The organism is Tabrizicola piscis (assembly GCF_003940805.1).
GTDB lineage: Bacteria > Pseudomonadota > Alphaproteobacteria > Rhodobacterales > Rhodobacteraceae > Tabrizicola > Tabrizicola piscis.
In genome coordinates this window covers 510971-733884 of the sequence record NZ_CP034328.1, presented here as the reverse complement: position 1 = coordinate 733884, position 222914 = coordinate 510971, and the positions used below count along the sequence as shown (strand labels likewise).

Annotated in this window: 214 protein-coding genes, 3 tRNA genes, 2 pseudogenes and 1 riboswitch (2 of these 220 running past the window's edge); of the genes and pseudogenes, 121 read left to right on the top strand and 98 right to left on the bottom strand. The window is 65.3% G+C overall.

Features of this window, described 5'->3' with window-relative positions:
• The 14 genes from nuoG to EI545_RS03415 form a co-directional block, all read left to right on the top strand.
• Nucleotides 1-1158 carry the 3' portion of an NADH-quinone oxidoreductase subunit NuoG gene (gene nuoG / locus EI545_RS03480; protein ID WP_125324181.1) on the top strand. The gene continues 864 nt to the left of window position 1, outside the view, so 1158 of the gene's 2022 nt are visible here — the last part of the coding sequence; the start codon falls outside the window, past its left edge; its stop codon occupies nt 1156-1158.
• 4 nt (nt 1159-1162) lie between these two features.
• Nucleotides 1163-1567 carry a hypothetical protein gene (locus EI545_RS03475; RefSeq protein WP_125324180.1) on the top strand — a complete coding sequence of 135 codons (405 nt, stop codon included), beginning with the start codon at nt 1163-1165 and terminating at the stop codon, nt 1565-1567.
• A 14-nt stretch (nt 1568-1581) separates the two neighbouring features.
• Nucleotides 1582-2619, top strand: a complete 1038-nt coding sequence (nuoH, locus tag EI545_RS03470; protein WP_125324179.1) for an NADH-quinone oxidoreductase subunit NuoH — start codon at nt 1582-1584, stop codon at nt 2617-2619.
• Nucleotides 2620-2621: 2 nt separating this feature from the next.
• Nucleotides 2622-3116, top strand: coding sequence for an NADH-quinone oxidoreductase subunit NuoI (gene nuoI / locus EI545_RS03465; protein ID WP_125327222.1), 495 nt, complete (start codon nt 2622-2624; stop codon nt 3114-3116).
• Between the two features lie 4 nt (nt 3117-3120).
• On the top strand, nt 3121-3543 hold the full coding sequence (locus EI545_RS03460; protein ID WP_125324178.1) for a carboxymuconolactone decarboxylase family protein: 423 nt from the start codon (nt 3121-3123) through the stop codon (nt 3541-3543).
• Complete coding sequence (locus tag EI545_RS03455) at nt 3540-4154, top strand: NADH-quinone oxidoreductase subunit J (RefSeq protein WP_125324177.1); 615 nt, start codon at nt 3540-3542, stop codon at nt 4152-4154. The genes EI545_RS03460 and EI545_RS03455 overlap by 4 nt, the downstream gene beginning before the upstream one ends.
• 3 nt (nt 4155-4157) lie before the next feature.
• Nucleotides 4158-4697, top strand: coding sequence for a hypothetical protein (locus EI545_RS03450; RefSeq protein ID WP_125324176.1), 540 nt, complete (start codon nt 4158-4160; stop codon nt 4695-4697).
• A 36-nt stretch (nt 4698-4733) separates the two neighbouring features.
• A complete protein-coding gene (gene nuoK, locus EI545_RS03445; protein WP_125324175.1) occupies nt 4734-5039 on the top strand; it encodes an NADH-quinone oxidoreductase subunit NuoK in 306 nt (101 codons plus the stop codon).
• A 5-nt stretch (nt 5040-5044) separates the two neighbouring features.
• Nucleotides 5045-7384: an NADH-quinone oxidoreductase subunit L gene (nuoL, locus tag EI545_RS03440; RefSeq protein WP_125324174.1), complete on the top strand. Its 2340-nt coding sequence runs from the start codon at nt 5045-5047 to the stop codon at nt 7382-7384.
• A gap of 12 nt (nt 7385-7396) precedes the next feature.
• The gene (locus EI545_RS03435) at nt 7397-8935 is read left to right on the top strand and encodes an NADH-quinone oxidoreductase subunit M (protein ID WP_125324173.1); all 1539 of its coding nucleotides are present in this window, start codon (nt 7397-7399) and stop codon (nt 8933-8935) included.
• Nucleotides 8936-8945: 10 nt separating this feature from the next.
• Complete coding sequence (gene nuoN / locus EI545_RS03430) at nt 8946-10382, top strand: NADH-quinone oxidoreductase subunit NuoN (RefSeq protein ID WP_125324172.1); 1437 nt, start codon at nt 8946-8948, stop codon at nt 10380-10382.
• Nucleotides 10372-11121: a biotin--[acetyl-CoA-carboxylase] ligase gene (locus EI545_RS03425; protein WP_125324171.1), complete on the top strand. Its 750-nt coding sequence runs from the start codon at nt 10372-10374 to the stop codon at nt 11119-11121. Before nuoN ends, EI545_RS03425 begins: the two co-directional genes overlap by 11 nt.
• 63 nt (nt 11122-11184) lie before the next feature.
• Nucleotides 11185-11958, top strand: a complete 774-nt coding sequence (locus EI545_RS03420; protein ID WP_125324170.1) for a type III pantothenate kinase — start codon at nt 11185-11187, stop codon at nt 11956-11958.
• Nucleotides 11955-13631: a ribonuclease J gene (locus tag EI545_RS03415; protein ID WP_125324169.1), complete on the top strand. Its 1677-nt coding sequence runs from the start codon at nt 11955-11957 to the stop codon at nt 13629-13631. The genes EI545_RS03420 and EI545_RS03415 overlap by 4 nt, the downstream gene beginning before the upstream one ends.
• A 71-nt stretch (nt 13632-13702) precedes the next feature.
• On the opposite strand, the gene EI545_RS03410 is transcribed toward EI545_RS03415, so the two are convergent.
• Nucleotides 13703-15349: a DEAD/DEAH box helicase gene (locus EI545_RS03410; protein WP_125324168.1), complete on the bottom strand. Its 1647-nt coding sequence runs from the start codon at nt 15347-15349 to the stop codon at nt 13703-13705.
• Nucleotides 15350-15552: 203 nt separating this feature from the next.
• Between EI545_RS03410 and EI545_RS03405 the strand changes: the two genes are divergently transcribed.
• On the top strand, nt 15553-15954 hold the full coding sequence (locus EI545_RS03405; RefSeq protein ID WP_125324167.1) for a hypothetical protein: 402 nt from the start codon (nt 15553-15555) through the stop codon (nt 15952-15954).
• 10 nt (nt 15955-15964) lie between these two features.
• Here the strand turns inward: EI545_RS03405 and EI545_RS03400 are convergent, their stop codons facing one another.
• The 3 genes from EI545_RS03400 to EI545_RS03390 form a co-directional block, all read right to left on the bottom strand.
• A complete protein-coding gene (locus EI545_RS03400) occupies nt 15965-16939 on the bottom strand; it encodes a hypothetical protein (protein WP_125324166.1) in 975 nt (324 codons plus the stop codon).
• 172 nt (nt 16940-17111) lie between these two features.
• On the bottom strand, nt 17112-18707 hold the full coding sequence (locus EI545_RS03395) for a peptide chain release factor 3 (protein WP_125327221.1): 1596 nt from the start codon (nt 18705-18707) through the stop codon (nt 17112-17114).
• Nucleotides 18708-18787: 80 nt separating this feature from the next.
• Entirely contained in the window at nt 18788-19225 is a 438-nt protein-coding gene (locus EI545_RS03390; protein ID WP_125324165.1) for a hypothetical protein, read from the bottom strand.
• 146 nt (nt 19226-19371) lie between these two features.
• On the opposite strand from EI545_RS03390, the gene EI545_RS03385 reads away from it, so the two are divergent.
• The 3 genes from EI545_RS03385 to EI545_RS03375 all read left to right on the top strand — a co-directional run bounded on the left by EI545_RS03385 (nt 19372) and on the right by EI545_RS03375 (nt 21905).
• Nucleotides 19372-19737 (top strand): nuclear transport factor 2 family protein, encoded by a 366-nt coding sequence (locus tag EI545_RS03385; protein WP_125324164.1) that lies wholly within the window; start codon nt 19372-19374, stop codon nt 19735-19737.
• A gap of 194 nt (nt 19738-19931) precedes the next feature.
• Nucleotides 19932-20708, top strand: coding sequence for an SDR family oxidoreductase (locus EI545_RS03380; protein WP_125324163.1), 777 nt, complete (start codon nt 19932-19934; stop codon nt 20706-20708).
• 90 nt (nt 20709-20798) lie between these two features.
• Nucleotides 20799-21905, top strand: a complete 1107-nt coding sequence (locus tag EI545_RS03375; RefSeq protein WP_125324162.1) for an ABC transporter ATP-binding protein — start codon at nt 20799-20801, stop codon at nt 21903-21905.
• Here the strand turns inward: EI545_RS03375 and EI545_RS03370 are convergent.
• The 3 genes from EI545_RS03370 to EI545_RS03360 all read right to left on the bottom strand — a co-directional run bounded on the left by EI545_RS03370 (nt 21858) and on the right by EI545_RS03360 (nt 23447).
• Nucleotides 21858-22589, bottom strand: a complete 732-nt coding sequence (locus EI545_RS03370; protein WP_125324161.1) for a helix-turn-helix transcriptional regulator — start codon at nt 22587-22589, stop codon at nt 21858-21860. The two genes, EI545_RS03375 and EI545_RS03370, sit on opposite strands and share 48 nt — an antisense overlap.
• Before the next feature lie 31 nt (nt 22590-22620).
• Nucleotides 22621-23010, bottom strand: a complete 390-nt coding sequence (locus EI545_RS03365) for an antibiotic biosynthesis monooxygenase family protein (RefSeq protein ID WP_125324160.1) — start codon at nt 23008-23010, stop codon at nt 22621-22623.
• A gap of 74 nt (nt 23011-23084) precedes the next feature.
• The gene (locus EI545_RS03360) at nt 23085-23447 is read right to left on the bottom strand and encodes a helix-turn-helix transcriptional regulator (RefSeq protein WP_125324159.1); all 363 of its coding nucleotides are present in this window, start codon (nt 23445-23447) and stop codon (nt 23085-23087) included.
• A gap of 171 nt (nt 23448-23618) precedes the next feature.
• Here EI545_RS03360 and EI545_RS03355 point away from each other — a divergent pair, with 171 nt between their 5' ends.
• The 5 genes from EI545_RS03355 to EI545_RS03335 are packed head-to-tail and all read left to right on the top strand — an operon-like array spanning nt 23619 to nt 27509.
• Entirely contained in the window at nt 23619-23831 is a 213-nt protein-coding gene (locus EI545_RS03355) for a twin-arginine translocase TatA/TatE family subunit (RefSeq protein WP_125324158.1), read from the top strand.
• Nucleotides 23832-23859: 28 nt separating this feature from the next.
• A complete protein-coding gene (gene tatB, locus EI545_RS03350; RefSeq protein WP_125324157.1) occupies nt 23860-24462 on the top strand; it encodes a Sec-independent protein translocase protein TatB in 603 nt (200 codons plus the stop codon).
• The gene (gene tatC, locus EI545_RS03345; RefSeq protein WP_125324156.1) at nt 24459-25343 is read left to right on the top strand and encodes a twin-arginine translocase subunit TatC; all 885 of its coding nucleotides are present in this window, start codon (nt 24459-24461) and stop codon (nt 25341-25343) included. The genes tatB and tatC overlap by 4 nt, the downstream gene beginning before the upstream one ends.
• The gene (locus tag EI545_RS03340; protein ID WP_245990267.1) at nt 25340-26182 is read left to right on the top strand and encodes an ATP-binding protein; all 843 of its coding nucleotides are present in this window, start codon (nt 25340-25342) and stop codon (nt 26180-26182) included. Before tatC ends, EI545_RS03340 begins: the two co-directional genes overlap by 4 nt.
• Nucleotides 26183-26234: 52 nt before the next feature.
• Nucleotides 26235-27509: a hemolysin family protein gene (locus EI545_RS03335; protein WP_125324155.1), complete on the top strand. Its 1275-nt coding sequence runs from the start codon at nt 26235-26237 to the stop codon at nt 27507-27509.
• Between the two features lie 64 nt (nt 27510-27573).
• Here the strand turns inward: EI545_RS03335 and EI545_RS03330 are convergent, their stop codons facing one another.
• From EI545_RS03330 to surE, 3 genes are read right to left on the bottom strand one after another with little or no spacing between them, the layout of a single operon-like run.
• Nucleotides 27574-28722: a M23 family metallopeptidase gene (locus EI545_RS03330; RefSeq protein ID WP_125324154.1), complete on the bottom strand. Its 1149-nt coding sequence runs from the start codon at nt 28720-28722 to the stop codon at nt 27574-27576.
• Nucleotides 28723-28777: 55 nt separating this feature from the next.
• Complete coding sequence (locus EI545_RS03325; RefSeq protein WP_125324153.1) at nt 28778-29464, bottom strand: protein-L-isoaspartate(D-aspartate) O-methyltransferase; 687 nt, start codon at nt 29462-29464, stop codon at nt 28778-28780.
• Complete coding sequence (surE, locus tag EI545_RS03320) at nt 29461-30246, bottom strand: 5'/3'-nucleotidase SurE (RefSeq protein WP_125324152.1); 786 nt, start codon at nt 30244-30246, stop codon at nt 29461-29463. The genes EI545_RS03325 and surE overlap by 4 nt, the downstream gene beginning before the upstream one ends.
• 127 nt (nt 30247-30373) lie before the next feature.
• On the opposite strand from surE, the gene EI545_RS03315 reads away from it, so the two are divergent.
• The 4 genes from EI545_RS03315 to EI545_RS03300 all read left to right on the top strand — a co-directional run bounded on the left by EI545_RS03315 (nt 30374) and on the right by EI545_RS03300 (nt 34176).
• Nucleotides 30374-31147, top strand: a complete 774-nt coding sequence (locus EI545_RS03315) for an ABC transporter ATP-binding protein (protein ID WP_125324151.1) — start codon at nt 30374-30376, stop codon at nt 31145-31147.
• A 31-nt stretch (nt 31148-31178) separates the two neighbouring features.
• Complete coding sequence (locus EI545_RS03310) at nt 31179-31946, top strand: transporter substrate-binding domain-containing protein (protein WP_125324150.1); 768 nt, start codon at nt 31179-31181, stop codon at nt 31944-31946.
• A gap of 665 nt (nt 31947-32611) precedes the next feature.
• A complete protein-coding gene (locus EI545_RS03305) occupies nt 32612-33349 on the top strand; it encodes an ABC transporter permease (RefSeq protein WP_125324149.1) in 738 nt (245 codons plus the stop codon).
• 83 nt (nt 33350-33432) lie between these two features.
• On the top strand, nt 33433-34176 hold the full coding sequence (locus EI545_RS03300) for an ABC transporter permease (protein WP_245990395.1): 744 nt from the start codon (nt 33433-33435) through the stop codon (nt 34174-34176).
• 91 nt (nt 34177-34267) lie between these two features.
• On the opposite strand, the gene iolB is transcribed toward EI545_RS03300, so the two are convergent.
• The 13 genes from iolB to EI545_RS03235 form a co-directional block, all read right to left on the bottom strand.
• Nucleotides 34268-35074: a 5-deoxy-glucuronate isomerase gene (gene iolB / locus EI545_RS03295; protein ID WP_125324147.1), complete on the bottom strand. Its 807-nt coding sequence runs from the start codon at nt 35072-35074 to the stop codon at nt 34268-34270.
• A 59-nt stretch (nt 35075-35133) separates the two neighbouring features.
• On the bottom strand, nt 35134-36027 hold the full coding sequence (iolE, locus tag EI545_RS03290) for a myo-inosose-2 dehydratase (RefSeq protein WP_125324146.1): 894 nt from the start codon (nt 36025-36027) through the stop codon (nt 35134-35136).
• A gap of 7 nt (nt 36028-36034) precedes the next feature.
• A complete protein-coding gene (gene iolD, locus EI545_RS03285) occupies nt 36035-37861 on the bottom strand; it encodes a 3D-(3,5/4)-trihydroxycyclohexane-1,2-dione acylhydrolase (decyclizing) (RefSeq protein ID WP_125324145.1) in 1827 nt (608 codons plus the stop codon).
• Nucleotides 37858-39786, bottom strand: coding sequence for a bifunctional 5-dehydro-2-deoxygluconokinase/5-dehydro-2-deoxyphosphogluconate aldolase (locus EI545_RS03280; protein ID WP_125324144.1), 1929 nt, complete (start codon nt 39784-39786; stop codon nt 37858-37860). The genes iolD and EI545_RS03280 overlap by 4 nt, the downstream gene beginning before the upstream one ends.
• A gap of 87 nt (nt 39787-39873) precedes the next feature.
• Nucleotides 39874-40695 (bottom strand): MurR/RpiR family transcriptional regulator, encoded by an 822-nt coding sequence (locus EI545_RS03275; protein ID WP_125324143.1) that lies wholly within the window; start codon nt 40693-40695, stop codon nt 39874-39876.
• A gap of 162 nt (nt 40696-40857) precedes the next feature.
• A complete protein-coding gene (locus tag EI545_RS03270) occupies nt 40858-41952 on the bottom strand; it encodes a LysM peptidoglycan-binding domain-containing protein (protein ID WP_245990265.1) in 1095 nt (364 codons plus the stop codon).
• A 317-nt stretch (nt 41953-42269) separates the two neighbouring features.
• Nucleotides 42270-43514 (bottom strand): transporter substrate-binding domain-containing protein, encoded by a 1245-nt coding sequence (locus EI545_RS03265; protein WP_164517195.1) that lies wholly within the window; start codon nt 43512-43514, stop codon nt 42270-42272.
• A 293-nt stretch (nt 43515-43807) separates the two neighbouring features.
• The gene (locus tag EI545_RS03260; protein WP_164517194.1) at nt 43808-45967 is read right to left on the bottom strand and encodes a serine/threonine protein kinase; all 2160 of its coding nucleotides are present in this window, start codon (nt 45965-45967) and stop codon (nt 43808-43810) included.
• A gap of 341 nt (nt 45968-46308) precedes the next feature.
• Complete coding sequence (locus EI545_RS03255; protein WP_125324139.1) at nt 46309-47577, bottom strand: amidohydrolase family protein; 1269 nt, start codon at nt 47575-47577, stop codon at nt 46309-46311.
• The gene (locus EI545_RS03250) at nt 47578-48525 is read right to left on the bottom strand and encodes an ABC transporter permease (RefSeq protein WP_125324138.1); all 948 of its coding nucleotides are present in this window, start codon (nt 48523-48525) and stop codon (nt 47578-47580) included. It lies immediately after the preceding gene.
• Nucleotides 48522-49565 carry an ABC transporter permease gene (locus tag EI545_RS03245; protein WP_125324137.1) on the bottom strand — a complete coding sequence of 348 codons (1044 nt, stop codon included), beginning with the start codon at nt 49563-49565 and terminating at the stop codon, nt 48522-48524. The genes EI545_RS03250 and EI545_RS03245 overlap by 4 nt, the downstream gene beginning before the upstream one ends.
• Nucleotides 49555-51102: an ABC transporter ATP-binding protein gene (locus EI545_RS03240; protein ID WP_125324136.1), complete on the bottom strand. Its 1548-nt coding sequence runs from the start codon at nt 51100-51102 to the stop codon at nt 49555-49557. The genes EI545_RS03245 and EI545_RS03240 overlap by 11 nt, the downstream gene beginning before the upstream one ends.
• Nucleotides 51099-52112, bottom strand: coding sequence for a BMP family protein (locus EI545_RS03235; protein WP_125324135.1), 1014 nt, complete (start codon nt 52110-52112; stop codon nt 51099-51101). The genes EI545_RS03240 and EI545_RS03235 overlap by 4 nt, the downstream gene beginning before the upstream one ends.
• Nucleotides 52113-52389: 277 nt before the next feature.
• Here EI545_RS03235 and EI545_RS03230 point away from each other — a divergent pair, with 277 nt between their 5' ends.
• Nucleotides 52390-53610, top strand: a complete 1221-nt coding sequence (locus tag EI545_RS03230; RefSeq protein ID WP_216842481.1) for an FAD-binding domain-containing protein — start codon at nt 52390-52392, stop codon at nt 53608-53610.
• The gene (locus EI545_RS03225; protein WP_125324134.1) at nt 53607-54539 is read left to right on the top strand and encodes an NAD(P)/FAD-dependent oxidoreductase; all 933 of its coding nucleotides are present in this window, start codon (nt 53607-53609) and stop codon (nt 54537-54539) included. Before EI545_RS03230 ends, EI545_RS03225 begins: the two co-directional genes overlap by 4 nt.
• Here the strand turns inward: EI545_RS03225 and EI545_RS03220 are convergent.
• The 12 genes from EI545_RS03220 to EI545_RS03165 form a co-directional block, all read right to left on the bottom strand.
• Complete coding sequence (locus EI545_RS03220) at nt 54536-55360, bottom strand: 3-oxoadipate:acetyl-CoA acetyltransferase (RefSeq protein WP_125324133.1); 825 nt, start codon at nt 55358-55360, stop codon at nt 54536-54538. The two genes, EI545_RS03225 and EI545_RS03220, sit on opposite strands and share 4 nt — an antisense overlap.
• Nucleotides 55361-55362: 2 nt before the next feature.
• The gene (locus tag EI545_RS03215; protein ID WP_125324132.1) at nt 55363-56238 is read right to left on the bottom strand and encodes an intradiol ring-cleavage dioxygenase; all 876 of its coding nucleotides are present in this window, start codon (nt 56236-56238) and stop codon (nt 55363-55365) included.
• An 8-nt stretch (nt 56239-56246) separates the two neighbouring features.
• Nucleotides 56247-58001: an FAD-dependent oxidoreductase gene (locus tag EI545_RS03210; protein WP_125324131.1), complete on the bottom strand. Its 1755-nt coding sequence runs from the start codon at nt 57999-58001 to the stop codon at nt 56247-56249.
• Nucleotides 57994-59049 (bottom strand): branched-chain amino acid ABC transporter permease, encoded by a 1056-nt coding sequence (locus EI545_RS03205; RefSeq protein WP_125324130.1) that lies wholly within the window; start codon nt 59047-59049, stop codon nt 57994-57996. Before EI545_RS03205 ends, EI545_RS03210 begins: the two co-directional genes overlap by 8 nt.
• A gap of 11 nt (nt 59050-59060) precedes the next feature.
• Complete coding sequence (locus EI545_RS03200; protein WP_125324129.1) at nt 59061-59924, bottom strand: branched-chain amino acid ABC transporter permease; 864 nt, start codon at nt 59922-59924, stop codon at nt 59061-59063.
• Between the two features lie 151 nt (nt 59925-60075).
• Nucleotides 60076-60777: an ABC transporter ATP-binding protein gene (locus EI545_RS03195; RefSeq protein WP_125324128.1), complete on the bottom strand. Its 702-nt coding sequence runs from the start codon at nt 60775-60777 to the stop codon at nt 60076-60078.
• A gap of 3 nt (nt 60778-60780) precedes the next feature.
• Nucleotides 60781-61500: an ABC transporter ATP-binding protein gene (locus EI545_RS03190; RefSeq protein WP_125324127.1), complete on the bottom strand. Its 720-nt coding sequence runs from the start codon at nt 61498-61500 to the stop codon at nt 60781-60783.
• Between the two features lie 64 nt (nt 61501-61564).
• Nucleotides 61565-62839, bottom strand: a complete 1275-nt coding sequence (locus EI545_RS03185) for an ABC transporter substrate-binding protein (protein ID WP_125324126.1) — start codon at nt 62837-62839, stop codon at nt 61565-61567.
• A gap of 33 nt (nt 62840-62872) precedes the next feature.
• Entirely contained in the window at nt 62873-63931 is a 1059-nt protein-coding gene (locus tag EI545_RS03180; RefSeq protein ID WP_125324125.1) for a maleylacetate reductase, read from the bottom strand.
• Nucleotides 63928-64587, bottom strand: a complete 660-nt coding sequence (locus EI545_RS03175) for an alpha/beta hydrolase (RefSeq protein ID WP_125324124.1) — start codon at nt 64585-64587, stop codon at nt 63928-63930. Before EI545_RS03175 ends, EI545_RS03180 begins: the two co-directional genes overlap by 4 nt.
• Nucleotides 64587-65540, bottom strand: a complete 954-nt coding sequence (locus EI545_RS03170; RefSeq protein ID WP_125324123.1) for a VOC family protein — start codon at nt 65538-65540, stop codon at nt 64587-64589. The genes EI545_RS03175 and EI545_RS03170 overlap by 1 nt, the downstream gene beginning before the upstream one ends.
• Nucleotides 65541-65545: 5 nt before the next feature.
• Nucleotides 65546-66418, bottom strand: coding sequence for a dioxygenase family protein (locus EI545_RS03165; protein ID WP_125324122.1), 873 nt, complete (start codon nt 66416-66418; stop codon nt 65546-65548).
• Between the two features lie 85 nt (nt 66419-66503).
• Between EI545_RS03165 and EI545_RS03160 the strand changes: the two genes are divergently transcribed.
• From EI545_RS03160 to EI545_RS03135, 6 genes are all read left to right on the top strand, one after another.
• The gene (locus EI545_RS03160) at nt 66504-67454 is read left to right on the top strand and encodes a LysR family transcriptional regulator (protein WP_125324121.1); all 951 of its coding nucleotides are present in this window, start codon (nt 66504-66506) and stop codon (nt 67452-67454) included.
• A gap of 70 nt (nt 67455-67524) precedes the next feature.
• Nucleotides 67525-68373 (top strand): carbohydrate ABC transporter permease, encoded by an 849-nt coding sequence (locus EI545_RS03155; protein ID WP_125324120.1) that lies wholly within the window; start codon nt 67525-67527, stop codon nt 68371-68373.
• Entirely contained in the window at nt 68370-69149 is a 780-nt protein-coding gene (locus tag EI545_RS03150; RefSeq protein ID WP_125324119.1) for a carbohydrate ABC transporter permease, read from the top strand. Before EI545_RS03155 ends, EI545_RS03150 begins: the two co-directional genes overlap by 4 nt.
• 76 nt (nt 69150-69225) lie before the next feature.
• The gene (locus EI545_RS03145) at nt 69226-69912 is read left to right on the top strand and encodes a hypothetical protein (RefSeq protein ID WP_125324118.1); all 687 of its coding nucleotides are present in this window, start codon (nt 69226-69228) and stop codon (nt 69910-69912) included.
• Complete coding sequence (locus tag EI545_RS03140) at nt 69909-71009, top strand: AAA family ATPase (protein ID WP_125324117.1); 1101 nt, start codon at nt 69909-69911, stop codon at nt 71007-71009. Before EI545_RS03145 ends, EI545_RS03140 begins: the two co-directional genes overlap by 4 nt.
• Nucleotides 71006-72232, top strand: coding sequence for a vWA domain-containing protein (locus EI545_RS03135; RefSeq protein ID WP_125324116.1), 1227 nt, complete (start codon nt 71006-71008; stop codon nt 72230-72232). Before EI545_RS03140 ends, EI545_RS03135 begins: the two co-directional genes overlap by 4 nt.
• Nucleotides 72233-72361: 129 nt before the next feature.
• Here the strand turns inward: EI545_RS03135 and EI545_RS03130 are convergent.
• Nucleotides 72362-72451: transfer RNA gene (locus tag EI545_RS03130), tRNA-Ser, on the bottom strand.
• Nucleotides 72452-72616: 165 nt separating this feature from the next.
• Between EI545_RS03130 and EI545_RS03125 the strand changes: the two genes are divergently transcribed.
• The 7 genes and pseudogenes from EI545_RS03125 (at nt 72617) to EI545_RS03095 (ending at nt 79077) form a co-directional block, all read left to right on the top strand.
• Nucleotides 72617-73480, top strand: a complete 864-nt coding sequence (locus EI545_RS03125; protein ID WP_164517193.1) for a DUF2059 domain-containing protein — start codon at nt 72617-72619, stop codon at nt 73478-73480.
• A gap of 210 nt (nt 73481-73690) precedes the next feature.
• Nucleotides 73691-74062, top strand: a pseudogene (rplU, locus tag EI545_RS03120) (50S ribosomal protein L21); the annotation flags it as partial.
• A 153-nt stretch (nt 74063-74215) separates the two neighbouring features.
• On the top strand, nt 74216-74485 hold the full coding sequence (gene rpmA / locus EI545_RS03115) for a 50S ribosomal protein L27 (protein WP_125324113.1): 270 nt from the start codon (nt 74216-74218) through the stop codon (nt 74483-74485).
• Between the two features lie 199 nt (nt 74486-74684).
• Nucleotides 74685-75224: a GNAT family N-acetyltransferase gene (locus EI545_RS03110; protein ID WP_125324112.1), complete on the top strand. Its 540-nt coding sequence runs from the start codon at nt 74685-74687 to the stop codon at nt 75222-75224.
• 364 nt (nt 75225-75588) lie between these two features.
• Nucleotides 75589-76614, top strand: a complete 1026-nt coding sequence (gene obgE / locus EI545_RS03105; RefSeq protein ID WP_125324111.1) for a GTPase ObgE — start codon at nt 75589-75591, stop codon at nt 76612-76614.
• Nucleotides 76602-77738 carry a glutamate 5-kinase gene (proB, locus tag EI545_RS03100; protein ID WP_125324110.1) on the top strand — a complete coding sequence of 379 codons (1137 nt, stop codon included), beginning with the start codon at nt 76602-76604 and terminating at the stop codon, nt 77736-77738. The genes obgE and proB overlap by 13 nt, the downstream gene beginning before the upstream one ends.
• 79 nt (nt 77739-77817) lie before the next feature.
• The gene (locus tag EI545_RS03095) at nt 77818-79077 is read left to right on the top strand and encodes a glutamate-5-semialdehyde dehydrogenase (protein WP_125324109.1); all 1260 of its coding nucleotides are present in this window, start codon (nt 77818-77820) and stop codon (nt 79075-79077) included.
• Here EI545_RS03095 and EI545_RS03090 read toward each other — a convergent pair.
• Entirely contained in the window at nt 79067-79663 is a 597-nt protein-coding gene (locus EI545_RS03090; RefSeq protein WP_125324108.1) for a histidine phosphotransferase family protein, read from the bottom strand. The genes EI545_RS03095 and EI545_RS03090 overlap by 11 nt on opposite strands.
• Nucleotides 79664-79690: 27 nt before the next feature.
• Here EI545_RS03090 and EI545_RS03085 point away from each other — a divergent pair, with 27 nt between their 5' ends.
• The 3 genes from EI545_RS03085 (at nt 79691) to olsA (ending at nt 81594) form a co-directional block, all read left to right on the top strand.
• The gene (locus tag EI545_RS03085; protein ID WP_125324107.1) at nt 79691-79873 is read left to right on the top strand and encodes a DUF3553 domain-containing protein; all 183 of its coding nucleotides are present in this window, start codon (nt 79691-79693) and stop codon (nt 79871-79873) included.
• Nucleotides 79874-79993: 120 nt separating this feature from the next.
• The gene (gene olsB, locus EI545_RS03080) at nt 79994-80776 is read left to right on the top strand and encodes an L-ornithine N(alpha)-acyltransferase (RefSeq protein ID WP_125327218.1); all 783 of its coding nucleotides are present in this window, start codon (nt 79994-79996) and stop codon (nt 80774-80776) included.
• Nucleotides 80773-81594: a lyso-ornithine lipid O-acyltransferase gene (gene olsA, locus EI545_RS03075; protein ID WP_125324106.1), complete on the top strand. Its 822-nt coding sequence runs from the start codon at nt 80773-80775 to the stop codon at nt 81592-81594. The genes olsB and olsA overlap by 4 nt, the downstream gene beginning before the upstream one ends.
• 54 nt (nt 81595-81648) lie before the next feature.
• Here olsA and EI545_RS03070 read toward each other — a convergent pair whose 3' ends face one another.
• The gene (locus tag EI545_RS03070) at nt 81649-82269 is read right to left on the bottom strand and encodes a thiamine phosphate synthase (RefSeq protein ID WP_125324105.1); all 621 of its coding nucleotides are present in this window, start codon (nt 82267-82269) and stop codon (nt 81649-81651) included.
• 157 nt (nt 82270-82426) lie between these two features.
• Here EI545_RS03070 and EI545_RS03065 point away from each other — a divergent pair, with 157 nt between their 5' ends.
• Together EI545_RS03065 and EI545_RS03060 are read left to right on the top strand one after the other, a co-directional pair.
• Nucleotides 82427-83164: an RNA methyltransferase gene (locus EI545_RS03065; RefSeq protein WP_125327217.1), complete on the top strand. Its 738-nt coding sequence runs from the start codon at nt 82427-82429 to the stop codon at nt 83162-83164.
• A 319-nt stretch (nt 83165-83483) separates the two neighbouring features.
• Nucleotides 83484-84737, top strand: coding sequence for a lytic murein transglycosylase (locus tag EI545_RS03060; RefSeq protein WP_125324104.1), 1254 nt, complete (start codon nt 83484-83486; stop codon nt 84735-84737).
• A 26-nt stretch (nt 84738-84763) separates the two neighbouring features.
• Here the strand turns inward: EI545_RS03060 and EI545_RS03055 are convergent, their stop codons facing one another.
• Nucleotides 84764-85894 carry an aminotransferase class V-fold PLP-dependent enzyme gene (locus EI545_RS03055; protein ID WP_125324103.1) on the bottom strand — a complete coding sequence of 377 codons (1131 nt, stop codon included), beginning with the start codon at nt 85892-85894 and terminating at the stop codon, nt 84764-84766.
• Between the two features lie 144 nt (nt 85895-86038).
• On the opposite strand from EI545_RS03055, the gene EI545_RS03050 reads away from it, so the two are divergent.
• The 10 genes from EI545_RS03050 (at nt 86039) to zapE (ending at nt 95236) form a co-directional block, all read left to right on the top strand.
• Nucleotides 86039-86791, top strand: a complete 753-nt coding sequence (locus tag EI545_RS03050; RefSeq protein ID WP_125324102.1) for a GntR family transcriptional regulator — start codon at nt 86039-86041, stop codon at nt 86789-86791.
• Nucleotides 86788-87807, top strand: a complete 1020-nt coding sequence (locus EI545_RS03045) for an ADP-ribosylglycohydrolase family protein (RefSeq protein WP_245990263.1) — start codon at nt 86788-86790, stop codon at nt 87805-87807. The genes EI545_RS03050 and EI545_RS03045 overlap by 4 nt, the downstream gene beginning before the upstream one ends.
• Nucleotides 87804-88736 (top strand): PfkB family carbohydrate kinase, encoded by a 933-nt coding sequence (locus tag EI545_RS03040; protein WP_125324101.1) that lies wholly within the window; start codon nt 87804-87806, stop codon nt 88734-88736. Before EI545_RS03045 ends, EI545_RS03040 begins: the two co-directional genes overlap by 4 nt.
• Nucleotides 88737-89768, top strand: a complete 1032-nt coding sequence (locus EI545_RS03035) for an ABC transporter substrate-binding protein (RefSeq protein WP_125324100.1) — start codon at nt 88737-88739, stop codon at nt 89766-89768. It abuts the gene before it with no gap.
• A 24-nt stretch (nt 89769-89792) separates the two neighbouring features.
• Entirely contained in the window at nt 89793-90644 is an 852-nt protein-coding gene (locus tag EI545_RS03030; protein ID WP_245990261.1) for an ABC transporter permease, read from the top strand.
• A complete protein-coding gene (locus tag EI545_RS03025; RefSeq protein ID WP_125324099.1) occupies nt 90641-91417 on the top strand; it encodes an ABC transporter permease in 777 nt (258 codons plus the stop codon). Before EI545_RS03030 ends, EI545_RS03025 begins: the two co-directional genes overlap by 4 nt.
• On the top strand, nt 91414-92460 hold the full coding sequence (locus EI545_RS03020) for an ABC transporter ATP-binding protein (RefSeq protein WP_125324098.1): 1047 nt from the start codon (nt 91414-91416) through the stop codon (nt 92458-92460). Before EI545_RS03025 ends, EI545_RS03020 begins: the two co-directional genes overlap by 4 nt.
• A 224-nt stretch (nt 92461-92684) precedes the next feature.
• Nucleotides 92685-93506: an aldo/keto reductase gene (locus tag EI545_RS03015; RefSeq protein WP_125324097.1), complete on the top strand. Its 822-nt coding sequence runs from the start codon at nt 92685-92687 to the stop codon at nt 93504-93506.
• A gap of 10 nt (nt 93507-93516) precedes the next feature.
• A complete protein-coding gene (locus tag EI545_RS03010) occupies nt 93517-94152 on the top strand; it encodes a VOC family protein (RefSeq protein WP_125324096.1) in 636 nt (211 codons plus the stop codon).
• Between the two features lie 4 nt (nt 94153-94156).
• Complete coding sequence (gene zapE / locus EI545_RS03005) at nt 94157-95236, top strand: cell division protein ZapE (protein WP_125324095.1); 1080 nt, start codon at nt 94157-94159, stop codon at nt 95234-95236.
• Here zapE and EI545_RS03000 read toward each other — a convergent pair.
• From EI545_RS03000 to serB, 4 genes are all read right to left on the bottom strand, one after another.
• Nucleotides 95233-95898, bottom strand: a complete 666-nt coding sequence (locus EI545_RS03000; RefSeq protein WP_125324094.1) for an alternative oxidase — start codon at nt 95896-95898, stop codon at nt 95233-95235. The two genes, zapE and EI545_RS03000, sit on opposite strands and share 4 nt — an antisense overlap.
• A gap of 85 nt (nt 95899-95983) precedes the next feature.
• Nucleotides 95984-96745 (bottom strand): TSUP family transporter, encoded by a 762-nt coding sequence (locus tag EI545_RS02995; RefSeq protein WP_125324093.1) that lies wholly within the window; start codon nt 96743-96745, stop codon nt 95984-95986.
• Between the two features lie 289 nt (nt 96746-97034).
• Entirely contained in the window at nt 97035-97502 is a 468-nt protein-coding gene (locus tag EI545_RS02990) for a GNAT family N-acetyltransferase (protein ID WP_125324092.1), read from the bottom strand.
• A complete protein-coding gene (gene serB, locus EI545_RS02985) occupies nt 97496-98371 on the bottom strand; it encodes a phosphoserine phosphatase SerB (RefSeq protein WP_125324091.1) in 876 nt (291 codons plus the stop codon). The genes EI545_RS02990 and serB overlap by 7 nt, the downstream gene beginning before the upstream one ends.
• A 156-nt stretch (nt 98372-98527) precedes the next feature.
• On the opposite strand from serB, the gene EI545_RS02980 reads away from it, so the two are divergent.
• The 3 genes from EI545_RS02980 to EI545_RS02970 all read left to right on the top strand — a co-directional run bounded on the left by EI545_RS02980 (nt 98528) and on the right by EI545_RS02970 (nt 102229).
• Nucleotides 98528-99685 carry a phosphoserine transaminase gene (locus EI545_RS02980; RefSeq protein ID WP_125324090.1) on the top strand — a complete coding sequence of 386 codons (1158 nt, stop codon included), beginning with the start codon at nt 98528-98530 and terminating at the stop codon, nt 99683-99685.
• Nucleotides 99686-99794: 109 nt separating this feature from the next.
• On the top strand, nt 99795-101387 hold the full coding sequence (serA, locus tag EI545_RS02975) for a phosphoglycerate dehydrogenase (RefSeq protein ID WP_125324089.1): 1593 nt from the start codon (nt 99795-99797) through the stop codon (nt 101385-101387).
• A gap of 101 nt (nt 101388-101488) precedes the next feature.
• On the top strand, nt 101489-102229 hold the full coding sequence (locus EI545_RS02970) for a metallophosphoesterase (protein ID WP_125324088.1): 741 nt from the start codon (nt 101489-101491) through the stop codon (nt 102227-102229).
• Between the two features lie 45 nt (nt 102230-102274).
• Here EI545_RS02970 and EI545_RS02965 read toward each other — a convergent pair whose 3' ends face one another.
• The gene (locus EI545_RS02965) at nt 102275-102562 is read right to left on the bottom strand and encodes a hypothetical protein (RefSeq protein WP_125324087.1); all 288 of its coding nucleotides are present in this window, start codon (nt 102560-102562) and stop codon (nt 102275-102277) included.
• A 163-nt stretch (nt 102563-102725) separates the two neighbouring features.
• Between EI545_RS02965 and EI545_RS02960 the strand changes: the two genes are divergently transcribed.
• Nucleotides 102726-103286 carry a DUF2585 domain-containing protein gene (locus EI545_RS02960; protein ID WP_125324086.1) on the top strand — a complete coding sequence of 187 codons (561 nt, stop codon included), beginning with the start codon at nt 102726-102728 and terminating at the stop codon, nt 103284-103286.
• An 85-nt stretch (nt 103287-103371) separates the two neighbouring features.
• Here the strand turns inward: EI545_RS02960 and EI545_RS02955 are convergent, their stop codons facing one another.
• Nucleotides 103372-104472: an MFS transporter gene (locus tag EI545_RS02955; RefSeq protein WP_164517192.1), complete on the bottom strand. Its 1101-nt coding sequence runs from the start codon at nt 104470-104472 to the stop codon at nt 103372-103374.
• A gap of 133 nt (nt 104473-104605) precedes the next feature.
• On the opposite strand from EI545_RS02955, the gene bktB reads away from it, so the two are divergent.
• Entirely contained in the window at nt 104606-105763 is a 1158-nt protein-coding gene (gene bktB, locus EI545_RS02950; RefSeq protein ID WP_125324084.1) for a beta-ketothiolase BktB, read from the top strand.
• A 115-nt stretch (nt 105764-105878) separates the two neighbouring features.
• On the opposite strand, the gene pbpC is transcribed toward bktB, so the two are convergent.
• Nucleotides 105879-107921 (bottom strand): penicillin-binding protein 1C, encoded by a 2043-nt coding sequence (gene pbpC, locus EI545_RS02945; RefSeq protein WP_125327214.1) that lies wholly within the window; start codon nt 107919-107921, stop codon nt 105879-105881.
• Nucleotides 107922-108042: 121 nt separating this feature from the next.
• Nucleotides 108043-113505 carry an alpha-2-macroglobulin family protein gene (locus EI545_RS02940; protein WP_125324083.1) on the bottom strand — a complete coding sequence of 1821 codons (5463 nt, stop codon included), beginning with the start codon at nt 113503-113505 and terminating at the stop codon, nt 108043-108045.
• A 194-nt stretch (nt 113506-113699) separates the two neighbouring features.
• Between EI545_RS02940 and EI545_RS02935 the strand changes: the two genes are divergently transcribed.
• Entirely contained in the window at nt 113700-116255 is a 2556-nt protein-coding gene (locus EI545_RS02935) for a hybrid sensor histidine kinase/response regulator (protein WP_125324082.1), read from the top strand.
• A gap of 255 nt (nt 116256-116510) precedes the next feature.
• On the opposite strand, the gene recQ is transcribed toward EI545_RS02935, so the two are convergent.
• Both recQ and EI545_RS02925 read right to left on the bottom strand, forming a co-directional pair.
• The gene (gene recQ / locus EI545_RS02930; protein WP_125324081.1) at nt 116511-118553 is read right to left on the bottom strand and encodes a DNA helicase RecQ; all 2043 of its coding nucleotides are present in this window, start codon (nt 118551-118553) and stop codon (nt 116511-116513) included.
• Between the two features lie 2 nt (nt 118554-118555).
• Complete coding sequence (locus tag EI545_RS02925; RefSeq protein ID WP_125324080.1) at nt 118556-118843, bottom strand: YggT family protein; 288 nt, start codon at nt 118841-118843, stop codon at nt 118556-118558.
• Nucleotides 118844-118984: 141 nt separating this feature from the next.
• Between EI545_RS02925 and EI545_RS02920 the strand changes: the two genes are divergently transcribed.
• The 6 genes from EI545_RS02920 (at nt 118985) to EI545_RS02895 (ending at nt 124255) form a co-directional block, all read left to right on the top strand.
• Nucleotides 118985-119515, top strand: a complete 531-nt coding sequence (locus EI545_RS02920) for an acyl-CoA thioesterase (RefSeq protein WP_125324079.1) — start codon at nt 118985-118987, stop codon at nt 119513-119515.
• A 136-nt stretch (nt 119516-119651) separates the two neighbouring features.
• Nucleotides 119652-121022 carry an MFS transporter gene (locus EI545_RS02915; RefSeq protein WP_125324078.1) on the top strand — a complete coding sequence of 457 codons (1371 nt, stop codon included), beginning with the start codon at nt 119652-119654 and terminating at the stop codon, nt 121020-121022.
• Nucleotides 121023-121024: 2 nt separating this feature from the next.
• Nucleotides 121025-121915, top strand: a complete 891-nt coding sequence (gene mepA / locus EI545_RS02910; protein ID WP_125327213.1) for a penicillin-insensitive murein endopeptidase — start codon at nt 121025-121027, stop codon at nt 121913-121915.
• Between the two features lie 117 nt (nt 121916-122032).
• Nucleotides 122033-122653, top strand: coding sequence for a queuosine precursor transporter (locus EI545_RS02905; RefSeq protein ID WP_125324077.1), 621 nt, complete (start codon nt 122033-122035; stop codon nt 122651-122653).
• Between the two features lie 262 nt (nt 122654-122915).
• Nucleotides 122916-123338 carry an alternative ribosome rescue aminoacyl-tRNA hydrolase ArfB gene (arfB, locus tag EI545_RS02900; RefSeq protein ID WP_125324076.1) on the top strand — a complete coding sequence of 141 codons (423 nt, stop codon included), beginning with the start codon at nt 122916-122918 and terminating at the stop codon, nt 123336-123338.
• Nucleotides 123335-124255 (top strand): phosphotransferase enzyme family protein, encoded by a 921-nt coding sequence (locus EI545_RS02895; protein ID WP_125324075.1) that lies wholly within the window; start codon nt 123335-123337, stop codon nt 124253-124255. Before arfB ends, EI545_RS02895 begins: the two co-directional genes overlap by 4 nt.
• A gap of 33 nt (nt 124256-124288) precedes the next feature.
• Here EI545_RS02895 and pncB read toward each other — a convergent pair whose 3' ends face one another.
• The gene (gene pncB / locus EI545_RS02890; RefSeq protein WP_125324074.1) at nt 124289-125581 is read right to left on the bottom strand and encodes a nicotinate phosphoribosyltransferase; all 1293 of its coding nucleotides are present in this window, start codon (nt 125579-125581) and stop codon (nt 124289-124291) included.
• A 1-nt stretch (nt 125582) separates the two neighbouring features.
• Nucleotides 125583-126191: a bifunctional nicotinamidase/pyrazinamidase gene (gene pncA, locus EI545_RS02885; RefSeq protein WP_125324073.1), complete on the bottom strand. Its 609-nt coding sequence runs from the start codon at nt 126189-126191 to the stop codon at nt 125583-125585.
• Between the two features lie 114 nt (nt 126192-126305).
• Between pncA and trhO the strand changes: the two genes are divergently transcribed.
• The gene (gene trhO / locus EI545_RS02880) at nt 126306-127208 is read left to right on the top strand and encodes an oxygen-dependent tRNA uridine(34) hydroxylase TrhO (RefSeq protein ID WP_125324072.1); all 903 of its coding nucleotides are present in this window, start codon (nt 126306-126308) and stop codon (nt 127206-127208) included.
• Here the strand turns inward: trhO and EI545_RS02875 are convergent.
• The gene (locus tag EI545_RS02875; RefSeq protein WP_125324071.1) at nt 127205-128245 is read right to left on the bottom strand and encodes an LLM class flavin-dependent oxidoreductase; all 1041 of its coding nucleotides are present in this window, start codon (nt 128243-128245) and stop codon (nt 127205-127207) included. The genes trhO and EI545_RS02875 overlap by 4 nt on opposite strands.
• A 179-nt stretch (nt 128246-128424) precedes the next feature.
• On the opposite strand from EI545_RS02875, the gene EI545_RS02870 reads away from it, so the two are divergent.
• On the top strand, nt 128425-128907 hold the full coding sequence (locus EI545_RS02870; RefSeq protein ID WP_125324070.1) for a RidA family protein: 483 nt from the start codon (nt 128425-128427) through the stop codon (nt 128905-128907).
• 25 nt (nt 128908-128932) lie between these two features.
• On the opposite strand, the gene EI545_RS02865 is transcribed toward EI545_RS02870, so the two are convergent.
• Nucleotides 128933-129196, bottom strand: coding sequence for a hypothetical protein (locus EI545_RS02865; RefSeq protein ID WP_125324069.1), 264 nt, complete (start codon nt 129194-129196; stop codon nt 128933-128935).
• Nucleotides 129197-129243: 47 nt separating this feature from the next.
• Between EI545_RS02865 and EI545_RS02860 the strand changes: the two genes are divergently transcribed.
• The gene (locus tag EI545_RS02860; protein WP_125324068.1) at nt 129244-130110 is read left to right on the top strand and encodes a LysR substrate-binding domain-containing protein; all 867 of its coding nucleotides are present in this window, start codon (nt 129244-129246) and stop codon (nt 130108-130110) included.
• Between the two features lie 11 nt (nt 130111-130121).
• Here EI545_RS02860 and EI545_RS02855 read toward each other — a convergent pair whose 3' ends face one another.
• Nucleotides 130122-130871 (bottom strand): NYN domain-containing protein, encoded by a 750-nt coding sequence (locus EI545_RS02855; RefSeq protein WP_125324067.1) that lies wholly within the window; start codon nt 130869-130871, stop codon nt 130122-130124.
• The gene (locus tag EI545_RS02850) at nt 130871-132001 is read right to left on the bottom strand and encodes an S-(hydroxymethyl)glutathione dehydrogenase/class III alcohol dehydrogenase (RefSeq protein ID WP_125324066.1); all 1131 of its coding nucleotides are present in this window, start codon (nt 131999-132001) and stop codon (nt 130871-130873) included. The genes EI545_RS02855 and EI545_RS02850 overlap by 1 nt, the downstream gene beginning before the upstream one ends.
• A gap of 72 nt (nt 132002-132073) precedes the next feature.
• Between EI545_RS02850 and EI545_RS02845 the strand changes: the two genes are divergently transcribed.
• Genes EI545_RS02845 through EI545_RS02835 form a run of 3 tightly spaced genes read left to right on the top strand, consistent with a single transcriptional unit; the run spans nt 132074 to nt 132863 of the window.
• Nucleotides 132074-132349 carry an I78 family peptidase inhibitor gene (locus tag EI545_RS02845; protein ID WP_125324065.1) on the top strand — a complete coding sequence of 92 codons (276 nt, stop codon included), beginning with the start codon at nt 132074-132076 and terminating at the stop codon, nt 132347-132349.
• Nucleotides 132346-132603 carry an I78 family peptidase inhibitor gene (locus EI545_RS02840; RefSeq protein ID WP_125324064.1) on the top strand — a complete coding sequence of 86 codons (258 nt, stop codon included), beginning with the start codon at nt 132346-132348 and terminating at the stop codon, nt 132601-132603. The genes EI545_RS02845 and EI545_RS02840 overlap by 4 nt, the downstream gene beginning before the upstream one ends.
• Nucleotides 132603-132863 carry a hypothetical protein gene (locus tag EI545_RS02835; RefSeq protein WP_125324063.1) on the top strand — a complete coding sequence of 87 codons (261 nt, stop codon included), beginning with the start codon at nt 132603-132605 and terminating at the stop codon, nt 132861-132863. The genes EI545_RS02840 and EI545_RS02835 overlap by 1 nt, the downstream gene beginning before the upstream one ends.
• Before the next feature lie 52 nt (nt 132864-132915).
• On the opposite strand, the gene EI545_RS02830 is transcribed toward EI545_RS02835, so the two are convergent.
• Nucleotides 132916-133356, bottom strand: a complete 441-nt coding sequence (locus EI545_RS02830) for a c-type cytochrome (RefSeq protein WP_125324062.1) — start codon at nt 133354-133356, stop codon at nt 132916-132918.
• 176 nt (nt 133357-133532) lie between these two features.
• On the opposite strand from EI545_RS02830, the gene EI545_RS02825 reads away from it, so the two are divergent.
• From EI545_RS02825 to EI545_RS02810, 4 genes are all read left to right on the top strand, one after another.
• Nucleotides 133533-135260: a Y-family DNA polymerase gene (locus EI545_RS02825; protein WP_125327212.1), complete on the top strand. Its 1728-nt coding sequence runs from the start codon at nt 133533-133535 to the stop codon at nt 135258-135260.
• 161 nt (nt 135261-135421) lie between these two features.
• A complete protein-coding gene (locus EI545_RS02820; protein ID WP_125324061.1) occupies nt 135422-136678 on the top strand; it encodes an RNA polymerase factor sigma-54 in 1257 nt (418 codons plus the stop codon).
• 75 nt (nt 136679-136753) lie between these two features.
• Nucleotides 136754-138754: a hydantoinase/oxoprolinase N-terminal domain-containing protein gene (locus EI545_RS02815; protein WP_125324060.1), complete on the top strand. Its 2001-nt coding sequence runs from the start codon at nt 136754-136756 to the stop codon at nt 138752-138754.
• A gap of 84 nt (nt 138755-138838) precedes the next feature.
• Nucleotides 138839-138915, top strand: a tRNA-Met gene (locus tag EI545_RS02810).
• Nucleotides 138916-139042: 127 nt separating this feature from the next.
• Here EI545_RS02810 and EI545_RS02805 read toward each other — a convergent pair.
• From EI545_RS02805 to EI545_RS02780, 6 genes are all read right to left on the bottom strand, one after another.
• The gene (locus EI545_RS02805; protein ID WP_125324059.1) at nt 139043-139318 is read right to left on the bottom strand and encodes a preprotein translocase subunit YajC; all 276 of its coding nucleotides are present in this window, start codon (nt 139316-139318) and stop codon (nt 139043-139045) included.
• Nucleotides 139319-139463: 145 nt separating this feature from the next.
• Nucleotides 139464-140219 (bottom strand): SDR family NAD(P)-dependent oxidoreductase, encoded by a 756-nt coding sequence (locus tag EI545_RS02800; RefSeq protein WP_125324058.1) that lies wholly within the window; start codon nt 140217-140219, stop codon nt 139464-139466.
• Nucleotides 140209-141036, bottom strand: a complete 828-nt coding sequence (locus tag EI545_RS02795) for an ABC transporter permease (protein WP_125324057.1) — start codon at nt 141034-141036, stop codon at nt 140209-140211. Before EI545_RS02795 ends, EI545_RS02800 begins: the two co-directional genes overlap by 11 nt.
• Nucleotides 141037-141046: 10 nt before the next feature.
• Nucleotides 141047-141898, bottom strand: coding sequence for an ABC transporter permease (locus tag EI545_RS02790; RefSeq protein WP_125324056.1), 852 nt, complete (start codon nt 141896-141898; stop codon nt 141047-141049).
• A gap of 5 nt (nt 141899-141903) precedes the next feature.
• Complete coding sequence (locus EI545_RS02785) at nt 141904-143061, bottom strand: ABC transporter substrate-binding protein (protein WP_125324055.1); 1158 nt, start codon at nt 143059-143061, stop codon at nt 141904-141906.
• A gap of 30 nt (nt 143062-143091) precedes the next feature.
• A complete protein-coding gene (locus tag EI545_RS02780) occupies nt 143092-144219 on the bottom strand; it encodes an ABC transporter ATP-binding protein (protein ID WP_125324054.1) in 1128 nt (375 codons plus the stop codon).
• A 75-nt stretch (nt 144220-144294) separates the two neighbouring features.
• Here EI545_RS02780 and EI545_RS02775 point away from each other — a divergent pair, with 75 nt between their 5' ends.
• A complete protein-coding gene (locus EI545_RS02775) occupies nt 144295-145113 on the top strand; it encodes a helix-turn-helix transcriptional regulator (RefSeq protein WP_245990258.1) in 819 nt (272 codons plus the stop codon).
• 64 nt (nt 145114-145177) lie between these two features.
• Here EI545_RS02775 and EI545_RS02770 read toward each other — a convergent pair whose 3' ends face one another.
• The 4 genes from EI545_RS02770 to rsgA form a co-directional block, all read right to left on the bottom strand.
• The gene (locus tag EI545_RS02770; protein WP_216842480.1) at nt 145178-145915 is read right to left on the bottom strand and encodes an MgtC/SapB family protein; all 738 of its coding nucleotides are present in this window, start codon (nt 145913-145915) and stop codon (nt 145178-145180) included.
• Between the two features lie 76 nt (nt 145916-145991).
• Nucleotides 145992-146126 carry a hypothetical protein gene (locus EI545_RS21740; RefSeq protein ID WP_281275743.1) on the bottom strand — a complete coding sequence of 45 codons (135 nt, stop codon included), beginning with the start codon at nt 146124-146126 and terminating at the stop codon, nt 145992-145994.
• A gap of 38 nt (nt 146127-146164) precedes the next feature.
• The gene (locus EI545_RS02765) at nt 146165-146461 is read right to left on the bottom strand and encodes a PRC-barrel domain-containing protein (RefSeq protein ID WP_125324053.1); all 297 of its coding nucleotides are present in this window, start codon (nt 146459-146461) and stop codon (nt 146165-146167) included.
• Between the two features lie 104 nt (nt 146462-146565).
• A complete protein-coding gene (rsgA, locus tag EI545_RS02760) occupies nt 146566-147600 on the bottom strand; it encodes a ribosome small subunit-dependent GTPase A (protein ID WP_245990256.1) in 1035 nt (344 codons plus the stop codon).
• 156 nt (nt 147601-147756) lie between these two features.
• Between rsgA and EI545_RS02755 the strand changes: the two genes are divergently transcribed.
• The 3 genes from EI545_RS02755 (at nt 147757) to EI545_RS02745 (ending at nt 150685) form a co-directional block, all read left to right on the top strand.
• Nucleotides 147757-148359 carry a hypothetical protein gene (locus EI545_RS02755; protein ID WP_164517158.1) on the top strand — a complete coding sequence of 201 codons (603 nt, stop codon included), beginning with the start codon at nt 147757-147759 and terminating at the stop codon, nt 148357-148359.
• 85 nt (nt 148360-148444) lie between these two features.
• A complete protein-coding gene (locus EI545_RS02750; protein ID WP_125324050.1) occupies nt 148445-148930 on the top strand; it encodes a hypothetical protein in 486 nt (161 codons plus the stop codon).
• A 93-nt stretch (nt 148931-149023) separates the two neighbouring features.
• Nucleotides 149024-150685, top strand: coding sequence for a thiamine pyrophosphate-dependent enzyme (locus EI545_RS02745; protein WP_125327209.1), 1662 nt, complete (start codon nt 149024-149026; stop codon nt 150683-150685).
• 3 nt (nt 150686-150688) lie between these two features.
• Here the strand turns inward: EI545_RS02745 and EI545_RS02740 are convergent, their stop codons facing one another.
• The 3 genes from EI545_RS02740 to EI545_RS02730 are packed head-to-tail and all read right to left on the bottom strand — an operon-like array spanning nt 150689 to nt 154714.
• Entirely contained in the window at nt 150689-152098 is a 1410-nt protein-coding gene (locus tag EI545_RS02740; protein ID WP_125324049.1) for an FGGY family carbohydrate kinase, read from the bottom strand.
• The gene (locus EI545_RS02735) at nt 152095-153324 is read right to left on the bottom strand and encodes an NAD(P)/FAD-dependent oxidoreductase (RefSeq protein WP_125324048.1); all 1230 of its coding nucleotides are present in this window, start codon (nt 153322-153324) and stop codon (nt 152095-152097) included. Before EI545_RS02735 ends, EI545_RS02740 begins: the two co-directional genes overlap by 4 nt.
• Entirely contained in the window at nt 153311-154714 is a 1404-nt protein-coding gene (locus EI545_RS02730; protein WP_125324047.1) for an NAD(P)/FAD-dependent oxidoreductase, read from the bottom strand. Before EI545_RS02730 ends, EI545_RS02735 begins: the two co-directional genes overlap by 14 nt.
• A 153-nt stretch (nt 154715-154867) precedes the next feature.
• Here EI545_RS02730 and EI545_RS02725 point away from each other — a divergent pair, with 153 nt between their 5' ends.
• The 4 genes from EI545_RS02725 to dctP are packed head-to-tail and all read left to right on the top strand — an operon-like array spanning nt 154868 to nt 158633.
• Entirely contained in the window at nt 154868-155620 is a 753-nt protein-coding gene (locus tag EI545_RS02725) for a DeoR/GlpR family DNA-binding transcription regulator (protein WP_125327208.1), read from the top strand.
• 19 nt (nt 155621-155639) lie between these two features.
• Entirely contained in the window at nt 155640-156149 is a 510-nt protein-coding gene (locus EI545_RS02720; RefSeq protein WP_125324046.1) for a TRAP transporter small permease subunit, read from the top strand.
• On the top strand, nt 156150-157487 hold the full coding sequence (locus tag EI545_RS02715; RefSeq protein WP_125324045.1) for a TRAP transporter large permease: 1338 nt from the start codon (nt 156150-156152) through the stop codon (nt 157485-157487).
• 54 nt (nt 157488-157541) lie between these two features.
• On the top strand, nt 157542-158633 hold the full coding sequence (gene dctP, locus EI545_RS02710) for a TRAP transporter substrate-binding protein DctP (RefSeq protein WP_125324044.1): 1092 nt from the start codon (nt 157542-157544) through the stop codon (nt 158631-158633).
• Between the two features lie 149 nt (nt 158634-158782).
• Here the strand turns inward: dctP and EI545_RS02705 are convergent, their stop codons facing one another.
• On the bottom strand, nt 158783-159814 hold the full coding sequence (locus EI545_RS02705) for an aldose epimerase family protein (protein WP_125324043.1): 1032 nt from the start codon (nt 159812-159814) through the stop codon (nt 158783-158785).
• Nucleotides 159815-160190: 376 nt separating this feature from the next.
• Here EI545_RS02705 and EI545_RS02700 point away from each other — a divergent pair, with 376 nt between their 5' ends.
• On the top strand, nt 160191-160856 hold the full coding sequence (locus EI545_RS02700) for a hypothetical protein (protein ID WP_125324042.1): 666 nt from the start codon (nt 160191-160193) through the stop codon (nt 160854-160856).
• A gap of 56 nt (nt 160857-160912) precedes the next feature.
• On the opposite strand, the gene EI545_RS02695 is transcribed toward EI545_RS02700, so the two are convergent.
• Nucleotides 160913-161482: a flavin reductase family protein gene (locus EI545_RS02695; RefSeq protein WP_125327207.1), complete on the bottom strand. Its 570-nt coding sequence runs from the start codon at nt 161480-161482 to the stop codon at nt 160913-160915.
• A gap of 78 nt (nt 161483-161560) precedes the next feature.
• Here EI545_RS02695 and EI545_RS02690 point away from each other — a divergent pair, with 78 nt between their 5' ends.
• The 3 genes from EI545_RS02690 (at nt 161561) to EI545_RS02680 (ending at nt 164413) form a co-directional block, all read left to right on the top strand.
• Nucleotides 161561-162046 carry a GNAT family N-acetyltransferase gene (locus tag EI545_RS02690; RefSeq protein ID WP_125327206.1) on the top strand — a complete coding sequence of 162 codons (486 nt, stop codon included), beginning with the start codon at nt 161561-161563 and terminating at the stop codon, nt 162044-162046.
• A 71-nt stretch (nt 162047-162117) separates the two neighbouring features.
• Nucleotides 162118-162873, top strand: coding sequence for an EcsC family protein (locus tag EI545_RS02685; protein WP_125324041.1), 756 nt, complete (start codon nt 162118-162120; stop codon nt 162871-162873).
• A gap of 67 nt (nt 162874-162940) precedes the next feature.
• Entirely contained in the window at nt 162941-164413 is a 1473-nt protein-coding gene (locus tag EI545_RS02680; RefSeq protein WP_125324040.1) for an AMP-binding protein, read from the top strand.
• Nucleotides 164414-164500: 87 nt separating this feature from the next.
• On the opposite strand, the gene ptsP is transcribed toward EI545_RS02680, so the two are convergent.
• The 3 genes from ptsP to purD all read right to left on the bottom strand — a co-directional run bounded on the left by ptsP (nt 164501) and on the right by purD (nt 169736).
• Entirely contained in the window at nt 164501-166744 is a 2244-nt protein-coding gene (gene ptsP / locus EI545_RS02675) for a phosphoenolpyruvate--protein phosphotransferase (RefSeq protein ID WP_125324039.1), read from the bottom strand.
• A gap of 169 nt (nt 166745-166913) precedes the next feature.
• Nucleotides 166914-168170, bottom strand: coding sequence for an aspartate kinase (locus tag EI545_RS02670; protein WP_125324038.1), 1257 nt, complete (start codon nt 168168-168170; stop codon nt 166914-166916).
• Between the two features lie 303 nt (nt 168171-168473).
• Nucleotides 168474-169736, bottom strand: coding sequence for a phosphoribosylamine--glycine ligase (gene purD, locus EI545_RS02665; protein ID WP_125324037.1), 1263 nt, complete (start codon nt 169734-169736; stop codon nt 168474-168476).
• Nucleotides 169737-169801: 65 nt separating this feature from the next.
• Here purD and EI545_RS02660 point away from each other — a divergent pair, with 65 nt between their 5' ends.
• The 3 genes from EI545_RS02660 to xseA all read left to right on the top strand — a co-directional run bounded on the left by EI545_RS02660 (nt 169802) and on the right by xseA (nt 172379).
• On the top strand, nt 169802-170071 hold the full coding sequence (locus EI545_RS02660; protein WP_125324036.1) for a hypothetical protein: 270 nt from the start codon (nt 169802-169804) through the stop codon (nt 170069-170071).
• Between the two features lie 76 nt (nt 170072-170147).
• Nucleotides 170148-170708 (top strand): type 1 glutamine amidotransferase domain-containing protein, encoded by a 561-nt coding sequence (locus tag EI545_RS02655; RefSeq protein ID WP_125324035.1) that lies wholly within the window; start codon nt 170148-170150, stop codon nt 170706-170708.
• A 102-nt stretch (nt 170709-170810) separates the two neighbouring features.
• Nucleotides 170811-172379 (top strand): exodeoxyribonuclease VII large subunit, encoded by a 1569-nt coding sequence (gene xseA, locus EI545_RS02650; RefSeq protein ID WP_125324034.1) that lies wholly within the window; start codon nt 170811-170813, stop codon nt 172377-172379.
• A 36-nt stretch (nt 172380-172415) separates the two neighbouring features.
• On the opposite strand, the gene EI545_RS02645 is transcribed toward xseA, so the two are convergent.
• Genes EI545_RS02645 through EI545_RS02625 form a run of 5 tightly spaced genes read right to left on the bottom strand, consistent with a single transcriptional unit; the run spans nt 172416 to nt 175162 of the window.
• Nucleotides 172416-172811 carry a hypothetical protein gene (locus EI545_RS02645; RefSeq protein ID WP_125324033.1) on the bottom strand — a complete coding sequence of 132 codons (396 nt, stop codon included), beginning with the start codon at nt 172809-172811 and terminating at the stop codon, nt 172416-172418.
• Nucleotides 172808-173203, bottom strand: a complete 396-nt coding sequence (locus tag EI545_RS02640) for a hypothetical protein (protein WP_125324032.1) — start codon at nt 173201-173203, stop codon at nt 172808-172810. Before EI545_RS02640 ends, EI545_RS02645 begins: the two co-directional genes overlap by 4 nt.
• Before the next feature lies 1 nt (nt 173204).
• Nucleotides 173205-173600 carry a hypothetical protein gene (locus EI545_RS02635; RefSeq protein WP_125324031.1) on the bottom strand — a complete coding sequence of 132 codons (396 nt, stop codon included), beginning with the start codon at nt 173598-173600 and terminating at the stop codon, nt 173205-173207.
• Nucleotides 173601-173604: 4 nt separating this feature from the next.
• Nucleotides 173605-174012 (bottom strand): hypothetical protein, encoded by a 408-nt coding sequence (locus EI545_RS02630; protein ID WP_125324030.1) that lies wholly within the window; start codon nt 174010-174012, stop codon nt 173605-173607.
• Nucleotides 174013-174070: 58 nt separating this feature from the next.
• A complete protein-coding gene (locus tag EI545_RS02625) occupies nt 174071-175162 on the bottom strand; it encodes an alkane 1-monooxygenase (protein ID WP_245990255.1) in 1092 nt (363 codons plus the stop codon).
• 127 nt (nt 175163-175289) lie between these two features.
• Between EI545_RS02625 and ftsY the strand changes: the two genes are divergently transcribed.
• From ftsY to EI545_RS02605, 4 genes are all read left to right on the top strand, one after another.
• Entirely contained in the window at nt 175290-176393 is a 1104-nt protein-coding gene (gene ftsY, locus EI545_RS02620) for a signal recognition particle-docking protein FtsY (RefSeq protein WP_125324029.1), read from the top strand.
• 122 nt (nt 176394-176515) lie between these two features.
• Nucleotides 176516-177406, top strand: a complete 891-nt coding sequence (locus EI545_RS02615; protein ID WP_125324028.1) for a hypothetical protein — start codon at nt 176516-176518, stop codon at nt 177404-177406.
• Nucleotides 177407-177531: 125 nt separating this feature from the next.
• Entirely contained in the window at nt 177532-178140 is a 609-nt protein-coding gene (locus EI545_RS02610) for an inner membrane-spanning protein YciB (protein WP_125324027.1), read from the top strand.
• A 97-nt stretch (nt 178141-178237) separates the two neighbouring features.
• On the top strand, nt 178238-178873 hold the full coding sequence (locus EI545_RS02605; protein ID WP_125324026.1) for a hypothetical protein: 636 nt from the start codon (nt 178238-178240) through the stop codon (nt 178871-178873).
• 12 nt (nt 178874-178885) lie between these two features.
• Here the strand turns inward: EI545_RS02605 and EI545_RS02600 are convergent, their stop codons facing one another.
• Nucleotides 178886-180019, bottom strand: coding sequence for a tetratricopeptide repeat protein (locus EI545_RS02600; RefSeq protein ID WP_125324025.1), 1134 nt, complete (start codon nt 180017-180019; stop codon nt 178886-178888).
• Nucleotides 180020-180146: 127 nt separating this feature from the next.
• A riboswitch (SAM riboswitch) is annotated at nt 180147-180224 on the top strand.
• Between the two features lie 66 nt (nt 180225-180290).
• Between EI545_RS02600 and metZ the strand changes: the two genes are divergently transcribed.
• The 3 genes from metZ (at nt 180291) to EI545_RS02585 (ending at nt 184205) form a co-directional block, all read left to right on the top strand.
• The gene (gene metZ / locus EI545_RS02595; RefSeq protein ID WP_125324024.1) at nt 180291-181472 is read left to right on the top strand and encodes an O-succinylhomoserine sulfhydrylase; all 1182 of its coding nucleotides are present in this window, start codon (nt 180291-180293) and stop codon (nt 181470-181472) included.
• A gap of 151 nt (nt 181473-181623) precedes the next feature.
• Nucleotides 181624-182712 (top strand): GTP cyclohydrolase FolE2, encoded by a 1089-nt coding sequence (folE2, locus tag EI545_RS02590; protein WP_125324023.1) that lies wholly within the window; start codon nt 181624-181626, stop codon nt 182710-182712.
• A 44-nt stretch (nt 182713-182756) separates the two neighbouring features.
• A complete protein-coding gene (locus tag EI545_RS02585) occupies nt 182757-184205 on the top strand; it encodes a TrkH family potassium uptake protein (protein ID WP_125324022.1) in 1449 nt (482 codons plus the stop codon).
• On the opposite strand, the gene EI545_RS02580 is transcribed toward EI545_RS02585, so the two are convergent.
• Nucleotides 184202-185953: a peptidoglycan-binding protein gene (locus tag EI545_RS02580; protein WP_245990254.1), complete on the bottom strand. Its 1752-nt coding sequence runs from the start codon at nt 185951-185953 to the stop codon at nt 184202-184204. The two genes, EI545_RS02585 and EI545_RS02580, sit on opposite strands and share 4 nt — an antisense overlap.
• Before the next feature lie 207 nt (nt 185954-186160).
• Between EI545_RS02580 and EI545_RS02575 the strand changes: the two genes are divergently transcribed.
• From EI545_RS02575 to EI545_RS02535, 9 genes are all read left to right on the top strand, one after another.
• Nucleotides 186161-187084: a glycine--tRNA ligase subunit alpha gene (locus EI545_RS02575; RefSeq protein WP_125324021.1), complete on the top strand. Its 924-nt coding sequence runs from the start codon at nt 186161-186163 to the stop codon at nt 187082-187084.
• Nucleotides 187085-187143: 59 nt separating this feature from the next.
• A complete protein-coding gene (locus tag EI545_RS02570; RefSeq protein ID WP_125327203.1) occupies nt 187144-187557 on the top strand; it encodes a DUF6446 family protein in 414 nt (137 codons plus the stop codon).
• Nucleotides 187558-187561: 4 nt separating this feature from the next.
• The gene (glyS, locus tag EI545_RS02565; protein WP_125324020.1) at nt 187562-189721 is read left to right on the top strand and encodes a glycine--tRNA ligase subunit beta; all 2160 of its coding nucleotides are present in this window, start codon (nt 187562-187564) and stop codon (nt 189719-189721) included.
• Between the two features lie 163 nt (nt 189722-189884).
• Entirely contained in the window at nt 189885-192431 is a 2547-nt protein-coding gene (locus EI545_RS02560) for a putative PEP-binding protein (RefSeq protein WP_125324019.1), read from the top strand.
• Nucleotides 192432-192632: 201 nt separating this feature from the next.
• Nucleotides 192633-193256 (top strand): cell wall hydrolase, encoded by a 624-nt coding sequence (locus EI545_RS02555; protein WP_245990252.1) that lies wholly within the window; start codon nt 192633-192635, stop codon nt 193254-193256.
• A gap of 103 nt (nt 193257-193359) precedes the next feature.
• The gene (locus tag EI545_RS02550) at nt 193360-194268 is read left to right on the top strand and encodes a dihydroneopterin aldolase (protein ID WP_125324017.1); all 909 of its coding nucleotides are present in this window, start codon (nt 193360-193362) and stop codon (nt 194266-194268) included.
• 46 nt (nt 194269-194314) lie between these two features.
• Nucleotides 194315-195334 (top strand): dihydropteroate synthase, encoded by a 1020-nt coding sequence (gene folP / locus EI545_RS02545; RefSeq protein ID WP_125324016.1) that lies wholly within the window; start codon nt 194315-194317, stop codon nt 195332-195334.
• Nucleotides 195331-196674 carry a phosphoglucosamine mutase gene (gene glmM / locus EI545_RS02540; RefSeq protein WP_125324015.1) on the top strand — a complete coding sequence of 448 codons (1344 nt, stop codon included), beginning with the start codon at nt 195331-195333 and terminating at the stop codon, nt 196672-196674. Before folP ends, glmM begins: the two co-directional genes overlap by 4 nt.
• 76 nt (nt 196675-196750) lie before the next feature.
• A complete protein-coding gene (locus EI545_RS02535) occupies nt 196751-197005 on the top strand; it encodes a hypothetical protein (protein WP_125324014.1) in 255 nt (84 codons plus the stop codon).
• 48 nt (nt 197006-197053) lie between these two features.
• On the opposite strand, the gene ilvC is transcribed toward EI545_RS02535, so the two are convergent.
• Nucleotides 197054-198076, bottom strand: coding sequence for a ketol-acid reductoisomerase (gene ilvC / locus EI545_RS02530; RefSeq protein ID WP_125324013.1), 1023 nt, complete (start codon nt 198074-198076; stop codon nt 197054-197056).
• A gap of 129 nt (nt 198077-198205) precedes the next feature.
• Between ilvC and EI545_RS02525 the strand changes: the two genes are divergently transcribed.
• From EI545_RS02525 to EI545_RS02515, 3 genes are all read left to right on the top strand, one after another.
• A complete protein-coding gene (locus EI545_RS02525; RefSeq protein WP_125324012.1) occupies nt 198206-198664 on the top strand; it encodes an Lrp/AsnC family transcriptional regulator in 459 nt (152 codons plus the stop codon).
• 8 nt (nt 198665-198672) lie between these two features.
• On the top strand, nt 198673-199131 hold the full coding sequence (locus tag EI545_RS02520; RefSeq protein WP_125327202.1) for an Lrp/AsnC family transcriptional regulator: 459 nt from the start codon (nt 198673-198675) through the stop codon (nt 199129-199131).
• 75 nt (nt 199132-199206) lie between these two features.
• Nucleotides 199207-200331, top strand: a complete 1125-nt coding sequence (locus tag EI545_RS02515) for an aminotransferase class V-fold PLP-dependent enzyme (RefSeq protein ID WP_125324011.1) — start codon at nt 199207-199209, stop codon at nt 200329-200331.
• A gap of 62 nt (nt 200332-200393) precedes the next feature.
• Here the strand turns inward: EI545_RS02515 and EI545_RS02510 are convergent.
• From EI545_RS02510 to EI545_RS02500, 3 genes and pseudogenes are all read right to left on the bottom strand, one after another.
• Nucleotides 200394-201616: pseudogene (locus tag EI545_RS02510) on the bottom strand (UbiH/UbiF family hydroxylase).
• Between the two features lie 78 nt (nt 201617-201694).
• Nucleotides 201695-201946, bottom strand: coding sequence for a hypothetical protein (locus EI545_RS02505; RefSeq protein WP_125324010.1), 252 nt, complete (start codon nt 201944-201946; stop codon nt 201695-201697).
• Between the two features lie 74 nt (nt 201947-202020).
• A complete protein-coding gene (locus EI545_RS02500; RefSeq protein ID WP_125324009.1) occupies nt 202021-202668 on the bottom strand; it encodes a pyrimidine 5'-nucleotidase in 648 nt (215 codons plus the stop codon).
• 96 nt (nt 202669-202764) lie between these two features.
• On the opposite strand from EI545_RS02500, the gene EI545_RS02495 reads away from it, so the two are divergent.
• Nucleotides 202765-203400, top strand: a complete 636-nt coding sequence (locus EI545_RS02495; protein WP_125324008.1) for a GntR family transcriptional regulator — start codon at nt 202765-202767, stop codon at nt 203398-203400.
• A gap of 67 nt (nt 203401-203467) precedes the next feature.
• Here the strand turns inward: EI545_RS02495 and EI545_RS02490 are convergent, their stop codons facing one another.
• Together EI545_RS02490 and carA are read right to left on the bottom strand one after the other, a co-directional pair.
• Nucleotides 203468-205339 carry a glycosyltransferase gene (locus EI545_RS02490; protein ID WP_164517191.1) on the bottom strand — a complete coding sequence of 624 codons (1872 nt, stop codon included), beginning with the start codon at nt 205337-205339 and terminating at the stop codon, nt 203468-203470.
• Between the two features lie 80 nt (nt 205340-205419).
• Nucleotides 205420-206574, bottom strand: coding sequence for a glutamine-hydrolyzing carbamoyl-phosphate synthase small subunit (carA, locus tag EI545_RS02485; protein ID WP_125324007.1), 1155 nt, complete (start codon nt 206572-206574; stop codon nt 205420-205422).
• 182 nt (nt 206575-206756) lie between these two features.
• Here carA and EI545_RS02480 point away from each other — a divergent pair, with 182 nt between their 5' ends.
• Nucleotides 206757-207215: a GatB/YqeY domain-containing protein gene (locus EI545_RS02480; RefSeq protein ID WP_125324006.1), complete on the top strand. Its 459-nt coding sequence runs from the start codon at nt 206757-206759 to the stop codon at nt 207213-207215.
• A 56-nt stretch (nt 207216-207271) separates the two neighbouring features.
• On the opposite strand, the gene EI545_RS02475 is transcribed toward EI545_RS02480, so the two are convergent.
• From EI545_RS02475 to lipB, 7 genes are all read right to left on the bottom strand, one after another.
• A complete protein-coding gene (locus EI545_RS02475; RefSeq protein WP_125324005.1) occupies nt 207272-207625 on the bottom strand; it encodes a hypothetical protein in 354 nt (117 codons plus the stop codon).
• A gap of 127 nt (nt 207626-207752) precedes the next feature.
• Nucleotides 207753-208505, bottom strand: coding sequence for a helix-turn-helix transcriptional regulator (locus EI545_RS02470; protein ID WP_164517190.1), 753 nt, complete (start codon nt 208503-208505; stop codon nt 207753-207755).
• Nucleotides 208506-208539: 34 nt separating this feature from the next.
• On the bottom strand, nt 208540-209025 hold the full coding sequence (locus tag EI545_RS02465; protein ID WP_125324003.1) for a DUF2244 domain-containing protein: 486 nt from the start codon (nt 209023-209025) through the stop codon (nt 208540-208542).
• Nucleotides 209026-209061: 36 nt separating this feature from the next.
• Complete coding sequence (locus EI545_RS02460) at nt 209062-210009, bottom strand: alpha/beta hydrolase (RefSeq protein WP_125324002.1); 948 nt, start codon at nt 210007-210009, stop codon at nt 209062-209064.
• A gap of 70 nt (nt 210010-210079) precedes the next feature.
• On the bottom strand, nt 210080-211759 hold the full coding sequence (gene ctaD / locus EI545_RS02455) for a cytochrome c oxidase subunit I (RefSeq protein WP_125324001.1): 1680 nt from the start codon (nt 211757-211759) through the stop codon (nt 210080-210082).
• Between the two features lie 263 nt (nt 211760-212022).
• Nucleotides 212023-212433, bottom strand: coding sequence for a c-type cytochrome (locus tag EI545_RS02450; RefSeq protein WP_125324000.1), 411 nt, complete (start codon nt 212431-212433; stop codon nt 212023-212025).
• Nucleotides 212434-212638: 205 nt separating this feature from the next.
• Nucleotides 212639-213295, bottom strand: coding sequence for a lipoyl(octanoyl) transferase LipB (lipB, locus tag EI545_RS02445; RefSeq protein ID WP_125323999.1), 657 nt, complete (start codon nt 213293-213295; stop codon nt 212639-212641).
• 95 nt (nt 213296-213390) lie between these two features.
• Between lipB and EI545_RS02440 the strand changes: the two genes are divergently transcribed.
• The 6 genes from EI545_RS02440 (at nt 213391) to EI545_RS02415 (ending at nt 220081) form a co-directional block, all read left to right on the top strand.
• Entirely contained in the window at nt 213391-215040 is a 1650-nt protein-coding gene (locus EI545_RS02440; protein WP_125323998.1) for a peptidoglycan-binding domain-containing protein, read from the top strand.
• Nucleotides 215041-215195: 155 nt separating this feature from the next.
• A tRNA-Leu gene (locus EI545_RS02435) sits at nt 215196-215282 on the top strand.
• Between the two features lie 275 nt (nt 215283-215557).
• Nucleotides 215558-216658: an ABC transporter ATP-binding protein gene (locus EI545_RS02430; protein ID WP_125323997.1), complete on the top strand. Its 1101-nt coding sequence runs from the start codon at nt 215558-215560 to the stop codon at nt 216656-216658.
• 58 nt (nt 216659-216716) lie between these two features.
• Nucleotides 216717-217784 (top strand): ABC transporter substrate-binding protein, encoded by a 1068-nt coding sequence (locus tag EI545_RS02425; protein ID WP_125323996.1) that lies wholly within the window; start codon nt 216717-216719, stop codon nt 217782-217784.
• A gap of 61 nt (nt 217785-217845) precedes the next feature.
• The gene (locus EI545_RS02420; RefSeq protein WP_125323995.1) at nt 217846-219099 is read left to right on the top strand and encodes an ABC transporter permease; all 1254 of its coding nucleotides are present in this window, start codon (nt 217846-217848) and stop codon (nt 219097-219099) included.
• Nucleotides 219100-219109: 10 nt separating this feature from the next.
• On the top strand, nt 219110-220081 hold the full coding sequence (locus EI545_RS02415) for an ABC transporter permease (RefSeq protein WP_125323994.1): 972 nt from the start codon (nt 219110-219112) through the stop codon (nt 220079-220081).
• Nucleotides 220082-220099: 18 nt separating this feature from the next.
• Here EI545_RS02415 and EI545_RS02410 read toward each other — a convergent pair whose 3' ends face one another.
• The 4 genes in view from EI545_RS02410 to EI545_RS02395 are tightly spaced (at most 12 nt apart) and all read right to left on the bottom strand, a layout consistent with a single transcriptional unit that may run on beyond the window.
• A complete protein-coding gene (locus EI545_RS02410; protein ID WP_125323993.1) occupies nt 220100-221038 on the bottom strand; it encodes an AEC family transporter in 939 nt (312 codons plus the stop codon).
• A gap of 12 nt (nt 221039-221050) precedes the next feature.
• Nucleotides 221051-221848 carry an MBL fold metallo-hydrolase gene (locus EI545_RS02405; RefSeq protein WP_125323992.1) on the bottom strand — a complete coding sequence of 266 codons (798 nt, stop codon included), beginning with the start codon at nt 221846-221848 and terminating at the stop codon, nt 221051-221053.
• Nucleotides 221848-222657, bottom strand: coding sequence for a TatD family hydrolase (locus EI545_RS02400; protein WP_125323991.1), 810 nt, complete (start codon nt 222655-222657; stop codon nt 221848-221850). The genes EI545_RS02405 and EI545_RS02400 overlap by 1 nt, the downstream gene beginning before the upstream one ends.
• A gap of 6 nt (nt 222658-222663) precedes the next feature.
• Nucleotides 222664-222914, bottom strand: the final stretch of a protein-coding gene (locus tag EI545_RS02395; RefSeq protein WP_125323990.1) for a DNA polymerase III subunit delta'. It continues 886 nt past the right edge of the window; 251 of the gene's 1137 nt are visible here — the last part of the coding sequence; its start codon lies beyond the right edge, outside the window; it ends in the stop codon at nt 222664-222666.

Genomic DNA, 222914 nt, shown 5'->3' with positions numbered 1-222914 from the left:
GTCCGTGAAAATGGCAAACTGCGCAAAGCGGGCTGGGCCGAAGCGCTGACCAAGGCCGCCGCCGCCATGAAGGGCAAGAAGATTGCCGCACTGGTGGGTGATCTTGCCCCGGTTGAGGCGGTCTATTCCCTGAAAACCCTGGTTGAAGGCCTTGGCGGCCATGTCGAATGCCGGACCGACGGCGCAAAGCTGCCCGCTGGCAACCGCAGTGGCTATGTCGGCACGGCGACAATCGAAGATATCGACAGTGCCAAGATGATCCAGCTGATCGGCACCAACCCGCGGGTTGAAGCGCCCGTCCTGAACGCCCGCATCCGCAAGGCCTGGGCCAATGGCGCGGTGATCGGGCTCGTGGGTGAGGCGGTTGATCTGACCTATGACTACGCCCATGTCGGCACCGACCGCGCGACCCTGGAAAAGCTGTCCTCGCAAACGATCAGCGACGAAACGAAGGCCAAGCCGACACTGGTGATCGTCGGCCAAGGTGCCATCAACGAAGCGGATGGCGCGGCTGTGCTGGCCCATGCCATGAAGCTGGCCGAAAACTCGAACTCCAAACTCCTGATCCTGCACACCGCCGCCAGCCGTGTGGGTGCGATGGACGTGGGCGCTGTGACCGAGGGCGGCCTTGCAGCGGCCACCGACGGGGCCGAGGTGATCTACAACCTTGGTGCCGACGAGGTCGACATCGCGGCAGGGCCCTTCGTCATCTATCAGGGCAGCCACGGCGACCGGGGCGCCTCGCGCGCCGACATCATCCTGCCGGGTGCCGCGTGGACGGAAGAAAACGGCCTGTTCGTCAACACCGAAGGCCGCCCGCAACTGGCCCTTCGTGCTGGCTTTGCGCCGGGCGAGGCCAAGGAAAACTGGGCCATCCTGCGCGCCTTGTCGGCGGAACTGGACGCGACCCTGCCATGGGACAGCCTTGCAGGGCTGCGGTCGGCGCTTGTGAAAGCACATCCGCATCTGGGCCGGGTGGATGAGGTTGCACCGAACCCGCCAAGCCCGTTGGAGATGAAGCCGCTGGGCAAGGCTGATTTCCGTAATGCGATCAAGGACTTCTACCTGACCAATCCCATCGCCCGCGCGTCATCCGTCATGGGCGAACTCTCCGCGATGGCCAAGGGTCGGGCGGCACAGCCCCTTGCGGCGGAGTAGCCTGATGCACCACCCGCTGACCCTCTTGGCAACACTTGGCACCGCGACAGTGGCGCTCGGGGGTTGCGCGCCGGCGGGAGAGGTGACAGACGGTCGCGGCCAGCCGGTCTATGAGGGGGTTTCGACCATCCTGCTTGACGAGGGCCTTGTCAGTCTGACCGTCGCGATGCGCGGCACGAAGGACAGGGGTGATGTCGAAGCCTACGGTCGCTGTGCTGCAGCGCAGTATGCGCTTGATGAAGGGTATGGGTTCGCGCGTCAGGTGCGGACCATCGTGAAGAAGGATGGTCAGACATGGGTCGGAGATGCGGTCTATCTTCTTTCGACCAGCCTGCCCGAGGGCTTGCACACGATCGACACCGAACAGGCGGTGACAGACTGTGCGACGCTTGGAATACCGACGGTTTGAAGTGAGGGGCTGAGATGGACGGGTTTCTTTCCACGGGGTTCGGAACGGTCGTGCTGATTGCGGCACAGGCCCTTCTGATCGTGGCCTTCGTGATGATCAGCCTGCTGTTCCTGGTCTACGGTGACCGCAAGGTCTGGGCCGCCGTCCAGATGCGCCGGGGGCCAAACGTGGTTGGCCCCTTCGGCCTGCTGCAATCGGTGGCCGACGCTCTGAAATATGTGGTCAAGGAAATCGTCATCCCGGCTGGCGTTGACCGCCCGGTGTTTTTCCTTGCCCCGATGCTGTCCTTCGTGCTGGCGATCCTTGCCTGGGCCGTGATCCCCTTCGACAGCGGCTGGGTGCTGGCTAACATCAACGTCGCACTGCTGTTCGTCTTTGCCGTCTCCTCGCTTGAGGTGTACGGCGTGATCATGGGCGGTTGGGCCTCGAACTCGAAATACGCCTTCCTTGGGTCCCTCCGGTCTGCCGCGCAGATGATCAGCTACGAAGTGTCGCTGGGCCTGATCATCATCGGCGTCATCATCTCGACCGGGGCGATGAACTTCTCGGCTATCGTGGCGGCACAAGACGGCGACTGGGGCCTGTTCAACTGGTACTGGCTGCCGCATTTCCCGATGGTCTTCCTGTTCTTCATCAGCGCCCTCGCCGAAACCAACCGCCCGCCCTTCGACCTTCCGGAAGCGGAATCCGAACTCGTCGCCGGGTTCATGGTGGAATACTCGTCCACCCCCTACCTTCTGTTCATGGCTGGCGAATACATCGCCATCTTCCTGATGTGCGCGCTGATGTCGCTGCTGTTCTTCGGCGGCTGGCTGTCACCGATCCCCGGCCTGCCCGACGGCTGGTGGTGGATGGTCGCCAAGATGTGGCTGTTCTTCTTCATGTTCGCCATGGTGAAGGCCATCGTGCCCCGCTACCGCTATGACCAGCTGATGCGGATCGGCTGGAAAGTGTTCCTGCCGCTGTCCCTTGGCTGGGTCGTGCTGGTGGCGTTCCTTGCAAAGTTTGAAGTGCTGGGTGGGTTCTGGGCCCGCTGGGCGATTGGAGGCTGATGATGTCCAACATCGACTGGAACCGCGCGACCCGCTATTTCCTGCTGATGGATTTCATCAAGGGCTTCGGCCTTGGCATGAAATACTTCTTCGCGCCGAAAACCACGCTGAACTACCCGCATGAGAAGGGCCCGCTGTCGCCCCGCTTCCGCGGCGAACACGCGCTGCGCCGCTACCCGAACGGTGAGGAACGCTGCATCGCCTGCAAGCTCTGCGAAGCCGTCTGCCCGGCCCAAGCCATCACCATTGACGCCGAACCGCGTGAGGACGGCAGCCGCCGCACCACGCGCTACGACATCGACATGACCAAATGCATCTACTGCGGCTTCTGCCAGGAGGCGTGCCCGGTCGATGCCATCGTCGAAGGCCCGAACTTCGAATTCGCGACCGAGACGCGGGAAGAGCTGTTCTACACCAAGGAAAAGCTTCTGGAAAACGGCGACCGCTGGGAAGCCGAGATTGCCCGCAACCTTGAAATCGACGCGCCCTACAGGTGACCCCATGACCGACGATTTCGCCAAGATGTTTGCCGCGATGATGGAGCAGGGCCAGAAGATGGCCCAGGCCTTCGCTCCGGCCATGGAAAACGTTGACGTCAAGGCGTTTGAAAAGCTGTTCCCGGCGATGCCGAAGGAACTTCTGGAAATGTGGTTCGGCAAGACCTTCAACCCCGAAGGCCTTGATGCGCGCACCCGCTTTCTGGTGACCATCGCCGCCCAGACCGTGCTTGGCCCCTTGGGTGAACCGCAGCTGCGCATCACCATCAAGAACGCCCTTGCCGCCGGCGCCACGAAACGCGAAGTGGCCGAGGTGATCTGGCAGATGTCGATGTTTGCCGGTGTGCCGTCGATGCAAAAGGCGCTGGAAATCGCGCAAGGCGTCTTCGCCGAAACCGCCGATACCAACGGGGAGAAAGACGCATGACCGCAGCCGAATTTGCCTTCTACGTCTTTGCAGTCGTCACTGTGACCGCGGGCCTGATGGTCACCATCAGCCGCAACCCGGTGCATTCGGTGCTGTGGCTGATCCTCACCTTCCTGTCCACCTCTGGCCTCTTCGTGCTTCTGGGCGCTGAATTCGTGGCCATGCTCCTCATCATCGTCTACGTCGGCGCCGTGGCGGTGCTGTTCCTCTTCGTCGTCATGATGCTGGACATCGACTTTGCCGCGCTGAAGGGCGAACTGGCCCGCTACATGCCCTTGGGCCTCTTGATCGGGGTCATCCTGCTGATGCAGATCGCCATCGGTGTCGGCGTCTGGCAAGTCTCGCCCGAGGCTGAGGCGCTGCGTCAGGCCGTCGCCCCGGCGGCGGATCAGGTGGAAAACACCCGCGCCATCGGGCTTTTGCTTTATGACCGCTACTTCCTTCTGTTCCAGCTGTCCGGCCTGATCCTGCTGGTTGCGATGATCGGGGCGATCCTGCTGACCCTGCGGCACCGTAAGGACATCAAGCGCCAGAACGTGCTGCAGCAGATGTGGCGCGATCCGGCCAAGGCGATGGAACTCAAGGACGTCAAACCGGGGCAGGGGCTGTAACGCATGCGCAGCTTTCTGGCCATCGCAGTTCTGGTGACGGGGGGGCAGGCCCTTGCGCTGACACCTCCGCCGCCCTGCGAAGGCAGCGAGTCCGGGATGCAAATCTATGGCCTGCAGGTGCTCGATCCCGATACCGGCGCGAGTGGCGTCACGGTCGAGAGTTATCAGGTTTCCATGAAGCCCGATTCCTCGCCCGAAGGGGTGTATCGGCAAGTGCCGCCACCGGTTGATGCGCTGGACGGGTTCTTTGGCGTTCGGGTGACCCACTGCCCCAGCGGGACCTTTCACGCCATCAACACGGGACAAGGACCTGAAACGGTGGCCGCGTCCCTTGCCGCGACCGAATTCCTGCGTGACCGGGTCAAGGACGGCAAGCTGGTCGGCCGGGGTGATCTGGCGTCGGCGGTCCGCGCGGTCTATGGCAAACAGATCACCTTGCGCGAAACCGAAGAGACCTGCGGGTGCAGCGTCGCCTTCCCCGATCTGAAGCCCAAGGGCATGACGCCTTACGCGCAGCGCACGGACACGACGACGAATTACTGAAATACGGGCAAGCGAAGACCCGGAGGGAACGAGACAATGGTGGGACTTGAACATTACCTGACGGTGGCTGCGGCCCTTTTCGTCATCGGGATCTTCGGGATCTTCCTCAACCGGAAGAACGTGATCGTCATCCTGATGTCGGTCGAGCTGATGCTTCTGGCAGTGAACATCAACCTTGTCGCCTTCTCCTCCTTCTCCGGTGATCTGGTCGGGCAGGTCTTCACCATGTTCGTCCTGACCGTCGCCGCGGCCGAGGCTGCGATCGGCCTTGCCATCCTCGTCGTGTTCTTCCGCAACCGCGGCACGATCGACGTGGAAGACGTGAACGTGATGAAAGGCTGACCCAGATGGCAACGATCATCCTTTTTGCGCCGCTGATCGGCGCGCTGATCTGCGGGTTCGGCTGGCGTCTGATCGGCGAAAAGGCCGGGCAGGTCATCACCACATCGCTGATCTTCCTTGCCGCCGCATTGTCCTGGTGGATCTTCCTGACCTTTGACGGCGAAACCCAGCGGATTGTCCTGATGCGCTGGATCGAATCCGGCACTCTGGGCAGCGAATGGGCCATCCGTCTGGACCGGCTGACCGCGATCATGCTGGTCGTCGTGAACTCGGTCTCGGCCTTGGTGCACCTCTACAGCTTTGGCTACATGGCGCATGACGACAACTGGCATGAGGGTGAGCATTACAAGGCCCGCTTCTTCGCCTACCTGTCCTTCTTCACCTTCGCCATGCTGATGCTGGTGACGGCCGACAACCTTGTGCAGATGTTCTTCGGCTGGGAAGGGGTGGGCGTCGCCTCCTACCTCCTCATCGGGTTCTACTACCGCAAACCCACCGCCAACGCCGCCGCGATCAAGGCCTTCGTGGTCAACCGCGTCGGTGACTTCGGCTTTGCCCTTGGCATCTTCGCGCTTTACTTCCTGACCGACAGCATCCGGTTTGACGATGTCTTCGCCGCCGCGCCAGCGCTTGCGGAAACCAACCTCAGCTTCCTTTGGGCGGATTGGAACGCGGCCAACCTGATCGCGGTCCTCCTCTTCATCGGGGCGATGGGCAAATCGGCGCAGCTGTTCCTGCACACCTGGCTGCCCGACGCGATGGAGGGTCCGACCCCGGTCTCCGCCCTCATCCACGCCGCGACCATGGTCACCGCCGGGGTGTTCCTCGTCTGCCGCATGTCCCCCGTGATGGAATACGCGCCCGAGGCGATGGCCTTCGTCACCTTCCTGGGTGCCACCACCGCCTTTGTGGCCGCAACCATTGGCCTTGTGCAGAACGACATCAAGCGCGTCATCGCCTATTCCACAATGTCCCAGCTTGGCTACATGTTCGTGGCCGCAGGCGTCGGCGTCTATTCGGTCGCAATGTTCCACCTGTTCACCCACGCCTTCTTCAAGGCCATGCTGTTCCTTGGCGCGGGAAGCGTGATCCACGCCACCCACCACGAACAGGACATGCGCAACTACGGCGGCCTGCGTAAGAAGATCCCCTATACCTTCTGGGCGATGATGATCGGCACGCTGGCCATCACCGGCGTCGGCATCCCGCTGACCCACTACGGCTTCGCCGGGTTCCTGTCGAAGGACGCCGTGATCGAAAGCGCCTGGGTTGGCTCGTCCTACGCCTTCTGGATGCTGGTCATCGCCGCCTGCATGACCAGCTTTTACAGCTGGCGGCTGATGTTCATGACCTTCTTCGGCGAAAACCGCGCGCATCTGGTGGCGCATGGCCATGACGATCACCACGGCGCCGTGCATGACACGCATGGCCATGATGACCACCACGAACCCCACGAAAGCCCGATGGTCATGCTGATCCCGCTGGGCATCCTGGCCCTCGGCGCGGTCTTTTCGGGCATGCTGTGGTACAAGGTCTTCTTCGGCGAAGAAACCGCGGTCCGTGCGTGGTTCGGCATGGAAACCGCAGCCCACGGCGAAGCGCATGGTGACGATCAGGCAACCGAAGCGGCCGCCGCCGAAGGCGAAGCCGCCCCGGCCGAAGCCCACAGCGACACCGCCGCAACCGAGGCCGCTCCGGCCGAGGCCCCCAGCGGCACCGCCACACCTGAGGCCACAACTGAGGCCGCCCCGGCCGAAGCCCACAGTGACACCGCCGCAACCGAAGCCGCCCCGGCCGAAGCCCATGCCACCGGCGTTGTGCCGCAGGGGGCGCTCGTGATGCTGCCCTTCACGGCGGATGAACAGGCGCTTGTTGATGACCGGCTTGATGCGGCCAAGGTCGAAAAGGCCGAACACGCGCCCACGACCATGATCAACGCAGCCCATCTGGTGCCGAACTGGGTCAAGGTCTCGCCCTTCGTCGCCATGCTGATCGGCTTTGGTCTGGCCTGGCTGTTCTACATCAAGAACCCCAGCCTGCCCGGCCGTCTGGCCGCGCAGCAGCGCCCGCTGTACCTGTTCCTTCTGAACAAATGGTACTTTGACGAACTTTATGACGTCATCTTCGTCCGCCCCGCCAAATGGCTCGGCAACTTCTTCTGGAAGAAGGGTGATGGCGCCGTGATCGACGGATCGCTCAACGGGGTGGCGATGGGGATCATCCCGTTCTTCACCCGTCTCGCCGGCCGCGCGCAGTCCGGCTATCTGTTTCACTACGCCTTCGCCATGGTGCTGGGGATCGTGATCCTGGTCACCTGGATGACGCTCTTCGGCGGCGCGAAGTAAGGGGCGCGCAGCATGGAAAACCAGCTTCTCTCGATCATCACCTTCCTGCCGCTGGTCGCGGCGATCATCCTTGCGCTGTTCATGCGCGGCGATGATGCGGCGGCGCGTCAGGGGGCGAAGTGGCTTGCCCTCTTCACCACCAGCGCGACATTCGTGATCTCGCTTTTCGTCCTGTTCCGGTTTGACCCGTCGAACACCGGCTTCCAGTTCGTCGAGGAACGGACCTGGATCATGGGCCTGACCTACAAGATGGGCGTCGATGGCATCTCGATCCTGTTCGTGATGCTGACAACCTTCCTGATGCCGATCACGATCTATTCCTGCTGGACCGTGGAAACCCGGGTCAAGGAATACATGATCGCGTTTCTGGTGCTGGAAACGCTGATGCTGGGCGTGTTCTGCGCGCTGGATCTGGTGCTGTTCTACCTGTTCTTCGAGGCTGGGCTGATCCCGATGTTCCTGATCATCGGCATCTGGGGCGGCAAGGAACGCATCTATGCCGCCTTCAAGTTCTTCCTCTACACCTTCCTCGGGTCGGTCCTAATGCTGGTCGCGATGATCGCGATGTATTTTGACGCGGGCACTACCGACATCGCCGACCTTCTGGTGCATGACTTCGGGTCCGAGACGTTCAGCCTCCTTGGCTTCCACGTCGTCGGCGGCTTGCAGACGATGCTGTTCCTCGCCTTCTTCGCCAGCTTTGCGGTGAAGATGCCGATGTGGCCGGTTCACACCTGGTTGCCCGATGCCCACGTTCAGGCCCCCACCGCCGGGTCCGTCGTGCTGGCCGCGATCCTCTTGAAGATGGGCGGCTACGGCTTCCTGCGGTTCTCGCTCCCGATGTTCCCGGTGGGGTCTGATGTCATGGCCCCGCTGGTGCTGTGGATGTCGGCCATCGCCATCGTCTACACCTCGCTGGTGGCGCTGGCGCAGACCGACATGAAAAAGCTCATCGCCTATTCCTCCGTCGCCCACATGGGTTACGTCACCATGGGCATATTCGCTGCCAACCAGCAGGGCATTGACGGCGCGATTTTCCAGATGATCAGCCACGGCTTCATCTCTGGCGCGCTCTTCCTCTGCGTCGGCGTGATCTATGACCGCATGCACACGCGTGAGATTGAGGCTTACGGCGGCCTTGTGAACCGGATGCCCGCCTATGCGCTGGTGTTCATGTTCTTCACCATGGCCAACGTGGGCTTGCCGGGCACCAGCGGTTTTGTCGGTGAATTCCTGACGCTGATGGGCATCTTCCAGGTCAACACCTGGGTTGCCGCCGTGGCCACGTCGGGCGTGATCCTGTCGGCTGGCTATGCGCTTTGGCTTTATCGTCGGGTCGTGTTCGGTGACCTCATCAAAGAGGCGCTGAAATCCATCACCGACATGGACCGGCGCGAAAAGGTGGTCTTCGCCCCCCTGATCGCCATGACCCTGATCCTGGGCGTCTATCCCAGCCTGGTGACCGATATCATCGGGCCGTCGGTGACCGCCCTTGTTTCCGACTACAATGCCGCCTTGCCCGCCGATGGCGCGCAAGCGGCCCTCCACTGAGGTTGCGCCGATGACGTCCGCCGATTTCCAGACCCTCCTGCCCGAGATCCTGCTGTCAGGCTATGCCATGGCCGCGCTCATGTTCGGGGTCTACACCACCAAGGACAAGATGGCCGTGCCGCTGGTCTGGGCGACGGCGGGCCTGTTCGTGGCGCTGGCACTTTACATCGGCGTCGGCGGCGCGGGTGAGCGTCTGGTTTTCAACGGCCTGTTCGTCGACGACCCCTTCGCCCGCTTTGCCAAGGTGACCATCCTCCTCTCCGCCGCCGCCGTCCTGGTGATGAGCCAGGATTACATGACCCGGCGCGACCTCTTGCGCTTCGAATACCCGATCCTCATCGCGCTGGCCGTGGTGGGGATGATGGTCATGGTCTCGGCCGCCGACCTGATGACGCTGTACATGGGCCTCGAACTGCAATCGCTGTCGCTCTACGTCGTCGCCAGCTTGCGCCGTGACAGCGCGAAATCGTCCGAAGCGGGCCTGAAATACTTCGTCCTCGGCGCGCTTTCCTCTGGCCTCCTGCTCTATGGCGCGTCGCTGGTCTACGGCTACGCCGGCACCACGCAATTCGCCGGGATCCTCTCAACCGTGCAGGACGGCGTGCCCTTGGGGCTGCTGTTTGGTCTGGTGTTCATGCTGGCGGGCCTTGCCTTCAAGGTCAGCGCGGCACCCTTCCACATGTGGACGCCCGACGTCTACGAAGGCTCACCCACCCCCGTCACCGCCTTCTTCGCCACCGCGCCCAAAGTCGCCGCCATGGCCCTGATCGCCCGGTTGGTGCAGGACGCGTTCGGCGGCGTCCCCGGCCAATGGGGCCAAGTCCTTGCAGGCCTTGCCGTCGCCTCCATGGCCCTAGGTGCCGTTGCCGCCATCGGCCAGAAGGACATCAAGCGCCTGATGGCTTACAGCTCCATCGCCCATATGGGCTATGCGCTGATCGGCGTCGCGGTCGGCACCGCCTATGGCATCCAGGCCACGCTGATCTACATGGCGATCTACGTCACGATGAACGTCGGCACCTTCGCCTTCATCCTGTCGCTGGAGCGGAACGGCCGCCCGGTGTCCGACATCGCCAGCCTGAACCAGTTCGCCAAGGGTGAGCCGCTGAAGGCCCTTGCCATGCTGGTCCTCCTCTTCTCCCTCGCCGGCGTGCCGCCCATGCTCGGCTTCTTCGGCAAGTTCTACGTCCTGAAAGCCGCGGTTGACGCGGGCATGGTCTGGCTCGCCCTCGTCGGCGCGGTCGCCTCTGTGATCGGCGCCTTCTACTACCTGCGCCTCGTCTACTTCATGTACTTCGGGGCCGAGCAGGAACCGGCCGAAAGCCGTATGGCCCCGGTCCAGTGGGTGATGTTGATGGCCGTCGCCGTGATCATGCTGGTCGGTGTGATCAACCTCTTCGGAATCGAGCCTGCCGCCGCAACAGCGGCCGAAGCGCTTGTCCGCTAAGGCACATGGGGCAGGGCGCATTGCCCTGCCCGAAATCGACAGCACCAATGCCGAAGGCTTCCGCCGCGCGGCCTCGCTGCCCGGCCCCACCTGGATCATCGCAGGCTTTCAGACCGCAGGCCGCGGCCGCCGCGCCCGGCCATGGACCAGCCCGCCCGGCAATTTCCACGCCACGCTTGTCCTGCAACCGAAGGAACCCGCCGAACAGGTCGCCCTCCGCTCCTTCGCCGCCGCCCTCGCGCTGCGCGATGCCTGCGTCGCCCTCACCGGCCTGCCCGACAGCTTCACCCTGAAATGGCCGAACGATGTGCTGCTGAACGGCGGCAAACTCGCCGGGATCCTCCTGGAAAGCGCCGGGCTTGGCACCCCGACCCCCGTCCTCTGCATCGGCATCGGCGTCAACCTGATCGCCGCCCCGGATGCCAGCCTCGTGGAACCCGGCGCCGTCCCCCCGGTGTCCCTGCTGCACGAAACCGGCCACCGCATCACGCCCGAGGCTTTCCTCGACGCCCTCGCCCCCGCCTATGCCGCATGGGAGGCTGCGTTTCAAACCGCAGGCTTCGCGCCCCTGCGCACCGCCTGGCTGGCCCACGCCGCCCGTTTGGGAGAGCCGATCCGCGCCCGCACCGGGACCGAAACCCGCGATGGCATCTTCGAAACCGTTGACGCGAGCGGCAACCTGATCCTGCGCACCCATGCGGGAAGCCTTGCCATCCCTGCCGCCGAGGTGTTCTTTTGACCCGACCCGGGCATGATTTTTCGCCGAAAAATCGTGCATCGCAGACCACATAACGGGGTGCCCATGCTACTCGCCATCGACTGCGGCAATACCAACACCGTCTTTTCCATCTGGGACGGGACCCGCTTCCTCGCCACATGGCGCATCGCGACTGACCATACCCGCACGGCAGATGAATATTTCGTCTGGCTGTCTTCGCTGATGGCAATGACCAAGACCGATGCCACCGTGACCGAGGCGATCATCTCCTCCACCGTGCCGCGCGTCGTCTTCAACCTGCGCGTCCTGTGCAACCGCTATTTCGACTGCCGGCCGCTGGTGGTGGGCAAGCCCGACTGCCGCCTTCCCGTCGCCCCCCGGGTAGACCTTGGCACGACGGTGGGGCCGGACCGGCTGGTGAACACCGTCGCCGGGCATGACCGGCATGGCGGCGATCTCATCATCGTTGATTTCGGCACCGCCACCACCTTCGACGTGGTCGACGATGACGGTGCCTATGTCGGCGGGGTCATCGCGCCCGGTGTCAACCTGTCGCTTGAGGCGCTGCATAACGCCGCCGCCGCCTTGCCGCATATCGACGTGGCGAAGCCTGACAAGGTGATCGGCACGAATACGGTGGCCTGCATGCAGTCGGGCGTGTATTGGGGCTATGTCGGGCTGGTCGAAGGCATCGTGCGCGAAGTGCGCCGCGAACGTGACCGCCCCATGAAAGTTGTCGCGACCGGGGGGCTTGCCTCCCTGTTCGCCCAGGGAACCGCACTATTTCATTCCATCGAGGATGACCTGACGATGCATGGCCTCGTCCTGATCAACGACTACAACAAGGAAACCGCATGACTGTGAACCGCCTGATCTACCTTCCCCTCGGCGGCGCCGGAGAGATCGGCATGAACGCCTACGTCTACGGCTACGGCCCGGCAGGCAAGGAGCGGCTGATCCTGGTCGATCTTGGCGTGACCTTCCCCGATATGGATACCTCGCCCGGGGTAGACCTGATCCTGCCCGATGTGAGCTGGCTTGAGGCGCGGGTCGACCGGCTGGAAGCGATCTTCATCACCCACGCGCATGAAGACCACATCGGGGCCATCGGCCGCCTTTGGCCCAAGCTGCAGAAAAAGATCTACTGCCGCCGCTTCACCGCGATCATCGGTCGGCTGAAGTTTGACGAGGCGGGTCTGCCGGTTGACCAGATCGTCACCGTCGAACCGCGCCCGGCGACCATCGAAGCGGGACCGTTCAAGGTGCAGTTTGTGCCCGTGTCGCATTCCATCCCCGAAAGCTCGGCCTTGGTGATCGACACCCCGGCTGGCCGGATCTTCCACACGGCAGACTTCAAGATCGACCATAATCCCGTCGTGGGTGAAGGCTGGGATGACGCCCGCATCAACGAGATTGTCGCCGAACGCCCGGTGAAGGCCATGATGTGCGACAGCACGAATGTGTTTTCCAACCACGAAGGCCGGTCGGAAAGCACCCTTGGCCCGGCGCTGACCGAGCTGATCAAGGGCGCGGGCGGCATGGTGGTCGCCACCACCTTCGGCTCGAACGTCGCGCGCCTGAAGACCTTGGCCGAAGCCGCGCGTGCTGCAGACCGGTCAATCTGCGTGCTGGGTCGCGCGATGAAGAAGATGATCGCGGCGGCGGATGAGGCGGGCGTGCTGTCCGGCTTTCCCCGCACGATCACCCCGGAAGAGGCGCTGGAAGTGCCGCGCAAGAACCTCATGCTGCTGGCAACCGGCAGCCAGGGCGAACGCCGCGCCGCATCGGCCCAGTTGAGCCGGGGCAAGTATCTGGGAATCCAGATGAAAGAGGGGGATACGTTCCTCTTCTCCTCCAAGACCATCCCCGGCAACGAACGCGAAGTTCTGCGCGTCTGGAACGCCTATTCGGAAATGGGCGTCAACGTCATCGACGATGCGGGCGGCAAGTACCACGTCTCGGGCCACGCCAACCGCCCGGATCTGGAACATGTCCACCGTCTCGTCCTGCCCGACATGCTAATCCCGATGCACGGCGAACACCGGCACTTGCGCGAACACGCACGCATCGCGACTGAAGCCGGGATCGCGGCGGTGGTCGCCACCAACGGCATGATGATCGACCTGACCGGCGACGTGCCGGAAGTGGCCGAATATATCGAGACCGGCCGCGTCTACCTCGACGGCACGGCCCTTGTCGGCGCGATGGATGGCGTGATCCGCGACCGCATCCGCATGGCGCTGAACGGCCATGCACTGGTCACCGTGATCCTGGACGAAAACGATCAGCCGATGGGCGAACCCTGGGTGGAGCTTTCGGGCCTTGCCGCCAATGGCCGCGGCGACCGTCCGCTGGTCGAAACGATCGAGACCGATTTGGGTGAGTTCATCGATCGCGCGGGCAAGAAGCTGCTAAAGGACGACACCAAGCTTGAGGACGAGATCCGCAAGGTCCTCCGTCAGGTCGCAATGGAAGAAATCGGCAAGAAACCGGAAGTCACCGTGGTCATCAGCCGCCTGATCGCAGACTGACCATTCCCCCGGACTGCAAAAAAGGCCCCGACACTGTCGGGGCCTTTTGTCTGTGGTTCAACAGGCCAGCGTCAGGTGCCGGTCGCGGGTTCTTCAACCTCATCGCTCGCGCTGACCTTGATCGCAAAGCTGCGCAGGATGAAATCCGGCACATGGTCGCCCATGCCGACAACGGCAGGCCCAAGGTCACGGTCACGGCGATAATCCCGACGTTCCTCGCGCGGGGCATCCCGTGGGGCGTCCCGCCGATCTTCGCGCGGCTCGCGCCGGTCATTGCGCGCATCACGCCGACCCTCTGACCGCTCGGGCCGTGTTTCGGGCCGAGATTCTGGGCGCGGTTCGGACCGAGCCTCCGCACGCGGCTCCTTGCGGTCTTCCCGGGCCACTTCCACGGCGGCTTCGGGTTTGGCCACCTGAACCACCGGTTCCATCGCCGCCACTTCGTCATGCGGCTTCGGGGCACGGTCGCGGTCGCGGCCGCGTGGCCCACGATCCCGCTCACGGCCACCCCGGCCGCCACGCTCTTCCCGCGGCTTTTCCGGTCCGCCCTCGGACATGTCGGGGGCATAGCCTTCCGGCAGCACCCCGCGCGGAATTTCCATCTTCACCAGGCTTTCAATCGCCGCCAGATACTTCACATCCCCCGGAACCGCGATCGTATAGGCCTTGCCCAACCGCCCCGCGCGGCCCGTGCGGCCGATGCGGTGAACGTAGTCTTCGGGATGCGACGGCACGTCAAAGTTGAACACGTGGCTGACCGCCGGGATGTCCAGACCCCGCGCCGCCACGTCCGACGCGACCAGAAGGTGCAACGTCCCGTCGCGGAAGGCGTCCAGCGTCTTCATCCGCTGCGACTGTTCCAGATCACCATGGATCGGGGCTGCGTTAAAACCATGCTGCTTCAACGACTTGGCCACCACATCCACATCCATCTTGCGGTTGCAGAAGATGATCGCGTTGGTGCAAGCCTCCCCCTCGGCCCGGATCAGGGCGCGCAGGACTGACCGTTTCTCGGCAAAGCTGCGGTCCTTGCGGGCGGGCTTCACCTCGATCAGCGCCTGCGTGATCGTCAGCGAGGCAGTGGCCTGACGTGCCACCTCGATCTTCGCCGGATTGGTCAGGAAGGTGTTGGTGATCCGCTCGATCTCCGGCGCCATCGTGGCGCTGTAGAACATCGTCTGGCGGGTGAAGGGGGTCAGCTGGAAGATGCGTTCGATATCGGGGATGAACCCCATGTCCAGCATCCGGTCGGCCTCATCCACCACCATGATCTGCACGCCGGTCAGCAGCAGCTTGCCGCGTTCGAAATGGTCCAGCAACCGGCCCGGCGTGGCGATCAGCACGTCAACGCCCCGGTCGATCAGCTTGTCCTGTTCCCCGAACGAAACCCCACCGATTAACAGCGCCTTGGTCAGCTTGGTGTGCTTGGCATATGTCTCGAAATTCTCGGCCACCTGGGCGGCCAGTTCGCGCGTTGGTGCAAGCACCAGCGACCGCGGCATCCGCGCCCGGGCCCGGCCCTGACCCAGAAGGGTGATCATCGGCAGCACGAAGCTTGCCGTCTTGCCGGTGCCGGTCTGGGCGATCCCAAGCACATCGCGGCCCTGCAGGGCGTGCGGAATGGCCTGTTCCTGAATCGGAGTGGGGGTCTCATAGCCGGCTTCGGATACGGCTTGCAGTACGCGCGGGTCCAGCGCGAGGTCAGAAAATTTGGTCATAAGCGTCCTATGGATGCGGTATCGGACCGCATGGATTGTGGGACGCTAGTTTCCGGGCGCCCCGGCGTCTCGGCCCCAATGGCCGCGCCTCGCGCATAAAGGAAAAGCGGCAGGCGGTCAAGGCGGCCACATCCCGCTTGGGGAAATGCGCTGACTGGTTTACAATCATCGGCATTTAAAGAAGTCGTTTCCAAAGGTGACATATGAAGAACGCTGCATTCCTGGCAGGGGTTTTCCTGCTATGGCCTCATGCCCTGCTGGCCGATCACATTCCCTGCATCGAAAAGGACTGCCGTCAGGTTTTCCACCTGTCCTCGGTGTCAGACGCGCAAAGCTACGGCGTCTTGCTTGCCGCTCCGGAAGAAGGCTGCACCCGGGTCCGTTTTCGCGTGGAAACGCTGGCACGGGTGTTTCTGGGCCATACCCCGGCCCTTGCCCCGGGAGAGTTGTCGATTGTCCGCATCGGGCAGGGCTTTGCCGCAGGCGAAACCATCCTGACGATCACCGCCGAAGGCTGCTCTACGCCACCCGCTGTCGTCCGTCGTGTGACGCTGGCCAAACGGTCGCCCGATCACGGTGCCCGCGCGGCGGCCTATCGGTCGTAGCCGCAGGGTCTCAGTCTTGGGGCGTCTCGTCGGGTTCGGCGCCCGGCTCTGACGCGTCGCTGGCGGAGTCCATCCGGTCCATGTGTTTGGCCGCGCGCATCAGCCCGATCCGGCGGAACAGGTTGCGCGGGTCCTCGTTCAGGCGCTGCAGCAGATGGCAGGCAAGGGCGCCTGCCACCGGCTCATCCTTGGCCTCGTGCCACAGTTGCGCCAGCAGGTTCACGTCCAGCCCACCCCCCAGCAGGGAAAACTGCGGCATACCCAGTGGCAGCTTCTTGCGCCCGATCCGCCGTGACGGAAAGGCAGTCTCGGGCCGGGTGCCGGAATGAAACCTTTCGAATTCGTAAAGTTTCATCAGCGAAAACAGCACGTTCATTGAAAGCCCGATCCGGCGCTGCGCTTCGGTCTCGCCATGATCGCCAAAGGTGATGATCGACGAAATCAGCCAGCGCGCCGGCAATTCCTGCATCAGGGCCGGTCCAGCCTCGGTCCAGATGCGGCGAAACAGCTGCGGCGCCTCGCGCGGAAAGCGGCGCTTGCGCAGATGCGCGATCAGGATGGCGTTCAAGGCTGCCAGTTCCGGCTTGCCCACCAGTTCCGCCCGGATCGCCTGCAGCTTCTGGCCGTGCAGCGATTGACTGCCCTCGGGCACAGGCTCGTCGGCCCGAATGCGCGCGTCCAGCAAAGGCTGCAGCGGCACGTCCAGGGGGGGTAGCCCCTCACCCGGGCCAAAAGCCATGCGCTTGCGCCGGGCCATCCACAGCGCGATCAGGCTGTCCGGTGCATCGGCATAGGTGACGGTCGGGCCGTCGTCGTCGTCGTCCATTGTATCGCCAAACGGGTCGTCGCCCGGCGATGTTGCGCTGGGGGAGGTCTCCAACAAGGGGGCTTCGGCAGGCGGTGCTTCAGGTTGCGGCGCGTCCGCTTCGGGCGCGCCTGCAAGGTCCGGCTTGGGGGCTGAAAACGGATCGGGCGGTGAGGTCATGGCCATCTCCGGGGTCGTGCTCTGCCGCCAGCTTTGCCGCCAGTTTCCGCCTTCAGACTAGGGATCGTGCGCCGCCGGGTCAAGGCCGGCACATGGTTGCCAGATCGTGAACGGCCCTGCGCAAGCCATTGAATTCACTCGCAAGCCCGGCCTGTCCCGGCACGGGACAGGGTCAGACCATCATCTCTTTGGTGGCCGTCAGCTTCACACCCGGATAGTCCCGCACCACCCGGTCGATGTCCCACTGCAAGCGGGTCAGGAACACAAGGTCCCCATCGCTGTCATGCGCGATATGGCCCTTGTTGACGTTGACCAGCTTCTCCACCTCGGCCTTGTCGCCGGAAATCCAGCGGGCAGAGGTGAAGTTCGACCCCTCGAACCGGACAGGCAGCGAATATTCCTGCTCGATCCGGCTGGCCAGCACATCAAACTGCAAGGCCCCCACCACGCCAACGATATAGCCCGACCCGATCATCGGCTTGAAGACCTTGGCAGCGCCTTCCTCGGCGAACTGGGTCAGGGCCTTCTCCAGATGCTTGGCCTTCATCGGGTCCATCGCCCGCACCGTCTGAAGAAGCTCCGGCGCAAAGCTGGGGATGCCGGTGAACCGCAGGTTCTCCCCCTCGGTCAACGCGTCGCCAATCCGCAACTGCCCGTGGTTCGGAATGCCGATGATATCGCCGGCCCAGGCCTCCTCGGCCAGTTCGCGGTCGGCAGCAAGGAAGAGGACGGGGCTCGCCACCGTCATCGGCTTCTTGGTCCGCACATGGTGCAGCTTCATGCCGCGTTCGAAATGCCCGCTGGCAAGGCGGACAAAGGCCACCCGGTCGCGGTGCTTGGGGTCCATGTTGGCCTGCACCTTGAAGACAAATCCGGTCACGGGCGTTTCGCTGGCATCAATCTGCCGTTCCGCCGCCGTCTGCGGCTGGGGCTCCGGCCCGTATTCGCCGATGCCGTCCATCAGTTCCTTCACCCCGAAGGAATTGATCGCCGAGCCAAACCAGATCGGCGTCATGGAGCCGTTCAGGAAGGCCGCCCGGTCAAAGGCGGGCAGCAGTTCCCGAGCCATCTCCAACTCGTCATGGAACTTCTGCAGAAGGTTTGCCGGGATATGCTCGGCCAGCTTCGGGTCATCCACACCGCTGATCTTGATGGATTCCGCCACCTTGTTCCGGTCGGCGCGGTCCATGATCTCCAGCCGGTCATGCAGCAGGTCGTAGGCCCCCACAAACTCACGCCCCACACCGATGGGCCAGCTTGCGGGCGTCACATCGATGGCGAGGTTTTCCTGAATCTCGTCGATGATCTCGAACACATCACGGGATTCGCGGTCCATCTTGTTGCAAAAGGTCAGGATCGGCAGGTCGCGCAACCGGCAGACCTCGAACAGCTTGCGGGTCTGGCTTTCAACGCCCTTGGCCCCGTCGATCACCATGATCGCGGCATCCACCGCCGTCAGCGTGCGATAGGTGTCTTCGGAAAAATCCGAGTGGCCGGGGGTGTCGACCAGATTGAAACGGTACTGGCGGAAGTCGAAGGACATTGCCGAGGCGCTGACGGAAATCCCGCGCTCCTGCTCCAGCTTCATGAAGTCGGACCGGGTCCGCCGCGCATCGCCCTTGGCGCGGACTTGGCCGGCCATCTGGATCGCGCCACCGAACAGCAGGAATTTTTCGGTCAGCGTCGTTTTCCCGGCGTCGGGATGCGAGATGATCGCAAAGGTCCGGCGGCGGGCGATTTCAGGCGGAAGGGGGGCGCGGTTCGACATAGGGGCGACATAGCTTGCCCCCCCGGCTTTCGCAAGGATGTGGCCCGCAAGGATGCTGGCCCCAAGGATGCGGACTGATATCAGCGCAGCGGCATGCGGATGACTTCGACCCCGGTCGGGCAACATCTGGCGTCGCTGGGCAGGTAGGTCGAAAGTGTAAAGGCCAAGACCTCGCCATCCAGCCGAACCGCCGTGACCGCGCCGCCGTTCAACTGGATCGGGAACATGCCGGCAAAGCCGCCTTCAGCCCCGATGAAGATCCAGTGCCAGAAGTCATAGCCGTTCCCGCCGTCGTAGCCGACCACGGCCTGAACGATCTGGTCGGGGGTCGTGTCGCCCACCACATCGGCTTGCCACCGGGAAATGCTGTCGATGAAGCGGCCCTCCGGCACTTGGCCGGAGATATTTGCCATGACGGCATCGTAAAGCGGCGCCTCGTCGGGCAGGGGGGCAAGCTCTTGCGCGGCAAGTGGTGCGGTCAGGCAGGCAAGGAAAGCTGCGGACAGGAAGGACTTCACATGACACCCCTTGCGCGCTGTGCGGAACGCAATAACGCCCCGTTATCAAAGCCTAGGGGGAAAGATGCCGGGCTTCAACGATTCCGGTTGAGCGCGGCGACCCTGCGCGGCAGTATGAGAACATTGATGGAACATTGGAGGATGCCATGACCTTTCTCGAAATTGCGAATGAACTCGTCGCCGGTTGCCGCGAAGATCGCGCCCGGCAGAATCTGGACCGGCTTTATGCCGCGGACGCCGTATCGGTTGAGGCGGCGGATATGGGTGGCGGGCGCGAAACGGTGGGGCTTGCGGGCATCCACGGCAAGCACGACTGGTGGGAGGGGGCCTTCATCACCCATGGCCTGACGGTCGAAGGGCCGTTCGTGCATGGGGATGACCGCTTTGCCGTGATCTTCGGCATGGACACCGAAGACCGCGCCACTGGTGTTCGGACACAGGGCCGCGAAGTCGCGGTCTATCATGTGAAGAACGGCAAGATCGTGCGCGAGGAGTTCTTCTACTCCAGCTGATCCGCCTCTTCCCACGGGTTTCGAATCGCGCGCGTTCCGCGCAGGCTTCTTGTCTTGCCTCTGGCGCGCGAAGACGCGCGCCAACCGGCGCGGGCGGCCTCCGGCGGGAGTATTTGGAAAAGAGCAATCCGCAGGCCGGGCTTGCCCCTGCCTGCGGCGCTGGTAGGCTTGGCCATCAAGCAAGGAGCAGGCGCATGGATCTGGGCATCAGGGGGAAGCGGGCACTGGTATGTGCGTCGTCAAAGGGGTTGGGTCGCGGCTGTGCCGAAGCCCTGGCCGAAGCCGGCGTCGATCTGGTGCTGAACGCGCGCGGGGTCGAGGCGCTGGAGGCGACGGCGGCGGCGATCCGCGCGCGGTACCAGGTCGACGTCGTGACCGTTGCCGGTGACATCACCAGCGAAGCGGGCCGGGCAGCTGTTCTGGACAAGGGGCCATTCGACATTCTGGTCACCAATGCGGGCGGGCCACCCCCGGGCCTGTGGTCGGATTGGGGGCGTGAGGATTTCATCAAGGCGCTGGACGCCAACATGCTGACGCCGATCGCCTTGATGCAGGCGGTCCTGCCGGGGATGATGGCCAAAGGCTGGGGCAGGGTGGTCAACATCACCAGTGTGTCGGTCAAGGCACCCGTGGCGGTGCTTGGGCTGTCGAATTCCGCCAGGGCCGGGCTGACCGGCTTTGTCGCAGGCACGGCGCGGCAGGTGGCGGGCAAGGGGGTGACGATCAACAACCTGCTGCCCGGCATCCATGCCACCGACCGGGCGATTGCGCTGGATGGCGCCGTGGTCAAGGCGCGCGGCATCAGCATGGAGGAGGCGATTTCCGAACGCTCCGCCACCATTCCCGCCGGTCGCTATGGCACCGCGGCCGAGTTCGGGGCAGCCTGCGCCTTCCTGTGTTCCCAGCATGCCGGTTTCATCGTCGGGCAGAACGTGCTGCTGGACGGGGGGGCTACGAACACAACGCTGTAACCTAGACGGTGTGGCAGGTTGGCTGGCAAGCGTGCTTGCCCGGACAAGGCGGCGCTGTTAGGGAAAGCCTGAGCAAATCAGTTGAGTTTCATGCCTGCCAACCCGCCTGACAGCCTGCCCTTCAACCCGGTCCCTCGTCTGGACGTATCGCATCTGACCCGCGCTTTTGGCGGGCGGCCGGTGGTTGAGGATGTGTCGCTGGCCGTGGCGCCGGGGCAGGTGACCTGTCTGCTTGGCCCCTCGGGCTGCGGGAAATCGACCACGCTGCGGATGATCGCCGGGGTGGAGCGTGCCGATGCCGGGACCGTGCAGATCGACGGGCGGCTGGTTGAGGGGCCGGGGGTGCATCTGCCGCCCGAACAGCGGTCGGTCGGGCTGATGTTTCAGGACTTTGCCCTGTTTCCGCACCTGACGGTGGCCGAGAATGTGGGTTTCGGGCTGCGGGTTGACCGGGCTGAAAAGGCGCGGCGGGTCGGGGAACTGCTGGAGAAGGTGGATCTTTCCGGCTTTGGCCCCAAGCATCCGCATCAGCTTTCGGGGGGCGAACAGCAGCGTGTGGCACTGGCCCGGGCCTTGGCGCCAAAGCCCCGGGTGATGCTGATGGACGAGCCGTTTTCCGGGCTCGACAACCGTTTGCGGGACGGCATCCGCGACCGGACGCTGGAGCTGTTGAAAGAGGAGGGGGCGGGGGTCCTTCTGGTCACGCATGAGCCGGATGAGGCGATGCGGATGGCCGATGAGATTGCCCTGATGCGCGCGGGCCGGATCGTGCAGCGGGGCGCGCCCTATAACGTCTACAATGCGCCGGTCGACAAGGCGGCGGCGGCTTTCTTCAGCGATGTCAATGTGATCCGGGGTGTGTCAAGGGGCGCGCTGACGGAAACGCCGTTTGGCGCCTTCCTGACGCCGGGCCATGCCGATGGCGGCGAGGTGGAGATCGTGATCCGTCCGCAGCATCTGCGGATCGACTTTGACCGGGGCGGACGCGGCCCGAACCCCACGCCCGAGGAAGGCGTGCCAGCGCGTGGCACGGTGCTGCGCAGCCGGTATCTTGGGCGCGAAAGCCTTGTGGATTTCGCGATGGACTTTGAAGGGGCAAAGCTGACGGCATCCGTCCCCGGCGTGTTCCTGCCAAAGCCCGGCACGGTGCTATGGCTGATGATCCGCCGCGATCGCTGTTTCGTCTTCGGGGTCTAGCGGGCGGGTCTGGCTTGCGGTCAGCGCGCGCCAGCCGGCAAGGTCACGGCCCGGCTCATCGTGAAACGTCTGGCCGGTCGGCAGGACGGTCTCCATCCGGTCGACCCGGAAGCTGCGGAAATCGCCCCGCGTCTCGCACCAGCTGGCAAGGGTCCAGACCCGGCCCCAGAATTCCAGCACCAGCGGGCGGACGATGCGCTGCGAGACCGCGCCCTCGGCGCTGCGGTAGGTGATCAGCATCCGCTCCCGCAGCCGGATGGCCCGGCGCAGGCCGGGCAGGTGGCGGGCGGCGGCCATGGCCTCGGCCCCCGGAAAGACCCAGGTCTCGCTGCCACGGTCCACGCCCAGCCGGTCTGGCACCACCGCCGCGATCTTGCCGCGCAGGGACGCCGCCGCCCCGGCCAGCGACGGGTCGGCCCCTTCGGTGACCAGCTGCAGGCCAAGGGTCAGGGCCTGCGCCTCATCCGGTGTCAGGGTCAGCGGGGGCAGGGTGATCGGCTCCCGCAGGGCATAGCCCACACCGCGCTCGCCCTCGACCGGCAGGCCCGAGGCGACAAGCGTCGCCATGTCCCGCCAGATCGTGCGGACCGAGACTTCAAGCGTTTCCGCCATGGCGCGGGCGGTGTGCAGCCGCCCGTCGCGCAGGATCTGGATCAGGTCGAACAGGCGGTCGGTGCGGCGCATGGCGGCAGGGTGCCGGGGGCGTGGCTTGCGGTCAATCCATCCGCCACAGGACCGGCGCGTGCTGCATGGTGACGCTCGGGCCATCGATCAGCGCCATGAAGGGGGCAAAGGCGGGGTCCGCCATCATCGCCTCGGCAGCGGCCATCGCTTCGGTCATCGAGGCCCAGAGGACGTGGTCCGTCCAGAGGCCATCCGCCGCGCGGGTCAGGGTCCGGCCCTGAAACCCGGGCTGCGTCCGCAGCGGGTCAGCCGTGCCCTGCGCCGCGGCAAGGAAGGCGGTGTCGGTTGCCCCGGCGACAAGGCGGAAGGTCACGATCTCCATCACCGGTCCTGTCATCGGACCCGTGGCAGCGGTATCGGCGCGGGCGGCGTCGGCGGGGGCAAGGCAGATCAGCAGGCTGAAGGCAGGCAAAAGGCGCATCGTCATCTCCATCGGTTGCGATGGGGCCGTCATGACAGGGGCCAACTGACAACACCCTGTCAGCAATGATCGGGTCAGTCGTCTTTCGGGTCAGGGTCGATCCCGGTTTGCGGCAGAAGGGTCGCCACCTTGTACAGCAGGCTGCGCGCCGCGCGGGCGCGGGGGTTTCCGTCCTGACCGACATGGCGCAGCCCCTCGACCAGCGCCTCAAGTTCCTCCGGCGTCAGCATCGTGGGCGGCAGCATCAGCGGCGCGCGCAGGATATAGCCAAGCCCCCGTTCGCCCGACACCGGGATGCCGGTCGCCGCCAGCATCTCCATGTCGCGCCAGATCGTGCGGGTCGATACGCCAAGCGCGCGGGCCAGTTCGGCTGCCGTATGCAGCCGCCCGTCGCGCAGGGATTGGACGATATCGTAAAGCCGCGCGTCGCGTTTCATGGGGCACCGGGTCCGCAGGTTTGGCTCTATTGCCCACCCAACTGACAAAATACTGTCAGTAGAATGTGGAACGCAAGCTGCTTGGCCCTTGGAAACAGGCCCGGCGAGGTCGTATCTGGGGGCAGTCGCTTAAACCGCCCCGGGATCGGGGCCGTGAAATGGAGAACTTCCATGTTCAACAATATCGGACTTCCCGGCCTTCTGCTGATCGCCGTCGTGCTTCTGGTCCTGTTTGGCCGGGGCAAGGTGTCTTCGCTCATGGGCGAAGTCGGCAAGGGCATCACCGCCTTCAAGAAGGGCGTCAACGATGGCACTGCCGAGCTTGACGCCGCCAAGGCCGAAGACGCCAAGGACGTGACCCCCGCCGAGAAAGACAAGGTCTGAGTCCGGCATTCGGTAGGGGACGCAAGGCATGGATCTCAGCTGGTCCGAACTTCTGGTCGTGGGCATCGTGGCGCTGATCTTCATCGGCCCCAAGGACCTGCCCGGCATGTTCCGCGAGCTTGGCCGTTTCATGGCCAAAGTCCGCGCCATGGGGCGTGACTTTTCCCGCGCGATGGATCAGGCCGCCAAGGAGTCGGGCGTCAAGGATGTCGCCAACGACCTGCGCAAGGTCACCAACCCCAAGGCGATGGGGCTTGATGCCATGCGCAACGCCGCCGACAAGTTCGAAAAGTGGGATCCGATGAAGCCAGGGGCCTCTGCCGCGCCCAAGCCCGCGGCCCCGCTGACCCCGCCGCCGATGCCCCCGATGCCGACAGCCGCGCCTGCCGTGACCCCAGCCGCTACCCCCGTCGGGCCGGCGACTGCGGCCCTGGCCGAAAAGGTCGCAGCGAAAAGGGCCGCCTCTGCCGAAACAGTGGCGAAACTGCGCGAGGCAAAGGCGGCACCCGCGAAAGCACCTGTTGCGGCCAAACCGGTTGCCGAACCCGCCCCCACTGCCGAAGCGCCCGCCCCCAAACGTGGTGGCCGGGTGCGCAAAAAGCCCGCAGCGGGCGCAGGTGAAGACGCATGACGACCAAGGATGACATCGAAGACAGCTCGGCCCCGCTGGTCGAACACCTGGCGGAGCTGCGCAACCGGCTGATCTGGTCGGTCAGTGCCTTCCTGATCGCCATGATCCTGTGCTTTGTCGTGGCCGAACCGATCCTTGATTTTCTTCTGGCACCCATCGAAGAAGCAATGCGGTCGCTGGGCGATCCGAACCCGGTGATGCAGTACACCGCGCCGCAGGAATACTTCTTCACCTTGGTCCAGATTTCGGTCGTGGCCGGGCTGATGGTCAGCTTTCCGGTCATCGCCTATCAGCTGTGGCGCTTTGTGGCCCCGGGCCTTTACCGCAGTGAAAAGCAGGCCTTCCTGCCGTTTCTGCTGGCCTCGCCGATCCTGTTCTTCGTGGGCGCTGCCTTTGCCCACTATGTCGTCACGCCGATTGCGATGACTTTCTTCCTTGGCTTTGCCGATGCCTATTCGGTGATTGCCGCACTGGTGCCAAGCCTGACCGACGCCCCTGTCATCGATCCTGCGGCACCCGTCGTCGATCAAGGCATCGACATCGTGTTTCAGGGCAAGGTGAACGAGACGCTGGATATCAGCCTCAAGCTGATCCTCGCCTTCGGGCTCTGCTTCCAGCTTCCGGTGCTGCTGACGCTGATGGGCAAGGCGGGCATTGCCACCTCGGCCGGGCTGGCGGGAATGCGCAGGTATGCCATCGTCATCATCCTGATCGTCGCCGCCTTGGTGACCCCCCCTGATGTGATGAGCCAGCTGATCCTGTTCTTCGCGGTCTACCCCCTGTACGAAGTCTCCATCTTCCTGATCCGCCGCATCGAAAAGCGGCGCGAGGCTGAGGCGAAGGCCGATGGCACTTGGGTGGAGCCGGAGGCGGACGAGTGACCGATCCCCTTGACCGGATCGCCGCCGCGCTGGAACGTCTGGCCCCCGCGCCGATGCCTGCGCCCGATTTCGCCGCCGCCGATGCCTTCGCCTGGCACACCGGGCCGGACCGGCTGGAGCCGGTGACCAAGGTTGCCCGCGTCGACATCGGGCTGTTGATCGGGGTCAACCGGTCGCGCGATACGCTGTTGGAGAACACCCGCCACTTCGCGCGGGGCCTCTCGGCCAACAACGCCCTCCTGTGGGGCGCGCGGGGCATGGGGAAATCCAGTCTGGTGAAGGCCGTGCATGCCGCCGTCCGCGCCGAAGGCCACGCGCTCAAGATCGTTGAACTGTCCCGCGAAGACCTGCCGTCGGTGCAGCGCCTGCTGGCGCACCTGCGCGCCGCGCCGCACCGGTTCATCCTGTTCTGCGATGACCTGTCCTTCAGCCATGACGACCAGCATTACAAAAGCCTGAAGGCCGTGCTGGACGGCGGGATCGAGGGCCGGCCCGAGAATGTGCTGTTCTACGCCACCTCCAACCGCCGCCACCTGATGCCGCGCGACATGATCGAGAATGAGCGGTCCACCGCCATCACCCCCGGCGAGGCGGTAGAGGAAAAGGTGTCCCTGTCAGACCGCTTCGGCCTCTGGCTTGGGTTCCATCCCTGCAGTCAGGACGAATACCTTGAGATGGTCCAGGGCTACTGCGCGGCCTATGGCGTATCCGTCCCCGAAGACCGCCTGCGCGCCGAGGCGATCGAATGGCAGGCGACCCGCGGGTCACGCTCGGGCCGGGTGGCGTGGCAGTTCTTCTGTGACCTTGCCGCCCGCGAAGGTGTGGCATTGCAGGGCTGAGGGCAGCCACCGGTTGCAATGGCAGGGGTGATGCCCTACCTCCCCCTCCATCATGATCACCGAAATCCTTGTCATTCTGGCCCTGATCGTCGTGAACGGCGTTCTTGCCATGTCCGAACTTGCCATTGTCAGCGCCCGCCCCGGGCGCTTGAAAACGCTTGAGGCAAAAAGCCGGGGCGCGCGCATGGCGCTGCGGCTGGCCGAAAACCCGGGCAAGTTCCTGTCCACGGTCCAGATCGGGATCACGGCGGTCGGCGTCCTGTCGGGTGCGCTGTCCGGGGCGACCCTTGGCTTGCGGCTTGAGGGCTGGCTGATTGCGCAAGGGATGCCCGCCGACTGGGCCGCGACACTGGGTGTCGGGGGGGTTGTGGTGGCCCTGACCTATTTCAGCCTGATCATCGGCGAACTGGTCCCCAAACAGATGGCGCTTCGCAATCCCGAAGCCGTTGCCATCCGCGTCGCCCCGGCGATGACCTTTCTCGCCATGATCGGCGCTCTGATCGTGTGGTTGCTGGACCGGTCGGGCAAAGCCGTCCTGTTCGTACTGGGCCAGTCCGGCGCCAATGAAAACCGGGTGACCGAGGAAGAGGTCCATGTCCTTCTCGCCGAAGCCCATGAAGGCGGCGTGCTGGAACCCGAAGAGCGTGAGATGATGGCCGGCGTCATGCGCCTGTCGGACCGCACCGCCAGCGGCCTGATGACCCCGCGCCGCGATCTTGACATGCTGCCCCTTGCCGCCACCGGGGCCGAAGCGCTGACCGCCATCCGCCGCATCGCCCGGGCGCGCATGCCCGTGGTCAACACGGAAGGCGATGTGGTCGGCATCGTGCTGCTGGCGGATGCCTTTCAGGCCGTCTCGCGCCGCGAACCGCTGGACGTCGCTGCGCTGCTGCGCGAGGTGCCGGTCGTATCAGACCGGACGGAAGCGCTGGATGTGATTGAAATCCTGCAGAAATCCGAACATCACATTGCGCTGGTCTATGATGAGTATGGCCATTTCGAAGGCATCATCACCACCGACGACGTGCTTGACGCCATCACCGGGGCCATCGCGTCAAGCGAGGTGGACGAACCTGCGATGGTCCGCCGCGAAGACGGCAGCCATCTGGTGGCTGGCTGGATGCCGGCGGATGAATTCTGCGACAAGCTGGGCCTGCCGCGCGACATCGCCGGGGATTATGACACCGTCGCGGGTCTCGTCCTGCACCAGCTGGGCCGGATTCCAGAGCTTGGCGCGGTCTTCACCGTCGAAGGCCACCGGTTCGAAGTGATCGACCTTGACGCCCGCCGCATCGACAAAGTGCTGGTGTCCCGCCTGTCAGCCTGACCAAAGCGCACGAATTTTCGCCGAAAATTCGTGCCCTCCCGTGCAGGCAAAACGCCCCGGACGGCTACTGCAGGTAGGTCATCGGGTCGAAGCTTTCCTTCGAGGTATTGCGCACTTCGAAATGCAGGAAGGCCGGATCGCCCGCCGCGACCTTGCCGATGTCCTGCCCGCGCGACACTTTGGCACCCTTCTGCACCGCAGGGTTGCTGACGCCGACATAGACCGTCAACAGATCGCCCGCGTGGCGGATGATGACGATCCCCTTGCCATTGGTATCGGACGAGATCACGGAAACCGTCCCCGCATCCGCCGCCTTGACCGCAGTGCCCGCCGCTGCGGCAATGTCGATGCCCTGATTGGTCCGCTTGTCATAGCCGCGGATGATCTTGCCCTGCACCGGCATGGTGAACTTCGCCGCCGAGGCCCCGGTCGCCTGATCCCCAAGGTCGGGGGAGGGCGGGGTTGCCTTGGGCGTGTTGGCCGCGGCCTCGGTCTCTTCGTCGGGCAGGGGCTTGGCGGCCGAAGGCGGCTCGGGCGTGGGTGAACCGGCGCCCGGGGGGGTTACCACGGGTTCCGGGTCCGGCGCGGGGGCGGTGGCGATCGGAATGATCAGCGTCTGCCCTTCGCGTACCGCCATGTCGGCGCCAAGCTGGTTCCAGTCTGCCAGCGCCTTGGCCGACACGTTGTAGGTCCGCGCGATGGTAAAGGCGGTTTCGCCCCGCGCCACGCGGTGGGTCAGAGGCTGGCCGGGAATGGGCTGCGACGGGGCGGTCGCAGCCGCAGGACCGGCTTCGTCCAGCGCCGTCGTCGCGATTGCAGAGATGTCCACCGACCCGCCACCAATCACCGCTGGCTGCGCGGCCGCTGCCACGCGCGACGGCAGCAGCAAAAGCTCGCCATCGCGCAACGGGTCGGTCGGGCGCAGCGCGTTGGTGCGCGCCAGCTCCTCGGGGTTCAGGCCCAACCGCCCGGCCATCGAGGCGACGGTATCGCCACGCTGGGCCTTGGCCAGCTGATAATCCGGGTAGGACAGGATGCCGTTGGCATCCGGCGTCGGCACCGCCGCCGTCGCCTGCCGGGCCGCGTCTGACGTGTTGCCGCCACCCGCCCGCAGGTCCCAGTCCAGATTGTTGCTTTGCACACAGGCCGACAACGCCAGAACGCTTGCGCCAAGGACCAGACCGATCCGGGAAGTACTGCCAGGTGTCCGCATGTAATACCGCCTCTGAAGCCACTGCCCCGGTTGATCCGGGTTCTGGCGCGCTATCCTACTCGGACCCGAGCCCCTCGACCAGAGGGACAAACCGCACTGGGCGAAGTTCTTCATAGTCAAACCCGCGTGATGACCGCGTGACCTTGATCAGGCTTTGCACCGTATCCGACTGCCCGACCGGCAAGACCATGATCCCGCCGGGCTTCAACTGTTCCAGCAGCGGCCCCGGCGGGTCTTCTGCCGCCGCCGTCACGATGATCCGGTCGAACGGGCCCTGATCGGGCAGGCCGAACGACCCGTCAGCCGTGATCGAGGTGATGTTGGTCAGGTCCAGCTGGCGAAACAGCTCGCCCGCCTCGCGCACCAGCCGGCGATAGCGGTCCACGGTGTAGACCCTGCGGCACAGCTGCGCCAGGATCGCGGCCTGATAGCCCGACCCCGTGCCCACCTCCAGCACGGTGTCGCGCGGGTTGACCTGGAGGGCCTGCGTCATCAGCCCGACGACGGAGGGTTGGCTGATCGTCTGACCGCAGGCAATGGGCAGGGGCATGTCCTCATAGGCCCGGTCGGCAAACAGTCCGCGCACGAACAGGCCCCGGTCCACCCGCTCCATCGCCGTCAGCACGCGGGTGTCCGTCACCCCCCGGGACCGCAAGGCAAACAGGAACCGCATCTTGCGTTCGGCAAGCCCCTCCCCGGGCTGATCGGAGGTGTCATCAAAGTCCTCCGGGCCGGTGCTCATGCCAACCGGGCCTCAAGATCGGCCAGAAGATCATGCGCCGTCAGGTCCGCGCGCATCGGGGTGATCGAGATGAAGCCTTCAAGGTTTACCGCCGCATCCGTGCCGGGCAGGGTGGGCGTATGCTGCGGCCCGCCCTTGATCCACAGGAACTTGCGCCCTGATGGCGACTGGTGCGGTTCCACACTGAAGGCCGTATCGCGGCGGAACCCCTGTGGGGCCACTTTCATGCCCAAGGTGTCAGCCGCCGTCAGGGGCGGGAAGTTGATGTTGTAAAACACCCGGTAGTCGCCTTCGGTCCAGATGCCCTTGTCCAGAAGGGCGCGCACGACAGCCGCGCCATGGACCCGCGCGCTTTCGAACGGATCGGCCAGCCGGGCGTTCTCCGGCCCGAAGAACTGCGACAGCGCAATCGCCGGCACGCCCTGCAACGCCGCCTCCATCGCGCCGCCGATAGTGCCGGAATAAAGCACGTTTTCCGCCGCGTTGTTCCCCCGGTTGACGCCCGACAGCACCAGATCCGGCTTTGCCCCGTCCAGTACGTCATAAATCGCCGCCAGCACGCAATCCGCCGGGCTGCCTTCGGCCGCAAAGCGCCTTGGGGCTAGTTCGGCAATCATCATCGGATGGGTATAGCTGATGCAATGCCCCACGCCGGATTGTTCAAAGGCGGGGGCCACCGTCCACACCTCGCCCCCCGGCCCGGCGATCTTGGTGGCGATCTCGGTCAGGACCTCAAGGCCCGGGGCGTTGATGCCATCGTCATTGGTGATCAGAATGCGCATCGCTTCCCCCGTGGACCCATCCCCTGCTTAGACGACGCACAGACCCCCTTCAAGCGCCCCGCCCGGAATGAAGGGCTTGCGCGGCTGCGATTTCACCGCTTTGATGCCCGGAAAGCAGTGGGGGACCATGGCCGACAACACCCTTTCATCGACCGAGGCGATCCAGGTCCATGACCTGCACAAAAGCTTTGGCACGCATCATGTGTTGAAGGGCGTCTCGCTGACCGCGCATGAAGGCGATGTGGTGGCCATCATCGGCGGCTCCGGGTCGGGCAAGTCCACCATGCTGCGCTGCATCAACTTTCTGGAAACGCCGTCCTCCGGCGTCATCTCCATCGCGGGCGAAGCCGTGGCCATGCGCCCGGACGGCAGCCCCGCAGACCGCCGCCAGTTGGAACGCATCCGTCAGTCGCTCGGCATGGTGTTCCAAAGCTTCAACCTCTGGACCCACCGCACCGTCCTTGAAAACCTGATCGAGGTTCCGGTGCATGTCATGAAATGCCCGCGCGACGTGGCCATCGAGCGCGCGCGCAAACTCCTCGCCCGCGTCGGTCTGGCCGAGAAAGAGGGCGCCTATCCCGCCTTCATGTCCGGCGGCCAGCAGCAGCGCGCCGCCATCGCCCGCGCCTTGTGCATGGAACCCAAGGCCATGCTCTTCGACGAACCGACCAGCGCCCTCGACCCCGAACTGGTGGGCGAGGTGCTGCAGGTCATCAAGGGCCTCGCCGATGAGGGCCGCACCATGATCCTTGTCACGCATGAGATGAAGTTCGCGCGTGAGGTTGCCACCCATGTCATCTACCTTCACAACGGTCTGATCGAAGAACAGGGCCCGCCGGACCAGCTGTTTGGCGCCCCGAAATCCGACCGTCTGAAACAGTTCCTCAAATCCGTCGCCTGAAAAGACGGAACAACCCACCAAGGAGACACACATGAAATTCACAACCCTGGTCGCCGCCGCGCTGCTGTTCGCAGCCCCTGTCGCCGCGCAAGAGGTCAAGATCGGCATCGCCGCCGAAGCCTACCCGCCCTTCGCCAGCCCCGACGCCTCCGGCAACTGGGTCGGCTGGGAGGTCGACTTCATCAACGCCGTCTGCGCCGCTGGCGAAATGCAATGCGTCATCACCCCGGTCGCATGGGATGGCATCATTCCCTCGCTGACCTCGGGCCAGATCGACGTGATCATGGCCTCGATGTCGATCACCGAAGAACGGTCCAAGACCATCGACTTTTCGGACAAGTACTACAACACCCCCACCGTCATCGTCGGGGCCAAGGGCGGTGACATCGCCCCGACGCCAGAAGGGCTGACCGGCAAGATCATCGGCGTGCAGGCCTCGACCATCCACGCCGACTACGCCCAGAAGTATTTCGGCCCCACCGCGGCCGAGATCAAGATCTACCAGACCCAGGATGAGGCGAACTCCGACCTCGCCGCCGGCCGCATTGACGCGACCCAGGCCGACAGCATCGCCATGGACGCCTTCCTCGCTTCCGAAGCCGGCATGGCCTGCTGCGAAAGCAAGGGCGCGGTCGCCGATGATCCGACGATCCTTGGCCTTGGCGTCGGCGCCGGGATCCGCAAGGGCGAGGATGAGCTGCGCGAAAAGCTGAACGCGGCCATCGCAAAGGTCATCGCCGACGGCACCTATGACACGATCACCGCCAACTACTTCTCGTCGTCGATCTACGGCGGCTAAGGCGTGATCCGCCGGGGCATGCCAAGGCAGGCAAAGGCGCCGTCCTTCCCGCCAGGGGGGGGCGACCATGGCAGGACTGCCATGGCAGCCGACGTTCCCCATGCCAGCAGGATGCCCCCCACCCCCATCCCCTCCCCACAACGGGGGAGGGGAGGCGCGCACGCCCAGCGTCGCACCCATGGCCAGCCACCCACGCCACACCATGGCGATCAAGCGCTTCCTTTCCTCCATGCGGGTCAAGCAGGGGCCGGCAGGACTGCCTCGGCAGCCGACGTTCCCCATGCCGACAGGATGCCCCCCACCCCCAGCCCCTCCCCACCAGGGGGGAGGGGAGGCGCACACGCCCAGCGTCGCACCCATGGCCAGCCACCCACGCCGCACCATGGCGATCAAGCGCTTCCTCTCCGCCATGCGTGTCAAGCAGGGGCCGGAAGGACTGCCTCGGCAGCCGACGTTCCCCCTGCCTGCGGGATGCCCCCCACCCCCTCCCCACAAGGGGGGAGGGGAGGCGCGCATGCCCAGCGTCGTGCCAATGGCCAACCACCCACGCCGCACCATGGCGATCAAGCGCTTCCCTCCCCCCTCGTGGGGGAGGGAGAGGGTGGGGGGGCCGCGTTCCCTAACTTGCGTCCACGCAGCGCCCTTTCCCCGGCAAGGGCCGCGTCATGACCGGCGGTCCGCTTCTGGCCTCAACCCTCGATCTGCTCGCCTTCTCCCCGCCCGGCTGGGGGGCGACCCTGCTGGTAGCGCTCAGCAAGTCGATCATGATCGCGATCGGGGCGTTCGCGCTTGGCCTCCTGATCGGGGTCGGCGGGGCCTATGGCAAGCTTTACGGCAGCCCCGTCACCCGTGACCTCTTGGGCATCTACACCACCGTGGTCCGCGCCGTGCCGGAACTGGTGCTGATCCTGATCCTCTACTTCGCCTTCACCTCCTCACTGAACAACCTCCTGCTGGCCTGGGGGTTTGAGCGGGTGCAGATCTCGGGCTTTGTGGCCGGCATCGTGGTTCTGGGCGTCGTGCAGGGCGCCTACGCGACCGAGGTGTTGCGCGGGGCCATCCTCTCCGTCCCCTCCGGCCAGATCGAGGCGGCGCGCGCCATGGGCATGCCGCCCCTGATGCTGGCTTGGCGGGTCACCTTCCCGCAGATGCTGGCCGCCGCCATTCCGGGGCTGGCGAACCTCTGGCTGATCGCGACGAAGGATACGGCCCTTCTGGCCGTGGTGGGCTATGCCGAACTGACGCTGGTCACCCGGCAGGCAGCCAGCACGACCAAGGCCTTCTTCACCTTCTTCATGGCGGCGGGTGTCCTGTATCTGGTGATCTCGATCCTTTCCACGATCCTCTTTGCTAAGGCCGAAGCCTGGGCCCGCCGTGGTCAGGTCCGGCCGGGGTCGGGCTGATGGCGGACCTCCCCGTGCAACAGGCGGCGGCCCAGCCCGAGGCAGCCCTGACCCCCGGCTTCTGGGTGCCCCGCCGCATAGTGATGGCCGCCGTGGCGGTGCTTCTGGTGATCTGGTGCGCCACCAGCCTGAACTGGACATGGCTCGCGTCTGAAAAGTACCACAGCCTGATCCTGCGTGGCATCTGGACGACCTGCTGGCTTTTGGTCGTGACCATGGTCTTGGGGATGCTGCTGGCCATCCCGCTTGGCCTTGCGCAGGCGGCAGGCCCGTGGTGGCTGGCCATGCCCGCCCGCGCCTTCTGCGGGCTTGTGCGCGGCACGCCGCTGCTGTTGCAGCTTTGGCTCCTGTACTACGGGCTCGGTTCGCTGTTCCCGTCGATCCCGTGGATCAGGGAAAGCGACCTTTGGCCCATCCTGCGGCAGGCCTGGCCCTATGCGGTCCTTGCGCTGACGCTCTCTGTTGCAGGCTATGAAGGCGAGGTGATGCGCGGCGCCTTCAAGGGCGTGCCGCATGGCCAGCTTGAGGCAGCAAAGGCGATGGGCATGCCCCGCTTCACCATCTTCCGCCGCATCTGGCTGCCCCAAGCAATCCAGCGCGTTCTGCCCACCTTGGGGGGCGAAACCGTGCTGACGCTGAAGGCCACGCCCTTGGTTGCCACCATCACTGTGGTAGACATCTACGCCGTGTCATCGCGCATCCGGCAGGATACTTTTGTGGTCTACGAGCCGCTCCTGCTTCTGGCCGTGGTCTACATGGCCATTGCCGGGCTGATCGTCCTCTTGTTCCGCTGGCTGGAAAACCGGGTGCCGCAAAAGACGGCCTGACCGTGGCCAGAGTTTAACATCTGGTAAACGCGGTCGGCCAAGCCACTGAAATCAAACAGTTTGCCAAGTGTCCCGGGCAGGGACACCCCCCTCAGGCGTCCCGCTTGGCGATCCAGTCATGGTCGGGATCATTCTGGAACCGCCACTTCCGGGTCGGCCCCGCCATCACGTTCAGATAATACATCTCATACCCATACGGCGCCCCGCAGGGATGATGCCCTTTCGGGACCAGCACCACGTCATGGCTCTTCACCGCCATGGTCTCATCCAGCGACCCATCCTCGGTATAGACCCGCTGGACGCCAAACCCCTGCCCGGGGTTGAGGCGGTGGTAGTAGGTCTCTTCCAGATAGGTCATGCGGGGAAAGTCATCCTCGTCATGCCGGTGGCTGGGGTAGCTTGACCAGTGCCCGGCGGGGGTAAAGACCTCGGTGACCAGCAGACTGTCCGCCACCTCCCGCCCCTCCATCGCGATGTTGTTGACGTGGCGGGTGTTCGTCCCCTTGCCGCGCGGGGTCAGGTCAATCCCGTCCGGCCCCAACCGCTGGGCCTGATGCCCCCCCATCCCAGGTGCGGAACAGACGGCCAGCGTACAGGCGGTGGTCGCCACCGCGCTCCAGTCGCTGCCATTCGGAACATAAAGACAATGCGGCGCGGTCTTTTCGAACACGTCCATCCGTGCGCCCATCTCACCCCAGTCCTGCCCGGCCGCTTGCACGGTCGCCTTGCCCTCGACCAGCACAAGGATCACCTCCCGGTCCCCCGTCGCCTCCTCGGCCACGTCGCCCGGTTCCAGCCGGTACAGCGAGAAGCCTACATACCCCCACCCCGCGCTTTCGGGGGTGATGTCATGCACCTTGCCGCGTGATCCTGTCGGCTTGCAAAGAAGATTGCCCATGGCTTGCTCTTTTCCAAATACTCCGGGGGTCCGGGGGCTGGCCCCCGGTCCGCCGCCTGTCAGATGAGACCGGCGTCCCGCGACAGCCGCTTCAGCGTTGCTAGACCCAGCGTCTGATACAATAGCGGATTGCGGACGTTCGGGTCCTGCTCGGCCTCGATCACGATCCAGCCGTCGTAGTTTGCCCCGGCGAGGATCTTCAACAAGGGGGCAAAGTCGATGCCGCCCTCCTGATCGCCTGGCACGGTGAAGGCTCCGGCAACCACGCCTTGCAGGAAGCTCAGACCTTCTGCCCGCACGCGCGCAGTCACAGCGGGGCGGATGTTCTTGGCATGGAAATGGCGCACGCGGGCGATGTGTTTCGTCAGCACCGCAACCGGGTCGCCGCCGCCAAAGGCGCAGTGGCCCGCGTCGAAGAGAAGGTGGGTGTGCGGGCCGGTCGCGGCCATGAAGGCGTCGATATCGTCGGGCGATTCGACGATTGTGCCCATGTGGTGATGGTAGACCAGCGTCAGGCCCTGCGTGGTCAGGTAGGCCGCGAAGGCCTCCAGCTTCACGCCGAAAGCCTGCATTTCAGCCGCCGCCAGGCGGGGCCGGTCGTTCACTGGCTTGGCCGCGCCATGGATCGCGTTCGAGGTTTCGCAGACGATCATCACCTTGCAGCCATTGTGCTTCAGCTTGGCGATATGGGCCTGCGCGGCCTTGATTTCATCCTCCACCGACCGGACCAGAAGTTCGGTCGAATACCAGCCCGAGATGAACTTCAGCCCGTATTCAGCCAGCAATGCCCGCAGCGCCTCTGGCTCATCGGGCCAGCGGTGGCCGTTTTCGATGCCGTCAAAGCCGATCTGTCGGCCCGCCTCGTCCAGGATGCGGGTGGTCGGGATGTCGGCGCCGATGGTCTGGTCGTCGTCGTTGGCCCAGGCGATGGGGTTGGTTCCGAATTGGATCATGGTTTGCTCAGTTCACTAGCCATTGGGCGCGGGTGCCCGCTTCATAGGCCTTGCGGGCCTCGTTGACTTCTTTGCGGTCGGAGACTTCCGGGACCGCGACTTCCCACCATGTCCCACCAGCGCCGGTGCCGGGCGCAGGGTCGGTGTCGATGACGATGACGGTCGGGATGGTGGCGGATTTCGAGGCGGTCATCGCCGCCTCAACCTCGGCGATGGTTGCGGCCTTGACGACATTTGCGCCCATGCTGCGGGCGTGGGCGGCAAAGTCGATGTCGGTGGGGTTCACATGGTAGCTGTCCGCCAAAAGGTTGTTGAACGCAGCGCCCCCGGTGGCCTTTTGCAGACGGTTGATGCAGCCGAAACCACGGTTGTCGGTCAGAACCACGGTGAAGGGGATGCCCATCATCACCGCAGTCGCAAGTTCGCTGTTGGCCATCATGTAGCTGCCATCCCCGATCATGCAGATGACGTGGCGGTCGGGCTTGGCCATCTTGATGCCCATGGCCCCCGCAATCTCATACCCCATGCAGGAAAAGCCGTATTCCATGTGGTAGCCGCCCTGCGACGCTTTCCACAGGACATGCAGCACGCCGGGCATCGAGCCGGAGGCGGACATGATGAGCGCATCCTTTCCCGTCGTCCGCTGGACCGCGCCGACAACCTGCGCATCAGAGGGAAGCTCATTGCCCTTGGGGGCAGCGGTGACGGTGTCGGTCGTCTGGAACCATTTCGCGCGATTGGCGAAGTCGGGGTCGGCGAAGCGGTGGTGCCCAAGGGCGGCGCTGATCTTTTCCAGCGCGATTTTCGCGTCGCCAACAAGGGGTTGGGCCGCGCGCTTATGCGCGTCGTAGCCGTGGATGTTGATGGACAGAAGTTTGCGGCCGGGGGCGGAAAAGACCGTCCATGACCCGGTGGTGAAGTCCTGAAAGCGGGTGCCGACGCCGATTACAAGGTCGGCCTGCGCGGCAAGGTCATTGCCGCAGCCGGTGCCGGTGACACCGGGTGAGCCGAAATGAAGCGGCTCCTCCCAGTCCATCGCGCCCTTGCCGGATTGGGTTTCGACCACGGGGATGTTGTGGGTCTTCGCGAAGGAAAGGAGCGTCTGTTCCGCGCCCGAGTAAAGGACGCCGCCACCGGCGACGATCAGCGGGGCCTTGGCGGCGCGGATCGCGGCAACGGCGGCCTCAAGCTCACGCTGGTCGGGTTCGGGGCGGCGGATGAACCAGGTTCTGGGCGTGAAGAATTCGACCGGGTAGTCGTAGGCTTCGGCCTGTGTATCTTGACAGAAGGCAAGGCAGACCGGGCCGCAGTTTGCCGGGTCGGTCATCACCCGCAGCGCGCGGGGCAGGGCGGTGAGGATGTGTTCCGGCCGGCTGATCCGGTCGAAGTAGCGCACCACGGGGCGGAAGCAGTCATTGGCGCTGACGGTGGCGTCGTCGAAATCCTCGATCTGCTGCAGCACCGGGTCGGGCGCGCGGGAGGCGAAGACATCGCCGGGGATGAAGAGGACGGGCAGGCGGTTCACATGCGCCACGGCGGCGGCGGTGACCATATTTGTGGCGCCGGGACCGATGGAGGAGGTGACGGCCATCGCCTTGCGGCGGCCATTGGCCTTGGCATAGGCGACAGCGACATGGGCCATGGTCTGTTCGTTATGGCCGCGCCATGTGGGCAGGGTGTCCTTGTGGGCATGCAAAGCCTCACCCAGACCCGCCACGTTGCCATGGCCGAAGATCGCCCAGACGCCTTCGATGAAGCGGCTGCCGTCCTCGGCCTGTTGCACCGAAAGCCAGCGGACCATGGCCTGCGCGGCGGTAAGGCGGATCGTGGTCATGCGTTCGCTCCTGTTTCGCGGGCGGTGTCCCAGACTTTGCACAGCCGCGCATAGCGGTCGGCCATCATTGCAACGGCCGCGTCATCGGAAAGCTGGCCCTGCAGCCAGCCGCGCGCGGCATCTGCAAAGATCGTGCGGCCAATGGCGAAACCTTTCACCAAGGGATGCCGGGCCGCAAGCCGGAACGAGGCGGCAAGATCGGCTTCGCTGGCATCAAGGCCAAGGACAACGATGCCGCGCACATGGTTGTCATTCCGGGTGATGGCCGCACAGGCGTTCGTCCAGGCGGCGTCGGTGGTGAAGGGTTCCAGCTTCCACCAGTCGGGGTAGACGCCCAGATCATAGAACCGCTGGATCAGGGTGGCGCTGGTCTGGTCGTCCACCGGGGCGACCTTTGAGGGGATCAGCTCCAGCAGCATTTCAAGCCGGTTGCGGCGGCAGGCGTGGAACAGGCGCAGGACGACATCTTCCTGTTTCGCCCGGGTTTCGGCGTCATCATCGGGGTGGGCGAAGCACAGAACCTTGACCACATGACCCAGCGGCCATTCCTGCAAGCCGCCGAAATCGGGGCCCAGTTCAGGCTCAAGCGTCAGGGGGCGCGATCCGGGCCATTCCACGGGCCGACCGATCCAGAGCCCGGTTCCCGCTGCCCGGTAGAGCGCGTCGCGGCCAAGGCGGCTGTCGCAGAGGATGCCATGGCCGGGTTTGCCGCCTGCGACCTGCAGGGCGGCGGTCAGGCACAGCTGCTTGAAGGCCGCGATCTTCGCCGGAGTCGCGCCGTCCATCGCCTCAAGCTGCAGGCGGTGGTCGAAGGCAAAGACGCGCATGGTGGACTGGTCATGGTGGCGATTGGTGGCCCAGTGGATCTGCTCCAAGGCCGGGTCCTTGCGCAGGGCGGGGGTGACGACGCCGCGCTTGAGGAAGAACTGCAGCTCCTCCCAGCTTGGGTAGGCGGGGGTGCAGCCGTGGCGGCTGACGGCGAAGGCACCGCAGGCGTTGGCATAGGTCAGGGCGGTGGGCCAGGGCTCGCCGTCAAGCCAGCCCTTGAGGAGGCCGGACATGAAGCCGTCGCCTGCGCCCAGGACGTTGAACACCTCGATCGGGAAGCCGGGGCCGGTTTCGCCGTCGTCAAGGCTGTCGGGGATTTCGCCGGTGAAGGCGGCGGCGCCCATGGGGCCGCGTTTGCAGACGAGGGTGGCTTTGGAGACGGCCCTGACGGCGCGCAGGGCGGCGATGGTGTCGGTCGTGCCGCCGGCGATGTGAAACTCTTCCTCGGTGCCGACGATGAGGTCGAAGTAGTGGAGCGTGGCCTGCAGCTTGGCGGTGACCTGTGCGCTTTCAATGAAGCGGCTTTCACCGTCGCCATGGCCAGCAAGGCCCCAGAGGTTGGGGCGGTAGTCGATGTCCAGGGCGGTTTGCAGGCCGTGCTTGCGGGCGAGGGTGAGCGCTTTCAGCACCGCCGCTTCTGTGCGGGGGTTGGAGAGGTGGGTGCCGGTGGCGACGACGGCGCGGGCTTCGGCGATGAAGGATTCATCGATGTCATCTTCGCACAGGGCCATGTCGGCGCAGTTTTCGCGGTAGAAGATCAGCGGAAACTGCTTGTCGTCGCGGATGCCGAGGAGGACGAGGGCGGTGAGGCGTTCGGGGTCGGTCTTGACGCCGCGCACGTCGACACCTTCGCGGGCCAGTTCTTCGCGGATGAAGCGGCCCATGTGTTCGTCGCCGACGCGGGTGATGAGGGCGGATTTCAGGCCGAGCCGCGCGGTGCCAGCGGCCATGTTGGTGGGGCTGCCGCCAATGTATTTCTGGAACGACCCCATATCCTCCAACCGCCCACCTACCTGTGCGCCGTAAAGGTCGACCGACGAGCGGCCGATGGTGATGACATCCAGCGGCCTGCCTTTTTTGTGCGATGTGGTGCCCATGCCGACAGTCCCCCTGCAAATGGCCGCCAAGGCCGAGTCGCCCGCCAATATGGAATGAATATTCTATTTCTGCCGCACGGGGAAGCCTTAAGTTTCGCGCCTTGCCGCCACCGCCACCGCAAGCGACAGGGCCAGCGCAATTGTGGCTGACAAGGACCGGAAGGCGCCGAAATCCACCTCGGTCACGACAAGGGTGGTGTCGGCCAGCCGGGCAAGCGGGCTTTCGGCCCGGTCGGACAGCGCGACGACGGGGAGCCCGGCCACTTTCGCCGCCTGGGCAAGCGCCAGTGTTTCCGCCGCATAGGGCGCGAAGGACACCACCAGCAGCGCATCGCCGGGCCGCAGGGCGGCGCGATTGGCAAGGCCACCGGTGCCTTCGTGCAAAAGCGCGGGGATTTCCAGTTTTTCCAGAACATAGGCCAGATAGGCGACCACTGGGTAGGAGCGCCGCAGCCCTGCCAGATGGATGGTGGAGGCGCGGGACAGGCATGTAACCACCTGATCAAGCAGGGTTTCGTTCAGGTCTTGTGCCAAAGCCTCAAGCGACTGGCGCCCCGCGTCGATGAATTCGGCCACCAGGGCCGACGGCGCACCCTTTGGCCCGGATTTCAGGTTGGCCAGACGCGCGGCATAGTCGGGCAAGCCCATTGGCAAAGCGCTGCGAAACAGGCGCTGCATTTCGGCAAAGCCGGAAAACCCCATCACTTGGCAGAACCGCATCAGGGCAGAGGGCGGCACCTCTGCGCCTTCGGCAATCTGGGCGACGGTGGACAGCGCGACGCGGTCGGAATGTGTGGCCAGATGGTCGGCGCATTGCTGCAGGCGGCGGGGCAGCTGGCCGCGAATCTGGGTCAAACGATCGTGGAAGGCATCGACCGTGTCCGGTGGGGTCTGAAACGTGCGGATCATGCTGCCATCTGCTGCGGCGGGTTTGCCTAGTCTTCCAGACTATGGAATGAATGTTCCATTTCGGCAAGCTTTTCGTCACGCGCGTGGGAACGGGCGGATCAATAAGAAAAGCCCCCGCGTCTTGCGACGCAGGGGCTGGATTTGCCGGGCCAGATGTTCGGGTTACTGGCTAAGCTTGTTGTATTCGGCAAGGCCGGTGGCAACGATGTCGTACCATTCGCCGGATTCCCGCATCTCGGTAATGCCGCGGTTCAGCATGGCGATATAGACCCGGCCGCGCGGATTGCTCTTCGAGGTCAGGAAGTGGTAGGTGATGAACGTCGCCAGCGCCGGGTTCGGCGAGACGCGGTCATTCGCGTTGAGTTCGGTAAAGTTTGCCGATGCGGTTTCAGCCTCGATCGAATAGAGGTCAACTTCGCCGTTGATCAGCATTTCAGCGCATTCGAGCGGCGATTTGGGGTGAACATAGGTCACCAAAGGTTCGACCAGACCCTGAACTTCAAGGTCGCTGATCGGCCAGGCTTCAGGCCGGCAGATCCGCGCACCAGCGTAATCGGCGAATTCCCGGGCGGCGGCGTATTTGCTGTCGTTCAGCGTGTTGAACGCATAGGCGGTTTCATAGATCGGCAGCGAGAAGTCGAATTCGGTGCACATCCGGACCGAGAATTCGCCAAGCAGATCAAGCTTGGAGCAATCGGGCGATTCCCACGCGATGGACACGTCGAAGGCACCGGACGGCAGCAGAACGTCGATATGCGACATCCAGTCGTCAACGTAGTTGATGTTGTAGCCGCGGTCGTTCCCGCCGCGCTGCATGGCGGTGGCGGCCATGCGCACGAAGATGCCGCCGCCGGTCAGCGATTCATCCGCGAAGGGCATCCAGTTGTTGGAGCTGACGAACTTCAGCGGCGGTTCATAGGTGTTGCTGTTGGTACGCGTGGCTTCCTGTTCTGCCGTCTCTTGCTGGATGATCGAGGACAGCTCGGAGTCCGGCGTCAGACGACCGTCTTCGCAAGGCAGGATCAGCTGCAGGCCGGCAGGAAGATTGTTCGGGTTCGCGGCCAGCGCATCGCGGTTGGCGTTGAAGATCATCTGATAGTCATAGGACCCATAAGCCGCCTGGGCGATGGTTCCAAGGGTGTCGCCATCCGTGACGGTATAGGTCGTGCAGGCTTCCTGGGCAGAGGCCACGATCGGAAAGGCGATAAGCAACGCCGACAGTGCCGTCGAGCGGTATTTGTCAGATCCAGTTCTCATGTATGTCATGTCCTTCTGACGACAGTTGCGATTGGCGAACGATACTTCATTTCCGAAACAATCCGCCTACGCCGCCTAGAAAGAAGGTCGGAAGTGGCACGAATAAGGCAATTCGAAGGATTCACTGTCGCAAACCACCTTTGGGTGAAAATGTGACTGTTCGTAGAAACAATGGCACAACCCAAGGGGATACATTCAGCGCCGCATTAGCCCGGGATTGCGCTGCGATTTGCCCCCGGTTGGGTGCGGTTTCACCAGTTGCCCAATGAAATGGCCGGCCCAGATGGGCCGGCCATTGGGGAAGCCTTGTGGTCGTTCTATTGCTGCAATGCGCCGTTGGACAGGGCCGACGACACGATGTCGTACCATTCCCCGGATTCGTACATTTCGATCACGCCGCCATCCATCTGACGGATCATCTCGACGGCGCGGGCATTCGATTTGTGGGCAATGACATGCAGGCTGTCCAGTGTCATCAGATGCGGGTTCTGGGCGAAATCTCCCGTCAGGCCAAGCGCGGCAATTGCCGAATCGCCCACCTCGGCATCGATCGAGACGAGGTCAACCTTGCCGGCGGCCAGATCTTCGAAGCAGTCGGTCACTTCGATCGGGCGGGACAGGTCGATCTTGTCGCTGGTCAGGCCAGCTGCTTCCAGCACCCCGGTTGTGTAGCCTTCGGGACGGCAGATGCGCTTGCCTTCAAAGGCGGTGTAGCTGGTGGCGGACAGAAGCTCGCTGTCGGCAGGCATGAAGAAGCCGTCGACGATTTCATACAAGGGGGCCGAGAATTCAAAGTTTTCGCAGCGGGCGAGGTCAGCGGCTGACAGGGCGTCGGGCGCTTCACAATTCGGGCGGACCCAAGGAAAGCTGAGATCATAGGCGCCAGACGGCAAAAGCGCGTCGATATGGGCCTGCCAGTCGTTCACGAAGGTCAGGTTGTAGGGGATCGCGGGGTCTGCCCGGAAGATCGCCATCTCGACCAGCTGGGTGAACATGCCACCGCCGGGCAGCATTTCATCGGCAAAGGGGGCGTAACCGTTGCCCGTCACCAGACGGTAGGGAAAGGCCATTGGCGGCTGTGACTCGGTTGCCGGAACTTCGGGCGGCGCTTCGGGCGTGGCGGCGGCAACCTCGACTGGTTCGGGTTCCGGGGCGGGTTCTGGCGCCGGTTCCTGCACCACGACCTCTGAACCGCCGAGACCGGCATCACCGACGGGTAGCTCTGGCACGACTTCAACAGGCTGCTTTGCCGGATCGACCACCTCGGTTTGCAGGCCGACCGATGGGGCTGCCGCAGTGACGGTTTCCTCTCTGGGGTCGCAAGGGATGGCAAGCGACACGCCGATCTCGATAAGGTCAGCCTTGGCGCCAATGGTGTCGACGTTGGCACTATAGATCACGCGGTACATGTCTGCGTCGCCATAGGCATTGCGGGCGATGTAGCGCAGGTTGTCGCCGGGCGCCACGACGTAGGTGGAGCAGGCTTCCTGAGCCCAGGCTGTGCCACCAGACAGGAAAGCGGCGGTGCAGCCGATGCAAAGCGTTTTCGTTGGAATCTTCATCAGTGCACTCCTATGGCCCACCGCCAGACGTGCTTCTTGCCCTCGTCTATCGAGGCCGCGCAGCAAGGCGGTGGACATTTGCTGGTCATTTTCATTCTGAAATCAAGGCCTTGCGACGGAATGGGCCCGATCGCGGGTTGTCTGCCGGGTAATCGCCTGACCCAAAGCCTCGACCAGAGGATCAAGCCTTTGGGGCCCTTTGCCACGAGGCTGGTCAGTATCACCCAAAGACGCCGCTTGGCTTTCGGTGTCCATGGCGACGGTTCTGGTCAGTCCTTTGATCACGACCTGCCTCACTGTCCGGCTTTGACGGCCAATTGCATGGTTGCGGTAGCAAGCTTGTTGTCGCGGATGATCGAAAACTCGGTCTGCGGGGTGCCCACCTCGACCAAGGCAGCCATGATCGTCTCAAGCGAGGTCGGGCCGTCCAGTGCCGTGCCGGTGATCTTGTCCCGGAACAGCACATCGCCCTGCCGCAACTGGGTTGCACCGGGCGAAGTCACCCCGGTTACGACCGTTTTCCATTCGCCCTCGACCGTGCTGATCGTGACATTCACACCATTGGCCAGACTGACCCGGCGTGTGGCATCCACCGTCATCAGACCGGTCTGCCGTTCCAGCGACGACCCCGAATACTGGACGACGACGCGGGCCTTGCCGTCGGGGTCGACCTTCATTGCGTTCAACACGGCGGTGGTGATGCTGCCGCTTTGCTGAATGTCCACACCGTTGACGGAATGCAGGATCAGGCCGTTTGCCAGCCAATCGCCAACTTCGGCCACGTTCACGTTTGGCAAAAGCCGGAGGACGATGGCCACACGTTCGCCGCCTATAATCCGGTTGTCTTCGATGAAGGGCATTTCTACATCCCAGGCGGCAAAGCCAACCTGGTTTTCCTGCAAGGCAACGGGTGCAGCTGCCGGGGCCGGGTCTGCTGCGGTGTCATCGGCTGCGGCTGCGGCTGTGGTGTCTTCGACCGCAGGTTCCGCAACGGCTTCCACGATGGGGGCTGGCTCGGCAACCGCAGGCTCAGCTTCCGCCACGACAGGTGCAGCTACTGGTTCGGCAACTTCGGTTTCAGCCGCAGCTTCTGTCACGGTCTCTGCCACCGGTTCCGCTGCAGCGGTTTCGGTGGGTGTGACTGGCGCCGCCGTTGCGGACACTGAAGGAGCGGGGTCGGCAGCTGGTTCGACCGAGGCTATCGGTGCTGCGGACGGGGCAGGGGCGTCGTCGCCACCCATCAGCATGACACCAACGCCGACGATGGCCAGGGCGGCGGCAATCCCGCCGATCAACTGCACAGGCATGCCGCTGCGCCCGGATCCGCGGACCTGCGGCACCGGATCGGCGGCTTCCACCTTTGGCTGACTTTGCGACACGGTGCGAGCAAGTTGGGGCGGGGCGCCAAAGGTGACGGGGGCCGGGCGTGCAGCCTCGGCATTGGCTTCTGAAGACCGGGCGAGGGCGACCATGGCCTGCACCGCCGCTGCGATATCGTCAGCCGGGCCGACCGGAAGCTCAAGCCCGGGACGGAACATGGACAGCCATTCCTGCGCCGATTGAACACGCTGCTTCGGCAGGGTGTACAAAGCCTTGTCGATGGCCGCCAGAAAGCCCGGCGGATAGCCTTCGAAACGGCCTTCCAGCGGGATGTAGGGGTCGGCCTTGTCCTCGGCCAGAGCCGCCAGACGGGCCTGACCGTTCACCGGGGCCTCGCCACCAATCAGGTGGTACAGCGTGGCGCCAAGGGCATAAAGGTCGCTCCACGGGCCCTGTTCGGACCCGGCGATATAGAATTCCTGTGGCGAGTAGCCATCCTTGACGACCCGCAGCGCCGACATGGCCCGGCTTTTCTGGCTGGCCTGTTCCCGCGCGGCACCAAAGTCGATCAGGATCGGCTGGCCCTTCTGGTCGATCAGCACATTGTCGGGCGAGATGTCGCGGTGCAGCATGTCGTTGGCGTGGATGAAACCGACGGCTGCCAGCAGCTTTTCTGTCATCTGCACGATCTCGTCCGGCCCGGGCATCCGGCCCTGACCTTCGATGATCTGCTGCAGGTCAAGCCCGTCGATATAGTCGATCGCCATGTAGGCGGTGCCGTTATCCTCGAACACCTGATGCACGGCGACGATGTTCGGGTGGACGATCTTCGAAAGATGCCGCGCCTCGCGCACGAAAAGCTGCACGACCGACCGGAGTTCGGCCGTGTGGGCGCGCGACCGGGCTGAAACCATCGTCTTGCTGCGGCGGCAGAAAGAGCTTGGGAAGCACTCCTTGATGACGACATTGCGGTCGAGGCTGTCTTTGGCGAGATAGGTGATGCCGAAGCCGCCGCTGTTGATGTAGCGAACGATCGTGTACTGGCCCTTCAGCAACTTCGTGCCGGGCTGCAATTCGTCGACCAGATCCTCGACATCATCGGCCGGAGCCTCGACAGCCTTTTGCTGCGCCATCTTGCCCATCCTTCCCGCAATCGCGGTGCGTCTGAATGCCAAAAACGTGCGATACTGCGGGGATATCTAGCATTTCCCACGCTTCGCCTGGCATCGTCCACGCCCGCGCACCAATCTACAGTTTGATGCTTGGTTGTGGATGACGGCGAAAATGGGGCGCTTGGATGGAATATTGAAGGACCGGGCGCTCAACCACGGGGTGAAGCGTTTGATCCGCGATTTTGGCGGGTCGAACGTCGCGTCTGGGCTGGTGAAGCGATTCTGGAAGATACTGTTCAATAGGGACAACCGGTTTCGGCCCATCCCGTCGGGCGCGCTTTGGCATGGTGCGGATTGCGGGCCTATCCGTGCCTGCGCCGGACGGTTGCCGGGCGGCCCGGCAGGCCAAGCCGACAATCGTTGCGGTTGCGCTCTGCCACCACCTTGCCGCGTGACAGGACGGCCAGGCGGTCCGGGCGGAGGCGCAGCGCTTCGACCGGGTTTCCTGCATCGAGGATGACCATGCTGGCCAACGCGCCGGGCTTCAGGCCGTAGCCGTCAAGGTTCATGATCTGCGCATTGGTTTCGGTGACCATGGTGAAGCAGCGCGCCATTTCGGCCGGGTGGGTCATCTGTGCGACATGCAGGCCCATGAAGGCCACGTCCAGCATGTCCGCCGTGCCCAATGAATACCACGGGTCCAGCACGCAATCCTGACCCCAGCCGACCGGGATGCTCATCGCCTGCATCTCTTTCACGCGCGTCAGACCTCGCCGCTTTGGGTAGCTGTCGTGGCGGCCTTGCAGGGTGATGTTGATCAGCGGATTGGGGATTGCGGTCATGCCGCTTTCGGCGATCAGGGGCAGGAGTTTGGAGACATAGTAGTTGTCCATCGAATGCATCGAGGTCAGGTGACTGCCCGCCGCCCGCCTGCCAAGGCCGTGCCGCGTCACCTCGCGCGCCATGGTCTCCACATGGCGGGACATCGGGTCATCGGTTTCGTCGCAATGCACGTCCCACATCAGGCCCCGCTCGGCGGCGATGCGGCCAAGGTCGCGCAAGGAGTCTGCCCCTTCCTCCATCGTGCGTTCGAAATGCGGGATGCCGCCGACGACATCGACCCCCATGTCCAGCGCACGCAGCAGGTTCTGGCGGCCGGTCTTGGTGCGATATAGCCCGTCCTGCGGGAAAGCGACGAGTTGCAGGTCAAGGTAGGGGGCGACGATGCGCTTGACCTCCAGCATCGCCTCGACCCCGCGCAGGTGGTCGGGCGTGGTGTCGACATGGGTGCGGATCGCCAGAAGCCCCATGCTGACCGCCCAGTCGCAATAGGTGACGGCGCGGGTGACCATTTCGTCGACCGTCGCAATCTCGCGCAGTTCGCCCCAGAGGCTGATGCCCTCCAGCAGCGTGCCGGAGGCGTTCACGCGGGGCAGGCCGTAGGACAGCGTTGCGTCCATGTGGAAATGCGGGTCGACGAAGGGCGGGGCCACAAGGTCCCCCGTGGCGTCGATCACGCGGGCGGCTTCGGCTTCCAGCCGTCCCACGGCGGCGATGCGGTCGCCGGTGATGCCGATATCGGCCACCGTGCCATCGGGCAGCGTACCGCCCTTGACCAGAAGATCGAACATCTACCGTTCCCCCTTGTTGTAAGGCAGCATCAGGGCTGCAGGCACCTCGGCCCGGCGCGACATCAGGATCAGGGCGAGGATCGACAGGATATAGGGCGCGGCGAGGAAGAGCTGGTAGGGCAGCACGGCCCCAAGGTCGGTCTGTTGCAGGCGGATCTGCAGCGCGTCGAACCCGGCGAACAGGATCGCGCCCAGCAGCGCCTTGCCGGGCTTCCATGCGCCAAAGACGACCAGCGCGACGCAAACCCAGCCGCGGCCGTTGACCATCTCGAAGAAGAAGCTGGAGAAGGCGGAGAGGGTCAGGAACGCGCCGCCCACCGCCATCAGGCCCGACCCGACCATGACCGCCCCCATCCGCAGCGCGGTCACCGACAGCCCCTGCGCCTCGACCGCAGCGGGGTTTTCGCCCGCCGCGCGCAGCGCGAGGCCAAGGGGGGTGCGGTAAAGGGTGAAGGCGGTCAGGCCGGCCACGGCGAAGGCGGCCCAGGTGAGGGCGGTTTGCTGGAAGATCGCCTCACCCAGAAATGGCAGGTCGGAGAGGACGGGCAGGTCAAGCGGCTGAAAGGGTTCGATCTTCGGCGGGCTTGTCACCTCGGGCAGCATGAGGCGATAGGCGAAGGAGGCTGTGGCGGTGGCCAGAAGCGTCACCCCCAACCCAACGACGTGTTGCGACAGGCCGAAGGGCACGGTGAGGGTGGAGTGGAGGAGGCCGAACAACATCCCCGCGCCCATCGCGGTAGCAACCCCGCCCCAAAGCGGCATCCCCTGATAGACCGCCATCCAGCCGGTGAAGGCGCCGATGACCATGATCCCCTCGATCCCAAGGTTCAGCACCCCGGCGCGTTCGCAGATCAGTTCGCCCATCGTGGCGAAGATCAGGGGTGTCGCGATGCGGATCACGGCGGCCCAGAAGCTGGCGGAGATCAGGATGTCGATGATGTCGGTCATCCGCGCACCATCCGGAATTTCGTCAGCAGGATGGCGAGCACCATGAACAGAAGGGCCGTCGCCAGCAGCATGTCGGCGATATAGGTCGGCACGCCGGCGGCCCGGCTCATCGCGTCGGAGCCGACGAAGATGCCGGCAACGAAGAGGGCGCTGACGACCACGCCGAGGGGGTGGAGGAGGGCCAGCATGGCGACGATGATCCCGGTATAGCCAAAGCCGGGGGACAGGTCCTGGCTCAGGTGGCCTTTCAACCCAGCCACCTCGGACCAGCCTGCCAGCGCGGCAAGGCCGCCTGACAGGAGCGCGGTCTTGAGGAGAACTACATTGACCGGAATCCCCGCAAAGCGCGCGGCGGCGGGGTTCTGGCCCACGGCGCGGATTTCATAGCCAAGCGTCGTGCGGGTCTGGATCACCCAGACAAGGGCCGCCGCGATCAGGGCAAGGCCAAAGCCCCAGTGCAGGCGCAGACCCTCAACGATGCGGGGCAGGCGCGCTTCGGGGATGAGGGCGGGGGATTTCGGCCAGCCCATGCCCATCGGGTCTTTCATCGGGCCTTCCAGCAGGTAGCTGACGAACAGAAGCATGATGAAGTTGATCAGAAGGGTGGTGACAACCTCATCCACCCCAAGCCGGGTTTTCAGAAGGACGGGGCCAAGAAGCACCAGCGCGCCCGCCAGCATTGCGGCAAGGGCGCTGACGGGCAGGACAAAGGGGCTGCCAAGCGCGCCGGTGCCAAGGAGGACGGCGATGATGGCGCCGGCATAAAGCTGCGCCTCGGCCCCGATGTTCCACAGCTTGGCGCGGAAGGCGACGGCGACGGCAAGGCCGGTGAAGATCAACGGGGTGGCGCGGTTCAGCGTCTCAAGGATGGCAAGGCGTGAGCCAAGCGCGCCGGTCGCGATCTGACCAAGGGTGGCGAAGGGATCGGCCCCTGCGATGAGGGCCAGAAGGGTGGCCACCCCCATCGTCGCGGCGATCGCCAGCGCGGGCAGGCCAAGCTGGCGCAGGGTGGAAGGGTTGGCAATCGGCTCAAGCCGCATGGCGCGCCCCGTCAAAGCCCTGACCGGCCATCCAGAGGCCAACTTCGGGCGCGGTGATGGTGCCGCGCGGGAAGGCGGGGCTTAAGCGGCCTTGAGACATGACGTGAAGAACATCCGACAAGCCCATGATTTCATCAAGGTCTTCCGATATCAGCAGGATCGCCGCCCCCCGGTCGCGCGCGGCGATCAGCTGGCTTTGCACATAGGCGATGGCGCCGACATCCAGCCCCCGCACGGGCTGGTTGGCAAGGATGATCTGTGGCCCGGGTGCCAGCGCACGGCCCAGGATCAGCTTTTGCATATTGCCGCCGGACAGAAGGCGGATGCGGGTGGCAGGGCCGGGGCAGCGCACGTCATAGGCGGCGATGATCTCGGCCGCGAAGGCGCGGGCGGCGGGCCAGTTCATCCAGCCCCGGCGCGAGAAGCGGGGGGTGCGGTAGCCTTCCAGCACGGCGTTTTCGGTCAGGTCGAAGTCGGCGATGCTGCCGGTGTGGTGGCGGTCTTCGGGGATGCGGCCCACGCCTTCGGCCACCGCAACGCGCGGCGACCAGCGGGTGATCGGCTTGGCTTGCAGCGACATTGAGCCTGAGGTTGGCATGGCAAGGCCAGAAAGCAGGTCCGCCAAGGCTGCCTGCCCATTGCCGGAAACGCCGGCCAGCCCGGTGATCTGCCCCGCACGCAAGCCCAGGGAGACCGCTTTCAGGCCCGGTGCCGCCCCCCGGTCGGGGGTGGAGACGGCCTGAAGCTCCATCAGAACCGGCCCCGCCGCCCGAGCCTCGGCCTTGGGCAGGGTCAGTTCCCCGCCGACCATCAGGGCGGCAAGCTGGGTCTTGTCGGTGGCGTGGGTATCCACCTCACCCACGACGCGGCCATGGCGCAGGACAAGGCAGCGGTCGGCGATGGCCATCACCTCATGCAGCTTGTGGCTGATGAAGATGACCGACAGGCCAAGGGCGGTGGCTTTCCGCAGGGTGGCGAACAGGGCCTCGGCCTCTTGCGGGGTCAGGACGGCGGTGGGTTCATCAAGGATCAGGATCTTCGCATCGCGGTAGAGGGCCTTGAGGATCTCAACCCGCTGGCGTTCGCCAACGGTCAGGCGGCTGACCTTGGCCAAGGGGTCGACGGCAAGTCCAAAGTCGCGGGCCAAGGCTTCGACCTTCGCCCGCGCAGCCGTACGCCCGCGTCCGCGTGACCAGAGGCTTTCGGTGCCAAGGGTGATGTTGTCGATAACGGTCAGGTTGCCCGCCAGCGTGAAATGCTGGTGCACCATCCCCACCCCTGCCTGCAGCGCCGCGCGCGGCGCACCGGGTGGAAGGGGGTGGCCGAACACCTCAACCGTTCCCGTATCCGCCACATAGTGACCGAAGAGGATGTTCATCAGCGTGGTCTTGCCCGCGCCGTTTTCGCCCAGAAGGGCCACCACCTCGCCCCGCCGCAGCGTCAGCGAGATGGCGTCATTCGCCCGCACCGGACCGAAGGCTTTGGTGATGCGGTCAAGGCGGAGGACAACCTCCGCCTTTGCCTGCGCTTGGGTCACGACGATTTCGGTTCGCTGTCGTCGATCGCCACGGTGAAGCTGCCTGCCTTGATCGCCGCTTCCTTCTCGGCCACGAGGGCCATGACTTCGGCTGGAACCTTGCCCTCAAACGTGCCGAGGGGGGCAAGCGAGCAGCCACCAGCGATCATGTAGGAATAGGTGCCATAGTTTTCGGCCTTGAAGCTGCCGGCCTGCACGGCGGCGACGGCGGCGTTCAGCGTGGGTTCAAAGTGCCAAAGGGCGGAGGTCACGACCGTATCGGGGTAGTCGGCCTGCGTGTCGATCACGTTGCCGATGGCCAGAACGCCGCGTTCCTTGGCCGCATCCGACACACCGAAGCGCTCCGCGTAAAGCAGGTCCGCGCCGCCGTCGATCATCGCAAATGCGGTTTCCTTGGCCTTCGGCGGGTCGAACCACGAGCCGATGAAGCTGACCTGGAAGGTCGCATCCGCCTTCACCTCGCGCACCCCGGCCATGAAGGCGTGTATCAGGCGGTTCACCTCGGGGATCGGGAAGCCGCCGACCATGCCGATATTGCCCGCCGTCATCCCGCCCGCGACGATGCCGGACAGATAGGCCGCGTCCTGAATGTAGTTGTCGAACACCGATAGGTTCGGGTTCGCCGCCTCATCCGGCATGAACGAGGACCCGAGGAGGAAGGCTACGTCCGGGTATTCGGCGCAAACCTCGCGCGCTTCGGCCTCGGCGCCGAAAATCTCGCCTACGATCAGCTTGACGCCCGCCTCGCAGTATTCGCGCATGACGCGGGGGTAATCGGTGTTGGCGACGTTTTCGGTGTAGCTGTAATCCACGGTGCCCGCGGCCTTCAGCGCCTCGGCAGCGATGTGGATGCGGCTGACCCATTGCTGTTCGACCGGCACGGTGTAGATGCCGGCCATGCGGACCGGCTCTTGTGCCAGAACGGCGCGCGGCAGGTTCGCCGCAGCGGCCACAGCCGCGCCGCCAAGCAGCAGTCCGCGCCGCGAAATCGTGAATGTCCCGATGGTCATTGGCTTTCCTATCCCGGTTGGTGGTTTCTTCGTCTTCTTTTTACCAATGAGTAAAATACCTATACGATTCGGCACAAGCGATGGTTCTTCTGAAGTGTCGGTCCGTGCGGTTGCCCAAATCTTGGGCAAGGCGCGCGGGCTTTGCAGCCGATAGGGCAGACCCACACGGCAGTCGCCTGGATGCGCGCCGATCTGGCAGGTGGGAAACCCTGCCGCCGACTGTTGATTTCTTGCGCTGGAAGAACAGGTTGTGCCGCCTGACCAGCAGAGGAATGGAATGCCCCCCACCTTCATTGCGATCCGAACCGAGGCCCTGTCCCGAATGGAGGCTTTCGTGCCCGCGATGGGGTGGCGCTATGCCAACGGGCGCAACTACGACCGGGGGCCGGGCCAGCATAAGGCGGTGTCGGTGCTGTCGCCTTATATCCGCCGCCGTCTGGTGACCGAGGCTGAGGTGGTGACCGCTGCCCTTGCCGCCCATGGCCCCGAGGCGTCCGAAAAGTTCGTGCAAGAGGTGATCTGGCGCAGCTACTTCAAGGGCTGGCTGGAACGCCGACCGCAGGTCTGGGCCAGTTACCGTCAGGGGTTGGAGGCTGACCTTGCTGCCCTTGACCGTGACCGCCGCCTGCGCCGCGATGTCGAGCGCGCGATGGATGGCCAGACCGGGCTTGCCTGCATGGACGCATGGGCGGAAGAGCTGGTGGAGACCGGCTATCTGCACAATCACGCGCGGATGTGGTTCGCCTCGATCTGGATCTTCACGCTGGGGCTGCCGTGGCGGCTGGGGGCGGATTTCTTCTATCGCCACCTTTTGGACGGCGATGCCGCGTCGAACACGCTTGGCTGGCGCTGGGTTGCGGGGCTGCACACGCGGGGCAAGCCCTATCATGCGCAGGCCTGGAACATTGCCACCTTCACCGGCCAGCGCTTCACGCCGCGCGAGACCGATCTGGTTGAGGTGACCCAAGGGCTGGAGGCGACCGAACCCGACGGTCTGCCGTCCTTGCAACCGATCCGCAGCCCACGCGCGCCGGAACCGGGGCGGCCGACCGCACTTCTGCTGACGGATGAGGATTGCTGCATCGAGGATTTCGATCTTGCCGGGCTGAACATCGTCGCGACCGCCACGCTTGCCGCAAGCCATTTGCGGTCGCCCTTGCCAGTGGCCGCTGCAGTGGCCACGTTTGAGGCCGGGGCGCTGGCCGACACTGCCGCGCGGGCTGGATTGACGCCGATCAACCTGCGGGCCGATCACCCCGATGGGCTGGCCAAATGGGCGGCTTCCGTCGGGGCCAGCCAGATTGCCACGCCTTACATCACGAAAGGGCCCCTGATGGACTGGATGGACGAGGCCACGCCATATCTGGCCGCGAAGGGGATCGTGCTGGCCGAATGGCGGCGTGAGTGGGACAGCACGATCTGGCCCCATGCCTCGGCCGGGTTCTTCAAGGTCAAGCAGCAGATCCCGCAGATCCTTGCGCGGCTGGTAGCGGCATGACCCCGGTTGTGGTGATCGGTGCCGGGATCGCCGGGCTGGCCTGTGCCCGCAGGCTGACGCAGGCCGGGGTGCCGACCCTAGTCCTCGACAAGGGGCGCGGCATCGGCGGGCGTGTCGCCACGCGGCGGGCCGAGGGGATGCAGTTCGATCACGGGGCGCAATATGTGACGGCACGGGAGGACGGCTTTGCCGCCCTGCTGCGCGACCTTGCTGCCCAAGGGGCGGTCGCGCCTTGGGCAGATGGCACGGGGCGCAGCCACAGCGTAGGGACCCCCGGCATGTCGGCGCTGGCCAAGGCTTTGGGCGCGGGGCTTGACGTGCGGCAGAACGCCCTCGTGTCGCGGGTGCTGACGGTGGCAGGGGGGTGGCAGTTGCGCGTGGGCGACGCCGACCTTGCCGCCGCCCGCGTGGTCATCACGATTCCTGCCCCGCAGGTGGCAGGCCTGCTGGGCGCAGATCATCCGCTGGTCGCGCCGCTCGCCGGGGTGCGCCTTGCCCCATGCCTGACGCTGATGGCCGGCATCGCGGGCCCCGCGCCCTTTGTCACCCGAAAGGACCCTGATGATCCTTTGTCCTGGATCGCGCAGGACAGCAGCAAACCGGGCCGCCCGTCCGGCGCAGTCACCGCCTGGGTCGCGCAGGCAGGTGAAGCCTTCAGCGTCGAACATCTGGAGAAGGACCCGACCCAGATCGCCGCCCTGATGCTGCCCTTGTTGTGCGACCGGCTGGGGGCCGCGCCGGAAATGGTTGCACATGCCGCCGCGCACCGCTGGCGCTACGCCCGGGTGACCCAAGCCCTTGGCCAGAACTTCCTGCGCAGCGCGGATGGCACGCTGTACCTTGGCGGCGACTGGTGCATCGGCCCGCGGGTCGAGGCCGCATGGACCAGCGGCACTGCCATCGCCGAGGATGTTCTGGCGCGGGCCTAGCTGGCCAGGCCCAGGATCGCCCGCGCCTCGGCCGGGGTGGCGACCTTGCGGTCGTAGCGGTGGCAGAGGTCCACCACGCGCTGCACCAGTGCCGCGTTCGACGGGGCGAGGGTCGTGCGGTCCAGCCGCAGGTTATCCTCCAGCCCGGTGCGGGCATGGCCCCCGGCGGCGACGCACCATTCATTCAGCTCGATCTGATGCGGCCCGATCCCGGCGGCGCACCATTCGGCATCCGGCAGAAGACGGTTCACCGTGCGGATGTAGTAGTCGAACACGTCGCGGTCGGCGGGCATCGCGTTCTTCACGCCCATCACGAACTGCACATAAAGCGGGCCGCGCAGCCGCCCATCCCGCGCCATGGCTGCGGCTTGGTGAATATGACCAAGATCGAAGGCCTCGATCTCGGGCTTGATGTTGTAGGCCAGCATCTCGCTTGCCAGCCAGTCCACCAGATCGGGCGGGTTTTCATAGACCCGGGTCGGAAAGTTGTTCGATCCCACCGTCAGCGATGCCATGTCGGGCCGAAGCGGCAGCATCCCGCCGCGTTCCCGCCCCGCGCCCGACCTCCCTCCGGTGGAGAACTGGACGATCAGCCCGGGGCAATGCTTCCGCAACCCCTCCAGCAGCTGGGCGAATTTCTCGGGGTCGGAGGAGGGGGTCTCATCATCGTTGCGGACATGGCAATGGGCGATGGAGGCCCCCGCCTCGAATGCCGCATGGGTGCTTTCCACCTGTTCGGCAATGGTGATCGGCACGGCCGGGTTGTGCGCCTTGCGCGGCAATGAGCCGGTGATGGCGACGCAGATGATGCAGGGTTTCATGGTCACGCGGGGGCCAGGACGAAATCGAACTCGGTGTCGAAGTACGGCCCGTCAAAGCCTGCAGCCTTGGCTTTCGCGGGGTCGGAGACGGGGGTGAACTCGGCCATCAGGCTTTCCTTCACGCCGAACACCGCGTCCGAGTGGATGTAGGGATCATCGGGGTCGAAGATGTGGGTGACCAGCCGCGCATAGCCGGGCGCTTCGATGATGAAGTGCAGATGCGCGGGGCGGAAGGGGTGGCGGCCAAGCGCACCCAGCAGCTTGCCGACCGGGCCATCGTCCGGGATCGGGTAGAATTTCGGCTTCACGCCCCGGAAGTGATAGCTGCCATCCGGCCCGGTGCGGAACACGCCGCGCAGGTTGAAATCGGGCTGCAGGCCCTTTTGTTGGACGTCGTAGAAGCCTTCGTCATTGGCCTGCCAGACGTCGATCTTGGCCCCGGCAATCGGGTTGCCATGGGTGTCCAGAATGCGTCCACGGACCAGCATCGGATCACCCTTCTGGTCAAGGCAGATGTCCGCCCCCATCGGCAATTCCGGCGCATCGGCGACGTGGAAGGGTCCAAGGACCGTGCTTTCCGACGCGCCAGAGGGTTTGCGGTTGTTGATCGCATCGACCAGCATCGACACGCCAAGGACGTCCGACAACAGGATGAACTCTTGCCGCCATTCGTTGCACATGTGGCCGGTGTCGGTCAGGAACATGATGGCGCGGAACCATTCCGCTTCGGTCGGCTCAATCTCTTTCACCGCCTCGTGCAGCTTGCGGGTGATGACCTCCATCACCTGTTTCAGGCGTTCGTCCTGCGCGCCTGCGTTGCGGGCGGTGACGACTGCGGCCGAGGTGGCTTCGGTGAAGTATCCGCTTTCGGTGGTCATGTTCGGTCTCACTTGCCAAGGATGGAGGTCAGGACCCGCGCAAGGTCGGCGGCGGGGTCTAGGGTCAGGGTCGCGCTGCGCCAGGCGACGTGGTGGTCGGGGCGCACCAGAAGGCAGCCATTGTCAGCGATTTCCGAGGCGCGGGCCCAGTCGCCGGTATGGTCGGCAATCGCCTGACGTGGGCCGATCACATGGGTGCGGATCGGCATGCCGCGCTTGGCCGCTTCGGCCTTGGCTGCCGCCACCCAAGCCTCGCCACCGATGCCGGTCAAGAGGGTGAATTGCCCCCGACCGCACAGGTCGAGCGTGGAGTGCTGCTTGCCATCAGCGCTGAAGACCCAGACATGCGGCAGCCGCGCGCCGGGCCAGGTGGTGGGCTGGTAGTGCAGCTCCATATCCGCGTTCGGGGCGGGCTGGGGCTGGCCATCGGTGACTGCGGCGGTGGAGGTGTAGCGCTGGTTCATCTCGACCCCGTGGCAGTCGAATTCATATTTCTTGAATTCGATCGCCTTGCGCAGGGCTTCGCGTTGCGCAGCCCCCGCCTCGGTCGCGTCGCAACGGGCGGCCATGCTGGCCTGGATCTTCTGGTGGTCGACGCCGCCGTCCATCCCCAGCGCTTCGAAGATCGGGCCAAATTCGCCGATGGACTGGTTGGCGCGGGTGACGATCTGCTTGGCAATGGGTGCGCGTTCGGGGGAGTAGCTGTCAAGCAAGGCAGGGGCTGCATGGCCCTTGACCACCGCCGCCAGCTTCCAAGCCAGGTTGAACCCGTCCTGGATCGAGGTGTTGGACCCAAGGCCATTCGACGGCGGATGCCGGTGCGCGGCGTCACCCATGATGAAGACGCGGCCCTGCTGCATGTGGGTGGCGTATTGGTTGTTCACCGTCCAGGTGTTGGCGCTGATCAGCTCGATCTCAAGCTCCGGGTCGCCGACCAGCTGGCGCGCGACCTGCGTGGCCATCGCGGCATCCACCACCGGGGCGGGCTGGTTGATGTCATAGCCCCAGACGATCAGCCATTCGTTCCACGGCCGGACCATGCGGACCAGCCCCATGCCGATGCCGCCCACATCCGCGCCGGGCTGCATGACCCAGTACAGGACCGACGGGCGATGCGCGACATAGCGCGACAGGTCGGCCCGGAAGAGGATGTTCATCGACCCGCCGACGCCCATCTTGCCTTCAAACGGCAAGCCGCAATGTTCGGCCACAAGGCTGTTGCCGCCATCGGCACCGACAAGGAACTTAGACCGGATCACCACATCCTTGCCCGTCAGCCGGTCGCGGCAGGTGGTGGTCACGCCATCCGCATCCTGCACATGGGACAGGTATTCCGTGCTCATCCGGCTTTGCGCGCCGCGTGAGCACGCGGTCTTGAACAGGATCGGCTCCATGAAGGTCTGGGGCAGGTCGTTCATCCGGCTGGGCGAGGACATCAGGTGTTCGGCGCGGGACAGCGGGTGGTTGCCCCAGCTTTTCATCCGGCCAAGTTCTTCCCCGGCAAGACTTTCGCAGAACACGTTTTCCCCCATCAGGTCCTGATCGGCGGCGTGCATGTAGGCCTCGGCCTCGACCTCGGGGCCAAGGTCGCGCAGCACCTCCATCGTGCGCTGGTTGGTGATATGGGCGCGCGGCGTGTGGGCAAGCCAGCGGTAGCGGTTCACCACCAGCACATCGACCCCGTATGAGGCCAGAAGGGCTGCGGTGGCCGACCCGGCGGGGCCGGTGCCAATGATAAGGACGTCGGTGGTGATATCAGGCATTGGAGGCTCCTTCAGAGGTCAGGGTCAGCCGGCGCTGGATCGGAAACAGGGCAAGGCCGGTACGATCGGCGATCAGGCCCCAAAGCCCGCGCGGGGCGAAAAGCATCGTGACAATGGCCAGAAGACCAAGGGCCAGAAGATACCAGCTGCCGTAATCGGCAAAGGCGGTCTGCAGCCCCCAGAAGACAAGGACGCCGACAATCGGCCCTTCCAGCCGGCCGATGCCGCCGATGACCACGATGAAGATGACATAGGCGGTCCAGCTGGTGACGCTGAAAGCGGCGTCGGGCGAAATGCGGGCGGTCTGCATGTAGATCAGCGCACCGACAAGGCCGGTCATCGCGGCGGCGGTAAGAAACACCAGCCATTTCAGCCGCCCGGCATCCACCCCCACTGACCGGGCGGCATTGTCATTGTCGCGCAGCGCCGTAAGCGCAAGGCCGTTGCGCGACCGCAAAAGCGCATAGATCGCGGCCATCGTTCCCACCGCCAGCGCCAGCGCCAGCCAGTAGGCCAGCACATCGCGGGCGGCAGCATCGCGCAGGCCAAAGACCTCGGCAATCGTGGCGACACCGATGATGTCTGATGTCGCCTCACGCGGCAGGCTGGTGCCGGTGCCGCCGCCAAGGGTCTTCCATTGGGCGATGACCAGACGGGTCACCTCGGCAATCACCCAAGTGCCGATGGCGAAATAGGCGCCCTGCAGGCGGAAGGCGAAGAAGGCCATGGGGATGGCAAGAAGGAAGGCCGCGGCCCCGCCCAGCAGGATCGCCGGAACCGGGTCCCAGCCCCAGAGGATGACGCCCGCGAACATCGCATAGGCGCCGATACCGACAAAGGCCTGCTGGCCGACGCTGACCATCCCGCCATAGCCCGCGATCAGGTTCCAAAGCTGCGCAAGGGTCAGCATCGTCAGGATGAAGAACAGGTCCTGGATCAGACTGCGCGAGGCGAAGGCGGGCAAGACCAGCCCTAGCCCGATCAATCCCAGCGCCACAAATCCGGCAACAGTGCTGGCGCGGGTGCGGGTGGTGACGGTGATCTGCATGGGATGGTCCATCAGTCCACCGCCCGGGGGAACAGGCCCCTTGGCCGCACCAGAAGCACGACGAGAAACGCCAGATGCCCTGCCAATATCTGCCATTCCGGGTTGATCTGCGCGCCAACCGTCTGCGCGATCCCGATGATCGCCCCGCCCAGAAGCGTGCCCCAAAGCGACCCAAGTCCGCCAATGATCACGGCCTCGAAGGCAAAGATCAGGCGGGCCGGGCCGATGGAGGGATCAAAGTTCGACCGCATCCCAAGGTAAAGGGCGGCGATGGTGACGATGACCATGGCCAGCCCGGTGGCCATCGCAAAGACTGACCGGGGGTTGATGCCCATCAGGCTGGCGGTCACCGGGTCGTCCGACGTGGCCCTGAACGCCCGGCCAAGCGCGGTGCGGTAGAAGATCTGGTTTAGCCCGAAGATCACCAGAACGGCCGAGGCGAAGGTCAACAGCGGCATGATCCCCACCGTGACCACCCCCAGATCGACCGAGGCGCTTTCCAGCGCGCCTGCGCGGATGCGCTGGCTGTCGGCCGAGAACACCTCCAGCATCCCGTTCTGTAAGGCGATGGACAGACCGAAAGTGACAAGGAGCGGTGGAAGGATGTCCTTGCCCAGCACCCGGTTCAGCACGAACCATTGCAGCGCCCAGCCAAAGGCGAACAAGGCCGGGGCCGCGATCAGGGCCGACAGGAACGGGTTCAGCCCCGTCGCCTCGACCACCACCAGCACGATGAAGGCCGCCAGCACGATCAGATCGCCATGCGCAAGGTTCACCAGCCGCATGATCCCGAACACAAGGCTGAGGCCTGCGGCAAAGAGGGCGTAAAGCCCACCCAGCAGCAGCCCCTGCACGATGGTATCAAGCCAGATCATGCGCTTGTCCCTTGATGGTGCGTGGTGCCCCGCCACCCCATCCCTCCCCCACGAGGGGGAGAGGGCGGCGCAACATGGCAGCACTGGTCGCCAGCCCTCCCACTTGTGGGGAGGGGATGGGGGTGGAGGGCCACTTGGCGCAGGGTACGGGTCATGCAGCGTCTCCGAAATAGGCGGCGTGGACGGCCTCGCGCGTGATGCTGGTGGTGGCGCCGGTCAGGGTGACGCGACCCTCCATCAGGCAGTAGACGCGGTCGGCCACGGCCAAAGCGCGGGTGATGTCTTGTTCGACGATCACCATAGCCGCCCCGGTTTCGCGGATGCGGGGCAGGGCGGCGTAGATGTCGCGGATGACTACAGGGGCAAGGCCAAGGCTGATCTCGTCGCACAGCAGAAGCTCGGGGTTCGACATCAGCGCGCGGCCGATGGCGACCATCTGTTGCTGCCCGCCGGACAGGGCCGTGGCGGGCGACAGGCGGCGTTCCTTCAGGATCGGGAACAGGGCGTAGACGGTTTCCAGCGTCCAGCGCCCGTCGCCCCGCCGCACCTGCCCGCCGATCAGCAGGTTTTCCTCTACCGAGAGTGAGGGGAACAGCTTCCGCCCCTCTGGCACCATGGCGATCCCGCGTTGCAGGACGGCGTCTGCCGCCAGCGCGCCGATGGGCGTGCCCTTGTGCAGCACCATGTCCGGCGCGTTGCGCAGCACGCCGCTGATCGACCTCAGCAGTGTGGTCTTGCCCGCCCCGTTCGCCCCGATGATCGCCACGCATTCCCCGGGGGCGACTGTGATGTCGATCCCGAACAGGGCCTTGAACTGGCCGTAGGACGCGGTCAGGCCATGGGTCTCCAGCATCCGCTAAACCTCCAGCCCCAGATAGATTTCCTGCACCTGACGCGAGGCCATGATCTCGGCCGGTGCGCCGATGCCGATCACCTTGCCGAAATCCAGCACAAGCAGACGCTCCACCACGGACGTCAGCGCATGCAGCACATGCTCGATCCAGATGATCGTGGTGCCCTTGGTATGCAGCGCCTTGATCGTGGCGACCAGCGCCTGACATTCGCCCTCGGTCAGCCCCCCGGCGATCTCGTCGAGGAGGAGAAGTTCCGGCCCCGTCGCCATTGCCCGCGCCATTTCAAGCCGCTTGCGGTCCAGAAGCGACAGCGACCCCGCCAGATCGTTGGCGCGGCGAAGAAGCTCGGTGTCCCGCAGGATCGCGGCACAACCCGCCTCAACCTCGGCCTCGCGCTTGCCCTGACCGAAGGCGGCGGCGGTCAGCAGGTTTTCGAACACCGTCAGCCCCTCGAAAGGCTGCGGGATCTGGAAACTGCGCCCCACCCCCATGCGCACCCGCGTCATGGCGGGCACCCGGGTCACATCCTGCCCAAGAAAGGTGACCGTTCCCGCATCCGCCAGATAATTGCCGGTGATCAGGTTGAAGAGCGTGGATTTCCCGGCCCCGTTCGGCCCGATGATCCCCAACGCCTGCCCCTTTGGCACGGCAAAGCTGACGTCATCGGTCACCTTGAGGGCGCCGAAGCTTTTCGAGACATTGGTGAGTTCGAGGACAGTCACTGGCCCAGTCCTTGGTGGAGGCCCCGGGTCAAGCCCGGGGCGCGTTGTTTTCCTTGGCTGGCGATCAGGCCAGCGCCTCCATCGTGCCTCCGGTCGGGATGTCCGGCGCGGTCTGGTTGTCGACGATGACAAGGTCGAAGGTCCCGTCCTCCTTGCGCCGCCACTGGCCCCCGACCAGCGGGGTCTTGCAGACGTTGGTTGCGGCAAAAGGCGGCACGCCCGCGCCGTTCCAGGCGACCTTGCCGACCATCGTGTCCATGTCGGTGGCGGCAATCGCCGCAGCCACGCCTTCGGCATCGGTCACGTCCGACACCCGGCCCATGACGTTCGACGCCACCTCAAGCAGCGAATGGACAAAGCCGATCGGCTGGGTCCAGGGCCGCCCCGCCTTGGCGGTGTAATCCGCCGCAAGCTCCGCTGCCGACTGCCCGGTCAGCGAGGATTTGAACGGGTGCGACGGGCTCCACCACACTTCGGAGGACAGGTTGTGCCCCGCCTCACCCAACGCCTCGACCGACTGCGGGAAGAGGATGGCCTTGGCCACGGTGATGATCTTGGGGTTGAAGCCCTGCTGCAGCGCTTGGTTGCGGAAGGTGGTGAAGTCGGGCGGGATCACGACGCCGGTGACGATGTCACAGTTCGCGGCCTTGAAGGCGTTGATCTGGGCGCTGAAATCGTCATTCAGGTTCTGATAGCGCCCCGGATCGTTGAGGGTATAGCCCTGCGCCGCAAAGCCGGGGCCGACGCCGACGTTCGGGTCACCCCAGGCATTGCCGTCGCCGTCATTGGGGAACAGCCCGCCGACCTGCTTGTTGGTCTCAATCTGGTTCCACATGTTCAGGAAGACGGCAATCACATCCTCCAGCCCCCAGAAGTAGTGGAAGGCGAAATCGAAAGGCTTCCAGCTTGCCGGGTCGCCGGGGTTGCCCTGCTGGCCGATAAACCACGGCTGCCACGGTGCCTTGGTCGAGATGACAGGCATCCCTTCGGCCTCACAGGTCGTGGCTACCGGGTTGGTGGTTTCGGGGGTCGAGGCGACGATCATCAGGTTGATCTCGTCATCGACGATCAGTTCCTTGGCCACGGCGGCGGCGCGGTTCGGGTCGGACTGGCTGTCCTTGACGATGACCTCAAAGTTCTGGCCGACCTCGGTCGCAAGGAAACTTTCGATGTTGTAGCTGTCGCTTTCGGCAAAACCCGCCAGCGGCCCGGACTGGGGGCTGACATAGCCGATGCGGATCTTGGCCCCTTGCGCGATAGCGGGGGCGAACAGGCCGGGGGTGGCCATGGCAAGGCCCGTCGCCGCACCGGAGCGGAGCAGTTTGCGTCTGGTAATCATCTGTCATTCCTCCCTTTTTTCAGTTCTGATGGCTTAGGGACAATCCCCGTCAAAGGCGTGTTGCAGCAGGTGGCGGATGCCGTCGCGGGTGATGGGCCGCGGGTTGGCATAGGGGTTGCGCGCGGCAATCTCTGCCGCGCGGTCAAGGTCGGCGACGGTCAGGCCAAGGTCGGCCAGCCGCGTTGGAGCGCCGCAGGACTTGGCGAGGTGCCAAAGGCCAGCCGCGGCTGTCGGATGGCCAAAGGCATCGCGGATCGGGTTCAACAGGCCCTCAACCGCCGCTTCATTGTAGGCGGTGGTGTGGGGCAGAAGCACGGCATGCGTCTCGGCATGGGGCAGGCCGAAGCTGCCGCCAAGGACATGCGCCAGCTTGTGGTGCAGCGCCATGGTCACATGGCCAAGGGTCGTGGAACAGCCCCAGGCGGCATAAAGCGCATCGGCCCGGGCGGTCGGGTCCTGCGGGTTCCCCACCAGCACGGGAAGCGCCCGGGCAAAGGCCGTCATCGCATCGCGGCTGAGCGCCTCGGTGATCGGGTGGCGGTCTGGGGCATAGAACCCCTCCATCGCATGGGCGATGGCGTTCAGGGCTGAGGTGACAGTCAGGCCCACCGGCAGGGTCAGGGTAAGGTCCACATCATAGACCACCACCTCGGGCCGGATGCTGGCATCGCGGCGGGTGGTCTTCTCACCCCCTGCGGTTTCGCCCAGAATATCCGTCATCTCGGACCCGGCATAGGTGGTGGGCACGACCACCTGATCCGCCCCTGTGCGGGTGGCGATGGCCTTGCCTAGGCCGGTGGTCGACCCGCCGCCCAAGCTGACCACGCAATCCGCGCCCGCCGAGGCATAAGCGGCCACCGCCTGTTCTGTCACCTCGACCGGAGTGTGCATCGTGGCCCCGGCAAAGACCCCAGCCGACCGCGCCCCCAACGCATCGGCCAGGGCCTGCGCCTGCGGCTCTTGCTGGGGTGTGGAGAGGACCAGCGCGCGGCTGTGGCCAAAGCGAGCTACCTCTTCGGGCACCTGCGCCAGCGTGCCATGGCCAAAGACCACGCGGGTGGCTAGGCCGGGGAAGGTGAACGGGCGGGTCATCTAGTGCCTCCGAAGCTGGGGGGATGACCTGCTGCAAGGTCGGCCAAAATGCCGTCCAGCATGGCGATCTCTGGGGCAGAGACTTCGTGTGGGCGGTTAGGGAACACGTCCATCCGCAGGGCCGCGCCACCAAGGCCCAGTTCAAGCGCAACTTCGGCAAAGGCGGGCAGGGGGATCCACGGATCCTCGCGCCCCGCTGTCAGATAGACCGGCAGGCCATGGGGCAGCCGGGCAGGGCGGTCGTCGCCCACCACCCCAACCCGGCAGCCGGTCAATGCGACCATGGCATCGGGAAGATCAACGCCGGTGAAGGCATATTCCAATGACAGGCAAGCGCCCTGGCTAAAGCCTGCCAGGACCAGGGGCACACCTGGGGCCTCGGCCCGCAGGGCCTGCACCAGCGCAGCAAGGTCAGCCAGCGAAGCGCCAAGTTCGGCCCTCGTCTCGGCAGTCAGCGGAGTGATCGCCAGCGCATGATACCAGCATTTGTCGCCCGCCCGAGGCAGGGCAAAAGCCACATCCGGCGTGGTCAGGTGGCGCAGCACGGCAGCCTCCATCGCCTCGGGCGACTGGTTGCGACCGTGGACAAGGATGCACAGCACCCTTGCCCGGTCCGCCGTTGCGCCAAGGCGCTGGATGTCGACGATGCCCGGCATCAGAAGTTCGCAGGCTCCAGCCCGGCGACCATCTCGGCGCGGCGGTCTTCGAACCATGGTGGGAACACCAACGACTTGCCAATGGCGTCGGCCGGTTCATCCTTGGCCCAGCCTTCCGGTACGGTCCAGGCCAACTCAAACAGCGCGCCGCCCGGCGACCGCATGTACATTGACTTGAAGTAGTTGCGGTCCTTCTGTTCGCTGACATCGGTATAGCCCATGCCCTCCAGCCGGGCCTTGAGCGCGATCTGGTTGTCCTCGGTCCCGGTGTTGAACGCCAGGTGATGGACCGTCCCCCCCGCAAGCGTCCAAGTGCCCTGCGGGCCCTTGTCGACCACAAGCTCGATCACAGAATGAAGGCCGTTGTTTTCCGGCACGACCCAGAGGCTGCCGTTGTCATCCGTCGCCTCACGCCGGAACTGCATGCCGATGTCAAGGAACTCCTCCATCGCGGTGGCGTCCATCACTGCGACCGTGCCGCCAAAGATGCCACGGATGCCATGTGCCTCGCCAATGCCTTGCGCGGCGTTGGTGATGGGCTTGCGGGTATCGCCGGGGTTTTCGACCAGCTCGTGCGGGATGCCGCAGGGATGGGCGAAGATCACCCGGGTCAGGCCGAAGCGGTCACCCTTCGTTGCAGGCACGCCCATGCGGTTCAGCCGGTCCAGCCAGAACTCGGCCGACCCCATCGGGATCGCCTGCATGATCGTGCGGGTCTGGTTGCTGCCACGTCGCCCGTAGATGCCGGGCTTCTTGAACGGGAACGTGGTGATGATCGTCGAGGCATCCCCGTTGGGCGACCCGTAATACAGGTGATAGACCGGCAGGGTGCCGTCAAACAGCACCGTGCGCTTGACCGAATGCAGGCCCAGCGTCTTGGTGTAGAAGTCGAAATCTTCCTGCACGCCATGCGTGCTCATCGTCAGATGGTGATAGCCGGACACAAGAGCCATGTTTGTCATCCTTTCTGCAGATCATTGGGCTGGGGCGTGGCGTCGGGAAGAAGGACCAGCGCCACGTCAAGGGAATGGCCAAAGGCCTCGGGTTTGAAGGTGCCGATCAGCGCGGGCTTGACCGCCGACAAGGCATCGCGGTCGATGGCGCTGTCGCTGCCGTCGAAAATGGCGGTGACCAGGCGTTGATGACCCTGGGCGGTCACCGCGAAATGCAGATGCGCCGGGCGGTCCAGCGACAGGCCCAACCGCTGCGCCAGCCGCCCCACCGGGCCATCGTCCGGCAAGGAATACCCGCCGGGCCGCACGGTCCGGAAGGCAAAGCCGCCATTGGCGTCGGTCACGAACCGGCCACGCAGGTTATGTTCGGGCTGGCTGTCAGGGTCCTGGTTTTCGTACCGGCCCTTGCCGTTGGCATGCCATACGTCAACTTCGGCGCCACAGATCGGCTGTCCATCGGTTGACGTGACCCGTCCGCGCACGGCCAGCGGGGCGCCCACCCCGTCGCGACAAAGGTTTGCGCCGCTTTCCAGGCGCGGCGCATCGGGGCGAAAGAAGGGTCCGGGCAGCGTCGACGGCGTCGCGGTCGGGTCCCGCCCGGCGCTGCAGCCCGCGACATGATCGGAAAAGCCGAACACATCCGCCAGCAACACCCATTCCTGCCGGCGCGCATCGGTCGCATAGCCCACATCGGTGAGGAACTGCAAAAGCTGCTCGAACTCGGCTTCGCTTGGCTTGAGGTCCTTCAGGACGGCAAAGGCATGTTCAAGGATGAGACCCACAGCCAGACTCAGGCGGTCAGGACCGGACTGCTGCAACCGGGCGCGCAGCGCGGCGGCAATCCTGTTCTCTCCAACCAAGGCTGGCCGACTGTCCATCGTAGTGCTCCCCCACCGAGATGAGGTTAGGGCCGCCGATCCCCGTGGTTGATAAGTATCATGTCAGTCAATATACCACTTTGTTATGAAGCTGAACGAAACCCACCTCATCCAGCTTGCCGCTGTCGTCGATGCCGGCAGCGTCAGCAAAGGGGCCGAGGCGCTGGGTCTGGCGCAACCCGCCGTCTCGCGTTCGCTGGCCCAGCTTGAGGCGCGGGTGGGCAAGCCCCTGTTCATTCGCGGCCAGCGGCCCTTGCAGGCCACCCAGCTTGGCATCCAGCTTGCCACCCATGGCCGCCGCATCCTGATCGAAAGCCGCCGCGCGACCGAGGCGGTGCAAAGCCTGCTGCGCGGCACCCGGGGTCTGGTCCGTGTCTGCGGCGTGCCCTTCTTCATGGACGCCATGATCAGCCGCATGATTGCCGAGTTTCAGAACAAACACAGCGATGTCATGGTGGAACAAAGCTATGGCAACCTTGCCGAAGTCAGCCTTGGCCTGCGTGCGGCCCAGCTTGACCTTGGCATCGTGCCCTTGGGCCTTTCGGGCGAACCGAAGGGCCTGCGGTTCCAGCCGATCCTTGCCGCGCGCAACGTGGTCTGCTGCCGCCCTGGCCATCCGCTGATCCGCACCAAGCGCCTCGATCTGGGGGAACTGGCGCTTTACCCTTGGGTCGCGCCGCTGCCGGGGTCGCCGCTTCTGGCCGACCTGTTCGCCATCCGATCCTCGCTGGGGTCGATCGACCTGGATATCCGCTATTCCGGCGGCTCGCTTCTCAGCCTGATGAACTATCTGGCGGAAACCGATGCGCTTGCGGTCCTGCCCTTTTCGGTCGCCTTCGCGGAACGCAAGCAAAGCCGCATCACCGTCCTGCCGGTCGACATTCCCCAACCGCAGCGCAACCTTGGCATCCTGCGGCTGGAGGAGGGCGACCAGAACCCCGCCGCCGCCGCCTTCGCCGATTTCGTGGTCGAGGCGTTCGATGCGATGAAGCAGTTGATCCAGCGGCATGAGAACGCGGTGGTCTGGCGGCGCTAGGTCCCCGCGCCGGTTCGCCCTTGACACCCGCAGCGCTTGGCTGTCGGCTGGGCCGTAGCCGGAGGGATTGATGCCGCCATATGACAACCGCGCCTGGTGGCTGCTGCTGCCGGCGATGCTGCTTCTGGGGGTGGTCGGTGTGCTGCCGCTGCTGGCGGTGATCAACTACGGCTTTCACGACATCTTCACCTTGCAGGACGTGCATTGGGTCGGGGTTGAATGGTTTGCCGAGATTCTTGGCTCTGACCGTTTCTGGGCCTCGCTTGGCCGCAGCCTGCTGTTCTCGGCGCTGGTGCTGGGCATTCTGGTGCCACTTGGCATCATGGTGGCGCTGGTCCTTCTGACATGCGGGCGCTGGGCGGTCTGGGGGCTGATGCTGGTGGCCCTGCCGCTGGTGGTGCCGTGGAACATGATCCCGATGCTGTGGCTGGGCCTCATCAACCCGGACACGGGGCTGCTGGGGCCGGGGCTTGCGGCGGTGGGATTTGATTACAAGTTCACCGCCTGGCACACATGGGCGCTGATCCTGACGATGGACACCTGGCACTGGCTTGGGCTGGTCGTGGTGCTGGCCTACGCGGGCCTGTCGTCGATCCCACCCGCCTACCGTCAGGCCGCCGCCATTGACGGTGCCAGCCGCCTTGCCGTCTTTCGCCATATCGAACTGCCACGCATTGCGGGGGCCTTGGCCATCGTCTTCCTGCTCCGCTTCGTCGACAGTTTCATGATCTACACCGAGGCTTTCGGGATCAACGCCGGCGGGCCGAGTGACGCGACCCGCTTTCTGACGGTCGAGCTGGGCGAGGAGATCAAGGGTTTCTCCTACGGTCAGGCCGCTGCCCGCGCGGTCTTGTATTTCCTGATCGTCCTGTGCGTCGTCTGGGCCTTTGTCCTTGCCACAAGGCGGCGTGAGGCATGATGCGCGTCCTTGCCCTACTGGCGCTGGCCGGGTTCATCCTTTTGCCGCTGGCGCAGGCGATCCTCCTCAGCTTCACCGCCACGCTGGGGGGTGAGGGGGTCGCGCGGGGGACATTTGGCCTGATGAACTACACCGCCGTTCTTGCCACGCCGGAACTGCGCGCAGCCATGCTGAATTCGGCGATCTATGTCTTTCTCAACGTCTCGCTCTGCATCGCCGTGGCGCTGCCCGCCGCCTATGCCCTTGCGCGCTACAGCTTCATGGGCGATCGGCATTTTCTGCTGGCGATCCTTGTGTTCCGCGTGACGCCGCCGGTTGTCCTGTCCCTGCCGATCTTCATCCTGTTTGCCGAGCTTGGGCTGGTAAACTCCCCCGTCGGGATTGCGCTGGTGCACTGCCTGTTCAACCTGCCGGTGGCGATCTGGATCCTTGAAAGCTTCATCCGCGCCGTCCCGCGTGAGTTGGACGAAACCGCGTTCATCGACGGCCACACCGGCCCGGCCTTCTTCTTTCGCCACCTCATGCCGGCAATTGCGCCGGGGATCGGCGTCGCCGCCTTCTTCTGCTTCATCTTCTCTTGGGTCGAGGTGGTTTTTGCCCGCATCCTGACCGTGACGGGCGGCAAGCCGATCACCATGGCGATCCAGGCGATGTTCACTTTCCAGACCAACATCGGCATGGTGATGGCGATGACCTGCCTGTCGCTGCTGCCGGGGCTGGCGATGATTTGGTTCGTCCGCAACCACATCGCCCGCGGCTTCACGCTGCGCGCATGACGCGGGCCCAAGGGAACCGGGCTGTGCTGGCAAAGCGCGGGCAGGGCACTAGCTTACCCACGGGGCGGGGAAGCCGATGCTGATCATGACCGAAGCCACCATAGCCAACCGTGGCATCCTGCAGACCAAAAGCCTGCCACGAAAGTTCCTTGGCCGGGTGCAGATCATCCCGCGTGGCGCGGGCCTGCGGCTGTGGCTGCGCCTGCTGCTTGAGATGGAGTTTTTGCGCTTCATCGTCCCGCTGCTGCCCTTTGCCCTCGTCCCGCTTTTTTCCCGCGACTGGGCCATGCCGGTGATGCAGGCCCCGCTAGTCATGGTGATCGTCGTCGCCTGGGTTGAACTGCGCGTCATGCGTCCGACCCGGGCCGCCCGCGCCAATGGCGTCAGCGCGGATGAGGCGGCCCGTCGGCTGGACACCCTGGCCTTCCGCGCCCGGGCCATCCTGCGCGCTCTCGCCGCCCGGCATGACCTGACGGAAGGCCAGTTGCAGTTGGTGATCGAACAATCCGACCTTGGCCGCGTCCCGCCGCTGACGCTGGTGTCTGTCCAGACCGACGTGCCGCAGCCGCACCTTCTGGTGCTGGACGCCGATGACCGTGCCGCCCTTGCCGCGCTTTTCGACGCCGATCTGACGGAACGCGATCTTCTGGCCGTCAACCATCGCGAGAACCTTTATCTGCGCAGCATCACGCAAGAGGCCCGCGCCGTCAGCGCCCATGCCCGGCTGGCCGCCCTTCTTGACAAGCGAAAGGCCGCGTCATGACCGTCAACGCCACTACAGTTTCCGCTGGTGAGGCGCTGCGCGTCCTGCAAGCCGCCTGGGACGCGCAGGCCGCCGGTGCGCTGACCGCCTCCTGGATGCTGCATGGCCGCCCCGGCGTCGGCAAGACCGAGGTGGTGCAGACCCTCGCCACCCGTATCGGCGCGGAACTCTATGACCTGCGCCTGACGACGATCGAACCGCAGGACCTGCGCGGTCTGCCCTATTTCGACCATGCCACCGCGAAAACCGTCTGGTACCGCCCCGAAGACTTGCCCGACACCGACGCCCCCGCGATCCTGTTTCTGGACGAACTGACCTCTGCCGCGCCCTCGTTGCAGCCCACCGTCTACGGCCTTTTGCAGGAACGCCGCGTCGGACGGCATGTGCTGCCCGCCAATGTGCTGATCGTGGCGGCAGGCAACCAGGTTGAGGATGGGGCGATTGCCTATGACATGGGCACCGCGCTCAGCGACCGGCTGGTCCACATGATCGTGCAGGCCTCGGCCGACGACTGGCTGAAGCACTACGCGCTGCCCGCAGGTATCCACCCCACGGTGGCCGCCTTCATCCGCACCCGGCCCGACCTTCTGGAGACGACCGAAGACGCCCTCCGCCGTGGCCAGATGATCGCCTGCACGCCCCGCAGCTGGACTCGCGTCAGCCGCATCATGGCCGCCGTGCCGGACCGCGCCCTGCGTCGGGTGATGATCGCGGGCACCGTGGGCAGCGCCCCCGCCGCCGAATTCGCCCTGCTTGCGGACGAGATTTCCGCGACCGTCCAGATCGACACCATGCTGTCCACCCCCCGTGCCGACCGTGCCGGCCTTTATCCCACCACGCTGCACGGCCTGACTGCGCTGGTCTACGGCCTTGTCGGCGCGGTCACCCGGGACAGCCTTCCCGCCGCCATCGAAATCCTCGCCGATCTGCGCTTGCAGGGGGGGCAGGCGAAAGGCCTTCCCGTTGGCGACCTTGCCACCTTCGGCTTTGAACTCCTCATCGGTCGCGCGCTGGAACGGGGCTGGGCCGACGCCTTCGCCACCTCGGACGCCTACGCCGACTATGCCGCCGAACGTCAGGCGGCGGGCCTGCCGTGACGACTGAGGGTCACACCCGCCGCGCCGCCCGCGCGCTTGCCCATCTGGGTGAGGTTGACCCCGCCCTTGCCGTCCTTGGCCTTTGGTGCCGCCACCGCGACGGCGACGGCATGACCCGAACGGCGGGCGAGGTCATCACTTACAGCCCCGATTTCACCATCCTCGGCTTGCCCGAACAGGTCGGCCTCGTCGCCCACCACATCCTGCATGTCGCGCTGCGCCACTCGGCCCGGCAGGCGGCCCTGCAGGAACGGCTGGGCGACAGCTTTGATCCCACTCTGTTCGGCCTTGCCGCCGATGGCATCATCAACGACACGCTGATCCTTGCCGGTCACGCCATCCCGCGCCCCGCCGTAACCCTGACCGACCTTCTCGCCCAAGCCGGCCTGCCCGAACCCACCCCGATCGCAGCCCTTGAGAAATGGGACGCCGACCGCCTCGCCATGGCGTTGCACAGCGACCCCAAGCGCGCGCAGCGCTTGCGGGACTGGGCCAAGTCACGCGGCTTTGCCGAGGACCTCGCTGCCGGGGACCTGCAGGACGACGCCAAACCGCAATCCGCCTCTGACTGGCGCAACCAGATGCTGCGCGCGATGGAGGCGGGGCGCAAGGCCGGGCAAGGCATCGGCCGCCTTGGCGCCATTCTTGCCGACCTCGCCCCCGCCGCCACCCCGTGGGAAGTGCACCTGCGCCGCCTTCTTGCCCTTGCCCTGACCGACCGCCCCCAGACCAGCTGGCGCCGCCCCTCCGGCGCCTGGGTCGCCCGCATGGCCGAGGCCGAGCGTCATGGTAGCCCCGCGCCGGTCTATGAACCGGGCCGCCAGCGCCAGACCCACCGCCCGCGCATCGTGATCGGCCTCGACACGTCTTCGTCCATCGACCCGCAAACCTTGCGCCTTTTCACGGCCGAGGCTGAGGCCATCACCCGCCGCACCGGGGCCGAGGCGCATCTGCTGCTGTTTGACGAGGTGGTTTTCGACACCCTTCGGCTGGATCCGGACGGTTGGTCCGCACTGGGCAGCACCCCGCTGCGCACAGGTGGCGGCACCGACTATCATGACCTTTTCGCCCGCGCTGTTCAGCTGCGCCCCTCAGCCCTTGTCGTCCTGACCGACCTTGACGCCCCCCTGCCGCCGCCCCCCGGCATTCCGCTGATCTGGGCCGTCCCCCGCGATTGCCCCACGCCCGACCATGGCCGCGTGATCCGGATCGGGGAAATCTGACTCTGGCCGCGACACGATCGCGCAACAGCGCGAGGTCAGACGCCGCGTGGCATCGGAAGACAGACCCGCAGCTGACGGCAAGGCCATTCTCCGCCGCAGTGGCGTTGTATCAGATAGCAGAAGGGAAGATGGCGGAGAGACAGGGATTCGAACCCTGGGTCGGCGCAAACCGACAACGGTTTTCGAGACCGCCGCATTCGACCACTCTGCCACCTCTCCGCGCTTCAGGGGTCGTCTGTGGACGGCGATGTAGCCGGGCACCGCGCAATGCGCAAGGGCCATTCCGCGCGGCCGGATCACGCCCAGTTGCTTATCGCCTCCTTGGCAAGTCACGGGTAAGGGGCTACCTCTAAAGCTGTCCTGATGGCCACGCCAAGGTTTTCCATGTTGCTGACCCGCCTTCTTCTTGTCGCCACGCTTGGGCTTGCGACCCCGGCCGTCGTTCCGGCCGTGGCCCAGACCACCGATGCCACGACCCCGGCCACGGCGTCGATCGTTGCGCTGGGGCAGGCGCTGCAGCTTGACGCGCTCTTTGCGGTCCTGCGCGAAGAAGGCATCGCCTATGGACAGACGCTTGAGGACGAGATGTTTCCAGGCGGCGGTGGACCACAATGGGCCAGCGCGGTCGCCAAGATCTATGATGCCGCGGCGCTCCAGACCCAGTTTGAGGCTGCTCTTCAAACTGAACTTGGTGACGATCCCGAAACCCTGTCCACGATCCTGGCGTTTTTCACCTCCGATCTGGGCAAGCGTGTCGTCGGGCTTGAGATCGAGGCCCGGCGCGCCTTCCTTGACACCGCAACGGAAGAGGCTGCCCGTGTCGCTGCCGACAACCGCTTTGGCGCGCGCGATCCCATCGTTCCCTTGCTGCGCCGTTTCATAGAGGCGGGTGATCTGATCGAAATGAACGTGGCCGGCTCTTTGTCGGGCAATCTCGCTTTCATGACCGGCATGACTGAATCTGGTGTCTACGGCGATGCCATGCCCCAAGACCAGCTCATGTCGGATGTCTGGGCGCAGGAAGACCAGATCCGCGATGACACCAGCGCCTGGCTTTACGCCTATCTTGGCCTTGCCTATGCCCCGCTGGCCGAATCCGACCTGCAAGCCTACATCGAGTTCATGGAAACCCCCGCTGGCCAGCGCCTGAACGCCGCCCTGTTCACCGCCTTCAGCGAGGTGTTTACCGGCGTGTCGCGTGACCTTGGCCACGCCGCCGGTGTTGCCATGCTGGGCACGGATATCTGACCACTGCCCCTGCGCGAACTGTGCCCCGCACCCGCTTGACAGCCGGGCCACTTCGCCGCATAAGCGCGCATCCCGGCGAGGGGCGACTCTCGCCGGGTTTAAATTTCATGACGCCCTGCGAAGGGCGCGCTGTCCGAGGCGGAGGAAACTCCCCCAAACGCCCGAGCGATCGGGGGCCACAGGGCGCGGAGCAAAAGAAGGATACGACCCATGTTTGCGGTCCTCAAGACCGGTGGCAAGCAATACAAGGTGCAGGCGGGTGACGTGCTGCGCGTTGAAAAGCTTGATGCTGCCGCTGGTGACAAGATCCAGTTCAACGACATCCTGATGGTCGGCACCACGATCGGTGCGCCGATGGTGGCCGGTGCTGCCGTGCAGGCCGAAGTGATCGACCAGATCAAGGGTGAAAAGGTCATCCACTACGTCAAGCGCCGCCGGAAGCATTCGTCGCAGCGCACCAAAGGCCACCGCCAGCACCTGACGCTGGTCCGCGTGACCGACGTGCTGGAAACCGGCGCTGACAAATCGGGCGTGAAAGCTGCCACCGGCACCGTCGCCGCCCGCCGCGTGGCGCACGAAGCCCCCGGTGCCGCCAAGGCCGAAGCGCCCGCCGCCAAGCCTGCGAAAGCCGCGAAGCCTGCGAAAGCCGCCAAAGCCGCCCCCATGGCCGCTGAAGCCGCCGCCGAGAAACCGAAGCGCGCGGCCAAAGCCGCCGCCCCCAAGGAGTAACAGCCCATGGCACACAAGAAAGCAGGCGGTTCGTCCCGCAACGGTCGCGACAGCGCCGGTCGTCGCCTGGGCGTCAAGCTCTTCGGCGGTCAGGCTGCCATTCCCGGCAACATCATCTGCCGCCAGCGCGGGACCACCTGGTTTCCCGGCGAAGGCGTCGGCATGGGCACCGATCACACCATCTTCGCCAAGGTGGAAGGCCGCGTGACCTTCAAGAAGGGCATGAAAGGCCGCACCTTCATTTCGGTTATTCCTGCCCAGGAAGCAGCCGAGTAAGCCGAACCTTTACAATCGGATTGTAGATGGGGGATCGGCTGAAAAGCCGGTCCCCTTTCTCGTTTCCGGGCTTGACCCGGCGCGATCGTGGCAAACTGCCACGCCGTTACCGCGAAAGGGTCAAGAAATCGGGCGATTGCCGGGGTATCCGGCACGCCTGCATGCGCCGCGCCCGCATGTGCTTCGAAGGAGGGAAGCCATGATCCTTGAAAAGCTCGTCCCCAGGGCGGAAATCGCCACCGACCGGCTGACGCTGCGCCCAGTGCGCCGGTCCGACGTCGGTCTCTTCGCGCTTTACGCTGGCGACAAGCGCGTGGCCGAGGCGACGCAAGGCATCCCCCACCCGCTGCCACCCGGCACGGCTGAGGCGTTTGTCGCCCGCGCCATGGCGTCCGGCGGGGATGAGGATATCTGGGTCATGGACGGCACCCGCGCCGCCCTGCCCGAAGTTCTGGGTGTCATCAGCCTCAAGAAGATGGACCGCGGTCAGTCCGAGGTTGCCTTCTGGGTCGCCCCGGCCTTCTGGAACCACGGCATCGCCTCCGAAGCAGTCGGCGCGCTCGTCGCGGCCAACCCGCAAGGCAACTGCACCCTCTTTGCCGAGGCGTTTCAGGACAACCCCGGCTCTGCCCGGGTCCTGACCAATGCCGGTTTCCAGTATCTGGGCGATGCCGAAAGCTTCTCAGTCGCGCGTGGGACCACTGCGCCAACCTGGACCTACATCCGCAAACTGGGATAGCCACTACACCACCGCCTCCCGCGACCGGGCCGCGCCAATCGGCCTTCTTGCTGCCTGCAAGTTGCTCTTTTCAAAATACTCTCAGGGGGTTTGGGGGCAGAATGCCCCCATCATCCCGAGGCTCTGGCGCGCGCCCTTGCGCGCCAGAGGCGAGACGAAAGGCTTGCGCGTCAGCGCTCAATCCGAAAACCGCCCGGGCTGCGCGCCACCTCCCAAGCCTTGTGCCAAATTTGAACCCGCGCCCCTGAACCCAAAACCTAGCCCCGCGCTCCCGGCCGCCGAGACCCGCCCCCATGCTCGCTTGAGGATCGGCTCCGCTTCCTGTATTCCCTCGGCCCTGACCTGATCCCGAAAGCCCCATCCCATGAAATTCCTCGATCTCGCCCGCGTTTACATCCGCTCTGGCGGCGGTGGGGCGGGCTGCGTCTCGTTCCGGCGCGAGAAGTTCGTCGAATTCGGCGGCCCTGACGGCGGTGACGGCGGCAATGGCGGCAACGTCTGGGCCGAGGCGGTCGAGGGGCTGAACACCCTCATCGACTACCGCTACCAGCAGCATTTCTTCGCCAAGTCCGGCCAGCCCGGCATGGGCAGCCAGAAAACCGGCAAGACTGCCGATGACGTGGTCCTGAAAGTCCCCTTGGGGACCGAGATTCTGGACGAGGACGAAGAAACCGTGATCGCCGATCTGGTGAACCCCGGCGACCGGGTGCTTCTCGCGCGGGGCGGCAATGGCGGCTGGGGCAACCTGCGCTTCAAATCCTCGACCAACCGCGCGCCAGCCCGTGCCAATCCGGGTCAGGACGGGGTTGAACGCACGATCTGGCTGCGTCTCAAGCTGATCGCTGACGCAGGCCTTGTCGGGCTTCCCAATGCCGGCAAATCCACCTTCCTCGCCGCGGTGTCAAACGCCCGGCCAAAGATCGCCGATTACCCGTTTACCACGCTCGTCCCCAACCTTGGCGTCGTCGGCGTCGATGGCCATGAATTCGTCATGGCCGACATCCCCGGCCTGATCGAAGGCGCCTCCGAAGGGCGCGGCCTTGGCACCCAGTTCCTGGCCCATGTCGAACGCTGCAAGGTGCTTTTGCACCTTGTCGACGGGACGTCCTCCACAATCACGGCCGATTACCGCACCATCGTCACGGAGCTTGAGGCCTATTCCGATGTCCTTGGCGACAAGCCCCGCATTCTGGCCCTGAACAAGACCGATGCGATGGATGCCAAACAGATCAGCGACCGCCGCCGCGCGCTGGAAAAAGCCAGCGGCGGGACCGTGCATGTCATCTCGGGCGTCTCTGGCAAGGGCCTGACCGATGTGCTGCGCGTGCTCTATGCCCGGATCAACCCGCCCGAGGAAAAGGTGACAGAGGGCCAGCCATGGCAACCCTGACCCGAGACCCGAAGACGGCTGCTCCCGACATCCGCACGGCAAAACGACTGGTGGTCAAGATCGGCTCGGCCCTTCTGGTTGATCGCAAGACTGGGCTCAATCAGTCTTGGCTCTCCGCCCTTGCGCTTGACGTAGTCGAGGCGAAGGCGCGCGGCACGGATGTCGTCCTTGTCTCCTCCGGCTCCATCGCGCTGGGTCGCAAGGTGCTGGGCTTGCCCGATGGGGTGCTGACGCTGGAACAGTCCCAAGCCGCCGCCGCGGTGGGTCAGATCCGCCTTGCCCGCGCCTATGAGGAAGCGCTTGCCCCCCACGGCATCACCACCGGCCAGATCCTCGTGACGCTGGAGGATACCGAAGACCGCCGCCGCTATCTGAACAGCCGCGCCACGATGGAAACGCTGCTGGGCCTTGGCGTCGTGCCGATCGTGAACGAGAATGACACCGTCGCCACCGACGAAATCCGTTACGGCGACAACGACCGGCTTGCTGCCCAGATTGCGGTGACTGCCGGGGCGGATCAGCTGGTGCTGCTGTCGGACGTGGATGGCTTTTACACCGCCAATCCCAAGGAAGACCCGACCGCCACCCGGTTTGACGTGGTGGACACCATCACCCCGGACATTGAGGCGATGGCGGGCGATCCGATCTCCGGCCTGTCCAAGGGTGGCATGAAGACCAAGCTTCTGGCCGCCAAGACCGCCGTCGCCGGGGGCTGCGCCATGGCGATCATGGAAGGCTCCATGCTGCGCCCGCTGAAGGCCCTGGCCGAAGGGGCGGCGCGCACCTGGTTCGTGGCGCAAGGCGATCCGCAACTGGCGCGCAAGCGCTGGATCAACGCGATGAAGCCCAGGGGCGAACTTGTGCTGGACGCCGGGGCCGTCACGGCACTGCGCGCGGGCAAAAGCCTGCTTCCCGCCGGGGTAACCCGGGTGACCGGCACGTTCGGCCGGGGGGAACCCGTGTCGATCCTGTCGCCGGACGGGGTGGTTCTGGGCAAGGGCCTTGTGCGCTATACTGCGGTTGAGGCAAAGCTGATCGCCGGGCACCGGTCCAGCGAAATCGCGGCAATCCTTGGCTATCAGGGCCGTGCGGCGCTGGTGCATCGGGATGACATGGTGATGTAGGGTCGCAAATTCCTTCGAAGGAATTTGCAAAAGTTTTCGAAAACTTTTGCAACGCGATGTTTGAGGTGGAGAGCAAGCAATGGACGGACAGTTCACTGACCTGATGGCCGAGATCGGCGCCAAGGCCCGCGCGGCGGCGGCAGAACTGGCCTATGCCGGCTCCGAACGCAAGGCCACCGCCCTGATCGCCGCTGCCGATGCCGTCTGGCAACGGCGCGATGCCATCCTTGACGCCAACACGCTTGACCTTGATGCAGGCGAGCAAAAGGGCCTCAGCCCCGCCATGCTCGACCGTCTGCGCCTTGATACCAACCGGCTGCGCGGCATCGTCGACGCCTTGCGCCAGATCGCCGAACAGCGTGATCCGGTGGGCCGGGTCCTGGCCGAATGGGACCGCCCGAACGGCCTGCACATCCAGCGCGTGGCCACCCCGTTAGGCGTGATCGGCGTGATCTACGAATCGCGCCCGAACGTCACCGCCGATGCCGGTGCCCTCTGCCTCAAGGCGGGCAACGCCGTGATCCTGCGCGGCGGCAGCGAAAGCTTCGAGACGTCGACCGCCATCCATGCCTGCATGGTCGCGGGCCTGAAGTCCGCCAACCTGCCCGAAGCCGCAATCCAGTTCATCCCCACCCGCGACCGGGACATGGTCACCGCCATGCTGCAGGCGACCGAATATATCGACGTGATCGTCCCCCGGGGCGGCAAGGGCCTTGTCGGCCTCGTCCAGCGTGAGGCGCGCGTGCCGGTCTTTGCCCATCTCGAAGGCATCTGCCACGTCTACGCCGACCGCGACGCCGACCTGGAAAAAGCCCGCGCCGTCGTCGTGAACGCCAAGACCCGCCGCACTGGCATCTGTGGTTCGGCAGAATGCCTGCTGATCGACTGGCAGTTCTACACCAAGCATGGCGCCGTGCTGATCGAGGATCTCCTGAAAGCCGGGGTCGAGGTCCGGACGGAAGGTGAGCTTCTCAAGGTCCCCGGCACCGTCAAGGCCCAACCCGATGATTTCGGACGTGAATTTCTGGATATGATCATCGCCGCCAAGCTGGTCGACGGGGTGGATGAGGCCATCGCCCACATCCGCCGCTATGGCAGCCAGCACACCGAAAGCATCCTGACCGAAAACGACGCCACCGCCGCCCGGTTCTTTGAACGGCTGGACAGCGCCATCCTGATGCGCAACGCCTCGACCCAGTTTGCCGATGGCGGCGAATTCGGGATGGGGGGGGAGATCGGCATCGCCACCGGCAAGCTGCATGCGCGGGGGCCGGTGGGGGCGGAGCAGCTGACCAGCTTCAAATATCTCGTCACCGGCAACGGTACGATCAGAACGTAAGTCTGATCGACGTCTCGCCGATCGACGTGACCAGGCGGCGGCCCTGCCGGGCCAGTTCCTCTGGCACCAGCGCGAAATGCACCTGGCCCGCGCCGATATCGGCCGGTGCGCGCGGCTCGGTCAGCACTTCCCAAAGGGCGGAATCAATCCGCAGGCGGGCAGCCTCCGCCTGAATCGTCCAGCCCATATCGTCCCGCACGACCGCGACCTTGCCGCCATAGGCCAGCGCGGTTTCCACGCATTGCAGCAACAGGAAGGCCAGCCGCACTTCGCGCCGGGGCAGGTCGGCCACGCTGGTCCAGGCATAGCTGACCCGTCCCCCGCGGGTGAGGTCTGTCAGCACCGACATGACCTCGGAGCGGGCAATCCGCTGGTCGCCCGTGGCCGCGCCAAAGCTGATCCGGAAGAACCGGATCCGGGCATTCGCGTTGGACACGCTTTCCGAAATCAGCGCCATCTCGGGCCGCTGCGTGCCACCATCCATCGCCAGCAGTTCCACCCCATTGCCGATGGCGCCAATCGGGCTGATAAGGTCATGGCAAATGCGCGAGGCGATCAGGGCGGCGAGGTCGGGCTTGTCTTGCATCGGCGGAACCACGGATTGGGGGCGGAAATGTCGGCACTTCTGGAACCGGGAATGCTGGTACGCCACCCGGATCAGGCGGATTGGGGCCTTGGTCAGGTCCAGTCGGTCGTCGGGGCCCGGGTAACGGTCAACTTCGAACATGCCGGAAAGGTGGTGATTGACAGCAATCGCATCTCCCTTGTTCGTGACTTTGGGCCTGTGCGACCATAGTGCGAATTTGTCTTGGGATTTCAACCTGCAATTGCCATTGACCCAAACAGGCGGACGGATGGTTGCATTGCCCCCAAGCGGTGGCTAAGTCACCCCTGAACGAGCCTGAAGCGATGCATGATGACAGCCGAAGACTCACCCTACATCTTACGTCTGGCCACCACGGCCAATGACCTGACCGCAGCCCAACGCCTGCGGTATGAGGTGTTCGTGGTCGAGCTCGGCGGCACTGGCCCGCTGGTCGATCACGCCGCGCGGCTGGAGCGGGACGCCTTCGATCCCTTCTTCGATCATCTGGTGCTGGTGGACCGCCGCCGCGATCCGGCAGGGCTTGACCATGTGATCGGTGCCTACCGCGTCTTGCCCGGGGATCGTCGGGCCGCGGCCGGGCAGTTCTACTCCGAAAGCGAATATGACCTGACCCCGCTTCTTGCCTCGGGTCGCCGTCTTCTGGAACTGGGTCGGTCCTGCGTTCATGCCGACCACCGGGGCGGAACGGCCATGTTCCACTTGTGGAACGGGCTGGCGGACTATGTGCTGGACCGGGGGATCGAGGTTCTGTTCGGCGTCGCCAGCTTTCATGGCACCGACATCGCAGCCTTGGCCGCGCCGCTGTCGTGGCTGCACCACCACCACCTTGCGCCCCCTGACATGCGGGTCCGCGCCCGCCCGCCGCATCGGCAAGAGATGGACCTGATCCCGGCGGACCGGCTGGACCGCAAATCGGCCATGGCCGCGACGCCCGCGCTGATCAAGGCCTACCTGCGCCTTGGCGGCTTTGTCGGCGATGGCGCCTTTGTCGACCGGGCCTTCAACACCACCGATGTCTGTCTGGTCATGGACACCATCCAGATGTCGGCCCGCCACCGGGAATTCTATCTGCGCAAGGCAGGCGCGGCATGACCGCCTGGCTTGACGCGCCGGTCCCGGCCACGCGGATTCGCCCGCTTGGCTGGCTGCGCGTGATCTGGCGCGGCACAGTGCTGGGGTCGCTGACCTATGGCGGGCTGTTGGTCCTGCTGCTGGTCCGGCTGATCGAATGGCCGATCTTTGGCCAGGCCCGTCCCGTGACGCCCTATATCACCCAGTTCGTGTGTCGCACCGGGCTGCGCATCCTGCGGCTGCCGCTGGTCATCCATGGCAGGCCGATGACCGCGCCGGGCGCGATTGTGGCCAATCACTCCAGCTGGCTGGATATCTTCACCCTCAACGCCGCCCAAAGGGTCTATTTCGTCGCCAAATCCGAAGTCGCCAGCTGGCCCGGCATCGGCTGGCTGGCCCGCGCCACCGGCACTCTTTTCATCGCCCGCAAGGGGACCGAGGCGAAGCGCCAGAAAGAGATTTTCGAATCCCGCCTGCAGGCCGGGCACCGCTTGCTGTTTTTCCCCGAAGGCACCTCCACCGACGCGATCCGGGTCCTTCCGTTCAAAAGCACGCTGTTCGAGGCCTTCTTTGCCCCCGGGCTGGTCCGGTCCATGCATATCCAGCCTGTGACCGTGGTCTTTCACGCGCCGGAAGGGGAAGATCCACGCCATTACGGCTGGTGGGGCGACATGGATTTCGCCACCCATCTGCTGAAAACCCTTGCAACCCGGCGGCAGGGACGGGTCGAGGTGACCTTTCACCCGGAAGTTCCGGTGGACGCTTTTGAGAACCGCAAGGTTCTGGCCCTGCACTGCGAACGCGTGATCCGCACCGCCCACGTCAACGCCGTCACGTAGGCCGGGCTTCAGCCCGGCATCGCCCATTTCAGCCTCACAGCCTCAGCCTCAGCCTCAGCCCAACGGAGCCATCAGCGCTTTGAGCGCGGCCAGAGGGTCATCGGCCCCCCAGATTTCCTCGCCCACCGCAAAGAAATCCGTGACCGGCCCGAACTTTGCGACAAGCTCTGCCGTCAGCGCGCCTTCGGCGATCACCGGGACCTCGATCACTTCTGACCACCATTCGAAGACGTCAAACTCCACGCGGCTGCCGTCGCCCAGCGTCGTCTCGCCCAAAGGCCCCAGTGCCACATAGTCCGCCCCGGCTTCACCCGCCGACATGCCTTCATGCCGGCTGGTGCCGCAGAAGGCGCCCACGATGGCATCGGCGCCAAGGTCCTTGCGGGCCTTGCGGACCGTGCGGGCTCCGTCCGTCAGGTGAACGCCGTCCAGCCCAAGGCGTTCGACCAAGAGAAGGTGGTTGTCGATCACGATGGCCACATCGCGGGCATGGGCCACCTCACGCGCAGCATCAGCGGCGCGGAGCAGGGTATCTTCGTCCTTCGTGCCCAGCGACAGCCGTAGGCAGGCGATCTCGGCCCCGTCCAGCACCCGCGCGATGCGGTCCCCGAACACCTCGGGGTCAAAGGCAGGGGGCGTGATCAGGGTGATCTGCGGGCGGTCTTCATTGGCCATGGTCGGCTCCGGCAAAGGCGGCTGGGCAAGGGTCTGGCGGCTGATCTAGCAGCCTTTCGCGGCTTTGGCTATCGGGGGTGCCATGAGCCTTCGGCTTGCCAGCCCCGCGCCGCTGGCCTATCTGCCGGGCAAGGCTTCCCGGTTGCAAAGGCCACGCATGATCCCGCCCGTCTTCATCCTTGTCCGCCCGCAGATGGGCGAAAACATCGGCGCGGCGGCGCGGGCGATGCTCAACTTCGGGCTGGAGCGGATGCGCGTGACCGGCCCGCGCGACGGTTGGCCAAACCCCAAGGCCGTGGCCATGGCCTCGGGCGCGGGGAGGGTGCTGGATCAGGCGGGCCTGTTTGCCGATGTGCCGGGGGCGATTGCCGATTGCGACTTTGTCTTTGCCACCACCGCGCGGGGGCGGGAGCTGGTCAAAGAGATCGTCACCCCCGAACGCGCCATGGCGATGGCCCGCGCGCTGGGGGCCGAGGGCAAGAAGGTGGGCGTGTTGTTCGGCCCCGAACGGGCCGGGCTGGAGAATGACGACATCATCCATGCCAACGCCATCGTGACCGTGCCGGTGAACCCGGAGTTCCCGTCGCTGAACCTGGCGCAATGTGTGCTGCTTCTGGGGTATGAATGGCAGCGGCAGGGGGCGGAGGTGCCGGCGACGGTCATGGAACTGGCCCGGACCGAGTTTGCCAGCCGCGAGGATGTCGGCCGTCTGGCGGACCATTTCGAGGAACGGCTGGACGCGGCGGGGTTCTTCTTTCCCGAGACCAAGGCCGAGGGGATGAAGTCCAACCTGCGCAACATGTGGGGGCGGCTGGGGCTGACGCGGGCCGAGGTGCAGACCTTTCACGGGATGCTGCGCCAGATTGCCTGGACCTTGAAGAACAAGGGCGAGTGAGCGGGTGTCCCGGGCAGGGACACTTTTGCAATCAAATGATTTCAAGGGTTTGCTGGTGGGCGTTCAGGGATGATTCACCTTGTTCAGGGCCTGCGGCCAGCGTCGAAGCCGGGGGTTTTCCACCCCCCAGCCTGCCGGTTTCTTGAACCGGTGGCGAAACCGGCAGGCTACCCGGAGGATATTTCTAGAAGAGAAAGACCTCAGTGGGTGCTGGCTGCGGGGTTCCGCCTGTAGGCGGTGCGCGGGGGTTGGACGCAGGGCGCAGGCGTGAGTATCATGGCGCAAAAGCAAAACCAGAGGCGGGGCGAGGCAGATGGGCATGGATTTTCTGACACGGCGTGGGGTCTTGCTGACCGGGGCGGCAGCTTTGCTGTCGGCCTGCATGCCGGGCGGCGGCGGCAGGACGGGTGGGGGCGGCGCGGGCTATCGCGCGCCGGACCCTGCACCGCGACCTGTACCCAATGCCGGTTGGGACGCTTGGGTGGCGGGCTTCAAGGGCCGCGCGGCGGGGCGTGGCATAAGCCAGAGCACGATGGATGCGGCGTTCCGTGGGGCTGGCTTCCTGCCGGACGTGATCGAGCGCGACCGCAACCAGACCGAGTTCAAGCGCAGTCTTGAGGATTACCTGAACATCGCCGCCTCGGATGAAAGGGTCAGTCTTGGCCGCCAGAAGTTCGCGCAATACGGCAACACCCTGCGGGCCATCGAGGGCCGCTATGGGGTTGAGGCGCATGTGGTCGCAGCGGTCTGGGGGCTGGAAAGTTTCTTCGGCACGCGGCGGGGCAATGTGCCGGTGATCAGCGCCTTGTCCACGCTGGCCTATGACGGACGGCGGGGGGAGTTCTTTGAATCCCAGCTGACAGCGGCGCTGCGCATCCTGCAGGCGGGTGACATCACGGCGTCGGGCATGGTGGGCAGCTGGGCCGGGGCGATGGGGCATACCCAGTTCATCCCGACCAGCTATCTGGCCTATGCGGTGGATTTCACCGGTGACGGGCGCCGCGACATCTGGAACGAGGACCCGACGGATGCGCTGGCCTCAACCGCCGCCTACCTGCAGCGGTCCGGCTGGACGAGGGGCCTGCCCTGGGGGATGGAAGTGACGCTGCCCGCCGGTTTCAACACGGGCCTTCTGGGGCGCGGCAAGGGCAAGTCGGCGGCGGAATGGCAGGGTCTGGGGGTGCGCGCTGCCGGGGATGGCACGCTGGCGGGCGGGTCGATCATCGGCGGGGGCACCGCAGGCGGCGGGCCGTATTTCCTGCTGACGCAGAACTTTGCCACGATCCTGCGGTACAACAACGCGCAGAATTACGCGATCGGTGTCGGGCATCTGTCGGACCGGATTCTGGGCCGGGGGCCAGTGCAGGCCAGCTTTGGGCCGGATGCTGCCGGGATGACCAAGGCCGACCGGCAAGAACTGCAACGGCTTTTGACCGCGCGGGGGTTCGATACCGAAGGCTCGGACGGTGTGATCGGCGCAAAGACCAAGGCCGCGATCAGCGCCTTTCAGTCCAGCCAGGGGCTGCCGGTTACGGGCGAGCCGTCGCTGGCGCTGATGCAGCAGTTGCGCTGAAGCACGCTGCGCGCCGGGGCCTTGGTCTAGGCCCCGTCGCGCAAAAGCGCTGGGAGCACGGCTGCCAGATGGTCACAGCCCGCAAGGGTGGTCAGCACGCCCGGCGACAGGCGCAGCGTCTGGCCGCGCGCGTCGGCGGTGATCCCTTGGGTGCGCAAGGCGGCCACGATGGCGGCGGCGGGCCGCCCTTCCGGCAGGCGCAGCATCACGGACCCGCCGCGCTGCCCCTCGGCCCGGGGGGTGACGGGGGGAAGGTTGCAGGCGTCAGCGATCTGGAACAGCCGGTCGGTCAGGGCGCGGTTATGCGCAAGCAGGGCGGCATGGTCCTGCCCAGCATGCCAATCCAGCGCGGGGAGTGAGGCAAGCGCCGCCATGCAGGAGGGTGTGCCCGAATCGAAGCGGCGGATGTCGGGGGCATAGGCAAAGCGGGTGATGTCCCAGTTGAACGGGTCAGGCTGGCTGAACCAGCCGCGCAACTGGGGCTGACAGGCGGCGGTCAGGTCAGGCGTGGCGTAAAGGATGCCCGCGCCCGGCGTGCCGCACATCCATTTCAGCGAGGTGGACAGGGTGAAATCGACCATCGGTTCGGTCACGTCGAATGGCAAAAGCCCGGCCGCCTGCGTGATGTCGACCCCCACCAGCGACCCCATCTGCCGCCCATGTGCCACCATGGCGCCAAGGTCGATTCGGTGGGACGAGGTGGAGGACACCCATGTCAGCAGCGCCAGCGCCACGTCGGGCGTCCAGGCGGCAAGCATATCCTCATCCTCGACCCACGATGCGCCCTGGCGCAGGGGGACGGTCTTGAGGGTGAAGCCCCGGGCCTCGGCCATGCCGGACAGAAGGAAGTGGTTGGACGGAAAGCAATCGGCGGCGACCAGGATGCTGCGGCCGCGCAAGGTGTGATCTGGCAGCGCCTCGACCAGCATGTGCAGGCCTTGGGTCACGCTTTCGCAGGTGGTGACCGTACCGGGGGCGGCGTTCAATATGGCGCTCCAGCGGTCGATGAAGCGTTGGCGCAGGGGCAGGACAGCGCCCCATTGCGCATCATCCGGGCGGCCCCAGGTGGCGGCGAAATCGGTGAGCGCATGGGCAAGATCATTAACCTTGCCGGGGTACATGCCAATGGAGTGGTAAAGGAAATAGGCGTCGGACATCGGGGGTTCCTGCAACTGCGGCCTCTGCCGTGATAGGGCCTTGGCCGCACGGGGTGAACCCCATTTCGGGCCTGATCAGGAGCGGGCTTGATCGGGAGGGGGCTTGCGGTAAGGTACAGGTAGGAACAGGTGGCGAGGTGGCCGATGCAGACGCGGGATGCGCGGCAGAGGGGCGATGTGCGGCAGGTCGGGCTGGCGAAGGCCGAACGGGTCGCCTTTGCGCTGGAGCGCGACATCCGCAACGGTCGGGCGCCGCATGGGGCCGCCCTTGCCAGCGAGACGGAATTGACGCGGCGGTTTTCCGTCAGCCGCAACACGGTGCGGCGCGGGCTGAAGCTTCTGGCAGAGCAGGGGCTGATCACCACGCGCACCGGGATCGGGTCTTTCGTGACGTATAACGGCAGTGCGATGGACGCGGCTCAGGGCTGGTCACTGGCGCTGGCGCGCGAAGGCGATGCGGTCGAGACGCAGGTGCTTGACATCCGCCGTGGTCCCTGTGGCCGGGCGGACCGGTTTCTGGATCGGGCTGCCGGGGAGGCTGGCGACTATCTGTGCGTCGACCGGCTGCGGTTTTGTCGGTCGGAGGGGCGCGGCATCTCGCTGGAGCGCAGCCGGTTGCCGTGGCGGGCGGGGTTTGACCGGCTGCTCCGCGACGGGCTTGTCGAGGGGTCGATCAGCGCGACGCTGGCGGCCTTCGGTCTGGTCCCCGCCAGTGGGTGCGAGGCGGCGGGGGTCTTGCCCGCGCTTGGGCCGGAGGAGGCGGCGATGATGGGGCGGCAGCCCGGCACGCCGATGCTGCGGCTGGAGCGGGTGGTGCGCGACGGGCAGGGGCAGTGCCTTGAATATGTGGAAAGCCTGCTGGACCCGGTCCGCTTTGGCCTGAGGATGGAGTTTTGACCGCCCCTGTGCCGCAGGACCGTGGCCATGACCGCGCCCTTGCGGCCTTGCAGGGGCTGGCGATCGGCGATGCGTTGGGGATGCCCAGCCAGACGCTGGACCGCGCGGCGATTCGGGCGGGGTATGGGCGGATCACCAGCTTTGTCGATCCGGTGCCGGGGCATCCCGTGTCGTATGGGCTGGTGGCGGGGCAGGTGACGGACGACACGGAACAGACCCTGCTTCTGGCGCAGCGGCTGATTGCGGACCGGGGCGGCTTTGATGTGGCGGGCTGGGCGGCTGACCTGATCGGTTGGGAGGACAGCGTGGCCGCGCGCGGGTTGCGCGACTTGCTTGGCCCGTCGACCAAGGCGGCCCTCATGGCCCTGCGCGCCGGCGCGTCCGAGGCGGAAGCCGGGCGCGGCGGCACGACCAATGGTGCTGCGATGCGGATCACGCCGGTGGGCATCGCCACCCCGCCAGACCCCGCGCGGATGCTGGTCCGGGTGGCGCAAGTCTCGCGCCTGACGCATGGCACGGGCGAGGCGCTGGCCGGGGCCGTGGCGGTGGCGATGGTCATCAGTCAGGGTCTGGAGGGCGCAAGTTTCGACGAGGCGCTGCCCTTGGCCCTTGCTGCGGCGGAACTGCCGAACACCGGCACGGACCCTGCCGCGCACCGCGCCATGGCCGACCGCATTCGCGCAGCGCTGGAACTGGCGGGGCAGGGCGACGAAGGGCAGGGCGAAGTCGACCTTGCCGACCGGATCGGCACTTCGGTGCAAAGCCTGCAATCGGTCGCTTGTGCCTTTGGCGTCGTGCGGCTGGCCCGAGGTAACCCTTGGGCGGCGGCGCAGATCGCGGCCAATATCGGCGATGACACGGACACCATCGGCGCCATCGCCTGCGCCATGGCCGCCGCCTGCGCCGGAACAGCGTCGCTGCCTGCCGAGCAGGTGGAGAAAGTCGAACGGATCAACCAGCTTGACCTTGCGCCGCTGGTCAGTGGTCTGATCGCCTTGCGGAGGGCCGCCAGATGACCCGCATGGTCCAGCTTTCCGGTGTCATCATGGACCATGTCTACCGGGTGCACTCCGTGCCCGCCCCGGGGGGCGAGGCGGTGGTGCGGTCGGCCTACCTTGCCCCGGGCGGTGGCTTCAATGCCATGGTCGCGGCCCGGCGGATGGGGATGGACGTGGCATATGGCGGCTCACTTGGCAGCGGGGCCTTTGCGGACCGCATCGCCACGGCACTGACCGGAGAGGGGATCACCCTTCTGCGCCCGCGCCTGCCCGGGCTGGATCAAGGCTGTTGCACCGTGCTGATCGACGACAAGGGCGAGCGCAGCTTTATCGCCAGCGAAGGTGCGGATGGGGTGGTTACCGACGCTGACCTTGCCGCCCTGCCGCTGGGCGAGGATGATTGGCTGATGCTTTCCGGCTATGCGCTGCTTTACCCGGGCAGCCGGGACGCGCTGACCCGCTGGCTGTTTCTGCAGCCGGGCAGGCTGGTCTTCGACCCGTGTCCGCAGGTGGCCCAGATCGGCCCCGACGCGCTGCAGGCCGCATTGCATGCCGCCCATTGGATCAGCGCCAACCGAACCGAGGCGCAGGTGCTGACCGGTCATCACGACCCCGCCACTGCGGCCGAGGCGCTGGCTGGCCGTCCCGGTGGTGCCGTCCTGCGCGACGGGGCCAACGGTGCTTGGCTGGCCCTGCCGGGGCGCACGGCACGCCACATTCCGCCGCATCCGGTGCGGCCGGTCGACACCAATGGCGCGGGGGACACCCATGTGGGGGCCTTTGTCGCGGCCCTTGCGTCGGGCCACGCGCCCGCAACAGCCTGCAGGCTGGCCAATATCGCGGCCGCCCTGTCGACGACGAAAGAAGGGCCGGCCACGGCCCCACCGCTTGCCGATGTGCTGGCGATTGCTGCCAGCCATCCCATCCCCATGCAACAGGAGGCCTGAATGAAGACGATCCTTACCACCACCGCCCTGGCGCTGATCGCGCCCATGGCGCTTGCCGATGAAATCCGGGTCCTGAACTGGCAGGGCTACGGGACCGACCTTGACTGGGCCATCACCGCCTTTACCGAGGCCACGGGCCATACGGTCGTGCATGAATACTTCACCTCCGAGCAGGAGATGCTGACCAAACTGCGCACCAATCCGGGCGCTTATGATGTGGTCCTGATCAACTCGGCCTTCACCCCGCAGGCACAGGCCGAGGGGCTGATCGGCCCGATTGACGCCGCCAAGGTCCCGAATCTGGCGGATGTGGACCCGGCGCTGGTGGCCAACGAAGACCTGAACGCAGGCGGCGCGCTGCATGGCGTGCCGTGGACCTGGGGGCTGACCTCCTTTGCCGTGAACACCGGCGATTTCCCCGAGGCGCCGACGTCGGTTTCCGTGTTCTGGGACCCGGCGCTGAAGGGCCGGGTGTCGATCCGCGATGACGCGCTGGAGGCGGTGCAATTCGCAGCGCTCGCCACCGGGCAGAACATCAACAACATCACCGATCTTGACGCGGTGAAGGCCAAGCTGACCGAACTTATGCCGCAGATCGCCACGTTCTGGAGCGCGGAGACCGACTGGAACCAGAACATGGCCGCCGGGCAATTCGCGGTGGCGACCTACTGGTCAGGCTCGGCCGCGCGGTCGATGTCGGAAGGTCTGCCGGTGGCCTTTGTCGTGCCGGAGGAAGGCGCGATTGGCTGGCTTGACGGGCTGTCGGTTCCCGCAACCTCGACCAAGCAGGACGCGGCGCATGCCTTCATCGACTGGATGATCGACCCGGATTTCTATGTGAAATGGGAGGCCGAGGGCGCGCCGGCCACGTCAAACACCGCCGCCGCGGCAGCCCTGCCGGAGGAGAGCTTCAACCGCAAGGTGCTGGGTGATCCGGCGACGGTGGCCCGTGTCCAGTTCATGCGCCCGGTGCCGGATGACGTGCGCGCGACCTATCTGGCGCTGTGGCAAGAGCTGAAGGCGGCCCAGTAAGGGCGGGTCCGTGGGGGTGGTCAATTGACCGGCACAGAACGGTTGCGGACGCTGGGGTTGCTGGCGCCCGCCTATGTCTGGCTGACAGTGGCGGTCTTTCTGCCGCTGTCAGCCATGGCGTTCTTCAGCCTTCTGACGGATGTCTCGTTCGGGGATCGTGACTGGTCGTTCACATTGGCCAACTACACGCAGGCGCTGACCAACCCGACCTATGCGATCCTGCTGTGGAAATCCTTGCGTCTGGCGTTCTGGGTGACTGTCTGGTGCGTGATCCTTGGCTTTCCCTGCGCCTATATTTTGGCCCGGATGATCAAGGGCCGGTCGCGTGAGGCGCTATTTTTGCTGGTCATCCTGCCCTTCTGGTCCAACGCGCTGGTGCGGGTGTTTTCCTGGGCCATCGTGCTGCGCGGCAACGGGGTCTTGGACCGGGCGGTGAATGCGGTCAGCCCGTGGGAGGTGAAGCTGAACCTGATGTTCAGCGAGACGGCGATGGTGATCGGGTTGGTCCATTCCTATCTGCCTTACGTCATCCTGACCACCTACCTGTCCTTGCAAGCCATTGATGATACGGTGATCGAGGCCGCCCGCAGCCTTGGCGCCCGCTTTCCGCGCATCCTGTGGCGGCTGATCCTGCCTTTGGCGATGCCGGGTCTGATCGCCGGGGCAGTGCTCGTGTTCGTGCCGGTCGTGGGATCGTTCATGGAGCCTCGCCTGTTGGGCGGGCGGGTTGGCACGACCTATGGCACGCTGATCGAGGATCAGTTCGTGGCGGTGTTCAACTGGCCGCTGGGGGCGGCGCTTTCGTTCATCCTGCTGGCCGTGGTGCTCCTGATCCTCGCCGCCGCAAGCCCCGCGCTGCGGAGGGCGGCAACATGATCCGCCATGCCTTGGCCCGTGCCTATCTGGGCCTGATCCTGATCTTCCTTTACGCCCCCATCGCCGTCATGGCGGTGATGAGCTTCAACGCCTCCGAGTTCTACGCCCTGCCGTTCCGGTTCTCGACCGAGTGGTATGAACGCCTGTTCACAAACGATGAGATTCTCGCCGCCGCCTGGCGGTCGGTCTGGATTGCGCTGGTCGTGGCGGGGGTTGCCACCGTCCTTGGCACCATGGCGACGCTGGCGCTGTGGCGGCATGACTTTCCGGGCAAGCGTGTCCTGCAGGCGCTGCTTTTCCCGCCGATCGCGGTGCCTTGGCTGATCACCGGGACGGCGATGCTGATCTTCTTCTTCGGCGTCGGGATCGGGCGGGGGACCCCGGCGGTCATCATCGGCCATGTGGCCCTTGCGCTGCCCTATGTCATCGTGACCGTCTTTGCCCGCATGCAAAGCTTTGACCGCGCGCTGGAGGAGGCGGCCCGTTCCCTTGGCGCGCGGCCCCTGACCGTGGCGCGCAAGGTGATCCTGCCGCATGCAGCCCCCGGCATCATCGCCGGGTCGCTGTTTGCCTTTGCCGTCAGCTTTGACCAGTTCGTCGTCAGCTACTTTCTGGCCGAACCGGGCGACAGCACGCTGCCGGTGCTGATCTACAGCGCGATCCGCAAGGGGTTCACGCCCGAGATCAACGCGGTGTCGACGATCATCATCGCGGTGTCCATGGCGGTGATGGTGCTGGCCGCGCGCTATGCAAAGTTCGGGGGTACCAGATGAGCGAAGTGCGCGTCGAGGGCCTGTCGAAGTTCTATGGCCCGACCAAGGCGCTGGACGATGTGACGCTGACCTTCCCGGATGGCGGGTTTTTCGGGCTCCTCGGCCCCTCCGGTTCCGGCAAGACGACACTGCTGCGCGCGATTGCGGGGTTTGTGCAGCCCGATAGGGGGCGCATCTTCATCGGCGATCAGCCGGTGGAGGGGACGGCGGTTGAAGACCGCAACATCGGCATGGTGTTCCAGAACTATGCGCTGTTTCCCAACATGACCGTGGCCGAGAATGTGGCCTTTGGGCTGGAAGTGCGGCGCATCCCCGGCCCGGACCGCGCCAAGCGCGTGGCCGAAGTGCTGGATCTGGTCCAGCTTGGCCCGCTTGGCGCCCGCAAGCCGTCCGAGCTTTCGGGCGGGCAGCGGCAGCGGGTGGCCATGGCGCGGGCCATTGTCACGCGGCCCCGGGTCCTGTTGCTGGATGAACCGCTTTCGGCGCTGGACCGGGCCTTGCGGGTCGAGATGCAGATCGAACTCAAGCGCATCCAGCGTGAGGTGGGGATCACCACGATTTTCGTGACCCATGATCAGGAAGAAGCGCTGACCCTGTCTGACCAGATCGGCATCCTGAAAGATGGCCGTCTGGTCCGCCACGGCCCCCCGCGCGCGGTCTATGATGACCCGCAGGACGCCTTTACCGCCCGCTTTCTGGGCGAGGCGAACATCCTGACCGGGACGGTGGAACCCAATGGTTTGCGGCTGGCCGATGGGACCCTGCTGCCGGGGGTCACGACGGCCAGCATCGCTTTGCGCCCTGAAGTGCTGACGGCCAGTGTCGAGGCCCCGCAAACCCGCCACCGCCTGCAGGCCCGGCTGGTGCAGCGCATCTTTTCCGGCGCGATGGGGACCTGCATCTTCGACTGGCAGGGGCAGACGCTGAAGCTGACCGCCCCCGACCGCGCCCTTGGCGGGTTGCCCGAAACCGGTGGGCCGATGGTCTGGCTTTCCTGGCCCGAGACGGCTGCCTTGGCCCTTCGCGACGGCGGGTCATCGTGAAAGCGGCTTTGGGGCGGGGGATTCCCTCCCCCATATGGCGATGGGAGGGGGGTGCCGCCCTTCCCCCCTTTCCGGGTGCCCCCCACCCCCCTCCCCTCCCCACGGGGGGGAGGGGAGGCGCCGGATGGTAAGTGCCGCACCCCTTCATTGCCCGCCCAAGCCATTTCCCGCTTGCCATCAGCGGCGACATGCCGCTTTCTCGCGCCGTCAAATGAGGAAGCCCGATGACCCCCACCCGCCTGCGCCTGAACGATGGCCACATGATCCCGCAGCTTGGCCTTGGCATCTGGCAGGTGCCGGCTGAAACCACCGCGACAACCGTCGCCACGGCTTTGGGCATGGGCTACCGGCTGATTGACGGGGCGGCGATCTATGGCAACGAAGTGGGGCAGGGCGAAGGCATCCGGCAAAGCGGCCTGTCACGGGATGAGGTGTTCGTCACCACCAAGGTCTGGAACGACGCACAGGGCCATGACAGCACGCTGCGCGCGGTCGAGGAAAGCCTGAAGCGGCTGGGGATGGACCGCGTGGACCTGTGCCTGATCCACTGGCCGTGCCCGGCCCGCGACCGCTATCTTGAAACTTGGCGGGCGTTTGTCCAGTTGCGGGATGAGGGGCGGATCCGGTCGATCGGCGTGTCGAACTTCCAGCCTTCGCATCTGGAGCGGCTGGTCGGGGAAACCGGGGTGATCCCGGTCTTGAACCAGATCGAGCTTAACCCCCGGCTGCAGCAATCCGAACTGCGGGCCTTGCATGACCGGATGGGGATCGTCACCCAAAGCTGGACGCCACTGGGTCAGGGGAACAGCTTTACCGCCGCCCCGGTGCAGGCCGTCGCTGCCCGCACCGGCAAAAGCCCGGCGCAGGTGATCTTGCGCTGGCATGTTCAGCTTGGCGCGTCGGTCATTCCGCGGTCCACGCGCAAGGCGGGGCTGGCCGAGAACCTTGACGTGTTCGACTTTGCCCTGACCGAGGGCGAGATGGCCGCGATGGCCACGCTTGACGAAGGGGTGCGTTGCGGCCCCGATCCGATGACCTTTGGCTGAGGCGGTCCCCGTGCTTGTCCCCGAACTGACCGTCCCAAGCCCTGACCGCGCCGCCGCACTGCTGGCGGGGGTCTTCGGCTTTGCGCCTGAGGCCGGGCTGATGCGGCGCGGTAGTCAGGCGGTGCATCTGGTGGCGGGGCAGCCGCAGGGCCATGGCCGGATCGACCATATCTCGCTGACCGTGCCCGACATCGACGATAGCCTTGCCGCGCTGATGGCCGCCGGGGCCAGCCTTGACGCCACGGTCACCCCGAACGGGGCTGAGATGATCCCGGAATTCTGGGGCGACGGCTTGCGCTTTGTTTACCTGTCCGGTCCCGAAACCGCCCGGATCGAGCTTTGCCAGCGCATCACCGGGGCCGCCCCCGGCGTGGGCCATGACCATATCGGCATCCCCTGCCACGACCTGCCCGCGATGCAGGCGTTCTTCGAAGCGCAAGGTGCCCGCCTGACCGCCGCCGTGGACCTGACCCGCCCCGAAGGCATGATCCCCGTCCGGTTTCTGGCCTATGCCGGGGGGATGATCGAACTGTACCAGCCCGCTCAGGCAACCCGTGCCGCCCACGGCCTTTGGTCGCGCCTGCGGGTCCCCGGCCTTGCCGCCGCGCTGGACGGTCCCGAGGGGCTGATCCTCGCGCCCCTCTAAGCCCATGCGCCAGACCCTGACCCAGATTTACGAGGCCCGCGTCGCAGAAGGCAGCTTGCGCGCCGATCCGGCCCAGCACGCGCTGCTGGTCCCGCTGGAATCGCTGCGCCAGTGGCTGGAGGCGAACGCGACCCGCCGTGTCGGCCTGTTTGCAGGGCTGTTCGCCAAGCCGGTGACGCCGCCGAAGGGGATGTATCTTTGGGGCGGGGTCGGGCGCGGCAAGTCGATGTTGATGGACCTGTTCACCGACACTGTGGACATCCCGCAAAAGCGCCGCGTTCATTTTCACGCCTTCATGCAGGAGGTGCACCGTGGCCTGCATGCCGCCCGCAAGGCAGGTGTCGAAGACGCGCTTGACCCGGTGGCCGAGGCGGTGATCCGCGACACAAGGCTGCTGGCCTTTGACGAAATGCAGATCAACGACATCACCGATGCGATGATAGTGGGGCGCTTGTTCGAAAAGCTGTTTGCGGCGGGGATCGTGATTGTCACCACCTCGAACCGTCCGCCGCAGGACCTGTACAAGACCGGGCTGAACCGGGTGCTGTTCCTGCCCTTCATCGCCATGCTGGAAGACCGGCTGCAGGTGGTGGAGCTGGAAAGCCCGACTGACTATCGCCAGCATCGCCTTGCCGGGGCCCAAGTCTACTTCCACCCCGCCAGAACGGCCACGGCCCAGATCGCAGCGCTCTGGTCCGACCTGACCGGCGGCGCGCCCGAAGCCCCACTGGTGCTGGAGGTGAACGGACGCACCCTGACCTTGCCGCGCTTCGCCAATGGCATCGGAAGGGCGAGTTTCTGGGAGCTTTGCTCCAAACCTTTGGGTCCGGGGGATTTTCTGGCGATTGCCGGGGCCGTGCGGGTGCTCATCCTGGAAGACATCCCCCAGCTTTCCGCCGCCAATTACAACGAGGCAAAACGCTTCGTCACCCTGATCGACGCGCTTTATGAGGCACGCGTCCGCCTGATCGCCAGCGCGGCTGAGGCACCGGAGCGCCTTTACATCGAAGGCGAAGGCGCCTTCGAATTCGAACGCACCGCCAGCCGCCTGCGTGAGATGCAGGCGGCGGACTGGGGCGCCTAGTCCAGCGCCCGGCCTTCCGGCACGGCCCGCTTCGACGCCCCGGCGGCCAGCACATCGGCAAAGCCATGGTTCACGTCGCGGTGCTTGGCCTCATCGGCGCGGACGGCGATGATGACATCGCGCAGGCGCGCATCGGCGGGCAGCTTCCAGTAGTCGATGGCGATCTTCGGGGCGGCGACATTCTCGACAAAACCGCTGTCGACCTGTTCCAGATAGCCGGTGTAGCTGACCACAGCCTCTTCCTCCAGATAGCCCACCACGCGATGCGCGGTCTTGGGGGCGAAGAGGTAAAGGAAGAAGTAGGTGTTGAAGAAGATCGCCTGCCCACCCATGATCAGCGCCCGCTCGAACAGCGAGGGCTTGGCGATGTGGATAAAGGTCATCAGGTGCATCCGCTCATTCTCGGCCTCGTCCAGAAGCTCGCGGATCCAGCCCTCATCCTCGCGGATGTGGCGCAGGGATTTCAGGTGCTGCAGAAGGCCCCCCACCATGCCCGGAACGGCTGCCACGGTTTCCAGCACAACGGCCCGGTGGCCGTAGCGCTTGGAAAAGAAGGCGTCGGCAAAGACGCGCATGAACTTGACGATGCCAAGTGCGATGCGGTCAGAGATGCCCTCGGGGGCCTTGTGAAGGTCAAGCGGGACAGAAGAAGTATCGGTCATGGGTCGGGTTCCTTTCCTGATCAAAGATAGGAACTGAACCGGCCCGCTCAATCAGGTGCGGCGATTTGCGCCCGTTGGGCCCGCGTCAGGCCATGGCCTGCCACAAGAGCCGCACCGCCATCGCGGTCGAGACGACGACCAGCAGCGGCTTGATCAGCCCGGCACCGATCCGGATCGCAAGCCGCGCCCCAAGGGCGGCCCCGCAGACCTGCGCCGCCGCCATCGCCAGCCCCACCGCCCACCACGTCGCGCCAAGCGGCAGAAAGACCAGCAGGCTGCCTAGGTTGGACGCGAAATTCAGCATCTTGGTATGCGCCGTCGCCTTCAGCACGCCGTAGCCCGCCAGCAGCACGAAGCCCATCATGTAGAACGATCCCGTTCCTGGCCCGAAGAAGCCGTCATAGGCCGCGACCAGCGGCACCACCGTCAGCCCGAATACCGCCGGGCTGATCCGTGCGGCACGGGCGTCATCGGTCAGCCCCGGCTTCAGCGCGAAGAACAGCGCGACCCCGATCAGGACGACCGGCATGATGATGCGCAACACCTCGACCGGGATCAGATGTGCCACCAGCGCCCCCGCGGCCCCGGCAGCCGCCGCGACGGCGGCCATGCCCAACTGGTCCAACGGGCGAACATGACCTGACCGCGCATAGGTGGCCATGGCCGTCGCAGACCCGAAGGTGCCCTGCAGCTTGTTCGTGGCCAGCGCCTCAACCGGTGAGGCCCCGGCCAGCAGCAGCGCCGGCACCGTGATCAAGCCACCCCCGCCGGCAATGCTGTCAACCATCCCGGCGCAGAAGGCGGCGAGGATCAGAAGCAGGGCCAGTTCTGTGGCAATCTCGAACATCCGCAGGTTTGTGGCCGCTTCCCGCAGCGGGGGCAAGGGGGAGCCGCCTCGGGGGCCATCGAGGCCCCGCTCGGCGGCGTTGCCACGGACCGGTGCCTTGGCGTTCCGAACGGTGAAAGGGCGGAGCCTCCGGCGGGAGTATTTGGCTAAAGAGCAACTGCATTTGCTCCTTAGACAAATACTCTCTGGGGGTGCGGGGGGCGAAGCGCCCCCGCCGCCGAGGAGGAGGCGAAGCCCGACGACGAGACAAAAGGTCTTCGCGCGAAGCGCTCATTTGGACAGCCGGTGGTCAGAGGTCGAACCGGCGGTGGATGCGGCCGACCTTGCGACCGTCGGAGAGCGCGAAGTCGGGCTCGGCGGCAATGTCGCGAAAGCCGATCCGGGCGTAATAGGCCAGCCCCGGCACATTATCCGCCCGGATCGAGGCGATGATCCAGCGCACGGCCTTTGGCCGCAGCGTGGCGCAGGTCGCCTCGAACAGGCGCGTGCCCGCCCCTTTGGCCTGCAGGCCCGGCTGCACAAAGGTGCCGATATGCGCCTCACCCTGCCAGTGTTCCACCGATTGCCAGCCGACGACGCGGCCATCCAGTTCTGCCACGACCGAAGACAGGACATGCGGCCCGGTGACATAGCTTTCGCGGACCTGGGTTTCGGTTTTGGGGTGCTCGTGCGCCGTGGTGCCGCCTAGGGCGATCACGGCATTCAGGACATCGGCCATCTGGCGCGCGTCAGCGGGCGTCGCGGCGCGGATCAGCATGCGAAGGCGTCTCCGCTATAGCCTTGCAGGTAAAGCAGCGCCGTCAGGTCGCCGTGGTTCACCCGTATGTCGCATTGCGCCTGCACAACGGGCTTGGCGTGCAGTGCGACACCGGCTCCGGCGGCAAGCAGCATCGGCAGATCGTTGGCGCCATCCCCGACCGCCAGCGCCTCGGCCGGGGTGATGCCCAGCCGGGCGGAGATTTCCTGTAGCGCCTGCAGCTTGGCTTCCTTGCCAAGGATCGGCTCGGCCACTTTGCCCGTCAAAGTGCAGCCTTCGACGCCAAGGGTGTTCGCGTGGTTTTCATCAAACCCCAGTTGCCGGGCCACTGCCGAGGTGAAGGCCGTGAACCCGCCCGACACCAGCGCCGTGTGGGCACCGTTCGCCTTCATGGTCGCCAGAAGCGTGGCACCCCCCGGCATCAGCGTGATCCGGTCGCGCAGGACGCGGCCAATCACCGCTTCAGGCAGGCCTGTCAGCAGACCCACCCGCTCGCGCAGCGCTGCCTCGAAATCCATCTCCCCATTCATCGCCCGCGCCGTGATGCCCGCCACATGCGCCCCGACCCCGGCTTCATCCGCCAGCTCGTCGATGCATTCCTGCTGGATCATCGTCGAATCCATATCCGCGATGAGCAGCCGCTTTTTCCGCCCCGCCGTCGGCTGAACCACCAGATCGACCCGTAAACCCTGCAACCCCTCCCAGACTTCCCAGCGGTTCGCGGGGATCGTCCCCACGTCGAATTCCGCCGCCACGCCGGGATCAAGCCAGCGCGCCTCGCCACCACCCCAGGCGTTGCGGAGGGATTCCACCGTCACGCGCTCCAGCACCGGGGTGGCGGGATTGGTCAGAAGGGTGACAGTGAACATTGCGCGCAGGTTTCCGATAGTGAACGGGCGTGTCGCTTTTTCGCGACGATGCGGCGCATTACCGCGATTTTCCGGCTTGTGCCAGAGCGCGCAGATCATTACCCACGGCGGCGGGACACCCTTCCCCAACGAAGGGCTTTTAGCTGGAAGGCTACCATGACAGACCTGACCCCCCCGGCCAAGCGCCCGGCAAATCCGCGCTTTTCCTCTGGCCCTTGCGCCAAGATCCCCGGTTATTCCCTTGATATGCTCGCCGACGCGCCGCTTGGCCGGTCGCACCGCGCCAGCGTTGGCAAGGCCAAGCTGCGCGAGGCGATCGAGCTGACGCGTGACATCCTTGGCGTGCCCGCCGACTACCGGATCGGCATCGTTCCCGCCTCGGACACCGGCGCGGTCGAGATGGCGATGTGGTCGCTACTCGGCCAGCGCCCGGTTGAGATGCTGGCGTGGGAATCCTTCGGCGAAGGCTGGGTCACCGATGCGGTGAAACAGCTGAAGCTGGACGCCACGGTGCGCGTGGCGCCCTATGGGCAGATCGTGGACTTTGGCCTTGTGGATTTCGACAAGGACGTCGTCTTCACCTGGAACGGCACCACCTCCGGCGTCCGCCTGCCCAATGGCGACGCGATCCCGGCAACCCGCGCCGGCCTCACCATCTGCGATGCGACCTCTGCCGCCTTCGCGATGGACCTGCCTTGGGCAAAGCTCGACGTCACCACCTTCTCCTGGCAGAAGGTGCTGGGGGGCGAGGGCGCGCATGGCGTCATCATCCTGTCCCCCCGCGCGGTGGAGCGGCTGGAGACCTACCCCCCCGCCTGGCCGCTGCCCAAGATCTTCCGGCTGACCGCCAAGGGCAAGCTGATCGAAGGCATCTTCGCGGGTGAGACGATCAACACCCCCTCGATGCTGGCGAATGAAGATTACCTTGTGGCCCTCAAATGGGCCAAATCCATCGGCGGGCTTCCGGCCCTGATCGCCCGGGCCAGCGCCAACGCCAAGGTCGTGCATGACTTCTGCGCCGCGAACCCCTGGATCGCGAACCTCGCGGAAGACCCCGCGACCGCCTCCACCACCAGCGTTTGCCTCAAGTTCACCGACCCCCGCATCACCGATGGCGAGGCTTTCGCCAAAGCCGTCGCCAAACGGATCGAGGCGGCTGGCGCGGGCTTTGACATGGGGGCCTACCGCGACGCGCCCCCCGGCCTGCGCATCTGGTGTGGATCGACGGTGGAAACGGCGGACGTGCAGGACCTGATGCCCTGGATCGCCCACGCCTTCCACGCCGAGATCGCAGCGCTAGCGCAGGCCGCGTGATGGCCGGGTCGGGCTGAAGCCCGACCTACGCCGTCACGCCCGACAGTTCCCAAATTCGTAGGTCGGGCTTCAGCCCGACTCTCTCCCCCGATATCCAAGGACCATCCCCATGCCCAAAGTCCTCGTTTCCGACGAACTTTCCGAAACCGCCGTCCAGATCTTCCGCGATCGCGGGGTGGAGGTCGACTACCTCCCCAAACTCGGCAAGGACAAGGACGCCCTTGCTGCGGTGATCGACCAGTATGACGGCCTCGCCATCCGCTCCGCCACCAAGGTGACCGAAAAGCTTCTGGCCAATGCCACGCGCCTCAAGGTCGTGGGCCGCGCCGGGATTGGGGTCGACAACGTCGACATTCCGGCCGCGTCCAAAAAGGGCGTGATCGTGATGAACACGCCCTTCGGCAACTCCATCACCACCGCCGAGCACGCCATCGCGATGATGTTCGCCGTCGCCCGCCAACTGCCCGAGGCGAACGCCTCCACCCAGGCTGGCAAATGGGAAAAGTCGCGCTTCATGGGGGTAGAGCTGTTCAACAAGACCCTTGGCGTGATCGGCGCGGGCAACATCGGCGGCATCGTCTGTGACCGCGCGGTAGGCCTCCACATGAAGGTCGTGGCCTATGACCCCTTCCTGTCGGAAGAGCGTGCCAAGCAGCTTGGCGTGACCAAGGTTGACCTTGATGACCTCTTGGCCCGGGCCGATTTCATAACCCTCCACGTCCCGCTGACCGACAAGACCCGCAACATCCTGTCGGCCGAAAACCTTGCCAAGACGAAAAAGGGCGTCCGCATCATCAACTGCGCCCGCGGCGGGTTGATCGATGAGGCGGCTTTGGCCGAGGCACTGAAATCCGGCCATGTCGCAGGCGCCGCGCTGGACGTGTTCGAAACCGAACCCGCCACCGAAAGCCCGCTGTTCAACCTGCCCAATGTCGTCTGCACCCCCCACCTCGGTGCCTCGACCACCGAAGCGCAGGAAAACGTGGCCCTGCAAGTGGCTGAACAGATGTCGGATTACCTGCTGACCGGTGCCGTCCAGAACGCGCTGAACATGCCCAACGTCACGGCGGAAGAAGCGGCGGTGATGGGCCCGTGGATCAAGCTCGCCTCGCACCTTGGCAGCTTCATCGGCCAGATGACGGATGAACCGATCAAGGCGATCAACATCCTTTATGACGGCACCGTCGCCGCCATGAACCTTGCCGCCCTGAATCAGGCGGTGATCGCAGGCGTGCTGAAGGCGCAGAACCCGGATGTGAACCTTGTCTCCGCGCCGGTGGTGGCCAAGGAAAAGGGCATCCAGATCTCCACCACCAAGCAGGACAAGACCGGCACCTTTGACGCCTATATCAAAGTCACCATGGTCACCGACAGCCGCGAACGGTCAGTCGCCGGGACCTGCTTCTCCGATGGCAAGCCGCGCTTCATCCAGATCAAGGGCATCAACATCGACGCCGAAATCGGTGCCCATATGCTTTACACCACGAATGAAGACGTGCCCGGCATCATCGGCCTGCTCGGCATGACCATGGGCAAGAACAACGTCAACATCGCCAACTTCACCCTTGGCCGGTCCGGAGTCGGCCAGAACGCCATCGCGATCCTCTATCTGGACCAGCCGATCGACCCCAAGGTCATCGACACCCTGGAAGGCACCGGCATGTTCCAGCAAGTGAAGGCCCTGCAGTTCGAGGTCAGCTGACCCACTACCCCTTGCCCTTTCATTCTGGCCCAAATATCCCACGGGGGGACCGGGGGGTGTGAAACCCCCCGGGAGCAGGCAAAAGGCGCAAGGCTTCATTGATGCACCTCTACGCAATCGGCGACATTCACGGTCACCTCGGCCTGCTGCAGGCGGCGCATGACCGTATCGCGGATGACATGGCCCGGCATGGTCCGGGACAGGTCATCCATGTCGGCGATCTGGTGGACCGCGGCCCCGACAGCCGGGGGGTGATCGATTTCCTGATCCAAGGCATCGCCGCGGGGCAGGACTGGGTGGTCCTGAAAGGCAACCATGACCGGATGTTCACCCGCTTCATGGCCAATCCGCATGAACCCGAACCGGGCCTGCGGGCCGAGCTTTCCTGGCTGCACCCGCGCCTTGGAGGGTCTGACACGCTGCGATCCTACGGGGTGGAAAATGCGGGCGACCGCCCGGTGGCCAAGGTCCATGCCGATGCCGTTGCCGCTGTGCCGCAGGCGCACCTCGACTTTCTGGCCGCGCGCCCGACGCTGCACCGCGCGGGCGACTGCGCCTTTGTCCATGCCGGTGTCCGCCCCGGCCTTGCCCTCACCAACCAGACCGAGACCGATCTTGTCTGGATCCGCGAGCCGTTCCTGTCCTACACGGGCAGTTTCGGCCCGTTGATCGTGCATGGCCATACCGCGCTGGATCAGGCCACCCATTATGGCAACCGGCTGAACCTTGACAGCAGCGCCGCCTATGGCGGCGCGCTGTCCGCCGTGGTGATCGAAGGGCATGAGGCCTCGCTTCTCACCACGACAGGCCGCCGCAAGCTGATTGTCGAAGACCTGCGCTGACCTTCCAGCCGTTGCGATTGCAGCCAGGGGCGACCGGGCCGGAAACTAGGGATGTTCCTGCCGGATCAACCGCTTGATCGACCGTGCGCCAAGATAGCCGAACAAAAGCCCCGCGATCCCCACCACCTCAACCAGCGCCGGGCCGGTTGGCAGGCCGCGAAAGGCCAGCGCGCCGCCCAGAAGGCCAAGCCCCCCGGCGCTGATCGCAAGCCAGCCCCACAACTCGCCCCGCGTCGGGCCAAAGCGATAGGGGTTCTTTTCCGTCATCTCAAAGCCTCCCGGGCGGTGGCCAGTCTGGCCGTGGTTGCGGGCCTCATCCACAGCTTCCAACATGTGGGCCGAACGATGGAAGGCAAGTCCAGCCGCATCCGCCAGCCTCCCCGCACGCGCAGGCCAAAGTCGGTGTCGCCGCTGTCAGGGCAACAAAGGCCACAATCTTTGACATCGCATCTTCATTCCTCTGGACGGGACGCATGACCCGTGGTCCCTTCACGCTATGATCAGACGCCTTGCGCCAGCCCTTGTCGTCGTCGGGATAATCCTCCTGACCGCTGCCTATCTGTTGTGGATCGGGCGCGAGCCGATCTGCAAATGCGGCACCATCAAGTTGTGGCACGGTCAGGTGGTAAGCTCGGAGAATTCGCAGCATATCTCCGACTGGTACACACCCAGCCATGTCATTCACGGCTTCCTGTTCTTTGGCGCGCTGTGGCTGGTGGCCAGACGACTGTCCTTTGGCTGGCGGCTGGCCATCGCCACGGCGGTCGAGGCGGCGTGGGAGATCGTGGAGAATTCCGACGCGATCATCGAACGCTACCGCGCGGTGACGATCTCGCTGGATTACTACGGCGATTCGGTTCTGAACGTGGTGGCGGATATTCTGGCGATGGTGCTGGGCTTCTGGCTGGCCTCGCGCCTGCCGGTCTGGGCCACGGTCGCGCTGATCCTGCTGGCCGAAGGGGTGACGATCTGGGTCATCCGCGATGGGCTGGCGTTGAACGTGCTCATGCTGATCTACCCGCTGGAAAGCGTGGCGGAATGGCAGGCAGGCCGCTAGGCCAAGTCACCGATTTCTTTAAAGAAATCGTGACGGAGCCTTCAAAGGCTCCGGTCCGGAGTTTTCGAAAACTCCGGCGCGCGCATCACACGCGCATCCGCCGCAGGGACAGGACCGCCGCCACCGTCAGCGTGACGGTTACCCCTGCCACCAGCCAGAAGAACCCGCGCTCGCCCATGCCTGCCATCAGCGGGGCCACGATCAACGGCGCGCCGATCCCGCCCACCAGACCCGCGGCAATGATCGTTGGCGGCACCCGCAGATCCTCGCCCATCTTGCCACTGGCGGTGACGTAGAAACCCGGGAAGAACAGCCCCGCCGGTGCCCCCATCGCCACAAAGAACACCGCCGGCGACACCAGCGCCGACCCAAGCGCGCAAACCGCCGCCACGGCGATAGAGGCCGTGTAAAGCACGAAGGGCGCAACCCGGTGTGCCACAAAGATCAGGCCAACCCGTGCGAGGAGGAACACCACGAAAAACGCGCTCAGCAGTTCTGCCGCCGTCGCTTCCGCGACACCGGCCCGGATCAGCGCGGTGGGTCCAAGGCCGATCAGGCAGGCCTCCATCCCGATGGCGACCAGACCAAAGGCCATGATGCCCCAATGCGGCTTGAACGCCCGCACCTCTGCTGCAGGGGCGGCCCCGGCCCGCCCGGCAGGCCCCGCGAACAGCCAGATCACCGCCGCCAGCGCCGCGGTCAGCCCGAAGGACCAGCGCGGATCGCTGCCCAAGGCCACAAAGATCAGCGGTGCGGCAATGGCCCCCACGCCGAAGGTCGCGTTCAGCAGGCTCAGCATCGACGGGCCCTTGTCGGCGAAGGCCCGCAGCACGCGCGGGTTGAACACGGCGGTCGACATCCCGTAGCCTAGGCCGAACACCACAGCCCCGGCGATCGTCGCCCACCACCCGGCCAGCGCCGCCACGCCGGCTGCGCCAATCGCCATCGCCGCCAGCGCATGGCGCGGCGTGACCACGCCACCTTTCAGGTACATGAACCCGACGCCGATGAAGCAGCCCACCCAATGGGCCGACACCAGCACCCCCGCCTCGGCCAACGTGACACCAAAGAGCCGCGAAAAGGCCGGCAGGGCAGGGCCATAAAGCGACTGCCCGGCCCCCATCATCACGAAGGTCGCCACCCCGGCGAACAAAAGGCCCGCATTGGCCCTGATCAGGTCTTTCAAGATGGTCTCCTGTTGGTCGCACTGATCTCCTCCGGGGGCCATGGACTGTCAATGGCGCAGGCGTGACGCTACGGAGACTCTTCCCATGCGTCGCTTTCGTGCATGATGTGCGAAACACTTCAGCGAGGACCCAATGACCGATATCCACATCCTCTCCGCCACCCGCAGCGCCATCGGCGGGTTTGGTGGCGCGCTTGCCGGATTGCCCCCGATCGACATCGCCACGCAGGCCGCGAAAGCCGCGCTGGAGCGGGCCGGGGTCGAAGGCGGGCAGATCGGCCATGTCGTCATGGGCCATGTCATCAACACCGAACCGCGCGACATGTACCTGTCGCGCGTCATGGCGATGCAGGCCGGTATCCCCGAAACCACGCCCGCGATGAACGTCAACCGGCTGTGCGGCTCTGGCGCGCAGGCGATTGTCTCGGCGGTGCAGGCGCTGATGCTGGGCGACGCCGAACTGGCGCTGGCCGGCGGGGCGGAATGCATGAGCCGGTCGCCCTACATCCTGCCCGCCGCGCGCTTTGGCCAGAAGATGGGCGACACAAGGGCGCTGGACATGATGACCGGCGCGCTGACCTGCCCGTTCGGCACTGGCCATATGGGCGTCACGGCGGAAAACGTGGCCGCCCAGCACGGCATCAGCCGGGCCGATCAGGACGCCTTCGCGCTGGAAAGCCAGACCCGCGCCGCACGCGCCATTGCCGAAGGGCGGTTCAAGGATCAGATCGTGGCGATCGAGGTTCCGGGCCGCAAGGGCCCTACGGTGTTTGACACCGACGAACACCCCAAGGCCACCAGCATCGAGGCGCTGGCCGGGCTTCGAACCGTCTTTCAGAAGGATGGCACGGTGACCGCAGGCAATGCCTCGGGCATCAATGACGGGGCGGCGGCGCTGGTCCTGTCGCGCAGCGCCAAGGGAAGCCGGGCCCGGATCATGGGCTATGCCCATGCCGGGGTGGATCCCAAGGTGATGGGCCTTGGCCCGATCCCGGCAGTGCAGGCGCTGTGCCGCAAACTGGGGATCAAGCCGCAGGACTTCGACATCGTCGAATCGAACGAGGCCTTTGCCGCACAAGCCCTGGCCGTCTCGCGCGCACTGGGCCTTGATCCTGCCCGGGTGAACCCCAACGGCGGGGCCATTGCGCTTGGTCACCCGGTCGGTGCCACCGGGGCGATGCTGATGGTGAAAGCCCTGCATGAGCTGGAGCGGACGGGCGGCAAGACGGCCCTTGTCACCATGTGCATCGGCGGCGGTCAGGGCATCGCGCTGGCCATCGAGCGGGCCTAGCAATCGGGGCTGGCAATCGGGCCAAGCGATGTCTTCGAAGACATCGCGGCGGAGCCTTTGAAGGCTCCGGCCCGGAATTTTCAAAAATTCCGGACGTGCACCGCACCCGGCGCGGCTAGTGCACCCGCACCTTCGCCCGCGCTGACCGCCCCTCAGCGTCGATCACGCTCAGCGTCACGAACCCCTGACCGGGCAGCGCCAGCATGGCCTCACGCGCGTTCAGCGCCACGATCACCGGCACCCCGTCGGCCAGCCAGGTGAAGGGCGCCGTCCCGCCCCGCACCCGCACCATCAGGCCCGCTGGCAACAGTTCCACCTCGGCGCCGTCGGGTGGAAAGGCCACGGCGGGGGCATCCGCCTCCGCCTCGAACGCGGCACTGCGGGACCGGAACCGCTGCAAGGGTTGCGGCAATTCCGCGTTTGACACCAGAAGCGTAGCGGAAGGGGCCGGGGGCTGCGGGACAAGCTGGCGCTTCAGCCGGTTGAAGGCCTGAAACAGGACAGGTGCCGCCACATCCGCCCCGAAGGCCCCCGGCACCGGCGTGCCATCCGCCCGCCCCATCCAGACGCCGATGACATTGCCCCCGTCATAGCCGATCGCCCAGGCATCGCGGTGGCCATAGGACGTGCCCGTCTTGTAGGCCAGCCGGTTGCTCGGTGCCCCCGGCGGCGGTGCAAGGCCCGCCAGAATGTCACCCACCTGCCAGGCGGCCACGCCTGACACCACCCGCTGCCCCTCGGCTGTCGCGTCTTCAAGCCGGTAGGTCAGCGGCCGCACCACACCGCCCCGGGCAAGCGTGGCGTAAAGCTGCACCATGTCCGACAGCGTCACTCCCACACCGCCAAGCGCAATCGCCAGCCCCGGCTGGTCGCCGGGAAACACCGGCCGCATCCCCGCCTTCTCCATGGCCGAGATCAGGCGGGCCGGGCCAAGCGCTTCGGTCAAGGCCACGACGGGGATGTTCAGCGACAGTTGCAACGCCTCACGCAACCGGATCGTACCGCGATACATCCGGTCAAAATTCTGCGGCGCGTAGTTGCCAAAACTGGTGGGCTTGTCCTCGATCATCGTTTCGGGATGCGCCAGCCCCTGATCGAAGGCCAGTGCATAGACCAGCGGTTTCAGCGTTGACCCGGGCGACCGCAGCGCCTGCGTCATGTCGACAAAGCCCTGCCGCAGATCGGCCTGATACCCCGCCGACCCGACCGAGGCGAGGATCTCGCCCGAGGCGTGGTCGGCCACCAGAATGGCCACCTGCAAGGCTTCGCCCCGGCCTGCCACCGCCTCGGCTGCCAGCGTTTCCAGCTTGGCCTGCAAGTCACGGTCCAGCGACAGGGTATGGGTCAGGCGGGCAGGGTCCTCCGCGCGGGCCCGGTCGGCCAGATGGGGCGCAAAGGCGGGGAAGGGTTTGCGCAGGCCCGGCACAGCCTCACGCAGGGCGGCCTCGGCCTCATCGGCGTCGATCACCCCTTCGCCCACCGCCCGGGCCAGAACCCGGTTGCGCGCGGCCTCGGCCCGGTCGGCGGCGCGGTCGGGGCGGCGGGTTTCCGGGCTTTGCGGGATGGCGACCAGCAGCGCTGCCTCGGCCGGGGTCAGGCGCAGCGGTTCCTTGCCGAAATAGCTGATCGAGGCGGCGCGGACCCCTTCAAGGTTGCCGCCAAAGGGCGCAAGGTGCAGATAAAGCTGCAGGATCTGATCCTTGGTCAGCCGCCGTTCCAAGGCCAGCGCAACCCGCATCTGGCGCAGCTTGCCGCCAACCTCACCGGTCGTCCCCTCTTCCAGCAGGCGCGCGACCTGCATCGTCAGGGTCGACCCGCCCGAAATGACGCGCCCGTTCCATGCCGCCTGCAGCACTGCCCGCAGCATTGACCGGGGGTCGACGCCGGCGTGGTCTTGGAACCGCTTGTCCTCATAGGCCAGCAGCATCGCGATGTAGGTCGGGTCCACCCGGTCCGGCGGCAGGGCCAGCCGCCAGCGGCCATCGGCCACGGTATAGGCGCGCAAGAGCCGCCCGTCGCGGTCCAGCACCTCGACCGAGGTTTCGACGGCAAGGGGCGGCAGGATCGTGGCGTCGATCCAATCGTCCAGCCGGTCACGGCCAAGCGCGGCCAGCCAGAGGGCTGCCACTGCGGTGATGATCCAGCGCGCGCGCATCACCAAGGTCCGCTCGTCGAGCACTTCGTGCACTCCTCGCTACGCGTACCGACGCGTGCACGAAGTGCTCGAGGAGGGGTCGACGGGGGGTGTCCCCCGTCGGGAAAGACCACGTGCCGGGTTGTCACGGCGCGATGGTCACAGACCCGGTTTCCCCCCGGGCGCGGAAGTCGGGGCGGTACATATCCTCAACGGAAGCCGCGGCATGGTGGAACGTGCCGGGGCTGACGGCGCGGACGACATAGGCCAGCCGGAAGCTTTGATCCGACTGCCAATCCACCGCCGTCAGGAACCGATCCTGCCGGAACTCGCTGTGCTGGACGTCCTGCAACGTGTCCAGCCAGCCAAGTTCCGAGGTGGACCCTGCCGACATCAGGTTCGGGTTGTCGATCTCGAACCCGGCGGGCAGGGGGTCGCTGACCATCAGCCGCGCTTCGCCATAGCCGAAGGGGGTCACCTCCAGCACGGTGACCAGCCGGGTGCCAGCGGTCACGCCATCCAGCGCAACCTCGGTCCCGTCCATGGTGTAGTAGGTGCGCGTGATGGCATAGCCATTGCCGCCCGCCGGTTCCGGTTCAGACGGCACGCCATAGGTCGTGATCGTCAGCGTCGTATCGGCCCCGTCGTTCTTGACCACCACCGGTGTCACTGCGCCTGCGTCCAGCACCCGCACCAGCGGGCCATCGGCGGGCGCGCCATCAATGGTGATGCCATCCGCCCCCGGCCGGTCGATCAGCGCATTCGTGGCCAGCAGTGCCCATGTCGCCTCTTGCGTGGACAGCGTGCCGCCCGTCGTGGCAAGCCGGTCGGTCAGCGCCTCACGGTCCACCGCGTTCGACCCGGATTCCACCGCCAGCGTCAGCAACGCCGCCGCATCGCGGTAGCGGGTGCCATAGTCCACCCGCCAGACCTGGCCCACCTCCGGCCCCTGCGCCTCCAGCTTGGCGGCGGCCTTGCGGAACATCGCATCGGCCCGGGTCTGATCGCCGTAGGAGGCCAGCGCCGCCCCAAGCTGTGCTTGGGCTATAGGGGTGGCGAAGTCATCGCCCTTGACGTCGGCGTAGTAGCGCAAGTCGCCAACCGCCGCCGCCCCTTCGCGGGCAAGGACCATCAGAGCGTAAGCCAAGGCCTCACCCCCGCCATTGGTCTCAAGGCTGAAGTCAGGCGCATAGTTCACCTGATTGCGCAAGTTCGCCAGCGCGTTGCGGAAGGCAAGGTCGGGCACCTGATACCCCTGCGCGCGGGCCCGGCTGAGGAAGTCGGTCACATAGGCGTCCAGCCAGAAGTCGCCATAGTCGGCCCCCCAAAGCCCGAACCCGCCGGACGAGGCCTGATTGGTCAGGATCTCGGCCACCGCCTGATCGATGCGCTTCTGGATGTCCTCGGCCCCTTGCAGGTCCATCACCCGCGCCACTTCGTCGAAGTAAAGCAGCGGGAGTGCCCGGCTGGTCATCTGTTCGGTGCAGCCATAGGGGTAACGGTCCAGTGCCGCCAGAAGCCCCGGCGCATTCAGCCGCGCGATGGGGCCCACGGCCATTGTTGCCTTGCCCGACCCCGCCACCAGCCCGGCAAAGACGTTGTCGTCAAAGGTGAACGTCGCCCCCGCCGCAAGGTCGAGCCGAGAGATGCGGGCCACCTCGGGGTCATTCACCTGCACCGGGATGGTCAGGGTTTTCTTCAGCTGCTTGCCGTCCGGCGTGGTCAGGGCCACGTCGATGGTATGGATACCGACGGCCCCCGCCGTCACCGGCACTTCGAACACCGCTTTCGCCTGATCGCCAAGGTCAAAGCCCGACGGCACCGTGCCAAGGGTCAGCCCCGCCGCCGTCACATCCAGGCTCATCCGGCCCGAGGGTCCGGTGGCATGGACGATCTCCAGCAGCAGGCGGGAGGTGTCCCCCGGCGACAGAAAGCGCGGCAGGCTAGCGGTCACCACCACCGGGTCGCGCACCAGCACATCCGCGCTGGCCTGCCCGACGCCGGTCTTGGACCACGCCACGGCCATCACCTTCACGGTGCCGTTGAAGCTGGGCAGATCGAAAGTTGCCCGCGCATAGCCGTCCGCTCCAACGGTCAACGGGCCGGTGAAATAGGCCACCAACTCCTCGGTGGGAGGTGGGGCCTGCAGCCGCGCCTGCGCGCCTGCGTCCCCGCCTGACCGGACTTCGCCCGTGGCCCCGTTCAGCCCGTCGATCAGACGGCCATAGATGTCGCGGATGCCCACGCCAAGGCGGCGCTGGCCGAAGTAATGCGCCTGCGGATCGGGGGCCTCAAACCCTGTCAGGTTCAGGATGCCCACATCCACGGCGGCGATGGTGACATAGGCGGTTTCACCCGCAGCCACGCCCTCCACTTTCACGGCCACATCCAGCGGCCCGCGCGGGGCGGCCTCGGCGGCCATCTCGACCGTGGCGGTCAGGGCGCGTGCGCCCGGATCAATCGCCGCATGGGTCAGCCCCAGCGCCCGCGCCGGGTTGCGCCCGGCTGCCACGTCCATCGGTCGCAGGACCGACGCGGTGACATAGACCCCGGCACCCCAGTCATCGGTCACGGGCAGGGTGATCAGGTTTTCCCCCTCGACCACCTCAACCGCCTGCATCGCCACCAGCCGGTTTGACAGCACCGTGATCAGCGCCGTCCCCGCCGCACGCGGCACGATCCGCAGGGTTGCCACCTCGCCCGGCGCATAGGCGGGCTTGTCCAAGGACAGCTCCAGCGTGTCGGGGGTCGCAGTGGCATCGGCGGGGGCATACCAACCTGCATAGAAACTGGTCGAGGTCGCGGCTGGTTCGCCATCGCTCCGTTCCACAAGGATTTCATAGCTGCCCCAAGTGACCGGTGCCGCCACTTCCACAGGGGCGCTGCCAAGCGTCACCTCACCCTCGGCGACCGGGGTACGGGTGACCACGGGTTCCCAGTTCCAGTTGCCAAAACTTTGATACCATTGGTAATTCGTCTCAACCCGCACAACGGTCCATTTCACCGGCAGGGCAGTCAGGGCCTGATCGGCATCCACGGCGATCAGGTTGAACCGCGCCTCGCCGCCTTCGGGGGCGACACCGTCAAACAGCGGGCGCACCCCGATCATCGGGTTCGCGGGTGTCAGGGCCTTGGTGACCGACCGTTCGACCGGCCGACCCGAATCTTCCGCCACGCGCACAGTAACGCGCGCCTCCAGCGGGCGGTTGGGGTCCTCCACCACGGGCAGGACGACAGGGACCACGGCAGTGCCAGCCTCATCCGTCTCGGCCCCGTCCAGCGAAGACATCTGCGCCGAGAAGGGTTGGTCATGGCGGCCAAAGACATAGCCGGGGTAGGCGGCAAGGCCCTCGGTTGCGCGCAACAGCACCTCGCCCTCGATGGCAAGGCCAGCCCCCGGCGCGCCGAACAGATAGCGCGCGGCGACGGTCAGATCGACGGCGCTGTCGGTGCCGACAGACAGCGGCGTGTCGGCCAGCGTCAGGTCAAAGTCGATGCGTTCGGGCAGGAAATCCTCGACGAGGAAAGTCTTGGCCGACAGGGCAGGGGCCTCAAGGTCGGCAAACATCTCCAGCCGCCAGACCCCGCGCGGGGCGCTGCCTGCAATGGGCAAGGCAAAGACATGGCCGCCCGCGCCCGAATCTTCCACAAGCTGGCGCGAATACTCCACGCCGTCGGGCCGCGACAGCACAGCGGTCAGCGGCAGGCCGTCAACCGACGCCTGCTGCGCATCGCGGGCAAGGGCGGTGACATAGACCGTTTCCCCAGCGCGATAGGCGCCCCGGTCAGTGGTCACGAAGACATCGACCGGGGGGGCAGCCTCACGCCCTTCGACGCCACGGTCGGAAAGATCAAACTCCGGGTCGGTCAGCGACAGGAAGGCGATGTCCTGATCGCCCTCACGCGCTACCACCATCGCGGGTGCGCTGCCGCCAAGACCGCGGGTCAGCCCGGCGTCAAACCTTGCATAGCCCTGGTCATCGGTCGTGGCGGTTCCCAGCACCGCATTGGCGCGGTTCAGAAGCTCGACCGTGATCCCCGCTTTGGCCCCGGCTGTGCCTAGGCTGCGGACAAAGACGTGCAGCCCGTCCACCCCGGTCATCGTGGTCAGCCCAAGGTCGGACACCACGAACCACTGCCAGCCTGCGGGCACGACGTAAGGGTCCACCCCCGGCACGGCGGCTTTCAGCGCATAGATGCCCGCAGGCAACCCCTCCAGCGCGTCGCCAAGCGGCAGGCGGGTGGTGACGTCCTTGTTGACCTCTTGCCCAACGGTGGCCGTCCCGGTCCAGAGTTGTTCGCCCACGGTGTCGGCGAAGTATTCCTCGGACCAGCTTTGCATCGGCGCGCCGAAGTAATAGTCCTGGATCGACCGCAGCAGGTTGCGATCCGTGACGCGGAACAGCGTCAGGTCCAGCTTTTCAGTGTTGACCGTTTCCACCGGCAAGGCCACGTCCACCGTGTTCGGCAGCACATAGCCCCGGCCCGGAAAGCGCACGCCCGGGCTGCGGTCACGGATGTATTGGGTGACTTCAACCGACTTTGCCATGCTCTGGCCATCGGCGGCGGGCAGACCTTCGCGGAAGGTCACGCTATAGCGTTTGCCGTGTTCCAGCCCCGTCACGCAAAGCTGCCGCCAGCCGCCGCTTTCCACCACCATGCCGGGTTCGGTCAGTTGGACGAAGGTGGCGTAATCCACGCCCGAGGCGACAAGATCTTCCGAGAAACTGGCGCAGATGCGCGGGCGGGCCAGATCGGATTGCACCACGGTTTCGGTGATGCGAAAGCCGTATTTGCCAATGGCATCGTCCAGCAGGGCGGCGGTATCCGTCCGTTCCTGCAAGGACTGCGCCAGCCGCAGCGCCTGCACTGTGTCGCGGCCCCGGCCGTTACGCTCCAGCGCCTCGCCAAGGGTGACAAGGATCGTGTGGCGCAAGGCTGGGTTTTCCGCCCGAAGATAGGCGTTCATGCTGGACTGGAAGGCTTGGTAGAAGAAATAGCCCGACTGGTTTTGATTGGCCTTCCCCGCCTCCAACTGGCGGCGGGCGAATTCGCCCCAGGTCGCGGCATCGTCCGTCAGGTTCAGCGCCGCACCGGTAAAGGCCGCCGCCCCCGCCCAATCGCCCCGCGCCTCGGCCTCAGCCGCTGCAAGGAGATGCTCCTCGGCCGTCCATGGCCCGGTGGTGTGCTGGCGGCCAAGGCCCGACGCCTGCTCATAGGCGCTTTGGATGTCCCAATCCGGCAGGAACCCCAGTTCCCCCCGCCGCGCCGTGGCCGCTGCGCGCAAGGCGGCGTCGCCCTCGATCACGAAGGCCGAGAAGGCCCCCTGGAAGAACACCCCGTCCCCCGGGCCGTTCTTCACAAAGCACGACCCGTTCCGCGTGTTGTAGACAAAGGCCGTGCAGCGCGCGTTGGTCAGGCAGGCGCGCTCACACGCCTCGATCGTGGTGTCGAAGACCGAAGCGATATCGCCCCCCGGCAGGTCCTGATCCTGCGTGACGGCCACCCGGCGTTCGGGAATCAGGTCCTGCGCCAGAGCCTGGCCAGAAAGCCCGCCCGAAATGCCAAGAATCGCCGCCGCGAAAACCGCCGTCTGAAACCAACGCATCGAAAATGCCTCCCAACTGGATGGGCCGAAATGTCGCATGGGCGCTGCCGGGCTGGCAAGTCTGCACAATCCCGGCGGGACCATCGCTTGCGTTAAGTCTTGGTTCACTTCGATGCGGCAGGCTAGTCGCGTAATCCGGACCCCAAGGCCTTTCCGGGGCCCGGTCCCACGGACAGACTGTCGACAGGGCGCGCATGGATCTTTCGGAACGTCTGGTCAGGGAACGGCGCGCGCGGCTGGCGGCCGAACGCCTGCTGGAACAGAAAAGCCGGGAACTTTTCGCGGCCAATGAAAAGCTGGCGATCCACGCGCGGTCCCTGTCCGACCAGATCGTGGAACAGCGTCAGGTCGTCCGCTCCGCCTTGTCCGAAGCTGAGGTTCTGAAAGACCAGAACCTGCGCTACCTTGCCGACCTTGACCGCGCCCACACCACCGCCGTGATGGCCGAACGCCGGCTTTGGGACGCGATCAACACCATTCACGACGGGTTCGCCGTGTTCGACGTGTCGCTGCGGATGGTTGCCGCCAACCGGGCCTGGCTGGCCCCGTTCGATGGCCTGCCCGTCGCCCCCGGCCTTCCCTACGCCGACATGGTGCGCATGGTCGCGGCAGCGGGCACCGTGGACCTTGGCGATGAGAGCCCGGAAGATTTCATCGCCCGCATGCTGGCCCGTCTGGACCATGACCCGATCGAACCCGTGACGCTGAAACTGCTCAACGGGTCTTGGGTCAAGCTGCAGGACCGCCGTGCCCGCGACGGCGGTCTTGTGTGCCTTGCGCTCGACATCACCGACCAGATGCGCATCTGGGCCGCGATCGAGGCGATCCCCGATGGTTTTGTGCTTTACGACAGAGAGGAGCGGCTTTTGACCTGCAACCAGCGCTACCGTGACATCTATCCCGCCTCGGCTGCGGCCATGCAGCCGGGAACGAAATTCGAAGACATCCTGCGCTACGGTCTGGCCAACAGCCAGCACGCCGATGCCATCGGCCGTGAGGAGGACTGGATCAAGGACCGCTTGCAAGCGCATCGCCAGGGCGAGGGGGTCTCGGAACAACAACTGTCTGACGGCCGCTGGATTCGCGCGCATGACCATCCCACGCCCGATGGCGGCCGCGTCGGCCTGCGCATCGACATCACCCTGTTGAAGGAACACGAAACCGTGCTGGACGCCGCCCGCAAGGCGGCTGAGGCTGCCAATCGCGCCAAATCCGCCTTCCTTGCGAACATCAGCCATGAAATTCGCACCCCGATGAACGGCGTCGTCGGCATGGCGGAACTTCTGTGTGACACCGGGCTGACCGAAGAACAGCGCCTCTTCGCCGAAACCATCCGCTCCTCGGGTGAGGCGCTTTTGGTCATCATCAACGACATTCTGGACTACTCGAAGATTGAGGCGGAACGCCTGACCCTGCGCCCCGAACCCTTTGATCTGGAGCGGACAGTGCATGAGGTCACCATGCTTTTGCAGCCGCGCGCGCGGGAAAAGGGCATTGACCTCATGATCGACTTCGACATGTTCCTGCCCACCCGGTTCATCGGCGATCCGGGCCGGTTGCGGCAGGTGCTGACCAACCTGATCGGCAATGCCGTCAAATTCACCGAATCTGGCCATGTGCTGACCCGCGTCGTCGGGATCGACGCTGAAGATGGCCGCCAGACCCTGCATGTCACGATTGAAGATACCGGCATCGGCATCGCAGCGGAACACCTTGACCACATCTTCGGCGAATTCAATCAGGTCGAGGATGAGCAGAACCGCAAGTTCGAAGGCACCGGTCTGGGTCTTGCCATCACCCGCCGCCTGATCGAACACATGGGCGGGGCGATCTGGGTCGACAGCACTCTGGGCGACGGGTCCAGCTTCGGGTTCCGCGTGACCCTGCCGGTGGCCGAAGATGCCGGGCCCGTGCAGGTTCCCGTCGCGATCCGGCGCGTGCTGGCCGTCGATGACCAGTACATCAACCGCACCATTCTGGAACGCCAGCTGGCGCCCTGCGGCATCACCGTCACCCTCTGTCGCTCGGGGGCCGAGGCGATGGAGCGTCTGGCCGCCGACCCGCCCTATGACGTGGTGCTGACCGACCACGCCATGCCCGAAATGGACGGGGTGACGCTGCTGCACCACATCCGCGCAGCGGGGCACCTCTTGCCAGTGATCCTGCTCAGCTCCAACCTCAGCGGGCTGGGCGACAGCGCGGCCGAATTCGCCGACGTGCTGCAAAAGCCGGTCCTGCGGTCCGATCTTTACCGCCGCCTGCAGGCCCTGACTGCCGCCGCCCAGCCCGAAGCGCGGGTCGCGCCCGCGCCCTTGCCCAGCGAACTGCGCCAGATGCGCATCCTTGCGGCGGAAGACAACCGCACCAACCAGCTGGTGTTTCAAAAGATGGTCCGCGCGCATGACATCGACTTGGTCTTTGCCGACAACGGGCGGATCGCGGTCGACCTCTTTCAATCCTTCCGGCCCGATCTCATCTTCATGGACATCTCGATGCCGGAAATGGACGGAAAGGAAGCCGCGCGCGCCATTCGCGCGCTGGAAGGGCCGGGCGCGCATGTTCCCATCGTGGCCTTGACCGCCCATGCGATGGACGGCGATGCCGAGGAAATCCTTGCCTCGGGCATCGACCAGTACCTGACCAAACCGCTGCGCAAATCCGCGATCGAGGCGACGCTACTCGAATACGCCCCTGCCGCCGCCCGCCCCCCGGTGGTCGACACCGAAGATGCCGCCCAGAACGTAGCCTGACCACGCCCGCCTTGGGGGTGGCGGTCGGGCGGCCAAACCAGGCCAGCCCCGCTGGACACAGGCTATGGCAGGCCTACACGTGCGATCATGCCCCCATGTCTTGCTCTTTACGAAAATACTCCGGGGGTCCGGGGGTGGAACCCCCGGCCGCCGGGCATGGCGCGCAGCGACAATCGTCAAGAATCCCTTAATGCCATTCGCCAAGGGATTGAAATCACTCGGATCAACGGATGTCCCTGCCCGGGACACCCCGCCTCAGCCCTCGCGCAGCACAGACAGGAACGCCTCCCCAAAGCGCTCCACCTTCAACACTCCCATTCCCTGGATGTCCTGCAACTCCGCGAGGGTCGAAGGCCGCCGCTCCGCGATCTGCCGCAGGGTGGAATGGGTGCAGGACAGATACTTCCCCGTCCCATCCTCGCCCCGTGACAGGGCCAGTTGCACCTCGGCCAGCCGGTCAAACACCGCGCCCTCGGGCTTGCCCACCAGCCGCATCCGCGCGGGGTGCAGGGTTTCGGAGGCCCCGGTGATCACCTCCAGAAACGCCGCGCCGTAGCTTTCCAGCTTCTTCGCCCCCACCCCGGTGATCCCGGCCATCTGGTCAAGGCTCGCGGGCTTGCGTTCGGCCATCTCGATCAGGGTGCGGTCGGGAAAGACCACATAGGCCGGCACATTCTGCGCCTCGGCCAGCGCCCTGCGGCGTGCCTTGAGCAACGACAGAAGCCCCACATCCTCATCCGCGACTTGGGCCTTCACGGCCTCACGCTCGCCCGCTGATGCGACGGTGTCGCGCCGCAGGGTGATCTGCGCCTCCCCCCGCAGGATCGGGCGCGCGGCCTCGGTCATGCGCAGCGCGCCGTGGCGGTCGGGGTCGGGGCGGACAAGGTCCTGTCCCATCATCTGCCGAAAGACCGCGCCCCAGGCGGCCTTGGACAGATCCCGCCCCACGGCATAGGTCGGCAACTGGTCATGGCCGCGTTCGCGGACCTTGGCGGTGGCGTTGCCGGTCAGGATGTCGATCAGATGCCCCGCGCCGAACCACTCCCCGGTCCGCAAGATCGCCGACAAGGCCTTGCGCACGGCCTCGGTCGCGTCGAAAAGCTGGGCGGGGCGGTCGCAAAGGTCACAGTTGCCGCAGGGCTCGGCCGTCTCACCGAAGTAGCCCAGCAACACCTGACGGCGGCATTTCAGCGCCTCGGCCAGCCCCAGAAGTGCGTTCAGCCGGGCATGGTCGGCGGCCTTCCGGTCGGGCGGGGCGGCGCCTTCGTCGATCTGGCTGCGGCGCAGGCGGATGTCGTCGGGGCCATAGAGCGTCAGCGTTTCGGCCGGAGAGCCGTCGCGTCCGGCGCGGCCGATTTCCTGGTAGTACCCCTCGATCGACTTGGGCAGGTCGGCATGGGCGACCCAGCGGATATCGGGCTTGTCGATCCCCATCCCAAAGGCCACCGTGGCCACCACGATCAGCCCATCCTCGCGCTGAAAGCGGATTTCGACCTGACGCCGCGCCTCGGCCTCCATCCCGCCGTGATAGGCAACGGAGGGATGCCCTGCTTCGCGCAGGGCCTGGGCCAGCACTTCGGTCTTGGCGCGGGTGCCGCAGTAGACGATGCCGGACTGCCCTTTCCGGGCGGCGGCAAAGCGCAGGATCTGATCGCGCGGGGTGGATTTCACGGCGAAGGCAAGGTGGATGTTCGGCCGGTCAAAGCCGCGCAGGAAGGTGGCCGGGGCCTCGCCATCAAACAGGCGGGTGACGATTTCGGCGCGGGTTTCTTCGTCCGCGGTGGCGGTGAAGGCGGCCAGCGGCACGCGCAGCATCCGGCGTAGCTCGCCAATGCGCAGGTAATCGGGGCGGAAGTCGTGGCCCCACTGGCTGACGCAATGCGCCTCGTCCACGGCAATCAGGCTGCAGCCCACCCGGCGCAAGAGGGTGGCCGTTGCGCCGGAGGCAAGGCGTTCGGGCGCCATGTAGAGGAGCTTCAGCCGCCCTTGGTCAAGGGCTGCGAAAACCTCTTCCGTCTCCTCCTCGGTATTGCCCGAGGTCAGGGCCCCCGCCTCGACGCCCGCCGCCTTCAGCGCGCGGACTTGATCACGCATCAGGGCGATCAGCGGTGAGATGACGACGGTCACCCCATCGCGGCACAGGGCGGGCAGCTGGAAACACAGGGACTTGCCGCCGCCCGTGGGCATGATGGCAAGGGTATTGCGCCCCTCCAGCACAGCTTGCACGATTTCCGCCTGGCCGGGGCGAAAATCGGGGAACCCGAAGACGGAGTGCAGAAGCGAGGCGGCGCGGTCCAAGATCAGAGGAAGGCGGCGGCGTTGTTGGTCAGCACGATCCGGAGGGCAATGATGGCAAGCAGGACGACCAAGGGTGCCAGATCCAGCCCGCCCATATTGGGCAGAACGGCGCGCACCCGCGAATAAAGCGGCTCCAGCAGGCGGTTCAGGCCGTCCCAGAGCTGTGCCACCAGCGGCTGGCGCAGGTTCAGGACCTGAAAGTTGATCAGCCAGCTCATGATGATATGCGCGATGATGATGAATTGCGCGACATCAAGGATCAGCATCAGGATTTGGAACAGCGAGGTCATCGGGCACTCCCATTGGCTTTGGCCTGAGGTAGCGGCAGGCAGGGCGAAGGGCAATGGCTGTCGTCAGTGCCGGATCACGCTGCGTTCGGCTTGACGCCGCCGCCGTGCCGGGCCACGCCTTCGCCTGAACCGGAGGTGGCGATGTATCCTTTTGTCCGCATGATCAAGGAAATGGCCCGCGCCCGCCGCATGCCCCGACTGGGTCTGTTCGACAGCCATGTGTCACATCACCGGTGCTGGCCTTGGGATCTTGACCTGTGGATGGAGCTGAACAACGGCCGCACGCTGACGCTTTACGACCTTGGCCGTCTGCCGCTTGCGCGGCGGACGGCGATCGAATCGGTGCTGCGCGACAAGGGCTGGGGGATGACGGTCGCGGGATCGACGATCCGCTATCGCCGCCGGGTGACCGTCTTTGCCCAGTTTACCATGCATACGCGCTGCATCGGCTGGGACCGGCGGTTCATCTACATGGAGCAGTCGATGTGGCAAGGCGACGAATGCACGTCGCACGCGCTGATCCGGAAGGCCATCGTGTCGAAGGCCGGGATGGTGCCGCCAGCGGAGTTGGCGGCGGCGATGGGCGCGGACCCCGTCAGCCCACCCCTGTCAGACTGGGTGCAGGCCTGGATTGACGCCGAGGTGATCCACCCCTGGCCACCGGCGCGCTGAGTCCGTCTGGACTTGCCTGCCGATGTTTGCGGGCTGGACACCGGCGCAGTGACAAGCGCCCGGCAGGGTTGCAATCCGCGGCGGCTTGCGCGCCATGGGTTTTCCGGGTTCACTCCCCGCAAAACAGGGAGCAGTCATGGCAAGCGCGCGCAAGCGGATCTGGGGCTGGTACTTTTTCGACTGGGCCAGCCAACCCTACAGCACATTGCTTTTGACCTTCATCTTCGGCCCCTACTTCGCCGAGATCGCGCGCAGCTATTACATGGGCACCGGGATGGAGGTGGATGCGGCCAAGGCTGCCGCACAAACCTACTGGGCCTGGGGTCTGACCATCGCGTCACTGACGATTGCCGTGACCGCCCCGCTTCTGGGGGCGATTGCCGATGGCACCGGACGACGGCTGATCTGGGTCTGGGTGTTTTCGCTGTTCTATGTGACCGGGTCCTTTGGCCTGTGGTGGGTGGCCCCCGGCGGCGATGCCAGCATGCTGTTCTGGGCGGTGTGCCTGTTCGGGATCGGCTTCATCGGGATGGAGTTTGCGACGATCTTCACCAACGCGCTGATGCCCTCACTTACCCAAGCGGACGATCTGGGGGCGATCTCGGGCTCGGGCTTTGCCTTTGGCTATCTGGGCGGGCTGCTGGCGTTGATTGTGATGCTGCTGTTCTTTGCCGAAGGGGCTGACAGCGGGCTGACCCTGCTGGGGACCGAGCCGCTGTTCGGACTTGACCCCGAGGCACGGGAAGGTACCCGCGCGGTGGGGCCGTTTACGGCGATCTGGTTCATCGTCTTCATGATCCCGTTCTTTTTGTGGGTGAAAGAACCCAAGACCGACGCGCGCCCGCTGCATGTCGGCCGGGCGATGGCCAGCCTGCGTGATCTTGTGCGGTCCTTGCGCTATCGCCGCAGCCTTTCGGCTTACCTCGCCTCATCCCTGTTCTACCGCGACGCGCTGAACGCGCTTTACGGGTTTGGCGGGGTCTATGCGTCGGGCGTGCTGGGGTGGTCGATCATCCAAATCGGGATTTTCGGCATCGTCGGCGCCCTGACGGCAATGGTGGCGGCGTTCCTTGGCGGCAAGGCGGACCAGCGCTTTGGTCCGAAGCCGGTGATCATCACGGCGATCATCGTGCTGATCCTTGTCTGCCTGCTGATGGTCGGGATGACGCGTGAGGGCATCTGGGGCCTGCCGATGGATCCGGCCTCCCGCCTGCCGGATCAGATCTTCTTTACATGCGGCGCGTTCATCGGCGCGGCAGGGGGGGCGCTGCAGGCGGCAAGCCGGACGATGATGGCCCGCCATACCAGCCCCGACCGCGCGACCGAGGCGTTCGGGCTTTACGCCCTGTCGGGCAAGGTGGCCAGCTTCATGGCCCCGGCGCTGATCGCGCTGGCGACCACGGCAAGCGGATCGCAGCGCATTGGCATTGCCCCGCTTATCTTGCTGTTCCTGATCGGCCTTTTTCTGCTATCCTTCGTGAAACCCAAGGGAGAGTTGGCCCCCTGATGCTGATCCGCATTCTGTTCCTGTCCTTGTTGCTGGCAGCACCCGCCCATGCCGAAAAGCTGGCCAACAAGCTGTTTGGCGCGAAATCCGACCCTTCCACGCAGGATGCGATGCCGATCGGGTCCTATGCCAAGGGCTGCGGGGCAGGGCTGGTGCAGCTCCCCGAGACGGGACCCACCTGGCAGGCGATGCGCCTGTCGCGGAACCGGAACTTTGGCCATCCGGTGATGATCCAGTACCTGATGGACCTGTCGCAGACGGCTGCGGCCATCGGCTATGGCAAGGGGCTTTACATCGGCGACATCAGCCAGCCGCGTGGCGGGCCGATGACCTCGGGCCACGCCAGCCACCAGATCGGTCTGGATGCCGACATCTGGATGCTGCCGCCACGCAGTCTTGGGCTGAGCGCGGCCGAACGCGAGGACATCAGCTCGATCCCGGTGCGGTCGGCGGATCAGCGGTCCGTCACGGAGAACTGGACGAAGACCCATCACCGCCTGCTGAAAGAGGCGGCGTCGGACCCGCGGGTGGACCGCATCTTCGTGGCGGCGGCGGTCAAGATCGAGATGTGCAAAACGGCAAAGGCATCCGACAAGAAATGGCTGCAGAAAATCCGCCCGGTGGTTGGACATGACACGCATTTCCACGTCCGCCTGAAATGCCCCAAGGGGGCCCGACTGTGCGAAACGCAGACCCCGACCGTGGCCGAACTGTCGAAGAACGGCGATGGCTGTGATGAAACGCTGGCGTGGTGGGTGACCGACTATCTGGACCCGCCAAAGCCCACCAAGAAGAAGAAACCCGCGGACGAGGATACACCGCGCAAGAAGGGCCCGCGTGAATTCACGATGGCCGATCTGCCGAAGCAGTGCCAGACAGTGCTGGTCGACTAGACCAAGCCAAACCGCGCAATCAGACCGGTTGACAGGGGCGCGGGCCGGGTATACGCCGCCCCCGCCCTGACCCAAGGGCCAAGTCTCCGCAACCTTGCCAAAAACGGACCCTTACACATGCGCTTCCTGATCCCGGGCATTCTTGCCATGGCGGTGGTCGTCACCGCGTCGAACATCCTTGTCCAGTATCCGCTGGGCGCCTACCTGACATGGGGGGCGCTGACCTATCCCTTTGCCTTTCTGGTCACCGACATCACCAACCGTCTGGCGGGCGCTGCGGTCGCGCGGCGGGTCGTGCTGGCGGGCTTTGCAGTGGGGGTGATCTGTTCCTTCATCGGCACCCAGATCATGGGTGAGTTTGGCCCGCTGGTGACCTTCCGGATCGCGCTGGGGTCGGGCATCGCATTCCTGTGCGCGCAGCTCCTCGACATCGCGGTCTTCAACCGTCTGCGGGCGGGGGAGTGGTGGCGCGCGCCGCTTGTGTCCAGCCTGCTGTCCTCCAGCCTCGACACGGCGCTGTTCTTTTCCATCGCGTTTTCGGCCACGATGACGGCCCTTGAGCCCGCCAACGACGTGTCATGGGCGACCGGGGCGACACCCCTTCTGGGCTTTGGTCCCGAGGCGCCGTTCTGGGTGTCACTGGCCGTGGCTGACTGGGGCGTCAAGCTTGTGCTTGCGATTTTGGCACTTGTGCCCTTTCGGCTGGCTATTGCACGGGCCATGGCACGGGTTGCGTAAATTGTTTTGACAAACACAAAATCTGTGTCACCTTTTGCTTATCGGCAACCATTTGAAAGGAGGTGATCCAGTGTCTAGAGTGATATTGGAGAGACGTGTCGGGACAGTCGGAGGGGGTGTTTTCTGAAGGCAGCCCTTCAGGTAAACAGACCGCCGATTGGATTTTGATGCCTAACTGGCTCATCTCCTTGGATCTCGGAAAGGGTTGCCGTACTCCGGCAACCCTTTCTCTTTTGCCCGCCCCAGAATAGCGTTCTCGCCCATGCTGCAGATCACCGAAACCCTAAGCATCGCCGACTGGGAGCTGTCGGAAACCTTCATGCGCGCCTCTGGCCCCGGGGGGCAGAACGTCAACAAGGTGTCCACCGCCGTGGAATTGCGATTCGAGGCGGATCGGTCGCCGCACCTGTCGCCCTCGGTGAAGGCGCGGTTGAAAAAGCTTGCTGGGCGGCGCTGGACGCTGGAGGGCGCGATTGTGCTGCAGGTCGAAGACACCCGCAGTCAGGCCCGCAACCGCGAGATTGCGCGCGAACGGCTGGTGGAGATGATCCGCGCCGCCTTGGTCCCGCCAAAGCGCCGGATCGCCACCAAGCCCACCCTTGGCAGCCAGCGCCGCCGCATCGCCGCCAAGACCCAGCGGGGCGAGGTGAAGTCGCTGCGCGGCAAGATCGGGGACGACGAATGACCGCTGCCCTGGCGGCCGAGGCTGCAACCCATTGGAACGGAACGCTGACCCGCCTTTTGCGTGACCGCGAGAATGTGGTCTATGAAATGGCGTTGCCGCAGGGCCGAGCGGCCTTGCGACTGCACCGGCAAGGCTACCAATCCGGGGCTGCGATCGGGTCAGAGCTTTGGTGGTGCGATGCCTTGGCCCGGGCCGGGGTGCCGGTGCCAGCCGCCCTGCCGTCGCGGGATGGGGAGCTTCTGGTCACGCTGTCGACCGGCCGCCATGCGTCAGCCATCGCATGGCTGGAGGGGGAGGCGCTGGGCGAGGCCGGCGTGCCCTTCGCCCGGCCATTGCGGCAGACCTTGGACTTGCACCAAGCGCTGGGGGCGTTGCTGCGGCAGTTGCACCGGGTTACGGACGGGCTGACCCTGCCCGAGGGGTTCAGCCGCCCGCGCTGGGACCGCGACGGTCTGGTTGGCGAGACGCCGTTCTGGGGGCGGTTCTGGGACCACCCTGCGGCCAGCCCCGATCAGCGCGCGGTGCTGATCCGGGCCCGGGACGCGCTGCGGATGCGGCTGGCTGACACGCTGGACACCGGCCTGATCCATGCCGATGTCCTGCGCGAAAACGTGCTTGTGAACGGTCGTTCGGTATCCTTGATCGACTTTGACGACTCCGGCTTTGGGTTCCGGCTTTACGACCTTGGCACGGTGCTGAGCCAGAACCTGTACGAACCGGCCTATCCCGACATCCGCGATGCGCTGATGGCCGGGTACGGCACGGCAGACCGCGAGATGGTGGAGGCCTTCACCCTTGCCCGCACGCTTGCGTCGGTTGGGTGGACGATGCCGCGGCTGGCGGCGGATGACCCGATTCACCGCAGCCATCTGGCCCGTGCGGTGATGTGCGCAGAGCGTGTGCTGGCCCGCCCTTAGGGTCTTGCCGTCCTTTGCGCTGCGGAGGTTGGGCTAAACCTCAACCGGCTGGGCCGCCTGCGCGCCAACGCCGAAGATGCGCTTGTAGCGTTCGATTTCGTCCTTTGGCCCCATGGCCTTGGCCGGATTGTCCGACAGCTTTACCGTGGGGCGGCCATTGGCGCTTTGCGCCTTGCAGACCAGGCTGAACGGGGCCAGCGCGTCACCGTCGACGAGGCCGCGGAAATCATTGGTCAGCATCGTGCCCCAGCCGAAAGACACCTTCACCCGACCGGCGAACTGGGCGTGCAGCTCTTCGATCTTGTCCACGTCCAGACCGTCAGAGAAGATCACCAGCTTCTGTGTGGGGTCTTCGCCCCGTTCCCGCCACCAGCGGATCGCTGTCTCCGCACCGGTCGCCGGGTCGCCACTGTCAATCCGGATGCCGGTCCAGCCCGCCAGCCAGTCCGGCGCGTTGCGCAGGAAGCCTTCGGTGCCATAGGTGTCGGGCAGGATGATCCGCAGGTTGCCGTCGTGTTCCTCTTGCCAGTCGGCAAGGACCTGATAGGGCGCGTCGCGCAGCTCTTCGTCGGTGTCGGCAAGGGCCGAGTAGACCATCGGCAGCTCATGCGCATTGGTGCCGATCGCCTCGATGTCGCGCAGCATGGCGATCCGGCAGTTCGAGGTGCCGATGAACTTTGGCCCCAGCCCTTCCTGCATCGCCTGCACGGCCCAGTCCTGCCACAGGAACGAATGCCGCCGCCGCGTTCCGAAATCGGCGATCTTGAGGCCGTCGACCCGCCGCAGCCGTTCGATCTTTTCCCAAGCGCGGGTCATCGCGCGGGCGTAAAGCACCTGCAGTTCGAACTTGCCCATCCCGTTCAGCACCGACCTTCCGCGCAATTCCATCAGCACGGCCAGCGCCGGAATTTCCCACAGCATGACTTCGGGCCAGGCGCCTTCGAATGTCAGCTCGAACTGGCCGTCGCGCTTTTCCAGATGATAGGCGGGCAGGCGCAGGCCTTCGAACCATTGCATGAAGTCGGGGCGGAACATCTGGCGTTTGCCGTAAAATGTGTTGCCCCGCAGCCAGGTGCTTTCGCCCCGCGTCAGGGAAAGCGAGCGGACATGGTCCAGCTGTTCGCGGAGCTCTCCCTCATCAATGATATCGGCCAGCCGCACTTTGCTGCTGCGGTTGATCAGGGTGAAGACCACGCTGGTTTCCGGCTTGTTGCGGAAAATCGACTGGCACATCAACAGCTTGTAAAAGTCGGTGTCGATCAGCGACCGCACGATGGGGTCGATCTTCCACTTGTGGTTCCAGACGCGCGTCGCGATATCAACCATCTTACGGCTCCAGCATCACGCCAGCGGCGCGCATCTTCGTTTGCGCCTCGGCGAGCGAGCCGTTCAGGTCAATGGCCCGGCAGGCACCTTCAAGCACCTTCGCCTTGAACCCAAGACGCGCGGCATCCAGGGCGGAGTAGGCGACGCAATAGTCGGTGGCCAGACCGACCAGCGTCACCGAGGTCACCCCCCGGCTGCGCAGATAGCCTTCAAGGCCAGTGGGGGTGGTCTGGTCATTCTCGAAGAACGCGGAATAGCTGTCGATCCCGGGGCGAAAGCCTTTGCGCACAATCAGTTGCGCGGGGTCGGTGCGCAAGTCGGCGTGGAATTCCGCACCAGCGGTGCCTTGCACGCAATGGGTGGGCCACAGGACCTGCGGGCCGTAGGGCATCGTCGCCATGCTGAACGGGGTTGCCCCCGGGTGGTTGGCGGCGAACGAGGTGTGGTTGGCCGGATGCCAGTCCTGCGTCAGGACGACGGTGGCAAAATCGTCCATCAAGCCGTTGATCCGGGCGATGATGTCATCGCCGCCCGCGACGGCCAAGGCGCCGCCGGGGCAGAAGTCGTTCTGCACGTCGATCACGATCAGGGCTTCGGTTGCGGCTGTCATCACGGTCTCCCATCGGGCGCAGGTCGGGGGCTTGCGGTTCTTGCGTAAGTCCGGGGGGCGGGTGCGTCAAGCGAAGTGCTTGAAATTCACGGCCCGTCGGCGTTAGAGGTCGGCATGCTTATCGTCGCCGCCCTTTACCAGTTCACGCGCTTTGCTGACCCCGCCGCCTTGCGTCCGGGGTTGACCGAGGTCTGTGCGACGGAAGGGGTGAAGGGGTCCCTGCTTCTGGCGCCGGAAGGGATCAACGGGACGATTGCCGGAACCCGGGACGGGGTGGATGCGGTGCTGGCGGCCATCCGCGCGCTGCCGGGCTGCGCGGGGCTGGAGTGGAAGGAAAGCCCTGCCGACGCCATGCCCTTTGGCCGGATGAAGGTGCGGCTGAAGCGTGAGATCGTGACGATGGGTCAGCCGGACGTGGACCCTTTGGCGCGGGTCGGCAACTATGTGCAGCCCAAGGATTGGAACGCCCTGATCGCAGACCCCGATACGGTCGTGATCGACACCCGCAACGATTATGAAGTCGCCATCGGCACGTTTCAGGATGCCATCGACCCCGGAACGCGGGCGTTCGGGGAATTTCCCGTTTGGTGGCAGGCGAACAAGGACCGGTTTGCGGGCAAGCGCGTCGCGATGTTCTGCACCGGGGGCATCCGTTGCGAAAAGTCGACGAATTATCTTCTGGGCCAAGGGCTTAATGAGGTCTACCACCTTAAGGGTGGGATCCTGAAGTACCTTGAGGAGGTGCCCGCGTCGGAAAGCCTGTGGCAGGGCGAATGCTTTGTCTTTGATGACCGCGTGTCGGTCGGACATGGGTTGACACCCGGGGGGCTGAAATCCTGCGGCGCCTGCCGGAGGCCGGTGACCGAGGCAGGCCAGCGGCATCCGGACTATGAAGAGGGCGTGTGCTGCCCCGGTTGTGTGAACGAATATTCACAAAGCGACCGGGACAGGTTCCGCGAACGGCAGCGCCAGATGGACCTGGCGCTGAAGCGTGGCGCCCAGCACCTTGGGGCTTAGGCGGCCTTGTCCGCCAGCATGTCCTGAACCATCGGGATGACTTTTTCACCGTAAAGCCGGATGCAGGACATCAGATCGCTGTGCGGCACGGGTCCGGTTGAATACTTCATGTCAAACCGTTGAATCCCCAGCCCCCGCACCGTCTTGGCGATCTTGCGGGCCACCGTGTCCGGGCTGCCGACATAAAGCGCGCCATGCTGCACTTCGGCGAGGAACTTGTCCTTGGTCACTGGCGGCCAGCCGCGTTCCCGCCCGATGCGGCCGAACATCTCGGCGTAATGCGGCCAAAGTGCTTCCTGCGCCTTTTCATCGGTTTCGGCGACAAAGCCGGGGGAGTGGACGCCAACCGGCCGCACCGGCCGGCCAAGCTGGGCGCAGGCGCGGTGGTAAAGGTCGATGTAGGGCGCGAAGCGGGCGCTGTCGCCGCCGATGATGGCCAGCATCAACTGCAGGTCCTGCCGCACGACGCGGACCACGCTTTCGGGCGATCCGCCAACGCCGACCCAGACCGTCATCCCCTTTCGCCCGAGGGGCGGGAAGACCTGCTGGTTGTCCAGCGGGGATCGGGTCTGGCCCGACCAGGTGACGGAAGGCGAGCGGACAAGGTTGGCAAACAGGTCAAGGCGTTCTTCGAACAGCTGTTCGTAATTGTTCAGGTCCTGCCCGAAAAGCGGGTAGCTTTCCGTGAACGAGCCGCGGCCAAGAATGGGCTCCGCCCGGCCATTCGACAGTGCGTTCAGGGTGGAAAACCGCTGGAACACCCGGACCGGATCGTCTGTGGACAGCACCGTGACGGCGGTGCCAAGCTTGATGCGGCTGGTCCGGCCCGCGATGGCGGCAAGCACGATTTCCGGAGCCGAGATTGCGAAATCGGGGCGGTGGTGTTCGCCCAAACCTATGAAATCAATGCCAACCTCATCCGCGAGGGTGGCTTGATCCAGCACTTCCCGCAGGACGATGTCCATCGATTGGGGCTGGCCGTCAGGGCCAAGGGTGACATCGCCAAACGTGTCGAGGCCAAGAGAAACTGGGGTCATGGCATTCTCCTTTGCGGCCAAGATAGGCAGGGAGCGGGCAAAGCGGAATGCGGATTTCGAGAGAGAGTTGGTTCAGGACTGCACGGCAGGCAATGGGCGCGTCCGCCCGTCTGCATCCTGCGATTGGCCATGGCGTCGAATCGCGGATCGCGGGCAGGATGGCCGCAAAGGAGCACAGCATGACTTCACCTGAACGCCTTGCCATCGAGATGGGTCTTGATATCCCGGATTTTGACCTGACCGGGTATTACGGTGCCGACTATGGCACGATGAAACCCTATCACCGGGTTGGCAGCCTGCTGTTCCTGTCGGGCCATGTGGCGCAGATCGGGACCGAGATCACCCACAAGGGGCGGCTTGGCGCTGGGCTTGCGACCGAGGACGGCTATCTTGCGGCGCGGCGGACCGGGCTGAACGTGCTGGGCGGCATCCGGCAGGCGGTGGGGTCGCTGGACCAGGTGAAGAGCATCGTGCGCAGCCTGAACTTCGTCGTCTGCACGCCGGAGTATGAGGAGGTGCACAAGGTGTCCTCCGGCCTGTCGGACCTGTTCGTGGAGGTCTTCGGCCGCGAACGCGGGCTTGGCGGTCGGGCGACGATCGGGGTGATGGCACTGGCGGGCGGGGTGTGCTTTGAAACCTGGGTCACGGTCGAGGTCGACTGAGGCGACCTTAGGAAAGGGCTTGTCGCTAGAGCGTCTGGTCCGTGCAGGCTTGTGGCGGCGGATTTATGGAGCGGCGATTGACTAGGCTGCGCAGCAGGGCAACGCGCTTGCGCCACACTTCGCGCCGGGCAGCGCGGGCGAGGGCGGCAAGCTCGGCCTGGTGGTGGGCGTGCGGGTCCCTTGGGCGGCCATCGGGATGGTGCGGTGTGGTGCCGAGGAGGTCGAGGTTGACGCCGTGCATGGCTTTCGTCCCGTTGGTTGGAATAGTGCAGGGAATGCCACGAAACATGCGATACTCCGAATCAGGAAAATGCTTGGGACGAAAGCTGAGGTTACATGTCACGCTGGCGGGATCTTCCCTCACTCTCCCTTTTGCGGGCGTTTGACGCCACCGCGCGGCACGGCAGCTTTGCCGAGGCCGGGCGGGCGCTGAACGTGACCCATGCGGCGGTGACGCAGGCCGTTCGGGGGCTGGAGGCGGATCTGGGCGTCGCGCTGGTGCGGCGGTCGGGGCGGACGGTCGCCCTGACCGAGGCGGGCGAGGCGCTGGCCCGCAGCCTTGCCGAGGGGTTCGGGGCGATTGCCCAAGGGATCGAGGATCTGCGCCAGCGCGAGACGCGGCGCGTCCTGCGGGTGGCGACCACGACCTTCATCGCCGAGACCCATATCATGCCGCGTCTGCCCGAATTCTGGGCCCGCCATCCGGGGGTGGAGGTTGCGATGTCGCCCAGCCCGGCGCTGGCCGAATTCCAGCGCGACGGCTTTGATCTGGCGATCCGGGCCTTGTCAGAAGGGTGGACCGCCCGGCCGGGTGAGGAAATCCGCCCGCTGGCCCGTGTGCCCCTGCTTGCCGTCGCAACGCCCGAGATGGCTCGTTCCGGTGTCGCACCGCAGGATATGCCGTGGATCGTCGGGGCGGACAGTCCGTGGGAACATGCGCAGCTTGAACAGGCGGGCCTCGACATTGCGCGGATGCGGCGGGTTCAACTGGGCAGCCCGCATCTGGAGATGTCGGCAGCCCGGCAAGGCCTTGGCGCGGGACTTGCGACCGAGATCATCTGCCGGGCCGATCTGCAGGCAGGGCGGCTGGTAGATCTTGGGCTGAAGGGCCTGCCGATGGTGACCTATGCGGTCGTCCTGCCGGAAGGCGCCAGACGCGCGGCGGTGGAGCAGTTCGCCGACTGGCTGGCGACGATCTTCTGACCTTCAGGCCTTCAAGCGATGTCGCGGACCATCACCTGATTGCCATCCTTGCGCACCTCGAACCGTTTGGTCAGCCGCTTCACCAGGTCCGAGAGGCGCGCACTGCCATAGGTGCGGGGGTCGAAATCGGGGTCAGCGCGGACCATGTATTGGCCAAGCTGCCCAAGCGAATACCATTCGCCGTCGGGGTCGATGTTGGTCATCGCCTTGCGGATCAGAGGGATCGCCTCGGTTTCCGGACGCTTGACGGGGGCTGGGGTGGGTTCGGCCTTTGCGGCGGCGGCTGGTTTCGGCTCGCGCGCCACTTCGGGTGTGGCATCGTCGATGATGTTTTCGATCAGGATGAAGCGATTGCAGACCTTGCGCAGGCTTTCCGGGGTCTTGGCTTCGCCGATGCCCACCACCTCCAGCCCTTCTTCGCGGATGCGGCTGGCGAGGCGGGTGAAGTCGCTGTCTGACGACACCAGCACGAAGCCATCGAACTTGCCCTGATGCAGGATGTCCATCGCGTCGATCACAAGGCCGATGTCGCTGGCGTTCTTGCCCTTGGTGTTGGCCGATTGCTGGTGCATCACCAACCCAAGGTCGCGGGCCTGGTTCTTCCAGCCGGCAAGCTGCTGGCTGGACCAGTCACCATAGACGCGGCGCAGGGCCGGTTCGCCTATGGTGCTGATTTCCTTCAGGATCGCCTCGGCATGGCGGGCCAGCACATTGTCGGCGTCGATCAGGACGGCCAGCAGTTTCGCCCCGTCGCGGGCCATCAGAACACCACGACCGAGCGGATCGATTTGCCTTCATGCATCAGATCGAAGCCCTTGTTGATATCCTCAAGCTTGAGGATGTGGGTGATCATGCTGTCGATCTCGATCTTGCCGTCCATGTACCAGTCGACGATCTTTGGCACGTCGGTGCGACCGCGTGCGCCGCCAAAGGCGGTGCCTTTCCAGATGCGTCCGGTTACCAACTGGAAAGGGCGGGTCTCGATCACCGCGCCCGCCGGGGCGACGCCGATCACGATGGACTGGCCCCAGCCACGGTGGGTGCATTCAAGCGCCGCGCGCATCACCTTGACGTTACCGGTGCAGTCGAACGAGTAGTCGACTCCGCCGATCTTGTCGAAAGGCGTCTTGGTCATGTTGACAAGGTGGGCGACGATGTCGCCGTCAATCTTGGTCGGGTTGACGAAATGGGTCATGCCGAACTTCCGGCCCCATTCTTCCTTGTCGTCATTGATGTCGACGCCGATGATCTTGTCGGCCCCGGCCATCTTCAGGCCCTGGATGACGTTGAGGCCGATGCCGCCAAGGCCAAAGACGGCGGCGGTGGCCCCGGCTTCCACATTGGCGGTGTTCAGGACGGCGCCGACGCCGGTGGTGACGCCGCAGCCGATGTAGCAGATCTTGTCGAAGGGCGCGTCATCGCGGACCTTGGCCAGCGCGATTTCTGGCAGGACGGTGTGGTTGGCGAAGGTGGAGCAGCCCATGTAGTGATAGATTGGCGTGCCATCCAGCATCGAAAACCGGGTGGTGCCGTCGGGCATTAGCCCCTTGCCCTGGGTGTCGCGGATCGCGGTGCAGAGGTTGGTCTTGCGCGACAGGCAAGAGGGGCATTCGCGGCATTCGGGGGTGTAAAGCGGGATGACATGGTCGCCCGGTTTCAGGCTTTTGACCCCGGGGCCGCATTTGACGACAACGCCCGCGCCTTCGTGGCCAAGGATTGCCGGGAAGAGGCCTTCGGGGTCGGCCCCCGACAGGGTGAATTCGTCGGTATGGCAGATGCCGGTGGCCTTGATTTCGATCAGAACCTCGCCCTCACGCGGGTCGTCAAGGTTCACCTCCATGATCTGCAACGGTTTTCCGGCGGCGACGGCGACGGCGGCACGGGTGCGCATGTGGTATTCCTTCCCTTATGCTTTTTCCCAAGCTGTGCCAAACTGGGCCGGAATGCAATTGAGGATACGACGATGAAACATGCTCTTGTTGCCCTTGCCGTCGCGCCGCTGCTGCTGTCGGCTTGCGTGGTGGTGGACCCCGGGCCGGTGGACCAGACGGATCAATGTGGCGCGTCGGACCTGCAGTATCTGGTGGGCAAGCCCGCCGTGCTGCTGGACGGGATGCGCTTTTCGCAAGAGGTGCGGGTGATCCAGCCGGGGATGGCGGTGACGATGGACTTTCGCGGTGACCGGCTGAACTTCTGGCTGAACGACCGTGACGTGATCGAGCGGGTGATCTGCGGATGAGGGGTGTGGTGCTGGCGCTGGCGATGGTGCTGGCAGGCTGTGTTTCAGCTGACGCACCGGACCAGAATGCCTGCGGTGCGGCTGGGATGCAGTCGCTGGTCGGGCAGGGGCGTGACGTGCTGGCGGCGATGACCCTGCCGCAAGGCACCCGGGTGATCGAACCCGGCATGGCGATCACCGAGGATTATCGGGCAGACCGGCTGAACCTTGATCTGGACGCTGGTGGCCGGATCACCCGGGTCTGGTGCGGCTGATGCGGGGGCCGGCGTCAGGCTTGGCGCTGGCGGTGCTGGCAGGCTGCGTCAGCAGCACGGCAGGGCCGGAGTGCCGCGATCCTGCCTTGCAGGGGCTGGTCGGACAGCCGCTGTCTGCGCTGGCGGCGCGGGTGCCTGATGGCAGCTACAAGGTGGATTACCCCCTGCCGGATGGCACTGTGACGCTTGAGGATTTCCCCGACCGGCTGCGCGTGTCGGTGGACGAAAGCGATGTGATCCTCGGCCTTGGATGCGGATGACAAAAGGCCCCGGTCGGATGACCGGGGCCTTTTTCGTGCCGTGTCAGGTTGATTACTTCATCACGCGGTAGGTGGTGTGGCAGTCCTTGCAGGTGCCGCCGATGGCCCCCATGCCCGCGCCGATGGTTTCTGCCGAGGCGACGTCGACTGCACTAGCGGCGTCACCAAGGGCTTTCGCCTTGACCAGGAAATCTTCCCAGTTGGTCCAGATCTCGGGCTTGGCTTCCGAGGCCGGATCGGCGGCGCCCTGTTCCATGAAGGTCGCCTCGATCTTGGCCGAGGCGTCGATCAGCGCCGCTTTGGCGCCTTCGGCTTTGGCCGCGTCAAAGGGCTCCTTGCCGCTGGCCATGTTGCCAAGGATGCCGGTGTTCATGCCGACCGTCTTCATCAGGTCAGACCGCGCAATCGCGTTCGGGTCGGTGGGGTCTTCCTGGGCGAAGGCTGCACCGGCGGCCAGAACGGCCCCGATCGCGAAGGCTTTGATCAATTTCATTCTTCTGGCTCCATGCTGGACATTCCGGGCAACTATAGGCGTGGCAAACTGTCACGGAAGCCGGTTTGTGCAGGCGCAACGCGGCCTCACGCGATTGTCATCCTGATGCGGGACTCGACTTTGCGGGAAAGCGGTGGCAGGAACTGGAACAATAGGGGAACATGAAAGGCAAAGGCATGGCGGCGCGGCGCATCCTGTCGCTTTGGTTTCCACGGCTGGCGGCAGAGCGTGTGCAGCGCCTGCGCCGGGATGTGGTGCCCGCCCCCTTGGTCGTGGTGGGCGATGTTGGTGGGGCGCAGGTCCTGACGTCAGTCTCGGCCGAGGCGGAGGCGGTGGGCCTGCGCGAAGGGCAGGGCCTGCGCGATGCCACGGCGATCTATCCGAACCTGCTGACGGCCCCTGCCGATCCCTTGAACGAGGCGCGGTTTCTGGCGGTGATGCGGCGCTGGGCGGGGCGGTTTTCGCCTTGGGTGGCGGAAGAGGCGCCGGCAGGGCTGATGATCGACCTTAGCGGGACGGCGCATCTTTTCGGCGGTGAGGGTGCGGTGCTGGCCCAGGTCTTTCAGGATTGCGCCGACATGGGGCTGACGGTACGGGCGGGGATTGCCGACACGCCGGGGGCCGCCTGGGGGTTGGCGCGCTATGCGCAGGCACGGATGGCGCCCCCGCTGGCTTCGGGGCGATCAGGCGATGCAATTGACCAGGAGGCGCGGGCCACCCGGTCGCGCGCGGCCAAGCGGCGCGGGTGGGAGCGGGGGGGCAGTCCCCCGCAGCCAGCGGCAGCGAAGGGGGCGGAGGGGGCGGTGATCTCGCCCCCCGGGCGGGCGCGTGAGGCGCTGGTCGATCTGCCGCTGGCCGCGCTGCGGCTTGAGGCCGAGGCCGTGGACCGGCTGATGCGGCTGGGTCTGCGCCGGGTGGGCGACATCATGGTGATCCCGCGCGCGGCCTTGGCGCGGCGCTTCGGGATGCAGACCCTGCGGCGGCTGGATCAGGCGATGGGGCTGGAGCCGGAGCCGGTCAGCCCGGCGCGCCCGCCGATGCATTTCGCGGTACGGCTGACGTTTCCCGATCCGATCGGGCTGCGATCGGATGTCGAGGCGGGGCTGGACCGGCTGCTGGCGCCCTTGTGCGCGCAGTTGCGCGCCAAGGGCCGGGGGGTGCGGCGGCTGGCGGTGCAGGCGTTCCGGGCCGATGGTGGGGTGGCCATGGTCGAGGTGGGGCTGGCCCGCGCAGCCGACAGCCCGGATCGCCTTCGCCCGCTGATCCATCTGAAGCTGGAGCAGATCGACGCGGGCTTTGGCATTGATTGCCTGCGGCTTGAGGCGCTGGCGACCGAGGCTGTGACAGCGCAGCAGCACCGCGGCCAGATCGACGCAACGCAGAGTGCCATGGCGGGGGCGGCTTCTGGGGCGGCTTCGGGCGTGGGGCAGGGCGCGGGTCAGGGAGCGGCCCATGCGCTGGACGATCTGATCGGGCGCTTGGGGGCGCGACTGGGGCATGAGGCGATCACGCGGCTGCATCCGGCGGACAGCCATGTGCCTGCGAAGGCCGCGCAGGTGCTGATGGCGGCATGGAGTGTGGCGCATGACGGGCCATGGCCTGCGGCCCCCGGTCCCCGACCGCTGCTGCTGATGCGCCCCGAGCCGGTGGACGTGTCTGGCCCCATGGAGGGCCGATCTGATCCGCCCCCGCGGTTCCGTTGGCGGCGGCGGGAATATGCAGTGCGCATGGCGGTGGGACCGGAGCGGTTGCAACCCGAATGGTGGCTGGAAGACCCCGACTGGCGCAGCGGCGCGCGGGACTACTGGCGGATCGAGGCTGAGGACGGTGAGCGGTTGTGGCTGTTCTTTGGTCAGGGCGGCGCGGTGAATGACGGCTGGTATTGCGAGGGGGTGTTCAGCTGACACCCCTCTGCCGCCCAACGCTGCGAGCCGGAGTTTTCAAAAACTCCGGACCGGAGCCTTTGAAGGCTCCGCTGCGATTTCCTTGAAGAAATCGCGCGCCCGGCGCCGGACTTGCGGACGGTGCCGGTCCGTGTGAACCATCGGCAAAGGGGCAGGGTTCGATGAAGTCCAGAAACCGCATCTCGATCCAGCAGACGCAGCGGTTGAAGCTGACGATGGGGCTTGCGACGTCGATCCGCATCCTGCGCAGCGATGCGCAGGGCCTGTCGCGCTATCTGGAGGAACAGGCGGCGGAAAACCCGCAACTGGTGCTGACACGGGCCTCGGGGCAGGACTGGTTGCCACGCTGGAAGTCGGCGCTGGGGGCCGGGGCCGAACCGCCGGAGCAGGCGGCGGCGGGGGCCAGCCTTGTGTCACATGTCTTCGGCATGATCGCCGGGCTCGACCTCTCCCCGCGTGAGGCGCGCATCGCCGATGCCTTGGCCGACGCGTTGGAGCCTTCCGGCTGGCTGGGGCAAAGCCCGACGGCCATTGCCGCGCGGATCGGGGTGGGGCTGGCCGATGTCGAACTGATGCTGCGCCGATTGCAGGCCCGTGCGGAGCCGACCGGGCTTTTCGCCCGCAATCTGGCCGAGTGTCTGCGCCTGCAAGCCGAAGATGCGGACGAGATGGACGCCATCATGGCCGCGGTGCTGGACCGGCTTGATCTGGTCGCCCGGGGCGAGATTGACCGTCTTGCCCGCGAAACCGGGGTGTCGCCAGATGCCGTGCGCCTGCGGATCGGTCGCCTGCGCGGCTATGACCCAAAGCCTGGCGCCGGGTTCGAACCCTATGCGGCACCGATCCGCGAGCCGGACCTTGTGGCGGAAAAGGGGGCCTCGGGCTGGACGGTGGCGATCAACCGGTCGGCCTTGCCATCGGTCTCGCTGGCCGAAGGGAAGGGGCCGGGCCGGGCCGAGGCGCGCGCGATCCTGCGCATGGTCGAGGGGCGGAATGTCACGCTTCTTGCTGTCGGGCAGGAGATTCTGGTCAGGCAGGTCGCGGCGCTGGAGGAAGGCATGGGCGCGCTGGTGCCGATGACCATGGCGGATGTCGCGGTGTCGGTTGGGCTGCATGAAAGCACCGTCAGCCGTGTCGTGGCCGGCACGGCAGTCGATACGCCCCGCGGCACATGGTGGCTGCGGGCCCTGTTCACCCAGGCCACGCAAGAGGGTGGCCCTGCCGCCGGTGCCCTGCGCGACCGGCTGGCCCAGTTGATCGCCGCCGAAGACCCGCGCGCGCCGCTGAGCGACGCGGCGCTGGCCGTGGCGCTGTCGGGAACCGGCGCGCCGCTGGCACGGCGGACGGTTGCGAAGTACCGCACGATGCTGAAATTGCCCACGGCGGCGCGTCGCAAGCGGCGGTCCCCCGACGGGTGATGTCGTTTCCGGGGCTGACAGGACGGTGCGGCTGCTCTAGCTGGCAGATCAGCAGACAAGCACGGGGCGCGCAGCATGGCCTATTTTCTGGGTGTCGATACCGGTGGCACCTATACCGATGCGGTGATCCTTGATGAAGGCGCGAACCTGATCCTTGGCAAGGCCAAGGCGCTGACCAGCCGGCACGATCTGGCGGTGGGCATCGGGCAGGCGGTGGATGCGGCGATTGCCGCAGCGGGCGTGGCCGTGGGCGATGTGGCGCTGGTGTCCCTGTCCACCACGCTGGCCACGAATGCGCTGGTCGAGGGGCAGGGCGCGCGGGTGGCGCTGGTCTTCATCGGCTTTGATGCGGGGGACCTTGGCCGCGGCGGGCTGACCGAAGCGCTGAAGGGCGATCCGGTGCTGCAACTGCCCGGCGGGCACACCCATGCCGGAACCGAAGCCGTGCCGCTGGACCTGACCGCGCTGGAGGCGGGGGTCCGCGCCCTGGGCGAGGAGGTCAGCGGTTTCGCCGTCGCCGCGCGCTTTGCCACGCGCAACCCGGCGCATGAGCTGGCCGCGCGCGACATGATCCGCCGGGTGACCGGGCGACCGGTGACCTGCAGCCATGAGCTGTCCGCCAATCTCAACGGTCCGAAGCGGGCCCTGACAGCGGTCTTGAACGCGCGGCTGATCGGGATGATCGACCGGCTGGTCGCGGCCTGTGAGCGGCACCTGCAGGAAGTGGGCATTGATGCGCCCCTGATGGTCGTGCGTGGCGACGGGGCGCTGATCTCGGCGGCCATGGTGCGCGAGCGCCCGATCGAGACGATCCTGTCCGGCCCTGCCGCAAGCATCGTCGGCGCGCGCTGGTTGACGGGGGCCTCGGACGCCTTGGTCAGCGACATCGGCGGGACGACGACGGATGTGGCCCTGCTGCGCGACGGTCTGCCGGAGATTGACCCCGAAGGTGCGCGCGTCGGCGGCTTTCGCACCATGGTCGAGGCGGTGGCGATGCGCACGACCGGCCTTGGCGGCGACAGCGAGGTGCATCTGGTGACTGAAGGCCTGACCGGCGGTCTGCGGCTGGGCCCGCGGCGGTTGATCCCGGTGTCGCTGTTGGCGGTGGACCATGGCCCGATGGTGCACGCGGCCCTTGACCGCTGGCTGTCGGCTGATGCGGTGGGTGAAATGGATGGCCGCTTTGTCGTGCCGATGTCGGGCCAGCGCGGCGGGCTGTCCGCGCGAGAACTGGCGGTGCTGGACCGGATTGACCGGCCGATGACCATGGCGGCGGCGCTGACCTCACGTCTTGAGGTGGCAGCGCTGGAACGGCTGGTGGCGCGGGGTCTGGTGATGATCTCGGGCGTCACCCCGTCGGATGCGGCGCATGTGATGGGGCGGCTTGACGCATGGGACGGGACAGCGGCGGAAAAGGCACTGCAGCTGATCGCGCGGCGGCGGACCGGGGCAGGCGAACGCTTTGCGACGGGTCCGCAGCCCTTTGCGCAAGCCGTGGTCGACCAACTGACCCAGCAGACCGTCGATTGCCTGCTGGAAGCGGCCTTTGGCGAGGATGCGGCTTTCGCGGACAGGGTGCCGGAAGACCTCGCGCGGCACCCCCTCGCGGTGGCTGGTCTTGCGCAGCATCGCGGCGTGGTCGAAGTGTCGCTGCGGCTTGGCGTGCCGGTGATCGGGCTTGGGGCCTCAGCTCCCGCCTGGTACGGCGCGGTCGGGGACCGGCTGGGCTGCAAGATGATCCTGCCCGAACACGCGGGCGTCGCCAATGCGATCGGGGCGGTTGCGGGCCAGATCAGCCAGCGGGCGCAGGCGGTAGTCTCCTCCCCGGCCGAGGGGCGCTTCGTCGCGCATCTGGCGCGCGGCGTCGAAGTGTTCACCACGGCCGAAGCCGCGCTTTCGGCGGTCGAAGCGGTGCTGGTGGCCGAAGCGTCCGACCGTGCGCGGCAGGCGGGGGCGGTGGACCTGCGCCTGACCGTCGACCGCGCCGTCAAGGAGGTTGAGATCGAGGGTCGGCAGATGTTCATCGAGGCGATGGTGACCGCTACCGCCTCGGGCCGGCCAAGGGTGGCGCGCTAGCGGCCAAGCTGCCGTGCAATACGCTGATCAAGTGCCGATTGACCCTTGACCTTGGCCGCCAGCGCCCTTAATCCGCCCCGCAGTGGCTAGGTAGCTCAGCTGGTTAGAGCACGCGACTCATAATCGCGGGGTCGGGGGTTCGAGTCCCCCCCTCGCCACCACTTTCCACCATAATGAAAGCGGTTGGCATCCGAACGCATCGGCTGGAGTGTCGCCAGTCTGGCCGCCGACCGATGCATCGATCCGAAACCTGAAGCCTTGGCGTTGGCCCGAAAGGGCCTGTGCCAGTCAGGTCTCGTGCTCGATATGGCTAAGATCGGTCAGGTGCTCGGTCGATTTCCCGCGGCACGCCCATGAGATCACGGCGTCATGGCCTGCGATCGAAATGATCACACCCGTAGGCCCGCCATGCGCACAGATGACCTCGTCACCTACGGCAAAGCCCTCGTCATGCGCCGCCGCAAGGGTCAGGCGCATGCTGTGCTCATTCACCCCGCCAGCCGCAAGGTATCCGGCTATCGAACGTTCAATCGACTCGCGCTTTTGAATGGTTGCTTCGGGCATGATGATTTCCTCCCAGCATGCTGAAGTGGACAATGATCACTGACATGCGAAAGAGTGCCGGAAACCGGGCGCAGATGCCTTGATCCACGTCAAGGGGCAGCCTGAGATGCGCTGGATGGTTGGACGATCGGATGCAGTTCCGCGCCTAGAGGCTTTCCCCGCCATCGATTACCAGCGCATGGCCAGTCATGAAGCTGGCAAGGTCCGAGGCGAGGTAGACGATGCTGGCCGCAATTTCATCGACGTCGGCCCAGCGTCCCATCGGGATGGACCGGGCCACATAGCCTTCCAACGCTGCCCGTCCGCCCATCTGCGCCTCAAACCCCCGGTTGAACGGGGTGTCGACAAAGCCGGGGCACAGGGCGTTGCAGCGGATATTGTCGGCGGCGTAGTCTGCTGCGATCTGCCGGGTCATGGCGATGACCGCGTGTTTTGTCGTGCAATAGGCGATCATGCCGCGGTCATACTGCACGCCGGAGTTTGACGCGGTGATGATGATCGACCCCTTTCCTTGGCGTTGCATATGCGGCATCGCCGCGCGGGCCGCGATGAAATGCGCCCGGACGTTCAGCCGCCATGAGGCATCCATGCCGTCCGGGCTGACCTCGGTCAGCCGGCCCGGCACCTGAATTCCGGCATGGGAATGCAAGATGTCCAGTCGGCCCCGCGCGGCAACGGCGTCTATCGCGGCCTGAACGGCGGCATCGTCGGCGGCGTCCAGCGCCATCGCCTCGGCCCGGCCCCCGGCTGCACGGATTTCCTCGGCCACGCCTTGCGCCCGCGCGCCGTCCAGATCAGTGACGGTGAGAACCGCCCCTTCCCGCGCCAGCGCCAGCGCCCCGGCCCGCCCAATGCCAGACCCGGCCCCGGTCAGAAACGCCACGCGTCCCTCAAGCAGCATCCGTGCCCCCGGTCTTTGGCCCACGCCGCAAGATCACTTGTGCTGCGATCAACAGGAGAAGCGACACCGCCAGGACCATGGTGCCGATGGCGTTGATTTCAGGCGTGACGCCGCGGCGGATCGAGGAAAAGACATAGATCGGCAAAGTGGTCTCGGACCCGGCGACGAAGAAGGCGATGATGAAATCGTCAAAGCTGAAGGTGAAGCTGAGCAGGAACCCCGCAAGGATCCCGGGAAATATCAAGGGCAGCGTGACTTGCCGGAACGTCGCCAAGGGGGGCGCATAAAGATCGGCTGAGGCTTCCATCAGGCTGCGGTCCATGCCTGCCAGCCGGGCGCGCAGGATGATGATGACCAGAGACATGGAAAACAGCGCGTGGGCCGCGATCAGCGATCCGTAGCCCATTGCCAGCTGCGGGGCCTGTCCCTCGGGCGCCAGACTGGCCAGCAGGGGGTTGATCCAGCCGAACAGCGTCACAAGGGCGATCAGCGTCGCAATGCCGATGACGATGCCGGGCACCATCACCGCCACATAGATCAGCGCATCGGCAACCATGCGCACGCGTCCCTTCATGCCTTGCAGGGCCAAAGCGGCCATCGTGCCGAACACGCTGGCGATCAGGGCCGAGGACAGGGCCACGACAAAGCTGTTCCACAGCGCCTCGATCACAAAGGGGTTGGACAGGGCCTTGCCATACCATTGCACCGAAAACCCGGTGAACTGGCTGGCATGGCGGCCCGCGTTGAAGCTGAAGATCGCGATGACCGCGATCGGCAGGTACAGGAACAGGTAGACGGCAAAGGCGTAAAGGCGCATCCCGGCCACCCTACATCAGCGCCACGTCATCGCGCACACCACCCATGCGGCGCATCAGCCACATGTAAAGCGACACGGTGACGAGCATGATGACAACCAGCGTGACGGCCACGGCGGCGCCAAAAGCCCAGTTGCGCGATTGCAGGAACAGATCGACCAGCGCATTGCCGATGAAGAACACCTTGCCGCCGCCCAGCATGGCGGGGATCAGAAACTCACCCATCAGAAGGATGAAGACCAGCATGCAGCCGGTGGCCACGCCCGGCAGCGACAGGGGCAGGGTCACCTGCAGGAAGCTGCGCAAGGGTGGCGCCCCAAGGTCTGCCGAGGCCTCCAAAAGGCGCTTGTCCAGCCGTTCAAGGCTGACATAGACCGGCAGGACCATCAGCGGCAGATAGCCGTAAACGATGCCCGTCAGCACGGCGAAGGGCGTGTTGATCAGACGGTAGCTGCCAAGCCCAAGCCATTCGATCAAGGCGGGCAGACCTTGCCCGCCAAGGATGAAGATCCACGCATAGCTGCGGATCAGGATGGAGGTCCAGAAGGGCACGATGACCAGGATCAGCAGGGTCGTTCGCCACTGCGGGCTGGCCCGCATCGCGAGGAAATACGCAAGCGGATAGGCGATGAGCAGCGACAGAAGCGTGCCCAGTGGCGCCAGCATCAGCGTGTTCAGAAAGGCCGTGCCGCGGGCGGGAAGGTTGGCGTATTGCGCGAAGGTGAAGGCGGGGACGTAGCCGCCCGCCGCCTCACGCTCGCCAAAGCTGAAGACAAGGACGAAGCACAGCGGCAGCACCAGCATGACGGCAAACCACAGCCCCGCGGGGGCCAGAAGAAGCCATGTGGAAAGCCGCCGCTGCATGAACTTTACGCCGACTTGAAGCGGGCCATCAGCTCGGCCCGGTTCGGATCGGTCAAGGTGGCTGCTGCGCCAAACTCCAGCGCGTTCAGGAGGTCTGCCGCGGGGTAGAGGATCGGATCGTTCAGCACCTCGGGCGGCAGAAGGGCGTTCACCCGGGCATCGGCCACCGGATAGCCGTGGAACAGCGCTTCCTTGGCGTTGACCTCGGGCGTCAGAAGGAAGTTGATCAGGGCATAGGCCGCCTCACGGTGCGGGGCACCCTTCGGAATGGCGTAGAAATCCGACCAAAGCTCACCGCCTTCGCGGCCAAGGACATAGGCAATCTCCGGCATGTCGCGGTTCAGCTGCTTGCCGTCGCCCGTCCAGCAGATCGTCATCCAGGCATCGCCCGACCGCATCGACGGCTGGTAGTCCGAATTGATCGCAAAGAGATGCGGCTTGGTGGCCAGCAAAAGCTCTTCCGCCTTGGCAAGTTCCGCAGGGTCGATCGAGTTGAACGAATAGCCAAAGGCCTTCAGCGCCGCACCGATGGTGGTCAGTTGATAGTCATGCACCATCGTCCGGCCCGAGAAGGTGGTCTGGGTCAGATCAAAGAACTCTTTCCAGGTGGCGGGCGTCGTGCCGCCGGTGTGGTTGGTGTTCACCGCAAAGCCGGTGGTCCCCCAGTTTTTCGGCACGGCGTAAAGCTTGCCATCCACCGTGCCGGGCCCGGCAAAGCGCTGGTCAAAGCTGGCGGCGTCGTAGTTGGGCAGCAGGGCCAGATCCAAAGGCTCGATCAGGTCCTGCTCGACATAGGTGGTGATGGTGTAGTTGGTCGGCACAAAGACATCCCAGCCCGAACCGCCCGCCTGCAGCTTGGCCAGCATTTCCTCGTTCGACCCGAAGACATTGACCTGCACGGCCGCCCCGGTTTCGGCGGTGAAGGCGTCGAAGTTGGCAGCGTCGTGATAGTTGGGCCAGGTCGCCAGCCCCACACGGTCGCCAATGCCTTGCGCCAAGGCCGCGCGCGGCAGAAGGCCGGGCATGGCAGCCCCCAGCACGGCGCTTGCGGCACCAAGGCCGGTCACGCCAAGGAAATGACGCCGGCTTACCGAGCCCTTTTGGTAGCGCCGCAGTTCTTCCATGAACTTCTGACGCGAGATGTGGTCAATCTTGTCGGTCATTGCTGAAATCTCCCTGTTGGTTGGTCTTGTTCAGTCTTGAGCGAGGATAAGGCCAGAGTCGGCGGCCCAGGACACATGGCCCGTGTCGCCGGGGGCAAAGCTCCCCTCCTGTGCTTCGGCCTGTCGGGCGACCAGCACCAGAAGGTCACCCAAGGCGGCATGCCGGACGAGGTATTCGGTATGTTCGCCAAGGAAGATCCGGTTGATGACCGTGACAGGTTCAGCCCCGGCGCGGGCGGCATGGGCAAGGCCGATCTGTTCAGGACGGATGCTGAGCGTAGCCTTGGCCCCTTGCGCCAGCGCCCCCGAAACCCGGCCCTGAAAGTGCTGGCCGAAGGGGGTCTCGATCTGGCCACCCGTGGCGGAAAGGGCGGAAACGATGCCGTCGATGAAGTTCGATTTCCCGACAAAATCAGCGACATAGCGGCTGATCGGGCGATCATAAAGTTCGCTGGGAGAGCCGGATTGCACAATGCGCCCGCCCTGCATGATGCAGATGCGGTCCGACATCGACAGCGCTTCTTCCTGATCATGCGTGACCAGAACAAAGGTAATGCCCAGCTGGCGTTGCAGGGTCTGCAATTCGATCTGCATCTCGCGGCGCAGCTTGCGGTCAAGGGCGGCAAGCGGTTCGTCCAGAAGCAGGACCTTCGGCTCGTTGACGATGGCGCGGGCCAAGGCGACGCGCTGCTGCTGGCCGCCCGACATCTCCCAGATGCGGCGGGGCCCGAAACCTGCCAGCCGCACCATCTCCAGCGCCCGGTCCACCTTGCGGGCCACGTCTGCACGGTCGGGCTTGGGCCGGCGCTGCATCAAGCCGTAGGCGATGTTGTCGGCAACGGTCATATGCGGAAACAGCGCATAGTGCTGAAACACCATGTTCACCGGGCGGCGGTAGGCCGGCACGTCGGTGACGCGGTCGCCGTCAAGATAGACCTCGCCAGAGGTCGGGGTTTCAAAGCCCGCCAGCATCCGAAGGGCGGTGGTCTTGCCGCAGCCCGACGGGCCAAGAAACGACAGAAATTCGCCCGCACCAATGCCGAAGGTCAGGGCATCAGCGGCCAGCACATCGCCGTAGCGCTTGGTCGCCGCGCGAAACTCGGCAATCAGGGGCCGGTCGGCCTGATCTCCTGCGCCATGGTCGATCTGGCTTTGCATGGGGCCGCGTCTATCCTATGAAACTGGGAAAAGCGTAGGAGAAGACCCTTTGGCTGTATATATCACAAATAGGGTATGTTCGCAGATCGGACCGCGCGGGTGAGTGTCTCGCTCTGGCCGATGGCGGGTGCGGTCGTGGCCGCGCTGGACAGTCCCGACTTGCCCCGGTCCTTGGCCGATCTTTTGCGGCATGTGGCCCCGTTCACCTATACCGTCATGTTCGGCTACAAGGGCACCAGTCCGCCACTGGACGTCTACGACGATTTTCCGCCCGGCAAGCGCAAGATCTTCGTGACCGATTATCAGGCGGGGCCCTATCTGCTCGACCCGTTCTTTCTGGCCGCCACCCAGCCTGTTGCCCCCGGCCTGTACCGCCTGCGCGATCTGGCGCCGGACCGGTTTTATCAGGGCGAATACTACCGCAACTACTATGCCCAGACCGGCCTTGCCGAAGAGATCGCCTATTTCGTCGATCTGCCCGGAAAGGCATCTCTGGTGCTGTCCCTGATGCGGGCTGAAAAGCCCTTCACGCAGAAGGAGTATACGGCGCTGCAGGCGCTCGTTCCCTTTGTGGCCGCCATCGCCAAGCGGCACTGGGCCGGCCTGTCACGGCAGTTTCGCAAGACCGCCGAGCCAACGGTTGCCGGACGGCAGCGGCGGGCCATCGCTTACGAGCTTGGGCGATTTGGCGACGGCATCCTGACACCTCGCGAACGCGAGGTGGCCGAGTTCACCCTGAAAGGCCATTCAGCTGAATCGACCGGGGAAGTTCTGGGCATCGCGGCGGGCACCGTCCGCATCCATCGGCGCAACATTTATGCCAAGCTGAACATCAACTCGCAGGGTGAACTCTTCTCGCGTTTCCTCGGCACATTGATGGACCCGGCGGGCTGACAAAGGGCGCGAAGCAACTGTCCCGATGGGAACGGGAAAACTCGCAACGACCGTGCCTTCCGCGTCAGCGGCCAGCGTCGGGGTTATGCTCCAGTGGCGAAATCGCCACCTCTTGCAGCGCCCCGATCTTATGCAATGCCTGGATCAGGCCTGCAGCGTCGACCGGCCTTTTCGTCTCGGACGCCAGAATCCGGTAGCGGCGCAGCCCTGTGGCACGATCTTCCTCGATCGACATCGACGCGATATGCAGCCCCTGTGAGGCAAGCGTGGAGGCAAGCTGTGCCGCGTCATAGCCGTCGTCGATCTTCACGGCGATCTCGACACGAAGTTCGGGCTTGGGCGGCAACACGCGCTGAACCAGCCGCAGCAGGACCAGAACAGTCAACGCAACCGCCGTCCCGATCACCCCAAGTTCAAGCAGTCCGGCGCCGAAGACGATCCCCAAGGCCGCCGTCAGCCAAAGCGACGCTGCGGTCGTCAGACCCTGCACCGTGGCACCTTCGCGGAAAATCACGCCAGCGCCCAGAAACCCGATGCCGGTCAGGATCGCATGCGGCATTCGGGCCATGTCCGACACGATCTGTGTGCCCAGTGGCAACTGGGCGGTCCACTCGTCCATCCGAAGGCCGACCAGCGTCATCAGCGCGGAGGCGAAGCAGACAAGGGTATGGGTGCGCAGGCCTGCGGGCTTGCCCTGAAACTCACGCTCCAGACCGACCAGCGCCCCGGCGCCGAGGCTGTAAAGCAAGGGCAGCATCACGTCGCTGTCGCGCAGTGCGGCCATGAGGCTGTCATATGTCATGCTGAATGCCCGTGATGCGGTGAAAGAAGCTGTCGTGACCCCTGAGCACCCGCCGCGAAGCCCGGTGAGGGCAGTTTCAGGCCAGATCAGCCATCACATGACCCGAGGAGAGGGTGCGGTCAAGCGCATCACGACGATCAACGGGAAGCGGGTAGCCATCCGGGCGCCCAAAGAATGCAGGGCGCCCGGGCGTGTCGGGTGCGGGGCTCATGGCTCTGTGTCATAAGGCCAAAGTCATTTGCCCTAAGGTCAGTGGTGATGCTCGGGCAGGGCCTTGACCTCGTCCTTGGTCCAGGTGGTGACAGCGTGAACGCTGCCATCCTCGGCGCGCATGAAGTTCAACTGGTTTGCGTCCAGCGCCACCGGCCTGGCGCCAATGCCCAGAAAGCCACCCACGTCGACGATCACTTGTGTCGTCGGCCCCATGCCGTGAACATGTGACACCGTCCCGATCTTTTCGTCGAACGGGCCATAGATGACGGCGTCGATCAGGTTGCTTTCGTTGATTTCGGCCGCTTCAAGCGGCGTGTGCATTGCGTGGTCCATCGGTCGGACTCCCATTGTTGCCTTGAGCGACATGGCTCGACAACACAACTCATGGGGGCGGGGAAAGTTCCAACCAGCGTCGGGTGGCAAGGGCCTTCGGCGCGTCAGTATCGCTTGCCGCGGGCCAGTGTCGTCTTGTTGCCCCGCGGGCCAGAGGTGACGGGCGTATTGGTCCGGTTCTCTTCCCAAAGCTTGCGCCACCGATCGACCCGGGCCTGATCCAGCGTGCCCGCAGCCACCGCCGCCAGCACCGCACAGCCCGGTTCATGCGCGTGGGTGCAGTCGCGGAACCGGCAGTCCGGCGCAAGTTCGGCAATTTCGGCGAACAGCACGTCCAGCCCGACCGACAGGTCGCTGACATGCAGCGTGCGGATGCCCGGTGTATCGATCACCCAGCCGCCCCCGGCAATCGCGTGCAAGGACCGCGATGTCGTCGTGTGCCGACCCTTGGCATCGCTTTCCCGGATGTCGCCCGTCGCCTGCGCTTCGTCCGGGGCCTTGTCGGCCAGCGTGTTCAGCAGCGACGATTTCCCCACACCCGACGAGCCGACCAGCGCCACCGTCTGCCCCGGCCCGCACCACGGTGCCAGCACCTCCACCGCCTCGGGGGCCTTGGCGTTCAGCGTCACGACCTGCAAATCGCGCTGCAGGCCCGTCACCCGGTCCACGAAGGGCTGGGGATCTTCCACCTGATCCGCCTTGGTCAGCACGATCACCGGGGTTGTCCCGGCCTCGTTCGCCAAGGCCAGATAGCGTTCCAGCCGTGCGGGGTTCAGATCGTCATTGCACGAAGTCACGATGAACAGCGTGTCCACATTCGCCGCGATCAGTTGCGGTGCCCCCCCGCCTTCGGTTCGCCGCTGCAGAACGGTGTTCCGATCAAGCCTGCGGATCAGCCGATGGGTTTCCGGCTCGACGAGCACCCAGTCCCCAACGGCATAGTCGGCGGTGTTGGCCTGCGGTGCCAGAAGCAGCCGCACGGGGCCTTGCGCCGACATGGCCGTCATCCGGGCGCGGTGAACGGTGGCCACCCGCATCCGGTCCAGCCCGGTTTCGTCCGGGCCAAGCTGGTCGCCAAGCGCCTCGGTCCAGCCAAGGGCCGCAAGGGACAGCACGGTCTGATCGGTTGCGTCGGTCACGCGCCCTGATTGCGCGTCCGCACGCGCCAATGCAAGCCCTGCCTGCGGGGCAGGCCCGTTGCCGCGCCCCTTCTGCCGCGGCTGGACGCCCAACCACCACCCCGCTATGCACGCCCGGCGGGCAGTTGGGTCCGCCGCGACGAAGGGGCGGGCACAATGCTGTGGGACATCCGGGCGCGCATGACACCGGCTTTGTCGGTCATCGACCTGATCCCCCATGTCCACCGCACCCCCGCGCTTGCTGCCCTGCGTCGGGCGGTGGTTGAAGGGCGGCCCGCCGTCCTGCCCTTGTCGGATGAGGATCGAGACCTTGCCTTCCACGATGCCTCGGTCCAACTGACCTCGCCCATCGGGGCACGCGTGCTGAAGGCGCTTTATCTTGGGGGACATCTGAAGCTGAAAAAGCCCGGCCTGAAACCGGTACCCGCGCTGGACGCCTATATCGCTACCGAACCCGTCTTCCGGGCGGACGTGGCGCGCATCCTTGCGGCTGAGGAGGCAAAGCGCCTGCGCCTGGACCAGATCATCGCCGACCCCGACTGCGCGCGCCCGGATGAGCTCAGCCCCTTTCTGATCAACAAGGTTTTCACGGCTCGCCTTGGCCATGACGCCTTTGGCGAGCTGACGATTGCCGGGGTCACCTGCTACCGGACCCTTGTCCCGCCGCCTGCGACGGATGACGACCGGCAGCGTGCCGAGGCCCGGATGTCGGCATGGTGGCTGGATGCTGCGGGCAACCGTCAGGGCGATCCGGCCTAGCGGCCGCCGTTGGCAAGAGGGTTGTGCGATGCTGGGGGTTGTGATGTGGTTTGCCCGACGTTGAAGCAGCGGAAGGGGCGATACGATGCGAAACCTGATCCTTGGCATTCTGGTGGCGGCTGTCGCCATCCTTGGCTTTTTCGCCTATCAAAGCAGCCAGCAAGGCAATGCCTTGCAAGCCGACCTGACCGCTCGGACTGACGCCGTGACAGCGCTTGAGGCGGAAAAGACGACCCTGACGGAAGAAGTCGCGCGTCTGCAGGCCCAGGTTGATGACGCGGTCAAGGCTGCGGCGGATGCCGCCACGGCAGTGCAATCCGACACGGCTGCGCTGACCGAACAGGTCGCAGCACTGACCGGAACGGTCGCAACGCTTGAGGCGGACAAGGCGGCACTCACGGATCAGGTTTCGGCGCTTGAAGGGGAAAAGTCCGCGCTTTCAGACCAGCTCGCCGCGGTCGGGGCTGAGCGGGCGGCACTGGCCGATCAGGCGGCAGCGCTTCAGGCCCAGATCGAAGAGATGGCCGCCGCAGCTGCCACCCCCGTACCCGAGGCCACGACCAACCCCTGACGATCCTTCGGCCCGGTTCGCGCCTCACACCCTTCCGGTCCCCGGCAAAACCATGCAGATTGCCGGGGCAGGGCAACGGAAGGCAAATGAATGATGATGCGCAACGGTGGTCAGATCCTGGTGCAAAGCCTGCTGGGCCTTGGGGCGACCAAGGCCTTTGGCGTGCCCGGGGAAAGCTACCTCGCGGTGCTCGACGCGCTGCATGACACCGCTGGACGGCTGGACTATGTGCTGTGCCGGCAGGAAGGCGGAGCGGCCTTCATGGCGGCGGCCTGGGGCAAGCTGACGGGCAGTCCCGGCATCTGCATGGTGACGCGCGGCCCCGGTGCGACCAATGCTGCCATCGGCGTGCATACAGCGATGCAGGATTCCGCGCCGATGATCCTGTTCGTGGGTCAGGTCGGTACTGACATGCGCGGTCGTGAGGCGTTTCAAGAACTCGACTACCGCGCGGTCTTTGGCACCATGGCGAAATGGGTGGTCGAGGTGGACCGGGTCGAGCGGATCCCCGAACTTCTGTCCCGCGCCTGGACGGTTGCTCTGTCCGGTCGCCCCGGCCCGGTTGTGATGGCCCTGCCTGAGGATATGCTGACCAGCCTGTCCGATGTGGCCCCGCTGACCGCGCCGCTGCAGATCGCTGAACCAGCGCCCGAAGCAGGCGCGCTTGCCAAGGCGCTGGCGCTCTTGGCCGCAGCCGAACGCCCGCTCCTCATGCTTGGCGGCTGCAACTGGACGCCCGCCGGTCGCACAGCACTGCAGGCCTTTGCCGAAGCCTCCGACCTGCCGACACTCGCCGCCTTCCGTTATCAGGATCAGTTCGACAATCACTCCCCCGTCTACGCGGGCGAGGCGGGGGTCGGCATGCCGCCCCACGTCAAGCGCCTGATCCGCGAGGCGGATGTGATCCTCGCCCTGAACTTGCGCTTTGGCGAGATGACGACGGATGGCTACACGCTGCTGGACGTACCCACGCCAAAACAGACGCTGATCCACGTCCATGCCTCCGACGCCGAGCTTGGCAAGATCTACCGCCCTGCGATTGGCCTGCAGGCCGGGCCAAACGCCTTTGCCGCCGCCTTGCGCCCGGTCACAGGGTCATGGTCAGGGTGGCGAGAAGCGGCGCGGGCCGACTATCTGGCCTCGCTTCAGCTTGGGCCCTTGCCTTCGCCCGTGGACATGGGGGTCTGCACCGCGCATCTGCGAGACGTCCTGCCCGCCGATGCCATCGTGACGAACGGGGCCGGCAACTTTGCCGTCTGGCCGAACAAGTTCCTGCAATACGGTCCCCGGTCGCGCCTCTTGGCACCACAGTCGGGGGCGATGGGCTATGGCGTGCCCGCTGCCATCGCCGCCAAGGTCGCGCATCCGGACCGGCTGGTGGTCTGCTTTGCCGGGGATGGCGATTTCCAGATGACATCGCAGGAACTGGCCACGGCAAAGCAAGCGAATGCCCAGCCGGTGATCCTGATCCTGAACAACGGCATCTACGGCACGATCCGCGCGCATCAGGAGCGTGAGTTTCCGGCCAGGGTTTCGGGCACCGACATGGTCAACCCCGACTTCGTGGCACTCGCGCAGGCCTATGGCTTCCACGCCGAGCGGGTGGAGACGACGGAAGATTTCCCCGCCGCCTTTGCCCGCGCCATCGCCTCGCCCAGCGGTGCGGTCCTTGATCTGGCAATCTCTGCCGAAGCCCTGACCCCCCGCGCCAGCCTGGGCGAGATCCGGGCCGCGGCACAGAAGGCCGGGCGCTAGGGCTCAACCCGCATAGCCTTCCACCGCGCGCCGGGCCTTGGCAAAGCGGGCAAGGCGGTCTGACGTGGCCCCGGTCTGGCGCCCGGTCAGGACCCGGCCCGGCCAGACCTCGGGCACCGACAGGCCAGCCGCCTCGGCGGCCATCCGGGCAAGGCCCGCGGCGGTCAGTTCCGCCTCGTCCGACAAAAACAGATCGCGCCCCAGCGTGTCGGCCAGAAAAGCGGTAAAATAGGGGTTTTGCGACAGCCCCCCGTCGATGGAGACCCGCCCCACGACCGGCTGCAGACCGGCCATCGCCGCCAAAACCTCGGCGGTGCGCAGGGCGATGCCTTCCAGAAGGGCCTGCATCAGGTCCCCCTTGCCATCGGCAAGCCCAAGGCCCAGCCAAGCCCCGCGCGCCTGCCGGTTCCAATGTGGGCAGCCAAGGCCGACAAGGGCGGGTACGAAGGCCAGACCCCGGTCAATCGCCGCGCCGGGAAAGCTGGCAATCGCGGCATAGTCAGCGAAAAGCCCAAGCTCCCGCGCCCAGTTCACCGCGCTGGCCGCCGCATAGACACCGCCATCCAGCGCATAGGTGACCGGTGCCCCCTCGGCCTGCCAGGCCACGGTCGGCAAGACGCCCGAGGCGCCCGGCGCGACCAGCCCGCCCGTGACGCATTGCGCAAAGGCCCCGGTGCCGAAGGTGACCTTCGTTTCCCCCGGCCGCCGGCAGCCATGGCCATAAAGCGCCGCCTGCTGATCGACAATGGACGCCGCAAGCCGTGCCCCACCCGGCAGGGTGCCAAGATCGCCCGAAGTCTGGGTGATCCGGGGCAGGGCGTCCATCGGCACCCCGAACAGCGCGCAAAGATCCGGGTCCCACCGCCCGGTTGCCAGCGACATCAGCGACGTGCGTGACGCGGTCGCCACATCGGTTTCAAACCGCCCGGTCAGCCGGTCGCGGAAAAAGGCATCCGTGGTGCCAAGGCGCAAGTGGCCGTGCCGGGCAGCCTCGGCCACCCGTGGCAGGTTGCGCAGCATCCACCCCAGTTTCGAGGCGGAAAAATACGGGTCAAGCGGCAGCCCCGCCCGTACCATCACCAGCGGCGCGGCACCATCCTGCGCCAATTGGGCCACCGCATCCGCCGTCCGGTCATCCTGCCATGAGATGACAGGCCCCAGGGGCCGCCCGTCCCGCGCATCCCAAGCCAGACAGCTTTCGCCCTGATTGGACAGGCCCACCACATCAGCGCCCGACACCTGAAGGCAGCGCAGCACATTGGTCAGCAGCTCTCCGGCGTCCTGCTCGACATGGCCGGGGGCAGGCGTGGTCTGGGCATGGGCAAGCGACAGGATCGGTTCCAGCCCGCCGTCAGGCTTCAACGCCAGTGCACGGGTGCTGGTGGTGCCCTGATCAATGGCGACGATCCTCACCGTTCCTCCAGCGTCAGGGTGACGTCCGACGCGCTGCGCAAGGCGGGCAGGGGCAGGGTGATCCGCCGCTCGGGCAGGCTGTCGATCCGGCGGTCCATCAAGCAGACCCCGTCCTGCATCAGGCGCAGCCGCCCTTTTGCCGGTCGGTTCAGTCGCAGTTGCAGGCCATCTGCGGCACCGCTGTCTGCCGGGCTGGGTTTTGGCCGGTCAATTGGCAGGACTTGCGGCAAAGCCAGCCGCACGGCATCCGACCCAAGCCGCAGCCGTGCGACCTCAGGGGCAGGCAGTTGGCCCAGCAAGGCGGCATGGATCGCGCGGGCCACGCGGCGGCCTTCGGCCCAGCACCAACCGGCGGTTTCCACTCCACGCAGCAGGTTTCCCGCCGCGAAGTAGGCGGGGTCGGACAACCGACCCCAAAGGTCGATCACCGGCCCGCCGCTGCCCGGGTCGACCTCCAGATGGCTCAGGCGCAAGAGCGTCGCCTCGGGCCGGAACCCGCCCGAGACGATGACCCCGTCGGTCGCCATGTCCTGAAGCGTCCCGCGCCGATCGATCTGCACGCCTTCCACCCGGGTCCGGCCGTGGATCGCGTCAACCGTCGCCTCCAGAAGCACGGGAACCCCCATCAGCCGCGCCAGCCAGATCGCGGGGCTGCGCGCAGTGATCCGGCGGGCGGGCTCGATCATCGCGACGGGTTTGATCCCGGCATGGCGGCAGGTCAGCAGCGCCGAAAAGGCGACGAGTTCGGTCCCAAGGATCACCGGGCGCTGAAACGGGCGCTGGCCGTTCAGATGGACGATCCCCTGCAGCGCCCCGGTGGACATCACGCCCCCCGGTTTTTCCCCGCCGATCAGCCGCGCCGCGCGGCTGGTTTCGCGCACGCCGGTGGCTAGAAGGACAGCGCGGGCGGCAAGGGTTTCAACCCCCTCGGGGCTGGTCACGTCGATCCTGCCCCCGGGATGCAGGAATGTGACTGTCGTCTGCGTGCGGATAGTGACGCCTGCCGCTTTCGCCTCGGCCACCAGCCGTTGTGCATAGGCCGGGCCTCGCATCAGGCGGCGGAACTCGCGCAAGCCGTAGGGCGGATGGTTGCAGTGGCGGGGGATGCCGCCCGCCACAGCCTCGCGGTCAAGGACGGTGACCGCCACGCCAAGCCGGGCAAGCGCGGTCGCGGCCGACAGGCCAGCGGGGCCCGCGCCGATGACGATGACATCAGTCTGCGCCATCCCCGCCCCCCAGCATCGGTTGCGCCAGACGGCCCTCGGTGATCCGCGCCAGCTCGGCAGAGCAGTAAAACCCCTGACAGCGCCCCATCGTCACCCTTGTGCGGCGTTTCAGGCCGCCCATGCTGCCTGCCGCCATCGGGCCGGTCAGCGCCGCTTCAACCTCGCGCCGCGTGACCAGTTCGCAATGGCACAGGATGCCGCCATGGCCGGGCGTCTGCCAGTCCCGCGGGGCTTCACCGGTAAGCGAGGGCATCTGCGGCCAGACCGGGTTTTCCAACGGTGGATAGCTCCGCTCTGCCAGCCGCAGGACATGCGCGGCAATCCCAAGGGCGGCAGACAGGCCGGTGGAGCGGATGCCGCCGACGCAGATGTAATCCTCGGCCAGATCGGTGCGGATGCGGTATTCCTTTTCCTCGGTCGCAGGGCGCAGCCCGGCATAGGCCGCCGTCACCTCATGCCCGGCCAGCGCCGGCAGGATGTCCTGCCCGCGCTGCATCAGGGCCTGAAGCGTGGGCTGGTCCAGCGTGGCATGTTCGCGGTCATCCTGCTCTTCCGCCGTGGGGCCGACCAGCAGGTTGCCATAGGCAGTGCGGCAGACGACGATCCCCTTGGTGGTCTTCGTCGGCACCGGCAGCAGGATATGGCCCAAAAGGCTGGCGGCGGTCTTGTCATAGACGACGAACTGGCCCTTGCGGGGCTTGATGGTGAACCAGCTTTCCCCGGTCACGCGGCGGTCCACCTCATCGCCCCAAAGGCCGGCTGCGTTGATCACCAGCCCCGCCTGCACCGCCCCCGCCGTGGTCGCCAGATGCCAGACGCCCTGCGACCGCCTGCCCGTCAGCACCTCGGCCTGCCGCATCAGCGTGGCGCCGTTCTCCAACGCCTGCAGAAGATAGCCATGCGCCGCCGACCACGGGTCGATCAGATGTTCCCCCGGCACGCGAAAGCCGCCCATGACCTTTGCGGACAGCTGGGGTTCCAGCCGCAGCGCCTCTGCCGCCGTCACCGCCTGAACATCCGTCACGCCATTGGCCACCGCCTGCGCCATCAGCGCCGGCAGTTCGGCCACCTCGGCCTCGGACCATGCCAGCACCATCGCGCCCGCACGGATCAGCGGCAGACCCAGCCGGTCGCGAATCTGGTGATAGAGCGCATAACCCTCGCGGATGCAGGCCAGTTCAACCGACCCCTCCGGCGCATCAAAGCCCGTGTGCAGGATCGCCGAATTGCCCTTTGACGCGCCATCCAGCACATCCGCCGCTTTTTCCAGCACCACAACCCGCGCACCGGCCAGCGTGAAGGCCCGGGCAAGGGCACAGCCCACGACACCCGCCCCAATGACCGCCACATCAAAGCCTTCGGCATTTCCCGGCAGGTTGGGTGTGTCCATCACAAAGTTGCCTTGTGGTTTTCATCATGAATTGACTATTCGGTCATTCCTGTCAAGCTGACCGCCAACGGGATGGTCACTCATTTTCACCGTCCGGTCAAAAAAACTGTTGACCTTGGCGGCCTTCACCGGTCGGCTGGGGCGGGGATGACCATGAAGCCGCACGAACGACAGCCTCAGATCGAGGCGATCATCCGGCGCGAAGGGGAAGTGTCGGTCGACATGCTTGCAGCACGCTTCGACGTATCGTCCGAGACGATCCGCCGCGATCTGGGAACGCTCGCCGAACGCGGCAGGGTGCAGAAGGTGCATGGCGGGGCGCGGCGGCCGTTCCTGATCGCCGAACCCAGCCACGGCGAACGGCAGTCCACCGCGGCCGAGGCAAAGGCGATGATCGGCCGCCGCCTTGGGGATGTCGTCGCCGCGGGTGAAACGATCTTCATCGACACCGGGTCCACAACGCTTGCCGCCGCCGATACGCTGGCCACGATCCCGGGGCTGACGATCATCACCAACTCCTGCCGTCTGGCCGAACGGTTGGGCCGGTCGGACGCGACCGTCCACCTGCTTGGCGGGCGCTACGGCGCTGACAATGCGCAGACCACGGGCAGCGCGGTCATCGAACAGCTGCAAACCTTCCGCGCCGACCGGGCGATCCTGACCGTCGCCGCGATTGATCCCGCCATTGGCGCGATGGATGCCAGTCTGGACGAGGCGCAGATCGCCCGCGCCATGATCCGCAACGCGCGGACGCTGACCGTGCTGGCCGATGCCACGAAATTCGGGCGGCAAGCGGCCTATGCCGTCTGCGACACCGACCAGATCGACCTCATCATCAGTGATGGGCAATTGCAAAGGGCGCACAAAGAGGCGCTCACCGACAGAGGGGTAGAGCTATGGACCTGACCGCATATCCGGGGGCGTCATGCCGCAGGTGATCAAGGCCTATGTCCGGCTGACCGACAAGATGTCCGATTATGTGGGCTACCTTGCCGCGTCACTGATCTTCGTGATGGGCGCGACGCTGATCTTTGACGCGATCACCCGCAACGTGCTGAACATCCCGATCCACTGGGCGATCGAATTCACCCAGTTTACCCTCGCGGCCTACTACTTCATGGGCGGTCCCATCACCTTGAAAAACAACGAACATGTGCGGATGGACCTTTGGTATGCCAACCTGTCGGACCGGGGAAAAGCCAAGCTGGACCTGTTCACCGTCGGTTGCCTGATCTTCTACCTTGGGGTCATGCTGGTGGGCAGCATCTCATCCTTGCAATACGCCATCGAAACGGGTGAGCGGCGGTTTTCCATGTGGAACCCGTCGGTCATCCCGATCAAGGCGCTGTTGACCGCCTGTCTGGTGCTGATGCTGATGCAGGCCTTCTCGCTGGTCTTCAAGCACGTAGCCACCCTGCGCGGGGAGCATCTCTGAATGTCGTATGAGATGATTGCCCTGCTGATGTTCGCCTCGATGGCGCTCCTGCTGGTCACCGGCCAGCGGGTCTTTGCCGCCATCGGATTTGTCGCCGCCGGGGCGGCACTGCTGCTTTACGGCGAAGGCGCGATTGAGCTGCCCTACAACCAGGTGTTCAAGCTGTTCAACTGGTACGCCATGCTGACGCTGCCCATGTTCATCTACATGGGCTACATCCTGGCGGAATCCGGGATCGCCGAAGACCTCTACAAGATGCTGCATGTCTGGTTCGGGCGGATTCCGGGCGGCTTGGCCATCGGCACGATCCTTCTGATGGTCATCATCTCGGCGATGAACGGGCTGTCGGTGGCCGGTATGGCCATTGGCGCCACGATTGCGCTCCCCGAGATGATCCGCCGGGGCTATGACAAGGTGCTGATTTCGGGCGTGGTGCAGGGCGGGTCGTCGCTGGGCATTCTGATCCCGCCGTCGGTCGTGCTGGTCCTTTACGGCATGATCGCGCGGCAGCCCGTGTCAAAGCTGTGGTTCGCGGGCATCATGCCGGGCCTTCTGATGGCGTCGATGTTCATCATCTACATCCTGATCCGCGCCAAGCTGAACCCCAAGCTGGCCCCCGCGGTCCCCGAGGAAGAGCTGAACATGCCCTTCCGCGAAAAGCTGGCGCTGGCCAAGGCCGGGATCATCCCTCTTGCGATCTTCTTCTTCATGACCGGGCTTTTCGTGTTTGGCGTCACCAGCCTTGTCGAAAGTTCAGCCGTGGGCGCGACCTGCGCGACGCTGGCGGCGGTTTTGAAGGGGCGGTTCAGTTGGGTAATGATCCGCGAGACGTCGATGAAGACTCTGTCGGTGTCCTGCATGTTCCTGTGGCTGATCCTCGCGGCCCTTGCCTTTGGCGCGGTGTTTGACGGCCTAGGCGCAGTCCGCGCGATCGAGACGCTGTTCATCACCCAGTGGGAGCTTTCGCCCTGGATGATCATCATCATGATGCAGATCAGCTTCCTGCTGCTCGGCATGTTCCTGGACGATACCGCGATGCTGGTGATCGTGGCGCCGCTTTACATCCCGCTGGTCGGCACGCTTGACCTTGGCTTTGACAACCAGCTGATCTGGTACGGTATCCTTTACACGATCACCTGCCAGATCGCCTACATCACGCCGCCCTTCGGCTATAACCTGTTCCTGATGCGCTCGCTTGCGCCGAAGGATTTCAGCCTGTCGGACATCTATCGGTCAATCTGGCCCTTTGCCGCGATCATGATGCTGACGATCGTGCTTTTGATGATCTTCCCCCAGATCGCCCTATGGCTGCCCGAACAGATCAACGTGCGGGGCTGAGTTTAAACCACCACCCAGGGCCCGAAGAAGCCCATAACGACAGGAGAGACCGACATGACAGACCAGAAGAAACCACTTAGCCCGTCCGAGGCGATCCTTGCCAGCCGCCGCAGCTTCCTGCGCCAGTCGGTCGTGGGCGCCGGGGCGGTGGCGGGGGCCACCCTCGCGGCACCTTACGTCAACGCCCAAAGCGCGCCGATCAAGTGGCGTCTGCAGACCTACTCGGGCGCGCCGCTGGGGGCGCATGTGATCAAGCCGCAGATCGAAGCCTTCAACGCCGCCGCCAATGGCGAGATGGAGATCGAGCTTTACTACGCCGACCAGCTGGTCCCCACCGCTGACCTGTTCCGCGCGCTGCAGAACGGCACTCTGGATGCGGTGCAGTCGGACGAGGCGACGATGGCCTCGCCCGTCGATATCTCGGTCTTTGGAGGGTACTTCCCTTTTGCCACCCGCTACAGCCTCGATGTGCCGGCGCTGTTTCAGTATTACGGGCTGAAGGAAATCTGGGAAGAGGCCTATAGCGAGGTTGAAGGCGTGACCTGGCTTTCCGCCGGCGCCTGGGACCCGCTGCATATCTTCACCGTGGACAAGCCGATCCGTAGCCTCGCCGACATGGCGGGTCTGCGGGTGTTCGGGGTGCCGACGGCGGGCAAGTTCCTGGCGAAGTATGGCCTGATCCCGGTGACGATCCCGTGGGACAACGTGGAAGTCGCGATGCAGACCGGCGAGATTGACGGTGTGGCGTGGTGCGGCTTTACCGAGGCTTACGAGGTGGGCTGGGCCGATGTCTGCAAATACGCCCTGTCGAACTCGGTCACGGGGGCGTGGTTCGGCAGCTACTTTGCCAACACCGCCAGCTGGCAGAAGGTCCCGCCGCATCTGCAGGAGCTGTTCAAGATCACCATCGACCAGTCCCATTACTATCGTCAGGTCTGGTACTGGGGCGGTGAGGCGAAGCTGCGGGTCGAGGGGGAGAAGATGGAGCTGACCTCGCTGCCGGATGAAGAATGGGCGCAGGTGCTGTCGGATTCCAACGGCTTCTGGGATGAGGTGGCCGCATCCTCGCCCCGGTCGGCGCGGGTGGTGGAGGCGTTCAAGAAATACGCCGACACGATGACGAAGGCGGGCTACCCCTACCGCTGAGGCAGAGAGCCATGGAACCGCGCCCGAAAGGGGCGCGGTTCTGACTGTCCCTTGCAGGGACATTTTGAAACTTCAATGATATCAATAATTTGGACGCGGACATTCATGGTTCGTTAACCACGCTAGATCCGCCCGGCCACCCGCCCGCGTCAGGCGGGGGTGAAATCGCAAAGCATCAGATGTTGGTAGGTCTGCCCCGGGTCCAGCCGGGCCGAGGGGAACTGCGGTTGGTTCGGCGCGTCGGGGAAGCCTTGGGTTTCCAGCGCCACCCCGGCGTACCGGCCATAGGTCGCCCCGGCCTTGCCCGGTGTCCCGGCAAAATGCGCGCCGGTGTAGACCTGCAGCCCCGGAGCATTGGCGGACAGCCGCAGGCGGCGCCCCGACGCGAGGTCCATCAGCGTGAGGCAGGGGCGGAGGAGGGGGCCTTCGGTCCTGACAAGGGGGTCGGACAGGCAGAAGCAATGGTCAAAGCCGCCCGGCCCCGGCAGGGCGTGCCCGATGGGACGGGCTTGGGTAAAGTCGAACGCCGTGCCCGCAACAGGCAGGACCGCGCCGGTGGGAATGAGTGATGCATCGACCGGCAAGTAATGCCGGGCCGCGATCTGCAGGCTGTGGCCCAGCACATCCCCCGACCCTTGCCCGGCCAGATTGAAGTAGCTGTGGTGCGCCAGATTGACCACCGTCGGCGCATCCGTGGTGGCCGTCATCTCGATTGTCAGGCGCAGCCCGTCGATCCGGTAGGTGCAGCGCAGGTCGACCGCTCCGGGATAGCCCATATCGCCATCTGGCGAGGTATGGGTGAAGGTCACATGGCTGTCCGAGTGGTCGGCGATCGCCCAGACCACGCCATCAAACCCGCGCGGGCCGCCGTGCAACTGGTTCGGGCCTTCGTTCAGGGCAAGCTGATGCCGCGCCCCGTCCAGCCAGAACTGCCCCCCGGCGATGCGGTTGGCAAAGCGGCCACAGGTGGCACCCAGATAGCCGCCTTGGGTCTGGTAATCGGTCAGGCTGTCATGGCCAAGGACGACATCGGCCAGCCCTCCGGCACGATCCGGTGCCCAAAGCTGCATCAGCCGCGCGCCATAGGTCAGAAGGGTCAGACGCAGGCCGCCATCCGCGGTCAGGGTAAGGCTGTGAACCGGCTGGCCTTCGATTTCGCCAAATATCTCGATCTGTGCCATCCCGATCCCCTGCCTTTTTCGCCGGCACTATGGCGCGGGCAGGGCGGGCCGCCAAGCCCGGTTGATAGGCATAGCGGCCAGACTAACACGACATTTCGGGCAGAAATCCGGGCAATCGTTGTTCGGGCACAAACTCGCCACATTGGTGCCTGAATGGCTTGGGACTACAACCTTGACGTGCGGTAAATGGGCGCCCGGGTTCGAACACGGGGACTAAGATCCGCACGGCTGAGTTACGTTGTGGTTGTGCGAATGCTGTTGCCCCGATGCTGCAGCAAGAGCGTGATGCCAGTGCCCGCTTTGGTTCCAAGTGTGCCAACAAATCCGTAGGGGCGGCGCTTGCCGGACAGCCCCGATCAGAAAAGGGAGAACGCCCGTGTTCCTGCGAGATTTTTTCCTGTGGCGAAAGCCCGTACGCCCCGAAACTGCCAGCCCGGATGTGGCGCTTGCGCTGCTTGAGGTTTGCGCGAACGCGGAACATGCGGGCACGGCTGACACGGCCGCGCCGACCAGAAGCATGGTCCTGCAACTTGAACCCTACCTTGACGCGCCCGAGCCCGTAGTGGCCGAGCCTGTGGCAGTGGCTGACAGCGAAAGACGGCATGCCATGGTGCTGCGCCGGATCACGCCGCTGCCGCTGCCCGCCAAAGCCGACGCGACCGCCCGGCAAGAGGCCCTTCTGGAGCGGCTGTGCATCGTGCATGACCCGAATGAAGTGGTCGTGACCGGGCAGGACCGCGTGGCGCGCATCCTGATGGTGAACCGCAGGATGATGTCGGCACGGTTCAGCCTGCCGGGGCAGGTGGACGAGGTGTTCAGCTTTCAGAAAAAGCGCGCGTCCAAGCGCGCGGCCAAGGACGTGGCCGATACCCTGTTGGGGTTCTGTGCCGATCCGGTCGACCTTGTGGTGACCGAACGGCCAATGTCGGGCGTGTTTGATGTGGCGGCAGGGCTTGCGGTCAGCGACATCGCGTCGGTGCAGCGTGGTGAGATGGAGCCCGACAGCCTTGCCGAAGCAGACCTTGAGGCTGTGGCAGGCTGACCACTGCGCCGGGGTGCGCGTGTCGCCCACCCCGGTTCAAACCCGTGCAGTGCGGCCTATGGGCGGCGCAATGATACCAGTTCGCGCACGAAGGTGTAGTCGCTATAGCCCAGCCGGGCGGCGGGCTGGTAGCGGGTGACGTCAAAGCGTCCGTCCACCAGACAGTCATCACGCAGGTGGATGCCGACCACCTCACCCAGAACCATCCGTTCGTCGCCCAGAAGCTCCACCATCCGGATCACGCGGCATTCCAGCGTTGCGGGCGCATCGGCGACGCGGGGGCAGTCGATGGCGCTGCATTCGGCCTTTGCCACGCCGGCCTTGGTGAATTCATCGGTTCCACGCGGAAAGCGGGCCGAGGTGGCGTTCATCTGCTGCAGTGATGCCGCCTCGACCACGTTCACGGCGAAGACCCCGCTGTCGAGCGCGTTCTGCATGCTGTCGCGCAGGTCGCCGGCAAACATCACCTGCGGCGGGTGGTAGCCGACCGCGTTGAAGAAGGAATAGGGGGCAAGGTTGTCGCCCGTGGCGCTGCGGGTTGAAATCCAGCCGATCGGTCGGGGTGAGACGATCGCCGAGAAGGGGCTGTGCGGCAGGCCATGGCCATCGGCGGGGCGGTAGAACATGCAGGCGCCTTTCATGATTTGATCCTGACTTGGCCGCATGTTACGGCCCGCTTCAAGCAGAATCGGGGGCGGGTGGGCGTGTACCGGCTGGAAGAAGAAACCGAGGCCGACTGGTGGGAGGTAGAGGCGCTCTATGACCTCTGCTTCGCGCCCGGTCGGACGGCGTTGTCGTCCTACCGTCTGCGCGACGGTGTGCCGACGGTGGCGCCGCTGTGCCTGACCCTCAGGGATGATGACGGCACACTGGCGGCGGTGATCCGCTACTGGCCCGCGCTGATCGGCGAGGAGGATGTGCTGCTGCTGGGCCCCATCGCCGTGCACCCGACACGGCAGGGTGAGGGGTTGGGGGGGCTTCTGATCAACGAAAGCCTGGCAGAAGCGCGGCGGCTGGGGTGGGAACGGGTGCTGCTGGTCGGGGATGCGCCCTATTACGGCCGGTTCGGCTTTCGCAAGCTGGAGGGCGTGGAGATGCCGCCGCCCACCAACCCCGACCGCGTGCTGGGGCTGGAGCTGAAGGCCGCGGCCTGGGCGGGGGTGACCGGCAAGGTTGCCAAAGCGACCTGAGGGGGTGGGGGCGTGCAGGAAAGCGACCCCGGGGGCATTGTGTGGCGGCGAAGTGGGGCCATATTCCATGCATGGAGCAGATTGCATATCCCGTTGCCGTAAAGAACGACCCCGCTGATGAGATCGCGGCGCTGGCCGCGCGGTATCGCCGGGCCAATGGCCCTGTGATGCGGTTGGTCAACAAGCTGGGCGGGTCGCTGGAGAACCAGTTGGCCCTGATCCCCGCCCCGCTGCGTGACCAACTGGAGCGGAAGGTGACCTGGGCGCTGGAGGCGTCCTACGGCCTTGCGGGCCGTGCGCCGGAGATGGGGGCACGCGGGCCGATGCTGGCCGTTGTCGCCTCGGGTGCTGCGGGCGGGGCCGGGGGGATTGCGACCTCCTTGGCGGAACTGCCGGTGACGGTGACGCTGATCCTGAACGCCATCCGTGCGGCGGCAGCAGAGGCGGGGCTTGACCCGAAGGAGCCTTGGGTGCAGGCGGAATGCCTGCGCGTCTTTGGTGCGGGCAGCCCCTTGGCCAGCGATGACGGGGTGAACACGTCCTTCCTGACCGCGCGGCTGACCGTGACGGGGGCGGCGGTGCAGAACCTGATTTCAACCATCGCGCCCAAGCTGGCGACGGTGTTGGGCCAGAAACTGGCGGTTCAGGCCGTGCCGGTGCTGGGGGCTGTGACAGGGGCGGCTCTGAACGCGGCCTTTCTGAACTACTACCGCGAAGTTGCGCGCATTCGCTTTGCGCTGTTGAGGCTGGCCGAGGTGCATGGGGCCGACCCGGTGCTGCAGGCCTTTGCTGCTGCGGTCGAGCCGCCGAAAATCCTGAAGGCCTGAGATCGGGGTCAGAGGTTGCAGCCCGGCCCTGCCTGCGGGTAAATGCCCCAAGGGCAAGGGGGGCGGCATGAGCGTGGATGTCATCGCGAAGTTGAAGGCCGGGGCGGCAACGCCGGGGCGGGTCTGGCTGCAGGGGGCGGAGCCTGTCACCTATGGCGACCTTCTGGCCGAAACGGCGCGGATGGCCAATGCGCTGACCAAGCTGGGGTTGGTCAAGGGCGACCGGCTGCTGGTGCAGGTCGACAAGTGTGAGGCTGTGCTGGCGCTGTACCTTGCCTGTCTGCGTGCGGGCGTGGTTTTTCTGCCGGTGAACCCCGGCTATACCGTGGCAGAGACCGCGCATTTCCTGACTGATGCCGAGCCTGCGCTGGCGCTGGTTGAGGAAGGCCGCGTTGGGGATATTTCCAGAAAATCACAGAATGCCATGGGCTTGGGATCGTTTCTTGCGATCGCATCTCAGGCAGAATCGACCTATGTTGACCCAATCTGCGGGCCGGATGACCTTGCGGCGATCCTTTACACCTCGGGGACCACGGGGCGGTCGAAAGGGGTGATGCTGAGCCGGGAAAACCTTGCCTCCAACGCCGAAGCGCTGGTCGGTCTGTGGCGGTTTGCCGAAGGCGATGTGCTGCTGCATGCCTTGCCGGTGTTTCACACCCATGGGCTGTTTGTTGCCACGAACTGTGTGCTGTTCGCAGGCGCCTCGATGATCTTTCAGCGGAGTTTCAGCCCCGATGCGGTGCTGGCGGCACTGCCCGGGGCCACTGTCATGATGGGTGTGCCGACCTTCTATTCGCGCCTGCTTGCCGACCCACGGCTTGACCGGGCGGCTTGCGCGCATATGCGGCTGTTTATCAGCGGGTCGGCCCCCCTGTCGCCCGCGACCCATGCCGAATGGCGGGCGCGGACGGGGATGGCCATTCTGGAACGCTACGGGATGACCGAGACGAACATGATCACCTCAAACCCCTATGACGGCGACCGGCGGGCCGGCACCGTGGGGATGGCCTTGCCGGGTGTCGAGGTGCGGGTGACGGGGGCGGACGGGCGGCCCCTGCCAGCGGGCGAGGCCGGGTCGATTGAGGTGCGGGGGCCGAACGTGTTTGGCGGCTACTGGCGGATGCCCGAGCAGACCGCGCGCGAGTTCCGGGACGGCTGGTTCGTGACCGGGGATCTTGGGGCCTTTGATGCCGAAGGCTATCTGTCGATTCTGGGACGGGCGAAGGATCTGGTGATTACTGGCGGGCTGAATGTCTATCCGGCGGAGGTTGAGGCGGCGATCGACGATCTGCCGGGGGTGGCGGCATCCGCCGTGATCGGCCTGCCGCATGCCGATTTCGGCGAGGCGGTGGTGGCCTGTGTCGTGCCAGTGCCGGGTGCCACGCTGGAGGAAGGGGCGATGCGGGACGCGCTGCGCGCGCGGCTTGCGGCGTTCAAGATTCCGAAGCGGGTGCTGGTGCTGGCGGACCTGCCGCGCAACGCGATGGGCAAGGTGCAGAAGGCTGAATTGCGCCGGGAGCATGCAGCCCTGTTCGACTGACGCCGGGGGCCGATTTCTTCGAAGAAATCGGGGCGGAGCCTTTGAAGGCTCCGGTCCGGAATTTTTGAAAATTCCGGGGAGTACCGGTCAGTCGGTTTGGGCGGCGAGCCATTCCATCAGATGCGGGCGGGCGGTTTCGGCGCCTTCCGCGCGGGCGCGGTCGATCACGGCCCGCGCCTCGGTCAGGTTAACGCGGCGCAGGAGCGCCTTGACCGGGCCGACCGAGGCCGGACGCATGGACAGGCTGCGAAAGCCGATGGCGGCCAGTGCCAGCGCCTCGATCGGGCGACCGGCGTCTTCCCCGCAGAAGGACAGGGGGGTGTCCGTTTCGGCGCAGCGGGCCACGATCTGTTCTAGGAACCCGAGGAACGACAGGTTCAGCGTGTCATAGCGACGGCGGACGAGTTCATTCTCGCGGTCGGCGGCGAAGAAGAATTGCTTCAGATCATTGCCGCCGACCGAGATGAAATCGGTCAGCTCGAAGAACGCTTTCGGCGCGAAGGCGAGCGAGGGTGTCTCCATCATCGCGCCGATGTCGACACGTTCGGGGACGGGGTGACCGAGTGACTTTTCGCGGTGCAGTTCGCGCAGGGCGTGGGAGCGGGCGGCCTGAAACTCGCTCATCTCGGTGATGAGGGGGAACATGATGGTCAGAGGGCGGCCGTTGGCGGCGCGGATCAGGGCCTGTAGCTGCATGCGCAACACGCCGGGTTTATCAAGGCCGACGCGGACCGCGCGCCAGCCCATGGCGGGGTTGGGTTCATCCTGCGGCTTCATGTAGGGCAGCACCTTGTCCGACCCGATGTCGAGGGTGCGGAAGGCGACGCGCTTGCCTTTGGCGGCGTCCATGACGCGGGCGTAAAGCCGGGCAAGCTCGGCGCGCTGCGGCATCTTGGAGCGGACGAGAAACTGGAGTTCCGTCCGGAACAGGCCCACGCCTTCCGCACCGGAGCCTTCCAGGCTGGGCAGGTCGGCCATGAGGCCTGCGTTCATGTGGAGTGCGATGGTCGTGCCGCAGGTGGCGGTGGCGGGGAGGCTGCGCAGGCTGGCATAGCGTTCCTGCGCCTTGGCCTGCATGGCGATCTTGTCGCGGAAGGCGCGGGCCACGGTTTCTTCGGGGCGCAGGTGGACGATGCCCTGATCGCCGTCGACAAGGATCGGGTCGCCGTTCAAAGCCTCAGCGGTGATGCGTTCGGTGTTGATCACCAGCGGGATGGCCAGCGCCCGGGCGACCACGGCGGCGTGGCTGCCGACGCTGCCTTCGTCCAGCACGATGCCTTTCAGCTTGCGGCCGTATTCCAGCAGTTCGGCAGGGCCGATGTTGCGGGCGACCAGAACCGGGTCATCGGGCATTTCCGCGCCGGTATCCTTGCCCTGACCGGTCAGGATGCGCAGCAGGCGGTTGGACAGGTCGTCAAGATCGGAAAGCCGTTCACGCAGGTAGGCGTCAGGCACCTGTTCCAGCCGGTTGCGGGCGGCGGACTGTTCCTTTTCCACCGCAGCTTCGGCGGACAGGCCGCGGTGGATGTCTTCCTCCATCCGGCGGAGCCAGCCGCGGGAATGGGCGAACATCCGGTACGCCTCCAGCACCGCCTTCTGGTCTTTGTCGAGGCTTTCGGCGGACAGCAGGTCATCGACCGACACGCGCAGCTGGCCCACGGCGTCGCGGATGCGGTCAATCTCGGTCAGGGGGTCATCGGCCACGGGGTTGGTGATGACGACGCGGGGTTCATGGAGCCAGACGCGGCCTTCGGCGGCGCCTTCCTGCCCGGAGGTGCCGCGCAGCATCACGGGCTGCTTGTGCAGCGCGCGCATGCCGCCTTCGTCGCTGGTGAAGGCGCCAAGTTCGGTCATTTCGGCCAGCACCATGGCGACCACGTCGAGGGCGTAGATCTCATCCTCGGAAAACTGCCGCGCCGTCTTGGACTGCACGACCAGCACGCCCAGCTTTTCGCCAACCCGCTGGATCGGCACGCCAAGGAAGGAGGAAAACAGCTCCTCGCCCGTTTCGGGCATGTAGCGAAACCCTTTTTCACCGGGCGCATCGGCGGTGTTGATCGGCTGGCCGTTGCGGGCGACGCGGCCCACCAGCCCTTCGCCCAGCTTCATCCGGGTCTTGTGGACGGCTTCCTTCTTCAGCCCCTCGGTCGCGCAAAGCTCCAGCGTTTCGGGATCGCGGAAGAGGTAGATCGAGCAGACCTCGGACCCCATGCTGTCAGCGATCAGGTGGGTGATCTGGTCCAGCCGGTCCTGCCCGGCGCCGGGCACGGCAAGGGTGTCGCGCAGGCGGCGCAGAAGTTTGCGACTGTCGCTTTCGCTGCGTTCGGGCATGGGGCATTCCAAGGATTGTTTCCGCCCTTAGAGCATAAGGCGGGGCTCAACGGAACTGCGGTGTTGCGTTCGGAAGGTGCCCGGCAGCAAGACGGCTGAAAGTTAAGCGTTGCTGGCCGGTTGCGCTGCGCAGATGTTGCCCGCCCCTTTGCCGGGCGGGCTGCCTGGCTTAGGCTTTTTCCAGCTCGAACGTGTCATGGAGCGCCTGAACGGCCAGCTCCATGTACTTGCGGTCGATCAGCACCGAGATCTTGATTTCGGACGTGGCGATGACCTTGATGTTCACGTTTTCCGCAGCCAGCGCGGCGAACATGCGCGCGGCAACGCCGGCGTGGCTGCGCATGCCGATGCCGACAACAGAGACCTTGGCGACATCGGTGTCGGTGACCAGATCGGCGTAGACGAACTGGCCGGCGGCACGGGCATCCTCGATCGCCTTCTTGGCGCGGGCGACCTGGTTGGTCGGGCAGGAAAAGGTCATGTCGGTATAGGCGCGCTTGTCGCCCGGCGCGTCGGTTTCAGAGATGTTCTGCACGATCATGTCGACGTTCACCCCGGCATCGGCGAGGGGCCCGAAGATCGCGGCGGCGATGCCGGGGCGGTCCTCGACGCGCAGCAGGGTCATCTTCGCCTCATCCCGGCTGTAGGCGACGCCGGAGACAACTTTCGATTCCATGATTTCATCCTCGTCGCAGACCAGGGTTCCAGAGTTTTCGTCGGTATCTTCAAAGGACGACAGCACCCGCAGCCGCACCTTGTAGCGCATGGCGAGTTCGACCGACCGGGTCTGCAGCACCTTTGCGCCGAGGGAGGCGAGTTCCAGCATCTCCTCGAACGCGATCTTGTCGAGCTTGCGGGCCTTGGGGCTGATGCGCGGGTCGGTGGTGTAGACGCCGTCCACGTCAGTATAGATGTCGCAGCGTTCCGCGCCAAAGGCGGCGGCGAAGGCGACGGCGGTGGTGTCGGACCCGCCACGGCCAAGGGTGGTGATCCGGCCTTCGGCGCTGACGCCCTGAAAGCCTGCGACCACGGCGACCTTGAAACCTTCGGCAAACTTGGCGTCGATATTGGCGCGGGGGATGTCGACGAAGCGGGCGGCGGCATGGGCCGAGGTGGTCTGGATCGGCACTTGCCAGCCCTGCCAGCTGCGCGCGGGGACATCCATTTCCTGCAAGGTCAGGGCCATCAGGCCGGCGGTGACGTTTTCACCGCTGGAGACGACGGCGTCATATTCGCGGGCGTCGTAGAGCGGCGAGGTGCTTTCCACCCAGCCCACCAGTTCATTCGTCTTGCCGGACATGGCGCTGACGATGACGATGACATCATGGCCACGCTCGACCTCGCGCTTGACCTTTTCAGCCGCGTTGCGGATGCGCGGCAGATCGGCCACCGAGGTCCCACCGAATTTCATCACCAGAAGCGGCATGGTCCCTCACATGAGCCGTCCAAAGCGGGCCGTCCAGCGCCCGGGGGTGTCTTATGCAAGGCCAGTGCTGGGCGCAAGTCCCCGGCGGCGATCTGCCCGGCGTTGATCTTGTGGAGCGCGCAGGCGCGCAAGCCTTTGGTCTCGCCTCTGGCGCGCGAAGATGCGCGCCAACCGGCTCGGGCTGATGGGGGCATCCTGCCCCCAAACCCCCGGGGAGTATTTCTGCAAAGAGCAAATGGGATTGCTCTTTTCCAAATACTCCGGGGAGCGCGAGGGGCTGGCCCCTCGCTTCTTGCCACGGTGTCAGAGGGCGCGCCAGCCGATGTCGCGGCGGCAAAAGCCACCGGGCCAGTCGATGGCGTCGACCATGCCGTAGGCGGCGTCGCGTGCTTCGCGCAGGGTTGCCCCCCGGGCGGTGACGTTCAGAACGCGGCCGCCGCTGGCGATGATGGAGCCGTCCCGGCTTGCCGTGCCGGCGTGGAACACCATGTGGCGGCTGTCTTCGGGAAGCTCTTCAAGGCGGCGGATCTGGCTGCCCTTGCTATAGGTGCCGGGATAGCCGTTCGCTGCCATCACAACGGTCAGGGCGTGATCGTCGGCCCAGTTCACCTGCGCGTCGGCCAGACGCCCTTCGGCGCAGGCGAGCATCAGGTCCAGCGCTTGCGCCCCAAGCCGCAGCATCAGCACCTGGGCTTCGGGGTCACCGAAGCGGGCGTTGTATTCGACGAGGCGGGCGTGGCCGTTTTCGATCATCAGGCCGGCGTAGAGGACGCCCTGATACGGCGTGCCGCGCCGGGCCATCTCGGCGATGGTGGGCAGGACGATCTCGGCCATGGCCTGGCGCTGGACCGCATCGGTCAGGACGGGGGCCGGGGAGTAGGCGCCCATGCCGCCGGTGTTCGGACCGGTGTCACCGTCACCCACGCGCTTGTGGTCCTGCGCGGTGCCGATGGGCAGGGCGTTGGTGCCGTCGGTGAGGATGAAGAAGCTGGCCTCTTCGCCGGTCATGAACTCCTCGATCACCACCTCAGCGCCCGCCGCGCCGAATTCGCCGCCGAACATGTCGTCGATGGCGGCGAGGGCTTCGGCTTCGGTCATCGCCACGATCACGCCCTTGCCGGCGGCAAGGCCATCGGCCTTGACCACGATCGGGGCACCTTGCGCCCGGATGTAATCCTTGGCCTGGGCGGCTTCGGTGAAGCGGGCATAGGCGGCGGTTGGCGCGTTGCAGGCGTCGCAGATGTCCTTGGTGAAGGCTTTCGACGCCTCAAGCCGGGCTGCTGCCGCCGAGGGGCCGAAGGTCAGAAGGCCTGCGGCGCGGGTCGCATCGGCGACGCCGGCAGCGAGGGGGGCTTCGGGGCCGATGATGACGAAGTCGATGGCGTTTTCTGCGCAGAAGGTGACGACGGTGGCACCGTCGAGGATGTCGATATCCGCCACCTCGGCCAGCATGGCGATGCCCGCATTGCCGGGGGCGACGATCAGCCGGTCGGTCTTGGGGTTCTGCTTCACCGCCCAGGCAAGGGCATGTTCGCGGCCACCGGAGCCAAGGATCAGGATGTTCATGGCCGCGCCCCCGCTTGGATTTCCGCTGCCCGCGTCATAGGGTGAGGTGGGCAGGGAGGCAAGCCATGGGACCTGACTTCGGACTGGGGATTGGCCGCGACACTGCTGACAATGACCCGCCGCGCCCGCGCCCCACGCTTTTCGTGCGGGGGATGGAGATTGCGGGACTGGCGCTGGTCGCCTACGGCCTGTCCGACTTCAGCATCGTTCTGATCGTTGCGGGGGCCGCGTTGATCCTGGGCAGCTATGCGCTTTACCGCAGACGGCACGGGCGACCTGGTTCCGGCGCGACGGGCGGTTCAGCGTTTGACAGCGGGGAAGATGGGGCGGACTGACGCAAGGTGATGCGGGGAACCGTCGGGCTGTGCTGGCGTTGGTTAGGCAACACTCACAGCAGCACTGGAGCATCCCATGCAGACCATTCAAGGCAAGCGCGTCGCGATCCTGTCAACCGACGGTTTCGAACAGTCCGAGCTTGAGGTGCCTTTGGCGCACCTGCGCGAAGCGGGGGCTGAAGTTCATGTGATCTCGCCGAAATCCGGCGAGATCATGGGCTGGCAAGGCAAGGATTGGGGCAGCGCCGTCCCGGTCGACGTGGCGCTGCAGGATGCCAAGGCCAGCGATTATGACGCGCTGGTGTTGCCCGGTGGGCAGATGAATCCGGACCTTCTGCGCGTCGAACCCGCAGCTATCGCCTTCATTCAGGAGTTCTGGAGCGCCGGCAAGGTGATTGGCGCGATCTGCCATGCGCCGTGGCTGTTGATCGAAGCGGGGATCGTGGACGGTCGCAAGATGACCTCCTACGCCTCGATCAAGACCGACGTGATCAACGCGGGTGCCCTGTGGAGCGATGCTGAGGTCGTGACCGACAAAGGTCTTGTCACCAGCCGCAAGCCCGAGGACCTGCCGGCGTTCTGCGCCAAGCTGGTCGAAGAGATTGCCGAAGGCACCCACACCCGCGCAGCAGCCTGAACGGCGGCTGAAGGGGTCATCCCAAGCAGCTAAGGGCATGAGCCCAAGCTTGCCCGATTCCGGCGCTTCATCTTCGCGACGGGATCGGGCACAACTGTTCACATGAACGAGCTTTTCGAAGACGACGGCCCCGCACCGCAAGGCAACCAACCCGAATATACAGTGTCCGAGCTTTCGGGCGCGGTGAAGCGCGTGATCGAGGGTGAGTTCGGCCTTGTCCGCGTGCGGGGCGAGGTGGGGCGGGTGTCGCGTCCGGCTTCGGGGCATCTGTACTTTGACCTCAAGGATGACCGCAGCGTGATTGCCGCGATCAGCTGGAAAGGGCAGGTCGCGAAGATGCAGGTGCGGCCCGAGGAGGGGATGGAAGTTGTCGCCACGGGGCGCATGACGACCTTTCCGGGGCAGTCGAAGTATCAGCTGATCGTGGATGACGTGGCCCCGGCGGGCGCTGGTGCGCTGATGGCGATGCTGGAAAAGCGCAAGGCCGCCTTGGGGGCGGAGGGGCTGTTCGACGCCGGGCGGAAGCAGCTGATTCCCTATCTGCCGAAGGTGATCGGGGTCATCACCTCGCCCAGTGGCGCGGTGATCCGGGATATCCTGCACCGGCTGCGCGACCGGTTTCCGCGCCATGTGCTGATCTGGCCGGTGGCGGTGCAGGGGCAGGACTGCGCGGCGCAGGTGGCGGCGGCGATCCGGGGTTTCAACGCGATTGCGCCGGGCGGGCCGATCCCGCGGCCTGACGTGCTGATCGTGGCGCGGGGGGGCGGGTCGCTGGAGGATCTGTGGGGGTTCAACGAGGAAATCGTCGTCCGTGCCGCGGCAGCGAGTGATATTCCGCTGATTTCCGCCGTCGGGCATGAGACGGATACCACGCTGATCGATTACGCCGCCGACCTGCGGGCACCGACGCCGACGGCGGCGGCGGAACTGGCGGTTCCGGTGCGGCTGGAGCTGATGGCGACGCTGGATGCCTTGGGCGCGCGGCTGTTGCGCGGGACGGTGCAGGGGGTGACGGCGCGCGGGCAGCGCTTGCGTGATCTGGCCCGGGCCCTGCCGCGGCTGGAGACGCTGCTGGCCACGCCACGGCAGCGGCTGGACGCGGGCACCTCGCGCCTTGGGGCGGCGCTGGGGCTGGCGGTGGCGCGCAAGCGGGGCGGGTTTGACCGGATCGCTGGGCGGGTGCAGCCCGCCCTGTTGCGCGGGGCGCTGGCCCGTCAGCGTGACCTGTTGCAGGCCCGCGAGGAACGACTGAACCGTGCCATGGCCCTGCGGGCCGAGCGTCGGCGGGAGCGGCTTGAGGCGCTGGCCGGCCGTCTGTCACCAGCGTTGGCGCGGATGCTGGGCGATGCGGGCCGGAAGGTTTCGGACGGACGGCGGGACCTTGGTCGGCTGGCGGAACGGCTGGAGGCGGCCCCGACGGTGCGACTGGCGCGGCTGGCGGACCGGCTGGAGGCGCTGGACCGCACGCGGTTGACGTTGGGCTATGCCCAGACGCTGAAGCGCGGCTATGCGGTGGTGCGGGGCGACGGGGCGGTGGTCACGGGCAAGGCTGCAGCAGAACGCGCGTCGGTTCTGGAGATCGAGTTTCAGGACGGCCGTGTCAGCCTTGGCGGGCGCGGGACGAAGCGGGCCAAGGGCGATGGCGGGCCGGAGCAGGGCAGTCTGTTCTGACCTGCGGCGAAGGGCCAGTATCCTTGGATCGGCCTGTCAAGCGCCGAGAAAGCCGTCGCAGGTCACGATGCTATCCGTGGGGTATAGCATGATCGGTTCCGCCTCGGGGTTGCCTTCGTAAAGGCCCATCAGGGCATCGCCCATGTCGTGATAGGTCCAGCAATAGGCCCACGGCTCGCCGATGTAGTCAAAGCAGATCATGTCGTCTTGTGGCCGCCATGTGCCTTCAAGGCACTGGACGGCATCGCGCCAGATCGCGCGGCGGCCGGGCAGAAAGGTTTCCACCCCGTAACTGCCGCCTTGGTCATGGGTGTCCATGGTCTTGCCTTCGACCAGGGCCTCGAACGCCTCGGCGGTCAGGGGCGGGGTGTCCTGAGCCAGCCCGGTTCCGGGCAGCAGGGCAAAGGCCAGTACTGCGGCGGTGCGGTTCATGCCCCAACCTCGGGGCCGAAACAGGCCATGGGTTCCGAGGTTTCCACGATCACCACGGGGGCTGCGTCGGGTGGGCTGGCGGTGTGGCGGGCCAGAAGGCCGGTTCCACTTTGGGTGATTTCCCAGCAGACCGGATCCAGCCGGTCATCGTAAAGAAAGCAGATCGCCGGGCCTTCGGCGTACCAATGGCCCGTTTTGCAGTCATCGCCCAGAACCGTCCAGCGCACGCGGCGATCGGGAAGGTACTGTTCCACCCCGTAGACCTGTCCGAATTCGGCCCAAGTCATGGTGCGCCCCAGGGTCAGGGCATCGAAAGCCTCGGCCGAGAGGGGGGCTTCGGCCCGGGCCATGCCGGTGCAGAGGCAAAGCGTGACGACCGCAAGGGTGCGCACCTCAGGCCCCCACGTCCGGGCCGGGGCAGGAAAGGGGGGTATCGGTGCGGTCAACCTCGGTCAGTTCGGCATCGGGGAGGTCGTTGACCGACAGCGCGCGCAATGTCCCGCCTTCCAGCCAGAAGGTCCAGCAATGCGGCGTCGGGTCGTATTCGTAGACAAAGCAGATCGCCGGACCTTCGGCGTACCAGCTGCCGTATTGGCAGAGGTTTTCGGCCACGCTCCACCGGACTTGGCGGTTGGGCAGGTATTCCTCGATCCCGAAGAGGCCGCCGAACTGGCTGTAGGTGATGGTGTGACCCGTGACTTGCGCGTCAAATTCTTCCGCGGTCAGCGGGGTCTGCGCAAATGCGGCGGTCGGGCCCAGAAGGGCAAGGGCGACAAGCAGCGGCTTCATGCGGTCAGACGCCCACATCCGGGCCGGCGCAAGGCAGCGGTCCGCCATCGCGGGAGCTTTCCAGAATTTCCCATCCGCCGCCGTCGCCCATGTAGCGGCCCCGGATCTGGCCACCGTCGAGGAAATAATTCCAGCAGGCGGGTGTTGGGTCGTCTTCATATTCAAAGCAGATCTGGTCGCCCTGTTCGTACCAGACGCCATAGATGCACAGATCGCCGTCGAAGGCCCAGCGGACCCGGCGGCCATCCAGATATTCCTCGGTGCCGAAAAGGCCGTTGCCGTAATCATAGGTGATGGTTTCGCCCGTTGTGTTCGCCTCGAACTCGGCCCCTGTCATGGGTGTTTCGGCCAGTGCAGGGGACATCAGCGCAGGGAGGGCGGCAAGGACAAGGGCGGCAAACTGCAAACGCATCAAGGGCTCCGGGACTGACTTGGCCGCTATCGTGCCAGAGGATGCGCCGGTTGACCAGTCAAGGTGCTGTGTCTTGTGGGCTGGCCGGGGCGGGCCGCCAGCGGGCGAGATAGGGGCGAATCGCCCGGCGCCACAGGCTGGGCATCAGCGCCATCGCGCAGGCAAGGGGAAGCGGCCAGGGCAGGCGGGGGGCCTCCTCCTCATCCGGGAGGCGCAGGGCGGGGAAGGGGCGCGAGGGGTTGGCATGGTGGTCGGAATGGCGCGGCGCATTCAGCATCATGGCCGACGAAAACCAGTGCGCGGTGTTCCAGCTGTGGCGCAGGCCGACGGGTTCCAGGCGCCCGTCTGGGTGCCGGGTGCGGGTCAGGCCGTAGTGCTGGACATAGTCCGACAGCAGGATCTGGCTTTGTGCGTGCATGGCAAGGCCGACCCAGACTAGAACTCCGGGAAGACCTGCGATCGCCAGCGCCAGAAGCAGCGCCGCAAGGCTTCCGGCGAGATAGACCGTATAGGGGTGAAGCCCCGACCCTTGCACCTGCGCCCGCCGGGCGGTTTCGGCGCGCAGCCCTTCGGCAAAGCTGCCACGCCAGGCGCGCTGGGCAAACCGGTAGAAGCCTTCGCCTGCGCGGGCGGTGTTGGGGTCCAGCGGGCTTGCCACATGGCGATGGTGGACCAGCCGGTGGGCCGAGGCATGCTGGCCGAACAGCAGCGAGACATAGACGGCAGCGCCCAGACGGAACAGCTCACGCTTCGGGCGGTGGATCAGCTCATGCGCGGCGGGGTGGGCGACCTGACCGAACCAGAACCCGGCGGCAAAGAACAAAAGCACCCGTTCGCCGGTGGCCAGCCCGCTGTCGCCCGCGATGGCCCAGACGGCGACCGGAAGGGCGGCAAGCTGGCCAAGCGCCACGCTGACAAGCAGCAGGTCGGCGGCCGGAAACTCGGCCTTTTCCATGGTCGCCTCGACCGGACTGGCCGTCATCGGGATCAACTGGTCCAGCAGGATGGTCAGGACGGCCATGTAAAGAAACGCCGCCCAAAGCCAGGCCCCGCCCTGCAGCGCGCCAAGGCCGATCAGCGGCAGGGGCAAGAGAGATGCCAGCGCGAAGGCGGCTGGGGGCAGGGGGTGGGTCGGGTCTGGACGCATCATGGCAGGACCTTAGAACAGGCAATCGGGGCGCCGCCAGTCTGTAGAATGCCGCAGGCGGGGCTTGCGGGACTTACGCAGCGGCGGCAAAGCGGCTAGATGGGGTTCAAGGCAACAGGAGGGCTGGCCCATGTCCTTTTTCAAGAAACTGAAGGACAGGCTGTTCCGGTCCTCGGACAAGATCGGCGAGGGTCTGGATGCGCTGGTTGGTGAAGGTGATCCGGCTGCGGCAGAGGTAGCCCCAAGCCCGCCGGAGTTTGTGGCGGAAAAGCAGCAGACGCCCGAGCCTAAGGCGGCACCTGCGTCGACGCCGCGGACAGCGCCTGTCGTCCCCGACATGCCTGACGCTGGGCAGCGGCCGGGCCTGTTGGGCCGGATGCTGGGTCGCAGCGATGCGCCGCGCCGCGTGCTGGATGACGCCATGCTGGAAAGTCTGGAAGAGCTGTTGATCCAGGCTGACATGGGGGTTGAAACCGCCGTGCGGGTGACGGCCAACATTGCCGAAGGGCGGTTCGGCAAACGCATCTCTACGCCCGAGTTGCGCGAGGCGCTGGCGGCGGAAGTTGCGCGGATCATGACTCCGGTCGCGCGGCCGATGCCGCTTTACCCGACCAAGCCTCAGGTCGTGCTGGTTGTTGGGGTGAACGGGTCGGGCAAGACCACGACGATTGGCAAGCTGGCCAGCCAGTTCAAGGCGGCGGGCAAGTCGGTGGTGATTGCGGCCGGTGACACGTTCCGCGCGGCGGCGGTCGAGCAGTTGCAGATCTGGGGCGCGCGGGCGGGTGTGCCGGTGCTGACCGCGCCGGAAGGCAGCGACCCGGCCAGCCTTGCCTTTGACGCCTTGACCAAGGCCCGGGTGGATGGGGCCGATCTTTTGATGATCGACACTGCGGGGCGGCTGCAGAACCGGCAGGACCTGATGGAGGAGCTGGCCAAGATCGTCCGGGTGATCCGCAAGGTGGACCCGACCGCTCCGCACAACACCTTGCTGGTACTGGATGCGACCACGGGGCAGAACGCGCTGCTGCAGGTCGAGATTTTCCGCAAGATCGCCGATGTGTCGGGCCTTGTCATGACCAAGCTGGACGGCACCGCCAAGGGTGGGGTGCTGGTGGCGCTGGCCGACAAGTTCGGCCTGCCGATTCATGCGATTGGCGTCGGTGAACAGATCGACGATCTGGCCCCGTTCGACCCGGAAGACTTTGCCCGCGCTCTGGTCGGGTCCGGCGACTGATCCGCCCGGTCTGAGGGTGCTGCCTGCGCGGGTGACGGGCTATGCGGTGGCGGGCCTGCCTGTTAGGCTTGGCGCAATGAGCCCGCTGCGGGATGGGGTAACCTTGGACATCGGAGGGACCCATGAGGATGTGCCTTTGCGTCGGCCTGATCGTCCTTGCGCTGGGGGGACCCGCGCAGGCTGAGACTGTCCCCGCCGGGTGTGACGTCCTGACCCGCGCCGTGCAGGTGACGGGCTATGCGCTGACGGTGCCGCCTGCCGGTCCCGAGGCGGGGTGGTGCGTTCTGGATGGCGCGGCGCTGCGGTCCGAGGCGCCGGGGCGGCCGGACCTGACGGCGGATCGTCTGCGGCTGCGGGGCACTGCGGATGATGCGGGGCTGGTCAGCATCGAGGTCGATCTGGCGGGACTGCGGGTCTTGCCAAAGGCGGGCGACCGCGCGCTGGACGACCGTCTGCGCAGTCTGTTCCGGCTGCAGACGGCGGAACTGCGCTTTGCGGTGGCGGTGGACCCCGGGACCGACCGTCTGGACCTGCGCGACGGGGTTCTGCGCCTGTCGGGCGGGACCGAGGTCATCTTTTCTGCGGTTGGGAAGGCCAGTGGGCTTTCGGCGGTCGCGCTGCTTGGCGGCAGCCTGACCGGGCTGGACGTTGTCTGGCGGAACGATGGCCGCCTGCTGCGCCCGGTGATGGAGATGCTGGGGGAACGGCTTTCAGGTGGGGCAACGGGTGGTGCCGCGGTGGAGGCTGCGCGTCTGGCGCTGCGCCAGTTGGTCGACAATCTGCCCGATGCCGCCCTGACCGAAGACACGCGCCCTGAACTGGAGCAACTGGTGACAGCCCTGCCGCAGGGCCGGGGGCGGCTGACCCTGTCGCTGATGGTGGAGGACGGGATCGGCGCGTCACGGCTGCTGATGGCGGGGCTATCGGACGATCCGCTTGGCCCCAAGGGCCTTGCGCTGGTGTTGCAGGGAGCGCGGCTGACCGCCCTCTGGACGCCGGGACTCGCGCCCTGAGGGGGCTGACGTGACGATGCCCTTCGCCCAGGCCCGCCTGCCGTCTTGAACCCGGGCCGGTTTCGCGCCACATGGGGGGCAGGTCCAAAGGCAGGGCCGCGACCGACAGGAAGGACCGGCACGTCATGGCCGAACGCAAGATCAACCCGGTGTTGAAACAGGCTTTGGAATTGGGGCCGACCTTGGTCTTCTTCGGGGTCTACATGTGGATCAAGGACGAAAGCTTTGCGTTCCGGGGCACCGAATACTCGGGCTTCATTGTGGCGGCGCTGATCATGGTCCCGCTCCTTTTGGCCTCAATTGCGGCGCTGTGGTGGCTGACCGGGGCATTGAGCCGGATGCAGATCTTTGTCGCCGTGATGGTGATCTTCTTTGGCGGGCTGACGGCATGGTTCAATGACGAAAGCTTTTTCAAGATGAAGACGACCATCGTCTACGGAACCTTCGCGCTGATCCTGGGCGCGGGGCTGGTGCGCGGTGTCAGTCTGCTGCAATGGGTGATGGGCGAGGCTTTGCCAATGAAACCAGAGGGTTGGATGATCCTGACCCGGCGGCTGGCGCTGATGTTCGCGGCACTTGCCATTGCGAACGAGGTGATCTGGCGCACCCAGACGACCGAGTTGTGGGTCAAGCTGGAGACCTTCGCGATGCCGGCGGTGCTGTTCGTTTTCCTGATGGTCCAGATCACGATGCTGAACCGTTTCATGATCGAGCCGCCTGACGACAAGGCGTAACGCTTTCCACAGGAATGCCCTGCAAGCGTCCGGTTGCTGCCCAAGGTCTGCCTTGAAGCGCATCTACACCTTAAGGCGAGCTAATCGGGGGTTCGCCATGTATCGCCATCCTTTCGACCTTGTCCGCATGTTCCTGAGCCTGTTTCAGGACCTGCCGCCGATGTCGCGGACGCTGTACATCCCGGGCGCTGTCCTTCTGGTTGGATATCCGGTGCTGTCGGTCGCCCTTGGCCCGGACAACGAGGGTCAAGCCTTCGTGACCGCCTTCCTTGTGGCCTTGGCAGTGCGGATCGGGATCGGGTTCGAAGGCATGGTGCGGCGGATGCTGACGCGCTATTCGGCGATGCGGACGGCGCTGCTGGCGCTGGTCTTTGCCGGTGTGCCGCTGCTGGTCCTGGCCGGGGTCGATGACCCACTGTGGTGCCAGCGCATGCAGAGCCTGTTCTATGTGGCGATCGGGGGCATCTTCCTGATGGATGTGCTGAAGGGGCGCGTCGCAACTGCGGCCAGCTTCTGGCCGGATGAAGAGATGCGGTCGCATTTGCCGAACCTGACCCGGATGATGGTGGTCTACAACTTCAGCTTCCTGCTGCTGAACGAAACGCTGATCCAGACCATCCATGCGTCGCATTGGCTGATGTTCTGGGCGCTGCTGCCGGTGATCGGCCACATGGTGCTGCGCGCCATGGTGCTGACGGTGATCAACCTGGACGACGACGGTCAGCCCGTCTGAGGCGACCGCCCGTCAGCTTGCGATCAGACAGGCTGCTTTCTTGACATCCATGCAGCGCCGCAGCGCCGTCAGCACACCTGGCGGCGCGTTTGACAAGGGCAGGAAGCCCAGTTCGGACAGTTTGCGGGCATAGATCTTTGACAGGTCGGGATCTTTGGCCAAGGCCGCCTCGTAATTGGCGAAGGCGTCGTCCAGACGGCCAAGGGCCACGTCGATCTGGGCCAGCGTGTCGAAATAGACCGCCTCCATCGGCAGTCCGTCAGGGTTGGCGCGCAGGGTTGCGGTCAGGGCATCGGCCTCTTGCGGTTTCTGGTCAGCGATCAGGGCGCGGGCCTTGATGTTCACGGCGGCGAGGTTCTGCGGATAACGGCGGAGCAGGGCCTCGGCCTCGGCGCCGACCATGTTCATCGGGGAGTACTTTGCCAGTGCGAGCAGGCGGCGGGCGAGGATATCCTCTTCAATCGCGGGGTTGGAGTTCGGCACCGTGCCGGGGCGCAGCGCTTCATCCGCGAGGGCCACGACGTCCTGAAACCGGTCAAGGTCGGCAAGTGCGGCCATCTTGTTGCGGTAGGCGTTCTGATATCCCGGGGCCAGCGAAATTGCGGTGTCGAAGTAGCTGAGCGCCTCCTCCGCGCGGCCAAGGTCGATCAGGCAACGGCCCTTGATTTCATTGGCATAGGCGTATTGCGGGTTCAGCCGCAGCGCCTGATCGGCGTCGTCGGAACAGTTTTGCCCCATGCGGAATTCCCACCACGCCTCGGCCCGGTTGGCCCAGGCATCGCCGTAATCTTCGACGGCCAGCGCGGCGGAATAATGGGCGAGGGCTCCGGCAATGTCGCGCTGGTCATAGCGGACATTGCCCAGTTCCACCCAGACCCAGGCATTGGCCGGGGTATGCACCAGCGCCTGCGCCAGGGTTTCGGCCGCGCCGTCCAGATCGCCCGACAGGCGCTGCGCCTCGCCCTTGAGGGACAGGGCAAGTGCGGCGGCATCTTCCGTCTCAGCCTCGGCATAGGCCTGATCGCACAGGGTGATGCGGGCGGCATAGTCAGGGCTGCGGTCTTCGCAGGTCTGGGCGAGGGCGGGCAGGGCGGGGGCCAGAAGGCCAAGGGCAAGCAGTGGGAAAAGGGCGGGGCGGCAACGCATGGGGGCCTGCAATGCAAGAAAACTTCGCGCAAAGCGTCGGCTACCTGACGCGGAAAATCAAGGGCATGGAAAATCAAGGGGAGCGTGCGCGCGGGCTGGGTTGACCCTGCCGGGGACCGGGCGTATGCACCATCCTCGTGGCAATTTGTTACCGGATTGCGGGCCACGTTAAACAAACCGCTAAAGAGGTGAAGGGCAATGGCCCCGGCACCTTTGGGTTTGCCGGGGTTTTTTCTTGGGCCAACGGGTCCAGGCAGGGAAAGCGGCCGCGATGACGAAAGACTGGAAAACCCGCACGACACTGGTTCACGAGGGCAGCCGCCGCAGCCAGTATGGCGAGATGGCCGAGGCGATCTTCCTGACGCAGGGCTTTGTCTACCCCACGGCTGAGGCGGCGGAAGCGCGGTTCGTAAAGGCGGGTGAGGATGAGTTCATCTATGCCCGCTACGGCAACCCCACGACGCGGATGTTCGAGGAACGGATTGCAGCCCTTGAAGGCACCGAAGATGCCTTTGCCACGGCGTCGGGCATGGCGGCGGTCAGTGGGGCGCTGATGGCGGCCCTGCGTGCGGGGGACCATGTGGTCTCGTCGCGCGCGCTGTTCGGATCCTGTCTTTATGTGCTGGAGGAAGTGCTGCAGCGCTTTGGCGTGCGCGTCACCTTCGTCGATGGCGCTGATCTTGACGCTTGGCGCGCGGCTGTCACGCCCGGGACCAAGCTGGTGTTCTTCGAATCCATGTCGAACCCGACGCTGGAACTGGTGGACATCCGGGCGGTGTCCGAGATTGCCCATGCGGCAGGTGCCTTGGTGATCTGCGACAATGTCTTTGCCACGCCGATCTTTTCCCGCGCGGTCGAACAAGGGGCGGATGTGGTGGTCTATTCCACCACCAAGCACATCGATGGGCAGGGCCGGGCGCTGGGCGGCGTGGTCTGCGGGACGGAAGCCTTCATCCGCAAGGTACTGGAACCCTATATGAAGCACACCGGCGGCAGCATGAGCCCGTTTACCGCCTGGATGCATCTGAACGGCATGGCGACGCTGGACCTGCGCTGTCGGGCGATGGCCGATACGGCGCTGGCGGTGGCAAGGGCGCTGGAGGCGCATCCCAAGGTGTCCAAGGTGATCTTCCCGGGCCTGCCCAGCCACCCCCAGCACGCGCTGGCGATGGCGCAGATGGGGTCGGGGGGCACGCTGGTGTCGTTCGAGGTTTCGGGCGGCAAGGAGGCGGCCTTCCGTTTCATGAACGCGCTGGAGATTGCCAAGATTTCCAACAACCTGGGCGATGCCAAGACGATTGCCACCCATCCCGCCACCACCACGCACCAGCGTCTGCCGCAGGACCAGAAAGACGCGCTGGGCATCACGCCGGGCCTGATCCGGCTGTCGCTGGGGCTGGAGGATGCGGGCGATCTGATCGCCGATCTTGAGGCGGCGTTGGCGGTGGCCTGACGCCGTCTGCCGTATCTGGCGGCGGTGATGCCGGGATTGTGACAGCGCCCAACTGGGCGGGCCCTCACAATGATCCGGCGTGATCCTACTTGCGTATACCTGATGACATTGACGGCGGGGTCAGCCCTGCCAGAACCGAAAGGCCCTCCAGATGAACATCCACACCCCCGATTTCGACCGCAAGCCGTCGCGCGAAGAAGCAGCGGCCGCGCTGGCCACCTTGCGCCAGTGGGCAGGCAAGGCCTCGGACGACGAGATTGCCACGCTGGATTCGGCGGTTGGGTATCTGGTGCCGGGTCAGGCCTATCCGGCGCTGAGCCGGACCTATCCTCAGTTCCGGGTGGATGATGCCTATCGCGCGTCCTTGCCGGACTTGCAGAACGGGCCCTCCAGCCTGATCGTCGGGGCCAAACAGCGCATTCAGCATGTGGGGATTTCCAATTTCCGCCTGCCGATCCGCTATGAAACGCGTGACGGGGGCGAGATCGTGCTGGAAACCAGCGTGACCGGCACCGTCAGCCTTGAGGCGGAAAAGAAGGGCATAAACATGAGCCGCATCATGCGGTCCTTCTACGGCCATGCGCAAAAGGCGTTCTCCTTCGGCGTGGTCGAGGCGGCGCTGGATGACTATATCGCCGACCTTGGCAGCTTTGACGCGCGCATCCAGATGCGGGTGTCGTTCCCAATGCAGATCACCTCGCTGCGGTCGGGGCTGGTGGGGTGGCAGTATTACGATCTGGCACTGGAGCTGGTCGAAGTGGCGGGGGTGAGGAAGAAGATCGTCCATCTGGACTATGTCTATTCGTCGACCTGCCCCTGTTCCTTGGAACTGTCCGAACATGCAAGGATGACGCGCGGCCAGCTTGCCACGCCCCATTCGCAGCGGTCGGTCGCGCGGATTTCCGTGGTGCTGAAACCGGGTGCGGTCATGTGGTTTGAGGATCTGGTGGATCTGGCCCGCGCCGCCGTGGTGACCGAGACGCAAGTGATGGTGAAGCGTGAGGACGAGCAGGCGTTTGCGGAACTCAACGCCGCCAACCCGATCTTTGTCGAAGATGCCGCCCGCAGCTTTTGCGAGCAGTTGAAGGCGGATCGTCGGATTGGCGACTTTCGGGTGATTGCAAGCCATCAGGAGTCCTTGCACAGCCACGACGCCGTCAGCCTGCTGACCGAAGGCGAGACGTTTGCGGCGGAAAGCCTGGACCCGCGGCTGTTCCAAAGCCTGATCCACGCGGGCTGACGAAGATTGACGGACAGGCCGGGGCCGCGTAGCCATGCCCGACCATGGTAGACTTTCGCCCCGTTGCTTATGTCGTCGGCCGTATCCTGATCGTTCTGGCGATCCTGATGCTGGCCCCGGCCGTCATCGACTGGCGGGCGGGGCTGGACAATGGCGCGGCCTTTGCCGCCTCGGCGGCGATCACCGGGGTGATTGGCGGGGCGCTGACGCTGTCCACCGGCAACGCGCTGGGCATGTCGCTGGACACAAGGCAGGCCTATCTGCTGACGGCCTGCATCTGGGCGCTGGTGCCCTTGTTCGGAGCGCTGCCCTTCTACTTTGGCGCACCGGGGCTGAACCTGCAGAACGCCTATTTCGAGGCGGTGTCGGGGATCACGACCACCGGGGCGACGGTGATCTACGGCCTTGATGACCTGCCCATCGGCATGAACCTGTGGCGGGGGATGCTGAACTGGCTCGGCGGGCTTGGGATCGCCTTCATCGCGATGATCTTTCTGCCGCTGATGCGCGTGGGCGGCATGCAGTTCTTTCGTACCGAGGGGTTTGACACCTTCGGCAAGGCCCTGCCGCGCGCGACCGATATCGCGCGGCAGTTGATGACGATCTATGTCGGGCTGACCGTCACCTGCATCGCCGTTTATTCCGCCATCGGCATGACGGCGCTGGATGCGGTGGTGAACGGGTTCGCCACCATCGCCACGGGCGGGTTTTCCCCCTCTGACACGTCGTTCAACAAGTATGTCGGTGCTGGTGAATACTTCGGGGCGCTGTTCATGATCCTCGGCAGTTTGCCCTATATCCGCTATGTGCAGCTGGTGAACGGATCGCCCTTACCCTTCTGGCACGATCCGCAAGTGCGTGCCTACCTGCGCTGGCTGGGGACTGCTGTGCTGATGGTCTGGGTCTGGCGGGTCTGGACCACTGGCGCTGCGTGGGAGCCGACGTTCCGCGAGACGCTGTTCAACCTGACCTCGATCATGTCGTCGACCGGGTTCTTTTCCGGCAGCTTTCCCACCTGGGGCGGGTTCATGCTGGTTGTGGCTTTCGTGATCGGCGTGATCGGGGCCTGTTCGGGGTCATCGGCTGCGGGGCTTTCGGTGTTCCGGGTGCAGCTAATGGCGGCAGTCCTTTGGCGTGAGGTGCGGCGGATCGGCAGCCCGTCCAGCGTGGACCCGATCCGTTATGACGGGCGGTCGGTGGAAGAGGACGTGCTGAACGCGCTGATTCTGTTTGTGTCCAGCTATATCCTGATCCTCGGTGTGATGACCGTGGCGTTGACGTTGCTGGGGGTGGACCCGGTGTCAGCCCTGTTTGCGGTCTGGACCACACTGGGCAACGTCGGCTACGGCTTTGGCCCACTGGTCGAACGCACTGGGACCTTCATCGACTTTCCCTCGGGCGCGCTGGCGATCATGACGCTGTGCATGATCCTTGGCCGCCTTGGCCTGCTGGCAGTTCTGGTGCTGGTGCTGCCAAGCTTCTGGCGGCGCTAGTCCCAGCAGGACACAAGGACAGTCATCCCGCTGCCGGTTGCGGCAAGATCGGCCGGGGCGAGCGCGCCACTGCGGGCGGCTTGCAGCGGTGTGACCCCTGCAGGCGCAAGCACTCGGGCGATTTCGGCCGCCGAGGCTGCGAATTGCACGCCGGGTGGCAGTTGCCGGTCGCCTTGGGCCGCGCCGGGCAGCAATAGCCCGATCACCGCCCCGGTTGCATCCAGAACCGGGCCGCCGACATCTCCGGCCAAGGTGGCAATCGCCAGCCGCTTGAGGCCCGGTTCGCCGTTCAGCCCGGTCACATCTTCCAGCGTGCCGAAGGTCATCACCGGGGCGGGCAGGCGGTCTTCGTAGGAATAGCCTGCAACCATCACCTCGGTTCCCACGCGCTCCGGCGCCAGTTGAAGTTCGGCCACCGCGCGGGGCGAGAGCGGGGTAGCGGGGGTGACAAGCGCCAGACCACTGGGCGCATCGGCAAGCGTCACGGTCGCATCGGTCACCCGGTCCAAGGTGACGCGGCCGCAGCTGTCCACCGCATCGACGGTGGTCAGGACCGTGCCCGTGGCATCAATGAAGAAGCCCGACCGGCTGAAGCGGGGCTTGCGGACCTCAAGCCCGGAGAGAAGCCCCGCCCGGGTTTCAGCGCCCATGGGCACCATGCCGGGGTCCAGTGCGCGGGCGCTGTCGGTGGCAAAGCTGGTCTCCATCGCCTGCAGGATGCGGCCATCGCGGACTTCGTTCCCGGGGGTCGAGATCAGCATCCAGCCCTTGATCAGCCCACCCCGAAGTTCGGCATAGACCGTGGTCGAGATGCTGTCGGACAGCCCGTTGATCCGGAAGCGCGCCTCATCCCGGGACCGTTCGCCGGTCATCGGGACGGATTCCAGCGTTTGCAGCACGTCATAAAGCCCTGAAAAGGCGGCCTGATCGCCCGGCTGCGAAATCAGGATGACTTGCGGACCGGTGCCATCCTTGGCGCGGTAATGGACAAAGGGCGGCTCATAATGGTCAAACTCGACCAGACCCAGCGGCAAGGTGATGGTGATCCCCGCCTCATCGTCCGTGACGGGGGCAAAGCCGAAAGCCGCGGTTTCGTCCCGATAGGCGGCAAGCAGGGTTGCCCGCTGACGGCTGGTCAGGATTCCGGTCGGTTCAAGCATGCCTTGCGCCTCTTGCCAGGCTGCCATGGCGTTGCGGGTGCCGGGACCATAAGCGCCGTCGATGCCGCCCTGGTAAAAGCCGAACCATTGCAGTGCGGTCTGCAAGTCCTTGCGCTGGTCTTCGGTCAGAAGCACTTCGCTGTCGCGCGCTTCGGACCGGGTTTCATCCGGGATTTCGGCGGGAACAGGTTCGGGTTCGGGCAGGGCAATGACGTCGGGCGAAGCGGGTTCGGGGGCGACGGGGGCCACGCCTTCCGGCGGCCAGAACTGATCGCCAAAGTCTTGCGAGTAGGCGATGAAACTGTCGCCGGGGATCAGCCCCTCACGCCGGAGGCTGGCCATTCGGGTCGCAGCCTCATCCGCTGGATAGGGGCCCAGCATGATGCCATACCACCCTGACCGCAGAAGAAACCCGTTGGTTTCGGGAAACAGCGCCGTGTAGGCGCGGGCGCGATCCTCGGCCCCGGCAAGGTTTGGCTGCGCTTCGATCTGGATCCAGGCCCCGGCATCTTGCGCCTGCGCCGGGGGCGTCAGCGTCAGATGGACCATCAGGGATAGGGCAAAGAGAGCGAAGGTCTTGAGGATCACGGGGCACTTCCTGAACAAGCGGGTACGGTTCGGCCCGACATTACGGATCGCGCTGCCCACGACAAGGGCCTAACGTCGGCTCTTGTGGTCACAATCGTGCAGGTCTGCTGCGGTGGTCCGCGCGGTTCTTTCCGGAATTGACCCTGTCAGGCCCAATGGATAGGGAAGGCGCAGCCTTTCCCTGACCCAAATCCGGACGCAAGCCCCATGTCTGACGCCACGACCACGCCCCGCAGTTTTCAGGAGATCATCCTGCGTCTGCAAGGCTATTGGGCCGCCAAGGGCTGCGCGATCCTGCAGCCTTATGACATGGAGGTCGGCGCGGGGACCTTCCATCCGGCGACGACGCTGCGGTCGCTGGGAACGAAGCCCTGGGCTGCGGCCTATGTGCAGCCTTCGCGCCGGCCGACCGACGGGCGCTATGGCGAAAACCCGAACCGGCTGCAGCATTACTATCAGTATCAGGTGATCATCAAACCCTCGCCCCCGGACCTGCAGGCCCTGTACCTGGGGTCTTTGCAAGCCATCGGGATTGACCTTGGCGTTCACGACATCCGCTTTGTGGAAGATGACTGGGAAAGCCCGACCCTTGGCGCCTGGGGCCTGGGGTGGGAGGTCTGGTGCGACGGGATGGAAGTCAGCCAGTTCACCTATTTCCAGCAGGTCGGCGGGCATGACTGCAAGCCTGTGTCGGGGGAACTGACCTATGGGCTGGAACGGCTGGCGATGTATGTGATGGGCGTGGATCATGTGATGGACATGCCCTTCAACGATCCTGACAGCCCGATCCCGTTGAAATACGGCGATATCTTCCGGCAGACCGAGGAAGAATACAGCCGCCACAACTTTGACCAGGCCGATACCGAGATGTTGCTCCAGCACTTTCGGGACGCCGAGGCCGAATGTGACCGCATCCTTGCCGCTGCCCAGCCCGACAAGGCGGGGCGGACGATCGTCATGGCGCATCCGGCCTATGACCAGACGATCAAGGCCAGCCATATCTTCAACCTTCTGGATGCGCGGGGGGTGATTTCCGTCACCGAACGGCAGGCCTATATCGGCCGGGTGCGCGCCTTGGCCAAGAAATGCGCCGATGCCTTCCGGCAGACGCCAGCGGGGGCGGATCTGTGAATGTGGGGCGCTTTGCAGCGGGGTTTCTGGTGGTGATCGGTGCGCTTGGCGGCGTGGCCATGTGGTATCTGCAGGTCTATGCCTATTACGACCCCGTGGCCTTCCAGCCCGGTGAGGAAATCCGACTGACCCCCATCGTCGGTGCGATGCCTGAACCGATCCTGGCCGAGGATGTGACCGGGATCGACAGCGACAGCTCTCCCATCCGGTTCCGCGCCTGCTTTACCACGCCCCTCAGCCTTGCGATGCTGTCCGAGACTTATGTCGCCTACACCGGTGCCGAACCCCTTGTCGCGCCCGGCTGGTTTGACTGTTTCGATGCCATGGCCATTGGCACCGCGCTTGAACGCGGCGAGGCGCTGGCCTTTCTGTCCGAGCCTGACATCCACCCCGGCGTCGACCGCGTTGTCGCCGTCTTTCCCGATGGCCGGGCCTTCGCCTGGCACCAGTTGAACGACAGTTTCAAGGACTGACCCCATGGCTGATCTGCTGATCGAACTCTTCTCCGAGGAAATCCCCGCGCGGATGCAGGCCCGCGCGCGGGAGGATCTGAAGAAGCTGGTGACCGACGGTCTGGTCGAGGCCGGGCTGACCTATGCCAGTGCGGGCGCGTTTTCGACCCCACGGCGGCTGGTCCTGTCGGTCGAAGGGCTGACGGCGGAAAGCCGCCCTGTGCGTGAGGAACGCAAAGGTCCTGCGACCACTGCCCCCGCGCAGGCGGTGGAGGGGTTCCTGCGGTCAACCGGCCTGACGCTTGACCAGCTGGAACGCCGCGCCGACAAGAAGGGGGAAACCTTCTACGCGGTGATCGAAAAGCCCGGCCGCACCGCCGAGGCGATTGTGGCCGAAGTGCTGGAAGCCGTGATCCGCAGCTTTCCCTGGCCCAAGTCGATGCGCTGGGGCAATGGCACCCTGCGCTGGGTGCGGCCGTTGCAGTCGATCCTGTGCCTGTTGTCCGATGAGGCCGGCGCGCATGTCGTCCCCCTGACGGTTGACGGGATCGCGGCTGGCAATACGACCGAGGGCCACCGTTTCATGGGGATCGGGCGGTTTACCGTTTCGGGGTTCGATGACTACGTCGTGAAACTGAAGCGCGCCAAGGTCGTGCTGGATGCGGCGGAGCGCGAAGCGGCAATCTGGCAGGGCGCGCAGAACCTTGCCTTTGCGGCGGGGATGGAGGTTGTGGCAGACCCCGGTTTGCTGGCCGAGGTGGCCGGGCTGGTGGAATGGCCGGTGCCGCTGATGGGCCGGATCGGCGAGGATTTCCTTGGCCTGCCGCCCGAGGTGCTGCAGACCAGCATGAAGGAACACCAGAAGTTCTTTTCCGTGCGCAACCCCAAGACCGGGCGGATCGAAGGCTTTGTCACGGTCGCCAACATCGAGGCCGCCGATGGCGGCGAGGTGATCCTGAAGGGCAACCAGAAGGTGCTTGCAGCGCGGCTGTCGGACGCGAAGTTCTTTTGGGAGAACGATTTGCGCGTGGCGAAGTCGGGGATGGGCGAGTGGGCGGAGGGGCTGAAAGCGGTGACCTTCCAGGCGAAGCTTGGGTCTCAGGCGGAACGAGTTTCGCGGTATGATGCCCTAATCAATGATCTTTCTCCGTTCATGCCAGACCTGCAAGTTGACGATGCAAAAGAGGCGGCAAGGATCGCAAAGCTAGACCTTCGCTCGGCGATGGTCGGAGAGTTCCCCGAACTCCAGGGCATAATGGGGCGTTACTATGCTCTGGATGCTGGAAAGAAGGCCGAAGTTGCGGATGCTGTCCGCGACCATTGGCGTCCGAAAGGCGAAAGCGACAGCGTTCCAACGGAGATGATCTCTGTTGCAGTCGCACTTGCTGACAAACTTGACGTACTTACCGGGTTCTGGGTGATTGGAGAGAAGCCTACAGGTTCGAAGGACCCCTTTGCGTTGCGCCGTGCAGCATTGGGCGCCATTCGTTTAATCCTTGAGAATGGCCTGCGTTTGCCGCTTTTGCGGTTGTTTGCAGCCGCTGCTCAGCTTCACGTCAATCGTGGGTCAGCGCCAAACTGGGATGGAGTTCCCGCCGACCTCCTCGCCTTCTTCCACGACCGCCTCAAGGTCACCCTCCGCGACCAAGGCATCTCTCATGACATCATCGACGCCTGCCTCGCCATGCCGGGGAATGACGACCTGACGCTCCTCGTGAAACGGGCCGAGGCGCTGGCGGTAGTGATGAAGACCGAGGATGGAGCGAACCTGATCCAAGGCTATAAGCGCGCGAACAAACTATGGATTCAAGCGATGGAAAAAGACGGCCACAAAGACAGCGATGCCTTCAAGAAAGCGATTGAGATTTTGAACGAAGCTGAGGCTGCGGACGGTGTTGAATATTCGTTCGGCCCTGACATCAAGTTCGCCGAAACCGACGAGGAACGCGCCCTGTTCGCGGCCCTCGACACCGCCGAGGCTATCATCACTCCCGCGATGGCGGCGGAGGATTTTCCCACCGCCATGGCTGCCATGGCCAGCCTGCGCGCGCCGATTGATGCCTTCTTCACGGCTGTGCAGGTGAACAGCGACAATCAGATCGTGCGTCGGAACCGGTTGAACCTGCTGCACCGCATCCGGGCCATCTGCTCGGGTGTGGCCGACCTGAACCGGATCGAGGGCTAACCCCGCCCCGGGCCTGACCCGGGGCCTTCCGGCACCACTTAAGGCCCCGGATCACGTCCGGGGCGCGTTCGCGGGGTGCCAAAAGATTCGTCACAAGACTGACATGTCACGCTTGATTGACAGTGTTTTCAGCGTATGCTGCGCCCGAACATAGGGTGCTGCAGTGCAGAAACACGATCCGATCCCGGAATTCGCACAGGTCAGCCCCTCGGCGACCATCGCGACAGCCACGCATGGCTGGCGGGCGAAGTGCCTGCAGCGGCTGGTGCGGCTTGACCTGCCGGTGCCGAAATCCGTCGCACTGCCAGCAACCACCGTCCGCGCGATTGCGGCGGGGCATGGGGTCGATTGCGCCGGAATTCTGGATCATTTCGGTGACGGTCCGCTGATTTCGGTGCGCCCCAGCCCGGCCAACCCCGATTGGGGCGGCCCGGCCACCATCCTGAACATCGGCCTGAACGCCAAACGCCACGCCCGTCTGGCCGAAACCCATGGCGAGACGGCGGCGGATGCGCTCTATCTGCGCTTCATTCAGGCTTACGCGATCCACGTGGCCAGGCTTGACCCCGACGAATTCGACGGCCTGAAGCCCGGTCCCGGTGCCGTGCGCGAGGCGCTGCACCAATATGAGATCGAGACGGACGAGCCCTTTCCCGAAGACCCCGCCGTGCAACTGTCCGAAGTCCTGCGCAGCATGGCCCGGGCGTGGGAGGGGACGTCGGCCCGCCTGCTGCGCCAAGCCAAGGGCGCGCCGGATGAGGCGGCGCTTGGGCTGGTCGTGCAGGAAATGGCGCAGGGTATCGGGGTCGGGATCTCTGGGTCGGGCGTCATCCAGTTCGTCGATCCGGTGACCGGCCAGCGCCAGATCACCGGGCGCTACCTTGGCCAGTCGCAGGGCCGCGACGCCCTGCGCACGACTGAGGCGCTGTACCTGACCCGTGACCCGCGCGGCCCGTCGCTGGAAGAAGTCGCGCCCGACATTTTTGCGACGCTGGTGGACCATGGGACGATCTGCCGCGCGCGTTTGCGGGAAGAGATGCAGATCGAGTTCACAGTTGAGGATGGCCGTCTGGCCGTGCTGGACGCGGTCAAGGTGCAGCGGTCGGCCCGGGCCAACCTGCGGATTGCGGTGGCCTTGGCGGAAGATGGGGTGATCCCGCGGGAAGAGGCGGTGATGCGGGTCGAACCGCGCGCGCTGTCCGAACTTCTGCACCATCAGGTCGATCCGCGCGGCCCGCGGGATGTGTTTGCCCGGGGCATCGCGGCAAGTCCCGGGGCGGCGACGGGGAAGCTGGTCTTCTCCTCCTCGGCAGCGCAGGCGAGCGCGTCGCGGGGTGAGGCGTGCATTCTGGTGCGCCGCGAAACCTCGCCCGAGGATATTCGCGGCATGCATTCCGCCGCTGCCGTGCTGACCGAACGCGGCGGGATGACCAGCCACGCCGCCGTGATCGCGCGCGGGCTGGGGCTGCCTTGCGTGGTCGGCGCGTCGGAGCTGCGCCTGGATGCGCGGGACAAGAAGCTGACGGCGCTGGACGGGCGGACGTTCCGCGAAGGCGACACGGTGACGCTGGACGGATCGAAGGGTGAGGCGCTGGCGGGCGTTGCCGAAATGCTGCCCCCGGCGCTGGACGACAGCTTTCGCCGGTTGCTGAGCTGGGCGGATGAGCTGCGCGACATCGGCATCCGTGCCAATGCCGACACGCCGGCTGACGCCGAAACCGCGCGCAAGTTCGAAGCGCAGGGCATTGGCCTGTGCCGGACGGAACACATGTTCTTCGATGAAGACCGCCTGATCGTGATGCGCGAGATGATCTTTGCGGACACCCCTCAAGACCGTGCCGCAGCCCTTGCCCGGCTGTTGCCGATGCAGCGGGATGACTTTGTGCAACTCTTTGAAATCATGCAGGGCCTGCCGGTCTGCATCCGGCTGTTCGACCCGCCGCTGCACGAGTTTCTGCCCCAGTCCCGTGAAGGCCTGCGTGAACTGGCCGAGGCGCTGGACCGTCCCCTGTCCGAAGTTGTCCGCCGCGCCGAGGCCCTGACCGAGGTCAACCCGATGCTTGGCATGCGTGGCGTGCGGCTGGGTGTGGTCCTGCCGGAAATCTATGACATGCAGGTGCAGGCGATCTTTGAGGCAACGCTGGAAAGCGCCCGCCGTGGTGCGCCCGTGGTGCCCGAGATCATGATTCCCCTTGTCAGTGCCCGGCGTGAGGTGGAGCTGGTCAAGACCCGGATTGATGCCGTGGCGGCCATGGTGCGGACCAAGGCCGGGGCGACCTTTGATTTCAAGCTGGGTGTCATGGTGGAAACCCCGCGGGCGGCCCTGCGGGCGGGCGAGATTGCCCAGCACGCCGCCTTTCTTTCGTTCGGCACCAATGACCTGACCCAGATGACCTATGGCCTGTCGCGCGACGATGCCGGGCGCTTCATGAACACCTATGTCCGGCAGGGCGTTTTCCCTGAAGACCCGTTCCACATCCTTGATGTCGAGGGGGTGGGAGAGTTGTTGCACATCGGTGCCGAACGTGGGCGGCGCACGCGACCGGACCTGACATTGTCAATCTGTGGGGAACACGGCGGCAACCCGGAGTCGATAGACTTCTGCCGCAAGGCAGGGTTCGACTATGTCTCTTGCTCACCGTATCGCGTGCCGATGGCGCGGTTGGCGGCGGCACACCTTGCGGTTGAAGAAAGACGAAGAACGATTTAAAACAGCTACTTGAGGGCTTTCCTTAAGGTGAAGTATTAACTTTGTCGGCAGGTTCTTGCCGAAATCACCGTCAAAACTGTGCCAATTTTGCCACAGCGGTGGACCCGTCCAGACCTTTTGACTACCTCCCCGCCAGCTTGCACGGCGGGTCGTTTCCTGCTGTTTCGGAAACAATAACGGAACTGTCACATGAATGTTGGAATGGTAGCGCGCAGTTTGGCGCTTATTCTTGTTGCGGGGGCGGCGACGGCTGATGTCGGCCCGACCCACCGTGCCGATGTTGCACGCGCTGTGTATGCGTCGTCCTCGGCCCCCTCCATCGTGGTCCCATTTGAGACGCTGCCCACACCCAACCTGTCGCCCGACGCGATGGTCGGTACCCCCCCAGCCGATGGTCTGACCGAGGTCTGGCTTATGTCCCAGCCTGCACCGGAAGGTGACGCCGAATGGCAGTGCCTGACCGAAGCGCTGTATTTTGAATCCCGCGGCGAAAGCCTGGAGGGCCAGATTGCCGTGGCCGAGGTGATCCTGAACCGTGTCGACAGCCCGCTTTACCCGCGCAGCATCTGCGGCGTGGTCAAGCAGCGCGGTGGCGGAGGCTGCCAGTTTTCCTATGTCTGCGACGGTCGCGCTGACCGGATGCGCGAAAAGACGGCGGCCGACCTTGCCGGGCGCATCGCCCGTGCGATGATTGACGGGGCGCCGCGCCTGCTTACTGATGGCGCGACCCATTTCCACACCCGCGCTGTGCGGCCCGGCTGGTCCAAGCGGTTCCCGCAGACCGCGTCGATCGGAGCGCATGTCTTCTACCGTCACCCGGGTTAAGGTGTCGCCAGAGGCGCAAGGCATGCCGCCTGCGCTGGAGGCTGTCCCACAGGGCGTGCTATGAGCAGCCCAACCGCGCGCCCAACCGCACGAAGGGGCCACCATGACCACGACCGATACCGAACTTGCCTTCGCCCATCCTGAGGCGCGGGCCGAAGCCTCGGGCTCTGGCAACCCGCGTGACCGGATTTCCCTGCGCGATCATCTGGTCGAGGCGGATATCGGCGCGTTCCAGCAGGAACGCGGCCACAAGCAGCGGCTGCGTTTCAACGTGGTGGTCGAAGTGCGGCCCGTGGCCGAGCCGCTGGCGGATGATGTCGACCGGATCCTGTCCTATGACCGCATCACCGAATCCATCGCCGCCGAACTGGCGGCAGAGCGGCTTAACCTGCTGGAAACGCTGGCCGAACGGGTGGCCGAGCGTATTCTGGCGGAACCCGCGGCCATGCGCGTGTTCATTCGTATCGAAAAGCTGGATGTTGGTCCCTACGCACTTGGCGTGGAAATCGTGCGGTCGCGGGCTGAACGGCCGGTTCAGCGCAGCGGCGTTGACGGGGACGAGGCGGTGCATCCCCTTGTCGTCTTTATTGACAATGCCACCATTGCAGCCCCCGACCTTTCCGCCCGGCTGGATGCGTTGCAGGCGCAAGGCTTGCCGCTGATCCTGACTGTGGGCCTGCCGGACCTGCCGCGTCCGCAGACCGGGCACAAGCCCACCCAGCGCCGGATCGACCTGCTGGCGATGGAACAGAACGCCTGGTCGCTTGCCGCGCGCGATCCGCGTTGTGTGGTTGTCGCCACGCGGACGGAGATCGACTGGGCGATGAAACGCGGTCAGACTGTGGTCTGGGCGCCGTCCAAACTGGTGCTGGATGCGGTGGACGGCCCGCAAGGCACCGCGCCCGTTACACTGGCCCTGTGGTTGGCCGAGGCGATGTCGGCGACGGCCTTGGTCGTTCACGGGCAGGTTACGGTTCCGGCAGGAAGCCGCGTGCCCGTGAAAAGGGCCTGATCCTTCCCTCTTGCCAAGTGCCTTGGCATCGGCCAATTCCTTGGCAATGGAGTATTTCAGACCGATTGCCATGACCGATGCCGCCCGGCCCGAAGGCGCCCTGACCCTTGCCGGGGGCTGGTGCTGGTTCGACCGGGTCGAGGTTCTGTCGCGCAGCGCCCCGGCGCGGGTCATTCCGGCGCTCGACTGTCCGGACGATGTGCTGCACCGCCTGACCGCGCCACGCCCTGATTTTGCCGGGCTGACACTGGATCGGCCGCGCCTGATGGGCATTCTGAACGTTACGCCTGACAGCTTTTCTGACGGGGGGCGGTACCCTTCGACACTTGCCGCCTTGGCGCGGGGGCGGCAGATCGCCAAGTCCGCCGAAATCGTCGACATCGGCGGCGAAAGCACCCGCCCTGGCGCGGCCGAGGTGCCGGTGGCTGAAGAAATCGCCCGCACTGTGCCGGCGATCGAGGCCCTGCGCGGCGGTGGGATGCGCGGCCCGATCTCGATTGATACCCGCAAGGCAATGGTTGCGGGCGCGGCCCTGCGGGCCGGGGCGACGTTCGTGAACGATGTGTCGGGCTTGTCCTTTGATCCGGCGCTGGGTCCCTTGGTGGCAAAGGCGCGCGCACCGCTGGTTCTGATGCATGCCCAAGGCACGCCGGCGACCATGCAGGAAGACCCGCGCTATGGGAATGTGCTCCTGGATGTTTATGACGCCCTGGCCGCCCGGATTGCGGCGGCTGCGGCGCTTGGGATTGATCCGGCAAAGATCGCGATTGACCCCGGCATCGGCTTTGGCAAGACCGCCGCGCATAACCTTGCCTTGATCCGGGGCCTGTCCCTGCTGCACGGGCTGGGCTGCCCCATCCTCTTGGGCGCGTCGCGCAAGCGGTTCATCGGTAGCATCGGCGGTGCCGAATCCGCCGAGGCGCGGATGCCCGGGTCACTTGCCGTGGCGCTGGCGGGCTTTGCCCAAGGGGCGCAGATCACCCGGGTGCATGATGCCGCGGAGACGCGGCAGGCCTTGCGCCTGTGGCAGGCGCTGAACACCGGCGATCAGGAGGGGTCCGCATGAGCCGCAAGCTGTTTGGCACCGATGGCGTGCGCGGGCGGGCAAACCAGTGGCCGATGACTGCCGACCTCGCGCTGAAGCTTGGGGCCGCAGCCGGGCGCTATTTTCGCCGTGATGGTAGTTCTGCGCACCGGGTGGTGATCGGCAAGGACACACGGCTTTCCGGCTATATGCTGGAAAACGCTCTGACAGCGGGGCTTACGTCGACCGGCATGAACGTGCTGCTGCTTGGTCCGGTGCCGACGCCGGCGGTGGGGTATCTGACGCGCAGCATGCGGGCGGATCTTGGGGTGATGATTTCGGCCAGCCACAACCCGCATCAGGACAATGGGATTAAGTTCTTCGGTCCGGACGGGTTCAAGCTCTCCGACGCCGCCGAGGCCGAGATCGAGGCGATGGTCGAGGGGGAGATCACCCCCGCCAAGCCCGAAAACATCGGCCGCGCCAAGCGGATTGAGGATGGCCGGGGCCGGTATCAGGAATTCGTCAAGACCAGCTTTCCGAACGGCCTTAGGCTGGATGGATTGAAGGTCGTGATCGACTGCGCCAATGGGGCTGCCTACCGCGCCGCGCCAGAAGTGCTGTGGGAGTTGGGGGCTGAAGTCATTCCGGTGGGCGTCGCCCCGAATGGCACCAACATCAACGACCGCTGTGGATCGACCCACCCCGAAACCGCGGCCGAGGCGGTGGTGACCCATGGCGCGCATGTGGGGATCAGCCTGGATGGGGACGCGGACCGGGTGATGATCCTTGACGAAACCGGCCGGGTGGCCGATGGCGACCAGATCATGGCCCTTCTTGCCGCCCGCTGGGCCGATGAAGGCCGGCTGACGGGTGGGGCGCTGGTGGCGACGGTGATGTCGAACCTGGGGCTTGAACGCTTTCTGAATGCGCGGGACCTGCGGCTGGAGCGCACGGCTGTGGGCGACCGCTATGTCGTCGAACGGATGCGCGCGGGCGGCTTCAACCTGGGGGGCGAACAGTCCGGCCATATCGTGATGACCGACTATGCCACGACCGGCGACGGGCTGATCGCCGGGCTGCAATTCCTGGCCGAGATGGTCCGCACCGGCCAGCCCGCCAGCACTCTGACCCGCAGCTTTGACACGGTGCCGCAGTTGCTGAAGAACGTCCGCTTTCCCGAAGGTATCCGCCCGCTTGACGTAGACTCGGTGCAACGGGTGATCGCGGCAAACGAGGCGCGGATTCTGGGCAAGGGCCGCATCCTGATCCGCAAATCCGGGACCGAACCCCTGATCCGCGTGATGGCGGAATCCGAGGATGAGGCGCTTTTGGCCGCTGTGGTCGACGACATCGTCAGTGCGGTCGAAGCTGCGGTCTAACTGCGGCTGACCTTTTGGCGGAACCTGGCATGCATGTTCTGCGTTGCTTTCGTGACACAACTGAAAGGAACGGATCATGTTCGAAGGCCTTATTCCGCTGCTAAGTCTGGTGACGATGCTGATCGTGCTGACCGCTGCCCTGATCAACAAGGAACGCACCAAGGACCGTATGCGCGACCCGAACGCGCCGATTTCCAGTCTGGCGAAGGATGGAAAGTATGGCGGCGTCGGCTTTCTGCTGCCGCTGGACGAGCAGGTGTACCGGACGCAGGTGCTGCGCAGCGCGCACGGTCGCGACAACTTGAATTTGGGCGGTCGGGACGTCTGGTAGAGTTTACGGAGAAGGGGGGCCGAGGCCCCCCTTTGTGTTTTGTGTGTTTCAGTTCCGCGCCTTGTCGACCATTTTGCCCTTGGAAATCCAAGGCATCATGGCGCGCAGCTTTTCACCGACCTGTTCGATCTGGTGTTCGTCGTTGATCCGGCGGGTGGCCTTGAAGAACGGCTGACCCACGGCGTTTTCCTGCATGAAGTCACGCACGAATTTGCCGGTCTGGATGTCGGTCAGAACCTCTTTCATCCGGGCCTTGGTTTCGGCGTAAGGCAGGATGCGCGGGCCGGAGACGTATTCGCCATATTCGGCGGTGTTCGAGATCGAGTAGTTCATGTTGGCGATGCCGCCTTCGTAGATCAGGTCCACGATCAGCTTCACTTCGTGCAGGCATTCGAAATAGGCCATCTCTGGCTCGTAGCCGGCTTCCACGAGGGTTTCAAAGCCCATGCGGATGAGTTCGACAAGGCCGCCGCAGAGGACTGCCTGTTCGCCGAAGAGGTCGGTTTCGCATTCCTGGCGGAAGTTGGTTTCGATGATGCCGGAACGACCGCCGCCGATGGCCGAGCAGTAGGACAGGCCGATTTCCATGGCCTTGCCGGTCGCGTCCTGATGGACAGCGACGAGGCAGGGCACGCCGCCGCCCTTGGTGTATTCGCCGCGCACGGTATGGCCGGGGCCTTTCGGGGCCATCATGATGACGTCGACGCCCTTCTTCGGCTCGATCAGGCCGAAGTGCACGTTCAGGCCGTGGGCGAAAGCGATGGCGGACCCTTCGCGCAGGTTGTCGTGGACGTATTTCTTGTAGGTTTCGGCCTGCAGCTCATCCGGCATGGTGAACATGATCAGGTCGCACCACTTGGCGGCCTCGGCGATGTCCATGACCTTTAGGCCCTCGGCTTCGCACTTCTTGGCCGAGGCCGAGCCGGGGCGCAGCGCCACGACGACGTTCTTCGCACCACTGTCGCGCAGGTTCAGGGCGTGGGCGTGGCCCTGGGAGCCGTAGCCGAGGATGGCGACCTTTTTGTCCTTGATGAGGTTCACATCGCAGTCGCGGTCGTAGTAAACGCGCATGGGCGTATCCTTTCCGATGGTTGATGGCGGGACCATACGGTTTTTGCGGTCATGAGCCGTGCATTTTTTGACTGTTCACGAGTTTTCTGCGAAAACTCATGCGTCTGAATGGCATCATGTGGATTATCCATGCAAATTGACGATACGGACCGCCGCATCCTGCGCCACTGGCTTGCGGAGCCCGCGCTTGACCGGGCGGCGCTGGCCGACCGTGCCGGGGTCACGCCGGCGACCTTGTGGCGGCGGCTGGACCGGCTGCGGGGAGCGGGGGTGATCCGGTCGGAAACGGCCGTGATCGATTGGCGGGCCTTGGGCTATGAGGTCGAAGTCAGCTTGCGCTTTACCCTGGACAAGACCAACCCGCGCGCCTTTGACGAATTCATCGCCGCCGCGCGTGAGGTGCCGGAGGTGATCGGGATCGAGACTTTCCTTGGCCGAGTGGACGTCCGGCTGAACGTGCTGGCGCGCGACATGGTCCATTGGACCGGAATCTACCGGGACCGAATCCTGACCCTGCCGCATATCGCGGAAGTGGAGGCGCTGATGCTGGTGTCCACGATCAAGGAGTCGGGGGGGCTGCCGCTATGAGCGCTGGCCTGATTGATCTTGACGACATCGACCGGGCGATCCTGCGGGAACTGGCAGGGGATGGCACGCTTTCGGCGGGGGAGGTGGGACGGCGGCTTGGGCTATCACAGCCGGCCGCGTGGCGCCGGGTGCGGCGGCTGGAAGAGGCGGGCGTGCTGGCCGGGCAGCGGGTCGAAGTGGACCGGGCGGCGCTGGGCTTTGGGGTGACGGTGTTTCTGGGGGTCAAGCTGGCCACCAAGGGCCGGGTTTCGCTGGAAGATTTCGAGCGCGCGGTGCAGGCGATTCCCGAAGTGCAGGTGGTGCAGCATGTGCTGGGCCTGTTCGATTACCGGCTGCGCGTGGTGGCGCGCGACATCGCTGATTTTGAGCGCGTGCTGCGCCGCCGGATCATGACATTGCCGGGGATCGGCAACGTCGAGGCCAACGTGCTTTTGACCGAAGAGCGCCGTCCTGGGCCGTTGGGATAGCGGCAATGTCGCATTTGAGTATTTGTGAAAAGAGCAAATGGGCTAGGTTACCGCTGAACTGAGAAGGAGTTGCCGATGCCCGCACTGCATGCCGATATCGACCCGGAGGGTCTGGAAGAATTCTCGGTCGTGTTCACGGACCGCAGCCTGAACCACATGTCGGCCCGGTTTCAGGGCGTGATGCGTGAGGTGTCGGGTCTGCTGAAGGATGTCTACAAAGGGTCAGCGGTGGCGCTTGTTCCCGGTGGCGGAACCTATGCGATGGAGGCGGTGGCGCGGCAGTTCGGGCAGGGCAAGGTACTGATCGTGCGCAATGGCTGGTTCAGCTATCGGTGGAGCCAGATTTTCGAGGCGGGCGGGTTTACCGACGAAACCACCGTGGTCATGGCACGGCAGACCGGGAACGGGGCGCAGGCGGCCTTTGCGCCGCCGCCAGTGGAAGAGGTGGTGGCCAAGATCCATGAGACGCGGCCAGAGGCGGTGTTCGCGCCGCATGTGGAAACCAGCGCCGGGATCATCCTGCCGGATGACTATATCGCCAAGGTCGCCGAGGCCGCGCATGACGTGGGCGCGATGATGGTGCTGGATTGCATCGCCAGCGGTTGCATCTGGGTGGATATGGCAGCGACCGGGGTGGATGTGCTGATTTCCGCGCCGCAGAAGGGGTGGTCAGCGTCGCCATCGGCGGGCGTTGTGATGCTAAGCCCCCGGGCCGAGGCGCGGTTGGCCGAGACGACCAGCAATTCCTTTGCCATCGATCTGAAGAAATGGCGCAGCATCATGGCGGCCTATGAGGGCGGTGGGCATGCCTATCACGCGACGATGCCGACAGATGCCATCGTCGGCTTTCGTGATGCGATGCTGGAGACCAAGGCCATGGGGTTCGAGGCTGCAAAATCCGCGCAATGGGCGCTGGGTAGTGCAGTTCGGGCTTTGATGGCGGACAAGGGCGTGCCTTCGGTTGCCGCCGAGGGGTTTCAGGCACCGGGGGTTGTGGTCAGCTACACCGCCGATGCCGATGTACAGAACGGGGCAAAGTTCCGCGCCGAAGGGCTGCAGATCGCGGCAGGCGTGCCTTTGCAGGTGGGTGAGGGGGCGGAGTTCCGCACCTTCCGCATCGGGCTTTTCGGGCTGGACAAGCTGGCCGACGTGCCGGGAACGGTCGCGCGGCTCCAGCGGGCTGTGGGCAAGGTTCTCTAGGACTTCAGCGGCCGCGCGGCCACCAATGGCAGCGCGGCCCGACTACAACGTGCTGAAGGTCTTCAAGCGCTGTCCTTGACCGCACCTACCGGGCGCATCCCAAGGCCTGCGCGCATCAGCGTCTGGCGGATGGGGCGCGTGCTGTAAAGCGTGTCCAGCGCCTTGGCCCGCAGGTCGCGCAAGCTGGGCGCGCTGACCATCGAGGCGCGGTTCAGCAGGTCGATCCCGGTCACGCGCAGCTGCACCTCCCAGTGGCGGCGGCGGTGGTAGGCTTCGGTGACCGCCACCGTGCCCGGATCATCGCGGTGGGCTTCGGCAAGGTCCAGAAGGCAGCGCAGGTCAGCAAGGCTCATGTTCAAGCCCTGCGCGCCGATGGGTGGCACGACATGCGCGGCTTCTGCTAGAAGGACAGCGCGCGGCCCTGACATCCGGTCGGCGATCTGGCTGATGATCGGCCAGACCGACCGGCGTGTCAGCAGGCGGAGCGGCCCGAGGATGCCGGAGGAGCGGGCGGTCATTGCCGTCTCGAACTCCGGCACGGGCAGGGATGCAAGCCGTGTAACCTCGGGCCCGGTGTCCATCCAGACCACGGCGGAGGCCGGGGCACCGTTACGGTCGGGCAGGGGGACCAGAGTGAAGGGGCCACCGGTGCGGTGCACCTCGGTCGAGACGTTGGCGTGGGGAAGGTCATGCGCCACGGCAAAGGCCAGCGCTTTCTGGCCATAGCGGAAGGTGCGGGCACCGATCCCCAACGCCTCACGCACGGGGGAGGTGCGGCCATCGGCCCCGATCACAAGGCGCGCGGAAATCTGGGCGCCGTCAGTCAGGGTGACCAGCGCCTCAGCCTCGCGGGACAGCATGCGGGCAAAGCCGATGCCGGGGCGGAAGCTGACATTGGGCAGATCGGCGAGCCGCGCCACCATCTCGCGCCGCAAGAGCCAATTGGGCAAGTTCCAGCCAAAGGGCGCGTCAGAGATGTCGGCGGCGTCGAAATCCTTGGTCAGGCGGGCGACTGGGTCGATCCCCCCAGCGTCGATGATGCGCATGACTTGCAAAGGGGCGGCGTGGGGTGCGAGGCGGGACCAGAGGCCCGCCGCTTCCAGCACGGGAACCGACGGCTGCAGAAAGGCCGTCGTGCGCAAGTCAGCCCCTTCGGCGGTGTCATCGGTGACCGGGGGGTGGGGTCGACGCAGATCACGCGGAACCCGGCGCTGCCAAAGGCGCAGGCTGCGGCAAGCCCGGCAACGCCGCCGCCGGAAATCAGGATGTCTGTCGTTTCGCGCATATCTATGCCTCCGGTGCCGGACATTAGGCCAGGCGGACCCGGCGGGCCATAGGGCAGAATGCCCCAAGTGCTGCCGCCTTAGGGGAGCGTGATCCAGATCAGCAAGCTGAACATCACCGGCACAAAGGCTACGGCGGTGACCACCAGCGCGGCCAAGCCCCAGGTCTGCACGGCAAGGACCATGGCGGTGAGCAGGATGACGAAGACGTAGTAGATCGTATCCACCTCACGTTCGACATCGCGGATCACGCGGCCGACCACGGGCAGGGCACGCATGACCCGGCCAAGCGGGGATGACAGGCGGGGTTGGGTGGTCGTCTGGGCGATCATGGCGGCCTCCTTCAAGCGCGTTTTGGCGCAAGATAGGGCGGCGGTTGCCAAAGATCAGGGGCTGTGGCGCTTGGTCACGCCAGAAGCCGTTCAAGGAAGCTGGCCAGATCGTCGGTGTGGTGGTGGATGTGGGGTGCAGGTTCGGGGGCGGGGGCGACATGCACGGTCCGCATGCCAAGCGCATGGGGCACGGCAAGGTTGCGGCTGTCATCCTCGAACATCGCGGCGGCTTTGGGGGTGAGGCCGTCCTGGGCAAAGACGGTCTGGAAGGCCAGCGCGGCAGGCTTGGGGTGAAATTGCGCATGCTCCACCCCGTAAATTGCGTCAAAAACTCCGCTCAACCCACGGGCAGAAAGGACTTTTTCGGCATAGGGCGCGCAGCCATTGGTATAGACGATCTTGCGGCCGGGCAGGGCGCTGATCGCCTGTGCCAAGGCAGGATCGGGGGACAGGACTGAAAAGTCGATGTTATGCACATCTGTCAGATAGGGGGCGGGATCGACGCCGTGTTCGGCCATCAGGCCCGCCAGCGTCGTGCCATAGGTCTGCCAGTAATGTGCCCGCAAATGGTCAGCGCGCGCCCGGTCGACCTGAAGCGCGCGCATGACCCAGTCGGTCATCCTGACTTCGATCTGGTCGAACAGGCGCATGTGCGGCGGGTAAAGCGTGTTGTCGAGGTCAAAGACCCAGGTCGAGACATGCGCGAAATCCGGGTGTGGCATGCCATGCGTCTATCGGCATATCCGGTTCTTGGGAAGGGTTGATCGCGGGCCATGGCGCGCGCTAGTGTCCGGCGCGGAAACGAGGAAGGCCAGACGGTGCAGAAGGACGCATATACCCTGATCCTGGAGGCGATTGATGCCGGGCTTTACAAACCCGGCGATCGGTTGGTGGAAAGCGAGCTGGCCGAACGGCTGGGCGTGAGCCGCACGCCGGTGCGCGAGGCGCTGCAGCGGCTGGAAACCCAGTCGATGCTGACGCGCGACGGGCGCAGCCTGATCGTCGCCAGCCTGGACCACAACCAACTGGCGGAACTGTACGCCGTCCGGTCGGAACTGGAGGGGCTGGCAGCGCGCTTGGCCGCACGTCATGCCACGCCCGAGGAAGTGCGGGTGTTGCGCAGCATGGTGGCCGAGGATCGGGCGCTTGTCGGTGGCGACCCACGGGCGCTGAGCCGCGCGAACAAGCGCTTTCACAAGCAGATTCATCTGGCCAGCCATAACCGGTATCTGGTCCAGCAGCTTGATCTTGTGCATCGGTCGATGGCGCTGATGGCCAACACCTCCTTCGCGGCCGAGGGGCGCGACGAAGTGGCGCTGGATGAACATGACCGGATCGTGTCAGCCATCGAAAGCGGCGACGGGGATGCGGCCGACCATGCCTTGAAAACCCATATCAGCCGGGCCTTCGAGACGCGGCTGCGGGTGGATGCGGGCGAATTGCGGTTGCGGTAGAACCCACCTGACGCGCCTGCATCGGCTTGGCCTATAGCGGTGGACGGTGGGGCGTTTGACGGAGCGGTCATCGTAGGGCGTTGTGGTCGGTCACATGGTCAAACAGGCCGTGGGTGGTCTTGTCCCAATAGAACGGCCGTGTCACCAGTTCGGACAGGGCCCGGTATGCCGCAAGGGACGCCATTGGAAAATAAAGCAGCATCGTCGGAACCCACCACAGGCTGAGGCCGTGGCGCGTGCGGCTGGTGCCGATCATGCCGATGGTCAGGTTGGCCAGTTCCGACAGGACATAGACTGCCGTCATGCCCCAGAAGACCGCGTCCGGCAGCGCATGCAGCAGTGGATGCGGCAGGCCAAAGGGCACGACCAGAAATGACAGCAGCAGAGGCGCCATCAGGAACTGGGCGATGGTGCCAAGGAACATCACCTGGAACCCAAGGAACGCCCGGGGACCAAGCTGGCGCCAGAGCAGGCGGGGTGAGCGCATGTGAACGGCCCAAGTCATCATGTAGCCCTTGATCCAGCGTGATCGTTGCTTGATCCAGGGGAGCGCCCGACAATTCGCCTCTTCCTCAGTCACGGTGGCGATGATTTCGGTTCGGTAGCCGTGCCGTGCAAGGCGGATCCCAAGATCGGCATCTTCGGTCACGTTGTGGGCGTCCCAGCCCCCCAGGGTTTCCAGCACAGCGCGGCGGAAGAACAGCGTCGTTCCCCCCAAGGGGACAACCAGACCCAGCCGGGCGATGCCGGGAAGGATCAGCCGAAACCAGCCCGCGTATTCGATGGTAAAGCAGCGGCTTAGCCAGTTTGTGCGGGGGTTGAAGTAGTCCAGCATGCCTTGGAGGCAGGCCACTTCGGCTGGGGCGTGGTGAAAGCGGGCAACGACTTGGCGCAACTGGTCGGGGTCAGGCGCGTCTTCGGCGTCATAGACCCCGATGATCGAACCGCGTGCAAAGGTCAGCGCGTGGTTCAGCGCGCGAGGCTTGGTCTTCACCTCGCCTTCGGGGACGACGATCACGCGCATCCAGGGTGGAAGTTCGGCGGCTGCAAGGGCCTCCAGCGTGACCTGATCGTCAGATTCGACGGCAAGGATGACGTCCAAGAGGTCGTCGGGATAATCCAGCCGGGCAAGCCGTCGGACAAGGCGTGGCGCGATGTCCCCTTCGCGGTAGAGGGCAACGATGATCGACACGACCGGCAGCACATCCGGCATGGCAGGTTCCGGAGCAGACGGCGGGGCACGCAGGGCCGCAACGGTCGCCGCCAGCTTCAACGCAACAATCAGACAGAGCGACACGAGCGAAAATGTCAGAAGGCCAATGCCAAGGCTCACAGGCGCGAGCAAGGCCAAGCCAAGGATGGCGGCGATCCCGACCATGGCGCGCGGCGCGCGGTGCAGTTTTGGCCAGTCGCGGCAGCTTTCAGCGGCGGGCACCCGGTTTTCCGCAGCCTGCGCCAACCGGGGACCACGCCATGCATGCACGGCCGCCGTGATATCGCGCAGCGGCGCGATGCCGATGCCGATGGGGCCGAGCCGGTCCTCCAGCATGGGGCGCAGGCGGCAAAACTCTTCCGGGCGAGAGAGGGCAACCACCGTCATCCCCCCGACCCGGCGCCAAGGTACCAGACCATGACGCAGGCAATCGGTGGCGCCGAGCATGTCGATCAGGCGCGGGTCGGGCAGGGCGGTGGCCAGGTCAAGCACCTTGATACCCCAGTTCAGCGCCTCAACCTCCAGCAGGTCGCGTTCGCGGAGGTGGCCGCGGGCGCGCAGCACGTCGGGCAGGCGCCCGGCTTCGCGGCCTTGGTGGGACAGGGCACTGACCATGTCTTCGGCGGACACCACCCCCGACCGCAGCAACAGCGCCCCCACAGCCTTGCGCGGTGCACGGACCTGCGACGGTAGATTGGCGGTGATCCGGCGATCTGCCGTTGGCATGTGATACCCTGGCCTTTGCGATGGCCCGAGCATGCGCGCGGCAGGTTAATGGGACGTTAATCCCACCTTTTCCAGCATTATCAGGCGCTTCGACGGGCCTGCATCGCGGCGGCGAACCGTTCGAACAGATAAAAGCTGTCCTGCGGTCCGGGGCTTGCTTCGGGGTGGTATTGGACCGAGAATACCGGCTTGCCATCCACCGCGATGCCACAGTTGGTGCCGTCGAACAGGCTGACATGGGTTTCGGACACGCCCTTGGGCAGGGTATCGGCGTCCACGGTGAAGCCATGGTTCATCGAGGTGATTTCCACCTTGCCGGTGGTCAGATCTTTGACCGGGTGGTTTGCGCCGTGGTGGCCGTGGTTCATCTTGCGGGTCTTGGCCCCAAGGGCCAGCGCCAGCATCTGGTGGCCAAGGCAGATCCCGAACAGCGGCAGGTTCTGGGCCAGCACGCCCTGAATCATCGGCACGGCATAATCGCCGGTCGCGGCCGGATCGCCCGGGCCATTTGACAGAAACACGCCTTCGGGATTCAGCGCCAGCACATCTTCGGTCGTGGCCGAGGCGGGAAGGACGGTCACTTCACATCCGACGCTGGCAAGGCAGCGCAGAATGTTGCGTTTCGCGCCGTAATCTACGGCAACAACCCGGAGTCCCGGGCCGTCGCGGCGGGTATAGCCTTCGGGCCAGGCCCAGCGTTTTTCATCCCAGCGGTAGGATTGGGCGCAGGTCACATCCTTGGCAAGGTCAAGTCCAACCAGACCTTTCCAGGCCCGCGCTTTGGCCACCAGACGTTCGATGTCGAAGCGACCCTCAGGATCATGGGCCAGCGCCACATGCGGGGCACCCTGCTGGCGGATGGCCCGCGTCAGCCGACGGGTGTCGATCCCGCCAACGCCGATCCGCCCGACCTTGGAAAGCCAGGCAGTCAGATCGCCGGTCGCGCGCCAGTTGGACGGTTCGGTCGGATCCCATTTCACCACCATGCCGGCGGCCGATGGGGTGGCGGTCTCATCATCTTCGGCCGTGACACCGGTGTTGCCGATATGGGGGAAGGTGAAGGTCACCACCTGACCCGCATAGGACGGGTCGGTCATGATTTCCTGGTACCCGGTCATCGCGGTGTTGAACACCAGTTCGGCGACCGTTTCGCCCGTGGCCCCGAAGCCGTGGCCGTAGAACAGGGTGCCGTCGGCAAGTGCAAGGCAGGCGGTAGGCTTCTGCAGTGCAGGCATGGGGCGACTCCATCCGGGTAAATTGGCGCGAACCTAAGGGCAGGGGGGCGCGGGGTCAAGGCTGCGCGACAAAAGGTTTCTTACGCAAAAACAATGGGTTGCAAATAGTGCCCCTGGTTGCGGATGAACCGGGATCAGGGTATGGTGCGATCTTGCGGGAAAACCATGGGGATGGATGACCGATGCTGCTACGTGACCGCCTTCAGACGGCCCTCAAGGACGCGATGAAGGCCAAGGAGGTGGACCGCCTGTCCACCCTGCGCCTGATCAACGCCGCCATCAAGGATCGTGAGATCGCCCTGCGCGGCGAAGTTGATGCCAGAGAGGTCGGGGAACCCGAAATCCTGCAGATCATGGGCAAGATGGTCAAGCAACGCCAGGAATCGGCCCGCGCCTATGAAGAGGGCGGGCGTCTGGAACTGGCAGAGAAGGAACTGGCCGAAATCGGCGTGATCCAGGAATTCCTGCCGCGGCAGATGTCGACGGCTGAGATTGAGGCCGCGATTGCCGAAGCCGTCACGGAAACTGGTGCGGCCAGCATCCGCGACTGCGGCAAGGTGATGGCCGCGCTGAAGGGCCGCTACACCGGCCAGATGGATTTCGGGGCGGTGGGAGCGCTGGTCAAGGGGCGGTTAGGCTAAGCGAAAACTGGTTACGCGCCCCCCGACTGACCCGCTGCAACACCGGGTTGGTCTGATCAGTTCCGGACCCGAACTGAGATGTCGTCGCCCTGCAATTCGAATTTCTCACGGCCCTCGGTTTCGGCCGTGAAGATGATCTGGACGGCCGGAGTCATCCCGTTGCAGCGCTTGGAGACGCGTTTTCCGGGCTTGCCGACGCTGAGTTTGCCGGTCTTGAGGACGGGCAGGTCGATCTGGTCGGACGTCGGCAGCTTGCCGCAGTCGCCGCGAAAGCCGTAGACCACGACCGACTGGCCGACTTTCAGGGTCACCCGTTCGCGATAGTCGATCTCGGTGTCGGCAAGGGCCGCAATCGGCATCGCTGACAGGGCAAACCCGACAAGGGCTGCCAGTTTCCACTGTGATTTCATGCATCTTCTCCTGACGCGGTCGGCTGGCGACCCTTGGTCGTGCTTGCGGTTGAAGGCACTGGGCGGCCTTCACGACCCAAAGGCTAGGGGACGCATGGATGCGGCAACAAGGTATCAAGATGGATAGTCAGACCGCGATCAGCCCGTCCCGGACGGCGATCGCCAGGGCCTGCTCGCGGGTTTTGGCACCCAGTTTGCGGCGGATCGACATCAGGTGCTTTGACACCGTGACGCATTCGATTCCCATCTGCTCGGCGATCCGGGCAGTCCGGTGGCCGTGGAAAAGCCATTGCAGTACTTCGCGTTCGCGGGCGCTGAGCGCTGAACCCATTGCGTAAAGCTGATCTGATCCGGATCTGTCCTGTTCAGGGCGGTAGAAGGCGGACAGGATGGCGACAATCAACCGGGCTTTCTCAAGCCCGTCCGGTGCATGCAGCCAGTCGGCCTGCCTGGCGTTGCGGTCATAGAGGACCAAGCCGCCAGGCCGGGTCCCAGCGTAGGAGAACACAAGCACGGCCCGCCGCACGCCGTGGTCGGCAAAGAGGCGCGACACCCGCGCCTTGGTCGTGGGGTGGCGCAACCCGGCATGGGCGCCCACATCCAGGTGATCCAGATCACAGCCTTGAGCGCAAAGCTGCATCCAGGGATCGTCCAGATGGATCTGTTCCCGCACATAGTCCCGCATGAGACTGTCCGGGGTCGTGGATCGCACGGCAACATCCGCCGGGCGACCGCGTGGCGCGGTTCCAGCGGTGACCCAGTCACTGCCGCAGTCCTGCAGCAGGCTGGCCCCACAAAGCCAGCGCTCTTCGTCCGTGGCACAGTGCCGGATCCTGTCAAGCGTGCCGATCAGAGTTTGCTGCAAACTGGCCGGGTGCACGGTCCGCTCCATTGGGTGATGATACGGCCTGCGGTCACCGCAATCGCCGCAGGGCCTGCGCAAGTTCGTAGTGCAAGGCGATGCGTTCGTCTTCCGACAGGAAAGCGCCCAATTCCACCTCACGCGCTTCGGCCTTCAGGGTCAGGTAGTTTGCCACCGGGCCACCGGTAGGGTGCAGGGTCAGGCGCAGCCAGTAGGGGTTTGCCTCCCAGTCCTGCCGCCTGCCCCTTGGCCCGTGGCGCGACAGGGTGATCCGGGCAGATGACAGGGTCAGATCCTCGACAATGTCGCGGTCGCGCCCGTTCTTGCGTAGGGCAAACCAGATTGCCCAGATCGTGGCGACAAGGAACGGGAGCAGCGCCCAGACCACGGGTGACCCGAGCACCCCGACGAGCGGGACGGCGATCAATGCGGCAGTCGCCCCGACAAACCAGACGAAGCCGCGCTGGGTCAGCGACCGGTGGGGCCAGAGGTGCAAACGGTCCGTGCCGCTGTCAGAGGGAAGCCATTCATAGGGCATGGTGCGTGCGGGGTTCTGTCCGGATGAAGAGATGGGCTAGTCGGGCAGGGTATCAAGGAAGGCAGAGAAGGCGGCGGCATAGGCGTCGGGATCTTCGGCATACGACCCCAGATGATCGGCGCCAGTCCAGAGCGGCGTTGTCGCACCATTCCGGTCGACAACCATTGCCTGCGAGGTTGCAAGCGGAACGATCCGGTCTCCCGCGCCGTGGGCGATGAAGATCGGTCCTGCAAAGGCTGTGTAAAGATCGGCGGTTTCAGCCTCGGCCAGCGCCAGATTGGTCAGCCGGGGCGCGAACGTCGCCGCAATCGAAGCTATGGCGCCGGACAGGGGTTTACCGCTCTGGTCGGCCAGATGGGTAAGGACCGCGGAAAAACTGATGGCTGGGCTGTCGAGCGCGATTGCCTTGACCAAGCCCGCATGCGGGCTGCGTTGCAGAAACTGGCCCAGGATGGCGCCCCCCATCGATTCTGCCACCACCAGCACGCGCGGGCCATCGACGCCGGTGACTGACAGGATCGCGGCTTCAAGGTCGGGCCATTCGAGCAAGCCAAAACCATAGAGGCCACCCGGATCGGCCGGGGAATCAGGATCGTTGCGATAGCTGATCAGCAGGACCGTCCAGCCGGCCTCGTGAAGCAGCGAGAGATGGCGATAGCCATCTTCACGCGCGCCGGCGATGCCGTGGACGTAGACGGCGCGACCGACCTCTGACCCTGCGGCGGGAACCAGCCAAGCCTCTGCCGGGCCAAGGGCGGTGTCGACCGGGAGGATCTGGAACGGCAGGCCAAGGGCGACCATCGGATTGCCGCGATAACCCAGCGCCAGCGGGTCGGTCGGTGGCGTCGCGGTGGCGAGCACTGATGAGATGTTGCCGACGCGCAGCAGGTCATGTGCGGCCTTGGCCAGAAAGTAACCGGTGACGCCAAGGTAGCTGCCGACCGCCAGGGCCAAGATCAGCGCGATAACCAGAAGCAGGCGCATCGTTCCCTCGCAGGTCGCAAAATGAACCGGGCCCCGGATCGCTCCGGGGCCCGAGGGTCATTCGTCCGCCTTAGTGGGCGTGGGACTTGTCCCAATCCTCACGCTTGGGCAGCTGCTCGAACGTGTGCTCGGGCGGGGGCGAGGGCAGGGTCCATTCCAGCGTGTCGGCGTATTCGTTCCAGTAGTTGTTCTCGGTCACGCGGCGACCGGCGAGCAGGGTGTAGAACACGATCCCGATGAAGAACACGAAGGACGCGAAGGAGATGAAGGCGCCGATCGACGATATGTAGTTCCAGTAGGCAAACGCCTCAGGATAGTCGATATAGCGGCGCGGCATGCCCTGACGACCAAGGAAGTGCTGCGGGAAGAAGGTCAGGTTCGACCCGATGAACATCATCCAGAAGTGCAGCTTGCCCGCCCATTCCGGGTACTGACGACCAGACATCTTGCCGATCCAGAAGTAGACCCCAGCGAAGATCCCGAACACTGCGCCCAGCGACATCACATAGTGGAAGTGGGCAACCACATAGTAGGTGTCGTGATAGGCCCGGTCGACCGGTGCCTGCGACAGGACGATCCCCGTCACGCCGCCGACGGTGAACAGGAACAGGAAGCCGAAGGCCCAAAGCATCGGCGTCTTGAATTCGACCGAACCGCCCCACATCGTCGCGATCCAGCTGAACACCTTGATCCCGGTTGGAACGGCGATGACCATCGTCGCCAGCATGAAGTAGCTTTGCTGGGTCAGCGACAGGCCCGAGGTGTACATGTGGTGCGCCCAGACGACGAAGCCGAGCACGCCGATCGCAACCATCGCATAGACCATCGGCAGATAACCGAAGATCGGCTTTTTCGAGAAGGTCGCGATGACCTGGCTGATGATGCCGAAGGCTGGCAGGATAATGATGTACACTTCAGGGTGGCCGAAGAACCACAGGATGTGCTGGTAAAGCACCGGGTCACCGCCGCCCGAGGGCGAGAAGAAGGTGGTGCCAAAGTTCCGGTCGGTCAGGAGCATGGTGATCGCACCGGCCAGAACCGGCAGCGCCAGCAGCACCAGCCACGCGGTCACGAAGATCGACCAGGCGAACAGCGGCACCTTGTGCATGGTCATGCCCGGCGCGCGCATGTTCAGGAAGGTCGTGATCATGTTGATCGCGCCAAGGATCGATGACGCACCCGACAGGTGGACAGCAAAAATGGCCAGGTCCATCGCATAGCCGCCTTCGGCCGTGGTGGAGAGCGGCGGGTAAAGCACCCAGCCGACGCCCGCGCCAGTGCCAAGCTCACCCCCGCCACCGGGGGCGAACAGCGAGGCAACCGCCAGCGAGGTCCCGGCGATGAAGAGCCAGAACGACAGGTTGTTCATCCGCGGGAACGCCATGTCCGGCGCGCCGATCTGCAGCGGCATGAAATAGTTGCCAAAGCCGCCGAACAACGCGGGAATGACCACGAAGAACATCATCAGGATGCCGTGGGCAGTGACCGTCACGTTCCAGATGTGGCCGTTCGGCGTACAGGTGGCCGCGGCGTCTGCGACGAGGCGCATGCCTTCCTGACACATGTACTGCACGCCCGGATTCATCAACTCCATCCGCATGTAGACGGTGAAGATGACCGAGATCAGGCCGACGATTCCCCCTGCGAAGAGGTAGAGAATCCCGATATCCTTGTGGTTCGTCGACATGAACCAGCGGATGAAAAACCCTGGTCTTTGATGATCATGGCCGTGGATGGCTGCGTCCGCCATGGGCGTCTCCCGCTTTGGTCTTCACTTGTGTGCCGGTTGACAGCCCGTTGTCCGCGCTGCCCGGTTCCCTTGTGTTCCCGTCTTTAGCGGTGCCGGGACAAGGTCGCAATGTCTGACTTTGCCGCAGGGAGCAGAAATCTTTCCCGGGAAAGGTCGCAACGACCCGTCAGGACAAAGGCAATGGGGCGCGACCCTTGCCCGGATCGCGCCCCTTGAACATTTCTTGTCAGCCGAAGTGGCGGGTCGTGCCCGCAGTGCAGGGGTTACTGGGATACGGACACAAGATAGGCGGCAACATCCTCGCCGCCTGTGGCCAGCTTGAACGACATCTTTGACTTGGCACCGTCATCCCCAAGCGCCGATTTCAGATAGGCGGCAGGGTCGACGACATAGGCCGCGAAACTGGCCGCGTCCCAGACGGCACCGGTAGCCCCAAGAGCGGCCAGCGACTCGCCATAGCGGTAGTCGGGGTCAGCGGCGACGCCGCGTCCGATGATGCCGTAAAGGTTCGGCCCGGTGCGGCCGCCCTTCTGAATTTCGGTTCCGTCAGGAGCTACGACCGAATGACAGGTCTTGCATTTGTTGAAGGCCTGCTCGCCCGCTGCCGGATCGGCCGCGAAGGCAGGCGCGCCAAGGGCGGCGACGGTAGCGGCCAGAAGGATGAACTTCGTCATGGTGTCCTCATATGTCTTGGGGCGCACTGGTCGCTCCCACGGCTGGAACATGGGCTTTGGGGGCCCTGATATGCAATAGCAACGTAGTCGCAGGCGTGGCTTTACGCAGTGTCATGCGATAACTTGCACCGGAATTGGCACCCCGACCTTGGCAGGGACAAGCGCCTTGCCCCACGCCCGGCGTGGCGTTGCGTATCCTTGGGATTTAGCCGCAGGTCCGGACAAAGGCCCCCTCGAACGTCGCCATCAGCGCGGCGTCGAGGTCGGCCATTGTGACGGGCAGGCCAAGATCGACCAGGCTGGTGACCCCATGCCCCCGGATGCCGCAAGGGATGATCCCGTCGAAATGCGACAGGTCCGGTTCGACGTTGATCGAAATGCCGTGAAAGCTGACCCAGCGGCGCAGCTTGATGCCGATGGCGGCGATCTTGTCCTCTGACGGCAGCCCATCCGGCCCTGGCCGGTCCGGCCGCTGCACCCAGACGCCTACCCGGCCATCCCGGATCTCGCCCGTTACGTTGAACTCGGCCAGCGTGGCGATGACCCAGCGTTCCAGGTCGCGCACGAAGCAGCGCACGTCGCCGCCACGGGCCTTGACGTCCAGCATGCAGTAGATCACCCGCTGCCCCGGCCCATGATAGGTGTACTGACCCCCGCGACCTACCGGGTAGACCGGGAATCGGTCCGGCTGCACCAGATCCTCGGCCCGGGCCGAGGTGCCTGCGGTGTAGAGGGGCGGGTGTTCCAGAAGCCAGATCGCCTCGTCCGCGCGGCCATCGTTCATCGCGGCGACATGCGATTCCATGGCCGCCACCGTCTCAAGGTAGGGCGAAAGCCCCGGCAACAGCCGCCATTCCACCACTTGTCCCCCATTCCTGCGGAATTCCTGCCTTCCGCTACGGCAAAGCCGTGTTACTCTGCCGCCAGATTTACCCCTACCTTTTTCGGAGAGATGCGATGAAGTTCAAGGCAATTGCAACCACCGCGCTGATGGCCTCTCTCGCGCTAAGCCCCGTGTCACCCCTCACCGCCCCGGCCAAGGCCGACGGCAAGGACTTTATCGCAGGGGCAATCATCGGTGGCATCATTGGCAGCGCGGTCACCAACGAGAACAACAAGAAAAAATCCACGCGGTCGTCAAAGGCCAGCTCTGGCACCAAGAAATCCACCATGTCTGCTGAACAGCGCGAAGCGAACAAGGAGGTTCAGACGGCGCTGAACTACTTCGGATATCCGGTTGGCACGGCTGACGGCGCGCTGGGGCCGAAGTCGCGCAACGCGATCCGCGAATACCAGGCATTCCTCGGCTACCCTGCGACGGGTGAGCTGAACGACTATGAGCGCACCATCCTTGTCACCTCATATCACCGCGCGGTGGCGGGGGGGCCGGTCATCGCATCGACCGTTGCGGGCAGTGTGTATGGGCTGAAGGCCGTGCTGATCGCCCAGCGTGACGAGATGGCGGGTGCGCCAGCCGGTGGGCTGGCCGCGAACCCCGGTCTGGTCGCACCGGGCAGCGTGGCCGCCGCTGCGGCTGCCGCCTTGCCGACTTTGGTGCCGAAAGCGCCCGAGGCAGCCGCCGTGGTCGAGGAGGAACCCAAGCCTGAGATCATGGCCGCCGCAGAAGAGCCGTCGCTGCCATCCTTCATGAGCCCCGCCGGGGCGAAGGGGTCGCTGGCCGCGGAATGCAACGCCATCGGCCTGACCACTGCTGCCAACGGCGGCATGACCACGGCGGACGGGATGCAGGACGCAAACTTTGCCCTGGGTGAGCAGTTCTGTCTGGCCCGCAGCTTTGCGATTGCCCGGGGGGATGAACTGACCGCCCAGATCGCAGGCTTCACGCCCGACCAGATCGCCGCGCAATGCGCCGCGTTCGGCCCGGTCCTGAAGGACCACGTCGCCGCGCTTTCGCTCAAGCCGTCGGATGAGGTGCTGGCGGGGGTCGAGGGCTTCATCCTGACCTCTGGCATGTCCCCGGCCCAGCTTTCGGGCACGGCCAAGGTCTGCCTTGGCGCGGGCTATGTTCAGGATGACATGAACGTGGCGATCGGGTCGGCCCTGCTTCTGGCCGCGATGGGCGAGCGGGGATATTCGGAATACCTCGGTCACCACCTGTCGCAGGGCTTTGGTGCTACCGAGCGGCCTGATCTGGCGATGGGCTGGTATCAGATGTCGCTTGATGCGATGGGGCAGGGGCAGATGGTCGTAGCCCCGGGTATGCCGGGCCGCGATGCGCTGATCAAGAAGGCGGCCTATACCATCAACGGCCGCGCCGCCGAACTGCAGCCCGAGGCGAAGGTCGAAGAAGCCGCGCTTCCGGTCTTCGAACTTGCGCCCGAACCGCCAGTGATCGAGGAGGCGGCGGTTGAGGTCGCGCCAGAGCCTTTGGTGATCGAAGAAGCCCCGGCTGAACTTGCAGCCGCACCTGCGCCGGTGTTCGTCGCGCCGGACCTTGCCGAGGTTACCGCAGCGATGCCCGCCACATTGCCAGAGGCCGCCCCTGCGCCGATTCCCGCAGCCCAGGATACGACTGTGGTCAACGCGGGGGCGCAGGCCGCGATGATGGCGGCACGCCTGCCGTTCCTGATCTTCTCAAGCTTCTGACGTCTGGCCTTTGCGGGTCTGCCCATCGTCCCTTCAAATCGGGGAGGGTGGGCAGACCTTCAAACTTCCGGGGGCTCGGTGGAAATGCTGAGAATCCCCCTTTTCATCGCCCGCGACTGTCGCTAGTAAACGGGCGTCCAAGGCAGGGCCTGCTTGCGGATGTGGCGGAATTGGTAGACGCGCAGCGTTGAGGTCGCTGTTCCTTAACCGGAGTGAAAGTTCGAGTCTTTTCATCCGCACCAGGCCCTGCCGGACAGTACACAAAGGACGCAGACCCGCAGGGTTCTGCGTCCTTTGTTTTTCTGGGACTGCGGCGTCGCCTGTGTCGGAAACCTTCCCGTATGATTTGGATTTTCCGTTCAAATGACTGGCGCGAACGCGCAATCCTGCCCGTTTTTCCCGCAGTTGCGGGGAATGCAGGCAAAACTGGATTTCTGCGTTGCAATGGGTTCAGGGTTTCGCTTTAGTTTAACGATAAAAGAAGGCGCCAGGCGCCCATGACACCAGGGAGACACGGGTGACGGTTGAGCCCCGCAACGACGCTTTTGTCGCGTTTGAGCATGTCCAGAAAAGCTACGATGGGGTTACCCTTGTCGTGAAGGACTTGAACCTGTCCATCGCCAAGGGCGAGTTTCTGACTATGCTTGGCCCGTCGGGGTCCGGCAAGACCACCTGCCTGATGATGCTGGCCGGGTTCGAGACTGCGACCAACGGCGAGATCAAGCTGGATGGCCGCCCGATCAGCCAAGTGCCGCCGCACAAGCGCGGGATCGGCATGGTGTTCCAGAACTATGCGCTGTTTCCGCACATGACGGTGGGGGAAAATCTTGCCTTCCCGCTGGAAGTGCGCGGCATGTCGAAGTCCGACCGCGAGGCGAAGATCAAGCGCGCGCTGGACATGGTGCAGATGTACAGCTTCATCAACCGCCGCCCGGCGCAGCTTTCGGGCGGCCAGCAGCAGCGTATTGCCTTGGCGCGGGCGCTGGTCTTTGACCCGGCCTTGGTCCTGATGGACGAACCGCTTGGCGCGCTGGACAAGCAGCTGCGTGAGCATATGCAGTATGAAATCAAGCACTTGCATGAGAACCTCGGGATCACCGTGGTCTATGTCACCCATGACCAGGGCGAAGCGCTGACGATGTCCGACCGGGTGGCCGTGTTCAACGACGGTCGTATCCAGCAGCTGGCCCCACCCGCCGATCTGTACGAACGCCCCGACAACAGCTTTGTCGCGGGCTTCATTGGCGAGAACAACAAGCTTCTCGGCACCATCGAAGAGCTTTCGGGCGACAAGGCGCTGGTGCGGTTGCGTACGGGCGAGTTGATTGACGCGACGGCTGTCAACATCAAGGAAAAGGGCCAGCAGACGCTGGTCTCGATCCGGCCCGAACGGGTGGAGTTCAAGCCCGAGATGATGCCCCCTGGCGCCCATACCATTGGCGCCGAGGTGGTGGAGGTGATCTACATGGGCGACATCCTGCGCGCTGTCCTGCGGGTGGCGGGGTCGGATGAGTTCGTGATGAAGATGCGCAATACGCTGGGACAGACAAAGCTTGCCCCCGGCCAGACAATCAAGGTGGGCTGGCATCCCCAGGATGCCCGCGCGCTGGATCCTTGATGACGGGGCCGGCTGGTCCGGCCCGAAACGACCAACCAAGAAAACAGGGAGACTGCCAATGAAAAAGACCCTCATCCTTTCGACAGCACTGGTCAGCCTTGGCTTTGCGGCCAATGCCGACATCACGGTGATGTCATGGGGCGGCGCCTATGGCGAAGCCCAAAACGAAGCCTTCGTGAAACCATTTGTCGCGGCCACCGGCAAGGCGACGATCATGGTCGACAGCGACAACCCGGCCACCCCGATCAAGGCGATGGTCGAATCCGGCAACGTCACTGTGGACGTCGCCTCGCTGGAATATGCTGACGCGATCCGCCTGTGCGACGAAGGCGTGCTGGAGCCGATCGACATCAGCACTCTGCCCGCCGGCGCTGACGGCACCCCGGCTGCCGATGACTTTCTGCCTGGCGCGGTGACCGAATGTGGCGTGTCGACCGATATCTGGTCGAACGTGTTTGCCTATGACACCACCAAGTTCCCCGAAGGCCCGACCACTGTTGCCGACTTCTTCGACCTGGAAAAGTTCCCCGGCAAGCGCGGTCTGCGCAAGGGGGCCAAGGCCGTTCTGGAACTCGCGTTGATGGGCGACGGCGTTCCTGCCGCCGAAGTCTATGACCTGCTGCGCACCCCCGAAGGCGTGGACCGTGCCTTTGCCAAGCTGGACACCATCAAGTCCGAAGTTGTCTGGTGGGAAGCTGGCAGCCAGGCACCGCAGCTTCTGGCCGATGGCGAAGTCGCGATGACCACCGCCTACAACGGCCGGATTTTTGCGGCGGCGATGAACGAGGGCAAGCCCTTTGAAATCGTCTGGGACGGTCAGATCTACGAAAACGAAATGTTCGTCGTGCCGAAGGGCGCGCCCAACATGGCTGACGCGATGGAATTCATCGCTTTCGCTACCTCGACCGAAGGCCTGCGGGCATCCGCCCAGCAGATTTCCTACGGCCCGGCGCGCAAGTCGTCGATGCTGGAAGAGATCGTGTTCAAGGACGGCAAGACGGTGATGGCACCGCACCTGCCGACCGCGCCGGCCAACATGGGCAACGCGCTGGAAACCTCGGCTGACTTCTGGGTCGACTACGACGCCGAGCTGAACGAGCGGTTCCAGGCCTGGCTCGCCCAGTAAGCACATCCCATGCCGGGCGCGGTCTTGTACCGCGCCCGGCCCCTTCTGACCGAGTGAGGCCATGGCCGAGGCGAACGCACCCCTGCTGACTACCGCGGACGGACGCCCGCTGAAGGCCGCGCTGGCCACGGCGCAGCAGCGCGCCAAGCGTCGCGCCTTTCTGCTGGTGACGCCGCTTTTGCTGTTCGTACTGCTGACCTTCCTTGTGCCCATCGCCTATATGCTGATGCGGTCGGTCGAACATGACGGCTTTGCCGCATCGGCCCCGGCCTTGGTGACGTGGTTTGAAGAGAACCCCGATTTCGACCCGGCAAACCCGCCCGAGGCCGCCTATGCCGCACTGGTGCAGGATCTTGCCCGGATGCAGGTGGAACGCACCACCGGCATTGCCGGCACCAGGATCAACTATTCCGTGCCGGGAACGATCAGCCTGTTCAAGGGCGGCGCGCGCGCGGCTGCGGACCTTGCCCCACCCTACCGCGAGTCGCTGCTGGAGGTTGACGAGGCCTGGGGCCAGACCGCCCTTTGGCGTGGGATGCAGTCAGCCTCGGGCACCTATACCACGGAATTCTATCGTGTCGCGTCGGACCTGAAACTGACGGATGAAGGCTGGGCGCGCGGGCAGGACAATGAACGGATCTATCTGTACCTGTTCATCAAGACCTTCATGATCTCGGCCATCATCACTGTCTTGTGCCTGCTGCTGGCCTTTCCCGTCGCGCATCTGCTGGCGACCCTGCCAATGGCAAAGTCGGCGCTGTTGATGATCCTTGTGCTTTTGCCCTTCTGGACTTCGCTTCTGGTGCGCACGACCAGTTGGATCGTGCTGTTGCAAGAGCAGGGCGTGGTGAACAACGTCCTGGTGTCCATGGGGCTGGTGGATGACGCCGGGCGGCTGTCGATGATGTACAACATGACCGGCACCATTGTTGCGATGACGCATGTGCTGCTGCCGTTCATGATCCTGCCGCTGTATTCTGTGATGAAGGTGATCCCGCCCAGCTATGCCCGCGCGGCACGGTCGCTGGGTGCCACCAGCTGGACCACGTTCCGCCGGGTCTATCTGCCGCAAACCCTGCCCGGCATTGCGGCGGGGTCGCTTCTCGTGTTCATTCTGGCCGTCGGGTACTACATCACCCCGGCTTTGGTCGGTGGCGCAGATGGTCAGCTGATTTCAAACCTGATCGCCTTTCACATGTCGAAGTCGAACTGGTCGCTGGCCGCTGCCATCGCGGCGATGCTGCTGGTGTCGATCCTGGTGCTTTACTGGCTTTATGATCGGCTGGTCGGCATCGACCGGCTGAAGTTCGGGTAACGAGGACATCATGGCCCTTCCCACCTATGCCTCACCTCTCGAACGCGTCTGGTACTACACCTACATCGTGATCTGCGTTCTGGTGTTCCTGTTCCTGATCTCGCCGATTTTGGTGATCCTGCCGCTGTCGTTCAATGCGGAGCCTTATTTCACCTTTACCGAGAAGATGCTGACCTTCGATCCCGAAGGGTACAGCCTGCGCTGGTACGATGCGCTGCTGACCCTTGGCCACCCGGATGCCGAAGGGGTGCGCGATCAGGCCTGGTGGGCGGCAGTGTGGGAAAGGTCCACCTGGGTGCAGGCGGCCAAGAATTCCTTCTGGGTCGGGCTTTGGGCGACGATCCTTGCCACGGTCCTTGGCACGATCGCGGCCCTTGGGCTGTCGCGTCCGGAAATGCCTTACCGGCGGCTGATCATGGCGCTGCTGATCAGCCCCATGATCGTGCCGATCATCATCATCGCCGTGGGGATGAGCTTCTTCTACGCCAAGGCCTGTGTGCCCCCTGATGGCGCGCTTGCCGCCACCGTGGGGCTGGTCCTGTCGGAAAAGGGCTGTCTGGCAAACTCGCATCTTGGGGTGATCGTGGCCCATGCCGTGCTTGGCATCCCCTTTGTCATCATCACGGTGACAGCCACGTTGTCAGGCTTTGATCAATCGCTGATCCGCGCGGCGCAAAGCCTTGGGGCGAACCCACGGACGGTGTTCTTCAAGGTCATCATGCCGCTGATCCTGCCCGGCGTGATCTCGGGCGCGCTTTTCGCCTTCGTCACTTCGTTTGACGAGGTGGTGGCGGTTCTGTTCATCGCCGGACCCGACCAGCAGACCATCCCGCGCCAGATGTTCAACGGCATCCGCGAAGCCATCAGCCCGGCCATCCTTGCGGTGGCGACGATCCTTGTGATCATCTCGGTCCTGCTGCTGGCGACGGTCGAGCTTTTGCGGCGAAGGTCAGACCGCTTGCGCGGGGTCACGGGGCGGTAGCGCCCGGCCGGTCCAGTGTTAGGGCAGGATCTGCAGCCAGACCCAGACGCTGATGATGGACAACCCGGTTGCCAGCAGCACCGTTGACGCGGCCACACGTTTTGCCACCCCGTAGAGGTTTGCAAAGACATAGGCGTTGACGCCGGGCGCCATTGCTGCGGTCAGGACGGCGGAGCGCAGGCCTGCCGTGTCCAGTGCAAAGACCTGGGTCGCCAGCACCCAGGTGATGGCGGGATGCAGGACCAGCGAAATAGTGGACAGCAGGGCAATCGCACGAAGATCGCCCTCGGGCCGATAGCGGCAAAGGACCCCGCCCAATCCGAAAAGTGCTGCGGGAAGGGCGGCTTCGATCACCATGTCGATGGCTGACCAGGCAATGCCGGGCAGAGCCAAGCCGGCCAGGTTCACGACAAAGCCGCACAGGATGCCGATCACCAGCGGCTGCGTCAGGATGGCGCTTGCCACCTGCTTTGCCAGCGTCAGGGCCGAAAGCCCAAGCCCGCGCGACCGGGCCAGTTCCATCAGCGTGATCCCGAAGGCGTAGAACACCGGCGCGTGGATCGAGATGATGGCGAAGTTCCCCTCCAGCGCTGCGGTGCCGTAGGCGCGTTCGGTGATCGGCACGCCCAGCAACAGCGAGTTCGAGAACAGCGCGACAAAGCCAAAGGCGATACTGTCGGTCACCGGGCGGGCAAACAGGATCCTTGCTGCGAAGAACCCTGCGGCAAAGCCACCGAAGGCGCCGATGTAGAAGCTGAGCATTAGCCCCGCATCATAGGCCTTGCCCAGATCAAGCCGGGCGATGGACGCGAAAAGCAGCAGTGGCAGTGCGAAGCTTTGGGCAAAGCTCATCACGCCATCGACCGCTGTGTCCTTGAACCCAAGCCAGCGGACGGCGACATAGCCGAAGCCGATGATCAGGAAGACCGGAAGGATGACGTCAAGCAGCGCGCTCATGGTGTCAGACGATCAGAGATCATAGCTGATGGTCATGCCGTCGAAGGCAGGGACGATATGGGGCGGCAATTCTTCCTGCAACGTCTGGTAATCAAGATCGTTGTGCATGTTGGTCAGCACGGCACGGGCGGGTTTGGCGCGGGCGATCCAGTCCAGCGTCATCGCAAGATGCGCATGCGTCGGGTGCGGCTTGCGGCGCAAGGCGTCGACGATCCAGCAGTTTAGGCCTTCAAGCACCGTCCAGCTTTCCGGCGGGATCGCCACCGCATCGGGCAGATAGGCAAGCGGGCCGATGCGGAACCCAAGCGCGTCCATGCTGCCATGTTCGGCGCGAAACGGGGTCAGGCTTATCGTGCCGCCATCGCCCGAGACCGTTATCGGGCCATCAAGCGAATGAAGGTCCAGGATTGGCGGATAGGGGGAATCAGCGGGCTGAACGAAAGCATAGCCAAAGCGCGAAAGGAGCGACTCTTGCGTGGGACCGTCGGCCCAGACGGGCAGGCGGTGGCGCAGGTTGAAGACCACCTGACGCAGATCGTCGATCCCGTGCATGTGATCGGCATGGCTATGCGTGTAGACCACCGCATCCAGCATACCGACGCCTGCGTCCAGCAATTGGTCGCGCATGTCTGGGGAGGTGTCGATCAGGACGCGGGTGCTGCCCTCAGACGTTTCCCTGGTGACCAGAAGCGAACAGCGGCGGCGACGGTTCTTTGGGTTTGCAGGGTCGCAGGCGCCCCAGTCGCCGCCAAGACGGGGAACGCCCCCGGATGACCCGCAGCCAAGGATGGTGAAGATCAGCCGCGCCATCAGGCAGCCGCCTTTGCCCGCCGGGCGCGGGTGAACAGCCGGTCGAAGTTGGCGGTGGTCTGTGCCGCAAACTCTGCAAGACTCAGGCCAAAGACCGGGGCCATGGCGCTGGCGGTATGGGCGACATAGGCCGGTTCATTCCGCTTGCCGCGATAGGGCGGCGGGGCGAGGTAGGGGCTGTCGGTTTCCAGCAAAAGCCGGTCCAGCGGGGCTGCGGCGAAGATGTCGCGCAGTGCCTGGCTTTTGGGGAAGGCGGCAATGCCCGAGATAGAGAGGTAGAACCCCATCTCAAGCGCCGCCTCCGCCAGACGGGGACCCGAGGAAAAGCAATGCATGACGCACCCATAGGGCCGCCGCGCCATGCCTTCGGCAAGGATCGCCTCCATGTCCTGATCGGCGTCGCGGGCGTGGATGATCAGCGGCAGGCCGGTTTCCTGCGCCGCCTCGATATGGATGCGCAGCGAGGTTTGCTGAATGGCCTTGCTGTCGGCGGTGTAGTGGTAATCAAGGCCGGTCTCGCCAATGCCGACGAAGCGGGGATGGCGGGCAAGGGCCACCAGTTGCTTCACCGTCGCAAGCGGTTCTTCAGCCGCGCTCATCGGGTGGGTCCCGGCAGCGTAGAAGACCTGCGGGTGCGCTTGGGCAATCGCGCGGACTTGGGGTTCGTGGCGCAAGCGGGTGCAGATCGTGACCATGCGGTTCACACCCGCCGCTTCGGCGCGGGCGATCACGGCGGGCAGTTCCGGTGCCAGATCGGGGAAGTCCAGATGGCAGTGGCTGTCAACAAGATCGGGCAGGGTGGGGGACATCGCGGGCTACCTCTGGGCGAGGGAACCCGCCGTCTCGTCGACCTTCAGGAGCATATCCATCAGAAGCGCGGCAGGGTCAAGGTTGACCGCCTTGCCGCGCCTTGCGCGCGACGAAAGTGTCTGGGCCAGATCGGCCCAAGCGCGGGCGGCGGTGGGGTTTGGCGCCAGGCGGGCCAGCAGCGCGGCCTCACCCGGGGCGGCTTCGGGCACCGGTCGGCCGCTGGCACCATGGCGGGCAAGGCGGGACAGGCAAAGGT

Bases quoted from the DNA above. Each gene is read 5' to 3' on its own strand.
- EI545_RS03475 (WP_125324180.1), top strand. From the start codon at position 1,163: ATGCACCACCCGCTGACCCTCTTGGCAACACTTGGCACCGCGACAGTG.
- nuoH (WP_125324179.1), top strand. From the start codon at position 1,582: ATGGACGGGTTTCTTTCCACGGGGTTCGGAACGGTCGTGCTGATTGCG.
- nuoI (WP_125327222.1), top strand. From the start codon at position 2,622: ATGTCCAACATCGACTGGAACCGCGCGACCCGCTATTTCCTGCTGATG.
- EI545_RS03460 (WP_125324178.1), top strand. From the start codon at position 3,121: ATGACCGACGATTTCGCCAAGATGTTTGCCGCGATGATGGAGCAGGGC.
- EI545_RS03455 (WP_125324177.1), top strand. From the start codon at position 3,540: ATGACCGCAGCCGAATTTGCCTTCTACGTCTTTGCAGTCGTCACTGTG.
- EI545_RS03450 (WP_125324176.1), top strand. From the start codon at position 4,158: ATGCGCAGCTTTCTGGCCATCGCAGTTCTGGTGACGGGGGGGCAGGCC.
- nuoK (WP_125324175.1), top strand. From the start codon at position 4,734: ATGGTGGGACTTGAACATTACCTGACGGTGGCTGCGGCCCTTTTCGTC.
- nuoL (WP_125324174.1), top strand. From the start codon at position 5,045: ATGGCAACGATCATCCTTTTTGCGCCGCTGATCGGCGCGCTGATCTGC.
- EI545_RS03435 (WP_125324173.1), top strand. From the start codon at position 7,397: ATGGAAAACCAGCTTCTCTCGATCATCACCTTCCTGCCGCTGGTCGCG.
- nuoN (WP_125324172.1), top strand. From the start codon at position 8,946: ATGACGTCCGCCGATTTCCAGACCCTCCTGCCCGAGATCCTGCTGTCA.
- EI545_RS03420 (WP_125324170.1), top strand. From the start codon at position 11,185: ATGCTACTCGCCATCGACTGCGGCAATACCAACACCGTCTTTTCCATC.
- EI545_RS03415 (WP_125324169.1), top strand. From the start codon at position 11,955: ATGACTGTGAACCGCCTGATCTACCTTCCCCTCGGCGGCGCCGGAGAG.
- EI545_RS03410 (WP_125324168.1), bottom strand. From the start codon at position 15,349: ATGACCAAATTTTCTGACCTCGCGCTGGACCCGCGCGTACTGCAAGCC.
- EI545_RS03405 (WP_125324167.1), top strand. From the start codon at position 15,553: ATGAAGAACGCTGCATTCCTGGCAGGGGTTTTCCTGCTATGGCCTCAT.
- EI545_RS03400 (WP_125324166.1), bottom strand. From the start codon at position 16,939: ATGACCTCACCGCCCGATCCGTTTTCAGCCCCCAAGCCGGACCTTGCA.
- EI545_RS03395 (WP_125327221.1), bottom strand. From the start codon at position 18,707: ATGTCGAACCGCGCCCCCCTTCCGCCTGAAATCGCCCGCCGCCGGACC.
- EI545_RS03385 (WP_125324164.1), top strand. From the start codon at position 19,372: ATGACCTTTCTCGAAATTGCGAATGAACTCGTCGCCGGTTGCCGCGAA.
- EI545_RS03380 (WP_125324163.1), top strand. From the start codon at position 19,932: ATGGATCTGGGCATCAGGGGGAAGCGGGCACTGGTATGTGCGTCGTCA.
- EI545_RS03375 (WP_125324162.1), top strand. From the start codon at position 20,799: ATGCCTGCCAACCCGCCTGACAGCCTGCCCTTCAACCCGGTCCCTCGT.
- EI545_RS03370 (WP_125324161.1), bottom strand. From the start codon at position 22,589: ATGCGCCGCACCGACCGCCTGTTCGACCTGATCCAGATCCTGCGCGAC.
- EI545_RS03365 (WP_125324160.1), bottom strand. From the start codon at position 23,010: ATGCGCCTTTTGCCTGCCTTCAGCCTGCTGATCTGCCTTGCCCCCGCC.
- EI545_RS03360 (WP_125324159.1), bottom strand. From the start codon at position 23,447: ATGAAACGCGACGCGCGGCTTTACGATATCGTCCAATCCCTGCGCGAC.
- EI545_RS03355 (WP_125324158.1), top strand. From the start codon at position 23,619: ATGTTCAACAATATCGGACTTCCCGGCCTTCTGCTGATCGCCGTCGTG.
- tatB (WP_125324157.1), top strand. From the start codon at position 23,860: ATGGATCTCAGCTGGTCCGAACTTCTGGTCGTGGGCATCGTGGCGCTG.
- tatC (WP_125324156.1), top strand. From the start codon at position 24,459: ATGACGACCAAGGATGACATCGAAGACAGCTCGGCCCCGCTGGTCGAA.
- EI545_RS03335 (WP_125324155.1), top strand. From the start codon at position 26,235: ATGATCACCGAAATCCTTGTCATTCTGGCCCTGATCGTCGTGAACGGC.
- EI545_RS03330 (WP_125324154.1), bottom strand. From the start codon at position 28,722: ATGCGGACACCTGGCAGTACTTCCCGGATCGGTCTGGTCCTTGGCGCA.
- EI545_RS03325 (WP_125324153.1), bottom strand. From the start codon at position 29,464: ATGAGCACCGGCCCGGAGGACTTTGATGACACCTCCGATCAGCCCGGG.
- surE (WP_125324152.1), bottom strand. From the start codon at position 30,246: ATGCGCATTCTGATCACCAATGACGATGGCATCAACGCCCCGGGCCTT.
- EI545_RS03315 (WP_125324151.1), top strand. From the start codon at position 30,374: ATGGCCGACAACACCCTTTCATCGACCGAGGCGATCCAGGTCCATGAC.
- EI545_RS03310 (WP_125324150.1), top strand. From the start codon at position 31,179: ATGAAATTCACAACCCTGGTCGCCGCCGCGCTGCTGTTCGCAGCCCCT.
- EI545_RS03305 (WP_125324149.1), top strand. From the start codon at position 32,612: ATGACCGGCGGTCCGCTTCTGGCCTCAACCCTCGATCTGCTCGCCTTC.
- EI545_RS03300 (WP_245990395.1), top strand. From the start codon at position 33,433: ATGGCCGCCGTGGCGGTGCTTCTGGTGATCTGGTGCGCCACCAGCCTG.
- iolB (WP_125324147.1), bottom strand. From the start codon at position 35,074: ATGGGCAATCTTCTTTGCAAGCCGACAGGATCACGCGGCAAGGTGCAT.
- iolE (WP_125324146.1), bottom strand. From the start codon at position 36,027: ATGATCCAATTCGGAACCAACCCCATCGCCTGGGCCAACGACGACGAC.
- iolD (WP_125324145.1), bottom strand. From the start codon at position 37,861: ATGACCACGATCCGCCTTACCGCCGCGCAGGCCATGGTCCGCTGGCTT.
- EI545_RS03280 (WP_125324144.1), bottom strand. From the start codon at position 39,786: ATGGGCACCACATCGCACAAAAAAGGCAGGCCGCTGGATGTCATCACC.
- EI545_RS03275 (WP_125324143.1), bottom strand. From the start codon at position 40,695: ATGATCCGCACGTTTCAGACCCCACCGGACACGGTCGATGCCTTCCAC.
- EI545_RS03270 (WP_245990265.1), bottom strand. From the start codon at position 41,952: ATGAGAACTGGATCTGACAAATACCGCTCGACGGCACTGTCGGCGTTG.
- EI545_RS03265 (WP_164517195.1), bottom strand. From the start codon at position 43,514: ATGAAGATTCCAACGAAAACGCTTTGCATCGGCTGCACCGCCGCTTTC.
- EI545_RS03260 (WP_164517194.1), bottom strand. From the start codon at position 45,967: ATGGCGCAGCAAAAGGCTGTCGAGGCTCCGGCCGATGATGTCGAGGAT.
- EI545_RS03255 (WP_125324139.1), bottom strand. From the start codon at position 47,577: ATGTTCGATCTTCTGGTCAAGGGCGGTACGCTGCCCGATGGCACGGTG.
- EI545_RS03250 (WP_125324138.1), bottom strand. From the start codon at position 48,525: ATGACCGACATCATCGACATCCTGATCTCCGCCAGCTTCTGGGCCGCC.
- EI545_RS03245 (WP_125324137.1), bottom strand. From the start codon at position 49,565: ATGCGGCTTGAGCCGATTGCCAACCCTTCCACCCTGCGCCAGCTTGGC.
- EI545_RS03235 (WP_125324135.1), bottom strand. From the start codon at position 52,112: ATGACCATCGGGACATTCACGATTTCGCGGCGCGGACTGCTGCTTGGC.
- EI545_RS03230 (WP_216842481.1), top strand. From the start codon at position 52,390: ATGCCCCCCACCTTCATTGCGATCCGAACCGAGGCCCTGTCCCGAATG.
- EI545_RS03225 (WP_125324134.1), top strand. From the start codon at position 53,607: ATGACCCCGGTTGTGGTGATCGGTGCCGGGATCGCCGGGCTGGCCTGT.
- EI545_RS03220 (WP_125324133.1), bottom strand. From the start codon at position 55,360: ATGAAACCCTGCATCATCTGCGTCGCCATCACCGGCTCATTGCCGCGC.
- EI545_RS03215 (WP_125324132.1), bottom strand. From the start codon at position 56,238: ATGACCACCGAAAGCGGATACTTCACCGAAGCCACCTCGGCCGCAGTC.
- EI545_RS03210 (WP_125324131.1), bottom strand. From the start codon at position 58,001: ATGCCTGATATCACCACCGACGTCCTTATCATTGGCACCGGCCCCGCC.
- EI545_RS03205 (WP_125324130.1), bottom strand. From the start codon at position 59,049: ATGCAGATCACCGTCACCACCCGCACCCGCGCCAGCACTGTTGCCGGA.
- EI545_RS03200 (WP_125324129.1), bottom strand. From the start codon at position 59,924: ATGATCTGGCTTGATACCATCGTGCAGGGGCTGCTGCTGGGTGGGCTT.
- EI545_RS03195 (WP_125324128.1), bottom strand. From the start codon at position 60,777: ATGCTGGAGACCCATGGCCTGACCGCGTCCTACGGCCAGTTCAAGGCC.
- EI545_RS03185 (WP_125324126.1), bottom strand. From the start codon at position 62,839: ATGATTACCAGACGCAAACTGCTCCGCTCCGGTGCGGCGACGGGCCTT.
- EI545_RS03180 (WP_125324125.1), bottom strand. From the start codon at position 63,931: ATGACCCGCCCGTTCACCTTCCCCGGCCTAGCCACCCGCGTGGTCTTT.
- EI545_RS03175 (WP_125324124.1), bottom strand. From the start codon at position 64,587: ATGCCGGGCATCGTCGACATCCAGCGCCTTGGCGCAACGGCGGACCGG.
- EI545_RS03170 (WP_125324123.1), bottom strand. From the start codon at position 65,540: ATGGCTCTTGTGTCCGGCTATCACCATCTGACGATGAGCACGCATGGC.
- EI545_RS03165 (WP_125324122.1), bottom strand. From the start codon at position 66,418: ATGGACAGTCGGCCAGCCTTGGTTGGAGAGAACAGGATTGCCGCCGCG.
- EI545_RS03160 (WP_125324121.1), top strand. From the start codon at position 66,504: ATGAAGCTGAACGAAACCCACCTCATCCAGCTTGCCGCTGTCGTCGAT.
- EI545_RS03155 (WP_125324120.1), top strand. From the start codon at position 67,525: ATGCCGCCATATGACAACCGCGCCTGGTGGCTGCTGCTGCCGGCGATG.
- EI545_RS03150 (WP_125324119.1), top strand. From the start codon at position 68,370: ATGATGCGCGTCCTTGCCCTACTGGCGCTGGCCGGGTTCATCCTTTTG.
- EI545_RS03145 (WP_125324118.1), top strand. From the start codon at position 69,226: ATGCTGATCATGACCGAAGCCACCATAGCCAACCGTGGCATCCTGCAG.
- EI545_RS03140 (WP_125324117.1), top strand. From the start codon at position 69,909: ATGACCGTCAACGCCACTACAGTTTCCGCTGGTGAGGCGCTGCGCGTC.
- EI545_RS03125 (WP_164517193.1), top strand. From the start codon at position 72,617: ATGTTGCTGACCCGCCTTCTTCTTGTCGCCACGCTTGGGCTTGCGACC.
- rpmA (WP_125324113.1), top strand. From the start codon at position 74,216: ATGGCACACAAGAAAGCAGGCGGTTCGTCCCGCAACGGTCGCGACAGC.
- EI545_RS03110 (WP_125324112.1), top strand. From the start codon at position 74,685: ATGATCCTTGAAAAGCTCGTCCCCAGGGCGGAAATCGCCACCGACCGG.
- obgE (WP_125324111.1), top strand. From the start codon at position 75,589: ATGAAATTCCTCGATCTCGCCCGCGTTTACATCCGCTCTGGCGGCGGT.
- proB (WP_125324110.1), top strand. From the start codon at position 76,602: ATGGCAACCCTGACCCGAGACCCGAAGACGGCTGCTCCCGACATCCGC.
- EI545_RS03095 (WP_125324109.1), top strand. From the start codon at position 77,818: ATGGACGGACAGTTCACTGACCTGATGGCCGAGATCGGCGCCAAGGCC.
- EI545_RS03090 (WP_125324108.1), bottom strand. From the start codon at position 79,663: ATGCAAGACAAGCCCGACCTCGCCGCCCTGATCGCCTCGCGCATTTGC.
- EI545_RS03085 (WP_125324107.1), top strand. From the start codon at position 79,691: ATGTCGGCACTTCTGGAACCGGGAATGCTGGTACGCCACCCGGATCAG.
- olsB (WP_125327218.1), top strand. From the start codon at position 79,994: ATGACAGCCGAAGACTCACCCTACATCTTACGTCTGGCCACCACGGCC.
- olsA (WP_125324106.1), top strand. From the start codon at position 80,773: ATGACCGCCTGGCTTGACGCGCCGGTCCCGGCCACGCGGATTCGCCCG.
- EI545_RS03070 (WP_125324105.1), bottom strand. From the start codon at position 82,269: ATGGCCAATGAAGACCGCCCGCAGATCACCCTGATCACGCCCCCTGCC.
- EI545_RS03065 (WP_125327217.1), top strand. From the start codon at position 82,427: ATGATCCCGCCCGTCTTCATCCTTGTCCGCCCGCAGATGGGCGAAAAC.
- EI545_RS03060 (WP_125324104.1), top strand. From the start codon at position 83,484: ATGGATTTTCTGACACGGCGTGGGGTCTTGCTGACCGGGGCGGCAGCT.
- EI545_RS03055 (WP_125324103.1), bottom strand. From the start codon at position 85,894: ATGTCCGACGCCTATTTCCTTTACCACTCCATTGGCATGTACCCCGGC.
- EI545_RS03050 (WP_125324102.1), top strand. From the start codon at position 86,039: ATGCAGACGCGGGATGCGCGGCAGAGGGGCGATGTGCGGCAGGTCGGG.
- EI545_RS03040 (WP_125324101.1), top strand. From the start codon at position 87,804: ATGACCCGCATGGTCCAGCTTTCCGGTGTCATCATGGACCATGTCTAC.
- EI545_RS03035 (WP_125324100.1), top strand. From the start codon at position 88,737: ATGAAGACGATCCTTACCACCACCGCCCTGGCGCTGATCGCGCCCATG.
- EI545_RS03025 (WP_125324099.1), top strand. From the start codon at position 90,641: ATGATCCGCCATGCCTTGGCCCGTGCCTATCTGGGCCTGATCCTGATC.
- EI545_RS03020 (WP_125324098.1), top strand. From the start codon at position 91,414: ATGAGCGAAGTGCGCGTCGAGGGCCTGTCGAAGTTCTATGGCCCGACC.
- EI545_RS03015 (WP_125324097.1), top strand. From the start codon at position 92,685: ATGACCCCCACCCGCCTGCGCCTGAACGATGGCCACATGATCCCGCAG.
- zapE (WP_125324095.1), top strand. From the start codon at position 94,157: ATGCGCCAGACCCTGACCCAGATTTACGAGGCCCGCGTCGCAGAAGGC.
- EI545_RS03000 (WP_125324094.1), bottom strand. From the start codon at position 95,898: ATGACCGATACTTCTTCTGTCCCGCTTGACCTTCACAAGGCCCCCGAG.
- EI545_RS02995 (WP_125324093.1), bottom strand. From the start codon at position 96,745: ATGTTCGAGATTGCCACAGAACTGGCCCTGCTTCTGATCCTCGCCGCC.
- EI545_RS02990 (WP_125324092.1), bottom strand. From the start codon at position 97,502: ATGCTGATCCGCGCCGCGACGCCCGCTGACGCGCGCCAGATGGCCGAT.
- serB (WP_125324091.1), bottom strand. From the start codon at position 98,371: ATGTTCACTGTCACCCTTCTGACCAATCCCGCCACCCCGGTGCTGGAG.
- EI545_RS02980 (WP_125324090.1), top strand. From the start codon at position 98,528: ATGACAGACCTGACCCCCCCGGCCAAGCGCCCGGCAAATCCGCGCTTT.
- serA (WP_125324089.1), top strand. From the start codon at position 99,795: ATGCCCAAAGTCCTCGTTTCCGACGAACTTTCCGAAACCGCCGTCCAG.
- EI545_RS02970 (WP_125324088.1), top strand. From the start codon at position 101,489: ATGCACCTCTACGCAATCGGCGACATTCACGGTCACCTCGGCCTGCTG.
- EI545_RS02965 (WP_125324087.1), bottom strand. From the start codon at position 102,562: ATGTTGGAAGCTGTGGATGAGGCCCGCAACCACGGCCAGACTGGCCAC.
- EI545_RS02960 (WP_125324086.1), top strand. From the start codon at position 102,726: ATGATCAGACGCCTTGCGCCAGCCCTTGTCGTCGTCGGGATAATCCTC.
- bktB (WP_125324084.1), top strand. From the start codon at position 104,606: ATGACCGATATCCACATCCTCTCCGCCACCCGCAGCGCCATCGGCGGG.
- EI545_RS02940 (WP_125324083.1), bottom strand. From the start codon at position 113,505: ATGCGTTGGTTTCAGACGGCGGTTTTCGCGGCGGCGATTCTTGGCATT.
- EI545_RS02935 (WP_125324082.1), top strand. From the start codon at position 113,700: ATGGATCTTTCGGAACGTCTGGTCAGGGAACGGCGCGCGCGGCTGGCG.
- EI545_RS02925 (WP_125324080.1), bottom strand. From the start codon at position 118,843: ATGACCTCGCTGTTCCAAATCCTGATGCTGATCCTTGATGTCGCGCAA.
- EI545_RS02920 (WP_125324079.1), top strand. From the start codon at position 118,985: ATGTATCCTTTTGTCCGCATGATCAAGGAAATGGCCCGCGCCCGCCGC.
- EI545_RS02915 (WP_125324078.1), top strand. From the start codon at position 119,652: ATGGCAAGCGCGCGCAAGCGGATCTGGGGCTGGTACTTTTTCGACTGG.
- EI545_RS02905 (WP_125324077.1), top strand. From the start codon at position 122,033: ATGCGCTTCCTGATCCCGGGCATTCTTGCCATGGCGGTGGTCGTCACC.
- arfB (WP_125324076.1), top strand. From the start codon at position 122,916: ATGCTGCAGATCACCGAAACCCTAAGCATCGCCGACTGGGAGCTGTCG.
- EI545_RS02895 (WP_125324075.1), top strand. From the start codon at position 123,335: ATGACCGCTGCCCTGGCGGCCGAGGCTGCAACCCATTGGAACGGAACG.
- pncB (WP_125324074.1), bottom strand. From the start codon at position 125,581: ATGGTTGATATCGCGACGCGCGTCTGGAACCACAAGTGGAAGATCGAC.
- pncA (WP_125324073.1), bottom strand. From the start codon at position 126,191: ATGACAGCCGCAACCGAAGCCCTGATCGTGATCGACGTGCAGAACGAC.
- trhO (WP_125324072.1), top strand. From the start codon at position 126,306: ATGCTTATCGTCGCCGCCCTTTACCAGTTCACGCGCTTTGCTGACCCC.
- EI545_RS02875 (WP_125324071.1), bottom strand. From the start codon at position 128,245: ATGACCCCAGTTTCTCTTGGCCTCGACACGTTTGGCGATGTCACCCTT.
- EI545_RS02870 (WP_125324070.1), top strand. From the start codon at position 128,425: ATGACTTCACCTGAACGCCTTGCCATCGAGATGGGTCTTGATATCCCG.
- EI545_RS02865 (WP_125324069.1), bottom strand. From the start codon at position 129,196: ATGTTTCGTGGCATTCCCTGCACTATTCCAACCAACGGGACGAAAGCC.
- EI545_RS02860 (WP_125324068.1), top strand. From the start codon at position 129,244: ATGTCACGCTGGCGGGATCTTCCCTCACTCTCCCTTTTGCGGGCGTTT.
- EI545_RS02855 (WP_125324067.1), bottom strand. From the start codon at position 130,871: ATGGCCCGCGACGGGGCGAAACTGCTGGCCGTCCTGATCGACGCCGAC.
- EI545_RS02850 (WP_125324066.1), bottom strand. From the start codon at position 132,001: ATGCGCACCCGTGCCGCCGTCGCCGTCGCCGCCGGAAAACCGTTGCAG.
- EI545_RS02845 (WP_125324065.1), top strand. From the start codon at position 132,074: ATGAAACATGCTCTTGTTGCCCTTGCCGTCGCGCCGCTGCTGCTGTCG.
- EI545_RS02840 (WP_125324064.1), top strand. From the start codon at position 132,346: ATGAGGGGTGTGGTGCTGGCGCTGGCGATGGTGCTGGCAGGCTGTGTT.
- EI545_RS02835 (WP_125324063.1), top strand. From the start codon at position 132,603: ATGCGGGGGCCGGCGTCAGGCTTGGCGCTGGCGGTGCTGGCAGGCTGC.
- EI545_RS02830 (WP_125324062.1), bottom strand. From the start codon at position 133,356: ATGAAATTGATCAAAGCCTTCGCGATCGGGGCCGTTCTGGCCGCCGGT.
- EI545_RS02825 (WP_125327212.1), top strand. From the start codon at position 133,533: ATGGCGGCGCGGCGCATCCTGTCGCTTTGGTTTCCACGGCTGGCGGCA.
- EI545_RS02820 (WP_125324061.1), top strand. From the start codon at position 135,422: ATGAAGTCCAGAAACCGCATCTCGATCCAGCAGACGCAGCGGTTGAAG.
- EI545_RS02815 (WP_125324060.1), top strand. From the start codon at position 136,754: ATGGCCTATTTTCTGGGTGTCGATACCGGTGGCACCTATACCGATGCG.
- EI545_RS02805 (WP_125324059.1), bottom strand. From the start codon at position 139,318: ATGCCCGAAGCAACCATTCAAAAGCGCGAGTCGATTGAACGTTCGATA.
- EI545_RS02800 (WP_125324058.1), bottom strand. From the start codon at position 140,219: ATGCTGCTTGAGGGACGCGTGGCGTTTCTGACCGGGGCCGGGTCTGGC.
- EI545_RS02795 (WP_125324057.1), bottom strand. From the start codon at position 141,036: ATGCGCCTTTACGCCTTTGCCGTCTACCTGTTCCTGTACCTGCCGATC.
- EI545_RS02790 (WP_125324056.1), bottom strand. From the start codon at position 141,898: ATGCAGCGGCGGCTTTCCACATGGCTTCTTCTGGCCCCCGCGGGGCTG.
- EI545_RS02785 (WP_125324055.1), bottom strand. From the start codon at position 143,061: ATGACCGACAAGATTGACCACATCTCGCGTCAGAAGTTCATGGAAGAA.
- EI545_RS02780 (WP_125324054.1), bottom strand. From the start codon at position 144,219: ATGCAAAGCCAGATCGACCATGGCGCAGGAGATCAGGCCGACCGGCCC.
- EI545_RS02775 (WP_245990258.1), top strand. From the start codon at position 144,295: ATGTTCGCAGATCGGACCGCGCGGGTGAGTGTCTCGCTCTGGCCGATG.
- EI545_RS02770 (WP_216842480.1), bottom strand. From the start codon at position 145,915: ATGACATATGACAGCCTCATGGCCGCACTGCGCGACAGCGACGTGATG.
- EI545_RS21740 (WP_281275743.1), bottom strand. From the start codon at position 146,126: ATGAGCCCCGCACCCGACACGCCCGGGCGCCCTGCATTCTTTGGGCGC.
- EI545_RS02765 (WP_125324053.1), bottom strand. From the start codon at position 146,461: ATGGACCACGCAATGCACACGCCGCTTGAAGCGGCCGAAATCAACGAA.
- EI545_RS02755 (WP_164517158.1), top strand. From the start codon at position 147,757: ATGCTGTGGGACATCCGGGCGCGCATGACACCGGCTTTGTCGGTCATC.
- EI545_RS02750 (WP_125324050.1), top strand. From the start codon at position 148,445: ATGCGAAACCTGATCCTTGGCATTCTGGTGGCGGCTGTCGCCATCCTT.
- EI545_RS02745 (WP_125327209.1), top strand. From the start codon at position 149,024: ATGATGCGCAACGGTGGTCAGATCCTGGTGCAAAGCCTGCTGGGCCTT.
- EI545_RS02735 (WP_125324048.1), bottom strand. From the start codon at position 153,324: ATGGCGCAGACTGATGTCATCGTCATCGGCGCGGGCCCCGCTGGCCTG.
- EI545_RS02730 (WP_125324047.1), bottom strand. From the start codon at position 154,714: ATGGACACACCCAACCTGCCGGGAAATGCCGAAGGCTTTGATGTGGCG.
- EI545_RS02725 (WP_125327208.1), top strand. From the start codon at position 154,868: ATGAAGCCGCACGAACGACAGCCTCAGATCGAGGCGATCATCCGGCGC.
- EI545_RS02720 (WP_125324046.1), top strand. From the start codon at position 155,640: ATGCCGCAGGTGATCAAGGCCTATGTCCGGCTGACCGACAAGATGTCC.
- EI545_RS02715 (WP_125324045.1), top strand. From the start codon at position 156,150: ATGTCGTATGAGATGATTGCCCTGCTGATGTTCGCCTCGATGGCGCTC.
- dctP (WP_125324044.1), top strand. From the start codon at position 157,542: ATGACAGACCAGAAGAAACCACTTAGCCCGTCCGAGGCGATCCTTGCC.
- EI545_RS02705 (WP_125324043.1), bottom strand. From the start codon at position 159,814: ATGGCACAGATCGAGATATTTGGCGAAATCGAAGGCCAGCCGGTTCAC.
- EI545_RS02695 (WP_125327207.1), bottom strand. From the start codon at position 161,482: ATGTTCTACCGCCCCGCCGATGGCCATGGCCTGCCGCACAGCCCCTTC.
- EI545_RS02685 (WP_125324041.1), top strand. From the start codon at position 162,118: ATGGAGCAGATTGCATATCCCGTTGCCGTAAAGAACGACCCCGCTGAT.
- EI545_RS02680 (WP_125324040.1), top strand. From the start codon at position 162,941: ATGAGCGTGGATGTCATCGCGAAGTTGAAGGCCGGGGCGGCAACGCCG.
- ptsP (WP_125324039.1), bottom strand. From the start codon at position 166,744: ATGCCCGAACGCAGCGAAAGCGACAGTCGCAAACTTCTGCGCCGCCTG.
- EI545_RS02670 (WP_125324038.1), bottom strand. From the start codon at position 168,170: ATGCCGCTTCTGGTGATGAAATTCGGTGGGACCTCGGTGGCCGATCTG.
- purD (WP_125324037.1), bottom strand. From the start codon at position 169,736: ATGAACATCCTGATCCTTGGCTCCGGTGGCCGCGAACATGCCCTTGCC.
- EI545_RS02660 (WP_125324036.1), top strand. From the start codon at position 169,802: ATGGGACCTGACTTCGGACTGGGGATTGGCCGCGACACTGCTGACAAT.
- EI545_RS02655 (WP_125324035.1), top strand. From the start codon at position 170,148: ATGCAGACCATTCAAGGCAAGCGCGTCGCGATCCTGTCAACCGACGGT.
- xseA (WP_125324034.1), top strand. From the start codon at position 170,811: ATGAACGAGCTTTTCGAAGACGACGGCCCCGCACCGCAAGGCAACCAA.
- EI545_RS02645 (WP_125324033.1), bottom strand. From the start codon at position 172,811: ATGAACCGCACCGCCGCAGTACTGGCCTTTGCCCTGCTGCCCGGAACC.
- EI545_RS02635 (WP_125324031.1), bottom strand. From the start codon at position 173,600: ATGAAGCCGCTGCTTGTCGCCCTTGCCCTTCTGGGCCCGACCGCCGCA.
- EI545_RS02630 (WP_125324030.1), bottom strand. From the start codon at position 174,012: ATGCGTTTGCAGTTTGCCGCCCTTGTCCTTGCCGCCCTCCCTGCGCTG.
- EI545_RS02625 (WP_245990255.1), bottom strand. From the start codon at position 175,162: ATGATGCGTCCAGACCCGACCCACCCCCTGCCCCCAGCCGCCTTCGCG.
- ftsY (WP_125324029.1), top strand. From the start codon at position 175,290: ATGTCCTTTTTCAAGAAACTGAAGGACAGGCTGTTCCGGTCCTCGGAC.
- EI545_RS02615 (WP_125324028.1), top strand. From the start codon at position 176,516: ATGAGGATGTGCCTTTGCGTCGGCCTGATCGTCCTTGCGCTGGGGGGA.
- EI545_RS02610 (WP_125324027.1), top strand. From the start codon at position 177,532: ATGGCCGAACGCAAGATCAACCCGGTGTTGAAACAGGCTTTGGAATTG.
- EI545_RS02605 (WP_125324026.1), top strand. From the start codon at position 178,238: ATGTATCGCCATCCTTTCGACCTTGTCCGCATGTTCCTGAGCCTGTTT.
- EI545_RS02600 (WP_125324025.1), bottom strand. From the start codon at position 180,019: ATGCGTTGCCGCCCCGCCCTTTTCCCACTGCTTGCCCTTGGCCTTCTG.
- metZ (WP_125324024.1), top strand. From the start codon at position 180,291: ATGACGAAAGACTGGAAAACCCGCACGACACTGGTTCACGAGGGCAGC.
- folE2 (WP_125324023.1), top strand. From the start codon at position 181,624: ATGAACATCCACACCCCCGATTTCGACCGCAAGCCGTCGCGCGAAGAA.
- EI545_RS02585 (WP_125324022.1), top strand. From the start codon at position 182,757: ATGGTAGACTTTCGCCCCGTTGCTTATGTCGTCGGCCGTATCCTGATC.
- EI545_RS02575 (WP_125324021.1), top strand. From the start codon at position 186,161: ATGTCTGACGCCACGACCACGCCCCGCAGTTTTCAGGAGATCATCCTG.
- EI545_RS02570 (WP_125327203.1), top strand. From the start codon at position 187,144: ATGTGGTATCTGCAGGTCTATGCCTATTACGACCCCGTGGCCTTCCAG.
- glyS (WP_125324020.1), top strand. From the start codon at position 187,562: ATGGCTGATCTGCTGATCGAACTCTTCTCCGAGGAAATCCCCGCGCGG.
- EI545_RS02555 (WP_245990252.1), top strand. From the start codon at position 192,633: ATGGTAGCGCGCAGTTTGGCGCTTATTCTTGTTGCGGGGGCGGCGACG.
- EI545_RS02550 (WP_125324017.1), top strand. From the start codon at position 193,360: ATGACCACGACCGATACCGAACTTGCCTTCGCCCATCCTGAGGCGCGG.
- folP (WP_125324016.1), top strand. From the start codon at position 194,315: ATGGAGTATTTCAGACCGATTGCCATGACCGATGCCGCCCGGCCCGAA.
- glmM (WP_125324015.1), top strand. From the start codon at position 195,331: ATGAGCCGCAAGCTGTTTGGCACCGATGGCGTGCGCGGGCGGGCAAAC.
- EI545_RS02535 (WP_125324014.1), top strand. From the start codon at position 196,751: ATGTTCGAAGGCCTTATTCCGCTGCTAAGTCTGGTGACGATGCTGATC.
- ilvC (WP_125324013.1), bottom strand. From the start codon at position 198,076: ATGCGCGTTTACTACGACCGCGACTGCGATGTGAACCTCATCAAGGAC.
- EI545_RS02525 (WP_125324012.1), top strand. From the start codon at position 198,206: ATGCAAATTGACGATACGGACCGCCGCATCCTGCGCCACTGGCTTGCG.
- EI545_RS02515 (WP_125324011.1), top strand. From the start codon at position 199,207: ATGCCCGCACTGCATGCCGATATCGACCCGGAGGGTCTGGAAGAATTC.
- EI545_RS02505 (WP_125324010.1), bottom strand. From the start codon at position 201,946: ATGATCGCCCAGACGACCACCCAACCCCGCCTGTCATCCCCGCTTGGC.
- EI545_RS02500 (WP_125324009.1), bottom strand. From the start codon at position 202,668: ATGCCACACCCGGATTTCGCGCATGTCTCGACCTGGGTCTTTGACCTC.
- EI545_RS02490 (WP_164517191.1), bottom strand. From the start codon at position 205,339: ATGCCAACGGCAGATCGCCGGATCACCGCCAATCTACCGTCGCAGGTC.
- carA (WP_125324007.1), bottom strand. From the start codon at position 206,574: ATGCCTGCACTGCAGAAGCCTACCGCCTGCCTTGCACTTGCCGACGGC.
- EI545_RS02480 (WP_125324006.1), top strand. From the start codon at position 206,757: ATGCTGCTACGTGACCGCCTTCAGACGGCCCTCAAGGACGCGATGAAG.
- EI545_RS02475 (WP_125324005.1), bottom strand. From the start codon at position 207,625: ATGAAATCACAGTGGAAACTGGCAGCCCTTGTCGGGTTTGCCCTGTCA.
- EI545_RS02465 (WP_125324003.1), bottom strand. From the start codon at position 209,025: ATGCCCTATGAATGGCTTCCCTCTGACAGCGGCACGGACCGTTTGCAC.
- EI545_RS02460 (WP_125324002.1), bottom strand. From the start codon at position 210,009: ATGCGCCTGCTTCTGGTTATCGCGCTGATCTTGGCCCTGGCGGTCGGC.
- ctaD (WP_125324001.1), bottom strand. From the start codon at position 211,759: ATGGCGGACGCAGCCATCCACGGCCATGATCATCAAAGACCAGGGTTT.
- EI545_RS02450 (WP_125324000.1), bottom strand. From the start codon at position 212,433: ATGACGAAGTTCATCCTTCTGGCCGCTACCGTCGCCGCCCTTGGCGCG.
- EI545_RS02440 (WP_125323998.1), top strand. From the start codon at position 213,391: ATGAAGTTCAAGGCAATTGCAACCACCGCGCTGATGGCCTCTCTCGCG.
- EI545_RS02425 (WP_125323996.1), top strand. From the start codon at position 216,717: ATGAAAAAGACCCTCATCCTTTCGACAGCACTGGTCAGCCTTGGCTTT.
- EI545_RS02420 (WP_125323995.1), top strand. From the start codon at position 217,846: ATGGCCGAGGCGAACGCACCCCTGCTGACTACCGCGGACGGACGCCCG.
- EI545_RS02415 (WP_125323994.1), top strand. From the start codon at position 219,110: ATGGCCCTTCCCACCTATGCCTCACCTCTCGAACGCGTCTGGTACTAC.
- EI545_RS02410 (WP_125323993.1), bottom strand. From the start codon at position 221,038: ATGAGCGCGCTGCTTGACGTCATCCTTCCGGTCTTCCTGATCATCGGC.
- EI545_RS02405 (WP_125323992.1), bottom strand. From the start codon at position 221,848: ATGGCGCGGCTGATCTTCACCATCCTTGGCTGCGGGTCATCCGGGGGC.
- EI545_RS02400 (WP_125323991.1), bottom strand. From the start codon at position 222,657: ATGTCCCCCACCCTGCCCGATCTTGTTGACAGCCACTGCCATCTGGAC.